Below are 229,190 nucleotides of genomic sequence, written 5' to 3'. Positions count from 1 at the left end.
ATCAACAACCCGAAGGCCGCGCGGATCGTCGCGGTCGTCGTGATCGCCATGCTGGTGATCACCCTGGCGGCGTCGCTGTTCGGCTGTGCTGCCGACACGAAGACGTCTGGTGACGTCGATCCGACCAGCGGTCTCAAGTACGTCGCCGTGGCGGACCTGCCGAAGGAGGGGCAGGACACGCTGAAGCTGATCGACCAGGGCGGGCCGTACCCGTACAGCCGCGACGGTGTGGTGTTCGGCAACCTGGAGAAGATCCTGCCGAAGCACGACCGCGGCTACTACCACGAGTACACCGTGAAGACACCGGGCGAGAAGGACCGAGGTGCCCGCCGGATCGTGACCGGGAACGCCGGTGAGCGTTATTACACGGACGACCATTACAAGTCCTTCCGCCGGGTCGCGGAAGACGGGGGAACTTCATGAGCTCGCTGAGCAAGCTGCTGGCCGAAGGGCTGCGGCCTGGTGTCTACCGTTGGCCATCCGCTCCGGCCGCGGCCGAGGTACGCCGGGAGGCTGCCGCCGCCGGGTTCGGGTTCGTGCTGCTCGACACCGGGGAGATCCACGACAAGGCCGGGTTCCTCGACCTGTGCGCGACCGCGTTCGACCTGCCGCGCTGGTTCGGCCGGAACTGGGACGCGCTGGCCGACTCGCTGAGCGACCGGTCGACGGGCGCACCCGAGGTCGTGCTGTGGACCGGGCTGCGGCACCTGCTCGAACACGACCACGACACGGTCGACGTCGCGCTGCAGATCTTCGTCGAGGACACCACGAACTCCGGCCAGCTCCGGGTGCTCATCGCCGAGACGGAAACGCCCGACCTGCTGAGGTCACTGCCGGTGCTGTAGCTGCTCGGTCAGTTCGCTGAGGTCCGCGGCGAACAGGAGATTGCGACCGCGATTGCTCTCTCGTACCCAGTCCGCGAGTGGCTTGCTCTCCGCGACTCGCTCCGAGATGTCGCCGACGACGGCCAGGCCCATCTGGTACGTCACGAACTTCTGTGTGATCGCACCGGCCCGCCCGCTGCTCAGCTCGAAGAACTCGTCCCCCAACTGCTCCGGCGCGAACGCGATCCACTCGGCCTGATGCGCGTAATGCGCGTCGACGATCAGCTGCACGGCGTCGCTCTCGTTCGTGAGTGCCGTGTCGCTCACGTGGACCCGCACCCCAGCTAGTAGCACCATGTTCCTCAAAATACCGTAAGTGCCTGGAATCGGCTATTTATAGGGAATTCTAAGGAAGTGCTCTACGCTGAGAAGATGGCCCAGGAGCTGTATTCGGTGGAGCAGGTGGCGAACCAGCTGGGCCTGCACGTTCGCACGATCCGGAACTACGTCCGCGACGGCCGTCTGAAGGCCGTGCGGATCGGGAAGCAGTACCGGATCACCCGCGAGGACCTCGAGGAATTCACCGGTACGCCGGCCGCCGTGGTCGACGTCGACCGCTCCACGCGCCACGTCGAGGCGTCCAGCATCGTGCATATCGACGCGGTCGACCGAGCGACCGCCGACCGCCTCAGCACCCACATCCACGGCGCGCTCAACCAGCCCGAGGCGGTCCATCTCAAGGCCGAGACGATCTACGACGAGGAGCGAGCCGTCCTCAAGGTCATCGTCCTCGGCAACCTCCCCGCCACCGCGGACCTCCTCCGCCTGATCAACATGCTGGCGGAGCAGTAACTAGACGACGCGTGAGGTCGCCGCGACAGCCAGGTCGGTGAGGGCCTTGCGGGCGGCGTCGTCGGCCAGGGGAGCGCGGTCGAGGGCGTCGAGGGCGTCCTCGGTGCGCTCGGTGATGAGGTCTTCGCAGGCCTGTACGGCGCGGGAGTCCTGGAGGATCTCGCGGAGCAGTTGGATCTCGTCGTCGTCGAGGTCCCGGCGCCCGAAGAGCCGGTTGAACTCGGTCAGCTGGATCTCCGACGCGTGGTCGACGGCGTACGCGATCAGGACCGTCCGCTTGCCCTCGCGCAGATCGTCCCCGGCCGGCTTGCCCGTCACAGCGGGATCCCCGAATACCCCGAGCAGGTCGTCCCGCAACTGGAACGCCTCGCCCAACGGCAACCCGTACCCGGACAGTGACGAGATCAGCTGCGCGTCCCCGCCACCCAACGCGGCACCGACGTGCAGCGGCCGCTCGATCGTGTACGTCGCCGACTTGTACCGCAGCACCCGCAGCGCCAGATCCATGTCCGACTCGCCACTCGCCTGCGCGAGCAGATCGAGGTACTGCCCGGCCGTCACCTCGACTCGTACGGCGTCGAAGTACTTCTCCGCCCGGGCGAGCGCCGCTGCGTCGAATCCCGACGTGTGCAGCAGCTCGTCGGCCCAGATGAGGCACAGGTCTCCGAGCAGGATCGCGGCGCCGACGCCGAACCCGACCGGATCCGCGCCGTGTCCCGACTTCGCGGACCGTTCTCGCTGCAGCGCCTCGAACCGGCGGTGCGCGGCCGGCGCGCCCCGTCGTACGTCCGAGGAATCCATCACGTCGTCGTGCACCAGCGCGCTGACGTGCAGCATCTCCAGGCTCGCCGCGGCAGTCAGGATCGGTTGCGCGGGATCGCCGCCCGCGGCCCGGAAACCCCAGTAGCAGAAGGACGGACGCAGCCGCTTGCCGCCACTGGTCGCGTCCCGCGCGGCCTGCACCTGCTCGGCCAGTTCGGGGCCGATGGCGGTCAGCCGCTCCTCCTGCCGATCGAGGAACCCGCTCAGCGCCCGCTGGATCTCGGCCGGGATGTCCACATCGCCATACACGTCTCGGAGCGTAGTCGGTGGGCAGACGGGATCGGCCACCGCGGGTAACCTGACGTCATGGCCAACGGTCTTCCCTCGACGCTTCCCGGCGGTGCGCCGACCATCCGCGAGCTGCTGGCGTCCGGAGACCGGTCCTTCTCGTTCGAGTTCTTCCCACCGAAGACCCCCGAGGCGGAGGAGGTGCTGTGGCGGTCGATCCGCGAGATCGAGCAGCTGCGGCCGACCTTCGTCTCGATCACGTACGGCGCCGGCGGGACGACGCGTGACGGCACCATCCGGGTGACCGAGCGGGTCGCCCAGGACACGTCGCTGACGCCGCTCGGGCACCTGACCTGCGTCGCGCACTCCCGCGACGAGCTCCGCTCCGTGATCGGCGCGTACGCCGGATCCGGCGTCCGCAACATGCTGGCGCTCCGCGGTGACCCGCCCGGCGGGCCGAACCAGCCGTGGGTCGCGCACCCCGAGGGCCTCAACCACGCCATCGAGCTGGTCGAGCTGATCCGTTCGCTCGGCGACTTCTGCGTCGGTGTCGCTGCCTTCCCGGACAAGCATCCGGAGGCGGCCTCGCTCGAGGCGGACGCGCAGGTGCTCGCGGCGAAGGCCCAGGCCGGCGCCGACTACGCGATCACGCAGATGTTCTTCGGAGCCGACGACTACTTCCGGCTCGTCGACCGGGCCGCCGAGCTCGGCTGCGACATCCCGGTGCTGCCGGGCATCATGCCGGTCACGAACATCAAGCAGATCCAGCGGATGGCCGACCTCACCGGTATGGCGCTGCCGGCCGCCGTCACCGACCGGCTACTCGCCGTCGAGGACGACCCGGCCGCGGTGCGCGAGACCGGTGTCGAGATCGCGACCGAGTTGTGCGAACGTTTGCTGGCCGGCGGCGCGCCCGGCATCCACTTCATCACGCTGAACAGATCCACGGCGACGCGGCAGGTGTTCCGCAACCTCAAGGCCCCCGTCGTATCCTGACGCAATGGCTGACCCGTCGGACCTGCTGATCGACCGCACTCTCGTCCTGCTCCGGCACGCCAAGGCGGTGCCGCCGGAGACGCTGCCGGATCTCGAACGACCGTTGGCCGACCGCGGCCGCGCCGACGCGAGCGCCGCGGGCCGACATCTCGTTGCCCAAGGCATCGAAGCGGACCTGGTCCTGTGCTCGCCGTCCAAGCGCACCCGCGAGACCTGGAAGTACGTCGCCGAGGCCGGCGTCGCCGCGAAGGACGTCTGGTACGACAAGCGCATCTACAACGCCGATACCGACGGCATCCTGGACGCCATCCACGAGGCCCCGGCCGAGGCCCGCACCGTGGTCGTCGTCGGCCACGCGCCGGGCATCCCGTGGCTCGCCGACGAACTCGCCCTGGACGGAACCAGTCCCGAGCGCGTCGAGCTCACCCAGAAGTACCCGACCACGGGCCTCGCGATCCTGCACCTCACCACCCGCTGGGCAGACCTCTCGCCCAACGACGCCGACCTCGTGTCGTACGTCGTACCTCGTGCCTAGGAAGGCAGCCAGCGGGTGGTGCTGTTGACGGTGATGAGGCGCTGGGTGGCGCGGGTGAGGACCACGTAGAGGGCCCGTACGCCGCCCAGGGTGTCGCTGACGATCCGGTCCGGTTCGACGACGACCACTGCGTCGTACTCGAGGCCCTTGGAGTCGAGCGGGCTGACCGCGACGACCCGCGGGTCGTTCAGCTCGGCGAGGACCGGGTCGACGACCGGGCGGAGCGCCGGCGGCACGATGACCCCGACGGTGCCCTCGACCAGCTGCAGCAGCTCCACGGCCGCGTCCCCTGCCGCCTCGGAGACCTTGCCCGCGTCGAAGATCCGGTGCTCCGGCTCCACCCCGGTACTGCGGACCGCGTTCGGCAGGTCCGCGTCCGGGATGGACTGCCGGATCACCTCACCGGCGAACGAGTAGATCTCGGCCGAGTTCCGGTAGTTGGTGGACAGCCGGAACGCGTGCCGCTGCAGGTGCGACAGCATCGAGTCCATCGCGGCCCGCGCCTCGTCCGGGTCGGGCCAGGAGCTCTGGGCCGGGTCGCCGACGATCGTCCAGCTGGCCTGCGGTCCGCGCCGCGTGACCATCCGCCACTGCATGGGGGAGAGGTCCTGCGCCTCGTCCACCAGCACGTGCGCGTACTCCTCCGGCTCCTCCGCCTCCCGTGCGGCCGCGGCCCGGGCCCGACGCTCGGAGCTGGTCAGTACTTCGTTGACGCCGTCCGACAGCCCTTCGAGCCAGTCGAACTCCTCGTCGGTGTTCTCCACGATCGGAGGACGTCCCAGGAACTGGGTCAGCTCGTCCAGCAACGCGACGTCGGCAATGGTGAACTCGTCGGTCGAACGGATCGCCGTGGCGAGTGCGTCGACCTCAGCGGGGGTCAGGTCGTTGCGGGCCCATCGCTGGAGGCGGCGGGGGTCACCGAGCCAACGCAGTACCGCTTCGGGGGTCAGAACCGGCCACCACTGGCTGAAGAACGTGCGGAACGCGGGAGTGTCGGTGACGCGGTCGCCGAACGCCTCGCGGTCGCCGAGAGGCCCGTTGCGCAGATCCTCCGGGAACCGCTGCCACAGCGCGGCAATCAAGCCCTTACGCGCCTCAGCGGCGGCCCGGTTGCGGACCGTGCGGCGCAGCGCGTTCCGCCGTACGTTGTCGAGCTGGTTCGCGTCGAGCTCGACGGTGGCGCCGCCGAGGAACACCCGCAGGTTTGTCGGCGCGTTCGGCACCCGGTCGCGGGCGGCGCGTGACAGCACCGCGCGCATCCGCAGCGAACCCTTCACCGCAGCCGCGGCGGCGTCATCGACCGCAGTGGCCTTCACACCGTCGACCAGCTCGCCGACAGCACGCAGCGAAACCGTGTTCTCACCAAGGCTCGGCAGCACTCGCTCGATGTAGGCCATGAACGCGGCCGACGGTCCGACGACCAGTACGCCGCCACGCTCGAAGCGCCTGCGGTCGCTGTAGAGCAGGTACGCCGCCCTGTGCAGAGCGACCACGGTCTTGCCGGTGCCCGGTCCACCACCGATGACGGTGACGCCACGGGCCGGCGCCCGGATCGCCTCGTCCTGCTCGGCCTGGATCGTGGCGACGATGTCGCGCATCGTGTGCCCGCGAGCCCGGGACAGCGACGCCATCAGCGCGCCCTCGCCCATCACCGGCAGGTCCTCGGGCGCCCGCTCCGGCGCCAGCAGGTCGTCTTCGAGACCGACGATCCGCGCCCCCTTGTTCCGCAGGACGCGGCGCCGGACGACCTTCTGCCGGTCCGTCGCGGTGGCGCGGTAGAACGGCTCGGCCGCGGGCGCGCGCCAGTCGATCACCAGCGGTTCGTACTCGGCGTCGCGGACACCGATGCGCCCGACGTACAGCTTCTCGAGCTCGCCGGCGGTCGTGGCGGCCGGCTCGTCGTCGCCGTGGTCGGAGTCGAGCCGGCCGAACACCAGGCCCTCGTGCTCGGCGTCCAGCTCGGCGATCCGGCGCGCGGCAGCGAACACCAGCACGTCGCGCTCGTACAGACCGGTCTGCTCCTCGTCGCGGACACGCCCGACGTTCTGCGCCTGGCCGCGCTGGTGGCCTTCGACGGCGATCCGGGACGCGGACCGCGCGGCCTCCTCGACCCGGCCGTACACCCGGTCGACATGCTGTTGCTCCGCCGCCAGCTCAGCCCGCTCCACGTTGTCATGGTCGCCATGGGTGTCGTGATCGGCCGATGTGGGGGATTGATCCACCGAGGTCCTCTCTACGGCCGGGACCCGCCCCGACTCAGAACACAGGAACAACCAATCTTAGTTGGCTTCCCTGTCCAACCCCACAGGGGTCTCAGGCCTTCCCGATGGCGTCCGCCACGATCGCCGCGCCGAGTGTGGTCGCGGGCACACCGGACCCCGGGTGCGCGCCTGCCCCGACGCAGTACAGGCCCTTCACCGGTGACACGTTGGTGGCCCGGCGGCGGGCGGTCTTGTAGCCCTCCCAGGCCACACCGGCCCACCACGACGGCGACGTCTGCCGCGACACCACGTTCTCCCGGACAGGCAGGCCACGGGCGACCAAGAGGTCCAGTACGTCGTCAGTGGGGTAGCCGTGGACCAGCACGGACCAGGCCTGGTGCCCGGCGGGTGCTGTACCACCTGTGCGGACGACTACGGGCGGCGTCCCGTGCAGCACAGTCTCGAACGGCAGCTGCGGCACCGGGTCCTTCAGACCGAGATGTACGACGTACGCCGCCTGCGCCTGGTGCGTGGACAGGATCCGCTTGCGGGCCTTCTTGGCGACCGGGTCGTCGACGAAGGACTCGTAGAGGATCCGTGGGTCGACGTCGCTCACGACGATGTCCGCGAGCAGTTCCTCACCGTCAGCAAGCCGTACGCCGGTCACTGCACCACCTGACGTCGAGACGGCGACCACCTCGGCGCTGGTGTGCACAGTGATCTTCCGTTCGCTGGCGCGCTGTACCAAGGCGTCGGCCAGTGCGCCGAAGCCACCTGCGATCGTCCAGCGGCCGAAGGTGCGCTCCAGGTAGGACCAGACGCCGACGTACCCCGGTGTGAGGCTGGCGTCCGATCCGCCTTGGGCTGCGAAGTGCCGTAGTACTGCACGGGCGCGGTCGTCGGTCAGCTCGCGCTGTGCGACCTTCTCCAGCGACTGCCACGGCTTGAGGGCACGGATGGTCTTGATCGGCAGCTTGTCCTCGAGCGGTGGCTCCAGTGACGTCTTGCGGAGGATCTGCCAGGTGTCGCCGTACGCGTCGACCAGGGCGGTCCACTGAGCGGCCACAGAGTCACCTGCCAGGTCGGTCCACGCTTCTTCCTGTGCGCCGCGGTCGCTGACGGGCAGGTCGAGCACGGAGCCGTCAGCGAACATGTGGCGACGTGGCTCGGACACCGGGTCCAGCTGCACCAGGCTGTCGATCGGACGGCCGCTCTTGCGGAACAGGTCGCGCAGCGCGGCCGGCAGCGTCGTACTGGCGGCTCCGGCGTCCCAGGTGAACCCGTCCGCCTCCACCCGGCCGAGCGCGCCACCCAGGTGCTCGTTGCGTTCGCAGATGGTCACTTCGTGGCCGAGCTTGGCCAGCCGCACAGCACTCGCGAGACCGGCCAGACCGGCCCCCACGACAATCACCTTCGCCACTACTTTTCCTTCCCCGCCCCGCCGCCCCAGTCGGGCGAGACAGCACTGCTCCCAGTCGCAGGAGTACTACGTTTCTCGCGCCACGCCTTGAACCTGACATACCCGCGCCGGATCAACCTGAACGCGAAGTACACCGCGATGAGTCCGAGGATCAGCAGCACGCCGGCGATGCCGAGCGCGACCTCCGGGTTGAAGGCGGCCAGCGACATCACGCCGACGACCGCGACGTCCTCACCGGACGACGCGGCGATGTTGGTGACCGGCTCGGGGGAGGTGTTGATCGCGAGCCGCAGACTCGACTTCACCGCGTGCGACAGCAGCGCCACCAGGCCGCCGGCGGTCGCGATCAGGGCCTGCTGCAGGTTGCTCGCCTGACCGGACATCAGCGCGGCGAGAACCGCGCCGATCACCGGCCGGACGACGGTCGAGATCGCGTCCCACGCGGAGTCGACGTACGGGATCTTGTCGGCGACGAACTCGATCGCGAACAGCACGCCCGCGATGATCAGGACCGGGGTCGTGGTCAATGAGTGCGGTACGTCGTCGGCACCGGCGAACCGGCCGAGCAGACCGAGAATCAGCACGCAGGCATAGGCGTTCACCCCACTGGCCCAGCCCGTCGTGACTGCCAACGGCAGCGCTTCCATCCTGCTACTCCGTAACCCTCGGCACCGGCATGATTTCGTCAGTATCGAACTCGACGACCTGAGTTTTGGTTAACCGTTGACATCCGCGTCGCCTCGACCCACAGTGACTAGGCTGCCAGTCTGTGTGACCGGCACCCGCCCTACGGGTTCAGGAGAACAATCATGCTGCGTCGTCCGAAGATTCTTGCCGCACTCGCTGCGGTAGCGCTGCCGGCCGCCCTGGTCGGCGTGTCGTTGGGAGGTCCACCAGCCGAAGCCGCACCGCCTGATGCCGCGTCGGCGTTCAGTCAGGCCGCCGCGAAGTACGGCGTACCGGAGTCGGTGCTGCTCGCCGTCTCGTACGCCGAGTCCCGCTGGGACGACCACGCCGGCGCGCCGAGCACCACGGGTGGCTACGGCCCGATGCACCTCACTGACCTGGGGGACTCCGAGGTCGAGGACCTGTCCGGTAAGCAGAAGGTCGCCACGGCCGAGTCGCTGCAGACGCTGGACAAGGCGGCGGACCTGACCGGCCTCGACCAGAGCGCGCTGCGCACCGACGTGACCGCCAACATCAGCGGCGGCGCCGCGGTGCTGGCGTCGTACCAGAAGTCGCTCGGCCTGCCGGTCGGCGCCAACACCTCCCCGGCCGAGTGGTACGGCGCGGTGGCGTCGTACGCCGAGGCGCCGGACAAGGTCGGCGCGGGCGGATTCGCCGACGACGTCTACTCGATCCTGGCCAAGGGCGCGGCCCGTACGACGAACACGGGCCAGCAGATCGTGATGCCGGCGCTCGCCGTGACGCCGGACAAGTCGCAGCTCAGCAAGCTGTCGCTGCCGGCCGGTGTGCAGCCGTCCACCTCCGACGTGGAGTGCCCGCCGTCGCTCGGTTGCGAGTGGCTGCCCGCGCCGTACTCGGAGTTCGGTGACGGCGACTACGGCAACCACGACCTCGCCAACCGGCCGAAGACCGGCAAGATCGACTACATCGTCATCCACGACACCGAGGGCACCTGGCAGGGCGTGCTGAACCTGGTGCAGGACCCGACGTACGTGAGCTGGCAGTACACGATGCGCTCGTCGGACGGCCACGTCTGGCAGCACGTGAAGGCCAAGGACGTCGCCTGGCACGCCGGCAACTGGTACGTGAACATGCACAGCATCGGCATCGAGCACGAGGGCTTCGCGCCGCAAGGCGCCACCTGGTTCACCGAGTCGCTGTACCGCAACTCGGCCAAGCTGGTGCGCTACCTGGCCGTCAAGAACAACATCCCGCTCGACCGCGCACACATCATCGGCCACGACCAGGTGCCGGGCACGATCCCGTCCACGGTCCGCGGCATGCACTGGGACCCGGGACCGTACTGGGACTGGGAGCACTACATGGACCTGGTCGGCGCGCCGATCTGGGGCAAGTCCGTGCTGCCGGTGCACACCGGGTCGATCGTCTCGATCAAGCCGGGCTTCGCTGGCAACGTCCAGGTCGTCAACAGCTGCGACACGGCCGGTACGCCGTGCAAGCCGCAGGGCACCAACTTCGTCTACCTGCGCCAGGCGCCGGACGACAACGCCCCGCTGGTCAAGGACCTCGGTCTGCACCCGGACGGGTCGAACGGCACCACCGAGGTCTCCGACATGGGCTCCCGGGCCGCAGCGGGTTCGGAGTACGTCGTGGCCGAGCGCCAGGGCGACTGGGTGGCGGTCTGGTACCTGGGCGCGAAGGGCTGGTTCAAGAGCCCGGCGTCCGCTCCTGACGCGTTCGCCAAGCCGGGTCTGGTCGTGAAGCCGAAGGCCGGTCTCACGTCGGTGCCGGTATACGGGCGTGCGTACCCGGAGCAGTCGGCGTACCCGGCCGGGATTCCCTACCAGACGGTGACACCGCTGCAGTACTCGATCGGTGCGGGGCAGGCCTACCCGGTGGGTGACCTGAACATCGAGACCGACTACTACCGCGCGGTGACGTTCGCCGGGGAGCCGCCGGCGGACCACGTCCAGGTGCTCGGGAAGGACAAGTACTACCAGATCTGGTTCGGCCACCGGATGGCCTACGTGCGGGCCGCCGACGTGGATGTCCGACCAGCCGTCTAGTCTGTCTGCCGTGATCGACGAAGCCGTCCAGCCTTTGCTGGGCGGCTTCGTCTCGTCTGTGCGTGAAGTCGCTGCGGTCGAGGCGGTCTGGCTGCACGGCTCACTGGCACTGGGGGACTACCAGTTGGGGCGCAGCGATCTGGACGTGGTCGCGGTCGTCTCCGCACCGCCCTCACCAGCCGTGGCCGACATGCATCGGGCACTGATCCGCGCGGACCCGTTGGCCGCCAAGCTGCACTGCTCCTACATGCTGACGTCTCAGCTGGCAGATCTCTCGGTGCGGCACCCGACGTTCGCGCAGGGCCGGTACTTCGACCGCCCGGTGACACCGGTGACCCGCCGAGAGCTTGCCATCGGCAACCGAACGCTCTACGGCCCGGCCCCGGACCAGTTGCTGCCGGCGACCACCGACGAGGAACTGTTCGCGTTCATCCGCCGTGACCTGCGGGGGTTCTGGCTGCCCGCCACCCGGAAGCGCAGCAACTGGTACGCCGACATCTGGGTCGACCTCAGCCTGCTCACGATCGCCCGTGCACACGTCACGCTGGCCACCGGCGACCTGATCACCAAGCGCGCCGCCTTCGACGTCCTGCCACGTCTCGGGGCGCCCGCGGACGTCGTCGAGGACATCAGGCGCCGCCGCTACGGGCCGGAGTTCCGGACCGGGCCCTGGTGGCGGCACACCCGCGCCGGGCTCACCCGGCGCTTCGTGCGGACCGCGATTCCCGCCGTACTCGATCGGTAGTACTCAGCTGACCGTGCTCAGTTGACGGCTCAGTTGACCGTGATGGGTGTGCCGTCGGTCAGCTCGAGGAGCTCGGCGTACGTCGTCGGGAACACCGAGTGCGGGATGCCCGCGGCGGCCCAGATCACCGGGTACTGCTCGAGCGCGGTGTCGACGTACGTCGGGACGCGGCCCGGATGCCCGACCGGGGCGACGCCGCCGATCGACTGACCCGTGTGTTCCTTGACGAACTCCGGCGTGGCCCGCTTCAGCTTTCCGATCCCGAGCTCGGCCGCCACCTTGGCGGTGTCCACCCGGTGCGCGCCCGAGGTGAGGATCAGGACCGGGGCGCCGTCGCCGCTGAAGATCAGGCTGTTGGCGATCGCGCCGACCTCGCAACCGAGCTCCGCCGCCGCGGCCGCCGCGGTCGGCACCGCCTCGTCCAGGATCACGATCTCGCCGGTGGCGCCGGCCGCCGCCAGGGCGTCCGCAACCTTCTGCACATTGGGATGACTGCTCACGCTCACGAGCTTATGCGGCACTTCTGACGTCTCCGCAGGTGGGCTGGACGACCCCGTGCGCGGTGAGGCCTCCGTTGAACTGTGGGGCCGCGCGACAGGTTCTGGTGGGCTGGGACTGATATTCCCTGTCCGCAGCGCCCAGAACGTGTCTCTTCCCCCGGCAACCGGACCGACCGCGTCTCCGGCTGGGGCGCAGCCATCACGCGTGCATCGGGCGGGAGAGCTGCTTATGCGAGGGCGGCGGCGCCGAACGAAACGTTGAAACGGTCGCACCAGATCGCGACGCTGCGGAAGCTCTCCAGCTTCAGGTCGTGGGGGACCAGGTAGTTCTGGTTGCCGTGGTTGCCCTTGAGGCTGCCCAGACTGCGGTACTGGCCGTCGTCGAAGACGTGCCAGCCCGCCCGGCCCGGCGTCACCTCGGCGTCGCTCAGCCAGACCTTGAGGTCGGGGCCGTCGGAGGTGTCGAGGTTCTCGATCCGGAGGACCCGGCTGCCGTCGGGGAGGGCGAGCACGGCGACCGTGCCGGACGTCCGGTGTTCGTGCGTGATCAGCTTCCCGGTCAGGAGAACCTTCGGCTGCGGCCCCGATTGTGGCGTGGGTTGCTGGGTCGGTTGTTCTGGCTCGACGGAAACTGTCGGTGGCGTCGTCGACGATGAAGTCGTGGAGATCGGAACAGCGCCGGGCAACGCCTCGTCGACGACCTTGTCGGTGGCGAGCCGCCACGGCTGGAAGAGCGGCAGCGCGACCGCTGCCACCACGACGGCGACCGCCGCCGCGGCGATTCCGGCTGTCCGTTTCCGCATCGTGCGTCCCCTCGCCTCGGTGCTTCCAGTCTGGCGGCCGGAGCAGCCCCGCGGCGACGCGCCGACCTTACGGACCGTTGACGACTGTCGGCGGGCGACGCTACGCTTCCATTGTTCGAACAGATGTTCGATTACCTCGGCCCCGGTTTCGTCGGGAGGCCGGACCGAGGTGAGCCGGACAGCTGAACGGCTCCGGTGCGGAGTTGCGGCCGCATCGGAATCCGGTGGTCCCGGCGGGCCGGGCACCGGGGTGGTCCTCGACCCCCACCCCGTGCCCACCCGCCGGGCCGCCGGCTCGGGGCCCGGCCCTCGACGCAGTGTCAGAGCAGAGCCGGATCCGAAGCGGCGCCGGGTATGAACAGGAGGCGATGGAGCATGTGGGAGTTCGACGATGCCGTCGAGGTGCACTCGGCGTTCGTGGACGGTGTGCAGACGCCCGACCAGTTCCTCTGGCGTGGCCGGCTCTGGCGTGTCCGTGCGATCAGGTCCCAGTGGACCGAGACCGCCGTCTGGTGGGAGCGCGGCGTCATCGGCACCGGCCAGACCCACGACCCCCGCGCCTACGCCTCGCGCACTGACCTCGCCGGCGCCGGTTCGCTCGCGCGGATCGATGCGGCCACCGTCGCCGAGGCGTGCTCGGCGGCCCGTACGACGTCGCGTCCCACCAGGACGCACACAGCCGGCGTGGCAGCGGCGGCCAACCCCCGCTCACGCCCCGCTGCCACGCTCCCCACCCCGGACGAGAGGACTCCGGCAGCGGTCGGAGTGCTGGACGCGGACTGGGGACCGGAGCGAGCGGTCTTCCGCGTCGAAGCCGGCTGCGGAAGGTATGGACGGCAGGAGATGTTCGATCTCGCCCACGACCCGGATTCGGGCCGTTGGCAACTGGAGAGGGTGACCGACCGATGACTGTTTCACCGGTATCACCGGCCGCGGCCGGCGCGGCCAGCCGAGAGCTGTCCCGTGCCCGCGCCGCCCTGGCCGAGGCAACGGAGACCAGCGACCACCTGATCCGCTACTCGAGCGCCCACGTTGCGGCGCTCCGGGTCGCGGCAGCGGTGCTCGCCGTTCGGGCCCGCCCGGTCCGCTCGAGCAGCCGCCGCCGGATCCAGCGCAACGCCTGGGTACTACTCGCCGAGGTCGCGCCGGAGTTCGGTGAATGGGCCACGTTCTTCGCCGCCGGCGCCGCCCAGCGCGCCGCCGCCGAGGCCGGCCTGGAGCGCGCCGTCAGCACCCGTGAGGCGGACGACCTGGTGCGCGCCGTCGACACGTTCTACACCCAGGTGGAAGCCAGCCTGCGCCTGTCCACCACCCCGGTGCTCACCGCGACCACCGACCCCCAGTCCGTCCTCACCCAGCCCTGGATGCAAGCCAGCTAGACCCCCGCACTGAGGAGATCCCGACCGTGAGCGAAACCGCGAGAGGCCTGGGCAAGGACCTGTGTGGTCGCGTCCACGCCCTCACCGGCACCGAGTGCTACCTGCCGGACACCCACTACCCGCGACCCCACCAGGCTCTGTCGGGCGACTCCTGGCATGACGGCCTGTGCACGCAGTGCGCCGGGTCCGGCGTCCAATCCGAGATGCAGTCCGGCACCCGATCCGACTTCCTGTGCCCCACCTGCAACGGCACCGCCTTCGAACCCCTGACCCTCCCCGAGACCTACCAACCCGGCTGAGTCACCCAAAGGTGTTCAAAGGTTGGCCGGACAGCGTCTAAGGTCGGCGGGGTGAGCGGACTTCCGGTGTTGGATGTCGAGGAGCAGCGGGTTCTCGGGAGCTTGCTGGAGAAGCAGGCCACGGTGCCGGCGTCGTACCCGTTGACGGCGAACGCGTTGCGGACGGCATGCAATCAGACCAGCAACCGGGATCCGGTGGTCGACTACGACCAGGGCACCGTGGAGCGGACCGCACGGTCGCTGCGCGATCGGGAGTTGTTGCGGATCGTCTGGGCCGACGTCGGCCGGCGGACGTTGAAGTACCACCAGATCCTCGACGAGAAGCTCGAACTCGAGGAGGACGAGCGGGCCCTCGTCACGGTGTTGCTGCTGCGCGGCGCCCAAGCACCGGGGGAGCTGCGGACGCGGACCGAGCGGCTGTACAAGTTCGAGGACCGGAGCGACGTCGAAGCGTGCCTGCGACGGATGGCTGCGCGTCCCGACCCGCTGGTGCGCGAGCTGGAACGTCGTGTCGGGCAGCACGATCGCCGCTGGATCCACCTCCTCGGCCCGGTGTCCGAGGCGGAGGCGGTCGCTGTTGTCGAGAGCGTCGACCGGGACACGGTCATCGCCGACGGTGCGGACGAGCGTGATGCCCGCGTGCGTTCGGCGTACGACGCTGTTGCGACGACGTACGCGGACGAGTTGCTGGACGAGCTCGACGCGTTACCGTTCGAACGCTGGCTGCTCGACCGGGTGATTGCCCATGCCAACGGTCGCCCGGTGGTCGAGGTCGGCTCGGGCCCGGGCCACGTCACGGCGTACCTCGCCGACCGGGACGCGGATGCCACCGGTGTCGACCTGTCGCCGGAGATGGTTGCCGAGGCACGTCGGCGCTTCCCGCAGCTGAGGTTCGAGGTCGGCGACCTGCGCCGCCTCGGCCGTCCGCCGGCGAGCTCCGGCTGGGCAGCGGTTCTCGGCTGGTACTCGCTCATCCACCTGGCCGCGTCCGAGCTCCCCGACGCGATCTCCGCACTGACGCGCCCGCTCGACCCGGGCGGCTGGCTGGTGCTCGCACTGCATGCCGGCGAGGAAATCAGCCACGTCGACGAGTTGCTCGGTCACGAGGTCAACCTCGACTACGTCCTCCACGACCCGTCGTACATCGTGAGCGTCGTCGAAGGCGCCGGCCTCACCGACACCGAGTGGTACCTGCGCGGCCCCATCACCACCCGCGCGGAAACCACCCGCCGGCTCTACGTCATCGGCCGCAACCCGTCCTGACGGCGTCCGAACCAGCAGGTCCGGTGAGGCAGCAGCTCCCTCCGATTGCTGCCTCAGCTGGACCGGCCGGTGGGTCAGGCCTTGGCGTACGTCTCCGCTGCGAGCGACTCGAACTCCAGGCTGACCGCGGGATCGTTGCCGACGACCCAGGCGTCGTGTCCCGGTTCGATGACGTAGGCGATGCCCGGCACCAGGTTCGCCTTGGTGCCGTCGTCGTGGACGACCTCCATCTCGCCCGACAGCAGGGTTCCGACATGGCGGACCTGGCACGAGTCGCCGCCGATGACCGGACGGATGCACTCGGACCAGCGCCAGCCGGGCTGGAAGGTGATCCGGGCGACACTCGCGCCCGGCAGTTTGACGACGTTGACGCTCGTCTTGTCCGGTGAGCGTTGCTCGTCCGGCTCGTCGAAGGACTTGCTGAAGATGGCCATGATCCCTCCCTGGTGATCGGCTCTCCCCTTGTGTCCGAGAGTCGCGCGATTGGGCCTCCGGCGATAGATCCCACGACTTATCGACTGCTTACGACGGTCGGCGGACGGTCGGCGGGATGGACGGGGCGAGGTGGAAGTAGGGTGTGGCGCGGTGGGGTGGTGATGGGGGACCGGCTGGAGGGTTGATGGTGGAGCGGCGGCGGCGCAGCGTGCGGACGGCGTTGGTGGGAGAGGCGCTGCGGGTCGCGTTGGCGGGACGCGAGCGGACCGATCCCGGCGCTGGATCGGACCGTGCTGGATCCGATCGTGGTGGACTGGACATCGTCGACCTGGGCGGCGGCACCGGCGGGTTCGCGGTTCCGCTGGCGGTCGAGGGGCATCGGGTGACAGTGGTCGACCCGAGTCCGGACGCGCTGGCCTCGCTGGAGCGCCGCGCCCGCGACGAAGGCGTGAGCGAGCTGGTCCGCGGCGTCCAGGGCGATGCGGCCGAGCTCCCCGGGCTGGCGGGGGAGTCGAGCGCGGACGCCGTACTGTGCCACGGGGTGCTCGAGGTCGTCGACGACCCGGTACAGGCACTGCAGGCGATGGCGTCGGTACTGCGGGAAGGCGGCGTACTGAGTCTGCTGGTTGCCCAGCGCAACGCGGTCGTCCTGGCCCGGGCGCTGGCCGGCCACCTGGCCGAGGCGCGGATCGCGCTGCAGGATCCGGACGGGCGCTGGGGTGCGACCGATCCGATGCCGCGGCGGTTCGACGAGGCCGGGATCACGGGTCAGCTGGCTGATGCAGGGTTCATGGTGCACACCGTGCACGGCGTCCGGACGTTCGCCGATCTGGTGCCGTCCGCGTTCGTCGACTCCGAGCCGGGCGCTGCCGATTCGCTGGCCGAGCTCGAGCGGGCAGCCAGCCAGCATCCGGCGTTTCGCGCGCTCGCGACCCAGCTGCACATTCTCGCGACCCGCTGAGCCGCCAACTGGGCCACCCCGCCGAGCGACGCGCTGAGATGTTCGCGACGGAGGGTGACGAGTGGACTACCTCCGGCACGGTGCGCGGGGTGGTTGCTGTCAACCGGCTGTGAGCGACACGCCGAAGGACACAGGTTTGGGACCGGCCTGGCCAGGGCAGTTGCCGGACCGTGACGCGCTGGACAGCCGGTCAGGGTTTCGTGTGACGCGGGCGCGGCCTAGACTGGAGGCGGCCTATCGAGATCGCGCTCATCATGGAGGGATCGACGGTGCCCCTCTCGGAAGAAGAGCAGCGCCAGTTCGAGCAGCTCGAACGTGCCCTTGCTGCGGAAGACCCGAAGTTCGTTTCCGCCATGCGTGGGACCAATGTGCGCTTGTACTACAAGCGCCGGGCAGTGCTTGCCGGCGTTGGATTCGTGCTGGGCATCGTGGTGCTGATGACCGGTGCGATCATCCCCAACACCATCATCGGAGTCATCGGCTTCGTGATGATGGTGGCTTGCCTGTACATCGCGGCGCTGAGCATGAAGCGGATCAGCAACGCGGGAGAGTCCGACGACATCCCGCCGCCGCCTCCGCCGACAAAACGGCACCGGACCAAACACGACTCGTCCGGCAGCTTCATGGAGCGCATGGAAGACCGCTGGCGCCGCCGCCGCGACGAGGACCTCTGACCGCACCGCGACTCTGACCTAGAACCACACCCGTGCCCTGGTGGAACGAGTGTGGTTCTTTTGCGCGACCGGCCCGTGAGCGTGGCACTGTTCATCCATGCTCACCATCGGACGCCTCGAGTCAGCTGACCGTGACGCCTGGCAGACATTGTTCGCCGGCTACAACGAGTTCTACGGCCGCACGATGCCGGACGAGTTCTTCGATCACGCGTGGACCAGGTTCCAGCGCGACGAGGAGGTCCACGCGCTCGGGGCACGCTTGGACGACAAGCTGGTCGGAATCGTGCACTTCCTGACGCACGCGAGTACGACGGCGCCCGACTCCTGCTACCTGCAAGACCTCTTCACAGCGCCGGAGGCTCGTGGTCGCGGCGCGGCGCGAGCACTCATCGATGCTGTCGCCGCCTGGGCCCGCGAGCATGCGTGCGGGCGCGTCTACTGGTCGACGCACGAGTCCAACGCCACGGCTCGCCGGCTCTACGACCAGGTGGCCGAGAACCGGGGATTCATCCTCTACCAGATCCCGCTGTAACCGGGCGTCAGTTGGTGCGCGCCCGCTTCGGGAGGATGAACGAGCGGAGACGAGCCAGCAGCAGGTCGAACTCGTCCAGGAGATCGGACGCCTCGGTGGTGCCTCGGCTGAGGTACCACCGCCAGGACGGCGGCAGCAACCGCGCCCGCCAGCGCCGGCGGGCCCGAGCCCGCGTCCAGAGCGCTTGCCGTACGGCGCTTGCGTCGTCGCGAAGGTCCAGTTCCGGATCCGCGTCCCCGGCGTACCGCAAACCCTCGATCCCGCGGGCCAGTCGGCGCGCGGCCGGGTGGGTCTCCTCGGGCAGCTGGGATGCCAGCCAGTGGCCGGCCTGCCGTGGTGTCGAGATCTCGGACCAGTCGAGGCCCAGGTCCCGCGACGTGTCCCGGATCTCCGCCCACAATCCTTCGGCTCCGGCACGCCCCGGCGGTCGCAGGAAGCGCCGTCGCCGGGTCAGCGTCCGGACCAGCCAGGGGATGCACAGCAGCAGGACGACGCCGAGCCCGCCGGCGATCGCCTTCGCGCCGCCGTTGGTGAACCAGTTGCCGGAGTCAACGATCGCGGTCCCGCTGTCGTTCGGCAGGTTCGGGTCGTTCTTCGGCTTGTCGATCCCGGGGGTCTCCTTCTGACCCGGCGTCGTCGGCACGTTGGTCGGCGCGGTCGTCGGGCTGGTCGGGTTCTCGTTCGAGGCGACCGTCCAGTTCGGGGTGGCCGCGACCCGGGCGGACGGCGTCGGCTCGAAGCGGACCCAGCCGATGCCCTGGAAGTACAGCTCCGGCCAGGCGTGCATGTCGTGCATCTTGACCGTGAACTCGCCGTCCTTGCCGGCCGTTCCGGGCAGGAAGCCGATGCCGACCCGGGACGGGATCCCGATGATCCGCGCCATCAGCGCCATCCCGGTGGCGAACTGCTCGCAGTACCCTTCCTTGTTGTTCAGCAGGAAGTCCTCGATCGCGGCCATTCCGCTGCCCTTGGCGTTCTGCGTGCTGTAGGTGAAGCCGCCGCCGCTGCGGAACCAGTTCTGGATCAGCACGGCTGCCTCGAACTTGTTGTCCTTGGCCGCCGCGGTGATCTCGGCCGTCTTCTGCTTGATGGTCAGCGGCGTCTTCTGCGGCACGACCATCGTGTACTGGTCCGGGGCGCCGGTGGTGATCGAGTCGTGCAGCTGGTCCGGGGTCGGCTGCAGGTCGTACGACGTCAGCTTGTACTTCTTGCCGCCGACGATCGACCCGTTCGACGAGACCACGTCCAGCGCGCCGGCGTCGTACCGCCAGTCACGCTTCAGCGAGATCGAGTGCAGCGGGTACGGGACCGGGACGAACTGGGAGCGGAACGTCCGGGTAACGTCGATCTCCATCGAGGACTGCTGGACCTTCGTCAGATCACCGGTGTAGCCCGGCGGCGGGGTCAGCTCGCCGCCGTTCAGCTTGTGCCCGGCGGAGCGCGGCGCGATCCGCCAGGTGTTGCCGTCGAAGAGGTCGAGTGCGGTCAGCCGCAGGTACGTGCCGCCGGTGGGGCCGCCCTTGTAGGTGAGCGCGACGACGTTGTCGCCGCGTTTCAGGTTCTTGCCCATGTCCAGCATCGGGTCGGTCGACGAGATACTCGCCCCGATCCCGCTGCCGGTCCCGCCGCCGGCGAGGCCGTTGCCGATGACACCTTCCGGCAGCGTCGGCAGCAACGCGGGCAGCAGTGCGGCGATCGCGACCACGGTCAGCCCGATCCGCCGGCCGGCCTGACCGAGCGCCGACGCCTCGACGGGCTCGGCGGCGTCGAGGTGCGAGACGCCCGAGATCCGGCGGCCCCAGCGGCTGAGTCGGCTGCGGCCTTCCGCGGACAGCAGCACGATGTAGCCGATCGCGGGCGGGATGAACAGCAGCCACGGCAGCCCGCCGTGCACCGTCGCGGCCGGCACCGTGTACATGATCAGCAGCAGCAAACCGGACCAGGCAGCCTGCCGCAGCTGGACGGCGATGACGTGGATCAGGAACCCGGTCGCCGAGATCACGGACACCGCGAACAGGGTGAGGTGCGAGTCCTGGGGCAGCGGCGCGCTGAACCGGTTGATCGAGTCCATCGCGTCGACCAGCTGCGCGTTGAACTCGATCGCGGTCGCCTTCAGCGGGAACAGCCCGAACTTCATCGTGCTGTGCAGGAAGAACAGCGACAGCAGCTCGATCAGCACGAGCAGCTGGACGATCGGCACGACGATCCGCGGGGTCCGCAGGTTCTGCAACAGGACGCCGACACCGGTCACCAGCGCACACAGGAACGCGCTGATGAACAAGAACGGCCCGGAGAACACCGGCGTGAGCACGAGCGACCCGAGTACGGTCGCTCCCCAAGCAGCAATAGAAATCCTGGCGTGACCGGTCATGCGATCCTTCCGCTCCGTAGTCCTAGGCCGGACCACACGGTGGGGAGGTGGTCGCCGCGGCGGACTCTGGCTACTCGCCAGCCGTTGCGGCGCAGCTCGTTCTCGGTGGCGTCCGTGGCGGTGGCCAGCCGGGCCGCCTTCTCGGTCGCCTCGGCGCCGACCGCCCAGCTGGCGGCATCCAGGACCAGCGCGACCCCGGTCGCCTGGCTGGTCCGCCACCGGTTCAGGGCGGTGATGTCCTCGGTCCCGCAGGCGCCGAGGATCGCGATCACCAGGCTCGGATCCTGTGCGTGCCGGTCGACGGTCAGTAGCGGAGCGAGCTCGGCGTACTTGTGCTCCTCGACGGTCGCGCACTCGGTCAGCAGCTGCTGCTGCGTGAGCGGCTGGTGCACCGCCGCGGAAGTGCGGTGGGTGATGGCGGACAGCGTGGTCGGCCCGCCGAGCATCGTGGTGACGTAGCCGCGCCGCATCCGGTCGATGCCGATCGAGGCGGCCGCGCTGACCGCCCACTCCAGGCTGGACGACGGACCGTGCCCGTGGTGCGAGATCACCCGCGCGTCCAGGAACAGCGAGCACCGGCTCTGCCACGGCTGCTCCTCGCGGCGGACCATCAGCTCGCCGCGCCGCGCGGTCGACCGCCAGTGCACCCGGCGCAGGTCGTCGCCGTCGCGGTACTCGCGGACCGTCGCGTCCTCCTCGCCGGCGGCCGCGATCGCCCGCGGCCGGTTCTCGCCCGACCCGGCGCGGTCGGCGCCCAGCCGGATCTCGGGAAGCTTGTAGACCCGCGGCGTGACCAGCAGGTGCTGGCTCCGCGTGAACGTCCGACTCGTCTCCACCAGCCCGAACGGGTCGGCCACCGTCAGCATCAAAGGCCCGACCTGGAACAGCCCTCGTACGTCGGACTTGACCGGATACGTGACCGTACGACGCCAGTTCGGGCTCACCCGGTCGACGACGAATCGCGGCCGATGACCTAGTACATAAGGAATGCGGTCCTCGAGCAGCAGCAGACCCGCGGGCATCCGGCCCTGGTTGCTCAGCGTCAGCTCAACGGTCGCCTGCGTCCCGACCGGCACCTGGTCCGGCGCGAGACTGCGCCGTACCTGGAGCCGCAGCCGGGTCCGGCCGACGACCAGCGCCGCCACGATCGGCAGCGCGGCCAGGAGGATGCCGACGCGCAGCAGGTCCTTCTGGCCGAGCAGCAGCGCGCACAGCGAAGCAGTGAGACCGGCCGCGACGAACGCCCGCCCTCTGGTGGTCAGTCCGCGCAGTGCCTGCCGCATGTCTCAGTCCCGGCGGGTGCGGGGGAGCGGCACGCTCGCCACCAGCCCGGAGATGATGTCGGCCGCGCCGCGCCCACCGAGATGCGCTTCGGCCGCAGGCAGCACACGGTGCGCGAGCACCGGTACCGCGAGCTCCTGGATGTCGTCCGGCAGCACGAACTCCCGTGCATCGAGAGCGGCGGCCGCACGGGCCGCCCGGATCAGGTGCAACGTCGACCGCGGGCTGGCGCCCAGCCGCAGCTCCTGCGAGCGGCGGGTCGCGCCGACCAGCGCAACGGCGTACTCCTTCACCGACTCGGACACGTGCACCGACTGCACCGTCTTCACCAGCCGGAGGATCTGCTGGCCGTCGGTGACCGGCTGGAGGTTCGCCAGCGGGTTGTCGGCCGCGTGCCCGTCCAGCATCCGCAGCTCGGCGGCCGGCTCCGGGTAGCCCATGGAGACGCGGGCCATGAAGCGGTCGCGCTGCGCCTCGGGCAGCGGGTACGTGCCTTCCATCTCGATTGGGTTCTGGGTCGCGATGACCATGAACGGCGACTCGAGGTGGTACGTCGTGGTGTCGACGGTGACCTGGCGCTCCTCCATGGACTCCAGCAGCGCGGCCTGGGTCTTCGGCGAGGCACGGTTGATCTCGTCGCCGACGACGATGTTCGCGAACACCGCGCCGGGCTTGAACTCGAAGTCGCGGATCTCCTGGTTGAAGACCGAGACGCCGGTGATGTCCGACGGCAGCAGGTCCGGCGTGAACTGGATCCGGCGCACGGTGCAGTCGATCGACTTCGCCAGCGCCTTGGCCAGCATCGTCTTGCCGACGCCCGGCACGTCCTCGATCAGCAGGTGCCCCTCGGCCAGCAGGACCGTGATGGCGACCTCGACGACGTCGGGTTTGCCCTCGATCACCTGCTCCATGGCGCGGCGGACACGGCCCGCCACCTCGGACAGCTCGTCGAAGTCCCCGGCTCCTGCCAGCGGCGAGCTGGTCGCGGTGGTGCTCACTCGGTGTCCTCCCCATTCGTTGACTGCCGACACATTCTCACCCGCTGTAGGGGTCGGGCCTAGAGCCGCGGGAGTTTCGTTACCTGGCGTTTCGGTGTTCATCGGCACACGCCCTCACGGCGGGTCGGAAAACTAGCTCCTCCCAGCGTACGGGCGGCAAAAGCCGCGTGCGGGGCGTACGACGCCACGAACATCTGACTGGTTCACGGTTCGGGCCACCGAATAGTTCACCGATCGCCGGATCCGGCCGTCCTGCACTCTCCTCCACCGCTTCCTCCACTTTCCTCCACACCGTCCTCCACATCGCTCCACCGGCGCCCTCCACCACGCTCCACGCCGCTCAGCACACCACCCGGATCCGGCCCGCGCGCCGGAGGTTGAGGCGGCAGCGACACGCGGGTGCTGAGCGTGGATTCAGGCGGCGCGGGGGCGGAATGGGGCGGAAGTTGGTTGACGGTGGTGGAAAGTGGAGTAAGGTGGAGCGCAGTGGAACTGAAGTGGTGGAAACACCCGCCTGAGTCGGAGAGTCCGCAACGGGGAGGTGGAGCGTGTTCCTCGGAACTCACTTCCCCAAGCTCGACGACAAGGGACGGCTGTTCCTGCCGGCGAAGTTCCGGGACGAGCTGGCCGACGGTCTGGTGATCACGCGTGGACAGGAGCGATCGCTGTCCGTGTGGCCGGAGCGTGAGTTCGTCCAGCTGACCGAGCAGTTGAAGCAGGCTCCGATCACCAACAAGGGTGCGCGGGACTACCTACGGATGTTGTTCGCCGGCGCCTCCAACGAGATGCCGGACAAGCAGGGCCGGGTCACCATCCCACCGATGCTGCGCGACTACGCGTCACTGGATCGCGACTGCGTCGTCATCGGGGCGATGAACCGGGTGGAGATCTGGAACACGGAGAACTGGAACCGGTACTCGCAGGAGCAGGAGCAGGCATTCGCCGACCTGTCCGAGGAAGTACTGCCCGGCATCTTCTAGAACACAGCTGAACAGAGTGCGAGGACACACCGACCGTCCGGTGAGATCACGGGTCCGACTCCCGACCTGGGGTGTTGACGCCACTTCCCCGGCGCCAAGGCCATCAGGTACTTCCCCGGGAGACGTACCCGCGATCTGACCGGACGGTGCTGTCTACGCACCACACAAGACCTGCGGGGGCAGGGTCGCTCCCGCGGCGACGGGAAGGGTCGAGATGGACGCTGCGGAGCGGCATGTGCCGGTGATGCTGGAGCGCGTGGTCGCGCTGCTGGCGCCGGCGCTCGCGCGTCCTGGTGCCGTCGTCGTCGACGCCACTCTCGGCCTCGGCGGTCATTCCGAGGCATTCCTGCGGCAGTTCCCCGAGGTCCGGCTGATCGGTCTCGACCGGGACCCCGCCGCGCTACGGCTGGCCGGCGACCGGCTCGCGCAGTACGCGGAGCGGATCACCCTCGTGCATGCGGTGTACGACGAGTTGCCGCGGGTGCTCGAGGACCTCGACGTACCGGCCATCGACGGCATCCTGTTCGACCTGGGCGTCTCGTCGATGCAGCTGGACGAGGCCGACCGCGGATTCGCGTACGCGCAGGACGCGCCGCTGGACATGCGGATGGACTCGACCGGCCCGACCACGGCGGCCGACATCCTGAACACCTACAGCTCGGCCGAGCTGGCCCGGATCCTGTTCCAGTACGGCGAGGAGAAGTTCGCCCGCCGGATCGCGGACCGGATCGTCCGCGAGCGGGAGACCGAGCCGTTCACCAACAGCGCGCGCCTGTCCGAGCTGGTGCGCAACGCGATCCCGCAGGCGGCCCGCCGGACCGGGGGACACCCGGCGAAGCGGACCTTCCAGGCCTTGCGGATCGAGGTGAACGGCGAGCTCGACGTACTGCGTCGTGCGCTGCCCGCCGCTCTCGACGCGCTGGCGCTGCACGGCCGGATCGTGGTGATGAGTTACCACTCGCTCGAGGACCGGATCACCAAGCAGTCGCTCGCGCCGGGCACCAAGTCCGACGTACCGGACGACCTGCCGGTGATCCCGGCCGGGCACGAACCGTATCTGAAGCTACTGACCCGGGGCGCCGAACGGCCGACCGAGGAGGAGGTCGCGGTGAACCCGCGTGCCGCCTCAGCTCGCGTACGGGCGGCCGAGCGGATCCGGGAGAGGGGACTGGTCGCCTGATGAGTACTGTCTTCAGCCCGCAGAAAGCGCGGGTGACGCCGGTCCCGGCGAAGAAGACGCAGCCGCGGCTGCGAGTGGTGTACGGCGCGCCGTTCCGGCCGCCCCGGATGCCGTTCGTCATCTTCGTGGTGTCGCTGCTGGCCGCCGGGCTCGTCGGTCTGTTGCTGCTGAATACGGAGCTGCAGAGCGGCACGTTCAACATCACCAAGCTGAGTTCGCAGGCCGACCAGTTGCGGGACCAGCAGGAACAGCTGGAGAAGCAGGTCCGGACGCTGGAGTCGCCGCAGAACCTGTCCGACCGCGCGCTGCGGCTCGGCATGGTGCCGAATCCGAACCCGGTGTTCCTGCGGCTGTCCGACGGCCGGGTGCTCGGCGTTCCGGCTGAGGGTAAGGCCGGGGCCGGTACGGCGATGTTCGGCCCGGGCACGCCCACCGGCAAGGCGACCACCAAGCCGGTGAAGCCCGTGACACCGGTCAAGCCCGTGACACCGGTCAAGCCGGTGACGCCGGTGAAGCCGTCGGCCGGGACAGTCAAGCCCACCACGAAGCCGCCCACGAGTACGACCAAGCCGCCGACGGGCACCACCAAGCCGCTGGCCACGACGAAGAAGCCCGCCACGACCACACGGGGATGATCGGATGACGGACCGACGGGGAAACGAGCCGCCGCCACGCAAGCGTGGTGCCGCACCGGGCCGGGGTAACCCGCCCAGCAAGGCTCAGCCCCGTCGTCCATCCGCTACGGACAGTGGCCGCACCACCCCGCAACGCCCCGAGTCCACCCGCGAACGCCTCCTCCGCAAAGCCCGCGAAGAGCAGGAACGCGCGCAGGCGCCGGCTGCACCACGCCCGGTGAAGAAGACCGCCGCGAAACGACCGCCGGCTCCTCGCAAGCAGACTCCTGCGGCGAAGAAGACCGCTGCGGCAAAGAAGGCCGGGCAGCGGCCGGTCAAGAAGGTTGCGGCGAAGCGGCCGGTGAAGAAGAGCGCTGGGAAGAAGCGGCCGCCGCAGAACAGGCCGGCGCCGCGGCCCAAGAAGCGGAAGGTGAAGAAGGCGCCGCGGATGCTGCGGCTCGGTCGTCCCGCGCTGCGGTTGCGGATGACGTTCGGCGTGATGGCGTTCGTCCTGTCGCTGTTCGCCGGGCGTCTCGTACTGCTCCAGGGCGTGGACCCGGACAGCTACGCGCAGGCGGCGACCAAGGAGAACGCGGCCAAGTACACGCTGCACGCGAACCGCGGCACCATCGAGGACCGCAACGGGGTCGAGCTGGCGGTCACCGAGGACGCGGTCGCGATCACCGCGGACCCGCAGCAGACCAAGCCCGTGGCGCAGCAGCTGGCTGCGATCCTGGCCCCGAAGCTGACCGGTACGACGACCGCGAAGCTGGTCGCCGCGATGTCCGGCACCGGCCGCTTCACGTACCTCGCGCGCCAGGTGAGCCCGACGATCTGGAGCACGATCCAGGCCGAGATCAAGGCCGCGAACGTGCCCATCGCCGAGCAGAACAAGGGCAAGCCGACGGAGCAGCAGGCCCCGATGCTGGCCGGCCTCTACACCGAGGAAGACCCGATCCGCAGCCACCCGAACGGCAGCATCGCCGCGACCGTGGTCGGCGTGACCGGGGCCGACGGCAAGGGCTTGTCCGGGCTCGAGTACGGCCTGAACGACAAGCTGTCCGGCAAGGACGGCCAGGCGATGTACGAGGTCGATGCCAAGGGCAACAAGATCCCGAACGCGAACCACACGGTGCAGGAGCCGAAGCCCGGTCTCGGCGTCCAGCTGACCCTGGACACCGACCTGCAGTACGTCGCGCAGAAGCGGATCGAGGCGGCGGTGAAGCAGTACAAGGCCAGCTCCGGCACGGTGGTCGTGATGGACGTGAAGTCCGGCGAGCTGATGGCGATGGCGAACTACCCGACGTTCGACCCGAACAAGAAGTACAAGTCGTCAGACCTGAACAACCCGGCGCTGGAGCGCAGCTACGAGCCCGGCTCGGTGCAGAAGGTGGTCACGATGGCCGCCCTCGCCGACGCCGGGATCATCGACCTGAACACCAAGCTCCAGGTCCCGGGCAGCATCGACGTCCAGCGCCGGATCATCAAGGACCACTGGTCGCACGACACGATGAACCTGACCATCTCCGGGGTGATCGCGAAGTCGTCGAACGTCGGCACGATCATGGCCGCGCAGAAGATGCCGATCCCGCAGTTCGTGAAGTACCTGCACGACTTCGGTTTCGGCGAGCCGACCGGGCTGAACTTCCCGGGTGAGACCAAGGGCCTGCTGACTCCGGGTGACGAGTGGCCCGAGCTGACCCGGTCGAACGTCGCGTTCGGCCAGGGCCTGTCGGTGAACGCCGTCCAGGAGACCGCCGCGGTGAACGCGGTCGCGAACGGCGGCGTCTACGTGCCCCCGAAGCTGGTCCGCAACTACGTCGACGCGAACGGCGCCACGGTCCCGAACCAGACCGCGCCGCCCCGCCGGGTGGTCAGCGAGAAGGCCGCCAAGGAGGTCGCGACCATGATGGAGGCGGTGACCGCGAAGAAGGGCACCGCGCCGCAGGCCGCGATCGACGGCTACCTGGTGGCCGGCAAGACCGGTACCGCGCAGCAGGTTGTTCCGGGGACCGGCAAGTACGGCGCCTGGGCGACTTCTTTCGCCGGATTCGCTCCTGCGGACAACCCACGGTTCGTTACGTACGTCGTACTGCACGATCCCCAGGGTGCCCGGGGTGGTGGTCTCCAAGGAGGACCGGTGTTCCGCGATGTGATGAGCTACGCGCTGCAGAAGTACGTCGTCCCGCCGACGGGGGCGCAACAGCCGAACATCCCGCTGACCTGGACCTCATCGAAGCGGTGAAGCCCGGCCTGGTCGAACGCAGCCTGGTGACGCAGGGGCAGATAGGAGTCACGGGGTCCGGAGCGGTAGCCTCAGGGCCCGTGTCCACCCCTACCGCCGCAGGCGGCGCGGTCGCAGCGATCAGGCCCCGGCACGTCGTGCCGGTCAGCCTCGCCGACCTCGCGAGCGTCGCGCATGTTCCGGTCCCGGCACTGTCGCCGGCGACCGTGACCGGCGTTTCCCTCGACTCGCGTTCCATCCTTCCCGGCGACCTGTACGCCGCGCTGCCCGGTGCGGTCACGCACGGCGCGCAGTTCGTCGCGAAAGCCCAGCAGGCCGGTGCCGTCGCCGTACTGACCGACCCGGCCGGCGCGGAGCGTGCTGCGGCGACCGGTCTCCCGGTGCTGGTCGTGGACCAGCCTCGGAGCGTCCTCGGCGCGGTTGCGTCCCGGATCTACGGCGAGCCGACCAGTGAACTCCGGCTGCTCGGCGTGACCGGCACCAACGGGAAGACCACCACCAGCTTCTTGCTGGACTCCGTACTGCGGGAGCTCGGTCCGACGGCGCTCATCGGGACCATTCAGACCCGCATCGGCGACGAGGTCGTGAAGAGCGTCCGGACCACTCCGGAAGCCACCGACCTGCAGGCGCTGTTCGCGGTGATGCGGGAGCAGGCCGTCGCGTGGTGCTCGATGGAGGTGTCCAGCCACGCGCTGGCGATGGGCCGTGTCGACGGTGCGCGGTTCGCGGTCGCCGGGTTCCTGAACCTCACGCAGGACCATCTGGATTTCCACAAGACGTTCGAGGAGTACTTCCAGGCGAAGGCCTCGTTGTTCACCCCGGAGCGGTGCGATGTCGCGGTGGTGACGATCGACGACGAGTACGGGCGCCGGCTCGCCGCGCAGACCGTCGTACCGCTGGTCACGGTGTCGGAGAAGGGTGACGCCGACTGGACGGTCGCCAACCGGCACCGGTCCGAGCACGGTACGACGGTGCTCGATATCCAGGGCCCGAACGAGACGTTGACCGTCGAGATTGCGCTGCCGGGTGACTTCAATGTTGCCAACGCGCTGCTCGCGACGGCGATGCTGCGGCAGGTCGGCGTACCCGCTGAGGCGATCGCGGCCGGATTGCGGACCGCCGCCGTACCCGGGCGGATGGAGACGTTCACCCGGGCGGACGGGTTGGCGGTGATCGTGGACTACGCGCACACGCCGGACGCGGTCTCGCTGGCGCTGAGGGCCGCGCGGACTGCGACCAAGGGCCGGCTGTTCGCGGTCGTCGGCTGCGGTGGTGACCGGGACCCGTGGAAGCGGCCCGCGATGGGCGCCGAGGCGGCCAAGGCCGCGGACGTCGTGATCGTCACCGACGACAACCCGCGCAGCGAGGACCCGGCCGCGATCCGGGCCGCCGCGCTCGCGGGAGCCCGGGAGGCCGTTCCGGGCGCCGACCTGCACGAGATCGGCGACCGCCGGCAGGCGATCGCGTCCGCGATCGAGCTGGCCGGCCCGGGCGACACCGTCGTCGTCCTCGGGAAGGGTCATGAGACGGGCCAGGACGTCGGCGGTGTGATCCACCCGTTCGACGACCGCGAAACTGTGCGTGAGCTGTTGGAGGCAGACCGGTGATCCCTGTCAGTTGCGGCGAGATCGCCGACGCCGTCCGCGGTGAGCTCGTGGGCGTCGAGCCCGCGGCGCCCGTGGACGGCGCGGTGGTGATCGATTCACGGGCCGCGGGACCGGGTGGACTGTTCGTCGCCCTACCCGGTGAACGCGTCGACGGTCACGACTTCGTCGGTACGGCGACCGCGGCCGGCGTCACCGTCTCGCTTACCACCCGGCCGATCGAGGGGAGCCCGTGCATCGTCGTCGACGACGCGCAGCGGGCCCTCGGCGACCTGGCGCGCCACGTCATCGGCAAGCTGCCGGACCTGACTGTGATCGCCCTGACCGGTTCGTCCGGCAAGACCAGCACCAAGGACCTGATCGGGCAGCTGATCAGCCCGTACGGCGAGACCGTGGTGCCGGAAGGCTCGTTCAACAACGAGCTCGGGCACCCGCTGACCGCGCTGCAGGCGACCGCGTCGACGAAGTACCTGATCGCCGAGATGGGTGTGCGGAGCCTGGGCGACATCACGTACCTGGCCGGGATCACGCCGCCGAAGATCGGCCTGGTGCTGAACGTCGGCACCTCGCACATCGGCAAGCTCGGGTCCCAGGACAACATCGCGCTGGCCAAGGGCGAGCTGATCGAGGCCGTCGCGGCGGGTGGCACCGCGATCCTGAACGCCGACGACCACCGGGTCGCCGCGATGCGCAGCCGGACCCAGCAGCAGGTGCTGACGTTCGGCGAGGCGCCGGAGGCCGAGGTCCGAGCGACGGACGTGAAGATCGACGGCGAGGGACAGCCCGCGTTCACGCTGCAGATCGGCGATTTCAGCGCGCCTGTCCAGCTGCAGTTCATCGGCGAGCACTACGTCTCGAACGCGCTGGCCGCCGCGGCGGTCGGCGTCGCGATCGGCCTGACGCCGGAGCAGATCACCGACGGCCTGAACGCCGCGCAGCGGGTGTCCGCGGCGCGGATGGAGCTGACCGAGCGGCCGGACGGCGTGACGATCATCAACGACGCGTTCAACGCGAACCCGGAGTCGACCCGCGCGGCGCTGAAGTCCCTGGCCGCCATCGGCCGGTCGCGTGGCGCGCGGACCTGGGCGGTGCTCGGCGAGATGCTCGAGCTCGGCGACACCTCGGCCGACGAGCACGACGCGATCGGCCGGCTGGTCGTCCGGCTGGACGTGAACCGGCTGCTCGTGGTCGGCGAGGGCGCGAAACCGATCCACCTCGGCGCCTCGCTGGAAGGTTCGTGGGGCAACGAGTCCGCGTTCGTCGGGACCATCCCCGAGGCGCTGGAGTTGCTCCGCGAAGAACTCCGCGCGGGTGACGTCGTACTGGTGAAGTCCTCGAAGGCGGCGAAACTGCGCAGCCTCGCCGACGCACTGGTGGAGGACGCCCAGTGATTTCGATCCTGTTCGGCGGCGCCGTCGCGATGGTGCTGACGCTGCTCGGCACCCGGTACGCGATCAAGTGGCTGGCCAAACGCGGCTACGGCCAGGAGATCCGCGACGACGGCGTGAAGTCGCACCAGATCAAGCGCGGTACGCCGACCATGGGCGGCACGGTGTTCATCGCCGCGACCATCGTCGGGTACTTCGCGGCGAAGCTGTTCACGATGACGCCGCCGAGCGCCTCGGCGATCCTGGTGCTGTTCCTGTTCGCCGGCATGGGCGCGGTCGGCTTCCTGGACGACTTCATCAAGATCTTCCGGCAACGCAGCCTCGGCCTGCGCAGCAAGGCGAAACTGGCCGGCCAGACGATCGTCGCGGTGATCTTCGCGGTGCTGGCACTGCAGTTCCCCGACGAGCGCGGGCAGCGGCCGGCGTCGCCGTTCATCTCGTTCATCCGCGACATCGGCTGGCTCGAACTGCCGGTCATCCTGGTGGTCATCTGGATCCTGCTGCTGATCGCCGGCATGTCGAACGGCGTGAACCTCGCCGACGGCCTGGACGGTCTGGCCACCGGCGCGTCGATGATGGTGTTCGGCGCCTACACGCTGATCTGCATCTGGCAGTTCAACCAGAGCTGCGCGACCGCGCAGGGCGTCGGCGCGAAGTGTTACGAAGTACGGGATCCGCACGATCTGGCGGTGGTCGCGGCCTCGCTGACCGGCGCGTTGTTCGGGTTCCTGTGGTGGAACGCGTCGCCGGCGAAGATCTTCATGGGAGACACCGGTTCACTGGGACTCGGCGGGGCGCTGGCCGGTATGGCCGTGATGACCCGGACCGAGCTGCTGGTGCTGCTGCTCGGCGGCCTGTTCGTCGTCATCACCGCGTCGGTCATCCTGCAGGTCGGCTACTTCAAGATCACCAAACAGGCGACCGGTGTGGGCAAACGATTGTTCCTGATCGCGCCGTTGCATCACCACTTCGAGATGCTCGGCTGGGAACAGGTGAACGTGGTGATCCGCTTCTGGATCATCCAAGGGCTGTTTGTGGTGATCGGACTCGGGGTCTTCTACGCGGAATGGGTGACCGGATGAGTCTCGAGACACGCACGTCCGACGGCTGGGCGACCACGCGGTTCGTGGTGCTCGGCTTCGGTACGGCGGGCTACGCCTGCGCCGACTCCCTGATCCAGGCCGGCGCCGAGCACCTCGTCGTCCTCGACGACCGCGACACCGAGGCTCTCCGCGAGAAGGCGCAGATCCTCGAGACCCTCGGCGCCACGATCACCCTCGGCCCGGGCAGTACGACGGAACTCCCGAAGGACGTCGACGTCGTCGTCACGTCACCCGGCGTACCGCCGCACGCGCCGCTGCTCGCGCAGGCCGCCGAGCGGGACGTGCCGATCTGGAGCGAGATCGAACTGGCCTGGCGGCTGCGTGACCCGGCCAACGCCGCGCCGTGGCTGTGCATCACCGGCACCAACGGCAAGACCACGACCGTGCAGATGCTGACCGCGATCCTGCAGGCGGCCGGCCACCGGGCCGTTGCCGCGGGCAACGTCGGCCTGCCTTTGCTCGAGGCCGTGATGGACCCCGAGCCGTACGACGTGATCGCGGTCGAGCTCTCGTCGTACCAGCTGCACTTCACGCACTCGATGTCGGCGCACTCGGCCGCCGTCCTGAACATCGCGCCGGACCACGTCGACTGGCACGGTTCGCTCGAGGCGTACGCGCAGGACAAGGGCCGGATCTACGAGAACTGCCAGGTCGCGTGCGTGTACAACGTCGCCGACCCGGCCACCGAGCACCTGGTCGAGGAAGCCGACGTGATCGAGGGCTGCCGCGCGGTCGGTTTCACCCTCGGTACACCGGGCCTGTCGATGCTCGGTCTCGTCGACGACCTGCTCGTCGACCGCGCGTTCGTGGAGCAGCGCGCCACGTCGGCGCTGGAGCTCGCGAGTCTGTCCGACATCACACCGCCCGCGCCGCACAACGTGGCGAACGCGTTGGCGGCCGCGGCGCTGGCCCGCGCGTTCGGCGTACCGGCGACCGCGATCCGCGACGGGCTGCGCGGGTTCCGGCCCGACAAGCACCGGATCGCGCGCGTCGCAGACGTTGCCGGGGTCAACTATGTCGACGACTCGAAGGCCACCAACCCGCATGCCGCACAGGCGTCGTTGCTTGCTTACGAGCATGTGGTGTGGATCGCCGGCGGTCAGGCCAAGGGCGCGACGTTCGACGAACTCGTCATCGCGGCACGCATGCGTTTGCGCGCCGTCGTACTGCTCGGACAGGACAAGGACGTGATCGCCGAAGCTCTGGAGCGACACGCACCGGATGTCCCGAGGATCGTCGTCGAGTCAACGGACACTGGAGCCATGGAGATCGTGGTGGGGGAGGCGGCGAAGCTCGCACAGGTGGGTGACACCGTGCTGCTCGCGCCTGGCTGCGCATCCTGGGACATGTTCGCCAACTACGGAGCCCGCGGCGACGCCTTCGCCGAAGCAGTTCGCTCCCTGAGCAACTGATCCGGAGGTGATCGCGTGACGTCGATCGCGGATCAGCCGGAGCGGAAGAAGCAGACCAGCGAACGCGCCTGGATCGCTGCGATCAAGGACGTGCTCGACCGGCCGCTGACGTCGTACCACATCGTGCTCGGGGCGACCGGCCTGCTGCTGGTGCTCGGCCTGATGATGGTGCTGTCGGCGTCCAGCGTGCTGTCGCTGCGCGTCAACGGGAACAGCTACACGATCTTCGTCCGGCAGTTGATCTGGGTCGGCGTCGGTCTGCCGATGGCGTACGTCGCCTCGCGGATGACACCGCGGCACTTCCGGATGCTCGCGTACGTCGCGCTGCTCGGGTCGATGTTCCTGCTGGTGCTGACGTACATCCCTGGTCTCGGTGTCGGCGTCAACGGCAACACCAACTGGCTGAACCTCGGCGGACCGCTGCAGATCCAGCCGAGTGAGTTCGCCAAGCTGGCGATGGTGATGTGGTGCGCGGACCTGTACGCACGCAAGGAGAAACTGCTCACCCAGTGGAAGCATCTGCTGGTCCCGATGGTGCCGGTCTGCGGTCTGGTGATCGCGCTGGTGGTCGGGCAGCACGACCTCGGTACGGCGCTCGTGCTGATGGCCGTGATGATCGGCATGATCTGGATCGTCGGCGCGCCGACCCGGCTGTTCGTCGCGACCATCGTCGTGGTCGGCGCGGTCGCGACGTACTTCGTGAACGCGGAGAAGTACCGCCTGGACCGGGTGACGTCGTTCCTGGACCCGTTCGCGAACCCGACCACCGTCGGCTGGCAGGCGTATCACTCGTTCTACGCGCTCTCGACCGGCGGCTGGTGGGGCGTCGGGATCGGCAACAGCCGGCAGAAGTGGAGCAACCTGCCGGAGGCGCACACCGACTTCATCTTCTCGGTGATCGGTGAGGAGCTCGGCCTGGTCGGGTCGCTCACCGTACTCGCCCTGTTCCTCACCCTGGCCTACGCCGGGGTGCGGATCGCGACCCGGAACACCGAACCGTTCGTCCGCTACGCCGCGGCCGGGATCACCATCTGGATCATGGCGCAGACGCTGGTCAACCTCGGCGCCGTGATCGGACTGCTACCCATCGTGGGTATCCCGCTCCCGCTTTTGTCGTACGGTGGTTCCGCACTGCTGCCGACGCTGATCGCGATCGGCATGCTGCTGTCCTTCGCGAAGGCCGAGCCCGGCGCGCAGGCCGCCCTGAAAGAGACTCGGCGTCCTCGTTTCGGCTGGTTGCCTTCGCGGCGTATGTCGTACAAATGAACCCGCGGGAGCGTTGAAAGCTGTGCCCAGCATCGTTCTGGCCGGTGGCGGTAGCGCCGGCCACACCTCACCCCTGATCGCCACCGCAGACGCCCTGCGCCGGATCGACCCGACGATCGAGATCATCGCCCTCGGGACCGAGCGCGGCCTCGAGACCCGCGTGATCCCCGAGGCCGGGTACCGGCTGGAGCTGATCCCTCCGGTGCCGCTACCGCGCAAGCCCACGCCCGCGCTCTTGGCTGTTCCCGGGAAGCTGCTGTCCTCGGTGAGCGCGGCCCGGAAGGTGCTCGACGAGGCGAAGGCGGACGTCCTGGTCGGCTTCGGCGGCTACGTCTCCACCCCGGCGTACGTCGCCGCCTGGCGGCGGAAGACCCCGATCGTGGTGCACGAGGGCAACGCCGTCCCGGGGATCGCGAACAAGTTCGCCGCCCGGTACTGCACGCAGCACGTGAAGACGTCGTTCCCGGGCACCGACCTGCCGCACGCCGAGTATGTCGGGCTGCCGATCCGGCGGGCGATCTCGACGCTGGACCGGGCCGCACTTCGCGCCGAGGCCCGGCAGTTCTTCGGCCTCGACCCGGACGCCCCGACGCTGTTCGTGACCGGCGGTTCGCAGGGCGCGCAGCGGATCAACGAGTCGGTCTCGGGCGCCGCCGCGGACCTGCAGGCGGCCGGCATCCAGGTGCTGCACGCGATCGGCCCGAAGAACACCCTCGAGGTACCGCAGACCGGTCCGCTCCCGTACGTCGTACTGAACTACGTCGACCGGATGGACCTCGCGTACGCCGCCGCGGACCTGGTGGTCTGCCGCTCTGGCGCGAACACGGTCACCGAGGTGTCCGGTGTCGGCCTGCCCGCGATCTACGTTCCGCTGCCGATCGGTAACGGTGAGCAAAGACTGAACGCGAAGCCGGTTGTCGACGTGGGTGGAGGTGTGCTGATCGACAACGCCGAGATGACTCCTGACTGGGTGCGCGCGAACGTGCCGCAACTTCTGCTCGACCGCGAGCGTCTGACAGCCATGACCACAGCTGCGACCGGTGTGATCCGGACCGACGCCGACGACCGATTGGCGCGGATCATCCTCGATGTGGTGAGGTCTGCGTCGTGATCGTCACCGCACCTGACACGCTGCTACCGGCCGAGAAGCTGGGCAGGGTGCACTTCGTAGGAATCGGCGGCGCCGGCATGTCCGGGATCGCCCGGATCATGGCGTCGCGCGGGATCGAGGTGTCCGGCTCGGACGCCAAGGACGGCAAGGTGCTCGCCGCGCTCCGCGCGCTCGGCGCGACCTGCTGGGTCGGTCACGCCGGCGAGCACGTGAAGGACGCCGACACCGTGGTCGTGTCGACCGCGATCCGCGAGACCAACCCCGAGGTGGTCGCCGCCCGCGCGGCCGGGATCCCGATCCTGCCCCGGGCCGCCGCGCTCGCGTCGGTGATGGTCGGCCGCCGGACGCTCGCGGTCGCCGGCACGCACGGCAAGACCACGACCACGTCGATGCTGACCGTCGCGCTGCAGCACTGCGCCGCGGACCCGTCGTACGCGATCGGCGGCAACCTGAACGAGTCCGGGTCGAACGCCCACGACGGGACCGGCGACCTGTTCGTCGCCGAGGCGGACGAGTCGGACAAGTCGTTCCTGACCTATGCGCCCGAGGTGTCGATCGTCACGTCGGTCGAGCCGGACCACCTGGACAACTACGGCGACGAGGCCAGCTACCGGAAGGCGTTCGAGGAGTTCTGCGGACGAGTCCTGCCCGGCGGCTTCATGGTGATGTGCCAGGACGACGCGGGCGCCCGGGCGCTGGCGTCGTACGCGCGGGACCGCGGGATCGACGTCCGGACGTACGGCGAGGCCGACGACGCGGACCTGCACGTCACCGAGATCACCGCGACCGGGGCGACGCAGTCGTTCGTGCCGGTGTACCGCGGGCGCAAGCTGCCGATCGTGCAGTTGCAGCAGGCCGGCAAGCACAACGCGCTGAACGCGTCGGCGGCCCTGACCGTCGGGCTCGGGCTCGGGTTCTCCGCGGCCGACCTGGCCGAGGGACTGGCGTCGTTCACCGGCACCGGCCGGCGGTTCGAGTTCAAGGGTCTCGAGGACGGCGTGCGGGTGTTCGACTCGTACGCGCACCACCCGACCGAGCTCGCCGTCGACCTGACCGCGGCGCGCCAGGTGGCGGGGGAGGGGCGCGTGATCGCGTGCTTCCAGCCGCATCTGTTCAGCCGGACCCGGATCTTCGCGACCGAGTTCTCCGAAGCGCTGGCGCTGGCCGACGAGGTCGTGGTGATGGACGTCTTCGCGGCCCGCGAGGACCCGGAGCCCGGTGTCACCGGCGCCCTGATCGCGAACCACGTGCCGCTGAAACCCGAGCAGGTGCGGTTCGAGCCGTCGTGGTCCGCCGTACCGCAGCTGGTCACGGACCTCGCCCAAGCGGGCGACCTGGTGGTGACGCTGGGCGCGGGCGACGTGACCCTGATCGGCCCGGAAGTCGTTGGTTTGCTGGCCGAACGCGCTGCCGCCCGCGAGCCTTCCGAGGCAATGCCGGTACCTGTGGTGGAGTAAAAGGGTGGGGTTTGTTGAATGAGCCAGAGCGTCGATCTGGCTCGGGCACAGCAGAAGTTCGCGCGCCGGCAACGGCTGGTGCGGTGGCGGAGCTGGTTGCCCTGGGCCGTCGGCGGCGGACTGGTCGTGCTGGCCGGTCTGGTCGTCTGGCTGTTCTACTTCTCCTCCGCGTTCGCGGTCTCCGGGGTCCGGATCAGCGGTGCCGACACGGTGCCGGTGGCAACGATCGAGCAGGTCGCGGCCGCGCCGACGGGTACGCCGTTGGCGAAGGTGGACCTGCGGTCGATCGCGGAGCGGGTGCGCACGATTCCGGCGGTGGCGGACGCGCAGGTGACGCGGGCGTGGCCGCGCAAGATCGTGATCGTCGTCACCGAGCGGGTCCCGGTCGTGGTGGTCACCGACGGCTCGCGGTACGAGTTGGTGGACGCGACCGGTACGACGTACCGGACGGTTCCGGACCGGCCGGCCGGGCTGCCGGAGGCGAAGGTGACCGGGGTTCGGCGCGACGTCACGATCCACTCGGTGGTGACGGTGTCGGCGGCCCTTCCGGACACGCTGCGGGCGCAGGTGGGATCGATCTCGGCAGCGTCGCCGGACTCGATCACCCTCAACCTCAGCTCCGGCGTGAAGGTCGTTTGGGGTAGTTCCGATGACAGCGAGCGCAAGGCCGAGGTACTCAGCGTGCTGATGAAGCGGCAGGCGAAGGTGTACGACGTCTCGGCGCCCGATCTTCCTGTCACCAAAGGGGAAAAGCGGTGACGGATCACATCGCGGTACGGGCGGCGAGGCGCGTGGACATCGCCAGAAGCCGTCCCGTAGCGTGCGACGTAATCTAAAGTTGACATAAGTCTAAGCATCCACTTGAGGTTCAGTCTTTTCGCTGGACAACGGGAAACGAACGAGGCGAGAGGCGCGGACGTGGCGGCACCGCAGAACTACCTGGCACTCATCAAGGTCGTCGGTATCGGCGGCGGCGGCGTGAACGCCGTCAACCGGATGATCGAGCACGGGTTGAAGGGCGTGGAGTTCATCGCCATCAACACCGACGCCCAGGCGCTGCTGATGAGCGACGCGGACGTCAAGCTCGACATCGGCCGGGAGGAGACCCGGGGCCTCGGCGCCGGCGCGAACCCGGCGATCGGGAAGAAGGCCGCCGAGGACCACGGGGAGGAGATCGAGGAGGCGCTCAAGGGCGCCGACATGGTCTTCGTCACCGCGGGCGAGGGTGGCGGCACCGGCACCGGTGGCGCGCCGGTGGTGTCCCGGATCGCGCGCTCGCTCGGTGCGCTGACGATCGGTGTGGTGACGCGGCCGTTCTCGTTCGAGGGCAAGCGCCGTGCGACCCAGGCCGAGGAGGGCATCGCCGCCCTTCGTGAAGAAGTCGACACCCTGATCGTCATCCCGAACGACCGGCTGCTGACCATCTCCGACCGCGCCGTGTCCGTGCTGGACGCGTTCAAGCAGGCCGACCAGGTGCTGCTGCAGGGTGTTTCCGGTATCACCGACCTGATCACCACGCCCGGCCTGATCAACGTGGACTTCGCCGACGTCAAGGCGGTCATGTCGAACGCCGGCTCGGCGCTGATGGGTATCGGCTCGTCGCGTGGCGAGGACCGTGCGGTCGCGGCCGCCGAGGCGGCCATCTCCTCGCCGTTGCTGGAGGCAAGTATCGAGGGTGCGCACGGTGTGCTGCTGTCGATCGCCGGCGGGTCCGATCTCGGCCTGTTCGAGATCAACGAGGCGGCCCAGCTGGTCTCGGAGTCCGCGCACTCGGACGCGAACATCATCTTCGGCGCGGTCATCGACGACGCCCTCGGCGACGAGGTGCGGGTCACGGTGATCGCGGCCGGGTTCGACGGCGGGATGCCGAAACGCCGCGAGCAGGCGATGAACCAGGCCCGGCCACCGTCGTCCCGCCCGTCGTCGCAGAGCTACTCGGCGCCGATGGCCGGCGGCACGACACCACCGGCAGGCCAGCAGTCCGGCCAGCCCGCCACCGGCGGCCCGTCGGGCGGACAGCCAGGTGGGGGACAGCCGGGCGGAGGACATCAGTCCGGTGGTCAGTTCTCCGGCAGCCAGACCCAGTCCGGCCAGGTCCCGGGTGGTCAGCCTTCCGGTCAGCCAGGGGCGAGCCAGCAGGGTGCTCCCGGAGCCGCTCAGGGTGCAGGGCAGCCGCAGCCAGGTGCCGGCCAGCCGTCGGGCGTGACGCCCGGCAACCCGGCCACCCCGACCGACGACACGGTGCCGGTGCCCGCACCGACCGAGCCGCGGCCCGGTGCCGGGACGACGAACTCCGCACGCCCGCAGGCGGGTGACGGCGTCCGCACGGTGCAGTCCGGCCAGCAGTCGGCGCAGCCCGCTCCGCACACCCCTGCCTCACCGTCGACCCAGCACTCCTGGCCCACCCACGGCCCGAGCAACGCTGGTACGGGTCAGGCCGGTCAGACGGCTCAGCCGAGTCAGCCGGTCAAGCCGAAGAAGGCAGAGCCCGAGGAAGACCTCGACATCCCGGACTTCCTGAAGTAGGTCAGCTGCCCTCGCCAGGCGTTGTGGCCTGGCGAGGACGGTAGACGGACACGACGACGCCGTACCGCGACTCTCCGGGGCCTGCGTCGGCGAGGTCGTCGGCCATCTGCTGCAGCGTCGCGGTGAGTTCCTCCGCCTGAGCTGCGGTCAGCCGGAGGTTCCGCACCGTGAACATCGGGTCCGGGTCGGCGGTCTCCAGGTCGGCTGCGACCGCCTGTAGCGCGACGGTGTTGTTCGCTCGCGCGCCTTCACCGGTGAAGCCGAACCGCCGCACCGACCGTCGGTAGTACTGCTCGGTCCCGCCCCGCACCTGCCGCGTCTCGGCCACGTGCACCATCCCGGCGTCGCGGAGCACGCCCAGGTGATGGGCGACGTTGCCTTTCGCCGTCCCGAGCGCGGCGGCCAGTTGGCTGATCGTGGCCGCCTCCTGCCCGAGTGCGAACAGCAAGCGGTGCCGCAGCGGGTGCCCGAGCGCCTTGAACTGCGCAGCACTCGACACGTCCAGGTGATCGATGATCTCGGCCATGGATCAAGCGTCGAGAATTCTTGACACTTTGTCAATCCGCCTGCTCTACTCCTGGTCATGCACACCGAAGAGATCAGGATCGTCATCGACCGGCTGGGCGCACTGGTCGCCGAGCACTACGTCTTTCCGGAGGTCGGCGCCGAGGTCGCGAACCGGCTCGCCGCAGCGACCGCCGAGGGCCGGTACGACGACCTCGAGGCGCCGGAGCAGCTGGCCGAGCGGGTCACGGCCGACCTGCAACTCGGCAACGGCGACAAGCACCTGCGGCTCAAGTTCCACCCCGACGGGCCGCCGGACGAGACCGACCCGGTGGCCGAGGAAGCACATTGGCGCCGGTTTGCCGAGCGCGACGCCGGCGGGGTGACGCGGGTCGAACGACTGGACGGGAACGTCGGCCTGCTGGAGATCCGGCCGATGCTGTACGACCCTGCCCACGCGGGTGCGGCACTGACCGCCGCGATGACGCTGCTCGCGTCGGCGGACGCGCTGATCCTCGACCTGCGCCGCTGCGTGGGCGGGTCGCCCGATCAGGTCGCCTTCGTCTGCAGCCACCTGTTCGACGCCGGCGAACCGATCCATCTGCAGGATCTGGTCTGTCCGGGCGACGGGACGACGCGGCAGTTCTGGACCACGTCGTACGTGCCGGGGCCGCGCTTCGGTGGCACCAAGCCGATCTGGGTGCTGACCAGCTCGGCGACCTTCTCCGGCGGTGAAGAGCTGGCGTACGACCTGCAGCAACTCAAGCGAGCGGTGGTCGTCGGAGAGCGGACGCGCGGCGGCGCGCACCCGCGCCAGGGCTTCAAGCTGCACGATCAGCTGGAGGCGACCGTGCCGGTGGTGCGTTCGGTCAACCAGATCTCCGGGACCAACTGGGAAGGCACCGGCGTCGTCCCTGACGTCGACGTCCCCGCGGACGAAGCCTTCGCCGAGGCCTACCGCCGCGCGACGGTCGCCGCTGGGTAACCTTCAGTCGTGTTCGGCTACGACGAGATTCGCCAGGGTGTTCGCTTCGCTTTCACCGATCGGTTCGGCGGCGCCAGCAAACCGCCGTACGGCGAACTGAACCTCGGCAGTGCTTCCGGTCCGGACGTCGACGGGGTGATCGCGAACTTCGGGCTGATCGCGTCCGAGTTCGGAGTGCCCGCGGAGAACGTGGTGCGGGTCAGCCAGGTGCACGGCCGCGACGTCCACGTCGTACGGCCGGACGACGAACTTCCGACCCGGCCGATGCCGAAGGCCGACGGTCTGGTGACGACGCGATCCGATGTGGTGCTGGCGGTTCGCGCGGCCGACTGCCTGCCGGTGCTGCTGTCCGGCGACGGCGTGATCGGCGCCGCGCACTCCGGCCGCAAGGGCATGTACGTCGGCATCGTCCCGGCGACCGTCGACGCGATGCGGGAACTCGGCGCGTCGACGATCACCGCCGTACTCGGACCGTATGCGTGCGGGAACTGCTACGAGGTCCCCGACGCGATGCGGGCCGAGGTCGCGGAGCGGGTGCCGGCGTCGTACTCCGAGACGAGTTGGGGGACGCCCGCGATCGACGTGGCCGCCGGTGTGAAGGCGCAACTGGCCGAGCTCGGTGTCGAGGTGGTCGACGCGGCGGCCTGCACGATCGAGTCCGAGAACCTGTACTCGTACCGCCGCGAAGGTCCGGAGAGCGGGCGGATGGCAGGGCTGATCAAGTTGGTCGCACCGTGAGTGCACGCGACGACGAGCTCCGCGCGAATCTGGTGCAGGTGCAGGAGCGGATCGAGAAGGCCTGCCAGGCGGCCGGGAGGGCCCGGGACGAGGTCACCCTCGTGGCGATCACCAAAACCTTCCCAGTCAGCGACGTACGGGCGCTCGCGGGCCTCGGGATCGAGGACGTCGGGGAGAACCGCGAGCAGGAGCTCAAGTCGAAGGCCCCGGAGTGCCCGGACCTCACCTGGCACTTCGTCGGTCAGTTGCAGTCGAAGAAGTCCCGCTCGATCGCGCGCTACGCATCGGTTGTGCACTCGGTCGACCGGTCGTCACTCGTCGAAGCGCTGGCGAAGGCCGCGGTCGCCGAGGAGAAGACGTTGCGCTGCCTGATTCAGGTGAGCCTTGCGGCGTACGGATCCGCGGACGCGGCGACCGGCGCGAGCCGGGGCGGTGTCGCGCCTGCCGACGTACCGGAACTGGCCGCGGAGATCGCCGCGGCCGACGGCCTCGAACTCGGGGGAGTGATGGCTGTCGCGCCCCTCGGTTCGGACGCTGAGAAAGCCTTCGCCGGACTGCGCGAAGTAGCGTCGCGACTACGCTCCGAACACCCTGGCGCCGGCTGGATCTCGGCCGGGATGACCGGCGATCTGGAGGCGGCGATCAAGCAGGGTGCGACACACGTTCGGCTCGGGCGCGCCTTACTCGGTACGCGTCCTCCACTCGGTTAGTGTCGACATCGAGCAGGTTTGCTTCCTGCTCACCGTTGTCGTCGAACCGGAATCGAGGGCTGGAGGGCCATGAGCGGCGCACTGCGCAAGATGGGTGTGTACCTCGGCTTGGTCGAGGACGGGGAGCGCTACAACGCGCGGTACGACGACGAGTACGACGACTTCGACGAGTACGAGGAAGAAGCCGTCGACGGGGACTCCCACGAGACCGAGCCGGTACCCGCCGGCCGGGAGAGCCGCGAGCCTCGCACCGAGCCCCAGTTCCAGGGCCGCGAGGACCGTCAGGACCAGAGCGGCGCCACGGTCAGCAAGTTCCCAGACCGGCGCGGTGTCGCGTCGTCCCCGGAGGTTACCGAGTTGGCCCGCATCACCACCGTGCACCCGCGCAGCTACAACGAGGCGCGCGTCATCGGTGAGCACTTCCGCGACGGTACGCCCGTCATCATGAACCTGACCGAGATGGACCACTCCGACGCCAAGCGGCTGGTGGACTTCGCGGCCGGCCTGATCTTCTGCTGCCGGGGCTCGATCGAGCGGATCACCACCAAGGTGTTCCTGGTCTGCCCGCCGAACGTCACGGTAGCTGCCGAGGAGAAGGAAAAGATCGCTGCGGACGGGTTCTACAACCAGAGCTGAGGCCGGCGCTTCCGCCGTCTTCTACACTCGTTGTCGACATGGATGCTCTAGCGCTCGTCCTCATCGTTCTGTACTGGGTACTGCTCGCCTTCTTCCTGGTGCTGGTGGCGCGGTTCGTACTCAGTCTGATCGTCATGTTCGCTCCGCAGTGGCACCCCAAAGGGCCGCTGCTGCTGTTCTTCGAGCTGATCTACTCGATCACGGACCCGTTCCTGAAGCCGTTGCGGCGGATTCTGCCCCCGATCGGGGCCGGTGGGATCCGGATCGATCTGTCGATGCTGATGCTGTTCGTCATGGTGTCGGTAGCGATGGCCATCAACTCGACGGCCCTTCGATCGTTGTAAGGGTGAGGACCGCCAAGACCGGGTAGGTAGAGCCCGGATTCCGTCATAAGACAACGAAGCGATAACGTGATCTACTGAGTCGCCAAGGCGAGGGCCACGGGGACTCCGCCAAGACACAGACAAACGAGGTGAAAGATGCCGCTGACGCCGGATGACGTCCGCTCGAAGCAGTTCACGCCCGTCCGACTACGGGAGGGCTACGACGTCACAGAGGTCGACTCCTTCCTCGACGAGGTGGAAGCCGAACTCGAGCGACTTCTCGCCGAGAACGAGGAGCTGCGGGCCAAGCTCGCGGCGGCTCAGCGCGCTGGTGCAGACCAGCAGCGCCCGGTCGACCAGACCGCCGCGCTGCCGCCAGTCGTGCAGCAGCCGAAGCCCCCGGTCGTGGTCGAGAAGCCCGAGGAGAAGCCGCCGGTGGTGGCCGCTCCGACCGCGGCTGCGGCGGCCGGCACTGTCGGTGACGCCTCCAGCTCCGCGGTGCGGCTGCTGGAGATGGCCACCAAGCACTCCGACGACCTGGTCCAGGAGGCGAAGGACACCGCCGACAAGATCATCGGCGAGGCCCGCGCCAAGGCGGAGCGCCTGGAGAACGAGGCCCGCGGCAAGGCTGACCGGATGACCGGTGAGGCCCGCGCCCGCGCCGAGAAGCTCGACGGCGAGATCGCCGAGCGCCGCGCGCAGATGCTCGGCACGCTGGAGAAGCAGAAGGGTCAGCTCGAGCGCACGATCGACGACCTGCACGCTTACGAGCGTGAGTACCGCAGCCGCCTGAAGACGTACTTCACCGAGCAGCTGAAGGCGCTCGGCAACGGCGACGACACGCTCAGCCCGCGCAACGGCTTCCGGCCGGAGGCGCGTGCGCAGGCGCACGGTCACGGCGTCTAAAAAGACGTAGTTGTCTGTGGAAGGGGCGGTGCTTTCCGGCGGCACCGCCTCTTCGCCATGTCTGGCCACCTCTGACACAGGGTCTTTCATCGGTGACTCGGAGTCAGGGCCAGGCGAGCGGAACCTTCCGGCCGCTGAGTGTCTCGACATCAGCAAGCCGCAGCCGGTACGGCGTAAGCCGCAGGAGTGAGGGTGATTCCCCGGAAGGACCGTCGGGGAACACACTCCAGAAGTCGTAGCCGAGTGGTGCGGGAGCGTCCCGGTACAGCTCCCACACTCGTTGCCGGGTCGCCGCATCCGTGACCCACTCCGCCTCGCAGTCCGCGACGGCCACCTCATGACCGGGTTCCCAGTAGCTGCAGCTGACATACGAGCTGTGCGTCAGGTGCCGCACCTTCACCGGTGTCGCGCGCGTGACGATCCACCCGGTCAGTTCGTCGTACAGCTCCCAGATCGGGTGCAGGATGCGGGTCCGCGGCCGGTTGTCCGGCCCGACCGTGGCCACCGTGCACCAGACGATCCGGTGCGCTCTGTCCAGGAACTCCTTTTGCACAACCATGGTTGTAGATTAGTCGATGCACAACCTTGGTTGTATGTTTCGGGTCATGGAGTTCGATCCGGCTGACGCCGACCTGTCGCTGGCCTCGTTGTTCGCCGGCTGGGCGCTGGCCGATGAGCTGCAGCGGCGGCTCGCGGGCGAGGGGTTCGCGGACTCGCGCTTCGCGGACGGTGTGGTGTTCCAGCATCTGGTCGGCGGGCCGGTGACGATCAGCACACTCGCGGAGAAGCTGGGGGTGACCCAACAGGCCGCGTCGAAGTCGGTCGCCGACCTCTCGAGCCGCGGCTACGTCAGCCGCCGGCCAGATCCCGCCGACGCCCGCGCGCGCATCGTCGTACTGACCGACCGCGGTCAAGCTGTGATCGCCGCCGCCCGCAAACACCGAGCGGCAATCGACGCCGAGCTACGAAAGGCCCTGGGCGACGACCAGGTCGAGAACGCGCGGTTGCTCCTGGTGGACGTGATCAACCACCTCGGCGCGAGCCCGTCCTTGCGCGCTCGCGCCGTACGCCCACCCCACTGACCCCCCTCGGCATTTGCCTGGTCCACCCATGAGATGAGGGGTTTGTGACCCTGGTTCCGGGTCACAAACCCCTCATCTGCTGGGTAAGCCAGCGAAATTGGTGGGTCAGCCAGGCAAATGTGAGAGGGGGTGGGGGTCAGGCCTTGGTGAGCCAGTAGGTGAGTTGGAGGTCCTCTTCGGTGCCGGTGGCAACGTCCGAGGATTCTGACGGGGCCGCTTGGCTGAGTTCGACGGCGAGGACCTCGCGGGCGATCTCGTCGGAGTGCTTGCCGAGGGCATCGGTCAGCTCGGCATCGGTCGAGGTCAGCCAGACCTTGATCCGGTCCGACACCTCGAGGCCGGCGTTCTTCCGGGCCTCCTGCAGGGTGCGGACCACCTCGCGCGCCAGGCCGGCCTGCTTGAGCTCCGGCGTGACCTCGAGGTCGAGGGCAACGGTCTCGCCCTGCTCGTTGACCACCGACCAGCCTTCCTTCGGCCGCTCGGACACCAGCACCTCGGCCTCGCTGACCTGGACGTCCTCGCCGTCGACCACCACGGTCGCCGTACCCGACTCCTTCAACGCGGCAGCCAGCGCGCCGGCGTCGGCAGCAGCGATCGCCGCCGCGACCACCGGGGTCTGCTTGGCGAACCGCTTGCCGAGCTCCCGGAAGTTGCCCTTGGCAGAGAACTCGACCAGATCCGCGCCTGCCGAGGACAACGGTGCGACCGTGCCCACGTTGAGCTCGTCGGCGATCTCCTGCAGCAGCTCGGGGGAGAGGTCCGCGATCGCGGCCGACCCGACCAGTGCGCGGGCCAGCGGCTGCCGCGTCTTCACCTTCGCCTCGGCGCGGGCCGACCGGCCGAGCTCGACGACCCGCCGCGCCATCGACACGTGCTGCGCCAGTACGTCGTCGATCAGCGTCTCGTCGTACGTCGGGAAGCTCGTCAGGTGCACCGATTCGGGCAGGCCGGACGTGACCGGGCGGAACACGTCCTGCCAGACCCGCTCGGTGACGAACGGCGTCAGCGGCGCCATCACCCGGGTGAGTGCTTCGAGCGTCTCGTGCAAGGTGGCCAGCGCGCTCGCGTCACCGGACCAGAACCGGCGGCGCGAACGGCGGACGTACCAGTTCGAGAGCACGTCGACGAACGAGTTGACCAGCAGACCGAGCCGTTGCGTGTCGAACGCGGCGTACGCCTCGTCGGTGTCCCGAACGAGTCGGTGCGTCTCGCTGACCAGCCAGCGGTCCAGCACCGAGCGGTCTTCGACGGCCGGGGCATCGGCGGGTGACCAGTCGGCCAGCCGGGCGTACAGCGCGTGGAACGCGACCGTGTTCCAGTAGGTGAGCAGCACCTTCCGGACGATCTCGTTCAGCACGTTCGGCCCGATGCCGCGCGCCTTCCACGGCGACCCGGACGCGGCCATGAACCAGCGCACCGCGTCCGCGCTGTGGTCGTCCATCAGCGGGATCGGCTCCAGGATGTTGCCCAGGTGCTTGGACATCTTCCGGCCGTCCTCGGCCAGGATGTGCCCGAGGCAGACGACGTTGCGGTACGACGACTCGTCGAACACCAGCGTGCCGATCGCCATCAGCGTGTAGAACCAGCCCCGCGTCTGGTCGATCGCCTCGGAGATGAAGTCCGCCGGGTAGGTCTCCGCGAACTTCTCCTTCGACCCTTCCGCCCACGGGTAGCCCCACTGCGCGAACGGCATCGAGCCCGAGTCGTACCAGGCGTCGATCACCTCCGGTACGCGGCGCGCCTCGGCGCCACAGGTCGGGCAGTCGAAGGTGATGTCGTCGACGTACGGCCGGTGCGGGTCGGTTGCGCTCAGGTCGCGGCCGGCCAGTTCACCCAGCTCCGCCAGCGATCCGACGCACACCTGGTGGTCCCCATCGCAGCGCCAGATCGGCAGCGGCGTACCCCAGTAGCGCGAGCGGGACACGGCCCAGTCGATGTTGTTGCGCAGCCAGTCGCCGTACCGGCCCCACTTGACCGAGTCCGGGTACCAGTTGGTGTTCTCGTTCTCGCGCAGCAGGGCGTCCTTCACCTGGGTGGTGCGGATGTACCAGGACGGGAGCGCGTAGTACATGACCGGCGTGTGGCAGCGCCAGCAGTGCGGGTACGGGTGCTCGTACGGCACGTGCTTGAACAGCAGACCGCGGTCCTTCAGGTCCTTGACCAGCGTCTCGTCGGACTTCTTGAAGAACTGCCCGCCGACCAGCGGTACGTCGGCGTTGAAGTGACCGCTGGGGTCCACCGGGTTCACCACCGGCAGGTTGTACGCGCGGCCCACCGCGAGGTCGTCCGCGCCGAAAGCGGGGGACTGGTGCACCAGACCGGTGCCGTCCTCGGTGGTGACGTAGTCCGCGAGTACGACGTAGTGCGCCGGCTCGTCGAACGGCACGAGCTCGAACGGTCGCTGGTACGTCCACCGCTCCATCTCGCGACCGCCGTACTCACCGGTGACCGTCCAGCCCTCGCCGAGCCGGTCCAGCAGCGGCTTGGCGACCACCAGCGACTCGGTGCCGTCGGTGGCGACGACGTACTCGACCTCTGGGTGTACGGCGACCGCAGTGTTTGAAACGAGTGTCCACGGAGTCGTCGTCCAGACCAGCAGCGACGCCTGGCCGGCCAGCGGGCCCGAGGTGAGCGGGAAGCGGACGTAGACCGACGGGTCGACGACGGTCTCGTACCCCTGGGCGAGCTCGTGGTCGGACAGGCCGGTGCCACAGCGCGGGCAGTACGGCGTGATCCGGTAGTCCTCGACCAGCAGGCCCTTGTCGTGGATCTGCTTGAGCGACCACCACACCGACTGGACGTACTCCGGGTCCATCGTCTTGTACGGGTGCTCGAGATCCACCCAGTAGCCCATCCGGACGGTGAGCTCGTTGAACGCGTCGACGTGCCGCAGCACGGACTCGCGGCACTTGGCGTTGAACTCGGCGATGCCGTACGCCTCGATGTCGGTCTTGCCGTTGAAGCCGAGCTCCTTCTCGACCGCGACCTCGACCGGGAGGCCGTGGCAGTCCCAGCCGGCCTTGCGCTCGACCCAGAAGCCCTTCATGGTCCGGTAGCGCGGGAACACGTCCTTGAAGACGCGCGCCTCGATGTGGTGCGTGCCGGGCATGCCGTTCGCGGTCGGCGGACCCTCGTAGAACGTCCACGGCTGACCGCCGACGGACTGCTCGAGGCTCTTGGCGAACGTGTCGTGCTCGTCCCAGAGGGTGAGCACCTCGCGCTCGAGCGCGGGGAAGTCGACCTGGGCGGGAACCTGCCGCCACGGGATCCCAGAGTTGTGCGCTGCCGCCATCTTTCTGCGTCCTTCGTCCGTCCCTGCTACTGGACGAGGGACGAAGTGCCGGGCCTGTCGCCTGGCTACCGCGCGGTACCACCCTCCTTGGCGACCGAAAGTCCGGTCACCCACTTCCTTGACGACACGCTGCCGGTTCTAATAGGTCCCTACGGACTGTTCTTCCGGCGGCTCCGGGGTGATGGCCCCATCACTGCCTTGCGGTTCGCAGTCATGAGTGTACGGCGTCGTACGAGGTGACTACGAATCGTTAATCAGTGGTATTGCGAGAATTCGGGTATGAGAATTCTCGTGCGGGTGAAGCCGGGGGCTTCCAGGACCGCGGTGGGTGGCCGGTACGACGGTCCGTCCGGGCCGGCGCTGGTGGTCGCGGTGGCAGCCCGTGCGGTGGAGGGACAGGCAACGAAGGCTGTCCTGGCGGCGGTGGCAGCGGAGTTCGGCGTACGGGGGTCCGCAGTAACTCTGGTGCATGGTGCGACCAGCAGGGACAAGCTGGTCGAGGTGGAGGGGGATGCGAACGACATCCGGTCGCGGTTCGAGCAACTGCTCGGTTGACCTGCGAATGTTACGGACAGTGATGTCCGCAATGCGGTTGTGACGCGCAGAACATCGAGCGGACTTGAAGAACCGACTACCGTATGTCCACGGTCTGCGAGTCGGACTGGCACGCGGTGTTCGCGTGGCCTACTGTCTTGCGACCAGTCCGCTTCAGTCTCCGACGGAAGGCAGGGGGTAGCTGACCATGGCTACATCGGCACGGAAGAAGTCCGCCCCCCAACGTTCTGCCGCGGCCAAGAAGAGCGCGGCCAAGAAGAGCGCCGCCGAGAAGCAGTCCGAACCGGTCCAGAAGACGACGGCTCGCAACGGTACGGCGAAGACCTCGCCGGCCAAGAAGACCTCCGCGGTGAAGAAGTCGTCATCGACCACCGCGGCCAAGAAAAGCACAGCGGCTAAGACCCCTGCCAAGCAAGCTCCGACGAAGAGGGTGGCCATGAAGACGAACGAGAACAGGACCCCGGCGACTGCGCCGGCGAAGTCCGCAGCACACACGGCCGAGACCTTCAAGGTGAAGCCGGGCGAGGACCCGTGGACCGCTGCCGAGCTGGCCGAGCTGCGCGCCGAGCTCGAGGGTGAGGTCGAGCACCTCAAGCAGGAGATCAAGGACGCCGAGCAGGAGATCGCGGGCCTGTTCCGGGACGGCAGCGACGGCGCCGGTAACGACCAGGCGGACGTCGGCTCCACAACTCTTGAGCGGTACCACGAGCTGACGCTGGCCAACAACGCCCGCGACATGCTGAACCAGATCGAGTTCGCGCTGACGCGGATCGACGACGGCACGTACGGCGTCTGCGACAACTGCGGCAACGCGATCGGCAAGGGTCGGCTGCAGGCATTCCCGCGTGCGACACTGTGCGTCTCATGCAAAGAACGCCAGGAACGCCGCTGAACGACGCCGCCTCGTCCCACCAGGTGGGGGACGCAGACTCACCGGAACCGGCCGACGACCCGTCGGCCGGTTCTCCGTCGTCCGCGGCGAACGAATCCGGCCGCGACGACGACGGCTCGTCCGGCGGGCGGTCGTGGAAGTGGACTGTTGTGTTCGGCGGGGTCGGGTTGCTGATTCTGGTGCTGGATCAGGTGACCAAGGCGCTCGCCTTGGCGCATCTGACGCCGGGTGAACCGGTGGATGTGATCGGCTCGCTGCTCAAGTTCAACCTGATCCGGAACTCCGGCGCCGCGTTCAGCCTCGGCGCCGGCTACACGCCGTACATCAGCGCGGTCCAGATCACCGTGGCGCTCGGCGTGGTCTACCTGTCCCGCAAGCTCGGGTCGGCGGGCTGGGCGGTCGCGTTCGGCCTGCTGTTCGGCGGTGCGGTCGGGAACATCCTGGACCGCATCTTCCGGGAGCCCTCGCCGTTCCACGGGCACGTGGTCGACTTCCTGCAGACCCCGCACTGGGCGATCTTCAATGTCGCGGACATGGCCGTGACGTCGGCCGCCGTACTGCTGGTGATCCAGACACTGCGCGGGATCAGGCTCGACGGGACCCGGGAGCACCGCCAGTGAGCTCCCGGACCGTGATGGTGCCCGACGGTCTCGCGGGGGAGCGGCTGGACGCCGCGCTGTCGCGGCTGTTCGGTGTCTCCCGGACGAAGGCGGCCGAGCTGATCGAGTCCGGCCTGGTCCAGGTCGACGGGGCCACGGCGCCGAAGTCGTCCCGGGTCGCGGCCGGCGTACTGCTCGACGTCGAACTGCCGGCCCCGCCGTCCGAGGTGACCGTCGTACCGGAGACCGTCGACAACCTGCGGATCGTGTACGACGACGACGAGATCGTCGTCGTGGACAAGCCGGTCGGCGTCGCCGCGCACCCGTCGCCCGGGTGGACCGGCCCGACCGTGATCGGGCATCTGGCCGGCGCGGGCTTCAACATCTCCACGAGCGGCGCAGCCGAGCGCAAGGGCATCGTGCACCGGCTGGACGTCGGAACGTCCGGGCTGATGGTGGTCGCGAAGACGGAGTACGCGTACACCGTCCTGAAGCGCGCCTTCAAGGAGCGCACGGTCAAGAAGATCTACCACGCGCTCGTGCAGGGTCATCCCGACCCGTTCACCGGTACGGTCGACGCGCCGATCGACCGGCACCCGCACCACGACTACAAGTTCGGCGTGGTGGCCGGCGGCAAGCCGAGCATCACGCACTACGAGACCCTTGAGGCGTTCCGGTACGGGACCCTCCTGGAGATCACCCTCGAGACCGGCCGCACCCACCAGATCCGCGTCCACATGTCCGCGATCGGCCACCCGTGCTGCGGCGACCTGACGTACGGCGCCGACCCGGTGCTGGCCGAACGCCTCGGCCTCACCCGCCAGTGGCTGCACGCGATGCGCCTCGGCTTCACCCACCCCGGCAGCGGCGAGTACGTCGAGTTCACCTCGAAGTACCCCGAAGACCTCGACCAGGCCCTCGACCTGCTCGTCGACGCCCAGTAAACCTCGCCTCGCAATCCGCACCGCTCCCGCAGCGTGCGCTCCGAGCCGGTCTCAAGCGCTCCGATCCGGCCTACCCTGAGGCATGGCGGGGTCGAAGCCAGCATCGGCTCGTGGGCGGTTGCCGGCTGAGCTGACCAGTTTCGTCGGACGGCGTCGCGAGCTGGCGGATACGAGGCGGTTGCTGTCCAGCAGCCGTCTGCTGACGCTGACCGGCGCCGGGGGAGTCGGCAAGACCCGCCTGGCACTGCGGATGGCTGCCGAGGTACGGCGTACCTTCTCCGACGGAGTGTGGTTCGTCGAGCTGGCTGCGCTGCACGACCCCGCCCTGCTCGGGCTCACGCTGGCGGGAGCGCTCGAGCTGAGCCAGGTGTCGGCCGACCCGACCGCTGATCTCGCCGAGTACCTGGAAGACAAGCACCTGCTGCTCGTGCTGGACAACTGTGAACAGGTGGCCGACGCCTGCGCCGTCCTGGTGAGCAAGCTGCTGGCCGCCGCGCCACAGCTCCGGATCCTCGCGACCAGCCGGCACGTGCTGGGCGTGGAAGGTGAGCAGGTGCTCGCGGTGCAGCCCTTGTCGACACCGCCGGCGGACGCTCCGGACGCCGACGTGGGTCAGTACGAGTCACTGGTTCTCTTCACCGACCGGGTGCGCGCTGTGGTGCCGGAGTTCGAGATCGACGAGAGCAACCGGGCTCAGGTGATCGAGGTCTGCCGGCAGCTGGACGGCGTACCGCTCGCGCTGGAGCTCGCGGCGGTGTGGATGCGGACCCTGTCCTTGTCGCAGATCCTGGAGCGGCTCGAGGACCGCTTCCGGCTGCTGTCCGGTGGAAGGTCGGCCGGACCGGTTCGGCAGCAGGCGCTGGACGCTGCAGTGACCTGGAGTTACGACCTGTGCTTACCGGCCGAGCGGCTGCTGTGGGAGCGGCTGTCGGTCTTCTCCGGCGGCTTCGACCTCGAGGGCGCGGAGGAGGTCTGTTCCGGCGACGGAATCCCACGGCACGACATGCTCGACCTGGTCGCGGGTCTGGTGAACAAGTCGATCATCACCCGCACGATGGCCACCACTCACACGGTTGCCTGGTACGACATGCTCACCACGATCAGCCAGTACGGCGGCCTGCGGCTGGCCGAGGCCGGCCGGACCCGGGAGTTCAAGCTCCGGCATCGTGACTACTACCGGGCGCTGGCGGCCGCGTGGGCGGAGGACAGCTTCGGTCCGGGGCAGGCCGACTGGTTCATCCGGATGCGCCGTGAGCACGACAATCTGCGGGCCGCGCTCGACTTCTGCCTGGCGGAGCCTGGTGAGGGCCCGGCCGCCGTAGAGATCGCCGCACCGCTGTGGAACTTCTGGTTCGCCGGCTTCCTCCGCGAAGGTCACCGGTACCTCACCCTGGCGATCGGTGCAGCGCCGGAGCCGACGCCCGCGCGGGCCCTGGGGCTCTGGGCGGGCGGCTATCTGGCGATGTTCCTCGGCGAGACGGACCAGCTGGGCCCACTGCTGGCGGAGTGCGCGGAACTCGCCGAGCGGTACGACGACGATCCGCTGCGCGCCCGGATCGCGGAGGTCGCCGGGCATGCGCTGCTCTACCAGGGTGACCTGCCCGGCGCGATCACCCTGCTGGAGGAGGGCCTGGCCGGGTACCGTGCGGTCGGCGACAAGCTCGGCGAGTTCGACTCGCTGATCCTGCTGGCCGCGACCACCTTCTTCCTCGGCGATCCGCGGGTGGAGGGGTTCAGTCAGGCGGCGTACGAACTGGCCGCATCCCGGGGCGCGGACTCGTCGAAGGCCTATGCGCTGTGGAGTGTCGGGCTCGTGCAGTGGCGCGACCACGATCGGTTCGACGAGGCGACCCGGTCGTTCCGGGAGGCGATCCGGTTGTGGCAGCCGCTGAACGACCGGACCGGGATCGGGTTCTGCATGCAGGCGCTCTCGTGGTGCGCCGGCTCGGCCGCACCGGACGAGCGGGCCGCCCGGTTGATGGGTGCGTCGCGGGCGGTGTGGCGATCCAGTGGTGCACATGTCGACGAGACGACGCCGTACAGCCAGTTCGACGACCAGACCGAGCAGGGGATCCGGGCAGCGGTCGGCGACGTCGCCTTCGACGCGGCGTTCGCGCAGGGGGCGGCGTACTCGTTCGAACAGGCGGTCGCGCTGGCGCTGGGGGAGGAGCGGGAGAGCGCGGCGAAGCCTGGGCTGGCCGGGCGGCTGACGCGGCGGGAGCACGAGATCGCCGTACTGCTCGGTGAAGGCCTCAGCAACCGGGAGATCGCCGCCCGTCTGGTGATCTCGCAGCGCACTGCCGAGACCCATGTCGACCACATCCTGAGCAAGCTCGGCTTCGCCTCCCGGGCGCAGGTCGGCCGCTGGGTGGCCGAGCACCCCGAGCGGTAACGTTTCCAGGGCTACCTACGTACCGAAATACGTAGGTGTCCCGATGCCTTGGCCGTCCGGTCTGCGGATCCTTGCTGACAACGTTGTCCCCTCACACCGTTGCCGAGGTTCCCGATGTCTCCCGAGACGAGTTGCCCACCGCTCCGCGGCAGCACGCCCGGCTGGTGGCGGGATGCGGTCATCTACCAGGTCTACGTGCGCAGCTTCGCGGACTCCGACGGTGACGGGATCGGCGACCTGGACGGTGTCCGGGCCCGGTTGCCGTACCTGCGCAGCCTCGGCGTCGACGGGCTGTGGCTGAACCCGTTCTACCCGTCACCGCTGCACGACCACGGGTACGACGTCTCGGACTATCGCGGCGTCCACCCGGACTACGGAACGCTGGACTCCTTCGACCGGCTGATCCGCGACGCCCATCGCCTCGATCTCAAGGTGATCGTCGACGTCGTACCGAACCACTGCTCCATCGAGCACCACTGGTTCCTGGCGGCGCTCGCGGCCGGTCCCGGGAGCCCGGAGCGGGACCGGTTTCATTTCGCGGACGGTCAGGGCGACGAACCGCCGAACAACTGGCGGTCGATCTTCGGTGGGTCCGCGTGGCAGCAGGTGCCGGACGGCCAGTGGTACTTGCATACCTTCGCGACCGAGCAGCCCGACTTCAACTGGCGGCACCCGGACGTCGAGGCTGCCTTCGAGGAGGTGCTGCGGTTCTGGTTCGACCGTGGCGCCGACGGGCTGCGGATCGACGTCGCGCACGGGCTGCACAAGGCCGAAGGGCTCCCGGACCATGAGCAGGCCGACCACGACGAGCTGACCGGCGACCCGATCAACCCGCACGCCTGGAACCAACCCGAGGTGCACGACGTGTGGCGCAGTTGGCGGGCCGTCGCGGAGGAGTACACGCAGCGGACCGGCAGGGAGCGGGTCCTGGTCGGCGAGGTCGGCCTGCTCGACACCGAGCAGCTCGCGCAGTACCAGCGCCCGGACGAGCTGCACCAGACCTTCTTCTTCGAGTTCCTCCGCGCCGACTGGGAGGCGCCGGCGCTGTACGACGTGATCGACCGGGGGCTCGAGACGATCGCCGGGTCCGGGTCCTCCGTCGCCTGGGTGCTGAACAACCACGACATGCCGCGGTCGGTCACCCGGTATGCCGGAGGTGCACCGGGCACCGGACCCGGCGATCTCGAACTCGGCCTGGCCCGGGCCCGGGCGGCCGCGCTGCTCATGCTGGCGCTGCCGGGATCGGCGTACCTCTATCAAGGCGAGGAGCTCGGCCTGCCGGAGGTCACCGATCTGCCCGAGCACCTGCTCACCGATCCGATGTTCCACCGCACCGGCGGGGTCCGGCGAGGACGAGACGGGTGCCGCGTCCCGCTGCCCTGGACGGCGGAGCACGACGTGTTCGGGTTCTCACCGGACGGCTCTGCCGGTACGACGTGGTTGCCGCAGCCGGACTGGTTCGCGGAGCACGCGGTGGACCGGATGCTCGACCGCGGTGACTCGATGCTGCACCTGTACCGGGAGGCACTCGCTCTGCGGCACCGCCTCCCCGCACTCGGGTCGGACGACTTCCGCTGGCTCCCGACCGAGCCCGGCGTACTGGCGTTCACCCGCGGCGACGGCTTCGCCTGCGTCGTCAACTGCTCGCCCAAGCCCGTCTGCAACCCGGTCGACGGCCCCCTGCTCCTCGCCAGCAACCCCGAGGCCGGCGAGAAGCTCCCCCCGAACAGTGCCGCCTGGACCCTGGTGGAGGGCGAGGCATGACGCGTCCCTTGGCTCTCGGCTACATCCGGGCACGGGTGCAGACGACGGACGACGAGATCGCCGCGGCGAAAGTGGACCTGGCGGCGTTCGCCCTGGCCGAAGGCCTTGCGCTCGGCACCGTCTATCTCGAACACCCGCGGACCGCACCGGCCGCGTTCGAGGCTCTGCTGGACGAGGTCCGCAGCGACAACGACGTCTGGGTCGTGGTGGTGCCGACCCCGCAGCACCTGACCGACGGCGGTCTCCCAGTGATGAGACGAGACCTGGAACACCACGGCGCGGTGCACGTGATGGTCGCGGCTGCGACCCCCTGAACCGGCTGACCTGGCGTCCTTGAGACCCCTGCTCGACGCCAGGTCGGCCGCTCCACTCCTGCCGCACCTCCGGGTGCGAACTGGTGTGGAAGTGGTGCGTTCCATGCCCGGATAGCGGGCGGTGGAGGGCTCGCCGGTGAGCCGATTCAGAACTGTCCACGGGCCCGCATAGGCTGTACCGGTCCACCTGAACCGTGCCCTGGGAGGTCTGCGTCGATATGGCGTCCAGCGACAGTTTTGTGCATCTCCATGTGCACACGGAGTACTCGATGCTGGACGGCGCCGCGCGGATCGACGAGTTGTTCAAGACCGCCCAGGAGATGGGCATGCCGGCGATCGCGACCACGGACCACGGGTACGTGTTCGGCGCCTACGAGTTCTGGAAGACCGCGAAGAAGTACGACGTCAAGCCGATCATCGGCGTCGAGGCGTACCTGACGCCGCACACCCACCGCTCGGAGCGCAAACGGGTCAAGTGGGGCGACGCGAACGCCGGCCGTGACGACGTCTCCGGCTCGGGTGCCTACACCCACATGACGCTGCTGGCGAAGAACACCTCCGGCATGCACAACCTGTTCAAGATGAGCTCGCTGGCCAGCCTCGAGGGCTACTACTTCAAGCCCCGGATGGACCGCGACCTGCTGAACACCTACGGCCAGGGCCTGATCGCGACCACCGGCTGCCCGTCCGGCGAGGTGCAGACCCGGCTCCGGCTGGGGCAGTACAAGCAGGCCGTCGAGGCCGCCGCGGAGTTCCGCGACATCTTCGGCCGGGAGAACTACTACTGCGAGCTGATGGACCACGGCCTAGGCATCGAGCGGAACATCCAGGGCGACCTGCTGAAGCTGGCCAAGGAGCTCGGCCTGCCGCTGGTCGCGACCAACGACCTGCACTACACCAAGCCCGAGGACTCGACCGCGCACGCCGCGCTGCTGTGTGTCCAGTCCGGCTCGACGCTGTCCGACCCGAACCGGTTCAAGTTCGACGCGAACGAGTTCTACGTCAAGACCGCGGCCGAGATGCGCGAGGTCTGGAAGGACTACCCGGAGGCGTGTGACAACACGCTGCTGATCGCCGAGCAGTGCGACGTCAGCTTCACCGAGGGCGAGGGCCGGTTCATGCCGCGGTTCCCGTGCCCCGAGGGCCACAACGAGGAGTCGTGGTTCGTCGCCGAGGTGGAGACCGGCCTGCACTACCGGTATCCCGACGGCATCCCGGACGACGTCCGGAAGCGGACCGACTACGAGATCGAGGTCATCGTCTCGAAGGGGTACGCCGGGTACTTCCTGGTCGTCGCCGACTTCATCAACTGGGCCAAGGCGAACGGCATCCGGGTCGGCCCGGGCCGTGGTTCCGGCGCCGGGTCGATGTGCGCGTACGCGATGAAGATCACCGACCTGGACCCGCTGCTGCACGGTCTGTTCTTCGAGCGCTTCCTGAACCCGGAACGTATGTCGATGCCCGACTTCGACATCGACTTCGACGACCGTCGCCGCCCCGAGGTGATCCGCTACGTCACCGAGAAGTACGGCGACGACCGGGTCGCGATGATCGTCACCTACGGCACCATCAAGGCCAAGCAGGCGATCAAGGACGCCGGCCGGGTGCTGGACTACCCGTTCGCGATGGGCGACCGGATCACCAAGGCGATGCCGCCGGCGGTGATGGGCAAGGACGTCCCGCTGTCCGGCATCTTCGACCCGCAGCACAAGCGGTACTCCGAGGCCGGCGAGTTCCGCCAGCTGTACGAGGGCGACCAGGACGTCCGCAAGATCGTCGACACCGCCCGCGGCCTGGAGAACCTGAAGCGCCAGTGGGGTGTGCACGCGGCCGGCGTGATCATGTCCAGCGAGCCGCTGATCGAGCTGATCCCGATCATGCGCCGCGAGCAGGACGGCCAGATCATCACCCAGTTCGACTACCCGAGCTGCGAGACGCTCGGCCTGGTCAAGATGGACTTCCTGGGCCTGCGGAACCTGACGATCATGGACGACGCGGTCAAGAACATCGAGGCCGCGCACGGGATCTCGGTCGACCTCGACAAGCTGAGCAAGGACCTCGACGACAAACCGACGTACGACCTGCTGGCGCGCGGTGACACGCTCGGCGTCTTCCAGTTCGACGGCGGGCCGATGCGGGCGCTGCTGCGGCTGATGAAGCCGGACAACTTCGAGGACATCTCCGCGAGTACGGCGCTCTACCGGCCGGGCCCGATGGGTGCGAACAGCCACACCAACTACGCGCTGCGCAAGAACGGGCAGCAGGAGATCAGCTACCCGCACGACGAGCTCGCGGTCGCGCTCGAACCGGTGCTCGGCGTTACCTACGGCCTGATCGTGTACCAGGAGCAGGTGATGGAGATCGCCCAGCGCCTGGCCGGCTACACGCTCGGCAAGGCGGACCTGCTCCGCCGGGCGATGGGCAAGAAGAAGCGCGAGGTGCTGGACGCCGAGTACGTCGGCTTCGCCGAGGGCATGAAGTCGAACGGGTTCTCCGACGCGTCGGTCAAGGCGCTGTGGGACGTTCTGCTGCCGTTCTCCGACTACGCGTTCAACAAGGCGCACTCCGCGGCGTACGGGCTGGTCTCGTACTGGACCGCGTACATGAAGGCGAACTACCCGGCGGAGTACATGGCTGCCGTCCTGACGTCCGTGAAGGACGACAAGGACAAGATGGCCATCTACCTGAACGAGTGCCGCCGGATGGGCATCAAGGTGCTGCCGCCGGACGTCAACGAGTCGGACTCGAACTTCACCCCGGTCGGCACCGACATCCGCTTCGGCCTGTCCGCGATCCGCAACGTCGGAGTGAACGTGGTCGCCGAGGTCGTCGCGGCCCGCGAGGAGAAGGGCCGGTTCACCGACTTCGTCGACTTCATCGACAAGGTGCCGCTGCCGGTCTGCAACAAGCGTGTCATCGAGTCGCTGGCCAAGGCCGGCTCGTTCGACTCGATGAGCCACGCCCGGCGGGCGATCGTCGCGGTGCACGAGCAGGCCGTCGACGAGGCCATCGACCTGAAGCGGAACGAGGCGCACGGGCAGTTCGACCTGTTCTCGATGGGCGACGACGACGCGGACGAGGGCGAGGGCAACAGCCGCCTGACCGTGACCGTCCCGGAGATCGAGGAGTGGGACAAGGCCACCAAGTTGGCGCACGAGCGCGACATGCTGGGGCTGTACGTGTCCGACCACCCGCTGTTCGGCGTCGAGCACGTCCTCACCAACGGCAGCGACTGCACGATCGGTCAGTTGCTCGCCGACGAGGAGCGGCCGGACGGCAGCCGGGTGACGATCGGCGGCCTGGTGACCGCGGTCCAGCGGAAGGTGAACAAGCGCGGCGACATCTACGCGATCGTCACCATCGAGGACCTCGAAGGTTCGATCGAGGTGATGATGTTCTCCTCGGCGTACCAGCTGCACGCGCACCTGCTCACCAACGACGCGATCATCCTGATGAAGGGCCGGGTACGCCGCCGCGAGGACCGGCTCGAACTGAGCGGCGACGAGGTCGTCGTCCCGGACCTCACCGAGGGTCCGAGCGGCCCGGTCGTCCTCACGATGCCGGTCAACCGCTGCACGCCGCCGGTCGTCGACCAACTGAAGGACATCCTGACCTCACACCCCGGCATGACGGAGGTCCACCTGCGCCTCCAGGCCCGCCAGAAGACCACCGTGATGCGCATCGGCGACCGCTTCCGAGTAACCCCCACCTCATCGCTGATGGCCGACCTGAAAGCCCTCCTGGGCCCCTCCTGCCTGGCCAGCTGATCGATTGTGGAACCCATGCGTCACACTGGCGTCGTGAGTCAACCACCACAACCTCCACAGCCGCAGTCCGGGCAGCCGTCGTCGCCGTACCTGGCACCGCCGTCGTTGAACCCGTTCGGGGGTCCGGTGGTGGAGGAGGCGCGGTTGCCGTGGGCCAAGGCGATTCTGGTGACTGTGGTGGTGTTCCTGGTCGCGGGCGTCGTGGCCGGGTGGGCGTGGCAGCAGTTCTCGCCGCTGGCGCAGTACACCGTGGACGAGCAGGGTGGCGCGCTGGGCGAGGAGCAGATGACCCGGATCTTCGGGCCGGACGGGACGTTCACCGCGATCGGGTTCGTCGCGGCACTGGTGCTCGGCGGCGCGTTGTTCTGGTGGCTGCGGAACTACGGTCCGTGGTCCGTTGCGATCGTCACGCTCGGTGCGTGCCTCGGCGCCGGAGTGTCGTGGGGTGTCGGGATGCTGCTCGGGCACGACCCGCTCGATGCGCGGCTTCGGGCCGCGCACCCGGGCGATCTGGTCGCGGCCCCGCTGGAGCTGCACACCTGGACTCCGGCGGCTTCCTGGCTGGTCGGCGCCGCGTTGGCGTGCGCGATCATCGCGGCCACTACCTGGCGCGCGGACCCGGTTGCAACCACTTCGCAACCTGCTGCGTCTGACTCTGCACCGCCGGTCCACTAGCCTTTGCAGGTCCGGCGGTGAGGCCACCGGAGCCAGCGAGGGAGCATATGTCCGACCAGAACCAACCACCCACGTACCCAGGTGCCGGCGGTCAGCAGCCGCACTACGGCCCGCCGCAGGGCCAGAACTCCTGGCCCCAGCAGGGCCAGCAGCCGGGCCAGCAGGGCGGCCCACAGGGTTATCCGCAGCAGCACCCGCAGCAGGGCCAGCAGTACGGCGGCCCGCAGCAGGGTGGCCCGCAGTACGGCGGCCCCCAAGGTCCGCAGGGCCCGCAGCACGGTGCGCCCCAGCCTCAGCAGGGCGGGCAGTACGGCGGTGCGCCGTACGGCCAGGGTGGCTACGGGCAGCCGGGTCAGCCGAGCCAGCCGGGTCAGCCGTCGTACGAGCAGATGCATGTCGGTGGGCAGCCGCCGCAGGGTCCCGGGTACGGCGGCCCGCAGCAGTGGCAGCCGGAGCCGAAGAAGAAGCGCGGCAAGCTGATCCCGATCATCGCCGCACTGGCGATGGTGCTGGTGGTCGCGGGCGGCGGCATCTTTGCCTACGGCAAGCTCGGCGGCGGCGGCAAGCAGCCGGCCGACGTCCTGCCGGGCACCGCGGTCGGTTACGTCCGCGTGGACCTGAACCCGTCCGCCGGCCAGAAGGTCGCGGCGATCCGGTTCATGATGAAGTTCCCGTCCGTGAAGGACAACCTGGGCCTCACCAGTGACCAGGACGACCTGAAGCAGAAGCTGTTCGAGCAGATCAAGAAGTCTGCCGGGGACGACCTCGCCGAGGTCGACTACGACAAGGACATCAAGCCGTGGCTGGGCGACCGCGCCGGTTTCGCCGCGCTGCCGCCGGCCGAGGGCAAGGACGATCCGGTCCCGGTGGTCGCGGTCGAGGTCAAGGACGAGGACGCCGCGACCAAGGGCATGGACAAGCTGCTGGCGAACGAGGACGAGAAGCCCGGTCGCGCGTTCAGCAACGGCTACATGCTGCTGTCCGAGGACCAGGCGACCGTCGACGCGGCGATCGCCACGGCGAAGGACAACCCGCTGAGCAAGAACGCCAAGTTCAGCGCGGACATGGACAAGCTCGGCGAGCAGGGCTTCATCTCGGGCTGGGCGGACGCCAAGGGCCTGGCCTCGATCAGCGGCAAGGTCGACTCCGGTCAGCTGTCCGGTCTCGGTGACGCCAGCGCCGCGGTGGCGCTGCGGTTCGACGCGTCGTACGTCGAGCTGAAGGGCATCGCGCACGGCGACAAGAGCGTCAAGGTGGGTGCTGCCGACGCCGGCGACCTGGTCACGAAGCTGCCGGACGGTACGGCCGGCGCGATCGCGATCTCCGGCGGCGAGAACCTGATCGACACCGCCTGGGCGCAGGTGCAGAAGGCGGGCGGCGAGAACCTTCAGCCGATGATCGACCGGATCGCGCAGGAGACCGGCCTGAAGCTGCCGGACGACCTGAAGAGCCTGGCCGGCAAGAACCTGTCGGTCTCGATCGACAAGGACACCGCCGACGGCCCGAAGATCGCGGCCCGGATGGAGACCGACCCGGCGAAGGCCGAGCCGGTCGTGCAGAAGCTGACCACGCTGCTCCGCCAGCGTTCGTCGGCCAACATCCCGATCGAGACCGCGAAGGACGACGACACGCTCGTCGTCTCGACCAGCAAGGACTACGCCGACCAGGTGCTGAAGGGCGGCAACCTCGGCCAGACGGAGAACTTCAAGCAGGCGCTGCCCGACACCAAGGGCGCGGTGATGATCGGGTACGTCGACTTCGAGGCGGCCGGCTCGGTCAGCGACCGGTTCTCCGACGACAAGGACCTGGCCGCGCTCCGCTCGGCCGGCATCGTCACCCGCTCCACCGGCGACGGCGAGGCAGAAATCAGCCTCCGCGTAGTCGCCAAGTAGTAGAACCGCAGAAGAAGCCCCGGACCGCCTGACCACAGGCGTCCGGGGCTTCTCTATGGACCCAGCACTCCGCGACTTTGTGCATGACGTCCGTACGTCGGGGCGCTCGATCTGCGGATCCGGTGCACAAAGTTGCCGCGGCGATGTCGAAAAGCGTGGATCGGGTTCTACCTCCGGAGTGAAAGCACCTCTTCACGAAGGAGAAATCGTCATGAACTACATCAGCGAGATTCGTACCGTCGGCGTACCGGTGAGCGATCAGGACCGGGCGGTGGCGTTCTACACCGAGACGTTGGGGTTCGAGGTGGTGATGGATGCGCCGTTGCCGCAGCTCGGTGGGCGGTGGATCGTGGTCGCGCCGTCGGGGGCCGCGGGGAGCATCGCCCTTGTCCCCGCGAGCGAGGGCAACCCGGCCGGCGTCGACACCGGCATCCGGATGGCGAGCCCGGACGCGAAGGCGGCTCACGAGCACTTCCTCGGCGCCGGCGTCGACACCGACGAACTGCTGGAGTGGCCGGGCGTCCCGCCGATGTTCAGCCTCCGCGACCCCGACGGAAACCGCCTCTACATCTCCCAGGCCTGACTCGTACGGGAATCTCCGAGCTCCGACTCAGACGAGGACGTGTCCGCCGTCGACGCTGACGATCGAGCCGGTCGCGTACGGCTGGTTCATCAGGTAGACGTAGGCGGCGGCGATGTCCTCGGGTTCGCCGACGCGTTGGACGGGCAGGTGGCGGGCGGTCTCGTCGTACTCGAGGGCGCCGCGCCACAGCGGCGTACGGACGACACCGGGTTTGACGGCGTTGACGCGGAGCGGGGCGAGTTCGAGGGCGAGAGCCCGGACGAGGGAGTCCACCGCGCCGCAGATACTCGCGGCGACCGACCAGCCGGGTCCTGGTCGGTCCGCGGCGGCGCCGGTCGTGAGTACGACGGAACCGCCGGGACGGAGCTTCGGTACGGCGGCACTCACAGCACCCAGCGCACCGAAGTAGCGCAGCTCGAAAGCGGCCCGCGCTCGGTCGAGGTCCATCGTGCCGACCTCGAGCAACGTCAGCGCCTCGCCGGCCGTGAAGACCAGGTGGTCGAACGGATCCAGTCCGGTGAAGAACGCCGCCACAGCAGCGGAGTCGGTGAGGTCGACGGCTGTGCCGGTGGCCGAGCCGGGGAGGCTCGCGAGCGCCAGCCGCACCGACTCAGGGTTGCTGGAGGCAACGATCACGGTCGCGCCCTGGGCGGCGGCGAGTTGAGCGGTCGCGAGCCCGATGCCCGACGTACCACCGAGGACGACGACGCGTTGGTCCTGCAGAGTCACGGAACTGCCTTTCGTGGTGGGGATTTCGCTTCCACGATGCGGCCGTCCGGGCGCCGGCGTCCAAGACCTGTTCCGGTCGCTGTAATACCCTGAAGGTATTATGGATCTGGATCTCCGCAAGCTCCGGTACTTCGTGGCCGTCGCCGAGGAACTGCACTTCGGGCGCGCGGCCGAGCGGCTGCACATCGCGCAGCCCGTGCTGTCCCGGCAGATCCGCGCACTCGAGGACGAGGTCCGGGCGCAGTTGTTCCTGCGCACCAAGCGAGCCACCGAACTGACGGCGGCCGGTCGCCAGTTGCTCGACGACGCCCGTCCGCTGCTGGCGGCCGCGGACGCCACCCAGCGCAGGGTGGCGCTCGCCGCGCGCGGGTCGAAGACGTTCACGATCGGCTTCATGCCGGGCCTGACCGTGACCGAGGCGGTTCGCGGGTTCGGCCAAGCGCATCCCGACCTCGAGATCGAGCTGATCCGGACCACATGGGACGACCAGGTCGACGTACTGCACGACGGTCGCGTCGATGTGAGCATCGTCCGGCTGCCGATCGATCAGGCCGGGCTGACCGTTCGCCCGCTGTTCGAGGAGCCACGCGTCGCCACCCTGCCGGCCGATCATCGCCTGGCCGGCAAGCCCGTCATCGATATCACCGACCTCGCCGACGAGCACCTGCTGCAGGACCCGGACGCCGTACCGGAATGGCGCGACATCGCCGTCGAGCTCCGCACCCGGACGGCCAAGCCGGTCCCCGTCCTGCGCAGCGTCGAGGAGAAACTCGAACACGTCGCCGCGGGCCACGGCGTCTCGATCATCCCGCTGTCCGTCGCGACCTTCTACCAACGCCCCGACGTCGTCACGGTCCCGGTCGACAACCTCGCTCCGAACACGGTCTGCCTGGCGTGGATCGCCACCCGGCGCGCCCGTCTCCTCCAGGATTTCGCCACCCTGGCCACTTCGGTCAGCTGGACGCCGTAGAACTGCCCGATCTACGTACCCGGTAGCGGAGGTGCGTCGCTCGCGGAGTGTCGATCACCCGGACGATCTCGAGTTCGACGCGTTCGGGGAGTACGTCGAACAGCCGCAGGCCGCTGCCGAACAGGACCGGCACCTGGCTGATCTGCAGCTCGTCGAGGACCCCGGCCGCCAATGCCAGTTGTGCGGTGACCGCGCCGTGCACCAGCACGTCCTTGTCGCCGGCCGCTGCCTTGGCCTGCGCCATCGCGGTCTCGATGTCGCTCACGACGTGGACGTTCTCGTAGTCCACCGGTGACGGGTCGCGGCTGAGGACGAAGATCGGTACGCCGTGATGGTCGCCGCCGTAGTAGTCGACCTGCTCCGCCGTACGCCGACCGACCAGGGTCGCGCCCGTCGAATGCAGCTCGTCCCAGATCTCACCGGGCTCGCCGTCCGGGCGGCCCACCTCGCCGTCCGCGTTCAGGTACCACTCGTGCAACCGCATGAAGTCGTCGCCGCCGGGGTTGCCCGGCCGGTCGTCCGGCCCCGCGATGTAGCCGTCGGCGGACATCGACATCAACAGCACGGATGAAGACATGATCGTTCTCCCAACCTCGCAGGCACGGCTGGTCCGCACCCTGTGCCTACGCGTCGAAGACCGGCAGCACGATTCGACATCACTCCTCGGCGAGAGTCTCGAGTACGCCGTCGCCGTACTTGGTCAGCTTGTTCTCGCCGATGCCGCTGATCGTGCCCAGCTCGGCCAGCGACGACGGCCGGTCGGTGGCGATCTGTCGCAGCGTCGCGTCGTGGAAGATGACGTACGCCGGAACTCCCTGCTCCTTGGCCACGGCCGCCCGCCACGCGCGCAACCGCTCGAACACCGGCGCCGCCTCCGGTGGCAGATCGGCCGCCGCCGCCTTCTTCCCGCCCGACGACCTGCTCGAAGACCGGACCCGCTCGGGCTCCCGGCGCATCATCACCTCGCGCCGCTTGCCGAGCACCTCGCCGCTCTCCTCGGTCAGCACGAGGGTGCCGTAGTCGCCCTCGACGGCGAGCAACCGGAGCGCGAGCAGTTGCCGGATCACGCCACGCCACTCGGGGTCCTTCAGCTCGGTGCCGATCCCGAACACCGTCAGCTGGTCATGCCGGAACTGCTTGACCTTCTCGGTCTCCTTGCCGAGCAGGATGTCGATCAGCTGCCCGGCCCCGAACTTCTGCCCGCGCTCGTGCTGCAGCCGGTACACGGTCGACAGCAGCTTCTGCGCCGCGATCGTCCCGTCCCACGACTCCGGCGGCGTCAGGCAGGTATCGCAGTTCCCGCACGTTGCACCCTGCTGACCGAAGTACGCCAGCAGCTGCGACCGGCGGCACTGCACGGTCTCGCACAGCGCCAGCATCGCGTCGAGATGCGAACTCAGCCGCCGTCGATGCGCGAGGTCGCCCTCGGACGTGTCGATCATCTTCCGCTGCTGTACGACGTCCTGCAGCCCGTACGCCAGCCACGCGGTCGAGGGCTGTCCGTCCCGCCCAGCACGACCGGTCTCCTGGTAGTACCCCTCGACCGACTTCGGCAGATCGAGATGCGCGACGAACCGGACGTCCGGCTTGTCGATCCCCATCCCGAACGCGATCGTGGCGACCACGACCAGCCCGTCCTCGCGCAGGAACCGCGCCTGGTTCGTCGCGCGGGTCCGGCTGTCGAGGCCCGCGTGATACGGCACGGCCTCGATCCCGTTCTGGGTCAGGAAGGCCGCGGTCTTCTCGACGCTGTTGCGGGACAGGCAGTACACGATGCCCGCGTCGCCGGCGTGCTCGGTGCGGAGCAGGCCGAGCAGTTGTCGCTGCGGGCTGTCCTTCGGGACGATCCGGTACTGGATGTTCGGCCGGTCGAAGCTCGCGACGAAGTGTTTCGCCTCGTCGAGCTTCAACCGGGTCGCGATCTCCTGGTGCGTCGCCTCGGTCGCCGTCGCGGTCAACGCGATCCGCGGTACGTCGGGCCAGCGCTCGTGCAGCTCGGACAGCATCAGGTAGTCGGGCCGGAAGTCGTGGCCCCACTGGGACACACAGTGCGCCTCGTCGATCGCGAACAGCGCGATCTTGCCCTGGTCGAGCAGCCGCACGGTCGCCTCGACCCGCAGCCGCTCGGGCGCCAGGTAGAGCAGGTCGAGCTCGCCGGCCAGGAACGCCTGCTCGACCTCACGCCGCTGCTCGAAGTCCTGCGTGGAGTTGAGGAATCCCGCCCGTACGCCGAGCGCGGTCAGCGCGTCCACCTGGTCCTGCATCAACGCGATCAGCGGCGAGATCACCACGCCGACGCCGGACCGGACCAGCGACGGGATCTGGTAGCACAGCGACTTGCCGCCGCCGGTCGGCATCAGCACCAGCGCGTCACCGCCCGCGACGACGGTGTCGATGATGTCGGCCTGCTCACCGCGGAAGGATTCGTACCCGAACACCCGCCGGAGGACCTGAAGGGCTTCGGAATCGGGCAGCTCGGTCGTCTCACTCACGTCGGCGAGTTTAGTGAGATCGCGCCGACGATGCTGGCGCGATCGCCGGACCCTGTGGATTACGGGTGAAATCGGCCGGCAGGGCGGGGAGTTCCTCGATCATCCATTGCCGCGGCGAGCAGCCCGCGATCGCCCGGAACTCACGGGTCAGATGCGACTGGTCGGCGTACCCGACTGCAGCCGACAGCTCGGACAGCCGGGTGCGCGGGTGCCTGCGCAGGTAGCTGGTGACGCGCTCGAAGCGCAGGACCCGGGAGGTGACCTTGGGCGGCAGGCCGAACTCGGACGTGAACCGGTCGGTGAGATGCCGCCGGCTCCAGCCGACCTCCGTCGCCAGCTCCTGTACGCCGATTGCGCCGCTCGATGCGCACAGTCGCTGCCACGCCCAGTCGAGCTCCGGACGAACCGCACTCGTCCGCCGCGCACCGAGCCCTCGCAGCAACATGTCCTCGAGCAGGTCGAACCGGGTCGACCAGCTCGTCTCCGCACGCAGGTGCTCGGTCAGCTCGCGGGCCGGTCGTCCAAGCACGTCGTCGAGCCCGACGACCGCTGACGCGAGCTCACCCGGCGGGAGCCCGAACAGCACCCGTGCGGCCGCAGGAGTGAGTGAGAGCTGCACACCGGCCCGGCTGGGCGTCTGACCGATCTGCACGGCGGTGGAGTGCAGCCCGCCGACCAGTGCGTCGTACTTCTCCACCGGACTGCCCGGCCATGCGACGCCCAGCGGCTCGTCGAGCGTGACGACGAGCGTCAGGTAGCGCGAGGGCAGGCCGCGGTGCAGGTCCGGGGGATCGGCGTCGTACGCATACCCGATGACGTCGCCGACGTACGGGCGCAGCGCAGCGTGCAGCGGACGCGTGCGGTGCTCCATCCCGGGCATGGATCCAGACTAGAGCCGGCCACGGACAGAACCGGTCCTCCAGGATCCGGGACCCGCGTACCGCCATCCGGACGAGCGTGGCAGGATCGGCAGGTACGTACACGTGTAGCAAGGAGATGTCGTCGTGCCCGCTCTCAGGTCCCGCACTGTCACCCACGGCCGCAACATGGCGGGCGCCCGCGCGCTCATGCAGGCCTCCGGGGTAGCCCGGGAGGACTTCGGGAAGCCGATCATCGCGGTGGCGAACAGCTTCACCGAGTTCGTCCCCGGCCACACGCACCTCGCCCCGGTCGGCCGGATCGTGTCCGAGGCGATCCACGCGGCCGGCGGGATCGCCCGTGAGTTCAACACGATCGCCGTCGACGACGGCATCGCGATGGGCCACGGCGGCATGCTCTACAGCCTGCCGTCCCGGGACCTGATCGCCGACTCGGTGGAGTACATGGTCGAGGCGCACTGCGCGGACGCGCTGGTCTGCATCTCGAACTGCGACAAGATCACCCCGGGCATGCTGAACGCCGCGCTCCGGCTGAACATCCCGACCGTGTTCGTCTCCGGCGGCCCGATGGAGGCCGGCCGGGCCACGCTCGTCGACGGCACGGTCCGCAAGCTCGACCTGATCGACGCGATGTCCGAGGCCGTCAACGAGAACGTCTCCGACGCCGACATCCTGCGGATCGAGGAGAACGCCTGCCCGACCTGCGGCTCCTGTTCCGGCATGTTCACCGCGAACTCGATGAACTGCCTGACCGAGGCGATCGGCCTCTCGCTGCCGGGCAACGGCTCCGTGCTGGCCACCCACACCGCCCGCAAGGCGCTGTACGAGAAGGCCGGCGAGACCGTCGTACGGATCACCCAGCGGTACTACGACAACGACGACGCCACCGTGCTGCCGCGGAACGTCGCGTCCAAGGAAGCGTTCGAGAACGCGATGGCCCTGGACATCGCGATGGGCGGGTCGACCAACACGATCCTGCACCTGCTCGCGGCCGCGCAGGAGGCGGAGGTCGACTTCGACCTCGACGACATCAACGCGGTCTCGCGCCGGGTCCCGTGCCTGGCGAAGGTCGCGCCGAACGTGGCGCCACAGGGGACGTACTACATGGAGGACGTGCACCGCGCCGGCGGCATCCCGGCCATCCTCGGCGAGCTGCACCGCGCAGGCCTGCTGAACCAGAACATCCACACCGTGCACAGCGACTCGATCGACGAGTGGCTGAAGACGTGGGACCTGCGCGGCGGATCGCCCTCGCCGGAGGCCGTCGAGCTGTGGCACGCGGCGCCGGGCTGCAAGCGGTCCGCGACCGCGTTCTCGCAGTCGGAGCGGTGGGAGACGCTGGACGACGACGCCGCGAACGGCTGCATCCGCGACCGCGAGCACGCGTACTCCAAGGACGGCGGTCTCGGCGTACTGAAGGGCAACCTGGCCGTTGACGGCTGCGTCGTGAAGACGGCCGGCGTGGACGAGTCGATCTGGACGTTCGAGGGTCCTGCGGTGGTGTGTGAGTCGCAGGAGGAAGCCGTCGAGAAGATCCTGGCCAAGCAGATCCAGCCGGGCGACGTCGTCGTGATCCGGTACGAGGGTCCGAAGGGCGGTCCAGGGATGCAGGAGATGCTGTACCCGACGTCCTTCCTGAAGGGCCGCGGTCTCGGCAAGGTCTGCGCACTCGTCACCGACGGCCGCTTCTCCGGCGGTACGTCGGGACTGTCGATCGGGCACGTGTCGCCCGAGGCAGCGTCCGGCGGGACGATCGCGCTGGTGCAGGACGGCGACCGGATCAAGATCGACATCCCGAACCGGACGATCGAGCTGCTGGTCGGCGACGAGGAACTGGCCGCGCGTGAGGCCGGGCTCGGCGGCGTGTACGCGCCGAAGAACCGCGACCGTAAGGTCACCACCGCTCTGCGCGCCTACGCCGCCATGGCCACCAGCGCCGACAAGGGCGCGGTCCGCGACATCTCCAAACTGGGGTCCTGAAAGACCTGATGGACGAAGTCATGCCCGGCGGCCGGTTCGCCAAGCCGGTGCGGCAAGGTGGCACCGTGCACCGCAGGAGCGGTACGGCGAACACGCATGCACTGCTCCGGCATTTCGAGCGGGTCGGATTCGACCTGGCCCCTCGGCTGGTGGCAGTGGACGGTGCGACGGAGACGCTGTCCTACCTCCCCGGAACCACGGGATACCCGCCGCTGACCGAAGAGCTCCGGTCGGATCGGGCGCTGGTGAGTGTGGCCCGCGCGATCCGCCGGCTCCACGACGCGACCGAGGGATTCGAGCCGGTCGAGCCCGACGACTGGCGCGAGCTGGAGGTCGCGGCGCCGGTTCGGATCGACTGTGTCGGGAACCACGATCTGGCTCCCTGGAATCTCGTCTTCGACGGCCCCGAGGTCACCGGGATTCTCGACTGGGACACGATCCGCCCGTCGAACCGCCGGTGGGATCTCGCGTACGCCGCGCACCAGTTCGTGCCATTCCACCCATCAGCCTCGCTAGAGCCCTTCGGTTGGCCGGAGGAGCCCGACCGGGCCGGGCGGCTGCGCCTGTTCTGCGCCTCGTACGGCCTCGGGGTCGCACCGGCCGAGCTGGTGGATCTGATCGGGATCAGGCTGCTGTCGTTCGCGGCGTACATCGAGCAGCAGGTGCGGGCGGGGGATCCGGCGTTCGACGTCCACCGGGACGAGGATCACGCCGGCGGGTATCGAGCCGCCGCGGCCTACGTCCTGGCGAACCGGACGACGTTGCTCGCGGACGATTAGAACTCGAGGTCGAACGCGAGGTTGATCGCCTCGGCCAGGGCTGGTTCCTGGTCGGGGTGGAGGTAGCCGATCAGGCGGCCGAGCTGGGCCTTCGGGATGGTCTGGATGTTGTCGCAGGAGATCGCGCTGGCGTGGTCGAGGCCGTTGTCGGGGCCGACCAGGACCTCGGTCGACAGGCCGCGGATCGTGCTGGTGATCGGCGCGACAGTCACGTTGGTGAGGCGCGGGCGGATCAGTTCACGGGTCAGCACGACGACCGGCCGAGGTTTGTCGAGCCGGGCGATGTGCAGTGGACGCATCAGTCGAGGTCGCTGAGCACGGTGCCGGCGGCTGCGGGGGCCAGGCCCTCGAGGTCGGGATAGTCACCATGCCCAGTGTCGTGCTCAGCCAAGATGGCCAGGTCGCGGGCGGCCAGCTCGCGGCGCCGCTCACGCACCATCGCCCGGGCGACCACGGAGGCCCGGCTCGTCGCCTTGTCGGTGGCGACGAGCTCGTCCATGAAGTCGACCAGGTCGTCCGGCAGCCGGACTGTGATCTGCTTACTCATACCACAACCATACCTCCGTGGGATTCACTTCGGTAGCAGCTCTGGCCCCAAACTGGTTTGGGGAGGTCTACCCGCCCGAATCGGGCAGTTGTGCTCCCCGGTCGGAGGCTAGAGCGTGCCCAAACCGGTTTGGGGAGGTTTGTGGAGCGCGGGGGTCCGGATTGGCTGCTGGGCGTGGGGAGCTGCGATCGCACCGGCCGGACTTACGACGCGAACTTGCGGCGCGGGGCATCAGTTCGGGGAGAGGGCGGACCAGGCCATGAGGTCGGTGGCGGGGAGGGAGGGGAGCGCGGCGATCGCGGAGAGCTCGGTGTCGATGAGGCTGACGAGCTGGACGAGCCGGGTGGTGACGTCGGCGGCTTCGAGGAGCTTCTGGCGGTCGGGCGTCATGAGCTTCATCGCGGCCGACATCAGGTACGACAGCGTGCCGGGGTCGTCGGGGAGGTCGCCGAGGTGCAGGCCGGGGCGGCTGATCTCGCTCACTGCCTCGGCGTACTTGCGGAACCTCTCGAGCGCGATTGTCGCCGTACCCAGCGGGTCGTCGCCGAGGTCGTCGGCCAGCCACTCGACATCCGCGACCAGGTAGTCGCCGCCGCCGTCGAGCTCGCTCACCTTGAACCGCCGGTTCCCGGTCAGCGTCACCTCGACCGGTCCGTCGTCGTCCGCGTCCAGCGCGATCTCGGAGATCGTCGCCGCGCAGCCGGTCCCGTACAGCGACCGGAACACCCGCTCACCCAGCTCGTACCCGTCCCGGACCGCGAGCGCGCCGCAGACCAGTTCGCCGCCGTTCTCGACCAGGTCGCGGACCACCGCGCGGCCCTGGACATCGGTCACCGGAATCGAGACCACCAGGCCGGGAAAGATCACCGTGTCGACAGTGAGCAACGGCAGGCGGGAGTCCATGGCAACGAGCCTAGTGGACGTATCCCCACATCACGGCCGGTGACAGGGCCAGTGACAGAGCCGGTACGGCGTCGCTCGGGGCCGAGGTGTGGATATGGCGCGGAGCAGCCCGGGTCGCGCCACTAGACTGGCGCCATGATTCGCCGCGTCGACCTGCGGGGCCGAGTGGCGGCCGGAGAGGTTTCCGACCTCCAAGCCGAAGTGAATGCCCTCGTTCCCCGAGCCGTGTTCGACGTCGAGAAAGCTCTCGACGTCGTCCGACCCATCTGCCTGGACGTCCGCCATCGCGGCCTCGAGGCGATCCGGGAGTACGGCGAGAAGTTCGACCATGTGCGCGTCGAGGACATCCGGGTCCCGGCCGAGGCGTTGAAGACCGCGCTCGAGGAGCTCGACCCGGAGGTGCGCAGCGCCTTCGAGGAGTCGATCCGCCGGGTCCGCGAGGTCAGCCAGGACGAGCTCACCGCCGACATCGCCTCCGAGCCCGCACCAGGCGGGCGGGTGACCCAGCGGTTCGTCCCGGTCCAGCGCGTGGGCCTGTACGTGCCCGGTGGCCGTGCGCCGCTCGCGTCGAGCGTCCTGATGAACGTCGTGCCGGCGCAGGTGGCCGGTGTGCCGTCGCTGGCTGTTGCCTCGCCGCCGCAGAAGGAGTTCGGCGGCCTGCCGCACCCGACAGTGCTGGCGGTGTGCGCGCTGCTCGGGATCGAAGAGGTCTACGCGATGGGCGGCGCACAGGCGATCGCCGGTTTCGCGTACGGCTTCGACGGCTGCAAGAAGGTCAACCTGATCACGGGTCCGGGCAACATCTACGTGGTCGCTGCCAAGCGGTTCCTGCTGGGTGAGGTCGGTATCGACTCCGAGGCCGGCCCGACCGAGATCGCGGTCCTCGCCGACGACACCGCGGACGCGAAGCACGTCGCCGCCGACCTGATCAGCCAGGCCGAACACGACCCGATGGCCGCCAGCGTGCTGGTGACACCGTCCGAAGCCTTGGCCGTCGCGGTCGAGGCCGAGCTGCCGGTCCAGGTCGCGAAGACCAAGCACCAGGACCGCGTGACAGAGGCTCTCAACGGTCAGCAGTCGGCCGTCGTGCTGGTCGACGACCTCGAGCAGGGCACCGCGGTGGTCGACGCGTATGCCGCCGAGCACCTGGAGATCCAGACCGCGGACGCCGAGGAGCGGGCCGGCCTGATCACCAACGCCGGCGCGATCTTCGTCGGCAGTTGGTCGCCGGTGTCGCTCGGCGACTACTGCGCAGGCTCCAACCACGTCCTCCCGACGGCCGGTTGCGCCTGCCACTCGTCCGGCCTGTCCGTGCGCAGCTTCTTGAAGGCAGTGCACGTGATCAACTACTCGCGCGACGCGTTGCAAGCGGTCGCCGGTCACGTGGTCACGCTCGCCCACGCCGAGGACCTGCCGGCCCACGGCGCCGCGGTGTCCGTTCGCTTCCCAGGGGAGCGGTGATGGGGCGCTTCGACGGGTTGCCGATCCGCGAGGAGCTGAAGAGCTTCGAGCCGTACGGCGCCCCGCAACTCGACGTCCCGGTGCTCCTGAACGTCAACGAGAACCCGTATCCGGCGAGCGAGGCGACCGTCGCCGACATCGCCGCGGCGGTCACCGAGGCTGCCCGTGGCATGAACCGCTACCCGGACCGCGAGTTCCTCGGCCTCCGTGCGGACCTTGCGGCGTACCTGGCGCGTGAGTCCGGCGCGCAACTGGAGCCGGAGCAGCTCTGGGCGGCGAACGGGTCCAACGAGGTCATGCTGCACATCCTGCAGGCCTTCGGCGGCCCCGGTCGTACGGCGCTCTCGTTCGCGCCGACGTACTCGATGTACCCGGAGTACGCGCGGGACACGAACACGGCGTGGGTCGCCGGCCGCCGCGCCGAGGACTTCACGCTGGACAAGAGCAAGGCGCTCGCGGCGATCTCCCGGCACCGCCCGTCGGTGGTGCTGCTCGCCTCTCCGAACAACCCGACCGGCACGGCACTGCCGATCGACGTGACCGAGGCGATCGTCGCGCAGGCCGCTGCCCAGGGCGCCGTGGTCGTGGTGGACGAGGCGTACGCCGAGTTCCGCCGCGCCGGGACACCTAGTGCGGTCAGCTTGTTGCCGTCGTACCCGAATCTTGCGGTCGCGCGGACCATGTCGAAGGCGTTCGCGATGGCCGGCGGGCGGGTCGGATACCTTGCCGCAAGCAAGCAGTTCGTGGACGCGTTGCGGATCGTTCGGCTGCCGTACCACTTGTCCGCGGTGACGCAGGCGGTCGCGCGGGCGGCGTTGCAGCACTCCGACGAGTTGCTCGGCCGGGTCGAGCAGCTCCGAGTGGAGCGGGACGAGACGGTCGACTGGCTGCGGTCATTGGGGCTGCGGGCGGTGGACTCGGACGCGAACTTCGTTCTGTTCGGCACGTTCGCGGATCGGCACGCGGTCTGGCAGGCGTTGCTGGACGACGGCGTACTGATCCGGGAGACCGGTCCGGACGGCTGGCTGCGGGTCTCGATCGGCACCGGCGACGAGATGGCCGCGTTCCGCGCTTCGCTGGAGCGCGTTCTGAAGACAGACACGGGAAGGCAGACATGAGGGAGCGAAGCGAGCGCATCAGAAGGCACAGCGCGGTTAGTGCCTCATCCGCGCCCGGAGCGAAGCGAGGACGTGGATGAGCCAGCGTACGGCGCGGATCGATCGGGAGACGAGTGAGTCGAAGGTCCTGGTCGAGCTGAACATCGACGGCGAGGGCCGGGCGGACATCTCCACGGGGGTCGGCTTCTACGACCACATGCTCAACGCGCTCGCCAAGCACGCGCTGCTCGACCTGCACGTGAACACGGTCGGCGACCTGGAGATCGACGCGCACCACACGGTCGAGGACACCGCGATCGGTATCGGCCAGGCACTGCGCGAGGCGCTCGGCGACAAGCGCGGGATCCGCCGGTTCGGCGACGCAACGGTGCCGCTCGACGAGGCGCTCGTGCACTGCACGGTCGACCTGTCCGGGCGCCCGTACTGCGTGCACACCGGCGAGCCGGACGGCCAGGTGTACGCGATCATCGGCGGTGACTACGCCGGTTCGCTGACCCAGCACGTGTTCGAGACGCTCGCGTTCAACGCCGCGATCTGCGTCCACATCCGGGTGCTGTCCGGTCGCGACCCGCACCACATCGTCGAGGCGCAGTTCAAGGCGTTCGCCCGGGCACTCCGGGCCGCCGCCGAGCTGGACCCACGGCAGCCGGGCATCCCGTCCACCAAGGGCGCCCTGTGAAGGCGGCACTGTGAGCAGGAGGGTCGTCCTGCTCGACTACGGCTCCGGCAACATCCGGTCGGGCGAGCGTGCCCTGCAACGTGTCGGCGCAGACGTCACGGTGACCTCTGACTTCGACGCGGCCTGCAACGCGGACGGTCTGCTCGTCCCGGGCGTGGGTGCCTTCGAGGCCTGCATGACCGGGCTGAAGGCGGTCCGCGGCGATGTCGCGGTCGACCGCCGGCTGACCGGCGGGCGTCCGGTGCTCGGGATCTGTGTGGGCATGCAGATCCTGTTCGCCCGCGGTATCGAGCACGGTACCGAGACCGAGGGCTGCGAGCAGTGGCCCGGCACCGTCGAACGCCTGCAGCCGAAGGACGACCAGCCGGTCCCGCACATGGGCTGGAACACGGTCGACGTCCCCGGCGGCACGACACTCTTCGACGGCATCGAGAAGGAACGGTTCTACTTCGTCCACTCGTACGGCGTCCGCGAGTGGCAGCTGCAGGACGCCCGCGAGTCGGTCGCCCCGCTGGTGACGTGGACGACGTACGGCGCCGACCGCTTCGTCGCCGCCGTCGAGAACGGCCCGCTCTCCGCGACCCAGTTCCATCCGGAGAAGTCCGGCGACGCCGGCGCCGAACTCCTGGCCAACTGGGTCCGCGCGCTCTGAGTGCCGCGCGGGTGTACGGCGTGCGCCTCATGCGGAGCGGGTGAAGACGTCCCGGACGCCCGGGTATGGGATGGATTGCGGCGGCACGCCGTGTCGCCGTGATCGAGGGGTGAGCGGCGATGACCGGGATCAGCAGCACCACGAAACGGGCGGCCGGCGATCTGACCGTCCTACCAAGGTTCACAAGGGACACCGTGGTGTCGGTCCCGAAAGACCGGATGCCGGATCAGGAGATGCTGCCTCAGTCGGCGTACGGGATCGTCCGGGACGAGGTCATGCTGGACGGCAACGCGCGGTTCAACCTGGCCACGTTCGTGACCACGTGGATGGACGACGAGGCGGACCGGCTGTACGCCGAGACGGTCGACAAGAACATGGTCGACAAGGACGAGTACCCGCAGACGGCGGAGATCGAGAGCCGATGCGTGCGGATGCTCGCCGACTTGTGGAACGCGCCGGACGCGGCTGACGCGATCGGGACGTCGACGACGGGCAGTTCCGAGGGCTGCATGCTGGGCGGCCTGGCGCTCAAGCGGCGCTGGCAGCACGCGCGTCGCGCCGCGGGTAAGCCCTTCGACCGGCCCAACCTCGTGATGGGCCAGAACGTGCAGGTCGTGTGGGAGAAGTTCGCCGAATACTGGGATGTCGAGCCGCGGTACGTGCCGCTGGAGGGTGACGACCTCTACCTGACTGCCGACCGGGCCGTGCGGTTCGTGGACGAGAACACCATCGGTGTGGTCGCCATCCTCGGTTCGACGATGGAAGGCAGTTACGAGCCGGTCGCCCAGATCTGCGCCGCGCTGGACGAACTGGAGGAGCAGACCGGACTGAACGTGCCGGTGCACGTCGACGCCGCGTCAGGGGGCTTCGTCGCTCCCTTCCTGCAGCCCGACCTGGTGTGGGACTTCCGGCTGCCCCGGGTGGCGTCGATCCAAGCGTCCGGTCACAAGTACGGGCTCGTCTATCCGGGCGTCGGCTGGGTGCTGTGGCGGCACACCGAGAACCTGCCCGAGGAGCTCGTCTTCAAGGTGAACTACCTCGGCGGGAACATGCCGACGTTCGCGCTCAACTTCTCCCGGCCCGGCGCGCAGGTGCTGCTGCAGTACTTCCAGTTCCTGCGACTCGGCCGGGACGGCTACCGGCGGATCCAGCAGACCTGCCAGGACGTTGCCGTACACCTGAGCGAGGCGCTCAAGGACATGCCCGAGTTCGAGCTGGTCTCGGACGGACGAGACCTGCCGGTGTTCGCGTTCCGGATGGCCGACGGTATCAGGAAGTACACGGCGTACGACGTCTCGCGGAAGCTGCGCGAGCGGGGCTGGCTGGTGCCGGCGTACACGATGCCGCCGAACCGGGAGGATCTGGTCGTCCTGCGAGTGGTCGTGCGGAACGGATTCAGTCACGACATGGCCGACCTGTTCCTGCGGGACGTGCGGGTCGCGGTCGAGTGGCTCGACGGGCTGGCGGCTCCGATGCCGCAGGAGGAGGAGCCGGCCGGGTTCCATCACTGACCGGGATGACGGGACGACGACCATGATGTCCTGGGCAGCCGGCTTCCAGGCCCGCCAGTCCATTCGGCAGAGCCTCTGGGTGGTGCCGCTGATCGGCGGAGTCGCCGGTGTGGTGCTGTCCGGGATCGACCTGTGGATCGAGGGCTTCATCGACCTGCCTCCGGCGTGGTCGTACTCCGGGGGCACCGCGAACAGTGTGCTGTCGGCCGCCGCCGGCTCGATGGTCGGCCTGATCGGCTTCGTGGTCACGATCGGCGTGCTCGTCGTACAGATGGCGACCGGCACGCTGTCGCCGCGCTTCCTGCGGCTGTGGTACCGGGATCGGCTTCAGAAGCTCGTCCTGGCGGCGTTCACGGCCACGTTCACCTTCGCCTTCGCCTTGCTGCGCCATGTGGAGTCCGATTCCGTGCCTGACCTGGGCGTCTCCCTGGTCGGACTGGCCGTCAGCATCGACCTGGTCCTCCTGCTGCTGTACTTCGACCGGTTCGTGCATGCCTTGCGGCCGGTAGCGGTCGCGGCGGCGATGGCACAGGCCGGCCTGGCGATCGCGGCCGAGGACGACGGCTTCAGCTCGTCCGCCGGGAGCTTCGACAACCAGGCCATACGTGGTGAGCCGGACGCACGGATCGTGGCGCCGCGCTCGGGCGCCGTCCAGGACGTCGACGTCGCGGCCCTCGTGCGGTCCGCGGCGGCCCGCGGGCAGGTCTGCGTCATACCGCACACGATCGGTGACTTCGTGACCGCGGGGAGCGTGCTGATGGAGGTTCACGGGGCAGCGAGCGCGACCGAGCTGCGGCGACTGTGCGGGATGGTCTCGTTGGGCCGGGAGCGCACGATCGACCAGGACCCGGCCTTCGCGCTGCGGATCATGGTCGACATCGCCATCCGGGCGCTGTCGCCGGCGGTCAACGACCCCACCACAGCGACCCAGGTGCTCAACCACATCGGCGACCTGTTGCTCGGGATCGGCTGCTCCGATCGAGCCTTCCGGGGAACCGCGCTCGACGTCGGCGGGCAGATCCGCCTGGTCGTCCGGACCCGCGGCTGGGCGGAGTACCTCGACGTCGGCGTGACCGAGATCCGCCTGTACGGCGCCACCTCGCCGCAGATCTGCCGGCGGCTGCGTGCCCTGCTCGAGGATCTGCGGACCGGAGTCCCGCCCGAACGCCGGGCGGTCGTGCAGTTTCACCTCGACGCCCTGAACCGGGCGACCGACGCGGCGTTCGCCGACCCGTCCGAGCGGGCGCTGGCGCGGATGAGCGACCGGCAGGGCCTTGGCGCCACCCGGGAAGGCGAGAACTCCGATGCCCGCCGTTGATCGGAGCCGGACAGCCCCTACTGATGTGGAGAACCGCTATGCCAACCGCTGACATGGACGCGCTGGTCATCTTCGGTGCGACCGGTGATCTCGCGAAGCTGGAGACCTTCCCGGCCCTGGTCGGGTTGGTCGACCGGGGCGTGCTCGACGTACCGATCGTCGGAGTGGCCAAGAGTGGCTGGGGACTCGACCAGTTCCGCGCGTACGCGGTGGCGTCATTGCGGGCCAACGGGATGGACCCCGACAGCCCCGCGGCGGCCGGCATGCTCCGCCTCCTGCGCTACATCGACGGCGACCTCGATGACGAGGCGACGTACGCCGCCATGGCCGACGAGGTCGGCGCCGGGAAACGGGCGTTGTTCTACCTCGAGGTGCCGCCACCGCTGTTCGGGCGAATCGCCAAGGGCATCGCGGTCGCGGGCAAGGCCGACGAGGCCCGGGTGATGGTCGAGAAGCCGTTCGGCACCGACCTCGCCAGCGCCCAGAAGCTCAACGCGACCATGAACGAGGTCTTCCCCGAGGAGGCCATCTACCGGGTGGACCACTGGCTCGGCCTGGACCCGTTGGAGAACGTGCTGTTCGCCCGCTTCGCCAACTCGGTGGTCGAACCGCTGCTCAACCGCGACCACGTGGCGAGCATCCAGATCACCATGGCGGAGAACTTCGACGTGTCCGACCGTGGCAGCTTCTACGACCGTACCGGGGCGATCCGCGACGTCCTCCAGAACCACATGCTGCAGGTGCTCGCGAGCGTGCTGGCCGATCCGCCGGGTCATCTCGACGACGCCGCCTGGCGGGCTCAGAAGGGGGCGGTCATCGGCTCACTACGCCCACTCACCGCCGACGACACCGTGCGCGGGCAGTACGACGGCTACCTGGACGTCGCCGGTGTCGAGCCCGGGTCGCGGACCGAGACGTACGTCGCGGTCCGGCTCACCCTCGACACCTGGCGCTGGGCCGGCGTACCGATCGCGATTCGGGCAGGGAAGTGTCTGCCGGTCACCGCGACCGAGGTGGTGATCCGGTTCCACCGTCCGCCGCAGGACATCTTCAGGCTCGGGGATTCCGCCTACGCGAACCAGCTGCGGTTCCGGATCTGGCCGGGGAGCGAGGTCGGGCTTACTCTGTGCGGCAAGAAGCCCGGCGCCGGCTGGACAGCGCAGGCCGAGCACCTCACCTTCGCCGAGGTGGCGGGATCCGACCAGCGACCGTACGACCGGCTGATCGGGGCCGCGCTCGAGGGCCGGCAGTCGCTCTTCGCCGCCCAGCAGACGGTCGAGGCCGCCTGGCGAGTGGTCGAGCCGGTGCTCGACGACGTCGTCCCCGTCATCCCGTACGCCAAGGGCAGTTGGGGGCCGAAGGAGGCCGACGCACTGCTGCCGCAGGGCGCGATCTGGTTCGACCCGGCCGGATGATCCAGGAGGCGGGACGATGAGACGGCGTACCAGGAACGGCGTGGAGGATCGATCGGAGCCTCGCCGGGTGGTGATCGTGGGCGGCGGTTTCGCCGGTCTGTTCGCGGCGCGTGCATTCCGGCGTCGGCGGGTGCAGGTCACCCTGGTCGACCGCGCCGCCCACCACCTGTTCCAGCCTCTGCTGTACCAGTGCGCCACCGGGGTGCTGTCCGAGGGCGAGATCGCGATGCCGCTGCGGGCCATCCTGCGCCGGCACGCCAACGTCGACTGCGTGCTCGCCGCGGTGACCGGTTTCGACGTCCAGGCCCGCATCGTGCACGCCCTGCGGCCGACCGGCGGCGAGATCCAGTTCCCGTACGACGACCTGATCCTGGCCACCGGCGTGCAGCAGTCGTACTTCGGGCATGACGAGTTCGCCGCGTTCGCACCCGGCATGAAGACGCTGGCCGACGCGCTGCTGATCCGGCGCCGGATCTTCGGCGCGTTCGAAATGGCCCAGTCGGCTACCGATCCCGAGGAGCGCCGGCGGTGGCTCTCGTTCGCTCTGGTCGGCGCCGGCCCGACGGGTGTCGAGCTGGCCGGGCAGATCCGTGAGCTGGCCACCTCGACGCTGAGCAAGCAGTTCCACGACATCGATCCCACCGAGGCGAAGGTGCTGCTCTTCCACGGTGGCGACGAGCCGCTCGCGTCGTTCGGGCCGAAGTTGTCCGCGAAGGCCGCCGCCGCGCTGGCCGACCTGGGCGTCGAGCTCCACCTGAGATCGATCGTCACCGACGTCCACCAGAGCGGGTTGGTGGTCCGGGGACCCGACGGCGCGAGTACGTCGTACGAGGTCGGAACCGTGCTGTGGACCGCCGGGGTGACGGCGCCGCCGGTCGCCGACGTGCTCGCGCAGGCGACGGGCGCGGAGCAGGACCGGGCCGGCCGGATCAAGGTCCAGCCGGATCTCACCCTGCCCGGCCACCCGGAGATCTCGGTGGTCGGTGACGTGATGAGCCTCGACGAGCTGCCCGGCGTCGGCGAGGTGGCGATGCAGACCGGGTACTACGCGGCGAAGCGGATCAGGGACGAGGTGGACGGCCAGACCGATCCGCCGAAGCCGTTCAAGTACCGCGATCTGGGCTCCGCGGCGTACATCGCGCGCGGTCAGGCGGTCGTATCGGTCGGCCCGGTGCACCTGAGCGGCCGGATCGGCTGGCTGGCCTGGCTCGGCATCCACCTCGCCTTCCTGACCGGTTACCGCAACCGGCTCGGGGCGGTGCTCAGTTGGGCGACCGCCTTCAGCCGGGAGACCCGGCGCGAACGAGCCTTCACGATGCAGCAAGTCGCGCCCGGTGGCGTCGATCTGTACCACGACCGAACCGGAGACGATCCATCATGACCGACTACCCACCCATCGCCGACCACGGGATGATCGGCGATCTGCAGACCGCTGCGCTGGTAACCACGGACGGGTCCATTGACTGGTTCTGCTGTCCAGGGTTCGATTCGCCGAGCGTCTTCGCCGCGCTGCTCGACCAGGAACGTGGCGGCATTTCCGGATTCGGGCGACCGGCACCGACGTCACCAGCCGGCAGCTGTACTTCCCGGACACCGCCATCCTGATCACCCGCTTCCTGACCGAGGACGGCGTCGGCGAGGTGGTCGACTTCATGCCACCGCGGGAGATCCGGGTCGCGGAGTTCACCGCCATGTTCGACGACGCGGCCGCGTTCTGGCGCGACTGGTTGTCGCAGTCGACATACACCGGCCGGTGGCGGGAGATGCTGCAGCGCTCGGCGATCACGCTCAAGCTGATGACGTACGCGCCGACCGGCGCACTGGTCGCCGCTCCGACGGCCGGGTTGCCCGAGCAGATCGGCGGCGAGCGCAACTGGGACTACCGCTACACCTGGGTGCGGGACGCGTCGTTCTCCGTCTACGCGCTGCTCGGCCTCGGCTTCACCGAGGAGGCGGCGGACTTCTGCGGCTGGCTGCGTGACCGCGTTCAGGAGAAGGCCGGCGGGAGAGGCGGCCCACTGAACATCATGTACCGCGTGGACGGGTCGTCCGATCTGACCGAGGAGTCCCTCGAGCACCTGGAGGGCTACCGCGGCTCCCGGCCGGTACGGATCGGCAACGGTGCCTCGGAGCAGCGGCAGATGGACATCTACGGTGAGGCGCTGGACAGCATCTACTTCGCCGACCAGCACGGCATCGACGTCGACCTCCAGACCTGGGCCGCCCTGCGGGGCATCGTCGACTGGCTGGCCGAGAACTGGGACCTGCCCGGGGAAGGGATCTGGGAGACGCGCGGCGGGCAGAAGGACTTCACCTACGGCCGGGTGATGAGCTGGGTCGCCTTCGACCGGGCCATCAGGCTGGCCACCGAGCGGGGCCTGCCGGCTCGGTGGGCCGGTGGGTGACGACGCGGGACGCGATCCACAACCAGGTGCTGCAGCGCGGCTGGAACGAGAAACTCGGGGCCTTCGTGCAGCACTACGGCGACACCGTGCTCGACTCGTCCATGTTGCGGATGGCAACGGTCGGCGCCATCGGGCCCACCGATCCGATGTGGTTGTCGACCCTGGACGCGATGGAGGCCGAACTGGTGGTCGACAGCCTGGTCTACCGCTACGACCCGGCCGCGTCACCGGACGGGCTGGCCGGTGATGAGGGCACGTTCTCGCTCTGTACCTTCAACTATGTCGACGCCCTGGCCCGGGCCGGCCGCCTCGACGAGGCACGGCTGATCTTCGAGAAGATGCTCACCTACGCCAATCACGTGGGCCTGTTCTCCGAGGAGATCGGCCGGACTGGTCAGCAACTCGGCAACTTCCCGCAGGCCTTCACGCACCTGGCGCTGATCGACGCGGCCATCACGCTCGACGCCGCGCTGGATCGCGCGAAGTCCCGCCGGCATGGTGCGTCGGGCATTCCGGCCGCGCGCCGGCGGGCGGACGCGGCGGCGACCTGACCGGCGGAGAAGCTAGGGCCGGGGGTCGCCGGGCTCGTCGGGCGTTCGGGCGATCCTGCGGTGGATGGCGACGGCGATCGCCGGGTACACCAGCACGGACAGGACGCCAGCGCCCACCAACGCGGCCGCGTTCTCGGGCAGCATCTCACCGGTCTCGAGTCCGATCTCGCTGAGAGCGACGAGCAGCGGCAACGCCGTCGACACCACGAAGACGAGCTCGAGACGTCGCGGCCAGCCGAGCGCGGATCGGTACACGAGCAGGGTCGGCAGGCCGCGCACGGCGAGCAGCAAGAAGAAGAACAGGAACAGCCGACCGGGTGCCTCGGCGATCGAGTGCAGGTCGAGACCCATCCCGGACGACACGAAGAAGATGGGGATGAAGAAGCCGTAGCCGACGGCATCGAGTTTGTGGTCCAGCGCCTCGACGTTCCCGGGTGCCCACCGATGCAGGACGACACCCGCCACGAAGGCACCCAGGACGACGTCGAGCCCGAAGTCGCTGGCGATGACGAGCAGGAGCAGCAACATCGCGACCGTCCAGCGCAGCGTGGTCTGCGAGGTCGCATCCTGCCCCTCCGACAGGATCTGCGCGATCCGGCCGCCACGACCCAGTCTGGGCGCCAGACTCAGCAGGAGCCCGAGGACGCCCACCGCGACCAGTGAGATGAGCCCGATGAACCGGCCGTGCGACCCGAGGAAGATCGCGATGGCAACGACGGGCAGGAACTCCCCGACCGCCCCCGCGGCCAGGACGTAGGAGCCGAACGACCCGCCCAGCATGTTGTTGTCCCGCAGGATCGGTAACAGCGTTCCGAGCGCCGTCGTCGTCAGGCCGAGCGCGACCGGCACGAACGCCCGCACGACCCCCAGCTCCGCGAGCGCCGCGACGACCGCAATGGCCAGCGCCACCGCGATCAGCCATCCGACGACAGCGAGCTTGCCGGCCCGCTGCCGGAAGACCGCCAGATCGAGCTCATAACCCGCCAGCAGGAACAGGAACCCCAGACCGAGGTTCGCGAGCAGTTCGATACTTTCCGGGTCGGCGAGATCAAGCACGTGCGGTCCGACCACCACGCCGCCGAGAATGAGCACTACGACCTGGGGGATCCGCAGCCGGCTGAGCAACCCGACGAGCACAGGTGTCAGGGCCGCCACCAGCACGACGACGAACAGGCTGGTCAGTCCGCGACCGAGATCAGCGCTCATCTCTCCACCCTGACCGCGGATCCGTGCCCGAGACCTCCCTCAGGTCGGACGAGACCCGCGCATCGCGGTGGCTTTCTGACACGCGTTCTCTTGCTGTTGGCGAGTTGTTTACCGTACGTTCACTGTCGACCACTGCTTGTGCCGAAGCTTGGAGGCCGCCCGTGTCCGAACTCGAGTCCAGCTCTCTGTCCAGACGTCAGTTCGTCGGCCGTGCCGCCGCCGCGGGAGTCGCGATCAGTCTGGCCGGCTCGGTGGAGGCGCTGTACACCGCCCAGCCCGCGCTCGGCACGTCCGGCCCGAAGATCGGCTATGGACCGCTGATCGAGGACCCGGACGGCATGCTCGACCTGCCGCACGGGTTCAGCTACAAGATCCTGTCCCGTGAGGGCACCGTCCGGCCCGACGGGCTGCAGACCCCGAGCCGGTTCGACGGCATGGGCGCGTTCGCGGACCGCGACGGCGGTGCCCGGCTGGTCCGCAACCACGAGTGCAGTCCGACCGCGGCCATCAAGGTCGTCGCCCCGGCCGAGCGGACCTACGACCCGGCTGGTGCCGGCGGCACCAGCACGCTGGTCGTGAACCGGCACAACGCGGCGACGCAGGAGTTCGTCAGCCTCGGCGGTACGGCGATCAACTGCTCCGGTGGGATCACCCCGTGGCGGACCTGGCTGACCTGTGAGGAGACCGAACTCAAGGCCGGTGAGAGCGGCTACACCAAGGACCACGGCTTCATCTTCGAGGTCGACCCGTACGACGACCGCCGCAACGTCAACCCGACGCCGCTGAAGCCGATGGGCCGGTTCCAGCACGAGGCCGTCGCCATCGATCCGTCCACCGGGATCGTGTACGAGACCGAGGACGCGTTCGTCGCGCCCCTCGGCGGCTTCTACCGGTTCCTGCCGAACCGCCCGCGCGGCGGCTGGGGCTCGCTGCGCGCCGGTGGCGAGCTGCAGGCGATGCACATTCCGGACCTGCCCGACCTGTCGGTCGTCCAGGAGGCCGGCACGCTGTTCCATGGTGTGCAGTGGGTGAAAGTGCCGGATCCGCTGGCGACGACCGAGTCGGTCCGGGCGCAGGACTACGCCAAGCCGATCACCGGCGGCTACAAGCTCGAAGGCTGCTGGTGGGGGACCCGGGACCGCTGCGTGTACTTCGTCTCGTCGTTCGCGCGGACCGAGCTCGGCCCGAAGGTGAACCACGACGGCCAGGTCTGGCGATACGACCCGCGGAAGCAGACCCTGCGCCTCGAGGTGATCTTCACCCGGCCGTCGCCCGGCTCGGACGACCCCGAGTTCGATGCCCCCGACAACATCACGATGTCGCCGTACGGCGGACTGATGATGTGCGAGGACGGGCTCGGCGAGCAGCACATCCTCGGCACCACGGAGGACGGTCAGGTGTTCAAGTTCGCCCGCAACCGGGTGAACAACGGCACCCCGGAGGATCCGGAGTACGGCGAACTGGCGGGCGCCGGCTTCTCCGCGGACGGCCGGACGATGTTCTTCAACGTCTACAACCCCGGCATCACCTACGCGATCACCGGCCCGTGGCGCCGTAGGCGGTAGTGGGCGCCCGGCTCGCGATCGGGTCTGAACAGTCGCGAGCCGGGCCGACCTTTCCTCCTACTGGGCGCCCTACTGGGCGACCTTGAACAGGTCGTCGAGCTGGGTGTTGAGCTTCGTCAGCGAGCTGACCGGCGAACTGCCGATGTAGACGGCGTCGAGGCGTGGTGCCATCAGGGCCGCGATATCGGCCGCGTTCGTCGTCACCGGGAACAGGAACGTCGTCTTGTCCACGACCTGCTGGGTGAACGGGGTGACGTCGAGCTTGCGCTCGGACTTGTTGTAGGCGATCGCCAGGTCGGTGCCGGCCGGCCTGGCCGGGAACACGACGCCGGACTGGCCGATGATGTTCTGGCATTCCTCGCCGGACAGGAACTTGACCCACTTCGCGGCGTTCTCGGGCTGCTTCGACAGCGTGGTGACCGAGTCGGCCAGGCCGTTGAACATCGACGCCCGCTTGCCGCTCGGCCCGATCGGGGTCGGCGCCAGCCCGATGTCCAGCTTCTTGCCGGCGGAGTCGGTGAGCTTGGTGAAGCTGGAGATCATCCACGAGCCGCTCAGGCCCATGGCCGCCGTACCGGACTGGATCTGCTTGTCGGTGCCGATCGCGTTCGCCCCGCCGATCTCCTCGTAGCTGGGCATGTAGCCCTTCTGCACCAGGCCGAAGTACCAGCTCAGCGTGTCCTGGAGGGCCGGCTGGTCCAGGTTGAACTTCGTGCCCCACGGGTTCTTGTCGGTTGCCTGCCAGCCCGTGCTGCCGGTGAACGCCGACCACTGCGTCTGGCCCCAGCCACCGCCGCCGGAGCCCTCGGAGCCGAGGCCGTGCGTCTTGACGTGCGCCTTGTCGAAGCCCGGCTCGTCACCTCGGACGCCCTTCTCGTCGATGGTGAGATGTGCGACGAGCTTCTCGAACGTGCCGCCGTCCTGGGGGTTCCAGGTGAGGGTCTGCAGCTCGGCGGGATCCACGCCGGCCGCCTTGATCGCGGCAGCGTCGTAGAAGATGGCGATCGTGTCCCAGTCCTTCGGGGCGCCGTACCGCTTGCCGTCCTGGCCCTTCCACAGTTCCGCCAGGCCCGGCTGGTAATCGCCGTCCTCGATGTCGCCGGTCGGGCCGAGGTCGTCGAGCGGGCGGAGGACCTTCAGATCGACGTACTGGGCGAACTTCGACAGGTGGTCGGTGAAGACGTCGGGCGCGGTGTCGGCGATGAAGCCCGCGGTGAGCTTGGACCAGTAGGCGTCCCAGCCGTACTGCGAGATATGGATCTTCAGGCCGGGGTTGGCCTGCGCGAACGCGTCGGCGCACTTCTGGTAGCCCGGCTGCTGGGCGGAGTCCCACAGCCAGTACTCGATGGTCCCGTTCGCGCTGCTGCCGGTCGTGGCGCCGCAGGCGGTCAAGGCCGCCGCGGTGAGCAGGGCGACCGCGGTGCGGATCCGTTGCCGGAAGGTGATCATGCCGGGCTCCTCACTTGATCCCGCTGAAGCCGATGGAGTTGACGATGCGCTTCGCGAAGAGCATGAAGAGCAGGAGCATCGGAAGGGCGGCGACGAGGGTGGCGGCCATCAGGCCGGACCAGTCGGGGCCGGTCTGTGGCGTCTGGGACTTGAAGACGCCGAGCGCGACGGTGAGGACGCGCGACTTGTCGGTGTAGCTCACCATCAGGGCCCAGAAGTACTCGTTCCACGCCGCGATGTAGGTGAGGATCGCCAGCGTCGTGATCGGGGCCATCGACATCGGAATGATGAGCCGGAAGAACACCCTGACCTTGGAAGCGCCGTCCATCAGCGCGGCCTCCTCCACCTCGCGGGAGATCCCGAGGAAGAACTGGCGCAGGAAGAACACCGCGAACGGCGTCATGAACATGGTCGGCAGGGAGATCCCGAGCAGGGTGTCCACCAGGCCGAGTTGCTTGATCAGCACGAAGTTCGGCAGCAGCGTGAAGATCGCCGGGATCATCAGGCCGGCCAGGAAGAAGGCGAAGACCTTCTCCCGGTGCTTCCACTGCAGCCGTGCGAACGCGTACGCCGCCATCGCGGAGAAGAACACCTGCCCGACGGTGATGAGCGTGGCGACGACGACGGAGTTGAACAGGTAGCGCCAGAAGTTGATCGCCTGCCCGGCGCCACCGGCGTCGATGGCCTCCTGCCCGGTCTGCAGGCCGAAGACCCGCTCGAAGCCGCCGGCCGAGGTCTGCACCGGCAGCAGGTTGTCGGAGCCCGCGTAGAGGGCGTTGTTGCTGGACAGCGCGGTGCGCAGCATCCAGTAGAACGGGAACAGGCTGACGAGGATCACCAGGATCATGAACGTCCAGGCGAGCGCGCGGCCGGCGCTGAACCGGTGGGGTTCGCTCGGGGTGGCCGAGGGTTCCGTGACGACTACGGGTGGCGCGGCGCCGATCTTCGGCGTGGTGTCGGTGGTCATGGTCGCCTCCTCAGGCCAGGTCGGAGGACTCGGCGCGGGTGAGCCGGTACTGGAGGAACGTGACGATCACCAGGACGGCGAGCAGCGCCACGGACATGGCCGACGCGTAGCCGAACTGGAAACGACCGAACGCGACGTCGTAGATGTAGTACTGCAGCACCCGGGAGGAATCGACGGGACCACCGCGCGTCGCGATCGCCACGGTGTCGAACACCTGGAACGAGCCGACCACCGTGATGATCAGGACGAGCGAGAGGATCGGGCGCAGCAGCGGCACCGTGATGCTGCGGAACATCCGTACCTCGCCCGCGCCGTCGATGCGGCCTGCCTCGTAGACGGTCTCGGGGATCGTCTGCAGGCCGGCGAAGATCAGCAGCGCGGTGTAGCCGACATGCCGCCAGACATTGATGAAGGCGATCGTCGGGATGGCCCAGGCGCTGTCGGACAGGAACGGGATCCGGTCGAGGCCGATCGCGGCGATGATCGTGTTCCCGATGCCGAGCTGGTAGTCGAGGATCCAGAGGAAGACCATCGCGGCGACCACGTTCGAGACCAGGAACGGCGTCAGGACGATGCCGCGCAGCCAGGTCCGCTGCGTCAGCCGCTGCATCATCACCGCGATCACCAGCGCGAGGACCGTCTGGAAGCCGATGTTCAGGATGACGTAGTAGAGCGTCACCTTCAGCGCGTTCCAGAACACCGGGTCCTGGACCATCCGGACGTAGTTGTCCAGACCGTTGAACTCCGGCGGCGTGAGCAGGTTGAACTTCGTGAAGCTGAGGTAGATCCCGCGCAAGGTCGGCCAGACCAGGAACACTGCGAAGCCGACCAGAGCGGGAAGGATGAACAGCAGCGCCAGACGAGTGTCGTCGCGCGGGCCGTTCCTGGCGCGACCGGTCTTCGCCGGCCGGATCGAGGTCGTGGTGACCATTAGCTCTCCTTCGCCCGGGGACTGCTCGCCGGGGTCCAGGGCTATTTACAGTCAGATTGAAAATAAGCCAGGATGGCCGGTGTGACAAGGGTCACGTCGACGATTTGTAAACTGGGTGGATGGTGACTGGCACGTCTGAGCGACCAGCCGGTGAGCGGGGCCTGACCGCGGGAGAGCTCGCCGTCACCCGCCAGCTGCTGATCCACGGGCCGGCGACCAGGGGTGACCTCGGCGACCGGCTCAACCTCTCCTATGCGTCGATGTCCCGATTGGCCCGGGCTCTCATCCACGGCGGCATCGCCAGCGAGGACCCCGAGTCGGCCGCAGCGATCGGCCGGCCCCGCCACGTCCTGACCGCGGTGCCCAGCGCCCGGCACGTCGTCGGCGTCAAGCTCACCGGCGACACGGCGTACGGCGTCGTCTGCGACCTGTTCGGCGAGGTCAAAGCGACCACGAGGACGGCCCTGCCCCGGCCCGACGAGGACGGTACCGTCCCGGTTGCCGCCACTGTGAAGCTCATCGCCCAGCTGGTGAACCGGCTCGCTCCGAAGGTGCCGACCGTGGACGGCGTCGGGGTGTCCGTGGGTGGAGTGATCGCGGAACGTTCGGTCGTCCGGGAGGGGACGTTCCTGGGCTGGAGCGAGGTCGATCTCGGTGCACCGCTGCGGGACCGGACCGGCCTTCCGGTCATCGTCACCAACGACGTCACCGCGCTGGCCCGCGAGCAACTCTGGTTCGGCGCCGGCCGCGGCCACTCGACCTTCGGCATCATCACCGTCGGCGCCGGCCTGGGCGTGGGCGTCGTCCGGAACGGCGTCGCCGTCGAGGAACTGATCGACAACGGTCATCTGCTGGCGCACGCACCCGTCGACAGCAGCGGACCCAGCTGCGGCCTCGGCCATCGCGGGTGTGTGGCGGCCTATCTCAACCGGGAGGATCTCGAGCGCAACGCCTCAGCGGGAGCCAAGCACCCCGTCACTCTGGCCGACCTCGTCCAGGCCCGGTCCGCCGGCGATCAGCGCGCAGCCCGTCGGCTCGACGACGCGGCCCGGGCGCTCGGGCATGTCGTGGCCTCGTTCGCCGGGGCGCTCCAGACGACCTGCATCGTGCTCGGTGGCGAGGACGTCACCGCCTTCACCGACTCGCCGGCTCTGCAGGAGACGATCGATGATCGACTCCGCCCGGGACCGTTCGAGATCCAGCGCTGCACGCTCGAGCTCGTCACCACCCCGCTGACCTTTACCGACTGGGCTCGCGGCGCCGCGGTGGCAGGCATCCAGCACGTCCTCGGCGTCTGATCGGTGCGTCAGGCAGTCGCGCCGGGGAAGGCCACCGGGGCGCCGCCCCAGGTGAGTTGGCTGGTCGCGTACCCGAGCAGGGTCTCGATGGCGAAGGCGCGTACGGCGGGTTGTTCGGCGGCCTCGATGAGGTCGCCGTACACCGCCGCGATCCGGCGCTCGATCAGCAGAACCAGGGCGGTTGCTGTCGCGGTGTTGCTGACGACCTGGGGGAGGTCGTACGCCGGTTGGGCGGCGACCGGGGTCTCGCCGGCGGCGACCAGCAAGGCGCTCAGGCGGTCGCGGTTGCCGCGGTGGATCTCGAACGTGTCGGTCGCGTCCCGGAACCTGGCCCCGCTGAGCTTGCCCCCGGCAACGCCCACGCCGTACAGCGCGGCGTGCTCACCGGCGAGCGCGGCCTGCAGGGCTTCGACCTGGTTCACGAGGCTTCCTTCTTCTTCGGCGTGAGCGTCGAGGACAGCTGGGTCTCGGCCGCGGCGATCTCGGCGAGCAGGCGGGCCGGGGCGCCGGACAGCTTGGCCGCGGCGGCCGCGTGGGCGACAGCGGTGGCCTTCTCCTGCTTGGCGATGGCGGCCAGCGCGGCCTGCGAACTCGCCGGGACGGCGGACTTGGCCGCCTGCGCTGTCACACCCTGGGTTTCCTTGAGCTTCGCCAGGTGGCTCACGTGGTACTTCGCTCCCGCGGCGAGCTGGGTCCGCAGCGCCGGGAACTTGCGGCTCGCGGTTGCGTAGAGCTGGGACAATTGAGTCACCTGGGTCGCCGCAGTACTGAGCGCCGCGACGACTGCCGGGTCGACGGTCGGTGTCTCCTCGGTCGGCCCCGGTGCCGTCGGCGTGCCGTTCACGGCGCCGTTCGATCCCGGCGTACCGGCTCCGGAGGCGGCGTCGTCCTTGCAACCGGCCAGCGCGACCGCGCCCGGGACAAGGGCGGCGGTGACGACGACAGTGCGTCGATTGAGGCGGCGTTCAGGCACGGCGGAACGATACCTGCTGACCCGCCCATGACCGGCCAGGGAGAGCCGATGACCGGGATCAGGGCACCGGGCGGATAAGGTGGGCTACTGCTCTCGGCCGGACCGTCGGGAGCGGAACGGGTGCACAACTGGAGAGAGGCAGGTCAACCTGTGAGCCGAAAGCCGGGCCCCACGAGCCACACGGACACCACGAGCCTCGAGAACTTCCTGCGGCCGATCGTCGAGCAGTTCGGCTGCGACCTGGAGGCCGCGGACATCGCTCCGGCCGGACGGCGCCGCTTGCTGCGCGTCCTGGTCGACCGCGACCGCGGTATCAGCCTGGACGACGTCGCCGAGGTGACCAGAGCCATCTCCAAGGCGCTCGACGCCGACGACATCATGGGCGAGGGCGCCTACACGCTGGAGGTTTCCAGCCCCGGCGTCGACCGGCCGCTCACCCTGCCCCGGCACTGGCGGCGCAACATCAGCCGCCTGGTCGCGGTCACGCTGACCGACGGCGGGAAGCTGACCGGCCGGATCAAGTCCGTCTCCGAGGAGGCGGCCGAGCTGGACGTGGACGGCAAGCGGCAGACGGTCGCGTACGCCGACGTCGAGAAGGCCAAGGTCCAGATCGAATTCAACCGGCCCGCCGGCAACGACGAACCAGAAACACCTGCCGACGGCACGGTGGAGGAGAACTGACATGGACATCGACATGGCCGTGCTGCGGTCACTGGAACGGGAGAAGGACATCTCCCTGGACGTGGTCGTCGAGGCGATCGAGCAGGCGCTGCTGGTCGCGTACCACCGCACCGAGGGCGCGCAGCAGCACGCTCGCGCCGAGCTGGACCGCAAGACCGGGCACGTGACCGTCTTCGCCCGCGAGCTGGCCGAGGACGGCACGCTGGCCCGGGAGTACGACGACACCCCGGCCGACTTCGGCCGGATCGCCGCCACCACGGCCAAGCAGATCATCCTGCAGCGGCTGCGCGACGCCGAGGACGAGGTGCGGTACGGCGAGTTCTCCGGCAAGGAGGGCGACATCGTCTCGGGTGTCGTCCAGCAGGGCCGCGACCCGCGGTCGGTGATGGTCGACCTCGGCAAGATCGAGGCCGTGCTGCCGGCGCCCGAGCAGGTGCCGGGGGAGAAGTACGAGCACGGCTCCCGCCTGCGGGTGTACGTCGTCGGCGTCCGGAAGGGCTTCAAAGGGCCGCAGATCACCGTCAGCCGGACGCACCCGAACCTGGTGAAGAAGCTGTTCGCGCTGGAGGTCCCGGAGATCGCCGACGGCACCGTCGAGATCACCGCGATCGCCCGCGAGGCGGGGCACCGGACCAAGATCGCCGTCCGCACCCTGAACCCGTCCGTGAACGGCAAGGGCGCGTGCATCGGGCCGATGGGCCAGCGGGTGCGCAACATCATGCACGAGCTGCACGGCGAGAAGATCGACATCATCGACCACAGCGACGATCCGGCGACGTTCGTCGGGAATGCGCTGTCCCCGGCGCAGGTTACGTCTGTCGAGGTGGTCGACGCCGCGGCCCGTGCCGCACGCGTCGTCGTACCCGACTATCAGCTGTCGCTCGCGATCGGCAAGGAAGGGCAGAACGCCCGCCTCGCCGCCCGGCTCACCGGCTGGCGGATCGACATCCGCCCGGATACCGATGTGACTGGTGAGGACAAGAAGGTAGACTGATCTCTCGGTCGGTCGACTGAGTCGTCACCACACCCTGAGGAACTGTGACAGAAACTGCAGACGCGCGCCCTGAGAAGCTTCGGGAGCGCACCTGTATCGGGTGCCGGAAACGATCCAGTCCGACTGACCTGCTGCGGATGACGGTGTCCGGAGGACTTGTCCTCCCGGATCCCGATCGTCGGGCTCCCGGTCGCGGGGCGCACTTGCACCCGGCGACCGAGTGCCTCGACCTGGCAGTCCGGCGCAAGGCGTTCCCACGGGCCTTCAAGGTCCCGGGGCCGCTCGACGTGACCGGGCTGCAGGAGTACGTCGAGCAGCGTGATAGGGAAGAAGTAGTGCAAAAGGCGGCCACCCGGCCGTCCGCGGCGGTCTGACCGGACCGTCGTGACCGACATGAAGGCGGGTCATCGACTCATGACCACTCGATGAGTGTCGAACGATGAGTGCAATGCGATGAGCATGTACGTCAACTAACGGTCCGCGCCCCAGGCTCGGACCAGAGGGAGAGTAGTGGCAAAGGTCCGGGTCTACGAGCTCGCGAAAGAGCTCGGAGTTACCAGCAAGGTCGTTCTGACCAGGCTGAACGACATGGGAGAGTTCGTCCGATCGGCGTCCTCGACGATCGAGGCACCCGTCGTCCGACGGTTGGCGGAGGAGTTCGAGAAGAACCCGCCGAAGAAGCGCGCGGCCAAGAAGGCCGCCGCAAGCACGTCTGCCGCGCCGCAGGCGACCGCACCGGTCGCACCGGCGCCGAAGCCGGCCCAGCCGGCTGCACCGAAGGCTCCGGCCGAGCGCACCGCGCCGGCCGCTGAGGTACGCACCGAGGCGGCTCCGGTCGCCGAGGCTCCGGCCACGCCGGCCCCTGCGGCCGAGGCTGCGCCGGTGAAGTCGGCCCCGGGGATCAAGCCGGGCCCGCGTCCGGGCCCGAAGCCGGGTCCGCGCCAGGAGTCCGCTCCGGTCGAGTCGGCTCCGGTCGAGTCCGCTCCGGCGGCGAAGACGGAGACCCCGGCAGCCCCGTCGTTCGAGGCTCCGGCCGCGAAGGCGGCCCCGGAGACCCCGTCGGCTCCGTCACCGGCGCCGCGTCGTACCGGTGGCGACTCCGCGGCCCGTCCGGGTCCGCGTCCGGCACCGGGTGCGAGCCCGCGTCCGGGTGGTCAGGGTGGCAACCAGGGCTCCGGCCCGCGTCCGGGTGGACAGGGTGGTCCTGGTTCCGGTCCGCGTCCGGGTGCACCCCGTCCGGGTGCCCCGCGTCCCGGCGCGCCCCGTCAGGGCGGCCAGGGTGGCGGCGGTCCGCGTCCGGGTGCTCCGCGTCCGGGCAACAACCCGTTCAGCTCGACCCAGGGCATGCAGCGCGGTGGCGCACGCCCCGGCCAGGGTGGGGGCGGTGGCGACCGGCAGGCTCCGAGCCCGGCCGGTATGGCTCCGCGTCCGCCGCAGGGTCGCAGTGGCGGCGGCGAGCGCGGCGGTAGCGACCGCCCGCGTTCCGGTGGTGTTCCGGGCGCCCCGCGTCCGAACCCGGCGATGATGCCGAAGTCCTCGGCCGGTACGTTCACCGGTCGTCCCGGTGGCGGCTCCGGCGGTCCCGGTGGCGGCGGTGGTGGCGGCGGCGGTGGCCGTGGTCGTCCCGGCGGCGGTCCGGGTGCCGGTCCGCGCGGCGGTGGCGGTGGCGGTGGCGCCGGTGGCGGCTTCCGTCCCGGTGGCGGCGGCCCGAGCGGCCCGCCCGGTGGCGGCGGTGGCCGTCCGGGTCCGGGCAACCGCGGTCGTGGCGGAACGCAGGGTGCCTTCGGGCGTCCGGGCGGTCCGGCGCGTCGTGGCCGCAAGTCGAAGCGGGCGAAGCGCCAGGAATTCGACAACATGCAGGCTCCGGCCGTCGGCGGCGTGCGCGTCAAGCACGGTGACGGCGAGGTCGTGAAGCTGCCGCGTGGCGCGTCGCTGACGGACTTCGCCGAGAAGGTCGGAGTCGACCCGGCGTCGCTGGTCCAGGTGCTGTTCCACCTCGGTGAGATGGTGACCGCGACCCAGTCGGTGAACGAAGAGACGCTCGAGCTGCTCGGTACCGAGCTGAACTACGACGTCCAGATCGTCTCGCCGGAGGACGAGGACCGCGAGCTGCTGCAGTCGTTCGACATCGACTTCGGCAACGACGAGGGCGACGACAGCGACCTGGCACCGCGGCCGCCGGTGGTGACCGTCATGGGTCACGTCGACCACGGTAAGACGAAGCTGCTGGACGCGATCCGGATGGCGAACGTCGTGGCCGACGAGGCCGGTGGTATCACCCAGCACATCGGTGCGTACCAGGTGACCACCGAGGTCGACGGCCAGGAGCGGGCGATCACCTTCGTCGACACCCCGGGTCACGAGGCGTTCACCGCCATGCGTGCCCGTGGTGCGCAGGCCACCGACATCGTCATCCTGGTGGTCGCGGCCGACGACGGCGTGATGCCGCAGACGATCGAGGCGCTGAACCACGCCCGTGCGGCGGGTGTCCCGATCGTGGTCGCGGTGAACAAGATCGACGTTCCGGCGGCCGACCCGGCCAAGGTGCGCGGTCAGCTGACCGAGTACGGCCTGGTCCCCGAGGAGTACGGCGGCGACACCATGTTCGTCGACGTCTCGGCCAAGTCCCGGATCAACATCGACGGCCTGCTCGAGGGCGTCGTACTGACCGCGGACGCGGCGCTGGACCTGCGGGCCAACCCGGACATGCACGCCGAGGGCATCGCGATCGAGGCGAACCTCGACAAGGGCCGTGGTCCGGTGGCGACCGTGCTGGTGCAGCGCGGCACGCTCCGGGTCGGCGACTCGATGGTGGTCGGTCCGGCGTACGGCCGGGTCCGGGCCATGCTCGACGAGCACGGCAACACCGTCGAGGAGGCGACTCCGTCGCGTCCGGTCCTGGTGCTCGGTCTGACCGCCGTGCCAGGTGCGGGTGACAAGTTCCTGGTGGTCGACGACGACCGCAGGGCCCGGCAGATCGCCGAGCGGCGCGAAGCCCGTGCCCGTGCGGCCGCGAACGCCAAGCGTCGCGTCCGTCGTACCCTCGAGGACTTCATGGCCTCGATGGAGAAGGGCGAGGCGCAGGAGCTGCTGCTGATCCTCAAGGGCGACGTGTCCGGTTCGGTCGAGGCGCTCGAAGACGCCCTGGTCCGGATCGAGGTCGGCGACGAGGTCAACCTGCGGATCATCGACCGCGGTGTCGGTGCGATCAACGAGAACGACGTCAACCTGGCCATCGCGTCGAACGCCGTCATCATCGGCTTCAACGTGCGGCCGGCGGGCAAGGCCGGAGACCTGGCCGAGCGCGAGGGCGTGGATGTCCGGTACTACTCGGTCATCTACTCGGCGATCGACGACATCGAGGCCGCCCTGAAGGGCATGCTCAAGCCGATCTACGAGGAGGTCACCCTCGGCCAGGCCGAGATCCGGGAGATCTTCCGCTCCTCGAAGGTGGGCAACATCGCCGGTTGCTGGGTGACCAGCGGCCTGCTCAAGCGGAACGCGAAGGTCCGGTTGATCCGGGACGGCGCGGTGGTCGTCGACAACACCGAGCTGTCGTCGCTGAAGAGGTTCAAGGACGACGCGTCCGAGGTCCGCGAGGGCTTCGAGTGTGGTCTGACCATCAACAACTTCAACGACATCAAGATCGGCGACGTCGTCGAGGCGTTCGAGCTCCGCGAGAAGCCGCGTAGCTGACAGCAGGTGGTGCCCCTGATCCCAGGGGCACCGGAGTAACGTCCGGAGAGGCGCTGGTCGCCTCTCCGGACGTTGTTCATGAATGAAGGAGTGAGCCCTGATGGGTGAAGCAAGGGCTAAGCAGCTGGCCGATCGGATCCAGGTGCTCGTCGCCGAACTGCTGGAGCGCCGGGTCAAGGACCCGCGGCTCGGGTTCGTCACGGTCACCGACGCCCGGCTGACCGGCGATCTGCGCGAGGCCAGCGTCTTCTACACGGTGTACGGCGACGAACAGGCCCGCGCGAACACGGCGGCCGCGCTGGAGTCGTCGAAAGGCCTGATCCGCAGCGAGGTCGGTAAGGCGCTCGGACTGCGGCACACCCCGAGCGTGGCGTTCTTCCTGGACGCCGTGCCGGAGACCGCGGGGCACATCGAGGAGCTGCTCGAGAAGGCCCGGAGCGCCGATGCCGAGGTGGCCAAGGCCGCCGCGGGCGCGAAGCCTGCGGGTGACGCGGATCCCTACAAGCACAAGGACGACGACGAGGACGAGCAGGACTGAGTACTGCGTTGAGCCTTGATTTCACGCCGGCGTCCGACGGGATCGTGGTCGTCGACAAGCCTGCCGGGCTGACCTCGCACACCGTCGTCGCCCGGATCCGTCGGCTGGCGGGCACCCGGAAGGTCGGGCATGCCGGCACGCTGGACCCGATGGCGACCGGTGTTCTGGTCGTCGGCGTGAACCGGGCGACGCGGTTGCTCGGTCACCTGCAACTGGCCGACAAGTCGTACGACGCGACGATCCGGCTCGGGGCCACGACGACGACCGACGACGCCGAGGGCGAGATCACGTCCACGGCTCCGGTCGACGGCGTGACCGCCGAGGCGATCTCGGCGGCCGTCGAGGGGTTCCGCGGGGAGATCTCGCAGGTCCCGTCGAAGGTGTCGGCGATCAAGGTCGACGGGCGGCGCGCGTACGAGCGGGTGCGCGCGGGGGAGGAGGTCGCGCTCAAGGCCCGGGCGGTGACCGTGTCGCGCTACGACATCCTCGACGTCCGCCCGGAGGCCGACGGGATCTCGGTCGACATCTCGGTGGACTGCTCCAGCGGCACGTACATCCGGGCGCTGGCCCGCGACCTCGGCGCCGAACTCGGCGTCGGCGGCCACCTGACCGCGCTGCGCCGTACCCGGGTCGGTTCCTTCGATCTCAAGGCCGCGCACACCCTCGAGGCCCTCGCCGAGTCCTTTGAATGGTTGCCGATCGCGGATGTTGCCGCCGGCACCTTCCCGCGGTACGACGCCGACGACACCCAGGCGGCCGCGATCCGCACCGGCCGCCCGCTGCCGGGCCTCGACCTGACCGCCGGACAGACCGCGATGTTCGCCCCGGACGGCACCTTCCTGGCCCTCTACGAACCGCACGGCCCCGTCGCCAAACCCACGGCGGTCTTCGTCAGCTAAACCTGAATCCACGGACGCAGAAGATCGTCGACTCGCCACACGTCCAACCCCGTCGCCCGACCAGGACGGTTCCGGGGTGGTTGAACAGGAAGTGGTCGGCTTGAACAGGCAATAACTTGTTCAAGCCCCCAGGAGCCCGGGGCACGCCCCGCGAGCTGGTCGAGTCGGCCAGCGCCCGCGGTCAGCAGCCCCGATCCCATCTCGTGGACACCATTGCAGGGGTTCTCCCCTGCTCTTGTGGGTTCTCCCTTCGTATACGAGCAGAGAACCCACAAGAGCAACGGATATCCCCCGCAGTTACCGAGGCCTGGCGCGGCTGACGGCATGTGAGGGTCCACGCGTCTGCGCCAAAACGTCGGTGGCCCGGCGTATCGTCCGGTGGCATGAAACACGGGTTCGTGATGGCGTACGGCGATGCGCGTGACGCGGCTGAGCTCGCGCCGATCGCCGAAGCGCACGGCTGGGACGGGTTCTTCGTGTGGGAGTCGATCTGGGGTATCGACGCCTGGGTCATGCTCGGCGCCGCGGCGATGACGACCGAGCGGATCCGGCTCGGGACGATGCTCACGCCGCTGCCACGCCGAAAACCGTGGGACGTGGCGGGACAGGTCTCGACTGTCGACAACCTCAGCGGTGGCCGGGTGATCCTCTCGGTCGGGCTGGGGGTGACCGGGGAGGACCGGTTCTGGCTGTTCGAGGAGGACCCCGGGCGGAAGGTCCGTGCGGAGCTCATGGACGAGTCGCTGGAGCTGCTGCCGCATCTGTGGCGCGACCAACCGTTCGAGTACTCGGGCAAGCACTACCAGGCCCGCAAGATCGCCGAGCTGATGCCACCGGCCCCGCCGCCGCCCGTGCAGCAGCCGCGGGTCCCGACCTGGGTCGTGGGCGGTTGGCCACGACCGAAGTCGATGCGCCGCGCAGCACTTCAGGATGGCTGGCTCCCGGCCTACGTCGGCGACGGCGAGGTGACGCCTGCGGTCGTGGCGGAGGGCGTCGACTGGATCCGCAAGGAACGCGAGGCACACGGCCTCACGATGGACGGGTACGACGTGGTCGCCGAAGGCATGACCCCCGCCGACGACGCCAAGGCAGCGGACACGGTCCGTCCGTGGGCCGACGCCGGCGCGACCTGGTGGGTCGACGCGGACTGGTCTTCGATGGATCCGGTCGCCGTTCGCCAGGCCGCCGAACGCCGCCTGAAGGCAGGACCGCCCCGCGCCGATTGATCTGCACGTACGCTGGAGTGGTGCGTTCTCGTCCGACGTTGGAGTGGGCCCCCGGGCCCGAGGTGCTGGCGTTGGAGCCGGGTGCGACGGACATCGGCCCGGTCGCGCAGACCGTGGCTGCCGGGCGCGTCGTCGTACTGAGCGGCGCCGGGATCTCGACCGAGTCCGGGATCCCGGACTACCGCGGTGAGACCGGCAGTCTGCGGACGCATACCCCGATGACGTACGGCGACTTCACCGCGAGCGAGGCCGCGCGGCAGCGGTACTGGGCGCGCAGCCACCTCGGCTGGCGCACCATCGCCCGCGCCGCCCCGAACGACGGTCACCGCGCCGTCGCCGCCCTCCAGGCCCGCGGCCACCTGAGCGGCATCATCACGCAGAACGTCGACGGCCTGCACCAGGCCGCCGGTGCCCGCGACGTGATCGAACTGCACGGCAACCTCGACCGGGTGATCTGCCTCGGCTGCGGTACGACCTCCGCCCGCGAGGTCCTGGACCGCCGCCTCCGCGCCGCCAACCAGGCGTTCACGGCCGAGGCGACCCGGATCAACCCGGACGGCGACGTCGAACTGCCCGAGGACGTCGTCCGCACGTTCACCGTCGTCACGTGCACGGTCTGCGGCGGCGTCCTCAAACCCGACGTGGTCTTCTTCGGCGAGAACGTCCCGAAGAGCCGCGTCGAACGCTGCTACCGGCTCATCGACGACGCGAACGCCGTCCTCGTCCTCGGGTCGTCCCTCACCGTGATGTCCGGGTTCCGCTTCGTCCGGCACGCCGCCAAGGCCGGTACGCCGGTGCTGATCGTCAACCAGGGCCTGACCCGCGGCGACCCGTACGCGACGTACCGCGTCGATCTCCCGCTCGGACAGGCACTGACGGACCTCCTCGAAGAAACCAGCGGGCCGAGCCACGCGTGAGGTGGCCCGGCCCGTGGTCCGCAGTACGGATTGGAAAGGGTCAGCGTTGCGCGCTGGTCCGTACGCGGTTCAGGGAGGCCTCGAGGGCCTTGGGGGAGAGGGCAGCTTGAGGTGATGCCGCGGCCTGCTTCGCCAGCGTGCGCGCCTGAGCGGCCCAGGTGGCCTGCTCGGTCGCGGTGACGACCGGCGGCAGGCCGGTCAGCGTCTTGTAGGTGAGCGCGGCCATCCCGGCCTCGCCCTCGAAGCGCGGGTGGTAGCTGATCGCCCGCAGCAGGTTGATGTCCTTGCCCTGGATCCACGCCTGGCCGTCCGGGGCGCAGGCGTCGTGCCCGGTGGACGGCCCGAAGGTGTCGACGTACGTCGCTCCGCCGGCCTCGGCTGCCCCGGAGACGGCCGCGTTCAGCGCCTGCTCGATCGAGTACAGGTACGCGTAGTCGCCGTCGGCGAACGGGAGGATCGACGGGCAGGTCCCGTGCTCCGGCGCGATCTTCGGGTAGCCGACCAGCACGATCGTGGCCTGCGGCGACCTCGCCCGGATGCCCTGGACGACGATCGCGATCCGGGTCTGGGTCTGGGCGATCTTGGTTTTCAGCGTGTCCACGCCGTCGACCGTGAAGTGCGCCTTGCACGGCGCCCCGGTCGGGTCGGAGGCGCGCAGCCCTGGGCAGGTGCCGATGATGTCGCCGAAGACCCCGAAGTCGTTTCCGCCGATCCCGAGCGTCACCAGGTCCGTGTCCGGCGTGAGTGCGTCGAACTGCGGCGCCGCGGTGCCGAGGATCGTGCTCTGTGGCGAGGTCATGTTCGTGGTGTCCGCCCCGCCGCAGCTCACGTCGGTGAACCGGTGCACGCCGAGCGCCGAGGCCAGCAGCTTCGGGTAGTTGCTGTACGAACGGGCGCACCCGAGCGACAACAGGTCGGCCAAGGGGACGAACGGCGCGGACGTGTACGAGTCGCCCAGCGCGACGTACCTCGAGAAGCCGGTGGACGTCGTGGAGCTCGGCGCAGCGGTGGCGGCAGCGGCAGGTAAGCCGGCCACCAGTGCGAGTGCAGCGCAGACAGCAACCAGACGGCGTAGCTTCACGAGACCTCCCCAGGCTCATCCAATGCGCGGCCCACCATAAGTTTAGTCACCGCACGATTACAAGGGGTGATCGTGGACCTGATGGAAGCAATGCGGGGCGGGCATGGAATCCTGCTGCCATGCGTGTCTGGCATGGATTGGACGAGGTGAGCCCGGAGCTCGGGCCGACCGTCGTCACCATCGGGAACTTCGACGGGGTGCACCGGGGTCATCAGGAGGTGCTCGCGCACGCCCGCGCGCGGGCGGCCGAGCTGGGTGGCCTGCCGGTGGTCGCGATGACCTTCGACCCGCACCCGATGCGGGTCCTGCGGCCCGACCACGCGCCGCTGCAGCTCAGCGATCCTGGCCGGCGCGCCGAACTGCTCGGCGAGGCCGGCGCGGACGCGGTGCTGATCCTCCCGTTCACCAAGGAGGTGTCGCACTGGTCGCCCGAGGAGTTCATCGAGCGCACGCTGGTGAACGCGTTGCACGCGAAGGCGATCGTGGTCGGTGAGAACTTCCGCTTCGGTCACAAGGCGGCCGGCCACGTCGACACCCTCGTCCAGGCGGGAACGCAGTACGGCTTCCAGGTCGAGGGTCTGAGCCTCGCGGGGGACGAGCAGCCCTGGTCGTCGACGTACGTGCGCCAGCGGCTGGCCGACGGCGACGTGGAGGCCGCCGCGGAGGCGCTCGGCCGTCCGCTGCGGGTCACCGGCGTGGTCGTCGAGGGCGACAAGCGCGGCCGCGAGCTCGGCTACCCGACCGCGAACATCCCCGCCGACCCGGGCGCCGCGGTGCCGCAGGACGGTGTGTACGCCGGGTGGCTGACCGTGCTGACACCGGCTCCGGGCGCCCCGGCGTACCCGGATCCGCTGCCCGCGGCGATCAGTGTCGGCAGCAACCCGACCTTCGACGGCGTGGACCGCCGGGTGGAGTCGTACGTGCTGGACCGCGACGACCTCGAGCTGTACGGCGCCACGGTCGCGATCGATTTCGTCGCCCGGCTGCGCGGCACGCAGATCCGGTTCGACAGCATCGACGAGCTGCTGGTGCAGATGAAGGCCGACGTCGACGGGGCGCGACACCTGCTCAGCAACTGATCAGGGCTGATTAGGGGGCGCGTCCACGGACTGATACGCTGGCTGCTGCCGTCTGAACGGCCGCGGATCGAGAGTGCTCGGGTGAAGAATGCCCCGGTGCGCCGCGCAACGGAAATCGAGAGGAATCCTGTGTCATCTGTTGATGCCGCAACGAAGAAGAAGATCATGGGTGAGTACGCCCTGACCGAGGGCGACACCGGGTCCCCCGAGGTCCAGGTTGCGCTTCTGACGCACCGCATCGCTCACCTCACCGAGCACCTGAAAGAGCACAAGCACGACCACCACAGCCGTCGTGGCCTGTTGCTGCTCGTCGGTCAGCGCCGCCGGCTGCTGAACTACCTGGCGAAGAAGGACATCAACCGCTACCGCTCCCTGATCGAGCGGCTCGGCCTTCGCCGATGACGTCGCGAGGAGCGGCCCCCGAAGCTCGGGTGGCCGCTCCTCGCGTATCCACGCCTTGGTGTGGAACAACTGAATATCGAACCACGTAAGACGTACGAGGCGACGCGAAGCGCGTGGCGGGACCACGACCGGTCCTCGGTAGTGGCTTTCGGGTAGTGCTGGATATCTTGGCAAATACCCGCGGGCCTCGATCGAAGACCGGCATCCCGGAAGCTCGCGCCTCGCAGTCGTCACACTGTGAGAGAGGGGTATCCCGTGTCGGGATCCACAAGTGCGCCCATGGAGGGCGCCGAATTCGCTGAGGCCGTCATCGACAACGGCAGCTTCGGCACCCGTACCATCCGCTTCGAGACGGGCCGTCTGGCCCAGCAGGCCGCCGGCTCCGCCGCCGCCTACCTCGACGGCGACACGATGGTGCTGTCGGCCACCACGGCCAGCAAGAAGCCCAAGGACCAGTTCGACTTCTTCCCGTTGACGGTGGACGTCGAGGAGCGGATGTACGCCGCGGGTCGCATCCCGGGCTCGTTCTTCCGCCGGGAGGGCCGTCCTTCCGAGGAGGCCATCCTGACCTGCCGGCTGATCGACCGCCCGCTGCGGCCGTCGTTCGTGTCCGGCCTGCGCAACGAGATCCAGGTCGTCATCACGGTCCTGGCGCTGAACCCGGACAAGCTGTACGACGTGCTCGCGATCAACGCGGCGTCGATGTCCACCCAGATCGCCGGGCTGCCGTTCTCGGGCCCGATCGGCGCCACCCGCGTCGCGCTGATCGGCACCCAGTGGGTCGCGTTCCCGACGCACACCGAGCTCGAGGACGCCGTCTTCGACATGGTGGTCGCCGGTCGTGTCACCGAGTCCGGTGACGTCGCGATCATGATGGTCGAGGCCGAGTCGACCCCGACCACCTTCGACAAGGTCGCCGGTGGCGCGCAGGCGCCGACCGAGGAGATCGTCGCCGAGGGCCTCGAGGCCTCCAAGGCGTTCATCAAGGCCCTGGTCGACGCGCAGTCCGAGCTGGCGGCGAAGGCCGCGAAGCCGACCGGTGAGTTCCCGGTCTTCCCGGACTACCAGGACGACGCGTTCGCCGCGGTCGAGGCTTCCGCGAGCGAGGAGCTCGCGCAGGCGCTGACCATCGCCGGCAAGCACGAGCGCGAAGACGCCACCGACGCGGTCAAGGCCGCCACGGTGGACAAGCTGGCCGCCGACTTCGAGGGCCGCGAGAAGGAGCTGTCCGCAGCCTTCCGCTCGCTGACCAAGAAGCTGGTCCGGCAGCGGGTGCTGAAGGAGAAGGTCCGCATCGACGGCCGCGGGCTGGCCGACATCCGGCCGCTGAAGGCCCAGATCGGCGTGCTCCCGCGGGTGCACGGCTCGGCGCTGTTCGAGCGCGGCGAGACCCAGATCATGGGTGTCACCACGCTGAACATGCTCCGGATGGAGCAGCAGCTGGACACGCTCTCCCCGGAGACCCGCAAGCGGTACATGCACAACTACAACTTCCCGCCGTACTCGACCGGTGAGACCGGCCGGGTCGGTTCGCCGAAGCGCCGCGAGATCGGTCACGGCGCGCTGGCCGAGCGGGCCCTGGTGCCGGTGCTGCCGTCCCGCGAGGACTTCCCGTACGCGCTGCGTCAGGTGTCCGAGGCGCTCGGTTCGAACGGGTCCACCTCGATGGGTTCGGTCTGCGCCTCGACGCTGTCGCTGCTGAACGCCGGTGTGCCGCTGAAGGCCCCGGTCGCCGGTATCGCGATGGGTCTGATCTCCGGTGAGATCGACGGCGAGACGCAGTACGTCGCGCTGACCGACATCCTGGGCGCGGAGGACGCGTTCGGCGACATGGACTTCAAGGTCGCCGGTACGAAGGACTTCGTCACCGCCCTGCAGCTCGACACCAAGCTGGACGGCATCCCGGCCAGCGTGCTGGGCGGCGCACTGACCCAGGCCAAGGACGCCCGCCTGACGATCCTGGACGTGATGGCCAAGGCCATCGACGCGCCGGGTGAGATGAGCGAGTTCGCGCCGCGGGTCATCTCGGTAAAGGTCCCGGTCGACAAGATCGGCGAGGTCATCGGCCCGAAGGGCAAGATGATCAACCAGATCACCGAGGACACCGGCGCCGACATCTCGATCGAGGACGACGGCACCGTGTACATCGGCGCGACCGACGGCCCGTCGGCCGAGGCGGCCCGGGCCGCGATCAACGCGATCGCGAACCCGACCATGCCGGAGAAGGGCGAGCGTTACCTGGGCACGGTCGTGAAGACGACCAACTTCGGTGCGTTCATCAGCCTGCTGCCGGGCAAGGACGGCCTGCTGCACATCAGCAAGCTGCGTCCGCTGGCCGGTGGCAAGCGCGTCGAGGCCGTCGAGGACGTGCTCTCGGTCGGCCAGAAGCTGCAGGTCGAGATCGCCGAGATCGACGACCGCGGCAAGCTCTCGCTGATCCCGGTCATCGAGGGTGAAGAGGCAGACAAGAAGGCCGAGCCCGCCGCCGAGTGACTCGAGCCATCACCAGCACGCTGCTGAGCCCGGAGGCGGGCGGTCCGGTGAAACGGACCGTCCTGCCCTCCGGGCTTCGCGTGCTGTCCCAGTCGGTGCCGGGCTTCCGCTCGGTCACGTTCGGTCTGTGGGTCGGCGTCGGCTCCCGCGACGAGCCGGAGCAGCTGGCCGGTGCGACGCACTTCCTGGAACACCTGCTGTTCAAGGGCACCGAGCGCCGCGACGCGCTGGAGATCTCCGCCGCGATCGACGCGGTCGGCGGCGAGATGAACGCGTTCACCGGCAAGGAGTACACCTGCTACTACGCGCGGGTGCTGGACTCCGACCTGCCGCTCGCGGTCGACGTCATCTGCGACATGATCACCTCCGCCACGCTGACGAACGCCGACGTGGAGAGTGAGCGCGACGTCATCGACGAAGAGATCGCGATGCACGCCGACGAGACGTCGGACCACATCCACGACCTGTTCGCCGAGCAGCTGTGGGGCCGGTCCCCGCTGGGGCGCTCGATCACCGGTACGCCGGAATCGGTCGCCGGGCTGTCCCGCCAGCAGGTCGTGGGCTGGTACCGGCGCCGCTACAAGCCGTCCAACATCGTGGTCTCGGTGGCCGGCAACGTCGACCACGCCGACGTGGTCCGCCTGGTCCGCAAGGCGTTCGAGCGGCACTGGGTCACGGCCGAGGCCGAGCCGGCCGCTGTACGACGTGGTGCCGGCAAGACCGTTCCGACGTACGGCGGGGTGCAGGTGCACCACCGGGACGTCGAGCAGGCGCACCTGGTGCTCGGGATGCCCGGGCTGGTCCGGAGCGACGCGCGCCGCTACATCGCCGGCGTACTGCACGGGATCGTCGGCGGCGGGATGTCGTCGCGGCTCTTCCAGGAAGTGCGGGAGAAACGCGGACTGGCGTACTCGGTGTTCACGTTCGGTTCGGCGTACGCCGACTCGGGCATGGTCGGCGTGTACGCGGGCTGCCTGCCGAAGAAGGCCCCCGAGGTCCTGGACGTGATCCGCGGCGAGCTCGAGTCGATTGCCCGCGGCAACATCACCCCGGACGAACTGCTCCGCGGCAAGGGCCAGATGCGCGGCTCGGTCGTGATGGGCCTCGAGGACACCGGCGCCAAGATGACCCGGATCGCGAAGGCCGAACTCGTGTACGGCGAACTCCCCACCGTCGACGAGATCCTGCACCGCATCGACTCGGTCACCCTCGACGACGTGACCGCCCTGGCCGCCGACCTCTACGTCGGCACGCCCGCCCTCACCGTCATGGGCCCCTTCGACGAGGACGCCGGCGCTTTCGCTCTCTGAGAGCCTCGACAGCCTTCCGCGGCAGGAGCAAACTGGCCGGTGAGGAGGCCTGGGGGAGGGGACTCGGGGAGCTGGTCATGAGCACGATTACTCCGGAGATTCAGGCACTTGGCGAGGACTTCCGTGGGGAGCTGGTTCATCCGGGGGAGGCATCGTACGACGACCTCCGGAAGGTCTGGAACGGGTCGATCGACCGCCGACCAGGGCTGATCGCTCGGTGCACCGGCGTGGCCGACATCCGCGCTGCGCTCGCGTTCGCTCGCCGTACCGGTGGGCCGGTGGCGGTTCGCGGCGGCGGTCACAGCTTCCCCGGCCACTCGACCTGCGACGGCGGCATCCTGCTGGACCTGTCGCTGTTGAAGGGCATCCGGGTCGATCCGGTACGGCGTACTGCCCGGGCGCAGGCGGGCGTACTGCTCGGGGAACTCGATCGTGAGACCCAGGCGTTCGGCCTGGCGACGCCGTCCGGCATCGTCACGCACACCGGCCTGGCCGGGCTCACGCTCGGCGGCGGGATCGGCTGGCTGATGCGCAAGTACGGGCTGAGCATCGACAACCTGCTCTCGGTCGACCTGGTCACTGCCGAGGGCGAACTGGTGACCGCGAGTGCGGACGTCAACGCCGATCTGTTCTGGGGGATCCGGGGTGGTGGCGGGAACTTCGGGATCGTGACCGAGTTCGAGTTCCGGCTGCATCCGGTCGGGCCGACCGTGTATGCCGGACCGATCGCATGGCCGATGGAGCAGGCGCCGGAGCTGCTGCGCTTCTATCAGGACTGGATCACCGACATCCCGGACGAGCTGACCACCGCGGTGATCCACCGCTGGGTGCCCGCCGTCCCGGCGATGCCGCCTGAACTTCACGGCCGGCCCGTGGTGATGGTGATGGCGTGCTACGCCGGTCCGGTCGAAGACGGGGAGCGCGCGGTGGCGCCGCTGAAGGCTTTCGCGGCACCGGTCCTGGATCTGTGTACGCCGAGGTCGTTCGTCAGCCTGCAGTCGATGCTCGACCCGAGCTTCCCGCACGGCCGGTGGTACTACATGCGCTCCTGCGACGTCGCCGAGCTGACCGACGAGGTCATCGACATCGCAGTCGACCGCGGACGGGCGATCGACTCACCCCTCACGTCGTACCCGATCTTCCACCTCGGCGGCGCGGTCTCCCGGGTGCCTGACGACAGTACGGCGTTCGGGGGCCGGTCGAGCGGCCACACCTTCAACTTCGTCGGCGCGACGCCGGGCCCCGAGGGCTTCGAGGAACAGCGCGACTGGGTCCGCGACTCGTGGCGAGCGATGACGCCACACCAGTCCGGCGTCTACGTCAACTTCCTGACCGACGAGGGCACCGACCGCATCCGATCCGCGTACGGCGCCGCGACGTACGACCGGCTGCACGACCTCAAGCAGAAGTACGACCCCGGCAACCTGTTCCACCTGAACCAGAACATCCCGCCCCACTGAGTGGCCGGCCAACCCTGTAGCCTCGGGTGCGACGTCATAACGTGATCTGCCACTGGATCCCTGGATGCACGGGCTGGGCCTGCTTGCTGGGATGACACGCAATTTGCGGCCGACGCGATCCGCGCTGGAACACCGGCGCGGCTCCGGCCTGCCTTGCGAGGATCATCGTGCTCGACGCGTTCCGTACTGCCCGTGAATCGTTGATCGACGCCCTCCGGATCACCCCGGGATGGCTTGCGACGTACTCGGTTCTCCAACTCCTGCTGGCGATCCTGCCCGGGGCGCAGGTGGTGCTGATCCGTGATCTGATCGACAGCGGTGACGTCTGGCGTCCGCTGCTCGGGCTGACCGTGGTGGTCGGGTCGATGTATCCGCTGACCCAGGTGTCGAACGGCGTCGGCCAGCGGATGATGCTGCGTCTGCGGCTCGCGCTGCGGACCGAGCTTGCCGGCGTCGCCGCCCGGCTGAGCCCGAGCCGACTGGCCGGGCCCGAGACGGTCCGCGACCTGGAAGCGAGCCAGACCGCGACCCACCCGATGAGTGACGTGGCCGGCAAGCCGGTGCAGTTGCTGAGTGCGGCGGCGACGTCCGTCGTACTGTGCGTGGCGATCGCGTCGATCAACCTGGTCTCCGGGCTGCTGGTGCTCGCTGCGTTGGCGCCGACAGTTCTCGCGTTCACGTTGATCTCGCGGATGGAGGCGAAGGGCTGGCCGCGGGTCGCCGAGCACGAGCGCAGGGCGGCGTACGCGACCGAGCAACTGATCCAGCAGCGCCCCGGGACCGAGCTGGCGGTGCTGGGATCGGGGTGGAAGGTGGCCGGACTGGTCGCGAACAGCCGGGCGTCGGCGACCTGGGTCCTCGATCGGATGATCCGTACTGCGGTGTTGTACGAGCTGGGCGCGGCGCTGGTCACGGTGCTGCTGTTCGGGGGCGCGCTGATCGCTTTGGTGCGTGGCGGTGCGACCGGGGGAGCGGCGGCTGCGGCGGTGGCCGGCACGATCACCGGGTTGAACGCGATTCGTCAGTGTGGGTACGCGTTCGGCAGTATCGTCACCGCGGCTCCGCAGGCTGCTATCTACCGGCGGTTCGTGCGGAGCGTGCCGGCCGGGCCGCGCCGCGGGATGGTTCGGCAGGTGGATTCCGTTGCCTTGGGCAACGTCACGTTCGGCTATCCGGGCGCGGCCGAGCCGACTCTTCGCGACGTGTCCATCGAAGCCCGGCGCGGTGAACTGGTCGCGCTGGTCGGCGTGAACGGGGCCGGGAAGTCGACGGCGATCAACTTGCTTGTCGGGGCGCTGAGCCCCGATAGCGGACGGGTGCTGATCGATGGAGCCGACGCCGGCGCGATGGCCGAGGACGAGCGGCTCGCGCACTTCGGCCTGCTGGTGCAGGAGTTCGGGCGCTTCGAGTTCACGCTCCGGGACGCCGTCGGCCTCGGTGCGCCGGACATCGTCACGGATCCGGCGATTCGCGACGCGCTGGCCGGTACGTTCGCCGCCGACCTCCCGCTGGACACCCAACTCGGGCAGCAATGGGGCGGCACCGGCATCTCCGGCGGCCAGTGGCAGCGCCTCGCATTGGCGCGCATCCGCCTGCGCAACGCCGGCGTCTGGATCCTCGACGAGCCAACGTCCGCGATCGACGCCGAGGCGGAGCACGAGATCTTCACCGACCTACGCCGTACCAGCGCCGATCGCATCACGATCGTCGTCTCGCACCGAGCCTGGACCCTGCGCGAAATGGACCGCATCTACGTCATAGACAACGGCACCGTCGCCCAGCAAGGAACCTACGACGACCTGATGACCGACCCAACCACCCGCTTCGCCCGCCTCTTCGCCACCCAGAACCTCACCCACACCTCGCGGAGCCGATGACCCCAGCCGCCGCGCCGGCCTCGCCCGGGTGGACCGGCGGGCGTTGTTAACTGGAGCGGTGGGTGGACTTTGGCGGTTTGCGGCCGTTGCCTGGGGCGCTGGTCGGCGGTTGTCCGTTCTCGTGGTGGGCATGGTTGTGGTGGCGGCTGCGGCGCCTATTGGGACTGTGGTGGCGTTTGGGCAGGTTGTTGCCGGGGTTGCTCGGGCGGATCGGGCTCATGCGGTGGGGTGGGCTGTTGTGGTTGGTGCGTGTTTGTTGCTGCAGTGGGTTGGTGGTGCTCTGCAGCGGGCGGCGGCTACTGCGTTGGGGGAGCGGGTTGATGCGCTGCTGCAGCACGAGTTGATGAAGGCTGTGGCTGCTCCGAGTGGCGTGCGGCACCTGGAGGATCCTGCGACGGCGGCGCTGGTGGAGGTCGGGCGTGACACCTTGCGGGCGGACTGGGCGCGGCCTGGTCGGCTCGCGAGCACGATCGGCGGCCTGGCCACCGGACGGATCATTCTGGTGGCCTCGGGCATCATTCTCGCCGGATTCCATTGGTGGCTCGGCGCGGGTTTGCTCGTGGCCGGCGTGTGGGCGGCGTACGAGGACCGGGTCGCGTCGCGCACCGAGGCCGGGCACCACTACGGCGCAACGGAGTCGGCACGCCGGATGCGGTACTTCAACGACTTGGGAACCACACCGCCGGCTGCGAAGGAGATCCGCCTGTTCGGACTGCCGGCGTTTGTCGTCGGTCGGCACGGGGAGACCTGGGCCGCGACGATGCAGCGCGTCCTGACCCCGGCAGGCCGTCGTCCGCTGGTTGCCACTGCGTTCCTGGGCGTGGTCGTGCTGGGCGGCATCGTGCTCGTCGTCCGCGAGGCGATGGCCGGACACATTGCCGCCGGCCCGACGGCGACGTACGTCCAGACGTTCCTGGTCGCGTTGGGCGGCATCCAGCAGTCGTCCTGGTCCGGCCTGCAGACAGAGCTCGCCCTCGCAACCCTCGATCGGTACGACGAGGCGATGCGCGCGATCGCGCCGACAGCCGCGCCCGCCGACCGTGGATCGCAGCCGGCCACCGGGATGCCGCAACGCGAGATCGCCTTCCAGAACGTGTCTTTCAGCTATCCAGGCACCAGCCGCGAGGTACTGAGCGATCTCGACCTGGTGATCCCGGCCGGGCAGTCCCTCGCGGTCGTCGGAGCGAACGGTGCCGGCAAGACCAGCCTCGTCAAGCTGCTGTGCGGTCTGTACGAACCGAACCGAGGCTCCGTCCTGATCGACGGAGTCGAGCTGCAAGACCTCGACACCGACGACTGGAGGCGCAGGCTGGCAGTCGTCTTCCAGCAGCCCGTGCGGTTACCGATGTCGGCGTACAGCAATGTCCGTTTCGGCCGCGATGATGCAGACGTTGAAATCGCAGTCGAACGAGCAGGAGCGAAGAGCGTTGTCGAGGCCCTGCCGAACGACTGGGACACGGTGCTCTCGGCCGAGTTCGACGGCGGCGTCGAGCTGTCCGGCGGCGAGTGGCAACGGCTGGGCCTCGCGAGAGCGCTGTACGCCGTCCAACAGGGTGCGTCCGTACTGGTACTGGACGAGCCGGCCGCACACCTGGACGCCCGGTCCGAGGCGGAGCTGTACCGGCGTTTCCTGGACCTGACCGCCGGGCTGACCACGATCCTGATCTCGCACCGCTTCTCCACGGTGCGCCAGGCGTCCTCCATCGTCGTACTCGACGAAGGCAGGGTGATCGAGCAGGGATCGCACGACGAGTTGCTCCAGCGAGACGGTACCTACGCCCACCTCTTCCGCCTTCAGGCAGCTCGCTTCGACGGAGGCCCGGAATGAAGTCATGGGTCGCCACAGCGCGTCTGCTGATCGGACTCGGCTGGGAGATCGGTCCCGGCCTGTTCACGCTCTACACGGTCGTCACGATGTCGAGTTTCATCAGCCCGCTACTCGTCGCACTCGGCGTACGGCCGTTGGTCGACGGCGTGGTGACCGGCGAACCGAGGCAGGTAGTTGCCGGAGGCATCGCGGTCGCCGTTGCACTGACCCTCGTACTGGTGGCCCCGATCGGCTATCGCTGGGCAACAATCCGGATGCGCGAGCGCTCCAGCTTCGTCGCCGAGCGCAGGGTACTGAGGCTGGCCGCGGGTGCACCGCAGATCCATCACTTCGAGCGGCCCGAGTTCCTGGACCGATTGCAGACGCTGCGGCGAGAGGCACCGGACCTCGCGGACAGTGTCACGATGCCGTTCATCGGCCTGTTCGTCGTGGCCCAACTGGTGATCAGCACTGTCCTGCTGGCAGATCTGAAGCCGGTGCTGGTGGTGCTCCCGCTCGTCGCGATTCCCTCGCTGTGGTTGAGCCGCCGGGCCGAACGGACTCGCAGAAAATCGGAGTTGGAGGCGGCTCCGCAGCGGCGGCTCGCGCAGCAGCTGTTCATGTTGTCGGTCGCCCCGTCGTCGGCGCAGGAACTGCACGTCGCGTCCATGGGTGACGAGCTATTGAGTCATCACCGCGATGCCGCGGACAAGGCCAACACAATCGCTCACCAGGCGCTCTTCCGATCGGTCGTGATCGGGGCCGTCGGCTGGTCGGTCTTCCCGCTGGCGTACGTCGGCGCAATGGTGCTCATCCTTCACGAGGCGAGCGTGACCCCAGGTGACGTGGCCTTGGCGCTCGCCCTGGCCGGCGCCGTGGTGAGCGCGGCGAACCGCGTTCTCGACCTCGCAGGCACCGTACTGCGCGTGCGTACGACGGCCGAGCACTACTTCTGGCTTGCCCAGCAGGCCGAACAGGAACCAGGCACCGCGCCGACGCCGGATCGCCTGGTCCACGGAATCGAGCTGAAACAGGTCACCTTCGGGTACGGCGCGGACGATCGCCTCGCACTCCCCGGGACCGACCTGTTCCTCCCCGCCGGCCGCACGGTCGCCATCGTCGGCGAGAACGGCGCGGGCAAGTCGACCCTGGTCAAGCTCCTCACCGGCATGTACCGGCCCGCGTCGGGTGCTGTGCTGGTCGACGGAGTCGATCTCGCCACGATGAACCTCGAGGAGTACCGGCAGAAGGTGAGCGCCGGTTTCCAGGACTTCGTCAGGTATCAGCTGACCGTCGGCGAGGCCGTCGCGGTCGGCGGACTGTCCGAGCCGCCGGACCAGGTGCGGACCGCGCTCAGCAAGGCGGATGCGAGCTTCGTGGACACGTTGCCGCAGGGCCTCGACACCCAACTCGGTACGTCGTGGGTCGACGGCGTGGAACTGTCCGGCGGGCAATGGCAGAAGCTGGCGATCGCCCGCGCACTCGTCCGGCTGGCACCGCTGCTGATGATCATGGACGAGCCGAGCGCATCGCTGGACCCGCAGACCGAGGCGGCCGTCTTCGACCGGCTGGCCGCCGAGGCACGGGCCGGACGTGCCGACGGGCGGATCACGTTGCTCATCTCACATCGCTTCTCCACCGTGCGCTCCGCGGACCTCATCGTGGTACTGGAGGACGGCCGCGTGACCGAGCACGGCACGCACGAAGAGCTGATGGCAACGGGCGGCACCTATGCCGAGCTCTACAGTCTGCAAGCGGCCGGTTACCGGTGATGAGGCCCGGAGTGCGCAACTGTGCGCAGAAGCGAGTTTTGACCAAATCTGACCTGTCATCTGATGACTCTGGCGTACTGATCTGATTAAGTGGATGCTCGCTCCGCAAGTGAGGGCTGGTCATCTGAGGTCTTGGCAAAGTAACGCCTGAGTTACGCGCCGCCGTTTTGCGCCTGACAACGTTGACATGTGCAGTTTCGACCAGCCACCATGACGCTTGATCCGCCCGCCTAGCGGCCCTCCCGCCGAGGAAGTTGGTTTGACTGTGCGACGTCTGACTGGGGTAGTGGGGGTGGCACTCGGCTTGACTCTGGTGCTCGCCTCCTGTGGAGACGGCAAGAGCAGCGGCTCCGGCAGTGGCTCCGGCAGCAAGAGCGAGGTCATCGCGATCGCTGCCGACCCGCTGGAGTACATCAACCCGCTGAACGAGAACGGCAGTCCGGGGATCCAGGTCGCGATGGCGATGTTCGCCCCGCTGGTGACCACGGACCCGGAGACCGGCAAGCTGCAGAACGTGATGGCCGACTCGGTCACCCCGGACAAGACCAGCCAGACCTGGACGATCAAGCTGAAGGCCGGCAACACCTTCCAGAACGGCCAGCCGCTGACCGCGAAGGACTACGTGGACAGCTGGAACATGACCGCGATGGGCTCGAACGCCTGGAAGAACAACGGCTTCTTCTCCAAGGTCGACGGGTACGACGCCCTGAACCCGCCGACCCCGGACGGCGCCACGCCGAAGCCGACCGCGGTGAAGACACTGAGCGGCCTGAAGCAGATCGACGACCTGACCTTCTCGGTCAAGCTGAAGGTGCCGTTCTCGCAGTTCGGCCTGACGCTGCAGTACCTCGGCCTCGCGCCGCTGCCGGAAGAGGTGCGGAAGAACCCGGACGCGTACAAGCGCAAGCCGATCGGCAACGGCCCGTTCAAGCTCGCCGCGGACTGGAACGCCGGTGACGACATCAAGCTGGCCAAGTGGGACGGCTACAAGGGCCCGCTCGTACCGCAGGCCGACGAGATCACGTACCGGTTCATCGCGAACGCGGACACGGCGTACAACGAGTTCCTGGCCGGCAACGTGGACTTCGTCGACGTGCCGTCGACCAAGGTGAAGAGCTTCAAGACCGACGCCCCGGATCAGTGGGTCACCAGCATCAGCTCCGGCGCCAACTACCTGGTGATCCCGGCCTGGGACCCGCGGTTCAAGAACCCGAAGCTGCGGCACGCCTTCTCGGAGGCGATCGACCGGAAGGCGTTCGCCGACCTCGTCGGGCTGTCCGAGCCGGCCAAGGGCCTGGTCGCGCCGGACATGGCCGGGTACCGCGACAACGCCTGCAAGTACTGCGATTTCGACGCCACCAAGGCCAAGCAACTGCTGCAGGAGGCCGGCGGTTTCTCCGGCCCGCTGAACATCAACTACAACACCTCGTCGGCGACCGGCCAGATCTTCGCCGAGGCGATCGGCAACATGCTCCGGCAGAACCTCGGCCTGACCGTCAAGTACACCGGCAAGCAGGGTTCGGAGATCACCGAGCTGGCGGACTCCCACAAGCTCGACGGTCTGCGGTTCTCCGGCTGGGGTCACGACTACCCGTCGATCGAGGACTACCTGACGCCGATGTTCAAGTCCAACGGTGACGCGAACTTCGCCCAGTACGCCAACCCGGCGCTGGACGCCGTACTGGCCAAGGGCGACGCCGAGCCGGACCCGGACAAGGCGATCAAGCTGTACCAGCAGGCAGAGGACATCGCGCTCGAGGACATGCCGCTGATCCCGCTGTACACGAAGTCGAACGCGTACCTGCACTCGGCGAAGATCGAGCCGCGGGTCTCGAAGTTCGTCGGAGTATCGGCGCTCTGGGCAACCTTCAAGTGATCCGGTTCGTCCTGCGCCGCGCGGTGGCGGCGGTACCGATCGGTGTGCTCGTGACGCTGGGGGTCTTCGCGCTCGTCTTCGCGATGCCCGGGGACCCCCTGCGGGAGCTGGCCGGTGACAAGCCGATCCCGGCCGCGGTGCTGGCCGCCAAGCGCGCGCAGTACCACCTGGACGATCCCTTCATCGTCCAGTACCTGCTGAGCATGAAGGACATCCTCACCGGCCACTTTGGTACGACGTTCGCGGGCGCGGACATCGCCGACCAGCTCCGGCTGCGGATCCCGGTGACGCTGAAGCTGACGCTGCTGGCGAACGCCGTCCAGTGGACGCTGGGGCTGTTCTTCGGCATCTACGCCGGCTTCAAGCGCAACGGCTGGGTCGACCGGTCGTTGCTGCTGGCAACACTCGTGCTGCTCGCGGTGCCCGGACTGGTGGCGTACTTCGCCGCGCAGTACCTGTTCGGGGTCGAGCTGAAGTGGTTCCCGGTGTCCGGTGTACTGGAAGGGTTCCCGCGCTCGTACCTGCTGCCTGCGCTGGTGATCGGCGTCCTCGGGTTCGCCGGCCTGGCCCGGCTGCTGCGGACGTCGATCGTGGAGACCGTGAACGCCGACTTCGTGAAGACCGCGCGGGCCAAGGGTCTCGGCGAGCAGCGGGTGCTGTGGCGGCACATCCTGCCGAACGCGTTGCTGCCGGTGGTCACGTTCATCGGGCTCGACCTGGCCGGCATGTTCGGCGGCGCGATCATCACCGAGAGCATCTTCAACCTGCCCGGGCTCGGCCAGTTCATGTTCCAGGCGATCAAGCTGAAGGAGGGCGGCGTCGTGGTGCTGCTGTCCACGCTCGCGTTCATTTCGTTCATCCTGATCAACCTGCTGATCGACCTTCTGTACGGCGTCCTGGATCCGAGGGTGCGCAATGTCTGAACAGATCTCCGCGGCGGTCGGAGCCGAGGCGCAGGAACTCGGCGACGGCCGCACCCTGTCCAACCGCGAGCTGCTCCGGGCGCTGCTGCGCAAGCCGCAGTTCATCGTCTGCAGCCTGCTGCTGCTGGGGTTCTTCACGATGGCGGCGGTGCCGAAGCTGTTCACGTCCGCCGATCCGCGGTTCTGCGAGCTGGCCAAGAGCCGGCAGGGCCGCAGTTCGGGGCACCCGTTCGGGTTCGACATCCAGGGCTGCGACTACTTCGCGAACGTCATCTACGGCGCGCGGCCGTCGGTGCTGGTCAGCATCTGCGCGAGTTTCGGCGTGTTCGTGCTGGCCGGCTCGCTCGGTCTGCTGGCCGGGTACTTCCCGGGCTTCGTGGACGGCCTGATCTCGCGGACCGCCGACGTACTGTTCTCGATCCCCGGCATCGTGGTGCTGATCGTGATCCTGAACTCGGTCGCGAACCGGAGCATCTGGATCATCGTCGGCGTCATCCTGCTGATCGGCTGGCCGGGCGGGATGCGGCTCATGCGGGCCACGGTCTTCTCGGTCCGCAACCGCGAGTACGTCCTCGCGGCCCGGTCGATCGGCGTGCCACCGGTGCGGATCCTGCGCAAACACGTGTTCCCGAACGCGATGGCGCCGTTGCTGGCGATGACCACGCTCGGTATCGGCGGCATGGTCGGGCTCGAGGCCGCGCTGACGTTCCTCGGGGTCGGGCTGCAACCGCCGTCGATCTCCTGGGGCTCGCAGTTCGGCGTCGCGGCGTCGTACCGGGACACGCCGCACCTGTTCATCTGGCCGGCGTTGTTCATCTCCACGATGACGATCTCGTTCATGATCATCGGCGACTCGATCCGGGACGCCCTCGACCCGAAGTTGATGAGATGACTGTGCACATTCCTCGCCTCCGGCTCGGTGGGTCATCGGGCTTTGCCTCCCGGTCTTCCCTCGTCGCTCCGGTCGCTTCGCTCCCTGCACTCCTCAGTCCAGACCGGGAGGCCCGATGACCAAACCAGGCGAAGTACTGCTGAAGGTTGACGATCTCACCGTTGAGTTCGATACGCCGCGCGGGCCGGTGCGGGCCGTGGACGGGGTGTCCTGGCAGGTGCGGGCGGGGGAGATGCTGGCGATCCTGGGCGAGTCCGGGTCCGGGAAGAGCGTCTCGACGCAGGCGCTGACCGGGATCCTGGAGATGCCGCCGGGCCGGATCGTGTCCGGTACGGCGGAGTACCGCGGCGCGGACCTGATCCAGATGACCACCAGGGAACGGCGCCGGATCGTCGGCGACCGGATCACGATGGTGTTCCAGGACTCGCTGTCGGCGCTGAACCCGGTGCAGTCGGTCGGGACCCAGATCGCCGAGTGCTACCGGGTGCACCGCGGGATGTCGAAGCGCGACGCGATGAAGAAGGCCGCGGAGATGCTCGACCAGGTGCGGATCCCGGCCGCGGCGAAACGGGTCGGCGACTATCCGCACGAGTTCTCCGGCGGGATGCGGCAGCGCGTGATGCTGGCGATGGCGCTCGCGCTGGATCCCGACGTACTGATCGCGGACGAGCCGACCACGGCGCTCGACGTGACCGTGCAGGCGCAGATCCTGGAACTGATCGCCGAGCTGCAGGCTGAACGGGACATGGGCGTGGTGCTGATCACGCACGACCTCGGCGTGGTCTCGGACGTCGCCGACAACGTCGTGGTGATGTACGCCGGCCACGTGGTCGAGCGGGCCGCGACGGCGGAGGCCCTCGAATATCCCGTGCACCCTTATACCGAAGGCCTGCTGGGTTCGATGCCGTCGGCCGAGCTCAAGGGCCGCGAGCTGCCGACGATCCCCGGTACGCCGCCGTCGCTGCAGGCGATCCCGTCCGGCTGCGCGTTCCGGACCCGGTGCCCGGTCGCGGTCGACGACTGCGCGGCCGAGGTGCCGCCGTTGCTGACGATCGCGCCCGGACGTGAGGCAGCATGCATCCGCCGTACATCGCTCGCTGCGAGGGAGGCTGTCTGATGGCCGAAGAGTTGCTGGTGGCAACGAACGTCGTGAAGCACTACGACATCAGCCCGGCGCTGAACTTCGGTGCCAAGACCGTCGTCCGCGCGGTCGACGGCGTCGACGTGACGCTGCGCAAGGGCGAGTCGCTCGGCATCGTCGGCGAGTCCGGATGCGGGAAGTCGACGCTGGTCCGGCTGCTCGCCGCGCTGGAGAAGCCGACGTCGGGCCGGATCGAGTACGGCGGTGTGGACGTCAGCAAGCTCCGCGGCCGCGAGCTGCGGCGCTGGCGACGCAACGTCCAGGTGGTGTTCCAGGACCCGTACTCCAGCCTGAACCCGCGGATGCGGGTCGGCGAGATCATCGCCGAGCCGTTCGAGGTGCACCCGGACGTCGGCAAGGGTGTCGACATCCGGTCGCGGGTCCGTGAGCTGCTCGAGCTGGTCGGTCTGCGGCCGGAGGACGAGACGAAGTTCCCGCACCAGTTCTCCGGCGGGCAGCGGCAGCGGATCGGGATCGCGCGGGCGATCGCGCTGAACCCCGACGTACTGCTGTGCGACGAGCCGGTGTCGGCGCTCGACCTGTCGGTGCAGGCGCAGGTGGTGAACCTGTTGATGCGGCTGCAGCGGGAGCTCGGCCTGAGCATCATCTTCGTCGCCCACGACCTGTCCGTCGTCCGGCACGTCTCGGACCGGGTCGCGGTCATGTACCTCGGCAAGGTCGCCGAGCTGGGCGAGCACCAGCACGTGTACGACGTACCCGCGCATCCGTACACGCAGGCGCTGCTGTCCGCCGAGCCCGGTCTGGCGCGGCAGGGCCGGCAACGGATCGTGCTGGCCGGTGACCCGCCGTCGCCGGTCATGCCGCCGTCCGGATGCCGGTTCCACACCCGATGCCTGCGGGCCCAGGCCAAGTGCAGTACCGACGTACCGGAGCTCCGGGAGATCAAGTCCGGTCAGACGGTCTCGTGCCACTTCGCGGAGGATGCGCAAGCCGCTTACTCCACGGCCGAAGGGATAGCTGTCGGGTGATGGCCTAGGGTTGCGGCCGTGAGTACGGTTTCCTCGGCAGGCAGACGGTTCGTCCTGCTCGCCGGGGTGATCGTCGTGGCCGGCGGGCTGGCGGCGTGGTGGATTCTCACCGCCGGCCGGGCCGCCAACGAGGGTTTCGACATCACCGACGAGGGCTACTACCTGCTCTCGTACCGGTGGTGGGACAGCAACCCGTTGGCGTTGACCGGTGTGCAGTACCTGTACGGCCCGGTGTTCGAGTGGTTCGGGTACGACATCGTGAAGCTTCGGTTCTTCCGGCTGTTCACCGTGGTCGTCGTCCATCTCCTGTTCGGATACAGCTTCATGCGGTGGCTGCGCGGACGACGGCCGGGGCTGCCGCCGACCCGGCTGTGGGAGGCCGCGGGTATGGCGGTCGTGCTCGCCGCGGGCGGGATGTGTTACAGCTGGCTGCCGCAGTCGCCCGGCTACAACGATGTGGTGCTGCTCGGTGCGCTGACGCTGGTGTCCTGCGTGCTGTGGATGGCGACCGCGGTCGATCGCGGTACGCCGGTCCCGTACTGGATCTTCCTCGTCGCCGGTCTGGTGATCGGCGTGATGGTGCTGGCCAAATGGACGTCGGTCGTGGTGATCGGGCTGATCGTGATCACCGCGGTGGTCGTACTGGCCGGTCAAGGCCGGCGAGCCGTTGCCCGCGGCATCCTTTTCGCGCTCGGCGGCCTGGCTCTCGTGGCGCTCGTCGTGCAGCTCTTCGTGGTGCGGCTGAACGTGGCGGTGCCGGGGATCCTCGACGTCAACAAGTTCATCGCCGGTACGTCGTACTCGCCGGCCGAGCTGCTGCAGCTCTACTGGTCGAGCACTATCAAACTGATCGGTCAGACACTGAGCGCGCACGGCCTCCTGCTCCTCGCGACTGCCGTGGCGGTCATCGCCCGCTGGCGCCGGCTCGGGATCGCCGCCGCGGTTTTCGCCCTTGCGGCACTGATCCTGTCCGTACGACGCGTTGTCGTCGACGACGGCGCAGTCGGCGGCTCTCAACACATCCCGATGTACGCCGAGACGCTGCTGGCCGCCGTACTGGTCGCCGTCGTGGCCGCTGCCGGCGCCGTGATCGCGGGCCGCGCCGGCGTCACGCCCCGCTCCCGGTTGAGCCGCGAGAACACGCGGACCTGGGTGATCCTCGCACTGCTCGTGCTGCTGCCGTTCGTGCAGGCGTTCGGCACGAACACCCCGCTCTTCACGATCGGCTTCAACGCGTTCGCCGCCTGGGCCGCGGTCATGATCGCCGTACTGACCGGCATCTGGGCGACGCCGATCGCCGCGCGGGTGACTGTCGGACTGGTGCTGGTCGGGTCCCTGGTCGCGACCGCGGCGATCGCGTACACCGGTCTGTTCCGGTACCCGTATCGCTCCGTCGGCCACTCGCAGCTGACCGCGGCCGCGACGATCCCCGCGTTGGACGGCATGTACCTGTCGCCGCCGGCCGAGGAGAACTTCAGCCGCTTGGCCGCCGACCTCCGCCCGTACACCGAGCCGCCCGGGCGCCCGATGCTCGCCTTCGACAAGATGGCCGGTCTGGTGCTGATGCTCGGCGGCCGGCCGCTCGGCGAGGCCTGGATCGCGCCGAAGGAGCGTGAGCGGACCGCGGCCGGTGTCGAGGAGGCCTGCCGGAAGGAGCGCCCGTCCAGGCCGCCGCTCGTCATCCTGAACCGGCAGATCTCGGACCTCGAGATCAACGCCCTGCGCAGCTGCGGGCTGGACTTCCACGCCGACTACGAGCGACTGGCGCCCGCGCGGGAGACGATCGGCCTGGAGGTCTGGATCCCGAAGGCCGAGCGGCCCGTCCAACCGGCCGGATGAGATCCTGAACCTCTCAGTGCGGACAGATCGGACAGGAAGGTGTCGCATGATCAAGGTCGGTGTCCTGGGGGCCAAGGGCAGGATGGGCGCTCAGACGTGCCTCGCGGTCGAGGAGGCTGCCGACTGTGAGCTGGTCGCGCAGCTCGACCAGGGCGACGCGCTCGACGCCCTGATCGAGGCGGGTGCCGAGGTCGTCGTCGACTTCACCCGCCCCGAGGTCGTGATGGACAACCTGGCCTGGTGCATCGAGCAGGGTATCCACGCGGTCGTCGGCACCACCGGCTTCGACGACGAGCGGCTCGCCGTCCTGCGCGGGTTCCTGGAGAAGTCCCCGGAGACCGGCGTGCTGATCGCGCCGAACTTCTCGATCGGCGCCGTGCTGATGATGCAGTTCGCCGCGAAGGCCGCGCCGTACTACGAGTCCGTCGAGATCGTCGAGCTGCACCACCCGGACAAGGTGGACGCTCCGTCCGGCACGGCCCGCCGTACGGCGGAACTGATCGCGGACGCCCGCCGGGAGGCCGGCTCCGGCCCGATCCCGGACGCGACCACGACGGCGCTCGACGGCGCCCGCGGCGCGGACGTCGACGGGATCCGGGTGCACGGCGTCCGGCTGCGCGGCCTGATCGCGCACCAGGAGGTACTGTTCGGCGACGAGGGCGAGACGCTGACGATCCGGCACGACTCGATGGCCCGGGTCTCGTTCATGGCCGGCGTCCTGCTCGGCGTACGGCGGATCGGCGACGCGCCCGGCCTGACCGTCGGGCTCGAGCACTTCATGGACCTCACCTGAAATGAGGGCCAAGCAGACCGCGATCCTGCTGGCGGTCGTGTTCGTCGCGTACGCCGTCCTGATCGGCTGGCGGGGCGTGCTGCTGATCAAGGTCGGTACGCCGGTGCCGGTCGTGCTCGGGCTGGCGGTCCTGGTGATCCCGCTGATCGGCGCGTACCTGGTCTGGCGCGAGATCCAGTTCGGGCGCCGGACCGAGGTGCTGGCGCGTGAGCTGGAGGCGGCCGGTGGTCTGCCGGTCGACGACCTGCCGCGCCGGCCGTCCGGACGGGTGGAACGGGCCGCCGCGGACGAGGCCTTCGGGCGGTACAAGGCGGAGGCGGAAGCGGCCCCCGACGACTGGCGGGTGTGGTTCCGGCTGTCGACGGCGTACGACGCCGCGGGGGACCGGAAACGGGCGCGAGAAGCCATGCGAACGGCCATCGCGCACCACGACCGGCCACTGTGAGTTACCTGGGAGTTAGCTGTGAACCCGTCGGTATCACTGACAAGCGGGTGTGGAACGCGATATTTTCGCAGGTACGTGGCAGCCGCCACGTAAAGGTCGGAGACTGGGTGGGGCCGTCCTGTGCCATCAGACGGATCTCGCCGCGGCACGGGCGACGTACAGGGGGCTGGGTTCGGCGGGCTGTTGCGCCGGCACCGACGGGAGGCGGGGCTGTCGCAGGAGGCGCTGGCCGAACGCGCCGGTCTCAGCGTTGACGCGATCGCGGCGTTGGAGCGAGGACGCCGGCGTGCGCCGCGGGCGCAGACGCTGCGTCTGCTCGCGGACGCACTGCGGCTCGGTGAGCCTGAGCAAGCCCTGCTGACCGCGGCGGCGCGCAAGGAGGGCGGCACCGTACGGCTGCCGTTACGGCAACCGCCGGCGCCGATCAACGAGCTGATCGGGCGGACGACCGAGCTGACCGCGACCACGCGCCTGCTGGGGCAGCGCATGACTCGTTTGCTGACCTTGACCGGACCAGGCGGCGTCGGCAAGACCCGCCTCACCCTGGCACTGACGGGCGACGTGGCGGACAACTTCCCCGACGGCGTCTGCTGGGTGCCGCTCGCGTCGGTCACCGAGTCCGCAGCCGTCGCTCCCGCGGTCGCAGCGTCGATCGGCATGCATCTGCTGGAAGGCACACGGCTGGTCGAGGAGATCGCCGAGCAGATCGGCCGGAGCACGATGCTGCTCGTGCTCGACAACTGCTCGCACCTGGTCGCGACGGTCGGGCAGGTCTGCTCGACCCTGCTCGAGCGCTGCCCGAACCTGTCGATCCTCGCCTCCAGCCGCGAACTGCTGCGACTGCAGGGCGAGAGCGTGTACGTCGTACCCGCGCTGGCCCTGCCGCACGACGAGGACCGGTTGGCGTCGTCGGAAGCGGTCCGGCTGTTCGTCGACCGTGCCATCGCGCGCGGCTACGACCCGACCGGCGAGCTCGACCAGGTCGCGCGCGTGGTACGCCGCCTGGAGGGCATGCCGCTCGCGATCGAGCTGGCCGCGGCGCGGACGAACGTGATGACGATCGAGGAACTGGCGAGCGAGCTCGAGACGTCGTTCGGCATCCTGGCCGGCGGCCCACGCACCGCGTCACCTCGCCAGCAGTCGATGTATGGCGCGATCGAGTGGAGTCACGCACTGCTCAGCGAGGCCGAGCGGGACATGTTCGCCCGGCTGTCGGTGTTCGCGGGCGGCTGGACACTGGGCGCGGCCGCAGCGGTCATTCCCGGTGGCGCGACACGGGTCGAGGCCCTCGACCTCATCGGGCGGCTGGCCGACAAGTCGCTGATCCGGGTGGTCAGACGTGGCGGCGTCGCGCGGTACTACATGCTCGGCGTGATTCGGGAGTTCGCCGCCGATCGCCTGCGGGCCGCGGGGCAGACGGACGGGGCCGCCGAGCGGCACGCGCAGTACTACGTCGGGCTCGCCGAGGACTCGGAGAGCCACCTGCGTGGACCGGAGCAGGGGGAGTGGCTCGACCGGTTGGACGGTGAGCTCGCCAACCTGCGATCCGCCATGGCGTGGGCGCTGCGGACCAGCTCGGTCGACGAGGCGTTGCGGCTCGCCGGCGGGCTGTGGCTGTTCTGCTACCTCCGCGGGCACTACGCCGAGGGCAGTCAGTGGCTCGAGCGTGCCCTGCAACTCGGCGACTCGATGCCGCCCGAACGGATCGCGGACCTTGCGAAGGTATGTGCGAAGGCGAACCTGGGTGCCGGGACGCTGGCGTTCCTCCAGTGCGAGTACGACGCAGCGACCGAGCGACTACAGACCGCGTTGCGGCAGTACAAGGAGCTCGGCGACACGTCCGGTACCGCGTTGGTGCTGCAACGCCTCGGTGGTGTCGCACGCGAACGCGGGGACTACGGGGCAGCGGAGGACCTGCACTGCGAGAGTTACGACCTCTACGAGAGCCTCGGCGATCGGGCCGGGATGGCCTGGGCCCACAACTACCTCGGCTTCGTGGCCTGGCTCCGCGGCGATCTCGAGATCGGCGCGCGCCGCTGCCGACGGGCTCGCGACAGCTTCCTGGTCGTCGGTGACGGCGAAGGACTCGCCTGGTCGCTGATCAGCCTCGGCGCGATCGCGCAGTACGGCGGCGAGCTGGTCGAGGCCGAGGACCTGCTGCAGGAGAGCCTCGCGCTGTCGCAACGGCTCGGCTACCGCGAGGGTGTCGCCTGGTCGCTGAACCAGCTCGGCATCGTCGAACGCCGGCGTGGTCTGACCGACCGCGCCGTACACCTGCTCGACGAGAGCCTGGCCGAGCATCGCGATCTGGGGGACCGGTGGCGGTCGGCCAGTGTGCTCGAGGAGCTGGCCGCCGTCGCGCAGCAACGCGAGCGCAGCGAGTACGCCGCATTCCTGCTCGGCGCGGCCGACGGGGTCCGAGAAGTCATCCGGGCACCGGTGCCGGAGATCGAGAAGGCCGGCTGCGAGGCCACCCGAGCCGCGGTCGAAGCGTCGCTCGAGCGGCGAGCCTTCCGGGCGGCCTGGTCGGCCGGCCGCGCGGCGCCACTGGCCGCGGTCGCGGACGGTTACCCGCCCCCGGCATCGAGCCCGGACTCGAGCTTGGGATCGGCCGGGCGGACCCGGGATCCGTTCTGAGCGGGCGTGCCTCGCGGAGCACCACGACCTGGGGGATCGACGATGCCCCGCGAGGGATCTGAGGGCGCGGATCGAGATCTGTGACCCGGCCGGCTGTGTCCTCTGTCTGACCCCCCAGGCAGTCCCCCCACCTCACAGCCGGCCGAAGCCACCTCCGCGATGATCACCGTCGTCGAGCCCTCCCGGTCGACGGCGGGTCCTCCGCGCATTCTCAAGATTGCCGTGATCACGCTGTGTCGCACAGGGACGGAACCCTGACATCGCCCTGACAAATTTGTCCTGACAACGTAATCCCTCGGCGGATTTCGCCGACGGTGACCGCGAACTGCCGGTCCGTAAGTGAATTCCGGCCCGAGGTTCAAACGGTCGTTACGGCAGATATCCGGAAACAGCTTTTGTGAATCCGGCGATCTTCCGTAAAGGAGTTCCGGTGTCTTCGTCGAAGCCCGGCTCCTCGGCCGAGGGTGCGGGGATGCCCTCGCCGGCGCAGCTGACGTCCTTGGCCGGTGCGACCCCGGTGGTGAGGAACGTGTTGATGATCCGGTCGGCGCAGCGGTTCACGCCGCCGTAGATGCCGTGGTCGCCCTCGCGGGTGACGGTCAGCAGCCGCGAACCGGCGTACCGGCTGTGGGCCGATGCGGCGAGGCTGTAGCTGGTCGCCGGGTCGTGCACGGACTGCACCATGAGCGTTGTGGGCAAGCCTTTGCCGGTCGGTGTCGGCATCGTCAGGTTCGGACGGTCCCAGTAGAAGCAGGGGTTCTCGGACATCGTCCAGCCGACCAACGGGAAGTGCGGACCGAGGCGGGCTGCGAGCTGTTCGCCGTACTCACGGCCTTGCGGCCAGGGCGTGTCGTTGCAGGTGATCGCGGTGAAGGTCGCGTCCTCGGCGTCGTCCTCACCGAGCATCCGGAGCCCGACGGGCGAGCGGCCGGCGCGCTCGACGAGCTGCTGCTGGCGGGCCTTCGAGAGCGCGTCGACCTTGCGTTGCGCGGCCCGCGGACCGCCTTTTGCCTGCGCCGTGGAAAGGTCATGCAGAAATAGCAGGTCGGCCGCCAGGGAATGGAAGTCGAGCTTCGAGTACATATCCCCGGTCACCATCAGGTCGAGGGTGTTCTCGTCGTACCTGACGTTGACCGCGCCGTCCAGGAACTCCTCGGTCGCGGGCTCCTCCTTCAGGGTCCGTCGTAACCGTTCGTACAGGCGAATGACCGCACCCGGTGACGAGCCGAGCTGCAACTGGTCGTCGTACTTCGCCGCCCACGGCGCGAAGTCCTCGCGGAACCGGCGCTCGAACGCCTGCGGCTGGCTGACGAACGTGTCCAGCCAGGTCTTGGTGAAGTCCGTGTTCGAGTCCAGGACGAAGCGGCCGACGTGCTCGGGGAAGTAGGTCTGGTAGTACGCCCCGAGCCAGGTGCCGCCGGAGTAACCGACGTAGTCCATCTTGTCGAAGCCGAGCAGCCGCCGGATCAGGTCCATGTCCTGCACCGTCTGCGCGGTGGTGATGTACGGGAGCAGGCCGCGGGACTGCTGGTCGCAGTACGTCTGCGCCATCTCCGAGGCCTCGGCGATCAGGTCGCGGGTCGCGGGAGCGCGGTCGCGCGCGTCCATCGTGTAGCCGGGGGCGCCGTCGCAGCTCGCGTTCGAGCTGCCGCCGGTGCCGCGCGGGTCGAAGCCGACGGCGAGATGATCCTTGGCCAGCGGTGCCTGGCTCGCGAGGTACGGCGCCATCCCGAGGCCGGCGCCACCGGGACCGCCGGGGTTGCCGAACACGACACGGCTCGGCTTGCCCTTGGCCGGCGCGACTTTGCTGACCGCGATCTGCAGGTCGTTGCCGGCGTACTGGTTGGCCCAGTCGCGCGGGACGGTGATCTTCGCGCAGTACGTGCGGAGCTCGGCGTCGCCGCACTCGAACCATCGCGGCTTCTGCTCGAGGTATTTGTTCGCCACCTGGTGTGGCCTGTCGACAACGGTGGCCGATTGCATCGACGCCGTCGCGCCTGAGCCCGGCACGACAAGAACAGCGGCAACGGACAGCCCTAGGGCTGCCCCGCCAAGGGCCAGGGGGATGTACTTCATACAGACTCCAGCGGATGGCCATGCGTGATCGGTCCGTGACAATCTGTCATGCCGACCATCAAGCGTCGAGCACCACCCCCGGCCCGTCGCCGATCGACGACCTGCTATGCGCCCGCGGTCGGCAAGAAGTACGCGAGCATCCGGATCTGTCGGCTGCCCTCCGGCGGCTCGGTGCGGTTCAGGTACGGCTTGAGCATCGTCTCCAGGTCCTCCTGGATGGTCCGCAGCTCCTCGGCCGTCACCGTCATGCCGGCGTTGAACAGGCCTGCCGATCGCGCCCAGTCCAGCTCCAGGTCCGGCTCGGTCTGCTCGACCCAGTCCCGCGGCACCTGCTCGTAGTTGAGCAGCATCACGTTGCTCAGCTCGCGCGCGGCCAGTTGGACGTCCTCCGGCCCGGACTCGGGGATCTCGAAGTAGATCCCACGTCCGACCGCCCGCCAACTCTCGCCCTCCGGCACGACGAGCCCGACTTCCATGAGCCCCTCGACGTCGCGACGCGCTGCTTCGGCATCGGTCCCCGCCACCTCGGACAGCTCGGCGAGTGTCGCCGTGCCGCCGCGAGTCAGCCGGTCCATCAGTCGGAGCCGCACCGGGTCGGCCAACGCCCGCAGCGCCGCTGCGCCGGTGACCACCATGTCCCCGACGTCGTTCACCTCGACCTGTGTCATGCGCGCAAGAATCGGATGCCAGGAGGTTGCTGCCGGGAGGCGTCGACCAGTCGATGCAGCCGTGCGGCGGAACCGAACGTGGGGACCTCGTCAGGCCTGCTCACGATCCGCTGGTACAGACGCGCGACGCCGGCGGGCTCGAGCGGCAGGCCAGGCGTCGTCCGGTAGCTGTCCGGGATGCTGAGCAGTTCGCCGTTGCGCCGTACTGTGAACTCGGAGATCTGGAGTTGCGCGGCCCAGGGGTGGTCGTCCGGTGCGGACTCGACCGTGAGTGTTGCGTCGGTGCCGGTGATCTCGAGGCGTGTCCCGGGCACGCCGGGCTCGCCGTCGTGGAGATGCGCCGAGAACGCCGCACCGCCGGCCAGTTCGCCGATCACGTCGAGCGTGTCCGGGGCCGTGACGTTGATCGGCTCGCCGGTTTCCGCGATCAGGTGACCCGGGTGCTGGATCGTCGAGAGTCCGGCCACCCGGTCGATCGGCTCGGTGACATGCTCGACCAGGTCCAGCGCGTGCCCGCCGAGCACCTCGACCAGGCCGGCCCCGGCGGAATCGTCGTACGTGTACGCCGTCCAGCCCGGCACCTCACGGGTCGATCCCTTCGACCTCGAGCTGCTCAAACGCACCGAGGTGATCTGGCCGACGGCGCCCGCCAGGACCAGGTTCCGGGCGTACTCCATGCCGGGGGAGAAGCGCCCCTGGAGCCCGGTGAACGTGCGTACGCCGGCGCTCGTCGCCGCCTGCTCCAGCTCGACCGCCTCGGCGACGGACACCGCCAGCGGCCACTCGCAGTACACGTCCTTGCCGGCAGCGATCGCCTCCTGCACCAGCTGGGCGTGGGCTGACACCTTCACCGTCACCACCACAAGGTCCACGTCGGGATGCCGCGCGAGCTCAGCCGCACTCGCGAAGGCGTGCGGTACGCCGAACACCTGAGCGGCCCGTCGGGCTGACTCCTCGCGACTGGTGCCAACGGCGACCAGCTCGAAGTCCGGAAGGGAGCGCAGTGCGGGGATGTGTGCCCGCGTAGCCCATCCGCGATCCGGATTAGCCCCGATGATCCCGACCCGCATCCTCGTCCTCCACTCTAATCGGACTCCTGGCGTCCGTTTCTGGCGACGAGCTTAACCGGACGGCGCAAGTCCGGTTAAGCTTGGTCCATGGACAGCGCGGTTGACCGGCTGCTCGACGGGCCTGCGCCGAGAGCGGATGCCCGGCGAAACGTCGAGCGGCTGGTGGCTGCCGCCCGGGCCGCGGTGGACGAGGTCGGGACTGCGGTGACCGCTCACGAGATCGCCCGGCGGGCGGGCGTCGGTATCGGTACCTTCTACCGCCGGGTCCCGTCCCGGGAGGCGCTGCTCGAGGCCGTTCTCGCCGGTGCGATCGACGAGATGACCGAGCTGGCCCGGGCCGCACGTGCCGCCGACGATCCATGGCCGGCGTTCTGTGCCTTCGCCGCGGATTACATCCGGCTCCGCGCGACGAGTTGCGGCTTGAACGAGGCCCTTGGCGGCGCGGGCGGGCTCGCCCTGGCGGACCGCATCGACGAGTTCCGCAAGGAGTTCCGTGGGCTCGTACGGCGCCTGCAGCTCTTCGGCGTACTCCGGGCGGGACTGACCTTCCGCGACATCGCCTTCGCGCTGGCGGGTGTCGTCCCGCAGGCGCGGACGCTGGGGATGACCGCAGACCGGACGCAGTGGCGCAGGACTCTGCAGATCGTGCTCGACGGCGTCCGGGCGACCTGATCGGTCGCGGTCTACTCCGTGCCGGGGTCGGTGTGCAGGCGGATCTGCTTGATGCGGACGGACTCGTCGCCGTAGAGGTCGAGTTCGCGGTGGGCGCCGTCGGGGGCCCAGCCGGATTCGGTGTAGAAGGCGCGGAGTACGTCGTCGGTCGAGTTGACCCAGACGGTGACGCGACGGAAACCGTCGGCGCGAACCGTGTCGACGACGGCGTTCAGGAGGCGGGAGCCGTGGCCGGCGCGGGTCGCCTCCGGGTTGACGGCCAGCTCGGCGATCAGCGCGTCACTCTGCGGGTCGGCGTCCGGGTCGTCGGACGGCGTGATGGCCGCGAAACCGACCAGCGTGCGGCCGGCCAGCGCGACCATCACCCGGTTCCGCGCCTCGCCCGGAGCGAGCAGCGCAGCCCGCCACTGGGCCGCGAACTGCGCCGGGTCGAGATCGGCGAGGACCTCGACCGGCAGCAGCCCGGCGTACGACGTACGCCAGGCCGCGACCTGGATCTCGCCGATCTCTCCTGCCTCCGCGGGCAGCGCGAGCCTGACGCTCGTCTCGGCCACCGGGGTGTCGCCAGAAAGATCCGAGAGGTTGGCGGGTTCCGGTACGCCGAAGTCACTCATGCTTCCGCCTCGCTGGCGCTCGGCTCCAGCATGAGCGACAGGTCAGCTCTACTTTTTGTTCGCTCGCTGCGCTCGCTCATGACCGCCATCCTCGCAAGTCAGTAAACGAGCTTGCGCAGCAGGGTCTCGGCCGGACCGCGGTAGGAACGCCTGCTCATCGCATACGCACCGGCGACCGAGACGACCCAGACGCCGATCGCGACCAGCGCCGCGGTGTACGCCGTACTTCCGAACCGTAGGTCCAGCGTGAACGGGGCCAGCAGGATCATCCACGAGACCGACTGGAACAGGTACCCGGACAGCGACCGCTGACCGAGCGCGGAGATCGCACGGACCGGCACCGACAGCTTGCGGATCCGCAGGACGAGCAGGCCGAACAGGGCGACGTACCCAGGACCGCCGAACATGCCGGACACGTGGGACAGGAGGCTCAGCGCGTCCACGGCACTCTCGTCGACGTGCATCCAGCCGGCTCCGACCAGTGCGAGCGGCAGTCCGCCCAGAACGGTGAGGCCGAGACCGCCGACGGCCACGCGGGTGAGCAGCGTCTTGTGGGCGCCCGGGTTCTCCAGGATCTGCTTGCGGGCGGCCCAGATACCGAGCCAGACGATCACGATGAAGCCCATCACGCTCGCCGCGTGCATCGGGTACTCGTGCAGCCGGTCGACCAGGCTGCCCAGGTACGACGAAGCGGCCAGCGACGGGTTCGGGGTGTTCGTGAGTGCGTGCGCGGGGCCGGAGCTGTTGACGATCGCGAGCGCGGCCTTGGCCCCGACGAACAGGACCTCGACGGCCATGAACGCCCAGATGGCGAGGACGATCCGGTGGAACTTGTCGCCGCGGTTGATCAGGAACAGCGTGCAGATGATGCCGACGACGCCGTACGCGCCGAGGAAGTCGCCGAAGTACAGCAGCGTCGCGTGGACGAGGCCGAAGCCGATCAGCCAGGCGTTGCGCTTGAGCAGGATCCGCCGGACGGCGCCGGGAGTGGCGCCCGAGGACCGCTGCCGCCGGGCCAGCTGCACGAGGCCGTAGCCGAACATCACCGCGAACACCGGGTACGCCCGGGCGTCGACGAAGGTGAGTTTGAGGAAGTTCAGGATGCGCTCGAAGCCGTGCGGCGCGCTTTCCACGCCGGGCTGGCCGGCGAACGCGAAGTTGGCGCTGTTCGCCAGGCCGATCATCAGCAGCATCGCACCGCGGATCAGGTCGGGGGCGAGGGCGCGCTCCCGGCCGGTGACCGGGCCGCGGTGATCGACGGCCGGGAGGCTGGTTGTCGTAGTCACGGGGTCCTCCGAAGAACTGTGTAAGGGTTGAGCTGTTGACTCAATCCTCGCCACCCCGACCGGCCCTCCCCAGTGCGTCAAACCCACTGTCTGGGTGGGTCCAGCACCACCTTTGTGACACTTGTTGTTGATTCTGAGAAAAAGTGTCACATATGCTGGGGGTATGGACTTCCAGGCGACCATCGACGCCGACGGCCGGATCGAGCCGCGGGACGCGATGCCGGACGGGTACCGCAAGACCCTGATCCGGCAGATCGCGCAGCACGCGCACTCCGAGATCATCGGCATGCAGCCGGAGGGCAACTGGATCAGTCGCGCGCCGTCACTGCGCCGCAAGGCGATCCTGATGGCGAAGGTGCAGGACGAGGCCGGCCACGGTCTCTATCTGTACGCCGCCGCGGAGACGCTCGGCGTGGACCGCGCGGACCTGCTCGACCTGCTGCACAGCGGGAAGCAGAAGTACTCCAGCATCTTCAACTACCCGACGCTGACCTGGGCCGACATCGGCGCGATCGGCTGGCTGGTCGACGGCGCCGCGATCGTCAACCAGGTCCCGCTCTGCCGCTGCTCCTACGGGCCGTACGCGCGGGCGATGGTGCGGGTCTGCAAGGAGGAGTCGTTCCACCAGCGGCAGGGGTTCGAGATCCTCTACACGTTGTCGAAGGGCACCGAGGCGCAGAAGGCGATGGCGCAGGACGCCTTGAACCGCTGGTGGTGGCCGTCGCTGATGATGTTCGGCCCGCCGGACGCGGCGTCGACGCATTCGGAGCAGTCGATGGCGTGGGGGATCAAGCGGCACAGCAACGACGAGCTGCGGCAGCGGTTCGTGGACATGACCGTGCCGCAGGCCGACGTACTCGGGCTGCGCGTTCCTGATGACGGACTGGTGTACGAGGACGGGCATTACCGGTTCACCGAGCCCGACTTCACCGAGCTGTACGACGTGGTGAAGGGCAACGGTCCGTGCAACCAGCAGCGGCTCTCGCATCGCGTGAAGGCGCATCAAGACGGCGCATGGGTACGCGAGGCCGCGGCTGCCTATGCGGAGAAGCAGGCTGCTCGCAAGGAGAGTGCCGCATGATCGAGCCGCTCTGGGAGGTTTTCGTTCGTTCGCGCCGAGGGCTGTCGCACACGCATGTCGGCAGCCTGCACGCGCCTGACGCGACGATGGCGTTGCGGAACGCGCGGGACGTGTACACGCGTCGCCAGGAAGGCGTGTCGATCTGGGTCGTGCGGGCGTCGGACATCACCGCGTCGTCGCCGGACGAGAAGGACGAGTTCTTCGACCCGGCCGGTGACAAGGTGTACCGGCACCCGACGTTCTACGAGGTCCCGGAAGGCGTCGAGCACCTGTGAACGACCTGCTTGAGTACACGCTCCGCCTCGGTGACGACGCGCTGATCGCGGCGCAGCGCACCGGCGAGTGGATCGCGGCCGCGCCGCAGCTCGAGGAGGACGTTGCGCTCGGCAACGTCGCGCTGGATCAACTGGGGCAGGCGCGTTCGCTGCTGCAGTACGCCGGCTCGCTGGACGGCCGCACCGAGGACGAGCTCGCGTACTTCCGGGACGAGCGCGAGTTCCGGAACCTGCAGTTGTGCGAGCTGCCGACCGGTGACTTCGCGCACGCGATGGCACGGTTGCTGTACTTCGCGACGTACCAGCACCTGCTGTACGACGAGCTGCGGTCGTCTGCCGACGAGACGCTGGCCGGCGTGGCAGGGAAGGCTGTCAAGGAGGTCGCGTACCACGTCGACCATGCGACGCAGTGGGTGCTGCGGCTGGGCGACGGGACCGACGAGAGCCACCGGCGGATGCAGGCTGCGTTGGAGGCGCTGTGGCCTTACACCGCCGAGATGTTCGCGTCGGACGACGTCGTACGGCGGCTGTCGGTCGCTGTCGATCCGTCCACGCTGGAGGAGGAGTGGACCCGGCGCGTGACGGCGGTCATCGACGAGTCGACGTGTGAGCGGCCCACGTCGTCGTACCAGCACTCCGGCGGTCGTTCGGGTCGTCATACCGAGCACATGGGCTTCCTCTTGGCCGAGCTGCAGCATGTGGCGCGTTCGCATCCGGGGGCGACATGGTGACCGACGCGGCCATCCTCGAGGCCGTCGGTGAGGTCGCGGACCCCGAGGTGCCGGTTCTCACGATCGCGGACCTCGGCGTACTGCGCGGCGTCCGGCACGACGGCGACGAGGTCGTCGTGACGATCACCCCGACGTACTCCGGTTGTCCCGCCATGGACCTGATCCGTCACGAGGTCGAACTGACCCTTCAGGCGTTGCAAGTCGGCGGGCGGGTCGAGACTGTGCTGTCGCCGGCCTGGACGACCGACTGGATGAGTGACGCGGGGAAGGCGAAGCTGACCGAGTACGGCATCGCCCCGCCGACCGGTCGCCATGCTGTCGACGGACCGGTGATGCTCGCGCTGACCGTGCGGTGCCCGTTGTGCGGTTCACCTGACACGACCGAGCTCAGCCGCTTCGGCTCGACCTCCTGCAAATCGCTCTGGCGCTGCAACTCCTGCCGCGAACCCTTCGACCACTTCAAGGCGATCTGATGACGACCATCGCCCCTCGGCGGCGCGCCACGTTCCACTCGTTGAAGGTCGCCGCGATCGAGCCCGTCACCGATGACGCGGTCGCGATCACCTTCGCCGTACCGTCGGAGCTCGCGGAGGATTACGAATTCACCGCGGGCCAGCACCTGACGATCCGCCGTACCGGAGAAGAGGTACGCCGCAGCTACTCGATCTGCTCGCGCGCGGGATCAGGCGTGTTGCGGATCGGCGTGAAGCGCCTCCCCGGTGGCGAGTTCTCGTCGTACGCCGCCACGGACCTGAAGGTCGGCGACGAACTCGAGGTGATGACCCCGCTCGGCCGGTTCGGTACGACGTTCGCCGCCGCCAACGCCAAGCACTACGCGTTCGTTGCTGCCGGCAGCGGGATCACGCCCGTCCTGTCGCTGGTCGCGACGATCCTCTCGGTCGAGCCCGCCAGCCGGGTGACCTTGCTGTACGGCAACCGGACCGCGGGGTCGGTGATGTTCGCCGACGAGCTGGCCGACCTGAAGGACCGGTACGCCGAACGCCTGCACCTCGTGCACGTGTTGTCGCGTGAGACGACCGAGGTCGAGCTCTTCAGCGGCCGCATCGACGCGGACCGGCTGCAGCGCATGTTCGCGACGATCCTCCCGCTGGACTCCGTCGACGAGTGGTTCCTCTGCGGCCCGTACGCGATGGTCGTCGGCGCCCAGGAACTCCTGTTGTCCGAGGGCGTCGCACGCGAACACGTCCACGCCGAGCTCTTCCACGTCGGCGACGAGGCTCCGAAGGCGCCGGTCGAGGAGACCGCTGTCGACGAAGACGCGGCCCAGGTGACCGTGATCCTCGACGGCCGCCGGTCGACGTTCGCGCTGGGGGAGCACTCGAAGGCGGTGCTGGACGCGACTCTCGCCGTACGGTCCGATGCGCCGTTCGCCTGCAAGGGCGGTGTGTGCGGCACCTGCCGGGCCAAGGTCCTCGACGGCGCCGTCCGGATGGACACGAACTGGGCCTTGGAGCCCGACGAGATCCGCGCCGGCTACGTCCTCACCTGCCAGTCGCACCCCACCACGCCGACAGTCACGCTCGACTACGACGCCTGACCCCGCGACCTGGTTCACTCCGGCGCATGACTCATCAGATTCGGGCGCCACATCCGATCACGACCGAGGAACGTGAGTTCATCGCCAAGGTCGAGAACACGATGCGGCCGGCGTTTCTCGACGCGATCGCCCGCGAGTACGGGCCGCGCGACCAGCCGGCGGCCGAGATCGCGGAGCGGATGTCCGCCGCGGCTCCTGGACATCGGCTGCAGACGGCCGTCGAGGCGAACATGGACGCGAGCCGTCACTTCGACGCGTTGCCGGCCGAGGAGCGGTCCGCGGCCGCTCAGCAGGCTGCGCTGGTCACCGCCAGGACGATCGAGGCGAGGCTGACTGTGCAGGCCGCCGACGGGCGGTTGGGCGAGCTGGCCGGCAAGGGCGCGGACCGCCTGCTCCGGGGAGAGTACGAGAAAGTCGCTCACGAGGCCGGTGGCCAGGTCGGCCTGGTCCTGGGCGGTGCGGTCAACCGGGCGCGCTTCCTGCAGGTGGAGGAGATCCAGCGACAGGCCGGCGCGGGCGTGACGCCACCCGCCGCCGGGTCTCGGAGCACGTCCAGCACAGTCGACGCCGTCGCCGCGAAGCCGCCCGACCGCGCCAAGGACAACCGCAACCAACCGCACGTGCGCGGCTGACGGGCAACCGGCCATCACGCCTGCCTTCGACGCCTGACCCCTCGCCCCATTTGCCTGGCAGACCCACCAATTTGCCTGGTCGACCCACCAGGTCGGGGGTTCCTCACCCTGGTTAAGGGTGAGGAACCCCCGATATCCCTGGTGGGCCAGCCAAATGCGGGTGGGGGCGGGGTTGTGTCAGTCGGTACCGGATTCCATGGCGGCGCGGTCGAGGAGGGCTTCCTCGTCGGGGGCCTCGCCGCGGGAGGCGATGGCCTCGGCGCCGCCCGTGGGGAGTTCGCCGATCAGCTCGGTCGACGACGCCAAAGCGGGGTTGGACGAGCCGAACATGCCGAGGCCGGCGTACTGCTCCAGCTTCGCGCGGGAGTCCGCGATGTCCAGGTTCCGCATGGTCAGCTGGCCGATCCGGTCGACCGGGCCGAACGCCGAGTCCAGGACCCGCTCCATCGACAGCTTGTCCGGGTGGTAGCTGAGCGCGGGGCCGGTGGTGTCGATGATCGAGTAGTCCTCGCCGCGCCGGAGCCGGAGCGTGACCTCGCCGGTCACCGCCGTACCGACCCACCGCTGCAGCGATTCCCGGACCATCAGCGCTTGTGGGTCGAGCCAACGGCCTTCGTACATCAGCCGACCGAGCTTGCGGCCCTCGGTGTGGTAGGCCGCGACCGTGTCCTCGTTGTGGATCGCGTTCACCAGCCGCTCGTACGCCGCGTGCAGCAGCGCCATCCCGGGCGCCTCGTAGATGCCCCGGCTCTTCGCCTCGATGACCCGGTTCTCGATCTGGTCCGACATCCCGAGCCCGTGCCGGCCGCCGATCGCGTTCGCCTCCAGGACCAGGTCGACCGCCGAACCGAACTCCTTGCCGTTGATCGTCACCGGCCGGCCCTGCACGAAGCCGATCGTGACGTCCTCGGCGGCGATCTCGACCGCCGGGTCCCAGTGCGCGACGCCCATGATCGGGTCGACCGTCTCCACCCCGGTGTCGAGGTGCTCGAGCGTCTTCGCCTCGTGGGTGGCGCCCCAGATGTTCGCGTCGGTGGAGTACGCCTTCTCGGTGCTGTCGCGGTACGGCAGGGCGTGGGCGACCAGCCACTCGGACATTTCCTTCCGGCCGCCGAGCTCGTGCACGAACTGCGCGTCCAGCCACGGCTTGTAGATCCGCAGTTGCGGGTTCGCGAGCAGGCCGTAGCGGTAGAACCGCTCGATGTCGTTGCCCTTGAAGGTCGAGCCGTCGCCCCAGATCTGGACGTCGTCGTCGAGCATCGCCTTGACCAGCATGGTGCCGGTCACCGCCCGGCCGATCGGGGTGGTGTTGAAGTACGTCCGCCCGCCGGACCGGATGTGGAACGCGCCGCAGGCCAGCGCCGCGAGCCCTTCCTCGACGAGCGCCGCGCGGCAGTCCACGAGTCGGGTGATCTCGGCCCCGTACGCCGTCGCGCGGCCCGGGACCGACCCGATGTCGGGCTCGTCGTACTGCCCGAGATCAGCGGTGTACGTGCACGGGATCGCACCCTTGTCCCGCATCCACGCAACCGCAACCGACGTGTCGAGACCACCAGAGAAGGCAATCCCGACCCGCTCACCGACCGGCAAAGAAGTAAGCACCTTGGACACAGGAAAAGTATGCACCACCCTGCATGATTATGCAAAGCCACCACTCCAAGCCGCCCACTTCAGCCCTCTTTGAGCCCCCACCAACCGAATTCGGCGGCGGAATTTGGTTGGTGCGGGCCCAAAGAGCTGGTGGGGGCTCAAAGAGGTGGGTTGGAGGGGCGTGTGGTGCGTGGGGTTGGTGGGATGGGTGGGGGAGGATGGCCGTCGGTTGGAGGGAGTGAGGCGCGGGATGATGGGGCGGTCGCATGCTTTGTCGGGGTGGTGTGCCGGGCTGGCGGTGGCGCCGCTGGTCGGGCTGACCTCGGTGGCGGAAGTGGTGCCGTTCGCGGCGGCCACCGCCGGGTACGCGCTGGTGCCGGACCTGGATCACCCGGGGGCGAGCGCATCGCGCCTGCTCGGTCCGGTGACGCGGCTGGTGTCGGCGGCGGTACGGGCGTTCTCCGGCGTGCTCTACAACGTGACGAAAGGCCCGCGCGACGAGGACAGCACCGGCAAGCACCGGCATGCGACCCATACGCTCGTCGCCGCGATCCTGCTCGGCATGCTTGCCGCAAGCCTCGGCGACCGCGGTAAATGGGCTGTACTGGCGGTCGCCGTGACCGGCCTCGTCCTGGCTGCCGACGCGCTCGGCGACTGGATCGTCCTCGCAGTCCTCGCCGCAGCCGGCTGGTCGGTCGTCGGCACCGGCGACGCGCTCCCTGGAACAGCGGCCGCCGACGCGCTCCAGGCCGGCCTCAGCCAGATCGGCGGCTGGATCGGCGCCGCCGTGGCCGTTGGCATGTTCGTCCACTGCCTAGGGGACAGCCTGACCCGCTCCGGCTGCCCCTGGCTCTGGCCGCTGCCCATCCGGGGCGAGACCTGGTACGAGCTGCGCCTCCCCAAACCTCTGCGGTTCAGCACCGGCAAATGGTTCGAGCATGTGGTGATCGTCCCGGTGCTGACCATCGGCGGCGTACTACTTCTCCCCGGTGCGCTCCAGGCGCTGCAGCAGCTGTTCGACGCGACCTCGATCTGGCTCGCGGGTCAGTCCTGAGCGCGGCCCGTCAGGTACGACGGGATGCCGCCGGACTCGAGCGCCGCGGCGAAGCGGCGCTGGTTGCGCTCGCCCGGCCACGCCTCCCAGAAGAACAGCGGGAGCGCGATGACTGCCCCGAGCAGGACGACCCAGAAGCTGTCGGCGACGAACGCCAGCGTGACCGAGATCAGGAACACGGCCTCGCAGACCGCGAACCGCGTGAAGGTCGACGCGGTGAAGCGGCGCCACGAGTCGGCCTGGACCTCGGCGGTCGGGCGGTTCGAGTACTGGAGCGGGGGAGTGCGGAAGCCGACCAGTTCGCAGATGGAGTACGCGCCGACCGCGGCGGCGAGCACCACCAGCAGCGGCCAGCTCTCCGGGAACTCGCCGATCCCGTCGACGGCGAGAACGAACCACAGGACGAGAGTCATCATCGGGATCGCCCCGGCCATCGTGGCGCAGACCATGGTGAGGCTCTGGCGGGCGGCCGGCGTGGCAGGGGTGGCAGAAGGTGTCGACACGCCGATGAGACTAAAGCATCGGAATCTCCACACAATGCAGCCATATGCTCACGGAGAGTATTTACAGAAGTTTTTCCGGACTTTTTTGCCGGAAGCTGTAACGACTGCCGGGTGGCCCCCGATAGGACGAGTGAGCCTGGTGGCTGCCCGGACCCCCGAGCGGACAGCCACCAGGCCTACCCATTTCTTCAGGGTTCGGGAGCGGTAATCTGAGGCCCATGTCCTCGCCAGCATCCACGCCCTCGTCGGCACCGTCAGCGGCACAGTCACAAGCACTGCCGTTCGGCCGCCTGACGACCGCGATGATCACCCCGTTCCGGCCTGACGGCTCCCTCGATCTGGACGCCGCCCAGAAGGTCGCGACGTACCTCGTCGACGGCGGTAACGACGCCCTGGTGCTGAACGGGACCACCGGCGAGGCGCCGACCACGTCGGACCAGGAGAAGGTCCAGGTCATCCAGGCGGTCCGCGAAGCCGTCGGTGACCGCGCCAAGATCGTCGCCGGCGTCGGGACCAACGACACCGCGCACACGATCGAGTGCGCCAAGCAGGCCGAGACCGCCGGTGCGGACGGGCTGCTGGTCGTCACGCCGTACTACAACAAGCCCCCGCAGGACGGACTGCGCGCGCACTTCACCGCGGTCGCCGACGCCACCGGCCTGCCGAACATGCTCTACGACATCCCCGGCCGGGCCGGCGTGGAGATCAGGTCGGAGACCTTGATCACGCTCGCCGAGCACCCGCGGATCGTCGCGGTGAAGGACGCCAAGGGCGACATCGCCGGGACCACCAAGGTGCTGGCGAACACCGATCTGTTCTACTACTGCGGTGCCGACGAGCTGAACCTCGCCTCCTTGGCGATCGGCGCGGTCGGCATCGCGAGCGTGGTAGCCCATGTCGCGAGCCGGGAGTACCGGCAGCTGATCGACGCCGTGGTGGCCGGCGACCTCGCCACCGCACAGGAAATTGATCGACGGCTGGTGCCCGCCGTCGAGACGATCATGACCAGGACCCAGGGCGCCATCATGGTGAAGGCCGCGCTCAAGCTGGCCGGCGTCATCGAGCACGCGACCCTTCGGTTGCCGCTGGTTGAGGCGACGGCCGAGCAAGTGGACTGGCTCACCACCGACCTCAAGACGGCAGGACTGATTGCATGAGCCATCCCCATCCAGATCTCTCCGCGCCCGGACCACTCGCTCCGGGCGCTTTGCGGGTCATCCCGCTCGGCGGCCTCGGCGAGGTCGGCCGGAACATGACCGTGTTCGAGTACGACGGCAAGCTGCTGATCGTGGACTGCGGCGTACTCTTCCCGGACGAGAACCAGCCCGGCGTGGACCTGATCCTGCCGGACTTCGAGCCGATCCGGGACCGTCTCGACGACGTCGTCGCGGTCGTCCTGACGCACGGCCACGAGGACCACATCGGCGGGTTGCCCTACCTGCTGCGTGAGCGGGGCGACATCCCGGTGGTGGGCTCGCAGCTCACGCTCGCGCTGCTCGAGGGCAAGCTGAAGGAGCACCGGCACCGCAACGTGCCGCAGCAGACCGTGGTCGAGGGCGAGAAGCTCCAGATCGGGCCGTTCGTCTGCGAGTTCGTCGCGGTCAACCACTCGATCCCGGACGCGCTCGCGGTCGCGATCAAGACGCCGGCCGGCGTCGTGCTGCACACCGGCGACTTCAAGATGGACCAGTTGCCGCTGGACAACCGGATCACCGACCTGCGCGCGTTCGCGCGGCTCGGCGAGGAGGGCGTCGACCTGTTCATGGTCGACTCCACCAACTCCGAGGTGCCCGGCTTCACCACCCACGAGCGCGCCATCGCGCCGGTGCTCGACGGGGTGTTCACCAGGGCGAAGAACCAGCGCATCATCGTCGCCTGTTTCGCCTCGCACGTGCACCGCGTCCAGCAGGTGATGGACGCCGCGGTGAAACACCGCCGCAAGGTCGCGTACGTCGGTCGCTCGATGGTCCGCAACATGGGCGTGGCCCGGGACCTCGGCTTCCTGAACGTGCCCGGCGACACGCTGATCGACATGCGCGACCTGGACAACTACCCGCCGGAGCAGGTGGTGCTGGTGTCGACCGGTTCGCAGGGCGAGCCGATGTCGGCGCTGTCCCGGATCGCCGCCAACGACCACAACGTCGTACACCTGCAGCCGGGGGACACCGTCGTACTGGCGTCCTCGCTGATCCCCGGCAACGAGAACTCGGTGTACCGGGTGATCAACGGCCTGATCCGGCACGGTGCGAACGTGATCCACAAGGGCAACGCGCTGGTGCACGTGTCCGGTCACGCGAGCGCGGGCGAGCTGCTGTACTGCTACAACATCGTGAAGCCGCGCAACGTGATGCCGGTGCACGGCGAGGTCCGGCACCTGCACGCGAACGCGGACCTGGCGGTGCAGACCGGCGTACCGCGGGAGAACGTGGTCGTCGTCGAGGACGGCGTGGTGGTCGACCTGATCGACCGCAAGGCCGTGGTGGCCGGCAAGGTCGACTGCGGGTACGTGTTCGTCGACGGCTCGACCGTCGGCGACATCACCGAGACCTCGCTGAAGGACCGCCGGATCCTCGGTGACGAGGGCTTCATCTCGGTGATCGCGGTGATGGACTCGGTGACCGGCAAGCTGACCGCCGGCCCGGAGATCCAGGCGCGAGGGTTCGCCGAGGACGACACCGTCTTCGACGACCTGAAGCCGAAGATCGAGGCGGAGATCGAGAAGGCGATCGGCAGCGGGCTGGACGACATGTACCAGTTGCAGCAGGTGATCCGCCGGGTGGTCGGCAAATGGGTCAGCGACACCCACCGTCGCCGTCCCATGATCATTCCGGTCGTGGTGGAGAGCTAGTCACCCGGTGTAACCTCTGCGCGACGACGAAAGGGTGGGCCGGCGATGACTGTCAGCGGGGTGAACGGGACGGGCCAGCGCCGGCCCACGATGAAGGAGGTCGCCGCCCGGGCCGGGGTCGCGTTGAAGACCGTGTCCCGGGTGGTGAACGAGGAACCGAACGTGAGCCCGGAGCTGACCGCCAAGGTCCAGGCCGCGATCAAGGAGCTCAACTACACCCCGAACGAGTCCGCCCGGATGCTGCGCCGCGGCAAGACCGGGACGATCGCGGTGGTGATCCGCGACATCGGCGACCCGTTCTTCGCATCGCTCGGCCGCGCGGTCGAGCTCTGGGCCCGCTCGTCCGGTTCGGTCGTGATGATCGGCCTGACCGACGAGGACCCGGAGCGGGAGCGGGAGGTCTGCCTGGAGTTCGTCGCCCGGCGCCCGGACGCGCTGATCATGGCGCCGATCGGGGAGACCCAGGAATACCTCGCGCCGCACGTCGACGCCGGGATGGCGGTCGTCACGATCGACCGTCCCGCGCACGGGATCGAGGCGGATGCCGTACTCGCGGACAACGCCGGCGGGATCGACCAGGCCATCGACCACCTGGTCCGGCAGGGTCACCGCCGGATCGCGTACCTCGGTGACGACGAGCGGATCTTCACCGCCCGTGAGCGGGTTGTGGCCTACCGGGCGGCGATGGCCCGGCACGGCATCCCCGTCGACGAGGACCTGGTGCACCTGTCCGAGCCGACCACCGAGGGCATCGGCATCACGCTCTCGGCCGTCCTCGACCGCTCCGAGCCGGCCACGGCGTTGCTGTCGGCGAACAACATGACCACCGCGGAGGTACTGCGTGGTCTCGCGGGCCGGCGGGACCAGGTAGCGCTGGTGTCCTTCGACGACCTCGCGCTCGGTGACCTGCTCAGCCCCGGCCTGACCGCGGTCGCGCAGTCGGCCGACGTGATGGCCCGGACGGCGATCCAGCTGATGACCGAGCGCCTCCCGGAACCGCACCGTCCCGGCCGTACGGTCCGCGTCCCGGTGAAACTGACGATCCGCGGCTCAGGCGAGATCCCCCCGCCCGCCCGCTGACGGCCCGCCCGTTGACCGCAGTTCGGCGGCCAGGGGGCAGTCGAAGGGGTCGCGGGCGCGGAGACCGACGTTGTTCAGGTAGTCGACGACGATCTTGTACGACGTGAACAGGCCGACCTCGGCGTACGCGATGCCGTGCAGCTCGCAGTACTCGCGCACGAGCGGCCGCACCCGCCGCAGCGTCGGCCGCGGCATGCTCGGGAACAGGTGGTGCTCGATCTGGTAGTTCAGCCCGCCCATCGCGAAGTCGGTCAGGATGCCGCCGCGGATGTTGCGCGACGTCAGCACCTGGCGCCGGAGGAAGTCGAGCTTCATCCCGGGCGGCACGATCGGCATGCCCTTGTGGTTCGGGGCGAACGCGGCGCCGAGGCAGACCCCGAACACGGCGAGCTGCAGGCCGAGGAACGCGGTGGCCTTCCCGGGCGGCAGCAGGAAGTAGAGCGCACCGACGTACACCCCGATCCGCGAGGCGACGACTGCGGCGTCGATGCGGTCGGCGCGGGTCGCGCCGCGCCGGAGGAGGTGCGTCAGGCTGGACGCGTGCAGGCCGACGCCCTCGAGCGTGAGTAACGGGAAGAACAGCCAGCCCTGACGCGCGGCGAACCAGCGGCCGACCGGCCCGCGCTCGACGACGGCGTCGGGCGTGAAGGCGAGCACTTTGAGCTGTACGTCGGGATCGCGGTCCGCCTGGTTGGGGGCGGCGTGATGCTTGTTGTGCTTGCTGCGCCACCAGCTGACGCTCATCCCGAGGACACAGCCGGCGAGGATCCGCGCGGTCAGGTCGTTGCGGGCGTTCGAGCGGAAGATCTGCCGATGGGCGCTGTCGTGGCTGAGGAACGCCACCTGCACCAGCACGAGCGCCAGGGCGCCGGCGAGCCAGAGCTGGTGCCACGAGTTGCCGAGCAGGATCATGCACGCGACGACCGCGAGCAGGGCACCGAGGACGATACTCATCCTGGTGACGTAGTAGCCCTGCCGCCGCCTCAGCAGACCGAGGTCGCGGACGGTCTGCAGGAGATCGGTGTAGAGGCTGACGTACTGCTGCTGGGCACTCACGCCGGTCAGCCTAGTGACCTCATGCAACGTCAGGCGTGCGGACACGTAACCCGACGAGGTCAGGTTGGCAAAGTGCTAGCGCCCGTACTGCGAGGCCAGCGGGCAGTCGAACGGGTCCCGGGCGCGCAGACCGACGTTGTTCAGGTAGCCGACGACGATCTTGTACGACGTGAACAGGCCGACCTCGGTGTACTTCACTCCGTGCAGCTCGCAGTACTCGCGGACGATCGGCTGGACCTTGCGGAGCGTCGGCCGCGGCATGCTCGGGAACAGGTGGTGCTCGATCTGGTAGTTCAGCCCGCCCATCGCGAAGTCGGTGAACAGACCGCCGCGGATGTTGCGCGACATCAGCACCTGGCGGCGGAGGAAGTCGAGCTTCATGGTCTTGGGGACGAGCGGCATGCCTTTGTGGTTCGGGGCGAACGAACCGCCGAGGCAGACGCCAAAGACGGCGAGCTGCAGCCCGAGGAACGCTCCGGCCTTGCCGATCGGCAGGAGGAGGAGCAGCACGGCCAGATATCCACCGAGCCGGGTCACCACGATCGCGGCCTCGATGCGCTCGACCTTGCTCGCTCCGCGCCGGAACAGGTGCTGGATGCTCGAGACGTAGAGACTCAGGCCTTCCAGGGTCAGCAAGGGGAAGAAGAGCCAGCCTTGGCGGCGGGTCAGCCAGGCCTGGAAGCCCTTGCGTCTGTTCACGTGCTCAGGGGTGAACGCGACGACGCCGATGGCGATGTCCGGGTCCTTCCCCAGCTGGTTCGGCGCACCGTGGTGGCGGCTGTGCTTCGATTTCCACCACGCAGCGCTCATCCCGACGAGACCACCGGCCAGCAGGCGGGCGGTCCAGTCGTTCCAGGCGGCCGAGTCGAAGACCTGCCGGTGCGCGCTGTCGTGGCTGAGGAAGGCGACCTGCGTGAGTACCAGCGCCAGGGCACCTGCCATCAGCAGCTGGAACCAGGAGTTGCCGAGCAGTCCGACGCCGACCCAGACCCCGGCGAAGGCAGCCAGCACCAAGCCGATCCGGGTGAAGTAGTACCCGCGACGCCGCCGGAGCAGTCCGAGTTCGCGAACAGTCCGGAGCAGGTCGGTGTAGAGATGGGTGTACTTGTTCTGAGCCCGCAAAGGGTCATGGTCTTCGGCAAGAAGCTGTGACATGGGAACGCCCCATTCCAGTAGTGCATCGGCTGATGCGCTACCAGGTCTGGGGCAGCGTCACAAGAAGGTGCTGAGGTCTTCAACGGAACCACGCCAGCTAGCCGCACGCAAGGCGCTGTCCGGGGTCCGCAGGTGATTTGAGGCTCAGTTCGCCCCGCTGTCACCTGGCCGTCATCAGCGGGGAGCACCTTCGGGTCATGAAACTGAGTCGCCGCCAACTCCTTGCCGCGTCAACCGTCGCTGGTGCGTCCCTCGCCGTACCGGGCGTCGCCGCTGCGGGGCCGAACCTTATCCGTCGTGACCGGGCCGTTCTGCCGTCCGGCATCGCGAGCGCCGACGTGACGCCGAACTCGGCCGTCGTCTGGTCGCGCGCCGACCGGCCCGGCCGGCTGGTCGTCCAGCTGACCAGCCACGGCCGGTTCGACAAGGCGATCTGCCTGCGCGGCCCGAAGACGGACGCCGCGGACGACTTCACGGCACGGCTGCCGCTGCGCGGCCTGCGCCCGGGACAGCAGTACGACTACCGGCTCGGCTTCGAGGACGAGAACGGCCGTATCGGGCAGACGCTCGACGGCTCGTTCAGTACGCCGGGCCGTAACCGGCCGGTGTCGTTCGTGTTCACCGGCGACACCGCGGGCCAGGGGTACGGCATCAACCCCGAGCTCGGCGGGATGATCGCCTACAAGGCCATGCACGACACCCGGCCGGACTTCTTCCTGCACTCCGGCGACAACATCTACGCCGACGGCCCGATCCAGGCCGAGCTGAAAGTTGCCGACGGCACCGTGTGGAAGAACGTGGTGACCGAGGAGGTGTCGAAGGTCGCCGAGACGCTCGCCGAGTACCGCGGCCGGTACAAGTACAACCTGCTCGACGAGAACGTGCGCTCGCTGTACGCCGACGTACCGCTGGTCGCGCAGTGGGACGACCACGAGACGCTGAACAACTGGTACCCGGGGGAGATCCTCACCGACGACCGGTACACCGAGAAGCGGGTCGACGTCCTCGCGGCGCGGGCGAAGAAGGCGTTCCTCGAGTACCTGCCGATGGAGCACGTCGGCGGGCGGGACCGGATCTACCGCAAGGTGAGCTACGGCCCGCTGCTCGACGTGTTCTGCCTGGACATGCGCACCTTCCGCGGTGCCAACCCGGTGCCGTCGACGGCCGGCCCGGTGGCGATGCTCGGTGCCGAGCAGGCCGCCTGGCTGGTGCGTGAGGTCGCGGCGTCGCGGGCCACCTGGAAGGTGATCGCCAGCGACATGCCGCTCGGCGTGCTGGTTCCGGACGGTGACCTGATCGAGGCGGTCGCGAACGGTCTGCCGGGGGCGCCCGGCGGTCGTGAGCACGAGATCGCCTGGGTGCTCAGCCAGTTCAAGAAGCGCAAGGTCCGCAACGCGATCTGGCTGACCGCCGACGTGCACTACGCCGCCGCGCACCACTACGACCCGTCGCGGGCGGCGTTCACCGACTTCGACCCGTTCTGGGAGATCGTGGCCGGGCCGATCAACGCCGGTACCTTCGGGCCGAACGCGCTGGACAGCACCTTCGGGCCCGAGGTCGTGTGGTCGAAGGCGGCCGACTTCCCGAGCCAGTCACCGGCGGCCGGCAACCAGTTCTTCGGGCACACCCGGATCGACCCGCGGACCGGCGTGTTCACGGTCTCGCTGCGGAATCTGTTCGGTGCGGTGCTCTGGAGCAAGGACATCACCCCGGCCCGTCCTTGAGGGCCAGTCGTGCTCACCGGGCTCCGGCGCCTGTGCGGGATGCCGCCCGCCGGGCCCGGTGAGTACGACGTCATACACGCTGTAAGACCTCTGCGCCGGGACCGTCGAGCTGCGGCAGGACGACGCGACGTCCGGTGAGCAGCAGGAGCAACGACAGCACGGGACCGCGGAGCTCCGGCCCGTCGCCCACGCTCCAGTCGATGTCGTCTGCGACCAGTCTCAGACCGTCGTACGGCACCGGTTTGAAGACCTTGGACAGCCGCGTGCCCCGGCACTCCCAGACCCGCGAAGCCGCCGCCGCGGCGACCTCCGGCGGAACCGCGAGCGTCCGGCCGATCGGGATCGCCAGGTCCTGACCGTGAACGACGATGTCGATCAGCGTCTCTCGCGGAGTGACGCCGAGGTTGTGCCGCCGGGAGCCGACCATGCCGCGGATCCCGCCGATGAGCTGTTCGGTCGGCAGGGCCGCCTGGTCACGGGCGGAGGTCTGGATCATCCAGTTGAGGCTGTGGACGCCCGGATGCTTCAGCGCGAGGCGGAGTACGTCACCGATGGTCATCTGCTGGAGGGTGAGGTGACCGGCGACGTCGCGCACGGTCCAGCCGTCGCACAGCGAGCGGTGGGACCAGTCGGCCGGCGTGAGCGTGGCGAGCAGGTCGGCAGTGCGCAGGCGCTGGGCATCGATCGCGGCCCAGAGTTCATCGTCGTTCATCGCGGTGCCTTCCCCTCCATCGGACGGTAGCTCACATCGGGCGGTGTGGAGCGCGTGCGCTTCAGTTCGTAGAAGTCAGGACACCCGGCGAGCAGCCGTACGCCGTCGAACAGGCGGAGCGCGTCGTCGCCACGGGGGACCGCGTTCAGGACCGGTCCGAAAAAGGCGGTCCCGTCGATGTGGACAACCGGCGTACCGCCGTCGATCCCGACCGGACGCGTGCCTTCGTTGTGGCTGCGGCGCAGTGCCTCGTCGTACTCCGTGGTGTCGGCGGCGTCCGCGAGCGTCGCGGGCAGTCCGGTCTCGCTCAGGGCTACTGCCGCGGCGTCGCGGTACTCCGCCGGCGTCGGGTAGCGCCAGTGGTCGAAGATCAGGTTGCCGAAAGCACCGTGCCAGGTCCGGAACGCTTCGCCGCCGTGGTGCGTGACGACTGCGGTCGCTACCCGGGACGGTCCCGTCGACGCGTCGAGCTGCCGGCTGTAGCTGTCGTCGCGGCCTTCGTTGAGCATGAGCAGGCTCATCACGTGGTAGCGGACGTCGAGGTCGCGATGCTGGGCGACCTCTCGGAGCCAGCAGGCCACCACCCACGTGTACGGGCAGACGGGGTCGACGTACAGGTCGACGCCTGGTGCTGTGCGCTGGTGTTGGCGGGCGTCTTCGGTGTCTGTGGTCGGGATGGCGCCCAGGCGCTCAGTGAAGTAGGTCCGGGTGACCTGGTCCCACAGGTCGAGGTCGGCGCCGGTCTGGTCGTGTCGCGTCATGTTGCTCAGCGTCCGCTGCGGAGAGACGCGGCGCATCGTCCGAAATGCTCATCACCTACTCAGCTGACCTGCAGTCCACGCAGCGATCTGGGCGCGGTTCGCGAAGCCGAGCTTGGTCAGAATGTGCTGGACGTGGTTCTGGGCGGTTCGTTCGGAGATGACCAGTGCAGCGGCGATCTCGCGGTTGCTGAGGCCCTTGGCGACCAGATCGGCGACCTCGCGCTCGCGCTGACTCAACGGGTCTGTCGGCGGTCTGTGGAGTCGTTCCACCCAGGGAGTCATGCCGAGGGTCTTCGCGAGCGGCAGCGTCTCAGCGGCCAGTGCGTGGGCCTGCACTGGATCACCGGATCGCTCGTACACGTCGACCAGCAGACAGGCGGCCTCGACCGCGAAGCCTGGCGCCCCGATCGCCCGGCAGAGCGCACCGGCCTTCTGAAGGTCTGCGGCGGCCGCGTCCCAGTCGCTGAGCGCGGCAGCGCACGCACCGAGCACCAGTTCGACCGGACCGAGGAAGTTGGTCGCGCCGGCACCGCCGACGACGTACCGGCCACGGCGGGGTTCCAGCCGGGCGCGAAAGAGCCGTACGTCGTCGGTGCGGCCGAGTGCGACCGCTACTCGTGCGGCGAGGGCGTCCATCCACAGCTCGCCGAACCGCATCGGTCGCCAGGACTCCGGGCGGCCGCAGCGTTCGTACGCCGCGGCTGCTTCGTCGAACCGACCCGCGTCCACGAGGACGAACGCGCGGGCAAGGCGGGCGATCAGGTCCCAGCGGACATCCGTCCCGAACTGCCAGGCCGCGGGGCTCAGCAGGTTCTCGGTGTGCCCACGGTGATGGCCGAGCAGCAGCTGGAACGCGACCTCTGCGCCATGCGCCGCGGGGTGGTCAATCTGCCGGAAGCCGGTGAGTGCATCCTCATGCAGGGCCTCGGCGTCCTCGAACTCGGCTCTGGCCTGTGCGAGCGAGGCTCGCGTCAGCAGCACGTGCCAGCGGCTGTGCGGACCGCTGACACGACCGGCGCAGCTGGCGAGTCGGCCTGTCTCGGCTGCGATCGCGGCCAGGTCGCCGGAGTACCAGAGCGTGTCCACCTGCCACAGGCGTCCGCGTAGCTCGATCTCGGCGCGGCCGGTCGACGTACCGAGCTCGATCATGCGGCGTGCTGCGGCGGCCAGTTCGTCGACGTCATCAGGTCCGCTGGTGGCGAGTTGGCGTGCAGTGAGCGCCTCTACGAGCAGGTCGTTGTCATGGATGCTCTCTGCCTGGCGGAGAGCTTCGCTGCTCGCAACTGCCGCCTCTGACCAGCGACCGAGGTAGATCGCCGCCTGTGCCTGCCGGGCTTGTAGCCGGACCGTGCGTCCTGCTGACTGGCTGGGCGCGGCCAGCGCTTCGGTGCACCACTGGTGGATGTCGCCGTCCCACGCGGACTGGCCGATCGGCTCCAAGGTCACTGCAGCGTCCGCGAGCAGGTCGAGGTCCTGCAAGGTACGTGCGGTCGCGACCGCGGCCCGGGCGGCGGCGTGTGCTGCCGGGAGGTCACCGGCGCGGACCGCTGCCTTTGCGAGGTTCAGTTGCAGCCGTGCTCGTTCCCTCGGATCCGCTGTCACCGCTGCGGCTGCGGACCAGTGCCGCTGGATCTCGGCCGGTACTTCGACGGCCTCAGCGGTACGGCGATGCAGGTCAGCGCGATCCGTCAGGAGCAGCCGTGCCTCGGCGACCCGGCGTACGGACTCGTCGGCAAACCAGGCCTCGCCGGCTGTGACGACCAATGCGCCGGCACGGACCAGCTCGTCCAGGGCGTCCAAGAAGTCGTTGGGCGGTAGGCCGACGACCTGCTGGAGTACGTCGAGGCGCACCCGCTCACCGGCCACCGCAGCGGCACCCAGCAGCAGGTCGTTAATCACGCTCGCAGTCTGACCGCCACAGGTTAGGTTTGTCAGCATGACCTATCCGGAGAGCCGCCGCGACGATGTGGTCGAGACGTTGCACGGGCACCAGATCGCCGACCCGTACCGCTGGCTGGAAGACCCCGATTCGGCCGATACCCGGGACTGGGTCAGCCGGCAGAACGAGTACACGCAGGCTGAGCTCGCCGGCTACTCCGAGCGTGGCTGGTTCCAGACCACGATGTCCGCGATCCTCGCCCGTCCACGCGCCGGCGTACCGGTCAAGAAGGCGGGCTGGTACTTCGTCGGGCGCAACGACGGCACTCAGGCACAGGACGTGATCTACGTTGCCGATTCGCTCGACGAGCTGCTGTCCAGCGGCCGCGTGCTGATCGACCCGAACACCCTCTCCGAGGACGGCACCGACTCGCTCGGCTCGTTCACCGTGTCGCCGGACGGGAAGTACTTCGCGTACGGCATCAACGAGAGCGGCAGCGACTGGACGACGTTCCGGCTGCTCGACATCGCCACTGGTACGCCGGTCGACGATGTGGTGTCGGAAGCCAAGTTCAGCGAGGCGACGTGGCTGCCGGACAGTTCGGCGTACCTGTACCTGCACTACCCGGCGAGCGGGCGTAGCGAGGGGACCGAGACGGCGTCGCTGGGTGGTGGGCGGCTGATGCTCCACAAGGTCGGCACATCGCAGTCCGAGGACGAGCTCGTGCTGAGCTTCCCGGGCCAGGACCAGTACTTCATCACGCCCGAGGTGTCCGACGACGACCGCTACCTGGTCGTCCACATCTTCGAAGGCACGGACCCCGCCACCCGGCTCTGGGTGTACCCGATCAGCTCGGACGGGCTGGGCGAGCCGGTGAAGGTCGTCGACGAGTTCGTGGACGAGATCGCGTTCGTACGGATGTCCGGCGCCCAGCTGGTACTGCGGACCGACCGGGACGCGTCGCGTGGCCGTGTGGTGCTCTCCACGCTGGATGGTGAGTTCACCGACCTCATCCCAGAGGGGGAGTCGACACTGCAGGCAGTCCGCGGTACTGCGGACGGCCTGGCCACGCTGACGCTCGTCGACGCGCAGCCTGTGCTGACGCTCTACGCGTTGGACGGGTCCGGCCAGCGTGTCGTCGACGTACCTGGCGGGGGAGTGGTCGGCCTCAACGCCGGACCGGAGTACGACGAGCTGTTCATCGGGCTGTCGACGACAACCGACCCCACGCTGTCGTACGCCGTGTCGACCGGGTCAGGCGACGTGCGCGCGTTGCCGGAGCTGGTCCGTGGCTCTGGAGGATTCACGCCGCCGCGGGTGACTGTGACGCGCCGGATAGCCCCTGGCCGCGACGTGCCGTACTTCCTGATCACCCGGTCCGACCTGGACTTCACCGCGCCGCGTCCGACTCTTATGTGGGGGTACGGCGGGTTCCGCATCCCGGTCGAGGCCGACTACCGCCCCGGCTGGCCGGCGTGGCTCGCTGCAGGCGGCGTACTGGTCATCACGAACCTGCGTGGTGGCGGCGAGTACGGAACCGAGTGGCACGACGCCGGGCGGCTCAAGAACAAGCAGAACGTGTTCGACGACTTCATCGCGGTCGCTGAGCACCTGCGGGACACCGGCGTGACAACTCCGGAGCAGCTGGCCATTCACGGTCGCAGCAACGGCGGACTGCTCGTTGGAGCGGTCATCACGCAGCGGCCGGACCTGTTCGCCGTCGCACTGCCCGGCGTGGGTGTCCTGGACATGCTGCGGTTCCACCTGTTCACCGTAGGAGCGGCGTGGGCGTCCGACTTCGGTCTGCCGGACGATCCGGAGCAGTTCGAGGACCTGTTGGCTTACTCGCCACTGCATCGCGTCAGCGACGGCACGGCGTACCCGGCAACGCTCGTGACCACAGGTGACCACGACGACCGGGTGGTTCCGTTGCACAGCCACAAGTTCATCGCGGCGCTGCAGCATGCCCAGTCCGATCCGCGGCCTGTCTTGACTCGGGTCGAGGTCAACACCGGCCATGGCTTCGGAAAGCCCGCCGCGATGGTCGCTGCGGAGTGGGCGGACCTACTGGCGTTCGCTGCTCACCATGTAGGTCTCGTACCTCCTGAGCAGTAGGAGGGCTGCTTCACCAGATGCGGGGCGCTTGGAGGTCGCGGGGATCGTCGGTCGGCTGACAGCCGTGCGCGCTCTCCGTGTACTCCGTGCGCGGGCCGCTCGTGGCCAGCGTGCGTACGGCGTCAACGAGCCGGTCCACGTGCTCACGGGTCGTCCCGAGGCCGAGGCTGGCGCGGACCGCCGTACCGTGCTCGGGGGAGCCGGCCAGGAGGTGGCCGACCAGCGGGTGCGCGCAGAACTTGCCGTCCCGGACACCGATGCCGTACTCCGCGCTCAGCGCCGCCGACACCAGTGTCGAGGTCAGACCGGCGACTGTGAAACAGACGGTGCCGACACGGTCCGCGTCCTCGCCGAAGATCGAGTACGTCGTGACGCCGGGGATCTGGGCGAGACCGGTGCGGAGACGGGCCAGCAGGCTGCGCTCATGCTGCTCGATGGCGTCTCGGTGCTTGCTGATCGCGGCGCAGGCGCTCGCGAGAGCGATGGCACCAATGACGTTCGGGGAGCCGCCCTCGTGCCGGGCCGGACCGGTCGTCCACACCACGGTGTCGCTGGTGACGGCGTGGGTCGCGCCGCCGCCGTGCAGGTACGGGTCGGCGGCGTCGAGCCAGTCGGAGCGGCCGATCAGCGCGCCCGCGCCGTACGGCGCGTAGAGCTTGTGACCGGACAGGGCGACCCAGTCGACGTCCAGGGTGACGATGTCGACCGTGCGGTGCGGGGCGAACTGCGCGGCGTCCAGGCAGACGCGCGCGCCATGCGCCTTGGCCACCTTGGCGATGTCGGCGATCGGGAAGATCTCGCCGGTGACGTTGGACGCGCCGGTGATCACGACGAGCCGCGGGCCCTCGGGCGCCTGCCGGAGTGCGTCGGCGACGCGGGTCACGGCCTCGGCCGGGCTCGACGGCGCGGCCAGGCGAACAGTCCGCTCGGCCGGCCAGGGCAGGAGCGCCGCGTGGTGCTCGGACTCGAACACGATCACGGTCGCGTCCGCCGGCACCGCGCGGGCCAGCAGGTTCAGCGCGTCGGTGGTCTGGCGGGTGAAGATCACCTGGTCGTCCGCACGGGCCCCGACGAAGGTGTGCACCTCGGCGCGCGCCCGCTCGTACCACTGAGTGGTGATCCGCGAGGCGTACCCGTTGCCGCGGTGCACCGACGCGTACGACGGCAACGCGGCCTCGACACTGGCCCGGACGGACTCCAGACACGGCGCGCTCGCACCGTGGTCGAAGTTCGCGTAGTCGGTGACCCGGCCGTCGGCGAGCGGGACCAGGAGGTCCGAGCCGACCGTGGCCGGGATGCTGCCGGTCGCAAGCCGGGCGATCGCCGGCCGCGGAGTCGTCGTACTGGCCGGCTCGAGGATGGACAGGATCGACATGATGCTGCTCCCAGGGAAGTCCGCACTTGCCGAACGGGGTATCCGCACGGCCTGGTCTTCACCCGGGGCACCCCACCGCGGAGGAGGGTTGCCGGCCAGCTAGCCGGGGCTTGTCGCTGACACTCATGACCTGCCGAGAACGGTAACGAACGGGATACGGGCACCGCCAGTGGCTATCTCATGTGATGAGATGACTGCACACATCGTGGGACAACGTGAGGGAAGTCGATGACCTGGAGAGCACCTGCCGTCGAGCGACCGGACGGCTCGCTGACCGCACCCGAAGCGGAACTGCTGCGCGGTTACCTGCAGTTCTACCGCACCACGCTGCTCTTCAAGTGCGCAGGACTGACCGCTGAGCAGCTGGCCGAGCGGCCGTCGCCGCCCTCCAACCTGTCGCTGCTCGGCCTGATCAGGCATCTCACCAAGGTCGAGCGGATCTGGTTCCGCATCCACTTCGCCGACGCGCCCGCCGAGCCGCTGTTCGCGCCGGAGCTCGGCAAGGACGCGGACTTCGAGCTGATCGACCCGGCTGAGGCGGAGGCAGCGTACGACGGTCTGATCGCCGAGTGGAAGCTGTCCGATGACGCTGCCGCCGGTCACTCGCTGGACGAGCGCTTCACGTTCAAAGGAACCGAGTCGACGCTGCGGATGATCTACATCCACCTGATCGGCGAATACGGCCGCCACTGTGGCCACGCCGACCTCTTGCGGGAGCAACTCGACGGCACCACAGGCGCATAACACGACCTGCGGCGACCCTAGGCTGCCGCCGTGCCGTTCACCCTCGCCCACCCCGCGGCAGTGCTCCCACTGCTTCGGCGGCCCTTCGTGGCGTCAGCACTGGTGGCAGGTGCGGTGGCGCCTGACCTGCTGTACGTCGACCCGATCTACCGGATCGCCACGCGGCAGATCAACGGCAACTTCACGCTGACGCTCACACACGAGTTCACCTCGGCCCTCTGGCTGGACCCGCTGCTGGCGTTGCTACTGCTCGCAGTCTTCAATCTGGGCCTCAAGCGGCCCTTGATCGCTCTCGCGCCGCCTGCGCTCGCTGGCCGGCTGGAGACCCCACGCCGGCCGGTCCGCATCCCCAGCGCCACCGTCGTGCTCTGGACGGTCGTCTCAGCCGTCGTAGGAGCGATCACTCACGTCTTCTGGGACTCGTTCACCCACGGTGACGGCTACTTCGTCCGCCAGTTCCCCGGGTTCTTCCGGGCACAGGTGACGGGAGCGTGGGACGTCAACCGCGTCCTCCAGTACGTCAGCACACTGGGCGGCTGCCTCGTTCTCGCGGTGTGGCTCTATCGCTGGTACCGCCGTACGACACCGCAGCCTGTCGATGAGCGCATGCCGACCTGGGTGCGGTACCTCGTCTACGTCGCGGGCATCGGACTGGCGGTCAGCGGAGTGGTTGTGGAGCTCGGCCGGGTCGACGGCGGGTTCGGCGGCGAGACCGGCGTACGAACGGTGCTCAGCGGCCTCATGTCCGGCGGTCTGATCGCTGTCGGTGCGTACGTCGTTCTGTGGCACCTGGAGCGGCTGCGACGGCGAACACACGTATCGTGACGCTACGGATGCGGCAGCGTGATCGGCGTGTGACACGTGGGACTCAAGGGGTAGTCGGGGTAGCCTGATCAATATGGCGACCCGCACGTCTTCCCCGGCGCGGGCGCAGAAATCGGCAGCTAAACGGCCGAGCACGGCCCGTTCGGCTGCCGGTGGACGCTCCCGTCCGTCAGGCGCCCAGAAGCGTGGGCAGAGCACGAAGCGCGGCGGTGGATCCACCGCCGCGCGGACCAGCACGCCCAAAAACAGCGGACCGGGCCCGTTCGCGGCCGCCATGCTCGCTCTGTGTCGCGGGGTGGTGAAGGTCTGGATCGGTATCGCGCACCTGCTCGGCAGCATGGTGCGGGGGATCGGCCACAGCGCCCGTGACCTGGAGCCGGAGCATCGCCGTGACGGTGGCGGCCTGTTCCTGATCGGCCTGGCGGTCGTCGTGGCCGCCGCCATCTGGTGGGACCTCCCGGGCTCGGTCGGCGACGGCGTACGGACCGTGGTCGGCGGCAGCATCGGCATGCTCGGCTGGGCACTGCCGCTGATGCTGGTGGTCATCGCCATCCGCACGCTGCGTCACCCCGACCGCAACGGCCCGGCCGGCCGTCAGGTCATCGGGTGGACAGCGGTGAGCCTCGGCGTACTGGGCCTGATCCACATCGCCAACGGTCTGCCGCGCCCGAGCAACCCGGCCGACGGACCGCTGCGCGACGCCGGCGGCGCGATCGGGTACTTCGTCTCCTCGTTCCTCTCCGACCTGCTCACGCAGTACGTCGCAGCGCCCCTGCTGGTGCTGCTGTCGATCTTCGGCGCCCTGGTGATCACCGGGACGCCGGTGTACGCGATCCCGCTGCGGTTCCGGGCGGCGTTCGACGTACTGATGGGACGGACCGAGCTGCCCGAGGACGCTCCGTCCGTGATCGCGGCGCCGACCGACGACACGGTCCGGCTGACCCGCAAGCAGCGACGCGCCAAGGCCGAGCTCGAGGAGGACGGCGAGCCGACGATCAAGCCGTACGACTCACCGGTGCTCGAGGAGACCCCGAAGCGCGGCCGCAAGGCGAAGGCGCAGCCGGTGGTCGAGGAGGCGTACGACGTCGACGACTCCGACGGCGCGGCCTCCGCAGCCGCCGTCGAGCCTGCCTTCGAGGCGCCCGCCCCGAGCAAGCCGCCGGCACCGGCGCCCGAGCCGCCGCCGCACACGCCGCTGCCGCAGCGTGTCGAGCAGCTCAGCCTGTCCGGCGACATCACATACACGCTGCCCGACGGGCAGATGCTCAAGCCGGGTTCGGTCCACAAGGCCCGGACCAAGGCGTCCGACGCGGTGGTCGACCGGCTGACCGAGGTGTTCGAGCAGTTCGGCATCGACGCGCAGATCACCGGCTACACCCGCGGCCCGACAGTCACCCGGTACGAGGTCGAGCTCGGCTCCGCGGTGAAGGTCGAGAAGGTCACCGCGCTCTCCAAGAACATCGCGTACGCCGTCGCGTCGGCCGACGTCCGGATCCTGTCGCCGATCCCGGGCAAGTCCGCGATCGGCATCGAGATCCCGAACATCGACAAGGAGACCGTCAGCCTCGGCGACGTGATCCGGTCCGCGACCGCCCGCAACGACCACCACCCGATGGTGGCCGGGCTGGGCAAGGACGTCGAGGGCGGCTTCGTGGTCGCGAACATGGCGAAGATGCCGCACCTGCTGGTCGCGGGTGCGACCGGTTCCGGCAAGTCGGTGTTCGTGAACTCGCTGATCACCTCGATCCTGATGCGGGCCACGCCGGACGAGGTGCGGATGATCCTGGTCGACCCCAAGCGGGTCGAGCTGAACCACTACGAGGGCATCCCGCACCTGATCACGCCGATCATCACCAACGCCAAGAAGGCCGCCGAGGCGCTGCAGTGGGTCGTCCGCGAGATGGACATGCGGTACGACGACCTCGCGGCCTTCGGGTTCCGGCACGTCGACGACTTCAACAAGGCGGTCCGTGGCGGGAAGGTGAAGCCGCCACCGGGTAGCGAGCGCGTGCTGACGCCGTACCCGTATCTGCTGGTGATCGTCGACGAGCTCGCCGACCTGATGATGGTCGCTCCGCGCGACGTCGAGGACTCGATCGTCCGCATCACCCAGCTGGCCCGGGCGGCCGGCATCCATCTGGTGCTCGCCACCCAGCGGCCGTCGGTGGACGTCGTGACCGGTCTGATCAAGGCGAACGTGCCGTCGCGACTGGCGTTCGCGACCTCGTCGCTCGCGGACAGCCGGGTCATCCTCGACCAGCCGGGTGCGGAGAAGCTGGTCGGTCAGGGTGACGGTCTGTTCCTGCCGATGGGCGCGAGCAAGCCGATGCGTATCCAGGGTGCCTGGGTCGACGAGTCCGAGATCCACGGCGTCGTCGAGCACTGCAAGGCGCAGCTGGAGCCGACGTACCGCGAGGACGTCACCGCCGTCGCCGGGCCGAGCAAGGACCTGGACGACGAGATCGGCGACGACCTCGACCTGGTGGTGCAGGCGGCGGAGCTGATTGTTTCCACCCAGTTCGGCTCGACGTCGATGCTGCAGCGTAAGCTCCGCGTCGGCTTCGCCAAGGCCGGGCGGCTGATGGACATCCTGGAGAGCCGCGGCGTCGTCGGTCCCAGTGAGGGTTCGAAGGCCCGGGACGTCCTGGTCAAGCCCGACGACCTAGAGGACTTCATCACCACCCTCCGAGGAGAGTGAGACCGTGACCGCCGCGAGCGCACTGCCCAGGCAGGACCGATTCGACGTCGACCCCGAGCCCGTGCCGTTCACCGTTCGCGCCTCGCAGCGGGTGCACGGCGGGCTCGCCGCCGGCGCGGCCCTGGTCGCGATCGGCTTCGCGGCGTCGGCGTCGGCGTCGACGAGTCCGGCCGGCATCCTGCGCTGGATCGTCGCTGCCGCGTTCGCCGTGCTCGCCGTGGTGTGCGCCCGCGCGCTGACAGTGGGGGACATGCTGGTCGCCGACGACGTCGGCATCCGGTTGCGCATCGGCAGTGAATGGGTGGGTACCCGGTGGGAGGACATCGAAGAGGTGACGGTGCTGCAGCGCCGGCATCCGCTCGACGACGGGCGGATCGCCGTACACCTGCAGGATCCTGGGCCGGTCCTCGGTGCGATGCCGAGTTCGACCCGCAAGACAACTGATGCCAACCGCCGCCTGACCGGATCCTCACTCGCGATACCGTTCGGGTTGACGGCTCGGCCGTCCAACGGGGAAGTGGTGCAGGCACTGCACATGCTGGCCGATGCCAGATGTCCGGTCAGGGAACAACTCTGACTCGTCCGTGACCCCGTCGAACCCAAGCCGTTGAGTTGATATCGACGCACCGGCTGTCGATGGTCCGCGCGAACAGGTCGGACGAGGAGAGGATGGTGGGGACGTGAGCATCGGCAGCGAGCTCACGGCGGCCCGCGAACGGGCCGACATGACGATCGAGCAGCTGAGCGCCGCCACCCGGATCAGATCCGGGCTGCTGATCGCCATGGAGGCCGACGATTTCTCCCGCTGCGGCGGGAACTTCTACGCCCGTGGGCACATCCGGTCGATCGCTCGCGTGGTCAAGGCCGACCCCGCTCCGTTGCTTGCCAGCTTCGACGCCGAACACGCCGTCGAGGAGGAGAAGTCCCGCCGCGAGGAACGCGCCGCGGTCAAGGCCCCGACCCTCCGGCCGGCCCGCCCGCGCTGGGCCCTGGTGGTCGGCGCGATCCTGGTCATCCTGATGGGTTGGGGGATGGTGCGGCTGTTCACGCTGCCCAGCGACATCGAGGCCAACGCGTCCAAGACCGCGACCACGACGGCGACTGTCACCACGCCGACCCCGAAGGCAACGCCGCAGCCGACGGTCCGGCCCACCAAGACGCCGACGTCGGCCAAACCGCCGGCACTGAAGACCGCGCTGAGGCTGACGGCGACAGGCGACGGCACGTACCTGACAATCCGGGACCGGAAGAATCGTCGCCTCTTCCAGGGCCGACTCAGCCCGGGCATCGCCCAGTCCGTCACCAGTGCGGGCGACATCCGGGTGACTGTGGGCAACCCCGGCAACCTCGTCGTCGTGCTCAACGGCAAGCGGATCCCCACCAAGCTCTACAAGTTCACCGCGCACCCGAACGGCACCCTCAGCAAGACCACCGGCAACCAGTAACCGAGCTTCTGGGTTAGGTACGGACGTGCACAGCGCGTCATACTCGTGGGGATGAATACGCCACCCACCACCGTCGCCCTGGTCACGCTGGGCTGTGCCCGTAACGATGTCGACTCCGAGGAACTGGCCGGCCGGCTCGAAGCCGGGGGGTTCCAACTGGTCGACGACGCCGCCGAGGCGGACACGGTGGTGGTGAACACTTGCGGCTTCGTCGAGGCCGCGAAGAAGGACTCTGTCGACACGCTGCTCGCGGCTGCCGACTACAAGGACTCGGGCCGCACACAGGCCGTCGTCGCGGTCGGCTGCCTCGCCGAGCGGTACGGCGAGCAGCTCGCGGACGCCCTCCCGGAGACGGACGCCGTACTCAGCTTCGACGACTACACCGACATCTCGGACCGCCTCCGCGCGATCCTGGCCGGCACCAAGCACCAGGCCCACGTACCGCGCGACCGCCGCAAACTCCTCCCACTGGCCCCTGCCGACCGCCACGCAAGCCCGGCTCCGGCAATCCCCGGCCACGGCGACCCCACCGCCACCGATGCCGCCGCCGAGACCTCCACCGGCGGCGGGCGGACGGCTGTGCTCGGTGACCACATCCCGGAGGCGCTCCGGCCGGTAGGCAAGACCTCAGACGCTCCTGGTGAGCTCAAGGGACGGTTCGTCACCGGCGCACCGGAAGAGCTGAAGATCGACGCTCCCGACCTCGCGACCGCCCCTGCCAGCGGCCCGCGCGTCATGCGCCGTCGCCTCGACGGCGGCCCGATGGCCCCGCTGAAACTCGCGTCCGGCTGCGACCGCCGCTGCGCGTTCTGCGCGATCCCGATGTTCCGCGGCGCCTTCATGTCCCGCCGGCCGGCCGAGGTACTCCGCGAAGCCGAGTGGCTGGCCGAGAACGGCGTACGGGAACTCTTCCTGGTCTCCGAGAACTCAACCTCCTACGGCAAGGACCTCGGCGACCTCCGCCTCCTCGAGACCCTCGTCGGCGAGATCGCGGAGGTCCCCGGCATCACCCGCGTCCGCGTCTCGTACCTCCAGCCCGCCGAAATGCGCCCCACCCTGATCACCGCGATGACCGCCACCCCCGGCGTCGTCCCGTACTTCGACCTGTCCTTCCAGCACGCCTCCGGCCCGCTCCTGCGCCGGATGCGCCGCTTCGGCGACTCCGAGCGTTTCCTCGAACTCATCGCCCAGGTCCGCGCCGCAGCCCCGACGGCCGGCATCCGCAGCAACGTGATCGTCGGCTTCCCGGGCGAGACCGAAGAGGACGTCGACATCCTCTGCGACTTCCTCTCCCGCGCCGGCCTGGACGCGATCGGCGTCTTCGGCTACTCCGACGAGGACGGCACCGAGGCCGAGACGTACGACGGCAAGCTCGACGAGGACACCATCGCCGAGCGGCTCGACCGCGTCACCCGCCTGGCCGAAGACCTGACCTCCTCCCGCGCCGAATCCCGTATCGGCGAACTCCTGGAGGTCCTCATCGAATCCCTCGACACCGGGGACACCGCGGACTCGCCGGACTCCGGCGACGCTGAGGGTCGTGCGGCGCACCAGGGGCCCGAGGTGGACGGAATGACGACCGTCACCGGCCTCCCGGACGGGATCCGGGTCGGGGATCTGGTCACTGCGAAGGTGGTGTCGAACGACGGTGTCGACCTCATCGCCGAGTTCGCGGCACTCGTGAACGCCCCAGACGGCCGCTCGGCAGCTAACCTGACCGCGTGACCAACCCGGAGACGAACCCGGCGCCGCACGCAGCCGGCGGCCATCTCCACGCGCCCAGCGCCTGGAACGTGCCGAACGCGCTCACGGTCCTCCGCCTGGTCCTGGTACCGCTGTTCGTCTGGCTCCTGCTCCGCGACGGCGGCCACACCACCAGCGACCGCCTCCTCGCGACCGCCGCGTTCGTCGTCGCCATCGTCACCGATCGCTTCGACGGCGACATCGCCCGCCGCTGGAACCTGGTCACGAACTTCGGCAAGATCGCCGACCCGATCGCCGACAAGGCCCTCACCGGCGCCGCCTTCCTCGGCCTCTCGTACCTCGGCGAACTCCCGTGGTGGGTCACCATCGTCGTCATGGTCCGCGAGTGGGGCGTCACAGCCCTGCGCTTCTGGGTCATCCGCCACGGCGTCATGCCCGCCAGCCGAGGCGGCAAACTGAAGACGGTCCTCCAAGCCGTAGCCCTGGGCCTGTACCTCCTCCCATGGCAACACCTGGCAATCGTCCACTGGACCGCCGTCGCCATCATGGCCGCCGCCGTCCTGGTAACCATCGTCACCGGCCTCGACTACCTCTCGCGAGCCCTCCGCCTACGAGCGGCCGCCAAACGCCCTCTCCCATAACCTTCGGCCACCGCTTGATCGGCGGTCCTCGGGCCGTCGGGCAGGTCTACGAATCGGCCAGCCAGGCGAGCATCTCGCCGCGCAGCCAGCAGCGGCCGACCGCGGTGGCATGCAGCGACGCGTGATCAAACACGCCCAGCCCGACGATGCTGTGCCCCGAAGCCCGCCGATCGCCGAACGTCGGCATCCCCGGCGCGACTCCGACGCCCTCCACCGACACCCACGCCACCGGCCGCCGAGTCGCGGCCTCGTCGAGCCGCTGCAGGAACCGCAGCCGCCCCTCGAGATCCAGCCCCGACAACGCCCAGGTCGTGATCACCACCGGGAGTACTTCGTCAGGCACCGAGGCGATCGCCTCCGGAAGCACCTCGACAACACCACCCCGCACCAGCACCGGTGGAGCCGCCTCCGCCAACGCCAACTCCGCCTCGAGCCTCGCCAACCGCTCCACCTGATCCGGCGGCACGCACGCCCGCAACCAATGCGCCTCGTCCGCATCAGTCACATCCACCGGTTCAACATCAACCACAACCCGAGCCGCAACCTTCGGCATCGCGAGCGACGGCACCCGCCCATCGCCCACAACCGAAGCCGACACCTGCACCGCGGAACCTGCGTCACCCAACGACTGCCCGTTGCCGTACGAGATCCCCACCCGATCAACGGTCAGATTCAGCCCAGCCGACCGCCCCACATCGATCAGCCCAACCGAACCCGCCCCAACCCGCCGCGCCACCTCGGCAACAGCCGGATACAGCACCGCATGCCGCCCACCTTCGTCCCCCCGAACCTTCCGCCCCGCCCCAACCTCCAAAACCAAGCTCCCCACCCGCCGAACCACCCCAACAGCCACGGCCCCGACCACATCCAACCCAGCTGCGTCCGTCGTGGCAGTGGTGGTCTTTGCGGTCGTGGTCTTTGCGGTTGTGGTCTCAGCGGTTGCGTTTGCGGCGTTTGCGGTGGCGAAGGCGGCGGCCAGGTCGGGGGCCTGTCCGGAGAGGGCGAGGTCGTGGAGAGCGGCGAGGACCACCGTCGGATGCCGGCGGCGTGGCGGCGCGCCCTCGATCACTCGCAGCGCGTCAGCCGACTCGCTCAGCGCAATCGCCATCCGCGCGTACAGCGGCGAAATCTTCAGCGCATCGACTTCACCGAACCGCCGATACACCTGCGCGAGAGAACGCCCGCGCCCCCCACCCTTCGCGCTCCCACCACTCGCCTCCGGCATTCGAGCGAGTCTAGCCACGCGCCCCGCACAACCCGCAGACGATCCGAGCCCGGCCCACCGGGCTCGCGCAGGAGCCCGCGTTTCGGGAGTTCTCGAGCTCCTGTCGGATGCGTGTCGGCTGCTTCGTAGCAAGGGTGAGAGACCGGTAACGGACGGCTACTGACCCAGCCCCGCCACGCTGGGGTCGAGGGGCACGGCGGTGGTGTGTCGTGGGTGGTGCGTCGGGGTTTGGTGGCGGAGGTGGTGTTGGGTGGTGGGTGTTGAGTAGCGGTGTGTGTTGAGAGTCGGAGGTGGCCGTGGGCGGTGGGGTTGAGGTGGCGGTTCAGCGGCTTGTGGGGTTGTTGTTGGAACGTCGCGTGACGCTGGCTACTGCTGAGTCGTTGACTGGTGGGATGGTCGGGGCGATTCTGACGGATGTGCCAGGGGTGTCGGCTGTGTATCGGGGTGGCGTGGTGGTCTACGCGACTGACCTGAAGGCCAAGCTTGCGGGCGTTCCGGAGGAGCTGCTGGCTGCTGTAGGCCCGGTGCACCCGGATACGGCTGCTGCATTGGCCAGCGGCGTGCGAGAGCGTCTGGAGGCGGACTACGGGCTCGCGACGACCGGTGTGGCCGGACCGGACCCGCAGGCGGGCGTCGAGGCCGGCACGGTGTACGTCGCCGCGGCCGGACCGGGCTCGGTGCGGGTGCGGAAGTTGCAGCTGAGCGGTGATCGGGCAGCCGTACGCCGGGGGAGTGTGCAGGCCGTCCTAGAACTCGGAGCGGAACTTGTGGCGGAAGATCTCGACTGAACGGGGTGTTGGGACCAGCATGGGGACAGGTAAGGCAGACTGGCACGGCGCACCGAAGGTGGACATTGCGAGAAGTAGTGACCCAGCAACAGGTACCGTTGGTTCCTACGGTCGAGCTACCGTGCGAGTAGACGCGGCCGGACAGGCGGAAGGGAGAAACCTCATGGTGCTGGTTCGTGGCCTGCTGGGCGACGTGCTGCGGCGTAAGCGGCTGCGCCAGGGGCGCACTCTGCGCGAGGTATCCGCCGACGCACGCGTCAGTCTCGGCTATCTGTCCGAGGTCGAGCGCGGTCAGAAGGAAGCTTCGAGCGAGTTGCTGGCGGCCATCTGCATGGCGCTGGAAGTGCCGTTGTCGACGGTGTTCGCCGAGGTGAGCGAAGATCTGGCGCGCGAAGAGGCCCTCGTGCTGGCGCACCCGGCGATCGAGCCCGAGGTCGTGGCCGCGGCCTGATCCGCGGGTCATCGGACGCCTCCGTCGGGAGCCGAGCCAGTGCTGGACGGCTGGATCAGTGCTGTGCGGGTCGGCCAGACGAGTTGCAGGGCGGGGAGCGGCGGCTGACCGGGCTGCCGGAACATCGTGTTGGCAGTGAACAGGTGGTGCGCCGAGTCGGGGAATCGCAGGAGCTCGGCCGTGTGCGGAGGCGGGAAGAACCCGGACAGGTCGTCGCCTTCGTCGAAAGCCGCGCCTTCCAGCACCGCCCAGGCGAGCGGCTTGAGGCCTAGATAGGCGTAGCACGGCTCCGGATCGAAGACGATGATCTCCGGATGCCGGTACAGACTGAGGCCGAGTGTGTACGCGAAGGCAGGATTCCGGCCGCCGTCGCCCTCGATGAACTGCATCGTCCAGCCGTACGTCTGGATGTTTCGCTCGATCTGTCGCGAGTACCGCTCGTCGTCCAGGCCGCCGCACTTGTCACACATCACCATCTCCTTTCGCTCGAACAGTTGTTCGATGCGTCAGAGAAGGTATCCGTGTTCGCTCCCTCCGGAGACGTTGTCCACAGGGCAATTTCGGCAGGAATCAGGCTTCGGGCTGGCAGGCCGGGCACCAGTAGGTGACCCGCTCGCGGGTCGGCTCACCGAGGGACGACGTGAGGATTGTCGTACTGCACCGGCGGCAGGACTTGCCGGCGCGTTCGAACACCCATGAGCGTTGCCCCGGCCGGTCGATGCCCGTGCTGACCTGGGCGCCGTTGCGGACGTTGGCCTTCATCAGCTTGCGGCTCAGGTCGATCGCGGCGGGGACATCGACAGCCTCGACCGCGCGCCACGGGTGCAGGCCGAGCAGGAAGCAGACCTCGGTGCGGTAGAAGTTGCCGATCCCGGCGAGGTTGCGTTGGTCGAGCAGCGCCTCGCTGATCGTGCGCCCCGGATCGGACTCGACGTTCGAGATCGCGAGGGCGCGATCGAACGACGGTGACAGGAGATCCGGGCCGAGATGCCCGACAACGCTGTCCTCCTGGCCGGAGGCGACGAGGTCGAGCACCGGGAGCCGGTATCCGACAGCCGTCCACGGCGCGGTTTCGAGGACCACGCGGATGTCGTGGTCGGGCCCGCCGTGCCACCGCTCGCCGGGACGGTACAGATGCCAGCTGCCGTCCATCCGGAAGTGACTGTGCAGCGTGAGCCCACCGGACATCCGCATCAGGATGTGCTTGCCGCGCGCAACGACTTCCAGCATCGTCCGTCCGCTCAGATCGGTCGTCGCCAACGAAGGCACCCGGAAGTCCGTGCGAACGAGCTCCTGCCCGGCAAGGGCCTGATTCAGCCGCTTGCAGGCCCGCCAGACGGTGTCTCCCTCGGGCATGACCGGACTACTTCATGCCCGGAGCCGCAGACCGCGTGGCGTGGCGTGGAAGCCGGCCTTCGCCAGAGCGTCCCCGAACGCGGTATGGCGAACCTGCTCACCGTCAGCTGTCTCCACGCTGAGCTTGCCGAGCTGACCGTCCCGGATCGACAAGGCCAACGCGTCAACGGCCGGCTGCAGCAGATCGGGATCCTCCGTGAAACTCAGCACGGTCCGCCCGCCACGCTCGACGTACACGATCAGTTGTCCGTCGACCATCACGACCAACGCGCCCGCCTTCCGGCCAGGTCGATGACCGCCGGCGCTTTCCCGCTCGGGCCATGGCAACGCGGCGCCGTACGGGTTTGCCGGATCGGACGCAGCCAGTACGACGGCGCGCGCGGTCAACTCCTCGTCCTTCCGGCCGCGAGCGGCACCGCCTGTCCGTGCACCGCCCGGCCCGAACCGTCCTGGAGGACCGAACGGCTCGTCAGGCTTCGTCGAGGTCGGCAGCTCGGCGAGCGCTCGCAGCCGATCGACTGCTCCAGGCAGTGCGAACTGGGCAGCTCCGAGGCCTGCGACGAAGTACCCGCGCCGGCACCGCCCGGACTCCTCGAACGCACTCAGCACCTTGTAGACGGCCGCGAACCCACCGGGCGTCCGCTCGGTGATCACCGAACCACGCGTCACGATGCCGTAGCGATCGAGAAGGGTCTCGGCCGCGGCATGTGCCCGCCGGGTCGCGTCCGAGCTTCTGGCCGGAAGCAACGACCACCGCCCACCAGCGGTCGGCGGACCACTCCGTGACGGCATCGCGGGTCGTCCTGGCCGGACCGGACGACCTGGACGCGCGCGTGGAGTCGCGCGACGCGTTCGGTGACTGCCGCGGCCACCACCGACGAGCGATCGGACCGGCGCCAACGTGTCGTTCGTCAGAGAGCCGGCCCAGACGAGGTCCCAGAGAACGCCGACCAGGGTCTCGTCCTCGATCGCACCGGAACTGGATCCGACGACGTCGCTCAACTGCCGGAAGAAGAACGCACCGCCGCCGGACAACGCGTCCAGCACAGCCTGATGCGTTTCGCCGAGCTCGAACGCGGGATCCGGGTCAGGCAGCGTCAAGTCGCAGTTGTCCGCGAGATGCAGCGACACCCATCCGTCCGTCCCAGGCAGTGAACCCGAGCCCGCCCACACCACTTCACCGGTCGCAGTCAGCTCGTCCAGCATCGACGGCTGATACCCGGGCACCCGCGACGGCAGCACGATCGACTCCAACGCCGACGCCGGCACCGCGCATCCCGCGAGTTGTTCGACCGCGCCCAGAAGTACGTCGTACCCGCGTCCGCGGCTGCTCGTGATGCCCTGCCAGGCCGGCAGGAACCGTGCCAGCGCGGATGGATCGACCGGCTCGACCTCCTTCCGCAAGGCGGCGAGGGAGCGCCGTCGCAGCAGCCGGAGGACCTCGCTGTCACACCACTCGAGCGCGATGCCGCCCGGCAGGAACTCGCCTTCGACGACTCGCCCGGCCACGCTCAGCCGCCGCAGCGCATCGGTGACGACCGCGACTCCGATGCCGAGATGGGTCGCGAGATCGATCGCGCGGAACGGTCCGTGCGTCCGCGCGTATCGAGACACCAGGTCGCCGAGCGGATCGGCGACAGGCTCCGCATGTGCCTCTGCAACGCCAGGTGGCAGCGGCACACCGAGGGCGTCGCGCAACCGAGCAACGTCTTCGACGACCGCCCAGCGATGCTCGCCCGCGATCCGCACGCGGACGACGCGACGCGCGGCCGCGAGCGACGTCAGCCAGGACTCCGCATCCGAACCGTCGACACACCGTTGTATTGCCTCCGGCAACGACAGTGGACCGATGATCCGCAGTACGTCGAACAGCCCCTCGGCGTCACGTGCCCGGCGGTCCTCGGCGAGGCGTTGCAGCTCGGCCTCGGTCCGCAGTACGACCTCGGCGTCGAGCAACTCCCGGAGCTCGGTCCGTCCGAGCAGCTCGGCCAGCAAGCTCTGATCCAGCGACAGCGCGGCAGCACGCTTCTCGGCGAGCGGACTGTCGCCCTCGTACATGAAGGCGCCCACGTAGCCGAACAGCAGCGACTTCGCGAACGGCGACGCCTCGGACGTCTCGACCTCGACGACCGAGATCCGGCGCTCGCTGATCCCGGTCAGCAGATCCTTCAACGCAGGCAGGTCGTAGACATCCTGCAAGACTTCGCGCAGCGTCTCGAGCACGATCGGGAACGACCCGAACTTGCTCGCGACACTCAGCAACTGCGAGGCACGTTGCCGCTGCTGCCACAGCGGTGACCGTCGTCCCGGGTTACGTCGTGGCAGCAGCAAGGCCCGCGCCGCGCACTCCCGGAACCGCGCCGCGAACAGCGCCGACCCGCCCACCTCGGTGGTCACCAGATCCTCGATGTCCGCCGGATCGAACAGCACCAGCTCCGCGCCCGGCGGCGCCTCGTCCGTCTCCGGCAGGCGCAGCACGATCCCGTCGTCGCCGGACACCGACTGCGCGTCCATCCCGTAGCGATCCCGGAGCCGCGCAGCGATCGCCAGCGCCCACGGGCCGTGCACCTGACCGCCGTACGGCGAGTGCACGCACACCCGCCAGTCGCCGAGCTCGTCGCGGAACCGTTCGACCACGATCGTCACGTCGTCAGGCACTCGGCTGGTCGCGTCGCGCTGCTCGGCGAGATACGAGACGAGGTTGTTCGCGGCGTACTCGTCCAGGCCCGCGGCCCGCGCGCGCTCGACTGCCTTCCCCGCAGGCAAAGCCGCCATCTTGCGAACGAATGCGCCCGTCGCCGCTCCGAGCTCGGCCGGCCGCCCGACCGCATCGCCCTTCCAGAACGGCAATCTGCCCGGCTGGCCGGGCGCGGGGGAGACCAGCACGCGGTCGTGGGTGATGTCCTCGATCCGCCAGCTCGACGCACCCAGGGTGAACACATCGCCGACACGCGACTCGTACACCATCTCCTCGTCGAGCTCGCCGACCCGATGGTTCGTCGACTCGCCGACCAGGAACACGCCGAACAGCCCGCGGTCCGGAATCGTCCCGCCGCTCGTCACCGCGAGCCGCTGCGCCCCCGGCCGGCCGGAGATCTCACCGCTCACCCGGTCGAACACGATCCGCGGCCGCAGCTCCGCGAACTCGTCCGACGGGTACCGACCGGACAGCATGTCGAGCACCCCGTCGTACGCCGATCTCGGCAGGGTCGCGAACGGCGCGCAGCGTCGTACCAGAGAGAAGAGCTCGTCGACGTCGATGGAGTCCAGGGACACGATCGACACGATCTGCTGCGCCAGAACGTCCAGCGGGTTGGCCGGGATGTGCAAGCTCTCGATCAGGCCGTCGCGCATCCGCTGGACGACGACGGCCGTGTCGATCAGATCGCCGCGGAACTTGGGGAACAGCACCCCGCGCGACACCGCTCCCACCTGGTGACCCGCACGACCGACGCGCTGCAGTCCGCTGGCAACGGACGGCGGCGCCTCGACCTGGATCACGAGATCCACGGCACCCATGTCGATGCCGAGCTCCAGACTGCTCGTCGCTACGACGCACGGCAACCGACCGGATTTCAGGTCCTCTTCGATCAGTGCCCGCTGCTCCTTGCTGACCGAGCCGTGGTGGGCTCGCGCGATCAACGGCGGAGCCGCGAGCGATCCACCCGACTGGGCCATCAGCTGCGCAGGCGAGCCGAGCTCCGACAGCTCCAGCTCGGCGCGCTCGGCGGCGATCTCGTTCAGCCGGGCGGTCAGTCGCTCGGCCAGGCGGCGCGAGTTCGAGAAGACGATCGTCGAACTGTGCTGACTGATCAGGTCGAAGACGTGCTCCTCGACATGCGGCCAGATCGACGCATGTTGCTGTGGACCGGCCGCGGACCCGGAGGTCTCCACCTCGGTCGCGGCCAGCTCGGCCATGTCCTCGACCGGTACGACGACGCTCAGATCCCACTGCTTCGTGAACTTGGGCTGCACGACCGTCACCGGCCGCTCGCCGCCGAGGAACCGCGCGACCTCCTCCACCGGTCGCACCGTCGCCGACAGGCCGATGCGCTGCGCCGGTTGCGGCAGCAGCGTGTCGAGCCTCTCGAGGGTCAGCGCGAGATGTGCGCCCCGCTTGGTCCCGGCGACCGCGTGCACCTCGTCGACGATGACGGTCTCGACTCCGCGCAGCGACTCCCGCCCTTGCGAGGTCAGCAGCAGGAACAGGGACTCCGGTGTCGTGATGAGTACGTCGGACGGCCGCGTGGCGAACCGTCGCCGCTCGTTGGCCGGGGTGTCGCCGGAGCGCACCGCGACCTCGACGTCGAGCGGCGCCTCCCCGAGCCGGCGGGCGGTCTCCCGGATGCCGATCAACGGCGCGCGGAGGTTCCGCTCGACGTCGACGGCGAGCGCCTTCAGCGGCGACACGTAGAGCACTCGGCAGCGCAGCTTCGGATCATCCGGCGGCGGTGTCGTGGCCAGCCGGTCCAGCGCCCACAGGAAGGCGGCCAGCGTCTTTCCGGAGCCGGTCGGGGCGACCACCAGCGCGTCCCGGCCCGCGGTGATGGCGTCCCACGCCTCGAGCTGGGCCGGGGTGGCCGCCTCGAAGACGTCGCCGAACCACGCCCGGGTCGCGGGCGAGAACCGGCTCAACGCGCTGGTCTTCTTCACGTCGACCATCTTGCCGGGTCCTGCCGACAGTTTTCACGAACCGCCCGATCGCCACCGTGAGCGGACGCTTTCCGTCCGGTGCCCGGACTGTCCCCTTCGTCTGGAATGATCGGCAGCATGATGAACCGCGTACGTGCAGCCCTCGTCGTCGTGGCGTGCCTGGTCGGGCTGACCGGGTGCGTCAAGCTCGACGCCGACCTGAAGGTCGGGTCGAACGAGACGGTCTCGGGGAACATGAAGATCGGGGTGGACAAGCAGCTGCTGCAGTCCAGCGGCCAGTCCCTCGACAAGATCCGCCAGCAGATCGAGAGCAGTATCAAGTCGACTGCCACGCAGGGTGTCGAGTGCAAGTCGTACGAGGACGACAAGTACGTCGGCTCCAACTGCACCTTCTCGAACGTGCCGTTCGACAAGATGGGCAGCTCGAGCGGCGAAGGCGTCAGCTTCACCAAGGACGGCGACAAGGTCAAGGTGACGGTCGAGGCCGGTGACCTGGGCAGCAACCTGCCGTCCGGCGGCAGCCAGCCGGAAGTGAACTTCAAGGTCACGATGCCGGGCAAGATCCTCGAGCACGACAGCGGCGCCAAGGTCAGCGGCCGGACGGCGACGTACGACAGCATCGACAAGCTCGGGAAGATCTCGCTGACCTCCGAGGCCGGTGGCGGTTTCCCGACCTGGGCGCTGATCCTGATCATCGTGCTCGTGCTGCTGGCGATCGCCGCGGCGGTGTTCTTCATCCTGCGGAGGCGCAAGGCGCAGGGGCCGCAGGGCTACGGCCAGCAGTTCCCGGGGCAGTACCCGGGTCAGTACGGCGGCCCGGGGCAGTACCCGGGTCAGCCTGGGTTCGGGCAGCAGCAGTACGGCCAGCAGGGTCCCGGTGGGCAGTACCCGGGCCAGCCCGGTCAGTACGGCGGTCAGCAGGGACAGCCTGGTCAGCCTGGGCAGTACGGCGGACAGCCGGGGCAGTACCCGGGTCAGCCTCCGCAGGGGCAGCAGCCTGGCCAGCCTGGTCAGCAGCAGTACCCTGGGCAGCCTCAGCAGGGTCAGCCGCCTCAGCAGGGTCCTGGTGGTTGGGGACAGCAGCCTGGTCAGGGTCAGCAGCCTGGTCAGCCGCAGCAGGGTTACGGTCAGCAGCCACCGCAGCAGGGTGGTTGGGGCCAGCAGGGTGGTCCGTCGGCGCCTCAGCAGGGGCAGCAGGGCGGTTGGGGACCGCCGCCTAAGGACGATGACGGGCAGGCATGAGACTGACGGAATTCTGGGCACGGATGGACCACCATCTCGGGCCCGCGTATGCACGGACCTGGGCGGAGACCCAGGTGGTCCGGGAGCTCGGCGGCCGCACGGTCGTCGAGGCCCTGGCCGACGGTGAGGCCGCCAAGTTCGTCTGGCGGGCCGTGTGGAAGCACCTCAACCTCCCCGCCAGCGAACGCTGAACCGCCCACGCCACTCGATCAGGTCCTGGTGAGCGTCGACTCACCCTCAGGCAGGCTGTCGGCCGGCCCAGGATCGCGCTGACGGGCCAGTCGGCTCGGCCACCACAGGTGCCGGCCGATGTCCAGGTTCAGCGCCGTGACCAGCACAGCGCGGACGACGATGGTGTCGAGCAGTACGCCGAGCGCGACCGCGATGCCGATCTCCGCGAAAGCCACCACCGGCAGCGTCGCCAGCACCGCGAACGTCCCCGCCAGTACCAGTCCGGCCGACGTGATCACCCCACCGGTCGCGGCCACCCCGATCAGCGCTCCGCGCCGGGTGCCGTGGGTCTTCGCCTCCTCGTGCACGCGCGTCATCAGGAAGATGTTGTAGTCGATGCCCAAGGCAACCAGGAAGACGAAGACGAACAGCGGTAACGACGTGTCCGCACCCTCGAAGCCGAGTGCCTTGAACACGAGTGAGCTGATCCCGAGCGCCGCGCCGAACGACAGTACGACGGTTGTCACCAGCATCACCGGCGCGACCAGTGCCCGCAGCAACAGTGCGAGGATCGCCAGCACCACCGCGAGCACCACCGGGATGATCAGCTTGTTGTCGTGAGCGGACGCCCGCTGCGTGTCCAGCAGGATCGCGGCACCACCGCCGGCGAGCGCGTCGGCGTCGGGCACTGCGTGGACGGACGTCCGTACGCGATCGACGGTGTCCTTCGCGGCCTGCGTGTCCACCGCGTCGGTCATGGTCCCCTCGAGGTACGCCAGTCCGCCGGCCACCCGCGGCTCCGCCACCGCCGCTATGCCTTGCGTCGAGGACATCGCCGTACGGACCTCCGCGGCCTTGTCAGCCTTGCTCACCACGACCAGTGGGTTGCCCGCACCGGCCGGGAAGTGGGCGGCCACGGTCTTCTCCCCGACCACGGAGTCCGGCGTACCGACGAAGGACTCCTCGTTGGACAGCCCGTTGGCGTCGAGTGTCAGGACGCCGAGGGCGGCGATGCCCAGGAGTACGGACGTGGTGATCCAGGTCAGCCGCGGCCGTACGGCGATCCGTCGGCCGATGCGACCCCACACACTCGTCTCGGTGTGGTCATCCGATCCGTACGTCGGACGGAGCGGCCAGAACACCCAACGACCACAGATGACGAGCAGTGCGGGCAGCAAGGTCAGCATGGCGAGCACTGCGATCACAATGCCGACTGCTGCGACCGGACCGAGACCGCGGGTGGAGTTCATCGAGGCGAACAGCAGACAGAGCATGCCTGCTACCACTGTGGATCCTGATGCGAAGATCGCTGGGCCGGACCGGTGCAGAGCGAATGCCATCGCCTCATGCCTGTCCTGATGCTTCCTGAGTTCCTCGCGGTAGCGGGCTATCAGTAGCAGGGCATAGTCCGTCCCCGCGCCGAACACAAGGACTGTCAGGATGCCTGCGCTCTGGGCGTTGACGGTCAGGTCCGCCCGGGTCGCCAAGACGTAGATGACGGCCTGTGCCGCAAAGAGTGCGACACCTGCGGAGAGGAGTGGCAGCAGCCACAACACAGGGCTCCGGTAGGTGAGCAGGAGGATGACGATCACTACGGCTGCGGCGGAGTACAGGAGTTTGCCGTCGATACCTGCGAAGGCCTCTTGCGAGTCGGCGGCGAATCCGCCCGGTCCGGTCACGTGGAAGGACAGTCCGTCCGGCCGGTCCGCCGCGATCCGCCTGATGTCGTCGGCACGCGCGCCGATGGTCTCCCAGCCTCCAGAGCCGGCGTTGATCGGTACGAGCACCTGGAGTGCCTTGCGATCCTCCGACGGGATCGGCCCGATGACCTCACGGTCGACGTCCTGCAGGTCGCCGTACTGCGCCACCTGTCGGGCGACCGCTTGCTGGTCAGCGGGCGTGATACCGGACGAGCGTTCGTACACCAGCACAGCCGGTATCTCGTCCGGGGACGAGAACTGCTGGGTCGCCTTCAAGACCTCGGTGGACTCGGCCTTACCGGGCAGCCACGAGACAGCGTCGTTCTCCTGCGCACCGGTCAGCTTGCCCGCTGGACTGAAGGACACCCCTATCGCGACGATCCACAAAGCCAGCACGATCCACTTCGACACCTTGCCGCACGGCAACGCCGCGAGCCGTCCCACTCCGCGCACCCGAACCACGCCCCCTGGAGAGACGTCCGTCCGCACGCCGGACCGATCACGACGCCCCCCGAACCAGCGTGGTGGCTGCGTCAGACAGGGTCAACGACCACTCGGTAGTACTGCGCTCACCGTGCGTTCTCCTGCGTGCACGGGCACCGGTTCAGTTCTCAGACTGTCCAGCCGGTGCGGGCTGCCCAGTCCTCCGCCGGCAGGTAGATGAGATCGCAGACCGGGTCCTTCAGGTCGGTGTAGTCGCCGATCTCGAGCCGGAGCGCGGCTGCGTGCTGCTTGAAGGCGGCGTACGCCCGTGCCGTTTCCGGATGACTGCGCAGATAGTCGCGGAACAGCAGCGCGTATCGCTGGTTGGCCCGCCCTGCCACGCGGATGTGCAGGTTCACCCGGCGCCGGTACATCGGCTCGACCAGCATCCGCTTCACCCACTCGATGTCGTCCGCGGGCAGCCCTGGTACCGGGTGGTCGCGCCGCGGCGGGCGGAGCTCCCAGTCCGCGGCGGCCAGCCGCTCGGCGACGTCGTCCAGGTCCGGTTCCGTACCTACCGTCACCTGGATGTCGAGGATGTCCTTGGCCGGCAGGCCCGGCACCGAGGTGGAGCCGATGTGGTCGATCCGCTGGGCCAACTCGCCGAGCAGTGCGCCGATCAGCTGCGCGGTCTTCTGGTACTGCGCGGGCCAGGTGTCGTCCGGCCGCGCGATGACGATCCCAGTCATGCGGAGATCATCCCAGTACTGCGGTGGCAGGTCCCAGCCCTTTACAACGGTTTGAGCCGGAACGCGCTGGTGGTGAGGAGATCAGCGGCCTCGTACGCCGCCTTCTTGATGCCCTTGCGCTCGTCGAAGAAGCCACCGACCACGCCGACGCCGGGGAGCTTCCCGACGAACCGGGCACCCAGGCTGCCGCGCGGGCGGTCCTCGAACACCTCGCTGAGTCCGCCGAACAGCTTGCTCAGTCGCCAGACCATCCGGACGCCCTTGCGCAATCCCATGTCCGATGAGACCTCGCCGAGGCCCAACTGCTCGGAGACGTCCTTGCCGGCGACCTCCGGGTCGTCGTACTTGAGGACCTCGTCCGGCGTGATCGGGCGGTCGGTGAGTACGCGGATGATGACCGACGTACGGTCGGCGTGCGCCTCCACGCCGTACTCGCGGCAGACGGCGCCGATCACCATCGCCTGCACGGCCGCGCCGAGGGTGTCCTTCATCGGCAACCGGTCGGCCGCCGCGCCGCTGAGCCGGGGGAGACCGGCGACGACCGCGGCGAACCCGCCGAGGCGCTCGACCCACCAGTCGCAGCGCTTCGCCAGCGGGAGGGTCGGCCATTCCTCGTGGCCGGGCACCTTCATCTGCAGCAGCCGGTCGATCGCGAGGATCAGACCCTTCTCGGCGAGGTTGGGCTTCTCCTGAGCGGAGTACTCGGCCAGGACGGTGCGGATGCCGAACGGATCCTGGGAACGGAGCGCGTCGAGCACGATGTCGATACCGAATTCGACCCGGCTGATCGCGAGGACCACGGCGGAATCGGGTACGTCGGGACGGTCTGTCACGTCCGCAAGAGTAGGGATCAGCTGGGTCAGGATGGTTGCCGGAACAGGCTTCGGCGTGTCAGTTGTGATTCGAACACGTGTTCGGGATACTTTGGTGCTCGGAAGGTGGCTGGACGGCTGAGTTGTCCACAGATTCGAAGTCGCGGCGAAAACTGTCGGAGGCAACGAATACCTTCTCTGGCGACAAGAAAGTTCCTTCGGGCGGCCGGCCGGCCGGCCCCGGATTACCAGATGGGTCAGGTGGCAGTCACATGGCGGGTGTAGCGAGTGCGGAGCGCGCGGCGGCCGATCGCGAGAAGGCGCTTGCGACCGCGCTGACGCAGATCGAGCGGCAGTGCGGCAAGGGTTCGGTGATGCGCCTGGGGGAGCAGAACAGGCCTCCGATCGAGGTCATCCCGACCGGGTCGATCGCGCTCGACATCGCGCTCGGTATCGGTGGTCTGCCCCGCGGCCGCGTGGTCGAGATCTACGGCCCGGAATCCTCCGGTAAGACGACGGTCGCCCTGCATGCGGTCGCCAACGCTCAGCGGGCCGGCGGGATCGCAGCCTTCATCGATGCCGAGCACGCCCTCGACCCGGAGTACGCGCGGAAGCTGGGCGTCGACACCGACGCGCTGCTGGTCTCGCAGCCCGATTCGGGTGAGCAGGCCCTGGAGATCGCCGACATGCTGGTGCGCTCCGGTGCGATCGACATCGTCGTGATCGACTCGGTGGCCGCGCTGGTGCCCCGGGCCGAGATCGAGGGCGAGATGGGCGACAGCCACGTCGGTCTGCAGGCCCGGCTGATGAGCCAGGCGCTGCGCAAGATGACCGGTGCGGTCAGCGGGACGAACACGACCGCGATCTTCATCAACCAGCTGCGCGAGAAGATCGGTGTCATGTTCGGTTCGCCGGAGACGACGACCGGTGGTAAGGCGCTGAAGTTCTACGCCTCGGTCCGGCTGGACGTGCGCCGGATCGAGTCGCTCAAGGACGGCACGGACGTGGTCGGCAACCGGACCCGCGTCAAGGTCGTGAAGAACAAGGTGGCCCCGCCGTTCAAGCAGGCCGAGTTCGACATCATCTACGGCCAGGGCATCAGCCGCGAGGGCAGCCTGCTCGACCTCGGTGTGGATCAGGGCTTCGTCCGCAAGGCCGGCGCCTGGTTCACGTACGAGAGCGACCAGCTCGGCCAGGGCCGGGAGAACGCGCGGAACTTCCTGCGCGACAACCCCGATCTGGCCAACGAGCTGGAGAAGAAGATCAAGGAGAAGATGGGCATCGGCCCGACCCTTGACCAGCCGGCCGAAGAGGCCGCGGCCGAGGTCGATGTCGACTTCTGACCGACCCTCCGCGGGCGGCAGCGTCCCCCGGCAGCCATCAGCTGCCGACGACGCTGCCCCCGCGGCGCTGTCTCTACCCCACGACGAACGCCTCGCCCTGGCCCGCAAACTCCTGGCCGAAGGGGCGACCGCGTCCGCGCCAGAGCCACTCAACGCAGAGCCGGCTGCCACCGAGCGCACGTCGTACCGGCGTACGTCGGCTCGGCAGGTGTCGGCGCAGCGTGATGCCTCGCGATCGGCGTCCTCGTCGGGCGACGTTCGTCCGGGTAGTGCAGGCAACGCAGTTGGTGCGGCTGGTGACAGCGATGGTTCCTCCGCCAGTTCGAGGCGAGGAAGTCGTCGTACTCGGGGTCGTGCTGCGAGCGCCGCCGACCCGTGGGAGAACACCGACGACTTCCTGGACAGCGGGGAGTCGGAGCGGAGTACGACGGGACGACGTACCGGCTCCATCAGGCGAACCGCCGGCATCGTCGACCCCTGGGACGAGCCTTCGCGTGAGGCTCACGACTCGAGTGAGCAGGAGTCGCGTCCTCGCCAGGCACGCACCCGGCCGGAGGCTGATGCTGAACAGCAGGCTCCATCGACGGCCCGTCGGGGTAAGTCGCGACGCGAGCCGGACGCCAACCCGATTGACCCTTGGGGCGACGAGGACAAGCGAACCGTCCAGGCCTTCGAGACCCAGGCCGCCACGCGCCGAGCCGAGGCCCAGGCCTTCGCCGACGATGCCCCGGCCGCACTCGGCGACGGCGCGAATCGCAGTACTCCGAACGGTCCCCGCAGCAGCGAGGCTGACAGTCCGACGCTGACGCCCGCACCGTCAACTGACCCAACGACGTCAGCCTCGCGCGACGACCTCGGCACAGCTGACGTCTTGGACCCGTGGTCAGACCCGGTCGATGAACCAACACCAACGAGAGCCTCGACTGCCCTCTCCGGAGACGACACGTCCTCCGGCTCGGCGGACACACGCCAGCCCCGGACCACCTCACCTGGTCGCCAGCAGGCCGCAGGCCGCGTCGAGGCTCAGGCGGGTGCTGCATCCGCGGATGCAGCAGTTGGCGCGGTCGGAGCGGAGCCCGCGCAGCCGTCCGCAGGCTCGTCAGGTGCGGCGCCGACCAGCGCGACAGGCGACGCTCCCTCGACCGGCAAGGGCACGAGGACGCGCTCGGACGACAGCACGGTACCGACGGCCAAGCGCGAGGGTCGGCTCGGCTCGACGAGTCCTGACAAGAGCACCCGACTCGGCGGTGCGGGTCCCGCGAGTACTGGCGAGGGCACGCGGCCGAGCGCCGCGGGTTCTGCGAGTGGTGGGGCGGGGTCTGCAGGTGCTGGGGGCGGGTCAGCTCGGAGGGGGACTGGGCGGCGGCGGGTTGGTGGGGGATTTGGGCGGCGGGGGAAGCGGCCTGTGGGGGATGAGCCTCAGGGGACGGGGGATCCGGAGCTCGATGGGGCGCAGGCGGATCCGTACTCGGCGGCTCGGACGATCTTGCTGGACAAGTTGTCGGGGCAGCCGCGGACCCGGGCCGAGTTGGCTGATGTGTTGGCTGAGCGGGACATTCCGGACGAGGTGGCCGATGCGGTGTTGGATCGGTTCACCGACGTCGGGCTGATTGATGATGCCGCGTTCGCGAATGCGTGGGTGGAGTCGCGGCATCGCGGGCGTGGGCTGGGGAAGCGGGCACTGGCGCAGGAGCTTCGGCGGCGCGGGGTGGACGACCAGTTGGCGCGAGACGCGCTCGACGAGCTGGATCCTGAGCAGGAGGAAGAGAAGGCTCGGGAGCTGGTACGGCGGAAGTTGCGGTCGATGCGTTCGCTGGAGCGGCAGGTGGCGATGCGGAGATTGCTCGGAATGCTTGCGCGCAAGGGGTATCCGGGCGGTCTCGCGATGACCGTCGTCAAGCAGGAGCTCGACGCCGGCCATGAAGAGTTCCCGCTCCTCGACTCCTCCGGCCTCGAACCCGAGTAGTTCCTGGCGGTAGCGTCGGTGGGGTGACGAGCTTGGGTGATGTGGAGCGGGTGGTCCTGGGGTTGCCGGGAACAGAGGAGGCGACCCGGCACGGGATGCGGACGTGGAAGGTCGGGGGGAAGGCGTACGCGTGGGAGCGGCCGTTCAGTAAGGCGGATTTGAAGCGGTTCGGGGACGAGACGCCGCCGGGCGGGACGATCGTCGCGCTCGCGGTCGAGGATCTTGCAGAGAAGGAAGCCGTGCTGGCGGCGCGGGCGGGGGACGGGTTCTTCACGATTCCGCATTTCAATGGGTACGCCGCGGTGCTCGTTCAGTTGGACGAGGTGTCCGAGGCCGTCCTGGAGGAAGCGCTGCTCGACGCATGGCTGGTGCACGCACCCGCGGACGTCGCCAAGGCACACCTCGGGAACACCTAGGCCGCCATCCGACTCACCACCCCGGAGCCCCGGAGCCCGGTTGTCGGGTGTGGTCGGGTGGTGTCGTACGGGCGTTTAGAGGGCTGCTGATCGGGGGCTCGTCGGGTGGGGGTTTACGGAGGGTGACGTGGGTTCGGGGGGTGGGCTGCGGCGAGGGGCGTTGACGGGTGCGGCGTGACGGTGTGTTATCCGAGGTAGGGCCGGTATTTGCGCCGGTCCGTAGGCTGGGATTTTCCGTCGATCCGCCCCAGACACCGCGGAGGGTGCAATGAACGATTTCCAGGAACAGGCGAAGAACTGGCTCCGGAATGTCGTCAAGCAGAACCCGGACAAGATCAAGGCGGGAGTTGAGAAGGCCGGCGACCTGATCGACAAGCAGACCGGCGGGAAGTACGCGGAGAAGGTCGACTCAGTCCAGCAGAAGGTCGGCGGCCTTGTCGACAAGCACAGCTCCGAAGAGACCCCGGGCCAGGCGGGAGCGGAAACCGCACCCGCGCCGGCGCCCGAGCCCGCCGAAGCAGCTACGTCCGAGCCCAGTGCACCTGCATCCGAATCAACCGCGTCCGCTTCCGAGTCCACCGCGTCCCCTTCCGAGTCCGGTGAGACGGTGTCTGATTCCACCGCTGGGGCCTCGGCAGGCACGGCAGAGGCGGCGCCCGGCGAGTCGGAAGGCGTGGCCGGATCCCAGGGCAGCAGCACACGCAGCTAGCTCGCTAGGTCAGTGGGGTGCTGCCTCGGTAAGGCTGGTCGTTGTGGATGACGAGGGGCTCGGTCTGGTTGTCTTCGTAGAAGCGGATCGAGCCCAGGTGGTTGCCGGATCGGGTGACATCGGCGTGCTGGGCTAGCCAGGCGATGAGCTGATGGACCGGGTCGAGCTCGTCGGGGTGGAGTTCCTGGCGTACGGATAAGGCCCAGCCGCCGTCGTCTCGCGGGACCAGCTCTGCGCCTAGTACGCCGCCGATCCGGTCCGCGGGGCCGCGGCGTGCCAGGGCTCGCCCGCCACGATGGTCAGGTCCGCGGGGCGGTCGCCGAGACCGAGATGCCAGCGCAGCTCGGCCAGTTCGGCTGGGGGAACGTCAGGTTGGAGATCGACGGTGAGGATCACGTCGTACCAGTCACCCATGGCGCGACAGCCTGCCACAGGCGCAGACCAGCGTGTCGGCGGGTGCCGCGGTGGTGGGCGGGATCTGGAGTAGACCACGTTGTGGGGTGGTCTTGTGGAGGTGTGACGCGAGATCGGCGGTGGGGTCGACGAGTGTCCGTCTTGACCGGGTGGTGGGGCGCGCCTAGCCTCGGCATCAGGAAGGGATGAATCCACCGGAACGGTGGCGGGTATAAGGAACGGCGGGTCGGCGAAACTACCGACCGGCCGGGAAAACGCAACCACGCTCGACCGAGCTGAAGGAAGGACGACGGCGTCGTGCAAACGCTGTCGGATAGACGGCACCGCACGTAATACCTGAACGGCAGCAGCCCGACAGGACACGAGCGGGGCCATCGTGGTCTCCGAGGGTTCAACCGGCGACGCACGGTGAGCAAGCAACGCTGGGCGGCTGCGGATGCGGCGTCCATGCAGTCGGCGGACGGGGGTTCGCGGACCGCGAGCACGCTGGGCAGCACATCAGCAGCGAGTGCGCAGCAGCACCGTCGGCATCGCCGGAAGTGGCAGCATCGGTACCGCCTCAGCAGAGGTGGCGCCGGCACCGCCGTACCCCGGTGACGCCTTACCGAACGGCCGGCTGGCTGATCCCTTCGACCGTTGGCCACAGTCCCCGCGTGGGACTCGAAGGAGAGGGGAGACGCCGATGACCGCGATGACCGTTGGCCTGGCCCTGATCGGATTGCTGATCGCCGGACTACTGGCCTGGATCGGCCTCACTCTCTCCCGCCGAAAGGCTGCCGACATCTCGACCTCCCAACAGGAGGCCACCCAGCGCGAGACCGCTCAACTCGAGGCTGCTCAGGCCGAGGCCGCGCAGCTCGCCGCCGGTGCGAAGTCTGCCGCGGACCTGGTACGTCGGCAGGCCGAGGAGGAGGCCGCCGTACTGCGGACGCGTGCCGAGGTGGCTGAGCAGCGCGCCGAGGAGATCCGCCGCGCCGCGGAGGACCGGGCGTCCGAGGTACGACGCGATGCCGAGCAGCGCGCATCCGACGTACGCCGGGAGGCCGAGACGGAGGCGCAGTCGATCCGGGACGACCTGCGTGAGCAGCGCCTGGAGATGGAGCGCCGCGACCACCGGCTGACCGAACGCGAGGAGCGGCTCGACGAGCAGCACCGCGGGATCGAGGAACGCCACGCCGAGCTGACCGCGCAGCTGGCCGAGCTGGATCAGCGCAAACAGGAGATCAAGGACCTCGAGGACGAGCGCCGCCGGATCCTCGAAGGCGTGGCGAACCTGACGACCGAGCAGGCGAGGGCCGAGCTGGTCGCGGCGATCGAGGACGAGGCGAAGCGGCACGCGCACACGATCGTCCGCGACATCGAGCGGCAGGCGCTCGACGAGGGCGAGACGAAGGCGCGCAAGATCATCACCGGCGCGGTGCAGCGGCTGGCTTCCGAGCAGACGAGCGAGTCGGTCGTCTCCGTCGTACACCTGCCGAGCGACGACATGAAGGGCCGGATCATCGGCCGCGAAGGCCGCAACATCCGGTCGTTCGAGCAGACCACCGGCGTGAACCTGATCATCGACGACACCCCGGAAGCAGTGCTGCTGTCCTGCTTCGATCCGGTACGGCGGGAGACCGCGCGGCTGACCCTGGACTCGCTGGTGCTCGACGGCCGGATCCACCCGAGCCGGATCGAGGAGATCTACGAGCGCAGCAAGGGCGAGGTCGCCGAGCTGTGTGAGCGGGCGGCCGAGGACGCGATGGCCGACGTCGGGATCACCGATCTGCATCCGGAGCTGGTCCGGACGATGGGGTTGCTGCGCTACCGGACGTCGTACGGGCAGAACGTGCTGAAGCATCTGGTCGAGTCGGCGCACATCGCCGGGATGATGGCGGCCGAGCTCGGGCTGGATCCGAAGCTGTGCAAGCGCGGCGCGTTCCTGCACGACATCGGGAAGGCGCTCACGCACGAGTCCGAGGGCAGCCACGCGATCGTCGGTGCGGAGCTGGCGCGCAAGTACGGCGAGAACGACGACGTCGTGCACTGCATCGAGGCGCACCACAACGAGGTCGAGGTCCGTACCGTCGAGGCCGTGCTGACGCAGGCGGCGGACGCCGTCAGCGGCGGTCGGCCGGGTGCGCGGCGCGAGTCGCTCGAGGCGTACGTGCAGCGGCTCGAGCGCCTCGAGGAGATCGCGATGCACCACGAGGGCGTGGAGAAGGTGTTCGCGATGCAGGCCGGCCGGGAGATCCGCGTGATGGTGCTGCCGGACGCGGTCGATGACATCGCGGCGCAGGTGATGGCGCGCGACATCGCGAAACAGGTCGAGGAGGAGCTCACATATCCCGGTCAGATCCGCGTGACCGTCGTACGGGAGTCCCGCGCGACGGAGGTCGCGAAATAGTCGTCAGACCCGCCACTCGTGCCGATGTCGACCGGATGATCGGCGCGCTGGCGGGGGAGCCGGCCGCCCAGCACCACATCCGGGCTCGTTGGGACACCCAACAGTCCGACGACGGGGTCTACCTGGTCGCGGAGCGCGACGGGGAGATCGTCGGCCAGACGGTCCTGCTCCGGCATTCGAAGTACGGCGAACTTCGCGCCGACGCGGACCCGGCCGAGATCAACGCGCTGCATGCGTACGTCCCGCGGCAGGGGATCGGTACGGCGATCATTCGCGCAGCCGAGGCGATCGCGGCGGAGGAGTGGAAGCGGCCGGCGATCGGTCTTGCCGTTGGATTCGACAACGATCCGGCCCGGACGCTGTACGAGCGGCTCGGGTACGTGCCGTGGTCAGGTCCGCACGTGCTGGACTACTGGACCGAGCAGGCGGCTGACGGCACCGTCGTACGCACGCACAACGATCCCTGCGAGTACTTGCTCAAGACCTTCTAGGCGACGCTGGCGGTCGATGCGGTGAAGGTGTTGCACGCGGACGGCGTGCCGGCGTCGAAGCCGCGGCGGGTCCAGCGGCTGTGGCTCTTGCTGCTGCCGTGGTCGCGCTGCGTGCCCCACTCGTCGCCACGGTGGCTGATGGTCCAGAGCCACCGCTGCCGCCACGATCCAGCGACGGGGAAGTAGCTCCGGTCGGCGCCGAGATAGACACCACTGAGACAGGACGCCTGGAGTTCGATTCGCCGGCTCTCCAGCAGCGAAGCGTCCGCGCCTTTCAGGTAGCTCGTCCGCGTTGCGGAGGCGTCGCTGATGCCGATCAGGCGCTGGATGTGGTGGCCGTACTCGTGAGCGACCAGGTGAGCCATGGTGGTGCGTGCCCAGAGCTTGTTGTACTTGCGGTAGTTGTCGATGTCGAACGTCGCGTTCATCGAGATCGTGCCGCTGCCGCAGTACGCCGCCGAGTCCTGGACGTCGCACAGGGTGCGGGTCTTGCCGGTGAAGACATCCAGGCGCGGCGACTGGAACGTGAAGCCGGCCTTCTCGACCACCGGCTTCCACACCTTGTCCAGGCAGCGGATGTACTCCGTGTAGTACTTCCGCACGTTCGCGACCGAGGTCGGCCGGACCGCGGGTTCCTTGCAGTGCGAGGCGGGCAGCCGGCCGACGCGGTAGAGCGGGTTCTGGGCGACGACCCGCTGTTTGGCCGCGAGCATCTGAGCGACAGAGTCGACTGTTGGCGTCCGTGAAGGGGTCGGAGTAGGCGTCGAAGGCTCAGGAGTCGGCGTAGGCGCAGGCGTAGGCGTCAGAGCCCCCAGCGTCCCACCAGCGGTCGGCAGATCGTCACTCCCGCCAACCTGTCGTACGACGACTGTCCCGACGGCCGCAAGTACGACAACGACAGCAGTGACCAATCCAGCCCGCGCATTCACCCGCGGCAGCCTAGCCGCGCACGGGCCGAGCGGACAGAGCCGTCACCGGAACGCGGACTGGCCGGTCAGCGCCTGACCGATCACGAGCTGGTGGACCTCGGACGTGCCCTCGTAGGTGAGGACGGACTCGAGGTTGTTGGCGTGCCGCATGATCGGGTACTCGCCGCTGATGCCGTTCGCCGCGAGGATCGTGCGGCACTCGCGGGCGATCGCGATCGCCTCACGGACGTTGTTCAGCTTGCCGACCGACACCTGTTCGGGCCGCAGCGTGCCCTTCTCCTTCAGCCGGCCGAGGTGGACGGCGAGCAGGATGCCCTTGTTCAGTTCGACCGCCATGTCGGCCAGTTTCGCCTGCGTCAGCTGGTACGCCGTCAACGGCTTGTCGAACACGATCCGCTCGCCGGCGTACGCGATCGCGGTCTCCAGGCAGTCCCGCGCCGCGCCCATCGCGCCGAAGATGATGCCGAACCGGGCCTCGTTCAGGCAGCCGAGCGGGCCGGACAGGCCACGTGCTTCGGGCAGCATCGCGGACGCCGGCAGCCGTACGTCGTCCAGCACCAGCTCGGACGTGACCGATGCGCGCAGCGACATCTTCTGCTTGATCTCCGGCGCCGAGAACCCGGGCGTCGACGTCGGTACGACGAAGCCGCGGACGCCGTCGTCGGTCCGCGCCCAGACCACCGCGACGTCGGCGACCGAGCCGTTGGTGATCCACATCTTCGAGCCGTTCAGGATCCAGTCATCGCCATCGCGGCGGGCGTTGGTGCGCATACCGCCCGGGTTCGAGCCGAAGTCCGGTTCGGTCAGCCCGAAGCAGCCGATCGCCTCACCCGCGGACATCCGGGGGAGCCACTCGGCCTTCTGCTCCTCGCTGCCGTACTTCCAGATCGCGTACATGGCCAGTGAGCCCTGCACGGACACCAGCGACCGCATGCCCGAGTCGGCCGCCTCGATCTCGAGGCAAGCCAGTCCGTACGCGACCGGTCCGAGTCCGGCGCACCCGTACCCGGTCAGGTGCATCCCGAGGAACCCGAGCGCCCCGAGCTCCTTCGCCAGCTCCCGCGCCGGAATCACGCCCGCCTCGAACCACTCCGGCAAGGACGGCCGCAACCGCTCGTCCGCAAACCGCCGCGCTGCCCCCCGAACGTCAACCTCCTCCGAAGTCAGCAAGGAGTCGACATCCACCAGATCCAACGAAGCGCTCATGCCCAAACGCTAACGGCAATCCGGCCGGCTGCGGAGGAGGTATGGATCACTTGCGGTACCAGGGCCACCACCAGTGGCGTTTGCGGGCGTGGCGGACTACGACGCTGGCGTGGTGGGCCTTGCCGGTGACGTGGAGGCGGACTCCGCCGGGGCGGGGGGCCACGGCTTTGTTCTTGGCGCTGCTGTGGTTGGCCTCGACCTGGTCGATGTCGACGCTCCAGCCTTCGGGGATGACCATCACCACCGAGCTGTGGATGGCCTGGGCGTCGACGTGGATGTCGGACCAGTGCACGACGGCGTCGGTGAAGTCGAGCTTGACCGAGGAGTGTTCCGCGATCGCGGTCAGGCGCTGGGGCACGACCCACGCGCCCTCGCGCTTCTGCGCACTGTGCCGGGCCCGGAGCGTCAGTTCCTGGGAGCTGCCGTGGGCGACCGGCACCAGGTCCGCGGTCGCGTTGCGGAGCTCGAGCTGGGTCTTGGCCGAGTAGACCTGGGTCAGTCGCTCGTCCAGCTCCTCGAAGTCCAGCCGCCCGTCGGTGTGCGCCTCCTGGACCACGGCGGCGGCACGCTCACGGTCGTTGTCGGATGCCCGGTGGTTGGGCGGCGGCTGCTCCAGACTCATGCCCCATAAGGTATCGCCGCATCAGCCGACGAGTGACAGGAACCGGCCCACCACTGTCGACCATGTCTTCTCCAGTTCGACGGCGTACCGTCCCGCATCCGCCACCACGGCGTCCGGGTCGAACCCGAGCGATCGCAGTCGCGCCGGCTCCCACCGCCGTACCCGCCCTGCCTCTACTTCCGGATGGAACTGCACACCCCAGCTCTGCCCGATGCGCAGCATCTGGTTCGTGCACCGCTCACTGGACATCAGCAGCACCGCATCCTCCGGCAGCCGCGTGATCTGGTCCTGGTGACTCTCTACGGCCCGCACCGTCGACGGCAGCCCAGCCAGCAGTACGTCGTCCGCACCGCCCGGCAGCACCGTCAGCGACGTCACACCCTTCTCCGGCTGCCCGTACTTCCCCTGCACCTCGCCGCCGAACGTATGCGCCAGCAGCTGCGCACCGAGGCAGATCCCGAGCACCGGCACCCGCCCGTGCGCGTCGCGCAGCAGCGAACGCTCCGACGGCAGCCACGGCGACCGCTCGTCCTCGTCCGGCAGCATGCCGCCGCCGAGCAGGATGAGCGCGGCATGACCGTCGACGCTCCCGGGTACGGGTTCACCGTCCCAGGCCCGCACGACGACCGGAGCGAGCCCACGCTCGTCCAGCCAGTCGAGCAGCCGGCCAGGTCCGCTGTCGCGGTCGTTCTCGATGATGAGCACAGAAGTCGGCGGTGGGGTCACTGGGCAACGGTACGGCGGCACACCATGACACGCAGCGCACCGCCGTACCGGAGTGGTGATTCCTGGATACTGATGCACGGGGGTGTCGATGGAACCTGTCAGCGGATTCGTGCGGGCTGTTGTCGGAGATGTCGCGTTCATCTTCAGCAAGGGCATGGTCAGCGCGTACCTGCTCGCCCGTCGCAACGGGTGGCCGCGACCGCAGCTCGACGTACTGGTGCGGTCACACGGTCAGTACGTGCCGCTGTCCATTCCGACCGGCACCGTGCCCGCGGTGGGTCGCCTGGTCGGGCTGGACGAGTTCCGGCCGGCCCCGATGATCACTGTCGAGTTCACCCCGGGTGACACCGGCGCCGAGGCACACCTCAGTGCCAACAGCCCGGTCCTCATCACGATCACTGACGTCAGTCACCGCGAGTACGACGCCCTAGTACTGACCACCGCCCTCGGCGCAGCGGCGTACGCACAGCTGCCGCCGGGGTACTACCACGTCTCCGCCGTCGTCATCGACGAGTACGGCGACCTGCTGCAGGGGTACGGCGCTCAGCACAACCTGCACGTGGACAAGGGCGACGACCTGATCGTCTCGCTGTCGATCCGGACCGCTGGCGTGACGGAGATCGCAGACGCGCTGGAAACCGGAGCACAGCCCGCACTGGTCGGACCGGACGGTGAGGTCGTACCGCTGCTCGACCTGGCCCGGATCGGCCGCGCAGCGGACTGTGACCTGATCCTCGATCGCCCCGGTGTCAGCCGGCACCACGCGGAGCTGCTGCGGATCGACGCGACCAGCTACGAGCTGCGGGACCTGGGGTCGACCAACGGGACGCTGGTGAACGGCGTACCGATCGAGACCGCGATGGTCACCCACGGCGACGAGATCCGGCTCGGAGCGCTCCCGTTCCGGCTACTACTCGCTTGACCTGGAACAATGGCGCCGTGAACCCGCGTAGCGTCGTCATCCTCGGCTCGACCGGCTCGATCGGCACTCAGGCGCTCGAGCTGATCGGACGGAACCGGGACCGCTTCCACGTCCTGGCCCTGTCCGCCGGCGGCGACAACGTCGCGCTGCTGGCGGAGCAGGCGCTCGAGTTCGCGGTCGAGGTCGTGGCGGTGGCCAAGGCCACAGTCGCGCAGGACCTGCAGCTGGCGTTCTACGCCGAGGCGCAGCGGAAGGGGTACGCGCAGGGCGAGTTCCGGATCCCGAAGATCGTCACCGGGCCGGACGCCTCCAGCGAGCTCGCGGCGCTGCCGTGTGACGTAGTACTCAACGGCATCAACGGGTCGGTCGGTCTGCACGCGACGCTGGCCGCGCTGGACGCCGGAAACACGCTGGCGCTCGCCAACAAGGAGTCGCTGGTGATCGGCGGGCCGATCGTCACCCGGCGCGCGAAGCCGGGGCAGATCGTCGCGGTCGACTCCGAGCACAGCGCGATCGCCCAGTGCCTGCGCGGCGGTACGCCGGACGAGGTCCGCAAACTGCTGCTGACCGCGAGTGGTGGCCCGTTCCTCGGCCGGCCGCGGAGCGAGCTGGAGAACGTGACCGTCGAGCAGGCCCTGGACCACCCGAACTTCGCGATGGGACCGGTCGTCACGATCAACTCGGCCACGCTGGTCAACAAGGGGCTCGAGCTGATCGAGGCGCACCTGCTGTTCGGGATCCCGATGGACCGGATCGATGTGGTCATCCACCGGCAGCAGGCGATCCACTCGATGGTCGAGTTCTTCGACGGCTCCACGATCGCGCAGGTCGGCGTACCGACGATGACGGTGCCGATCGCGCTCGCGCTGGGCTGGCCCGACCGGATACCGGACGCGTCGCCGCCGTGGAACTGGGCCGAGGCGAGCACCTGGACGTTCCAGCCGGTCGACGACGCCGAGTTCCCGTCCGTGGCACTGGCCCGGGAGGCGGGGACCCGGGGCGGGACCGCTCCGGCGGTCTTCAACGCGGCGAACGAGGTCTGCGTCCAGGCGTTCCGGGACGGCCGGTTGCCGTTCGTGGCGATCGTCGACACAGTGGCACGGGTGGTGACCGATCACGACGTACCCTCGTATGAGGAACTGTCCGTCGACGACGTGCTCGCGGCGGACGCGTGGGCCCGAAAGCGGGCGCGTGACATTACCGGCGTACAGGAGACTCCGCAGGCATGAGTGTGCTTCTCACCATTCTCGGCATCGTGCTCTTCGTTGCCGGGGTGCTGATCTCGGTCGCGCTGCACGAGATGGGCCACATGCTCCCGGCCAAGGCGTTCGGGATGAAGGTCACACAGTTCTTCGTCGGCTTCGGGCGGACCGTCTGGTCGGTGAAGCGCGGCGAGACGGAGTACGGCATCAAGGCGATCCCGGCCGGCGGATTCGTCCGGATCATCGGCATGATGCCGCCCGCCAAGGGCCAGGACCCGACGAAGGTGCGCAAGGCCAACACCGGCCCGATCCAGTCGATGGTCGAGAACGCGCGGACGGCGGAGTACGAGACGATCTCGCCCGACGACAACGGCCGGCTCTTCTACCAGAAGGTGTGGTGGAAGAAGCTGATCGTGATGGCGTCCGGGCCGCTGGTCAACGTGCTGATCGCGGTCGTGCTCTTCACCGGGCTGTTCACGATGTACGGCGACAGCGTCGCGCAGACCACCATCTCGACGGTCACCGACTGCGTGATCCCGGCCGACCAGGCGACGGCCGACCGCAAGTGCCTGGACAGCGACAAGGTCTCGCCGGCCAAGCAGGCCGGGTTCCAGGTCGGCGACAAGATCGTCGCGTTCAACGGCACCACGATCACCAGCTGGGAGCAGCTGACGCCGCTGATCCGGGCGAACACCGACAAGGCCGCCACGATCGTTGTCGAGCGCAACGGTCAGCAGCTGACCCTGCACACCAGCACGATCATCAACCAGGTCCTGGACAAGCCCGGGTCGGACAAGTACGTGTCGGTCGGGTTCCTCGGGGTCTCGCCGGAGAGCAAGGTCGAGCGGCAGAGCGTCGGCTACGCGCTGGACAAGATGGGCGGCTACACGGTCAGCACCATCCAGGCCCTCGGCCAGTTCCCGCAGAAGTTGGTCGGCGTCGCCAAGTCGATCGTCGGCGGCGAGCGCGACCAGGACAGCCCGATGAGCGTCGTCGGCGCCAGCCGGGTCGCGGGCGAGATCGCCTCCAGCGACCTGAACGTGGGCGCGAAGGCGGCCACCCTGATCCTGCTGCTCGCCTCGCTGAACCTGTTCCTGGCCCTGTTCAACTTCATCCCGCTGCTGCCGCTGGACGGCGGTCACATGATCGGCGCGATCTGGGAAGGCATCCGGCGCGGCCTCGCCAAGCTGTTCGGCCGGCCGGACCCCGGGTACGTCGACGTGGCCAAGCTGCTCCCGATCGCGTACGTCGCGGCCAGTGTGATCGTGGTGATGGGCGTGCTGCTCGTCATCGCCGACATCGTGAACCCCATCAAGCTGTTCAACGGATAAGGAAACATGAGCATCAACCTGGGCATGCCCGCGCTGCCGCCTCCCACCCTCGCTCCGCGCCGCAAGACCCGCCAGATCAAGGTCGGCAAGGTGCTCGTCGGCGGCGACGCGCGGGTCTCTGTGCAGTCGATGACCACGACGAAGACGCACGACGTGAACACGACGCTGCAGCAGATCGCGGAGTTGACCGCGGCGGGCTGCGACATCGTCCGGGTCGCGTGCCCGCGGCAGGAGGACGCCGACGCGCTGGCGGAGATCGCCCAGCACTCGCAGATTCCGGTGATCGCCGACATCCACTTCCAGCCGGGCTACGTGTTCGCGGCGATCGAGGCCGGCTGCGCCGCGGTCCGGGTGAACCCGGGCAACATCCGCAAGTTCGACGACCAGGTCAAGGAGATCGCGCAGGCCGCGAAGGACCACGGTACGTCGCTGCGGATCGGCGTGAACGCGGGATCGCTGGACAAGCGGCTGCTGGAGAAGTACGGCAAGGCGACGCCCGAGGCGCTCGTCGAGTCGGCGGTCTGGGAGGCGTCGCTGTTCGAGGAGCACGACTTCCACGACTTCAAGATCTCGGTCAAGCACAACGACCCGGTCGTGATGGTGCAGGCCTACGAGATGCTCGCCGAGCGCGGCGACTGGCCGCTGCACCTCGGCGTCACCGAGGCCGGGCCGGCGTTCCAGGGCACGATCAAGTCGTCGGTCGCGTTCGGCGCGCTGCTGTCGAAGGGCATTGGCGACACGATCCGGGTCTCGCTGTCCGCGCCGCCGGTCGAGGAGGTCAAGGTCGGCCTGCAGATCCTGCAGTCGCTGAACCTGCGGGAGCGCAAGCTCGAGATCGTCTCCTGCCCGTCCTGCGGCCGCGCCCAGGTGGACGTCTACACCCTGGCCGAGCAGGTCACCGCCGGCCTCGAGGGTATGGAGGTCCCGCTCCGGGTCGCCGTCATGGGCTGCGTCGTGAACGGCCCCGGCGAGGCCCGCGAGGCCGACCTCGGCGTCGCCTCCGGCAACGGCAAGGGCCAGATCTTCGTCAAGGGCGAGGTCATCAAGACCGTCCCGGAGTCGGCCATCGTCGAAACCCTCATCGAAGAAGCCATGCGCATCGCCGAAACCATGGAAACCACCGGAGACGCCGGCGAACCCACCGTCACCGTCAGCTGACCCTGTCCAGTCCCGTACGACGTACGTGTGGAGCTGCCTGAGACAACTCGAGGCGAGAACGTCGGTTGGCCCGAAGACGAGCTGGAACGCCGCAGGCAGGCTGAGGAGCTCATCGCCGCGCTCGATGCGGTGGAGATGGACTTCAGCGGCTCGGCTGAGGCCTGGAGGTACGGCGGTGGCCGGGATCTGAGCCGGTTGGCAGAAAAGGCGCGCGAGCGGCCGCAGCCGACTGACGTCTGGGGTGGAACGGATACCCTGCGCGGGTGACCGAGTATCTGATCGTCAGTGCCGTTGCGGGCGAAGCACGGTATGTTCCGGAGGGGCTTCCGGTGGTGATCACGGGGGTTGGTAAGACTGCTGCGGCGGTGGCTGTCAGCCGGGCTCTGGCGGGGCGGGAGACTGCGGATCTCGTCGTTCTCAACGTGGGAACCACCGGTGCCCTTCGTGATGGTCTGTCGGGGTTGTTCCTTCCCAGCACGGTCATCAACCACGATGTGAACGCGGAGGCGGTCCGGGCGATCGGGCTGGACCCGCGGGAGGAGTTGCAGGTCGCGGGTGGGGACGGGACGGTGCTCGCGTCGGGGGACGTGTTTGTGACGGATCCCGTCGTACGGGCGCGGCTTGCGGAGCGGGCGCATCTGGTGGACATGGAGGCGTACGGCGTCGTGTACGCGTGCCAGGAGTACGGCGTACCTGTGCGCGTCGTGAAGCACGTGTCGGACTCGGCGGACGAGGCGGCCCTCGACTGGCCGGCGGTGGTCGACGCCAGCGCGAAGGTGCTGGGGGAGTGGGTCAGCGAGAACGCCCGCTGAGCCATTCGAGTACGGCGATCTCGCGCACCAGCCAGCGCATCACGCCGACACCGCTCGCCAATACGCGGCGGTTGGCCGCCAACGCCGCCTCGACATTCACCCAAGAAGGCGTGAGCTCCAGCTCCGCTTCGTACCCCTCGAGCTGCTGCTCGCCGAGAGGCGCCCCGCCCGAGCATTCGAAGTAGTACGACGTCATCCCGAACACGTCGTACTCCGGGTCGATCGCCGCGACCTCCTCGCGGGTTGTCGCCAACTCGGCTCCGACGGCGACCGCGTCGTACCCGCACTCCTCGCGGAACTCGCGCTGTAGCGCGCCCTCGAAGGACTCACCCGGCTCGACGCCTCCGCCGGGGAACTTGTAGTCGCCGTGTCGTGAGCTGAGGAGTAGCAGGTCGGGGCCGCGGAACAGTACCCCGCGGACCGCGGTGCGTTCGATGAGCCGTCCGCCGGGCGAGAGTTCGGGTGAGCGAAAGATCGCCAGCTGCATACGGGCAATTGTCCTCGATCGGCAGAATCCTGGACGAGGTCCGGGGCGTCGCCCTAGCGTCAGGCATCCGTATGCCACTCGCCTGGAGGTTCGCATGACCGGTTCGTCGCCCCTGTCGGCACTCGTCGCAGCACTCGCCGACGGATCGGTCGAGGTGGTGGACCTGACGTCGCCGCTGTCCGCGTCGACGCCGGTGATCCAGTTGCCGCCGGAGTTCGGGCAGACGGCGCCGTTCGCGCTGGCGGAGATCAGCAGGTACGACGACCGCGGGCCGGCGTGGTACTGGAACAACTTCACCAGCGGCGAGCACACCGGCACTCACTTCGACGCACCGAACCATTGGGTCACCGGCAAGGACCTCGCCGACGTGGCGTCGGTGCCGGCCAGTCGGCTGATCGCCCCGGCCGTCGTCCTCGACTTCACCGCCGAGGTCGAGAAGAACCCGGACTTCCTCGTCGAGGTCGACCACCTCAAGGCGTGGGAGGCGGAGAACGTCCCGCTGCCCGCCGGTGGTTGGCTGTTCGTACGCACGGGATGGGACACGCGATCGCACTCGCAGGAGGCGTTCCTGAACGCCGACGAGAACGGGCCGCACACGCCGGGCCTGTCGCCGGAGTGCGCGCGGTGGGTCGCGCAGGAGTCGCCCGTCCTCGGTATGGGCGTCGAGACCGTCGGCACCGACGCCGGGAAGGCGCACTCGTTCGACCCGCCGTTCCCGTGCCACTCCTACCTGATGGGCAGCGACAAGTACGGGCTGACGCAGCTGCAGAACCTCGCCGAGCTACCGCCGACCGGCGCCGTCGTCATCGCCGGACCACTGCCGATCGTCGGCGGCTCCGGCTCGCCCGCCCGGGTTCTCGCGCTGGTCGAACGCGGATGAACGTCGCGGTCGCGGTCGGCCGGGCGTTGACGGGTGCGGGCGTCCGCCAGGTGTTCGGCGTGGTCGGGTCCGGGAACTTCCATCTGACGAATGCGATGGTGGCCGCCGGTGCGCGGTTCGTCGCGGCGCGGCACGAGGGCGGCGCGGCCACGATGGCAGACGCGTACTCGCGGATCAGCGGTACGGTCGCGGCGCTGTCGGTCCACCAGGGCTGCGGTCTCACGAACGCGATGACCGGGATCGCGGAGGCGGCGAAGAGCCGGACGCCGATGGTCGTCGTCGCGGCCGAGGTCACCGAGCCACGGTCGAACTTCTACGTCGACCAGGACGCGCTGGCTCGTTCGGTGGGCGCGGTGCCGGTGCGCATCACCTCGGCAGAGACGGCGGTGGCCGAGGCGCTTGGTGCGGTCGCGACGGCTGTACGCGAACGCCGTACGGTGCTGCTGAACGTGCCGCTTTCCGTGCAGGCGTTGGAGACTGCGGCGCCGGTGGTCGAGCCACCACCTTCACGGAATGCCGTCGTACCGGAGGCCGCCGAGGTCGCTGTACTGACTGACCTGCTGCGGCGGGCGGAGCGGCCGGTGTTCGTTGCGGGGCGCGGATCCCGTGGAGGTCGGCAAGCCCTGGAAGCGCTCGCGGAACGATGCGGTGCGCTCCTCGCGACCTCGGCGGTCGCGCACGGCCTGTTCCGCGACAACCCGTGGGATCTCGGCATCTCGGGCGGCTTCGCCTCGCCCCGTACCGCGGAACTGATCCGCGACGCCGACCTCATCGTCGGTTGGGGATGCGCGCTGAACATGTGGACGATGCGCCACGGTCAGCTGATCGGACCCGACGCGACTGTGGTGCAGGTCGATGACGACGCGTCGGCACTCGGTGCCCACCGCAACATCCAGCTGGGCGTCACCGGCGACGTCGAGCTCACCGCCACGCTCGTCCTCGAGGCGTTCGGCGACCAGCACGTGGGTTATCGCAACACCGAGCTCGGGAGCGTGCGCTGGAGGGACGTTGCGTTCGACGACGAGAGTACGGGGGAGCGGATCGATCCACGGACGTTGAGCATCGCGCTCGACGATCTGCTCCCGGCCGAACGCGTGATAGCCGTCGATTCCGGCAACTTCATGGGCTACCCGAGCACCTGCCTGTCGGTGCCGGACGAGAACGGCTTCTGCTTCACGCAGGCGTTCCAGTCGATCGGGCTGGGGCTTGCCACCGCGATCGGTGCCGCACTGGCGCAGCCGGACCGACTGCCCGTCGCCGTACTCGGTGACGGCGGTGCGCTGATGAGCGCCGCGGAGCTCGACACCGTACGCCGGCTCGGCCTGCCGATGCTGGTTGTCGTCTACAACGACGACGCGTACGGCGCCGAGGTGCACCACTTCGGTCCGGGCGGGCACCCGCTGGAGACGGTGACGTTCCCGCCGACCGATATCGCTGCGATCGGGCGGGGCTATGGCTTCGAGGCAGCGACCGTACGCGGCGTCGGTGACCTCGAGGCGGTCGCGGACTGGCTGAACGGGCCGCGGGCGGCGCCGATGCTCGTGGACGCGAAGGTCGTCGCGGAGCATCCGTCCTGGTGGCTGGAGGAGGCATTCCGCGGTCACTGAACGGTCTCGGCATATCCTGGCTTGACCTTGACCCTGGGGGCAAGGTTTAGCGTCGGGGCGAAGGAGGCGGGATGCGGATCAGTGATCTGGCGGCCGAGGCCGGTGTGACGGTCAAGGCGGTGCGGTACTACGAGTCGCAGGGACTGCTCAAGCCGCGGCGGGAGGCCAACGGGTACCGGTCGTACGAGCCGGACGACGTGGTCGTGGTGCGTGAGGTGAAGGCGTTGCTGAGCCTCGGGCTGACCGCGGAGCAGACGTACCCGTTCATCGAGTGCCTGCGGGCCGGCAACGCGCGTGCGGACGTGTGCCCTGCGTCGCTGACGGCGTACCGGACCCGGATCGCGGAAGTGGACCGGCGGATTGCGGAACTGACCGATCTGCGGGCACGGCTGACCGACCTCCTGACCGATGCCGAGAACTGGAGGACGAGATGAGCGATCTGCAGAATGTTGACGAGGCCACCTTCGACGAGGTGGTGCTGCGGTCCGAGAAGCCCGTGCTGGTGGACTTCTGGGCGCAGTGGTGCCCGCCGTGCCACCAGATCGCCCCGGTCCTCGCCCAGATCGGCGCCGAACGCAACGAACAGCTGACCGTGGTGAAGCTGAACTCCGACGAGAACCCGGCGATCTCCGCCCGCTACCGGGTGATGGCGCTGCCGACCCTGATCCTCTTCCACCGCGGCGAGATGATCTGGTCCGTCGTCGGCGCCCGCCCGAAGGCCAAACTCCTGAAGGACATCGACGAGGCGCTGTTGACCGCGGTCGCCTAGTTCATCTTGTAGAGCTCGACCAGTACGCCGTGGGGGCCGGCGACGTACGCCGTCGTCGTGCCCCAGTCGGTGTCGGTGGGTTCGAGGGCGATCTTGCCGCCGCGGCCGCGGATCTCCTCGACGTCGGCGCGGACGTCGTCGCTGCTGAACTGCAGGAGCGTCCCGCCGTGGGTGCCGAAGTCGTCGATCATCGCGCCGGTGTGCAGAGCGATCGTCATCGCGCCGGCCTGCACCTCGGCGTACCCCTCGCCGGCGTTGCCGGAGACTTCCAGGCCGAGTACGCCGGTGAAGAAATCGGCGATGTCCTGGTTCTTCTCGCGGCTGTCCGTCAGCAGGCCGAGGTGGTCGAAGCGGAGGTTCATCGTCGGACTCCCTGAAGATTGACGGCTGGCTTTCTAGGATGCTAGCAATATAGCCATGGCGGATGCGGGCGGCAAGAAGGTGCAGTTCAACGTGTATCTGCCGCCGGAGCTGGTGCGGCGGGTGAAGCACAAGGCGATCGACGACGGGGCGAGTCTGTCCGCGCTCGTCGAGCAGGCGCTGGCTGAGTACCTCGACAACCATGGGGAGGCCCGGGGATGAACGACGTGGTGATCAGGCCGCTGCGGTTCACGGCGGATGTGGCGGCGATGCGGGCGTTCCTGGAGACGCTGGGGTTGCGGTCGCGGATCGAGTCCGAGCGCGGGGGATGGGTCGACATGCTGACCGGTCGCGGGATGGTCGCGTTGCACGATGCGGCGTCGAGTTCGACGGGCGGGCGGCCCGGGCAGACGACGTTGTCGTTCGAGGCGGACAAGCTCGACGAGGTGAAGGACCGGCTGGAGCAGGTCGGGTTCGTCGACGCGACGGTCTTCGACGAGGCGTACGGGCGGGTGCTGTCGGTCAGTGGGCCCGAAGGGGTGGTGATCTGGGTCGACGAGCGCAGCGACGATCTGTACGGGTACAAACTGCACGACGCCAGCCCGGACGATCGCTGGTCGGTCACGCCGTACCTGACCGGAGCGGACGAGGCGCCCTGGCGGCGGTTCCTCGGCGCGCTCGGCGTGCAGACGGTGGTCCGCTTCGGTTCGGCCGACGGTGACTTCGCCGTACGGCTCGACCTGACCACGACCGAGGACCTGGACGACGTACAGGCCCGCGTCGGCGGATCGCGGACCGGGTCCGGCCTGGAGATCCTGGACCCGGACGGCCAACTCGTCGTGGTCCACGGATGATCGCCGTACGCCGCACCGACGAATTGATGTGGATGAGTCTTGACCTCGACAGGACCTGAACTTGCAGGATTCGCGTCATGACAACAGCAGTGCCTGGGCGGCTGCGGGACGATCCGGATTTTCGGCGGTACTGGTTGGCGCGTGCGTTGTCGATCACCGGGTCGATGGTGACGGCGATCGCGTTGCCGGTGCTCGTCTACCGGCTGAGCGGGTCGACGGTGCTGACCGCGGTGGTGACCGCGCTCGAGTCCGCGCCGTACCTGCTGGCCGGTCTGTTCGCCGGTGCACTGGCGGACCGCTGGAACCGGCGCCGCACGATGGTGACCGCGGACGCCATCAACGCGGTCCTGGTGGGGTCGGTGCCGGTGGCGCATCTGTTCGGCGTACTCACCGTCGTACAGGTGCTGATCGTCGCGTTCACCGTGCAGGCCGTCTACACGTTCTTCGACGGCGCGAACTTCGGTGCGCTGCCCGTCCTCGTCGGCCGTGCACGGGTGGCCCAGGCGAACTCCGCGGTCTGGACGGCGTCGAGCCTGATCGAGTTGCTCGTCCCGCCGGCGACCGGTCTGCTGCTCGCCGTCCTCGATCCGGCCAGTCTGCTCACGCTCGACGCCCTCAGCTTCGCGGCGTCCGCGTTCGCCGTCCGCGGCATCGTGCGGGCGATGTCCGAGTCCCGCGACGGGCAGCCGCCGTTGCGGCCGAAGGTGGTCCTGAACGACATCGGTGACGGCCTGCGCTTCCTGGTCCGGCACGCGGGGGTTCGCACGATGACGATCATCGGCAGCGTGCAGTCGTTCGCAGGCGGCGGGTTCATGGCGCTGATCGTGGTGTGGTGCGACCGCGTCCTGGACATCGGTACGTCGGGAGTCCGCTTCGGACTGGTCTGGGGTGTGTGGGGGATCGGCGGGCTGATCGCAGCACTCAGCCTCCCGCGATTGCTGAAGCGGATGCCGCCCGCGGCGATCACGCTGTACGCGTTGCCGATGTCGGCGCTGCTCGGAGTGCTCGCGCCGTTGTCGCCGAACTGGGTCGTGGCCTCGCTGGCGTTGCTGGTCTGGGGTTCGGCGTACGTGCTGGTGATTGTGAACGCGGTGTCGTACCGGCAGCAGGTGACGCCGGAGAACCTGCTCGGCCGCGTCAACACAGCGGGCCGGATGCTGTCCTGGGGTGTCGGGTGGACGTTCGGATCGGTCGTCGGCGGGCTGCTCGGCAACGCGTTCGGGCCGCGGACCGGGATGGTGCTGATGGGTCTGTTCGGTTGCGCGGGAGTGGTGGTCGCGTGGACGTCGCCGCTGCGCCGGATCGCCGCCGACCACGAGCCGCAGGTCGGCTGACGCGGCCCCGTTGCATACGGTGGCGTCGATCATCCGCTAGGTTCTGCGCGTGGGCGTACGGGTTCTCGGTCCTCGCGACCTCGCGGCGGCGCGCGCGGTCATCGCCCGCGATCCGGTCATCAACGTGTTCGTCGACAGCCTCGTGCAGGCGTCCGGACTCGACCCGCGACGCGGCGCCGAGGTCTGGGGGTACGTCGAGAAGGGCGCGCTCGAGGCCCTGTGCCACGCGGGCGGGAACATGGTTCCGGTCGGCGCCGACGACGCGGCACTCCGGGCGTTCGCGGCGTACGCGATGCGCCGGGGCCGGAACTGTTTCCAGATCCTCGGGCCGGCGCGCGCGGTCGAGCAGCTGTGGCACATTCTCGAGCCGCACTGGGGACCGGCCCGCGAGGTGCGCGACGACCAGCCGTTCATGGTGATCGAAGGGCCGCCGGCGATCGCACCGGACCCGCTGGTCCGCGCGGTCGAGCCGGTCGAGCTGCCGATCCTGTACCCGGCGTGTGTGGCGATGTACACCGAGGAGGTCGGCGTACCGCCGCAGACCGGGCCGGACGGCACGTTCTACCGGTCGCGGGTCGCGGAACTGATCCGGGCCGGGCGCGCGTTCGCGCGGATCGAGAACGGGCGGGTCGTGTTCAAGGCCGAGGTCGGTTCGGTCGGGTCGGGCGTGTGCCAGATCCAGGGCGTGTGGGTGGATCCGGAGTACCGCGGTCGCGGGCTGGCCGCGGGCGGGATGGCGGCCGTGGTCGAGCTGGCCCGGCAGATCTCGCCGGTGGTGACCCTTTATGTGAACGCCTTCAACCTGCCGGCGCGGGCGGCGTACGAACGCGTCGGGTTCCGCACGATCGAGACGTTCGCGACGATTCTGTTCTGATACTGCGTGCTGTCCGTGATGGAGCGGTGACCGGCGGTCGGGTTGGCTGGACGTTCTGCGCCGCGCCGCCCAGCGGAAGGAACACCTCAGTATGCGAAGGCTTGCCGTTTTTCTGTGCAGCATTGCTCTCGTCCTGATGTCGTCGACCACCTACTCGTCGGCCGCTCCACCGGATGTCTCCTACTACTCGCTCCGCGTGCCCACCGGTACGACGGTCAAGGATCTGATCCGGGACGGGTACGACATCGAACACCCGAACGGCGACACCGCCACGGTCGTCGCGACGCCGACCGACGTACGGCGATTGCGCGCGCGAGGCGTCGTACTGGAGAAGACCGGTGACGTGTACCAGCCTGTGCCGCGGACGGAGCCTGGCGAGGCCACGTACTACGGCGGGTATCACACGACCACGGGACACGAGGAGCACAACGCGGCCGTCGCCGCCGCGCACCCGGAGCTGGTGAAGCTCTACGACATCGGCGATTCGTGGATGAAGACGCAGGGACAGGGCGGGCACGACATCCAGGCCTTGTGCATCACCAAGCTCGCCACTGGTGACTGCGCCCTGAACAGCACCGGGAAGAAGCCCAAGTTCGTCCTGCACACGCAGATCCACGCACGCGAGATCGCGACCGGCGAGATCGCCTACAAGTGGATCGACCTGCTCGTCTCGTCGTACGGCGTCGACCCCGAGATCACCGCGTTGCTGGACACCCGCGAACTCTGGGTGGTGCCGATCGCGAACCCGGACGGCGTCGACATGGTCGCCTCGAACCCGACCCGGCCGGTGCTGCAGCGTAAGAACGTCGACGACAGCGCGGGCGGCTGCCCGGCGTCCGAAGCCGGAGTCGACCTGAATCGCAACTCGTCGTTCCAATGGGACGTGGACCAAGGCGGTCCCTGCGATGAGACGTACCCAGGCCCCAAGGCGTTGTCGGAGCCGGAGACCGAAGCGATCCAGGGCTTGCTGGACACGGTCTTTCCCGACACCAAAGGCGATGTGGACGACCCCGCCGCCGCGACCACGACCGGCGTCTTCCTGACGCTGCACAGCTTCGGCAACGACATCCTGGCGCCGTGGGGCTACACCAACACCGACGCGCCGAACAAGGCCGCCTTGGTGGCCCTGGGCCAGAAGATGGGCGCGTTCACGGGCTATCCGGTGACGACCGGGGACGGCGGGGTCGGGTACTTCGCACCCGGTGCGACCGACGACTGGTTGTACGGGACGCGCGGCGTGCCGTCGTACACGTTCGAGATCGGACCGGACTCAGGGACGTGCGCCGGGTTCTTGCCGGCGTACTCGTGTATTTCCTCGACGTTCTGGCCGTTGCTGAAACCAGCGTTGGTTTACGCGGCTCAGGCTGCCGCGACTCCGTACGGGCAGCTTCCGTGATTACTGCCGTGATTACCGTCGGGTAAGCTCCGGCGCATGTCGCGGAGCAAGACCACCACCGGCTTGGCCGTTCTGTTCGGCGTTCTCGGCACCTTGCATTTCGTGAAGCCGGAGCCGTTCGAGCAGATCGTGCCGAAACCGCTGCCCCGGAAGAAAGAGCTCGTGTACGTCTCCGGGGCAGCGGAGCTGGCCTGCGCCGCCGGACTGCTGCACCCGCGGACCCGGCGGCTGGCCGGGCTGGCGAGCGCCGGGCTGCTGGTCGCTGTCTTCCCGGCGAACGTCCAGATGGCCGCCGACCTGCAGAACAAGGGTTCCCGGACGGCTCTGACGATCGCGTACGCGCGCTTGCCGCTGCAGATCCCGTTGATCCGCTGGGCGCTGAAAGCCGCCCGCGAGGGCAAGTCGGTGTGAGCCTGTGGATAACGTGGTGAGAGCATGTCCGCCGGACCGATATTCTCGGTGACGTCCGGTTATCTACTTTTGCACGCTTGGAGACTCCCGTGATTTTGCGTATGTCGTCGTTGTTCCTCCGCACCCTTCGCGAGGACCCGGCGGACGCGGAGGTCCCGAGCCACAAGCTGCTCGTCCGCGCCGGGTACATCCGGCGGGCCGCGCCCGGTATCTACACCTGGCTGCCGCTCGGCCTGCGAGTGCTGCGGAACGTCGAGCGGATCGTCCGTGAGGAGATGGACGCGATCGGCGCGCAGGAGCTGGTGTTCCCGGCGCTGCTGCCCCGCGAGCCCTACGAGGCCACCGGCCGCTGGACGGAGTACGGGCCGAACATCTTCCGGCTGAAGGACCGCAAGGGCGCCGACATGCTCCTCGGCCCCACGCACGAGGAGATGTTCACGCTGGTCGTGAAGGACCTGTACTCGTCGTACAAGGACCTTCCGCTGTCGATCTACCAGATCCAGAACAAGTACCGCGACGAGGCGCGGCCGCGGGCCGGCGTGCTGCGCGGGCGCGAGTTCGTGATGAAGGACTCGTACTCGTTCGATGTCGACGACGAAGGACTCGCCGCGTCGTACGAGAAGCATCGCGAGGCGTACATCAAGATCTTCGACCGGCTCGGCTTCGACTACGTGATCGTCCAGGCGATGTCCGGCGCGATGGGCGGTTCGCGGTCCGAGGAGTTCCTGGCGATCGCGGAGAACGGCGAGGACACCTTCGTCCGCTCCCCGGGTGGGTACGCCGCGAACGTCGAGGCGGTCGTGGTGCCGCAGTCGGCGCCCGTCGACGCGTCCGGCGTACCGGCCGCCGAGGTCGTGGACACGCCGGAGACGCCGACCATCGACACGCTCGTGGACGCGATGAACGCGAAGCACGCGCGGACCGACGGCCGCGAGTGGACCGCCGCGGACACGTTGAAGAACGTGCTCGTGATGCTGGTGCACCCCGACGGTGCCCGCGAGCCGCTCGCGATCGGTGTCCCCGGGGACCGCGCGATCGACGAGAAGCGGCTCGGCGCGCAGGTGGAGCCGGCCGAGGTGGCGGCCTTCGAGGAGGCGGACTTCGAGAAGTACCCGTCGCTGGCGAAGGGCTACATCGGTCCGGGCGTGCTCGGCAAGGACAACACCTCCGGCATCCGGTACCTGCTCGACCCGCGGGTGGCCGAGGGGTCCGCGTGGGTGACCGGTGCGGACAAGTCCGGGTTCCACGTCGTCAACCTGGTGCACGGCCGGGACTTCACCGCGGACGGGACGATCCAGGCCGCCGAGGTCCGCGACGGCGACCAGGCGCCGGACGGTTCGGGCGCGCTGGAGGCCGCGCGCGGGATCGAGATGGGCCACATCTTCCAGCTCGGCCGCAAGTACGCAGACGCGCTCGACCTCAAGGTCCTCGACCAGAACGGCAAGCTCGTCACGGTCACCATGGGTTCGTACGGCGTCGGGGTCACCCGTGCGGTGGCGGCGATCGCCGAGGGCAACCACGACGAGCTCGGCCTGGTGTGGCCGCGGGAGATCGCGCCCGCCGACGTGCACCTGGTTGCCACCGGCAAGGACAAGGAGCTGTTCGCGAAGGCCGCCGAGCTCGCCGCCGAGCTGGAGTCCCGGGGCCTGACGGTGATCTACGACGACCGCGAGAAGGTGTCGCCCGGCGTGAAGTTCAAGGACGCCGAGCTGATCGGCGTACCGACCATCGCCGTGGTCGGCAAGGGTCTCGCCGACGGCACCGTCGAGGTCAAGAACCGCCGCACCGGCGAACGTGCCGACATCCCGGTCGCGGACGTCGTCGACCACCTGGTCACCACGGTCCGCAGCTGACCATCCCGGTTCCCCACCGGCCCCGTTCCCCATCAAGGGGAGCGGGGCCGGATTTTTCTGCGCATTTTCTTGGCATGTGATGTCGAGGAACGTCGATCGGCTCCGATCCCGGGGTGTGACGCCTGAGGGGGCGTCCGGGAGCTAGGGAGTTGACGATGAGGGAATCTGTGCTGGTTGGGCGGGGGATCGACGGGCTGCGGGAGGCCGTCGCGGGCGACGTACTCGTGGACGGGGACCCGGGGTACCCGGACGCCGGACGGGTGATGACGGCCGAGGGGCGGCCGCAGGTCGTCGTGCGGTGCACGGGCGCGAACGACGTGGTGGCGGCCTTGAAGTACGCCGAGACGCACGACCTGCCGATCGCGGTCCGCAGCGGCGGGCACCACGCGGCCGGATTCGGCACGAACGACGGCGGGGTCGTGATCGACGTACGGCCGATGGACGAGGTCAGGGTGCTGCCGGACGACGTGGTGCGGATCGGTACCGGCGCCACCTGGGGGCGGGTTGCCGAGCGGCTGGGCAAGGTCGGTCTGGCGATCTCGTCCGGCGACACGGCGAGCGTCGGTGTCGGCGGGTTGATGGCAGGCGGCGGCATCGGGTGGATGGTCCGCAAGCACGGGCTGGCGATCGACAACGTGGTCTCCGCCGAGGTGGTCACCGCGGACGGTTCGGTACGCCGGGTCGACGCCGCCACGGAACCAGAATTGTTCTGGGGACTACGCGGCGCGGCGGGCGGCCTCGGCATCGTCACGTCGTACGACATCACCGCCGTACGCCGGCCGACCGTGCACTTCGGCACCCTGCTGTACCCGTGGACACAGGCGGAGCAGGTGCTCCAGGGCTGGGCGGAGTACGCCGCGGACGCGCCCGAGGAGCTCACGTCGTCGCTGCAGCTGGCGCCGACGATGATGGCCGACCGGCAGGTCCCGGTCGCCATCATGGTGTGCGTCACCGGCGAGGTGGACCCCATCCTCGAACCGCTGCGTCACCTCGGCTCGCTGCTCACCGAGAAGGTGTCCGAGGTCCCGTACGCCGACGTGTTCTCCGACATGTCGATGCCGGCGGACTGGCGCCCGCGGATCCGCAACGGCTTCTACAACAGCTGGTCGCCGAAGTTGGGCCAAAAGCTGCTGGAGGCCCGCCCGCGGATCCCCGGACTCGCGATCGAGATCCGGTCGCTCGGCGGTGCGTACGGCGCGATGCCGGCGGACGCGACCGCGTTCGCGCACCGCGACGCGCGGTTCCTGGTCAACTCGGTGCTGATGGGATCGCCCGAGCAGCAAGGAACCCAGCAGCCCAAGGACTTCGACGCCCTGTGGCGGTCGCTGAAGCCGGACGGCGCCTACCTGAACTTCATCTCCGACCCGACCGACGCCGACCTGGACAGCTGCTTCCCGGAGCAGCACCGGACCCGGCTGGCCGCGCTCAAGCAGTCGGTAGACCCGGGCCACGTGTTCCGCAGCGCGCTGAGCGTGCCGCCGCGTCCGGAGTGGACGGGCGGCCGTCGTCACCTGATGAGGTGGGCGATGCGGTCGCGGAGATAGTTCTGCTCGGCCGTGTTCCGGGTCCGCTCCAGTGCCGCGAGGTAGTTGGAGCGGGCCATGTCCGGGCGGCCGGCGAGCTCGTGGAGGTGAGCGAGGACGGACAGCCGGCGGTGGTGGTCACCGAGGTACCGGTCGTCAGCGAGACCTTCGACGATCGCGATGCCGGCGTCCGGGCCGTCGGTCATCGCGACGGCGACCGCGGACCCGAGTGTCACCATCGGGCTCGGGTCGATCTTCTCGAGGATCCGGTACAGCCCGGCGATCTGTTCCCAGTCGGTGGTCTCGACCGAGTCGGCCTCGCTGTGCACGGCCGCGATCGCAGCCTCCAGTTGGTACGGGCCGACGGCACCGGTGCGCAGTGTCTCCTCGACGATGCGGATGCCCTGGGCGATCTCGTCGGCGTACCAGCGGGATCGGTCCTGTCGATCGGCCGGGATCAGGTTGCCACCGGGGCCGGTCCGCGCGTCCCGGCGGGCGTGGGTGAGGATCATCAACGCCAGCAGGCCGGCCACCTCTCCGGCCTCGCCGGTGGCCTGACAGAGCAGGCGGGTGATCCGCAACGCCTCCTCGGCCAGATCCACGCGCTGCAACGAGTCGCCGGCGCTGGCGGTGTGTCCCTCGTTGAAGATCAGGTAGAGCACCTGCAGTACGGCGCGCATCCGCACGTCGTACTCCTCCGCCGTCGGCACCTCGAAACGTGCGTCGTTGAGCTGTCGCTTCGCGCGGCTGATGCGTTGGGCGACGGTGGTCTCGCTGACGAGCAGAGCGGCCGCCACCTCGGCGGTCGTCAGGCCACCCACCGAGCGCAACGTCAGCGCGATCTGCGACGCGGGTGTCAGCTCCGGATGACAGCACAGCACGAGGAGCCGGACCGTGTCGTCGGCGTCCTCGTGGTAATCGTCGGGGTCGTACTGATCGGCCGGCGCTCGTAGGTAGTCGTTCAGTTCGCGCTGCCGGCGCGCGTTGTCCCGCCGCCAGCCGTCCATCATCCGCCGCGCCGCGACGCTGATCAGCCAGCCGATCGGCTGCTCCGGTACGCCGTTCGCACGCCACTGCACGAACGCTTCGAGCAGCGCCTCCTGCACCGCGTCCTCGCACTGGTCGAACACGCCGTACCGCCGGACCAGCGCGGCCAGCGCCCGCGGCGCCGCCGCCCGGATCGCCGCCTCGAGCTCACTCACTACTAGCCGAGCTCTGCCAGGAAGTCGTCCTGGTCGAGCCGGATCTCGCGCAGTTGGACGCGACGGAACTGTGCCAGCGGGATCAGCGCCGCGATCTCCAGCGCCCGCTCCACCGACGCGCAGTGCAGCACCATCGCGCCTGCCAGGTACTCCTTCGTCTCCAGGAACGGCCGGTCGGAGATGACCGGCGTACCGGCGACCAGTTGGACCTCCTTCTCCTCGCCGGGCTCGTTCAGCCCGAGGACCGATACCAGCTCACCGGTTGTCATCAGGTCGCGTGCGAGCGTCGCGATGTGCTCCCGCCCGCCGGACATCTCGACCAGTTGCTGCTCGGTGAATCCCTTGAGCGCCTCGAGGTTGTTGTGGATCAGCAGTAGAAACTTCACTCCGCCATTCTCCCGGACGAGGTGTCAGGGCCGCACCCAGACGGTCCACCGCACCACGCGCAGATATCCCAGGCGTTCGTACACGGGCTGGCCGTCGTCGGATGCGATGAGGACCGCCGGCTGGTCGGGGTACGCCGTGGTCGCCGCCCAGGTGACGGCCGCACCGGCGCCGCGACCCCGGGCCGCGGGCATCACCGCGACGTTCTCGACGACAGTGAGCCCGGCCGCGCTGTGCGCCGTTGCGGTCGCCAGCGGTACGTCGCCGTCGTACCCGACCCAGACGTCCGACCCGTCGAGGAAGGACGGCACGTAGACGGCGCCGGCGCGGAACGGCTGCAGCTCCGGCAGCGGGTAGCCATCGACGAGCACCCGCTCGGCGTCGGCCAGACCGGCGGCGTCCGTCACCTGGCGGACCTCGAGATCGGTCACCGGGGGAGTGGTCGTGGTTTGCGGGAGCCGCAGCATCAGCGGCGGATGCCCGGCCAGTGCGAGCCCGGACCCGCGCAGGTCGCCGGTCGGCCAGGCGCTGACGAACAGGTACGGCGCGTCGCCGGGCAGCTCCCGCGCGACCTCGGCGACGATCCCGGCCGGATCGACGGGCTGCTTCGGCACGACCCAGTTCGTCAGCGCACCGCGCTCACCGAGGATCCCGCCGGCCCACGTGTCGCTCTCGTACCAGGGCTTGCCCGCCCGGCGGGCCGCATCGACCGCCCAGGACGCGTGCACGAGCACGGCCTGGCGGATCAGCGAATCGGCCGGCGCGAGGTCCGGCTCCCAGCCGGTGGCGAGGGTCTCACCCTCCGGCGGCAGGATCGAGGACGCCATGGCTCACTGTCGCACCGCGGACGTGGTTTGTCTCTCACTCGACGGTGTAAGGGTTGAGCCGTACTACGCCCTTACCGGATCATCGGGGCGTGAGGAATTGCCGCTGTGCCTGATGTCTCGTTGCTGATGTTGTTGTTCCTGGTGATCGCCGCCTTCGCGGCCGGCTGGATCGATGCGGTGGTCGGCGGTGGCGGGTTGCTGCAACTGCCCGCGATGCTGCTCGGGCTGCCGAACGCGTCGCCGGCGCAGATCCTGTCGACCAACAAGATCTCGTCGTTGTTCGGTACGGCGACCAGTGCGGTCACGTTCGGTGTGAAGGTGCGTCCGGACCGTAAAACCGTGCTTCCGATGGCGATCCTGGCCGGGCTCGGCGCCGCGGCCGGCGCCCTGGTGGCGACCAGGATTCCGATGTCGTGGTTCAAGCCGATCGTCCTGGTGCTGCTCGTGGCGGTCGCGATCTACACCGCGATGAAGCCGTCCCTCGGCGCCCGCACCGCGCTGCGGTTCGACGGCCGGGACCACTACCTCGCGGCCAGCGGCGTCGGCGTACTGATCGGCTTCTACGACGGCGCGGTCGGGCCGGGGACCGGGTCGTTCCTGATCTTCGCGCTGGTCGGCCTGCTCGGGTACAACTTCCTGCAGGCGAGCGCGAAGGCGAAGATCGCCAACGTGGCCACGAACCTGGGCGCGATCGCGGTGTTCGCGCTGAGCGGCGCACCGCTGTGGAGGCTCGGCCTGATCATGGGCGCCGCCAACATGCTCGGCGGGCTGCTCGGCGCCCGGACGGCGGTCGCGCGCGGCAGCAAGTTCGTGCGGGTGATCTTCCTGGTCGTGGTCTCGGCGCTGATCCTGCGCCTCGCGTACGACGTCTTCTTCGCCTGACGCTGCGTCTGTACCGTAGGTGGCGGGGGAGGTGGGGGGCCGTGCAACGGGACAACGTCGCTCTGTGGTCGTTCATCGGGTTGGTCGCCATCGGCCTGGTGGCAGTGATTGCCGCGAGCCGCCGTCGCCGCCCGTCGGTGGGTGCGTCGACGCCCGACGGTCCGCTGTGGGTGCCGGCTGCTCCGGCTGCCGTCCTGCTCGCATTGTCGACGCCGCTGGTGATCTGGGCCGCCTTCACGACGATGTCCGACCTCGCGTACTCGGACCCGCAGTTCGACTCGCCCGGTTTTCTGCTCCAACCCATACCCGGCCTGCTGGTCGGCATCGCGGCCGTTCGCTGTGCACACGCGGTCCGCAAAGAGGAACGTGACCGGCCGACCGGCCGCACCTTTGCGCTGTCCACGACCATCGTCGCGTACGCCGCCGCAGTCCTGGCACTGCTAGCGGCGCTGCTGTCCTTCGCCGCAATGCTCGGGCAAGGCGGATAACCTCTAGCCATGGTCGACTACAACGGTCGGATGGGCAGTGTGTACGTCGCGGGCCGGGGGATCTCGCCCGCCGAGGTAGAGCGTTGGACCAGCGCGTTCGCGACGTACCTCCCGGAGCGGCGCCCGTTGGACGTCCTCGATCTGGGCAGTGGAACCGGTCGGCTCACCCCGGGTCTGGCCGCGCGGTTCCAGGGCCAGGTGTACGGCGTGGAGCCGTCGGACCGGATGCGTGCGGCGGCCGAGGAGGCGCCGCATCCGGGTGTGACGTACCTGAAGGGCGCCGCCGAGGACATTCCGTTGCCTGAGGCATCGGTCGACGCGGTGCTGATGTTCCTGTCGTTCCATCACTTCCCAGATCCGTTGCAGGGACTCCGGGAGGTACGCCGGGTGCTGCGGCCCGGGGGAGTGGCGCTGCTGCGCACGCAGTTCGCGGACCTGATGCCGGACCTGTTCTGGTACGAGTACTTCCCGTCCGCACGGGAGGTCGACGCCGCGATGTACATCTCGTTGTCCGCGGCGCAGGCGCTCGCGGTCGAGGCCGGGCTGACGCCGGGCGACGACGTCGTCGAGATCACCGCCGAGGAGCCGCGCACGCTGCGGGAGCGGTACGAGCGGCTCAGCCATCGCGCGCTGTCGACGTTCGAGCACCTGCCGGCGGACGAGATCGAGTCCGGGTTCGCCAGGTTCGCCGAGGACGCGGAGCGGGATCCGGATCGGGCGATGCCGGTCTACTCCGCGACGATGCTGGTGCTCACGCGTCCCAGCTGACCTGCAACGCCGACGGCTTGCGGAAGACGAGGCCACGCGGCGGAGGCGAGTCCGCGGCGAGGCGGAGCCCGGCGAGTTTCAGAACGGCTTCGAGTGCGACGAGCGTTTCCAGACGCGTCAGGTGCATGCCGAGACAGATGTGCGGTCCGCTCGCGAACGCGAGATGCCGACGGGCGTTGGTCCGGCGTACGTCGAACTGGTCGGGCGACTCGAACACCTCGGGATCACGGCCCGCGCCCGCCAGTGACACCGTGACCATGTCGCCGCGACGGATCGGCCGGCCTTCGAGTTCGATGTCGCGGGTTGCGTAGCGGTCGACGACGGCAGCGGCCGGTTCGAGGCGGAGCGACTCCTCCATCGCGTTCGGCAGCAGCGACGGGTCGGCCAGCACCAGGTCGAGCTGGTCGCGGTTGGTCAGGAGGTGCCAGAGCGCGTTGGTGATCATGCCCTCGGTCGTCTCGATCCCGCCGAACATGAGGACGGCGGCGTTGGCGACGACCTCGTCCACGCCGAGCCCGGCGTGCGCGGCCGCGGCGACCAGGGAGTCCGACGAGTCGATGCCCGCGGCAACATGTTTGTGCAGCTCGGCAAAGGCCGTGGCGCCTTCGGCGGTGACCGGGTGCCCGGCGGAGACGCCGGACACGGAGGCGGAGATGTCGGTGTACCACTCGAGCACCGTCGAGGCCGACGCCGGCGGCAGGCCGAGCGACAACGCAACCACCGCGACCGACAGCGGTCCCGCGAGCGCGGTGCGTAGGTCGGCGGAAGGGCTCGTGGCGTCGGCCGAGCGCGAGGCAGCGGCCATCAGTTCCTCGACGGTCTGCTGGACCGGGTCGGTGAAGCGACGGCGGGTCTCGGCCAGGCCGAAAGGTGACTCGAAGGGGTCGCGGTGTGCTTTGTGCGGCCCGCCGTCCAGGGACAGCATCGACGGGCCGACCACCTGCGCTGTCGAGAACCGCGGATCGTCGACGGTGAACGTGTCCGGATCGCGCAGGACGGTCAGCGCGAGAGCGCGGGAGCTGACGACCCAACTGTTCAACGCCTCGATCCACCCGATCGGACGGATCCGCGCGAGGGTCGGATGGGGATCAGTCTCGAGTTGTTCGACGGTCGCCACGAGGCCAGCCTAGTGATAAGACCACCGGCTATACTGGTATTGCTGAGACAGATCGATTTCAAACGACTCAGGAGGCCTCCGGGTTACGAATCTTCCAGCATCGCCCTCTAGGGTGTGGCCCATGTCTGAGAACCTGGTGCTGCTGCCTGCCGTCGATGTGGCGGACGGTCAGGCGGTTCGGCTGGTGCAGGGCGAGGCCGGTAGCGAGACGTCGTACGGCGACCCGCTGGCGGCGGCGATGGCCTGGCAGGACGCCGGGGCGGAGTGGATCCACCTGGTCGACCTGGACGCGGCGTTCGGTCGCGGCAGCAACCGTGAGCTGCTCGCCGAGGTGACCGGCAAGCTCGACGTACAGGTCGAACTGTCCGGCGGCATCCGCGACGACGAGTCCCTGGAGGCCGCGCTGGCGACCGGCGCGCGCCGGGTGAACATCGGCACCGCCGCGCTCGAGGACCCGGAGTGGTGCGACCGGATCATCCAGCAGTACGGCGACCGCGTCGCGATCGGTCTGGACGTCCGCGGCCGCACGCTGGCCGCCCGCGGCTGGACCAAGGAAGGCGGCGACCTGTACGAGGTGCTCGCCCGGCTGGAGACGGCCGGCTGTGAGCGCTACGTGGTCACCGACGTCACCAAGGACGGCATGCTCCAGGGCCCGAACCTGGACCTGTACCGCGACCTGTGCGCACGCACCGACAAGCCGGTCATCGCGTCCGGCGGCGTCTCGAGCCTGGACGACCTGCGGGCCCTGAGCACGCTGGTCGTGGACGGCGTCGAAGGCGTCATCGTCGGCAAGGCGCTGTACGCCGGTGCGTTCACCCTGACCGAGGCACTCGAGCTCACGCGTGGAGGCGACAAGTGAGTCTGGCCGACAAGCTCAAGGACAAGAAGGTCCTGGTCACCGGCGTCACCGGATTCGTCGGTGAGGCGCTGCTGCACCGGATCATCGGCGAGCTCCCCGGCACGACCGTGGCCGCGATCATCCGGCCGAAGGGCTCGCTGACCGGCACCGACCGGATGGCGCAGCTGCTGAAGAAGGACATCTTCAAGCCCTTCTACGGCGAGGGCACGCCGTACGCCGACGCCGAGGCGCTGACCGCGGCCCGGATCCAGGTGATCGACGGCGACCTGTCCGACGTACCGGAGCTGCCGAAGGATCTCGACATCGTCGTGCACTGCGCCGGCGACGTGAGCTTCGACCCGCCGATCCACGAGGCGTTCACGACCAACGTGCTCGGCACCAAGAGCCTGCTGGAGCGAATCGTCGAGACCGGGCAGCCGGTCCACTACGTGCACATCTCGACCGCCTACACGGCCGGTCGCCGGCGCGGCGCGATCCCGGAGGCCTCGGTCGAGCACTTCGTCGACTGGCGGACCGAGGCCGAGGCCGGGATGGCGATGAAGTCCCGGATCGAGGAGCAGTCCCGGTCCGCGCCGATGCTGGCGAAGTTCCGCAAGGAGGCCGAGAAGCTGCACCGGCGCGCCGGTCACCTGACGGCCGCGGCCGACACCGAGCGGCGGCGTACCGAATGGGTCGCGAAGCGGCTGGTCGAGACCGGCACCGAGCGCGCCCGCAGCCTCGGCTGGACCGACTGCTACACGTTCACCAAGGCGCTCGGCGAGCGGGTGGTCGAGGAGTTCTCCGGCAAGCTGCCGACGTCGATCGTCCGGCCGGCCATCATCGAGTCCGCGGTGCAGAGCCCCCACCCGGGCTGGATCGAGGGCTTCAAGATGGCCGAGCCTCTGATCCTGGCCTACGGCCGCGGTGAGCTGCCCGAGTTCCCGGCGTCGCCGGACTCGGTGATCGAGATCATCCCGGTCGACCACGTCGTCGGCGCGATCTGCGCGGTGATGGCGACCGAGCCCGAGCTGAGCAAGCCGGAGTACTACCACATCGGCTCCGGCGCCCGGAACCCGCTGACGTTCGAGCAGCTGTACGCCGGCGTCCGCGCGTACTTCTCCAAGCACCCGTTCGACCTCGGCGAGCGCGGCGCGGTCCGGCTGCCGGTCTGGAAGTTCCCCGGCGGCGACTCGGTCGAGACGATGCTGCGGTACGGCGAACGCGCGCACAAGATCGCCGACAAGATCATCACCAGCGTCCCGCGCGGTGAGCGGACCCGGAAGTACGCCCGCGAGCTCGACGTCCAGAAGCGCCGCCTCGACTTCCTGCGCCGCTACATGGACCTGTACTCCGAGTACGCGCAGGCGGAGCTGCAGTTCATCGACGACAACGTGCTCGCGCTGCACAACGCGCTCGAAGGCGACGACAAGGAGAAGTTCGCCTGCGACACCGCGGTCGTCGACTGGCAGTACTACCTGCAGGAACTGCACTGCCCGAGCGTCACCGAGTCGATGCGCCGGCTGGACGTCGTCCGGAAGAAGCGGAACAAGGCGCTCGCCGAGTCCGCCGGTGTCCTGAAGAAGGTCGAGCCGTCCGAGGCGAAGGTGGTCGCGGCGTTCGACATGGACGGCACGCTGCTGTCGTCGAACGTGATCGAGACCTACCTGTGGATGCGGCTGCCCGAGCTGGACGGCCCGCAGCGGGCCGGCGAGATCGGCGCGATGCTCCGCAAGCTCCCGAAGCTGATCGCCGCCGAGCGCAAGGACCGCGGCACGTTCCTCCGCACGATCTACCGCCGGTACGCCGGCGCGGATCTGGAGGAGCTGAACCAGATCGTCGACGAGATCCTCGCCGAGCACGTGCTCGAACGGTTGAGCGGCGCCGCCGTACGACGGATTCGCGAGCACCGCGCGGCCGGGCACAAGACGATCCTGATCACCGGCGCCGTCCGGCCGCTGACCCGTCCGCTGGAGCCGTTGTTCGACGAGATCGTCGCCGCCGAGTTGGCCGTCGACGACCGCGGCCGCTGCACCGGTTTCCTGTCCGGCCCGCCGCTGGTCGGTGAGTCGCGGGCCGCGTGGCTCAAGCACCACGCGCGGCAGACCAACATCGACCTGTCCAAGTCGTTCGCCTATGCCGACAGCCACTCGGACCTCCCGATGCTGTCGGCGGTCGGCAACCCGGTCGCGGTTTCGCCGGATGTGTCGCTGTTCCGGGCCGCCCGGGCCGCGCGCTGGCAGATCGTCGACTGGAAGACCCCGTCCACGTCGTCCCGTCTGGAGCTCCCTGGGGTGAACGTCCGATGATGCTCGCACTCGAGATGTACCGGTCGCCGGCGAAGTACCTGGCGGCCAAGGCGGTCGGCGGCCGCATCCCCGGCATCCTGACCGGACCGGCCGCGCCGCTGCGCCTCGTCACGATCAACGAGCCGAAGGCCGAGCGGGAGGGCTGGGCGCGGATCCGGCCGATCCTGTCCGGCATCTGCGGCTCGGACCTCGGCATGGTGACCGGCGCCACGAAGCTGTACTTCTCCGCGGTCGTGTCCATGCCGTTCGTCCCCGGTCACGAGATCGTCGGCGAGCTGCTCGACGACTGCGAAGACCTGCCGAAGGGCACCCGCGTGGTGATGGACAGCGTCCTGACCTGTGCGGCGCGCGGCGTCGAGCCGTGCGAGGGCTGCGTGTCCGGAAACACCAACAGGTGCGACCGGATCACGGTCGGCCATGTCGCGCCCGGCCTGCAGACCGGGTTCTGCCGCGACACCGGTGGCGGCTGGGGCAACCTGATGGTCGCGCATCGCAGCCAGCTGTACGCCGTGCCGGACGGAATGTCCGACGAGCGCGCCGTACTGGTCGAGCCGCTGGCAGGTGCAGTGCATGCCGCGCTGCGGGCCAAGGTCGAGCCGGGACAGTCGGTGCTGGTCAGCGGCGCCGGTGCGGTCGGGCTGTTCGCGACGCTCGCACTGCGCGAGCTGACGCAGGCCGGACGGATCACCGTGGTCGCCAAGCACGCGAAGCAGCGGGAGTTGGCGCGTGCGTTCGGCGCCAGCGACGTGGTCGCGCCGGACGAGGTGTTCCGCGGCGTACGGCGGTCGACCGGTGCGTTCCGGCTGAAGCAGGACTTCAGCGGCGGCGAGTTCCTGCTCGGCGGTGTCGACGTCGCCGTCGACGCGGTCGGCAGCAAGGACTCGATCGACACCGTGCTGCGAGTCACCAAGGCCGGCGGCCGGGTGGTGCTGTCCGGGATGCCGGCCAGCGGCGCCGACCTGTCGCCGGTGTGGTTCCGCGAGCTCGAGGTCACCGGCACGTACGCCTCCGCGCGGGAGGAGCCGAACGGCCGCCCGGCGTTCGAGACCGCGCTGGAACTCGCCGGCCGCGCCCCGCTGGACGGGATCGTCGGGGCCCGCTACCCGCTGTACCGCTGGCGCGAGGCGCTCGACCACGCGCACTCCGCCGGCCGACTGGGAACAGTCAAGGTTGCTTTCGATGTGAGGGCCTCATGAGGGCGCTGAACGTACGACGAGAGAGGTTCTGACATGTCTCGGCCAGGTTTCGTGCTTGAGGTGGACGACCGGACGCCGCCGCTGCTCGTGCACAACGGTGAGGGCTTCCTGCTGGAGCGGTTCCCGCAGGGCACCCGGGTGGTGTACCCGCCGGAGGCGCTGCCGCCGGTCCGCGACGTCGACGAGGCGATCCAGAACGCGCTGCTGAACCCGATCGAGTCCGAGCCGCTGCCGGAGCTGCTGCGCCCCGGGATGCGGCTGACGATCGCGTTCGACGACATCTCGCTGCCGCTGCCCCCGATGAAGAAGCCGGACATCCGGCAGCGCGTCATCGAGGCGGTGCTGGAGCTGGCCGCGCAGGCCGGTGTCGACGACGTCGAGCTGATCTCCGCGAACGCGCTGCACCGCCGGCTGACCCCGAACGAGCTGCGCGAGATCGTCGGCGAGCGGGTGTTCCGGTCGTTCTTCCCGGACGGGAAGCTCTACAACTTCGACGCCGAGGACCGCGACAACCTGACCCACCTGGGCCAGACCCGGCACGGCGAGGACGTCGAGATCTCCAAGCGGGCGGCCGAGTCCGACCTGCTGGTCTACGTGAACGTGAACCTGGTGGCGATGGACGGCGGGCACAAGTCCACGTCGATCGGGCTGGCGTCGTACAAGTCGCTGAAGCACCACCACAACAGCCACACGATGATCCACTCGCGGTCGTTCATGGACCACAAGGCCTCGAAGATGCACCACTCCGCCTGGCGGATGGGTGAGGTGCTGACCAGCCACGTCAAGGTCTTCCAGATCGAGACGACGCTGAACAACGACATCTTCGGCGGGCCGATCGAGTTCCTGCAGAAGCGCGAGTGGGAGTGGTCGATCAAGGACCAGGCCTCGATGCTCGGCACCAAGCGCGCACTGGCCGCCGCGCCGGCCAAGGTCCGGCACAAGATCTTCACCGACGTTCGGTCGAACTACGGCCTGACCGGGATCAACGCCGGGGCGATCGAGCCGGTGCACGAGAAGACGATCGAGGCGGTGCACCGCCAGCACCTGGTCGAGGTCCAGGGCCAGTCCGACGTCGCGATCATGGGCGTGCCGTTCGTCGGCCCGTACAACGTGAACTCGGTGATGAACCCGATCCTGGCTGCCTGCATGGGCCTGGGCTACTACTTCAACTCGTACCGGGGCAACCCGGTCGTCCGCAAGGACGGCGCGGTCATCCTGTACCACCCGGTCGACTACGAGTTCAGCCAGCTGCACCACCCGTCGTACGTCGACTTCTTCGAGGAAGTGCTGTCGGAGTCGACCGACCCGGCCACGATCGAGGCGAAGTTCGAGAAGCAGTACGCCGAGGACCCGTGGTACATCCACCTGTACCGGACGTCGTACGCGTACCACGGCGTGCACCCGTTCTACATGTGGTACTGGATCTCGCACGCGCTGGACCACTGCGGTGACATCGTCTGGGTCGGCGCGAACCGCAAGACCGTCGAGCGGATGGGCTTCCGGTCCGCGTCGACGCTGCAGGACGCGCTCGAGATGGTCAGCCACTCGGTCGGCCGGTCGCCGTCGATCACCTACCTGCACAACCCGCCGCACCTGCTCGCGGACGTGCGCTGATGGGTACCAGCCTGGTGAAGTTCAGCCGGGACACCGCTCGCGACGTCAAGCAGGTCGCGCGCGGATGGCGGTGGGGCCGGCGGCCGCAGGTGCCGCGATCGGCCGAGCCGTACGTGATCCCGAAGGAGAGCACGGTCTTCCCGACCCGCTGGGCCCGGACGCGGACCGCGATCGCGGTCCGCGACCTGATCCAGAAAGGCCCGCTGAACGCGGTCCTGAACTTCGAGGTCAGCCCGCAGGTGAGCGGACTCGACTCGCTGCTCAAGCTCGACGGACCGGCGATCATCGTCGCGAACCACTCGTCGCACCTGGACACCCCGTTGCTGCTGCTGTCGCTGCCGGACGCGATGCGCCGCAAGACGGCGTTCGCGGCGGCCGCCGACTACTTCTTCGACACCTGGTGGCGGGCGGCCGGTTCGGCGATCGTGTTCAACACGTTCCCGATCGAGCGCCGCGGCGGCAAGATGAGCGCGACCCCGGGCGACCTGCTCGCGGACGGGTGGAACGTCGTCGTGTTCCCCGAAGGCACGCGGTCGCCGGACGGCTGGATCCAACGGTTCCGGATGGGCGCGGCGTACCTGGCCGTCGAGCACGACGTACCGGTGATCCCGGTCGGCATCAAGGGCTCGTTCGCCGCGATGCCGCGCGGCCGCGGCTGGCCGATCCCGGGCCGCCCGGCGGTGCACGTCCGGTACGGCGACCCGCTGAAGCCCGCCGCCGGGGAAAGCGCTCGGGACTTCGCGCCCCGGATCGCCGCCGCCGTCTCGGCGCTGCTCGACGAGGAGTCGACCACCTGGTACGAGTCCCGCCGCCGCGCCGCGATCGGCGCCTCGCCGTCGCAGACCGGCCCCGAAGCGGCCCGCTGGCGCCGCGTCTGGGAGTCCACCCGCCCCATGAGGTCCACCGACAACCGCCGCCGCGCCTGGAAGTAACCCGAGGAACGCCGGCGTGCCGGGGGCTGTGAACAAGCTATTGCCTGTTCACAGCCCCCGTTGCCTGTTCACAGACCCCGTTGCCTGTCCGCAGCCTCGTCGGTTGCGCTGGTCGGTTCCGGGTGGACGCTAGGCTTGCCGCGTGAGTCTTGCTGTGCGGGTGATTCCCTGTCTGGACGTTGATGCCGGGCGGGTGGTGAAGGGCGTCAACTTCGCGGATCTGCGTGACGCCGGGGATCCGGTCGAGATGGCGCAGCTGTACGACGCGGAGGGTGCGGATGAGCTGACGTTCCTCGACATCACCGCGTCGTCGGGATCGCGCGAGACGACGTACGACGTGGTCCGGCGTACTGCTGAGCAGGTGTTCATCCCGCTGACGGTCGGCGGCGGGGTGCGCGAGGTGGGCGACGTGGACCGGTTGCTGCGGGCCGGTGCGGACAAGGTCGGGATCAACACCGGCGCGATCGCGCGGCCGGACGTGATCCACGAGATCGCGCACCGCTTCGGCAACCAGGTGCTGGTGCTGTCCCTCGACGTACGACGGGCCGCCGAGCAGCCGAGCGGGTTCGAGGTCACCACGCACGGCGGCCGGAAGTCGGCCGGGCTGGACGCGATCGAGTGGGCGCAGCGCGGCTGTGAGCTGGGCGCGGGGGAGATCCTGCTGAACTCGATGGACGCCGACGGGACCAAGCAGGGTTTCGACCTCGAGCTGATCAAGGCGGTCCGCGCGGTCGTCGACGTACCGCTGATCGCCAGCGGGGGAGCGGGGGCGCCGGAACACTTCCCGCCCGCGGTCCAGGCCGGCGCGGACGCCGTACTCGCCGCGAGCGTGTTCCACTTCGGCGACTTCCGGATCGCCGACGTGAAGAACGCACTCCGCGACGCCGGAATCGTGGTCCGGTGAGCACCCCCGCCGAGGTAGAGCACCCGAACCAGTCGGCCGCGTCGGGTGAGCGGTCGGAGCAGATGGTCGCGGCTATTGAGCAGGAACTGTCGGCGCTGTTCCGACGGTCACGGTCGGCCTCGCTGCGGCTCGCCCGTCGCGTCCATCCGGAAATGGACGCGGCCGGCTACGCGCTGATCTCCCAGATCGAGATGGGCACCGGCGGCAGTGCCGGCGTACGCGCATCGGACGTCGCGCAGGTGCTCGGCCTCGACAAATCGACCGTCAGCCGCGGCATCACCCAGCTCGAGACCCTCGGCCTGATCGAGCGGGTAGGCGACCCGGACGACGGCCGCGCGCGCCTCCTGCGCCTCACCACCACCGGCGCCGAACGCTACGAGGCCATGCGCACCCAACGCCGAACCGAGTTCCGCGCCATCCTGGACCGCTGGAATCCCACGGACCTGGCCGACCTCGGCCGCCTCCTCGCCCGCCTCAACGGCGACCTGGGCTGAGGTCCTTCAGCGAGTGATGCGGACGGCCCGTCCGTTCACGTCGTTCCCGAGGGCGCGCCAGCGCGCCCAGGTCAGCTCAGTGTCGTTCCAGAAGAAATGCGGCTCAGGGAGGGACGGCAGGTAGTAGGTGTTCGCTTCGAAGCGGTTGTTTCGCCCGGTGAAGACGGCTGTGTCGCCGATGTCCTGGACGGCGCCGGTGGACTGCCCGGCCGACATGGTGACGCGGTTGTCGTGGACGAGGATGTTGCGGACGACGTGCGGCCCGTACGGCGCCGGTTCCTCGGTCGCTCGGTGGCCGCTCTCGATGACGGCGATGCCGTTGGCGTTGCCGCTGACGACGTTGCCGGCCACCTCGATCAGTCCGGTCCCACCGGACGACTGGATCTGGATGCCTGCCTCCCAGGACCACCCCTTGTGCCGGCTGCCGTTGGCAGAGATCACGTTGTCCCGGATGGTGGCGTCGTAGCTGATCTCGTGCTGGATCCCGGCTCCCCAGTTGCCGGTGATCTTGTTGGCCGAGTACTCCGTGTGGATGTTGCCACCGTCGGTCCACAGCCCCGGGCCCAGGTTGTCGTGGACGTCGTTGTGGGTGACGGTGTAACGGTCGGTGTGCCAGATCTTGCCACCGCCCGCCTCCCAGTCCGGCGAGTAACCGGCCACTCCGTTGAACGACATCTCGTTGCCGCTGACGTCCGATCCCGTGCCCCAGGCACCGAAACCGAGCTGGCCTTGGTGATGAACGAAGTTCGCGGTGACGACCGCGCGGCCGGCCAGGCCGAGGCCGGCGCCGTGGTTGCCGCGCACCTCGTTGTTGTGGATGCGCCAGCCGGAGCCAGACTCGCGGGGCGTCGCCTGACGGCTCTCGACGGCCGCGACCTGGGCCTCGTTGGCGGCCTGCTCGAGGACGAGATTCGCGACGGTGACGTCGTCGGCAGTCGCGCGGACGAGACTGGGCGCGACCGCCTGCTCGACCAGGTGGGGTCCGGGGTCGTCGCCGATCGTGATGGTGTTCGCACGGTAGTCGGCATGCACGGTGCCTGGCGTCACTGCGTCCGGCGACGCGACCCTCGTCAGGCGGTGCTTGTCCAGGAAGACGTCCTCGGCGTACGCGCACGTCGGCACAGACTTCAGGCACTCACCATGGTTGCCGGGAACGGTCGGCAGGAATCCCGTGGTGGACCACGTGTTTGCGTGCTGCTGCCAGCCGGTCAGCACCCTCGCTCCACTGACGACCGCTCCTTGGTGACCGATGAGCGCGTCGCCTTCCTTCGGCCGCAGCGGTTGCTCCAGCCGGTACATGCCAGGGGAGAAGCAGTACGTCGTTTCGGCCGGGTGCGCATCGATGACGGATTGGATGTTGTCGGACGGATCGACCACGACGCCGTCACAGGATCTCGGGACCGGGCCGACCGGACCGGTGAAGCCGGCGCGGCTCGGCGGAACGGAGTCGGTCTGGTTGTCCGCGCTCTGACAGGCAGCCGGCAGCGCCACCAACATGCAGATGGCCATGGCCGACGCGAGGCTCACCATCACGTCCTGCCGAACCAGGGCCTGGCCGTGGAGACGGCCACTCCGATTCCGAACGCGGTCCACAGCAGTGCTGCCACCTGAGGTCCTTCCAGTTGGGGATCGAAGAAGCACGACACCAGCACGGAGGTGGTGACCATCATCGAGAGCACAGCCAGCTGCCGCCTGGTGTGCAGACCGTCCCGGGCCAGGCGCCGGCAGCTCCCGATCAGCTGCCAGTACCACGCCACCCACAGCGCGATCCACAGCGAGAGACCGGCCACGCCCAGCCTGGCCACGATGTGCAGGTGGGAATTGTGAGGGCTCCGCAAGGTGTCCTTGCCCTCGTCGTACACACCGACCTCCGTGGCCAGGTTCTGACCGAATCCGGACCCGTCTGCCAGATGGCCGTCCGCGATCTGTTTGTCGAGGATCCGCGACCACAGTTGCTCACGCCCCTCGACGGTGCCGCCCAGATTGCCGGGTGATTCCTTGCCGCCGAGGCTCACCACGTTGGCGACCAGTTGGGACGCCGAGAATGCCCGTCCCTGCAACCCCGTGACCGGTGCCTGGACCGACAGCAACGTCGCCACGCTCAACCCGACGCCCACGACGAGCACCGCGCGAGCGACGAGGCCGAACCGGTGACGCATGAACGCCAGTCCCACCGCCATGCCGGCGACCGCCCCGAGCAGGCCTCCCCTGTTCTGGGTAGCTACAAGTGCGAGGACCAGGAATGCGACGATGCTCCACCCGGCGCGGTTGCGAGGGCTGCGGGTGCCGGGCAGGAGCCACATGGATCCAAGCGCCAGCAGTGCCGCGATCGCTGTGCTCCCGGCTTTGTGTGACAGCACAGACACCGGTGAGAACGGCACGTGGGGGGCCGCGGCCACGGGTGTCAGCAGCAGTCCGAGCGGGAGCCACAGCAACAGCCACGGAGTCAGCCTGGCCAGCTGGTCGATCAGCCGGTCGAGCAGATCCGGCGAGGTGGCGAGGGCAGCAGTGACGAAGAAGGCGAAGAGGCAGTAGTACCACAGCGCCGCATCCCGCACCGCGTCCAGCTGGTAGGTGGCCAGCCCGGGCACCGTGCGAATCAACCCCCAGAGTGCGAACGCGGCGAGCCACGCGAGAACGGGCTCATTGCTGACCGGGAGGAGGAAACGGCGAGTGGCTGTCAGAGCCGCGACTGAGCCGAGCCCGAGCATCATCTCAGCGACGAACAGCGGACTTCCGGGCAGATGGACATACGCGAAAGCGCGGTCGAACAGGAGGTACCCGGCCAGCAACGGACCGAGCAGCCGGCCGTAGAGATCGAACAGCCGACCCGGCTGGACGCCCGTGCGGCGCAGGGCCGAGGACATCTCGTCTCAGTCCCGCGGCAGGCGTGCCGTCGGTCGCGGCTCCTTGGCAGGCTGGAACGCGAACCGCGGTGCCGACGGCGCGAGCGCCAGTCTGAGCGGGCCGGCAGTCCGGCCGGCGATCCGCGCACGTAACCGGCGGACGAACCTGGGCGTCCGGCCGGGACGCCGGTAGATGTAACCGACGACGTTCGACTTGACCTGGTCCAGCCGCTCGACCACAGCGACGTGATCGTTGACCAACTCGTCCGGGCCGAGAACGATGATGGCCGCGTCGGAGTCGTTCACCAGCTCGACCGCGTTCGCCATCCGCAGTACGGCGGGACTGTCGATCAGGACGAGGTCGAACGAGGCCTTCGCCTCGGCGATCACTCGCTCCACCGCGTGTGCGTACGCCGGACCGGCGGTTCGCTTCGTCCGGGTAGGCCCGGCCGGGAGAACGGTGATGTCACCGTTGAACGGACTGGCCTCGATGCAGTCGGACAGCAGACTCCGGCCGGCTACCACCTGCTCGAAGCCATCGGTCGGTGCGCTGCCTGGAAGCAGCAGTTCGGTCAGCGTCCCCCAGTCAGCGTCGGCGTCCACCACCATCACCGGCCTACCGCTCTCGGCGGCGGCGAGTGCGACGTTGGCCACGACCGTGCTGCGGTCATCACCGGTGTACGCCGAGACGAAGACGACGGCGAGTTGCTCGTCCCGAGCCGTCCGGATCCGCTCGACCGATGCCGCGGTGAACCGGAACGCCTCGGCGGCCGCGGACTGCGGGTGGACAACCATCGGCAGCGGATCGGAGGCGGCCGCGAAGCCCGGAAGGATCAGGTTCTTGTCGGTCGATGGAACGTCACCGATCAGCGGCGCATCGTAGATCGCCACCGGGTCGAGCCGGTCGTCGAGGCATCGGTGGCGGGCCGCGCGCAGATACGCCAGCACGGCACCGAGTACGAGGCCGGCCAGCAGACCGACGGCACCGGCTTTCTTGGAGCTGCCGTTGACCGGCAGTTGCGGTTCCGGGGCCCACGCCACGGTCGGATGGGTGGCCAGGTCGAGCTGCATGTCGACCAGAGCCTGCGTTCGCTGCTTCAGCAGCTCGATCCGCTGGCCTTGGGTCCGGGAGTCCTGGATAGCTCGCTCGACCGCGGCGACCGCGTCCGCGCCCTGAGCGAGGATTCTGGCGGCTCGTTCCTCGTCGAAGGCCTGGAGCGCCGCGTTGACACCCGTCTGCGCGACCCGGGAGTTCGGCCAGGTGAACGACACGGTGACGATGCTGGAGCCGAAGGCTCCCGGTGCGGACTGCGTCGGCGGCGTGATCTCCAGTGACCTGCCTTCGCCGGCGAAGTCGCCGAGGGAGAGCACGTTGTCGTTCAGGGTCGCATTGGCGATGCCGGCGGCGCGGTCGGCGACCTGCTGGGACTGCATGAGCAGCACTTGACTGTCGAAGTACTGGTCGGGGTTCTCGTCGTGGGCCAGCGTGCTCTGCGGCACGGTGATGGTGGCAGTGGCGCGGTAGACCTGCACTTGCATCAAGTTGTAACTCACCGCCGCCGCGGCCATCAGCACCCCGATGAGCAGCACCATGGCGCTGTAGCGGCGCACGGCACCGAAGACGGTCGGCTCGAACCGCCCTTGATCGATTCTGGTGGCCTTCATGGCCCCCACCTCAGTCGCTCCCCTGGACCTCGGTGCACCGCCCCAGCAGTGTGCCCCCTTGTCATGATGATAGGCGGCCTGTCACCACAGCTGGGTATCCGGCACTCTTCGTGGTCGGCCACCGACGATCAGCGCATATGGTTGTGGAAACCAACTATTGGAGTATATAGTTGGGTTATGCAACTAGCTCAGCAACCCTTCGTCCCGGGGGTAGAGCGGGATGCGGCCGCGCAGGAGCTGCTCGAAGGAGTCAGCTCGCTGGTGCGCGCCGTGCGGTGTATCGAGCACCGGCACCTGACCGGCGACGGCGGACTGCGCCGTTCCGACGCGAGTGTGCTCAAGGTGCTGATGAAGGACGGCGAGCAGCGCGGCGGCGAGATCGCCGGCAAGCTCGGCGTCGACGCGTCGGTGGTGAGCCGGCAGCTGACTGCGCTGGAGGCCGACGGACTGGTGAGCCGTCGGCCTGATCCGGCCGATGCCCGCGTGGGGCTGGTCAGCCTCTCGTCCCAGGGCAAGGCCCAGCTCGAAGCGCTCTATTCGTCCTACACCCAGCAACTGAGAACCGCCCTTGCGGACCTCGACGACGACGCGCTGACTGCCGCCGCTGCCACCATGCAGCGAGTCGCAGTCGCCATCACCGAGGCCAACAAGGTCGTGAGGCGTAACCCCAAGACTGGAGACTGATGACTGTCACCGAGACCCGGCGCCAACTGCCCAGTGCGCCGGAACTCACCCACCGCGAGATCCTCGAGATCCTGATCGGCCTGCTCGCCGCGCTGTTCACGGCGATGCTGAGCTCGACGATCGTCAGCAACGCCCTGCCGACGATCATCGCCGATCTCGAGGGCTCCCAGACGCAGTACACCTGGGTCCTCACCGCGAGCCTGCTGGCCACCACGGTGTCCACCCCGATCTGGGGCAAGCTCTCGGACCTGATGAGCAAGAAACTGCTGGTCCAGCTCGCGATCTCGATCTTCGTGATCGGGTCGGCGCTGGCCGGTCTGTCCCACAACGTGCCGTTCCTGATCGGCGCCCGGGTGCTGCAGGGCCTCGCGATGGGCGGTCTGATGGCCCTCGCCCAGGCCATCATCGGCGCCGCGATCCCACCCCGGTCGCGCGGCCGGTACTCCGGTTACATGGGCGCCGTGATGGCGGTCGCGACCGTCAGCGGCCCGCTCATCGGCGGCGTCATCGTCGACACCTCGTGGCTCGGCTGGCGCTGGTGTTTCTACGTCTGCGTCCCGCTGGCCGTGGTCAGCCTGGTGATCCTGCAGAAGTACCTGCACCTGCCGGTGCTGAAGCGTGAGGTCCGGATCGACTACCTGGGCGCGGTGCTGATCAGCATCACGGCCAGCCTGCCGCTGCTCTGGGTCACCTTCGCCGGCTCGGACTTCGCCTGGATGTCCTGGCAGTCCGCGCTGTTCGTCGGCGGCACCTTGCTGTTCGGCTTCCTCGCCGTCGTGGTGGAGAACCGGGTGGCCGAGCCGCTGGTCCCGCTGAAGGTCGTCCGGGAGCGGACCACGGCGCTGGCGATCGTCGCCAGCCTCGCGGTCGGTGTCGCCATGTTCGGCAGCGCGCTGTTCCTCGGTCAGTACTTCCAGATCGCCCGCGGCTACAGCCCGACCGAGGCCGGCCTGCTGACGATCCCGATGATGCTCGGTTCGTTCGTCGGCTCGGCGGGCTCCGGTCAGCTGATCACCCGCTACGGCAAGTGGAAGCGGTACCTGGTGTCGGGCGGCGTACTGCTGCTCGTCGGTCTGCTGATCCTCGGCACGATCGACCACACCTCGCCGTACTGGTTCGTCGGGCTCGGCATGCTCGCGATGGGCCTCGGCATGGGGATGACGATGCAGAACCTGGTGCTCGCCGTACAGAACACCGTCGACGTCACGCAGATCGGCGCGTCCTCCGCGACCGTCGCGTTCTTCCGCAGCCTGGGTGGTGCGGTCGGTGTCTCCGCACTGGGTGCCGTCCTGGCCGTCCGGGTGAAGGACCTGATCGTCGACGGTCTGCTGGCCAGTGGTCCGGGTGGTGCCGAGGCCGCGAGGAAGTTGCAGGAGGGTGGTTCCGGCGGTACGAGCCTGCTGGACGTCAACCACCTGCCTCCGCAGCTGGCCGAACTGGTCCGGCACGCGTACGGCGACGCGACCGGCCGAATCTTCCTGATCGCCGCCGCCTGCGCCGTGGTCAGCCTCCTCGCGGTCGCCTTCATCAAGGAGGTCCCCCTCCGCACAACCGTCGCAAAGGTCGACGTCGCGGAGGACGAGGCCTAAAGATCCGGCGGCTCGAGGCCGGTCAGTTCGCGGGTGCGGATGATCGGTGAACCGACCAGCCACAGTACGGCGAGCAGGCCGCCGGCGGCGGAGACGAGGAGGGTTTCGCGGACACCGATCCAGGTGCCGAGGAACCCTCCGACGACCGCGCCGAGCGGCCTGATGCCGTAGTTGATGCTGCTGAACGCCCCCGCGACCCGGCTCCGCATGTGGTCGTGGGTGACGGCCGCCTGCAACGAGTTCAGCGGTACGTCGAAGCACATCACTGCGAACGCCCCGATGAATTCGGCCACCGCCAGCGCGACCACCTTGAGCCAGGTCGGTCCGTCCGCGAGCGCGGCGATCGCGATCGAGCCCGGGAAGATGATCGCCCCGGCCGCGATCACCGGGCCGGCACCGAACCGGCGGCTGAGCGGCGACGCGGTGACCGCGCCGAGCAGGCCGCCGGATGCGCCGACTCCGAACGCCACGCCGATGACGCCCGCGGACAAACCGAGAATGCGGCTCGCGAACAGCACGAGCAACGCCATGCTCATCAGGTTGAAGAAGTTCACCGTGGTCGCGCAGCCCAGGCTGCGGCTGAGGTACGGGTGCTTGAGTACGTACCGCATCCCTGCGGCGGCCCGGCGGAGCAGCGGCTCGTCCGACTCCTCGGACACCCCCGGCTCGACCTTCAATCGGCTGATCTGAACGGCCGAGAACACGAACGTGAGCGCGTCGACGACGATCGCGACCGGCGCGGTCAGCCACTGCACCAGCAGTCCGCCGACGGCCGGGCCGCCCATGAACGAGATCGAGCGGGTCGCCGACAGTTTGCTGTTCGCCTCCAGGTACTGGTCCCGATCGACGATCCGGACGAAGAACGAGGCGTACGCCGTACCGAACACGACATGCGCCGTGCCGGCGAGGATCGCGATCACGTACAAGTGGCCAAGGGCCAGCAGGTCGAACCAGTAGGCCACCGGCAAGGTCAGCAGCACGACCGTCCGGGTCAGGTCGGCGGCGATCATCAGCGGGCGTTTGTCGCGGCGGCGGTCGACCCAGGTGCCGATGAACAGCGACGCGAGGTTCGGTAGCCAGACCGCCGCGGTCAGGAAACCGACCTGGCTGGGAGAGGCGTCGAGCATGGTGACGGCGATCAACGGCAGCGCGAGCTCGGTGATCCGGTCCCCGAACTCGGAGACGGTCTGCGCGGACCAGAACGTCCGGAACCGTTGGTCGCGCCAAAGGCTGGTGGCGGGCAGCGTCTTCATGGTCACTCCGTTGCTTCAGGCAAGGAGATGCGTACGTACCGCACCGGGTGGGCGTCGTCGGGGGACTCGCCGGCGTCGCGCCGCTGGATGTACGGCGCCATCAGTTGCTCGATCGCGGACTCGAGCGCCTCGGCCTCGGTGGGCGTGAGGGCCAGCAGGGTGTTCGCCGTACCGGCGAGCCGGCTCCACTCGGGGTCCAGGTTCGGCTCGGTCTCTGTCAGCCATTGCTGGGCCGACTCGAGTGCTTGGTTCATCATTTCGGTCCGCAGCAGGCGGCCGGCTTCGACGCCTTCCGGGGTGTCCGGCATCTCGTACCGGAAGCCGCGGGCGGCTGCGTTCCACCAGCGCTGCCGCCGGTCCGATCCGCTCGGCGGCGGGCCGTCGACGACCAGACCGAAACCCGCCAGGTGCCTCAGATGCCAACTGGTCACCGAAGGGGAGGCCCCGACGTGTTCGGACAGTTGCGTCGCGGTCGCCGGGCCGTTCTTCTGCAGGTAGCTGAGCGCAGCGAGCCGCACGGGATGCGCCAACGCGCGCATCGCCTGCGGGTCGGTGATCTCGAAATCGCCGTACGGATTTCTGAGAGACATGTTTCGAGAGTAATCTCTCAGATCTCTCGAGAGCAAGGTGTGGACCCGCTAACGACAGGAAGTCGTCGCTCGGGGCGGGCTCTGGATGGGGGCGTTCAGGCGGGAACAGCCCGTGGAGGAGGCGTCGAGGGCGACTACCTCCTGTCGTTAGCGGAGGGTTCGCGTCCAGATGTCGCTGGTCAGGTCTGGGTGCATGCCGGCGCCTGTGTAGAGCGCGACGGCTGGGGTCGGGTTGCCTGCGTCCACGTGCAGGATCGTGCCGGTGCGGCCGGCGGCGGCGTCGACCGCGAACGCGTTCCGCAGCAGGAACTTGGCCAGCCCGCGGCCGCGGGCGGACGGTACGACGCCCAGCCGGCCGACGTACCCGCAGTTGTCGGTGCTGACGAAGTTGTGATTGCACTCGGTCATCCCGACCGCCCGGCCGTCGACCTCGACGACCGTCACCTGCGACCAGTCGAACGTCGACCGGCTCTCCCGCGACACGACCCAGTCCTCGAACGGACGCGGCAGCGTCCCAGGCTGGTCCGCGAAAGCCTCCATCAGTACGCCGTGCGCCGCCCGGCGGCTCGTTTCGTCCGGAGCGCCTCGCCGTACGACGACGCCCTCCGGTACGGCGGGTGGGGGCACCGGGCCGTCGAAGGTGATGCGCATCCGGTGCGTCGACGTACCGACCGTGAAGCCGTGCGCGGCGGCGACCTTCGGGAGTTTCTCGTCCTGCCGGATCACGCCGAGTTTGAGGATCACCCCGTCCCGCCCGAGCTCGCCAGCACGGCGCTCCGAACGGTCGAGCAGCCAGTCGAGGACGGCCGGATCCTCGCTGAGGATGTCGAGGCCCAGGTGGGTGCCGCCGGTGATCGGGACGGCGGTGGCCGAGCCGGCGAAGTCGCCGTCCGGGCCGAGCACCACCCAGGCGTCGGTCGCGAGGTTGATGCCGGGATCCCGGAGGTAGTTGGCGACATCCTCCGGACTGTGTTTCGCGAAACCGAGCAGCGCCGACGTGTAGATCCCGGACCGCTCCGCGATCAGCGCGGCGTCCTCCTGCCGCATCGGCCGAACGGTGTAGCCCGCTGGCAGGCTCACGAGGCGGTGATCTCGCGTCGCCAGACCTCCATGACCAGGGTGGCCTGCATGCCGACCGACAGGTACACGCCGAGCGCAGGCGTCGGGTTGTTGGTGTCGACGTGCAGGATCGTGCCGGTCCGCCCCGCGGCCGCGTCGAGCGCGAACTGGTCGCGCAGCAGGAACTTCGCGAGGCCCTTCCCGCGAGCCTTCTCGAGTACGCCGAGCCGGCCGATGTAACCGCAGTTCTCGTCCTCGACGAACTGGTCGTTGCACAGCCGCATCGCGACCACCTCGCCGTCCAGTTCGAGCACCGTCTGCTGGGACCAGTCGAACCCCGAGAAGTTCTCCAGCGACGCGTGCCATTCCTCGTACGAGCGCGGCGAGAACCCGAACTGCCCCGCGAAGCTGGCATTCATGACGTCGTGCGCCGCCCGGCGGCTCGCCTCGTCCGGTGCGCCCCGCCGTACCGTGACTCCGGCCGGAACCGCGGGCGCCGGCACCGTCCCGTCGTGGTCGATCCGCATCCGGTGGAAGATCGTGCCGCGCTCGAACCCGTACCCGCCCAGCCGTTCCTCGCGGGCCGTGTCGGCCTGGTAGTTGACGATGT

Annotated in this window: 211 protein-coding genes, 2 pseudogenes and 1 riboswitch (3 of these 214 only partly in view); of the genes and pseudogenes, 147 read left to right on the top strand and 66 right to left on the bottom strand. The window is 69.0% G+C overall.

Translation table 11 applies throughout. The features are described from left to right. On the top strand, position 1 holds a 1-nt sliver of the coding sequence (thiE, locus tag E0H45_RS25880; protein WP_131342029.1) for a thiamine phosphate synthase. Its footprint begins 638 nt before the window's first position; a 1-nt sliver of its 639-nt coding sequence is all that appears in the window; its start codon lies beyond the left edge, outside the window; only part of the stop codon is in view: it crosses the left edge, with 1 base visible at position 1. Beyond that, on the top strand, positions 1–423 hold the 3' portion of the coding sequence (locus tag E0H45_RS25875) for a guanyl-specific ribonuclease (RefSeq protein WP_202872517.1). Its footprint begins 3 nt before the window's first position; 423 of the gene's 426 nt are visible here — the last part of the coding sequence; its start codon lies beyond the left edge, outside the window; the stop codon is at positions 421–423. Before thiE ends, E0H45_RS25875 begins: the two co-directional genes overlap by 4 nt. Continuing rightward, positions 420–845, top strand: coding sequence for a barstar family protein (locus E0H45_RS25870; protein ID WP_131342027.1), 426 nt, complete (start codon positions 420–422; stop codon positions 843–845). Before E0H45_RS25875 ends, E0H45_RS25870 begins: the two co-directional genes overlap by 4 nt. On the opposite strand, the gene E0H45_RS25865 is transcribed toward E0H45_RS25870, so the two are convergent. Then, on the bottom strand, positions 828–1,181 hold the full coding sequence (locus E0H45_RS25865; protein ID WP_131342025.1) for a DUF4180 domain-containing protein: 354 nt from the start codon (positions 1,179–1,181) through the stop codon (positions 828–830). The genes E0H45_RS25870 and E0H45_RS25865 overlap by 18 nt on opposite strands. Before the next feature lie 75 nt (positions 1,182–1,256). Between E0H45_RS25865 and E0H45_RS25860 the strand changes: the two genes are divergently transcribed. Continuing rightward, positions 1,257–1,676, top strand: coding sequence for a helix-turn-helix domain-containing protein (locus E0H45_RS25860; RefSeq protein ID WP_131342024.1), 420 nt, complete (start codon positions 1,257–1,259; stop codon positions 1,674–1,676). Here E0H45_RS25860 and E0H45_RS25855 read toward each other — a convergent pair whose 3' ends face one another. Beyond that, on the bottom strand, positions 1,677–2,747 hold the full coding sequence (locus tag E0H45_RS25855) for a polyprenyl synthetase family protein (protein WP_131342022.1): 1,071 nt from the start codon (positions 2,745–2,747) through the stop codon (positions 1,677–1,679). A 57-nt stretch (positions 2,748–2,804) separates the two neighbouring features. Between E0H45_RS25855 and metF the strand changes: the two genes are divergently transcribed. Further along, the gene (gene metF / locus E0H45_RS25850) at positions 2,805–3,722 is read left to right on the top strand and encodes a methylenetetrahydrofolate reductase [NAD(P)H] (RefSeq protein WP_131342020.1); all 918 of its coding nucleotides are present in this window, start codon (positions 2,805–2,807) and stop codon (positions 3,720–3,722) included. A gap of 4 nt (positions 3,723–3,726) precedes the next feature. Beyond that, positions 3,727–4,257: a SixA phosphatase family protein gene (locus E0H45_RS25845; protein WP_131342018.1), complete on the top strand. Its 531-nt coding sequence runs from the start codon at positions 3,727–3,729 to the stop codon at positions 4,255–4,257. On the opposite strand, the gene E0H45_RS25840 is transcribed toward E0H45_RS25845, so the two are convergent. The 3 genes from E0H45_RS25840 to E0H45_RS25830 all read right to left on the bottom strand — a co-directional run bounded on the left by E0H45_RS25840 (position 4,254) and on the right by E0H45_RS25830 (position 8,525). Then, positions 4,254–6,479 (bottom strand): HelD family protein, encoded by a 2,226-nt coding sequence (locus E0H45_RS25840; RefSeq protein ID WP_131342016.1) that lies wholly within the window; start codon positions 6,477–6,479, stop codon positions 4,254–4,256. The genes E0H45_RS25845 and E0H45_RS25840 overlap by 4 nt on opposite strands. A gap of 91 nt (positions 6,480–6,570) precedes the next feature. Further along, positions 6,571–7,878, bottom strand: coding sequence for a phytoene desaturase family protein (locus E0H45_RS25835; protein ID WP_131342014.1), 1,308 nt, complete (start codon positions 7,876–7,878; stop codon positions 6,571–6,573). Beyond that, positions 7,878–8,525, bottom strand: coding sequence for a DUF4126 domain-containing protein (locus E0H45_RS25830; RefSeq protein ID WP_131342012.1), 648 nt, complete (start codon positions 8,523–8,525; stop codon positions 7,878–7,880). Before E0H45_RS25830 ends, E0H45_RS25835 begins: the two co-directional genes overlap by 1 nt. Positions 8,526–8,687: 162 nt before the next feature. Between E0H45_RS25830 and E0H45_RS25825 the strand changes: the two genes are divergently transcribed. Together E0H45_RS25825 and E0H45_RS25820 are read left to right on the top strand one after the other, a co-directional pair. After that, complete coding sequence (locus tag E0H45_RS25825) at positions 8,688–10,592, top strand: N-acetylmuramoyl-L-alanine amidase (protein ID WP_131342010.1); 1,905 nt, start codon at positions 8,688–8,690, stop codon at positions 10,590–10,592. A 10-nt stretch (positions 10,593–10,602) separates the two neighbouring features. Next, the gene (locus tag E0H45_RS25820; protein WP_202872516.1) at positions 10,603–11,337 is read left to right on the top strand and encodes a nucleotidyltransferase domain-containing protein; all 735 of its coding nucleotides are present in this window, start codon (positions 10,603–10,605) and stop codon (positions 11,335–11,337) included. Positions 11,338–11,366: 29 nt separating this feature from the next. On the opposite strand, the gene E0H45_RS25815 is transcribed toward E0H45_RS25820, so the two are convergent. Together E0H45_RS25815 and E0H45_RS25810 are read right to left on the bottom strand one after the other, a co-directional pair. Continuing rightward, positions 11,367–11,837 carry a YbaK/EbsC family protein gene (locus tag E0H45_RS25815; RefSeq protein ID WP_131342006.1) on the bottom strand — a complete coding sequence of 157 codons (471 nt, stop codon included), beginning with the start codon at positions 11,835–11,837 and terminating at the stop codon, positions 11,367–11,369. Between the two features lie 227 nt (positions 11,838–12,064). Then, positions 12,065–12,640: a DM13 domain-containing protein gene (locus E0H45_RS25810; RefSeq protein WP_131342004.1), complete on the bottom strand. Its 576-nt coding sequence runs from the start codon at positions 12,638–12,640 to the stop codon at positions 12,065–12,067. A 375-nt stretch (positions 12,641–13,015) separates the two neighbouring features. On the opposite strand from E0H45_RS25810, the gene E0H45_RS25805 reads away from it, so the two are divergent. From E0H45_RS25805 to E0H45_RS25790, 4 genes are read left to right on the top strand one after another with little or no spacing between them, the layout of a single operon-like run. Then, positions 13,016–13,549 carry a DUF6504 family protein gene (locus tag E0H45_RS25805; RefSeq protein WP_131342002.1) on the top strand — a complete coding sequence of 178 codons (534 nt, stop codon included), beginning with the start codon at positions 13,016–13,018 and terminating at the stop codon, positions 13,547–13,549. Next, positions 13,546–14,019 (top strand): SAV_6107 family HEPN domain-containing protein, encoded by a 474-nt coding sequence (locus tag E0H45_RS25800; protein ID WP_131342000.1) that lies wholly within the window; start codon positions 13,546–13,548, stop codon positions 14,017–14,019. Before E0H45_RS25805 ends, E0H45_RS25800 begins: the two co-directional genes overlap by 4 nt. Before the next feature lie 26 nt (positions 14,020–14,045). Further along, positions 14,046–14,318, top strand: a complete 273-nt coding sequence (locus E0H45_RS25795) for a hypothetical protein (RefSeq protein WP_131341998.1) — start codon at positions 14,046–14,048, stop codon at positions 14,316–14,318. A gap of 51 nt (positions 14,319–14,369) precedes the next feature. Continuing rightward, positions 14,370–15,581: a DUF480 domain-containing protein gene (locus E0H45_RS25790; RefSeq protein ID WP_202872515.1), complete on the top strand. Its 1,212-nt coding sequence runs from the start codon at positions 14,370–14,372 to the stop codon at positions 15,579–15,581. 74 nt (positions 15,582–15,655) lie between these two features. Here the strand turns inward: E0H45_RS25790 and E0H45_RS25785 are convergent, their stop codons facing one another. Next, entirely contained in the window at positions 15,656–16,015 is a 360-nt protein-coding gene (locus E0H45_RS25785; RefSeq protein WP_131341992.1) for a cupin domain-containing protein, read from the bottom strand. A gap of 185 nt (positions 16,016–16,200) precedes the next feature. Between E0H45_RS25785 and E0H45_RS25780 the strand changes: the two genes are divergently transcribed. The 3 genes from E0H45_RS25780 (at position 16,201) to E0H45_RS25770 (ending at position 18,183) form a co-directional block, all read left to right on the top strand. Beyond that, positions 16,201–16,977 (top strand): methyltransferase domain-containing protein, encoded by a 777-nt coding sequence (locus E0H45_RS25780; RefSeq protein WP_131341990.1) that lies wholly within the window; start codon positions 16,201–16,203, stop codon positions 16,975–16,977. Between the two features lie 254 nt (positions 16,978–17,231). Continuing rightward, positions 17,232–17,651 carry a DUF3040 domain-containing protein gene (locus E0H45_RS25775; RefSeq protein WP_238155274.1) on the top strand — a complete coding sequence of 140 codons (420 nt, stop codon included), beginning with the start codon at positions 17,232–17,234 and terminating at the stop codon, positions 17,649–17,651. Between the two features lie 97 nt (positions 17,652–17,748). Beyond that, complete coding sequence (locus tag E0H45_RS25770; RefSeq protein ID WP_131341988.1) at positions 17,749–18,183, top strand: GNAT family N-acetyltransferase; 435 nt, start codon at positions 17,749–17,751, stop codon at positions 18,181–18,183. A 7-nt stretch (positions 18,184–18,190) separates the two neighbouring features. On the opposite strand, the gene E0H45_RS25765 is transcribed toward E0H45_RS25770, so the two are convergent. From E0H45_RS25765 to E0H45_RS25755, 3 genes are read right to left on the bottom strand one after another with little or no spacing between them, the layout of a single operon-like run. Beyond that, complete coding sequence (locus E0H45_RS25765) at positions 18,191–20,554, bottom strand: transglutaminaseTgpA domain-containing protein (protein ID WP_131341986.1); 2,364 nt, start codon at positions 20,552–20,554, stop codon at positions 18,191–18,193. Then, positions 20,551–21,837, bottom strand: coding sequence for a DUF58 domain-containing protein (locus tag E0H45_RS25760; RefSeq protein ID WP_131341984.1), 1,287 nt, complete (start codon positions 21,835–21,837; stop codon positions 20,551–20,553). Before E0H45_RS25760 ends, E0H45_RS25765 begins: the two co-directional genes overlap by 4 nt. Before the next feature lie 3 nt (positions 21,838–21,840). Then, the gene (locus E0H45_RS25755; RefSeq protein ID WP_420323348.1) at positions 21,841–22,746 is read right to left on the bottom strand and encodes an AAA family ATPase; all 906 of its coding nucleotides are present in this window, start codon (positions 22,744–22,746) and stop codon (positions 21,841–21,843) included. Between the two features lie 635 nt (positions 22,747–23,381). Here E0H45_RS25755 and mraZ point away from each other — a divergent pair. The 13 genes and pseudogenes from mraZ to ftsZ form a co-directional block, all read left to right on the top strand. Next, positions 23,382–23,813: a division/cell wall cluster transcriptional repressor MraZ gene (gene mraZ / locus E0H45_RS25750; RefSeq protein ID WP_131341982.1), complete on the top strand. Its 432-nt coding sequence runs from the start codon at positions 23,382–23,384 to the stop codon at positions 23,811–23,813. 214 nt (positions 23,814–24,027) lie between these two features. Beyond that, positions 24,028–24,993: a 16S rRNA (cytosine(1402)-N(4))-methyltransferase RsmH gene (gene rsmH, locus E0H45_RS25745; RefSeq protein ID WP_131341980.1), complete on the top strand. Its 966-nt coding sequence runs from the start codon at positions 24,028–24,030 to the stop codon at positions 24,991–24,993. Then, positions 24,993–25,628, top strand: a complete 636-nt coding sequence (ftsL, locus tag E0H45_RS25740; RefSeq protein WP_238155273.1) for a cell division protein FtsL — start codon at positions 24,993–24,995, stop codon at positions 25,626–25,628. The genes rsmH and ftsL overlap by 1 nt, the downstream gene beginning before the upstream one ends. Before the next feature lie 4 nt (positions 25,629–25,632). Further along, positions 25,633–27,852: a peptidoglycan D,D-transpeptidase FtsI family protein gene (locus E0H45_RS25735; protein ID WP_238155272.1), complete on the top strand. Its 2,220-nt coding sequence runs from the start codon at positions 25,633–25,635 to the stop codon at positions 27,850–27,852. Positions 27,853–27,932: 80 nt separating this feature from the next. Next, positions 27,933–29,459 (top strand): UDP-N-acetylmuramoyl-L-alanyl-D-glutamate--2,6-diaminopimelate ligase, encoded by a 1,527-nt coding sequence (locus E0H45_RS25730; protein ID WP_131341978.1) that lies wholly within the window; start codon positions 27,933–27,935, stop codon positions 29,457–29,459. Then, complete coding sequence (locus E0H45_RS25725; protein ID WP_131341976.1) at positions 29,456–30,847, top strand: UDP-N-acetylmuramoyl-tripeptide--D-alanyl-D-alanine ligase; 1,392 nt, start codon at positions 29,456–29,458, stop codon at positions 30,845–30,847. Before E0H45_RS25730 ends, E0H45_RS25725 begins: the two co-directional genes overlap by 4 nt. Continuing rightward, on the top strand, positions 30,844–31,926 hold the full coding sequence (gene mraY / locus E0H45_RS25720) for a phospho-N-acetylmuramoyl-pentapeptide-transferase (RefSeq protein WP_131341974.1): 1,083 nt from the start codon (positions 30,844–30,846) through the stop codon (positions 31,924–31,926). The genes E0H45_RS25725 and mraY overlap by 4 nt, the downstream gene beginning before the upstream one ends. After that, positions 31,923–33,359 carry a UDP-N-acetylmuramoyl-L-alanine--D-glutamate ligase gene (murD, locus tag E0H45_RS25715; protein ID WP_131341972.1) on the top strand — a complete coding sequence of 479 codons (1,437 nt, stop codon included), beginning with the start codon at positions 31,923–31,925 and terminating at the stop codon, positions 33,357–33,359. Before mraY ends, murD begins: the two co-directional genes overlap by 4 nt. A gap of 15 nt (positions 33,360–33,374) precedes the next feature. Further along, positions 33,375–34,625, top strand: coding sequence for a putative lipid II flippase FtsW (ftsW, locus tag E0H45_RS25710; RefSeq protein ID WP_131341970.1), 1,251 nt, complete (start codon positions 33,375–33,377; stop codon positions 34,623–34,625). Positions 34,626–34,647: 22 nt separating this feature from the next. Further along, positions 34,648–35,736 carry an undecaprenyldiphospho-muramoylpentapeptide beta-N-acetylglucosaminyltransferase gene (murG, locus tag E0H45_RS25705; protein WP_131341968.1) on the top strand — a complete coding sequence of 363 codons (1,089 nt, stop codon included), beginning with the start codon at positions 34,648–34,650 and terminating at the stop codon, positions 35,734–35,736. Next, positions 35,733–37,193, top strand: coding sequence for a UDP-N-acetylmuramate--L-alanine ligase (gene murC / locus E0H45_RS25700; protein WP_131341966.1), 1,461 nt, complete (start codon positions 35,733–35,735; stop codon positions 37,191–37,193). The genes murG and murC overlap by 4 nt, the downstream gene beginning before the upstream one ends. 18 nt (positions 37,194–37,211) lie before the next feature. Next, complete coding sequence (locus E0H45_RS25695; protein ID WP_131341964.1) at positions 37,212–37,952, top strand: cell division protein FtsQ/DivIB; 741 nt, start codon at positions 37,212–37,214, stop codon at positions 37,950–37,952. A gap of 159 nt (positions 37,953–38,111) precedes the next feature. Then, positions 38,112–39,057, top strand: a pseudogene (ftsZ, locus tag E0H45_RS43360) (cell division protein FtsZ); the annotation flags it as partial. Positions 39,058–39,720: 663 nt separating this feature from the next. Here the strand turns inward: ftsZ and E0H45_RS25685 are convergent. Next, positions 39,721–40,245: an ArsR/SmtB family transcription factor gene (locus tag E0H45_RS25685; protein ID WP_131341960.1), complete on the bottom strand. Its 525-nt coding sequence runs from the start codon at positions 40,243–40,245 to the stop codon at positions 39,721–39,723. Positions 40,246–40,302: 57 nt separating this feature from the next. Here E0H45_RS25685 and E0H45_RS25680 point away from each other — a divergent pair, with 57 nt between their 5' ends. From E0H45_RS25680 to E0H45_RS25655, 6 genes are all read left to right on the top strand, one after another. Further along, positions 40,303–41,208, top strand: coding sequence for a S41 family peptidase (locus E0H45_RS25680; RefSeq protein WP_131341958.1), 906 nt, complete (start codon positions 40,303–40,305; stop codon positions 41,206–41,208). 9 nt (positions 41,209–41,217) lie between these two features. After that, the gene (gene pgeF, locus E0H45_RS25675) at positions 41,218–41,946 is read left to right on the top strand and encodes a peptidoglycan editing factor PgeF (protein WP_131341956.1); all 729 of its coding nucleotides are present in this window, start codon (positions 41,218–41,220) and stop codon (positions 41,944–41,946) included. Next, a complete protein-coding gene (locus E0H45_RS25670) occupies positions 41,943–42,656 on the top strand; it encodes a YggS family pyridoxal phosphate-dependent enzyme (protein WP_131341954.1) in 714 nt (237 codons plus the stop codon). Before pgeF ends, E0H45_RS25670 begins: the two co-directional genes overlap by 4 nt. A 69-nt stretch (positions 42,657–42,725) precedes the next feature. Further along, positions 42,726–43,292, top strand: coding sequence for a cell division protein SepF (locus tag E0H45_RS25665; protein ID WP_131341952.1), 567 nt, complete (start codon positions 42,726–42,728; stop codon positions 43,290–43,292). Between the two features lie 38 nt (positions 43,293–43,330). Next, entirely contained in the window at positions 43,331–43,636 is a 306-nt protein-coding gene (locus E0H45_RS25660; protein WP_130379857.1) for a YggT family protein, read from the top strand. Between the two features lie 135 nt (positions 43,637–43,771). Beyond that, a complete protein-coding gene (locus tag E0H45_RS25655) occupies positions 43,772–44,521 on the top strand; it encodes a DivIVA domain-containing protein (protein ID WP_130379855.1) in 750 nt (249 codons plus the stop codon). A 103-nt stretch (positions 44,522–44,624) separates the two neighbouring features. Here the strand turns inward: E0H45_RS25655 and E0H45_RS25650 are convergent, their stop codons facing one another. After that, positions 44,625–45,080: a pyridoxamine 5'-phosphate oxidase family protein gene (locus tag E0H45_RS25650; RefSeq protein WP_131341950.1), complete on the bottom strand. Its 456-nt coding sequence runs from the start codon at positions 45,078–45,080 to the stop codon at positions 44,625–44,627. A gap of 46 nt (positions 45,081–45,126) precedes the next feature. Here E0H45_RS25650 and E0H45_RS25645 point away from each other — a divergent pair, with 46 nt between their 5' ends. Continuing rightward, positions 45,127–45,603: a MarR family winged helix-turn-helix transcriptional regulator gene (locus E0H45_RS25645; protein WP_131341948.1), complete on the top strand. Its 477-nt coding sequence runs from the start codon at positions 45,127–45,129 to the stop codon at positions 45,601–45,603. 136 nt (positions 45,604–45,739) lie between these two features. Here the strand turns inward: E0H45_RS25645 and ileS are convergent, their stop codons facing one another. Next, the gene (gene ileS / locus E0H45_RS25640) at positions 45,740–48,895 is read right to left on the bottom strand and encodes an isoleucine--tRNA ligase (protein WP_131341946.1); all 3,156 of its coding nucleotides are present in this window, start codon (positions 48,893–48,895) and stop codon (positions 45,740–45,742) included. Positions 48,896–49,174: 279 nt separating this feature from the next. On the opposite strand from ileS, the gene E0H45_RS25635 reads away from it, so the two are divergent. From E0H45_RS25635 to E0H45_RS25585, 11 genes are all read left to right on the top strand, one after another. Continuing rightward, positions 49,175–49,450, top strand: a complete 276-nt coding sequence (locus E0H45_RS25635) for a DUF167 domain-containing protein (protein WP_131341944.1) — start codon at positions 49,175–49,177, stop codon at positions 49,448–49,450. Positions 49,451–49,637: 187 nt separating this feature from the next. Beyond that, positions 49,638–50,342, top strand: coding sequence for a TraR/DksA family transcriptional regulator (locus tag E0H45_RS43355; RefSeq protein ID WP_131341942.1), 705 nt, complete (start codon positions 49,638–49,640; stop codon positions 50,340–50,342). Continuing rightward, positions 50,315–50,962, top strand: coding sequence for a signal peptidase II (gene lspA, locus E0H45_RS25625; protein WP_131341940.1), 648 nt, complete (start codon positions 50,315–50,317; stop codon positions 50,960–50,962). Before E0H45_RS43355 ends, lspA begins: the two co-directional genes overlap by 28 nt. Positions 50,963–50,976: 14 nt before the next feature. Then, positions 50,977–51,885: an RluA family pseudouridine synthase gene (locus tag E0H45_RS25620; protein WP_131343813.1), complete on the top strand. Its 909-nt coding sequence runs from the start codon at positions 50,977–50,979 to the stop codon at positions 51,883–51,885. A gap of 82 nt (positions 51,886–51,967) precedes the next feature. After that, entirely contained in the window at positions 51,968–54,277 is a 2,310-nt protein-coding gene (locus E0H45_RS25615; protein ID WP_131341938.1) for an ATP-binding protein, read from the top strand. 114 nt (positions 54,278–54,391) lie between these two features. Further along, complete coding sequence (locus E0H45_RS25610; protein ID WP_131341936.1) at positions 54,392–56,041, top strand: glycoside hydrolase family 13 protein; 1,650 nt, start codon at positions 54,392–54,394, stop codon at positions 56,039–56,041. Further along, positions 56,038–56,355: a hypothetical protein gene (locus E0H45_RS25605; protein WP_131341934.1), complete on the top strand. Its 318-nt coding sequence runs from the start codon at positions 56,038–56,040 to the stop codon at positions 56,353–56,355. Before E0H45_RS25610 ends, E0H45_RS25605 begins: the two co-directional genes overlap by 4 nt. Positions 56,356–56,573: 218 nt before the next feature. Continuing rightward, positions 56,574–60,122 carry a DNA polymerase III subunit alpha gene (gene dnaE / locus E0H45_RS25600; protein WP_131341932.1) on the top strand — a complete coding sequence of 1,183 codons (3,549 nt, stop codon included), beginning with the start codon at positions 56,574–56,576 and terminating at the stop codon, positions 60,120–60,122. 33 nt (positions 60,123–60,155) lie between these two features. Next, complete coding sequence (locus tag E0H45_RS25595) at positions 60,156–60,797, top strand: hypothetical protein (RefSeq protein ID WP_238155271.1); 642 nt, start codon at positions 60,156–60,158, stop codon at positions 60,795–60,797. A gap of 47 nt (positions 60,798–60,844) precedes the next feature. After that, the gene (locus tag E0H45_RS25590) at positions 60,845–62,689 is read left to right on the top strand and encodes a DUF3352 domain-containing protein (RefSeq protein WP_131341928.1); all 1,845 of its coding nucleotides are present in this window, start codon (positions 60,845–60,847) and stop codon (positions 62,687–62,689) included. Between the two features lie 211 nt (positions 62,690–62,900). Beyond that, on the top strand, positions 62,901–63,272 hold the full coding sequence (locus tag E0H45_RS25585) for a VOC family protein (protein ID WP_131341926.1): 372 nt from the start codon (positions 62,901–62,903) through the stop codon (positions 63,270–63,272). Positions 63,273–63,299: 27 nt separating this feature from the next. Here the strand turns inward: E0H45_RS25585 and E0H45_RS25580 are convergent, their stop codons facing one another. Further along, on the bottom strand, positions 63,300–64,001 hold the full coding sequence (locus E0H45_RS25580; RefSeq protein ID WP_131341924.1) for an SDR family oxidoreductase: 702 nt from the start codon (positions 63,999–64,001) through the stop codon (positions 63,300–63,302). 100 nt (positions 64,002–64,101) lie between these two features. On the opposite strand from E0H45_RS25580, the gene E0H45_RS25575 reads away from it, so the two are divergent. Continuing rightward, positions 64,102–64,971 carry a LysR family transcriptional regulator gene (locus E0H45_RS25575; protein WP_131341922.1) on the top strand — a complete coding sequence of 290 codons (870 nt, stop codon included), beginning with the start codon at positions 64,102–64,104 and terminating at the stop codon, positions 64,969–64,971. On the opposite strand, the gene E0H45_RS25570 is transcribed toward E0H45_RS25575, so the two are convergent. The 3 genes from E0H45_RS25570 to E0H45_RS25560 form a co-directional block, all read right to left on the bottom strand. Next, a complete protein-coding gene (locus E0H45_RS25570; RefSeq protein WP_131341920.1) occupies positions 64,955–65,548 on the bottom strand; it encodes a dihydrofolate reductase family protein in 594 nt (197 codons plus the stop codon). The two genes, E0H45_RS25575 and E0H45_RS25570, sit on opposite strands and share 17 nt — an antisense overlap. Before the next feature lie 79 nt (positions 65,549–65,627). Continuing rightward, complete coding sequence (recQ, locus tag E0H45_RS25565; RefSeq protein ID WP_131341918.1) at positions 65,628–67,463, bottom strand: DNA helicase RecQ; 1,836 nt, start codon at positions 67,461–67,463, stop codon at positions 65,628–65,630. Positions 67,464–67,473: 10 nt separating this feature from the next. Next, complete coding sequence (locus E0H45_RS25560; protein WP_131341916.1) at positions 67,474–68,343, bottom strand: helix-turn-helix domain-containing protein; 870 nt, start codon at positions 68,341–68,343, stop codon at positions 67,474–67,476. Positions 68,344–68,467: 124 nt separating this feature from the next. Between E0H45_RS25560 and ilvD the strand changes: the two genes are divergently transcribed. Both ilvD and E0H45_RS25550 read left to right on the top strand, forming a co-directional pair. Continuing rightward, a complete protein-coding gene (ilvD, locus tag E0H45_RS25555) occupies positions 68,468–70,321 on the top strand; it encodes a dihydroxy-acid dehydratase (RefSeq protein ID WP_131341914.1) in 1,854 nt (617 codons plus the stop codon). An 8-nt stretch (positions 70,322–70,329) separates the two neighbouring features. Then, complete coding sequence (locus tag E0H45_RS25550) at positions 70,330–71,100, top strand: phosphotransferase (RefSeq protein WP_131341912.1); 771 nt, start codon at positions 70,330–70,332, stop codon at positions 71,098–71,100. Here E0H45_RS25550 and E0H45_RS25545 read toward each other — a convergent pair. From E0H45_RS25545 to E0H45_RS25535, 3 genes are all read right to left on the bottom strand, one after another. Next, positions 71,097–71,399: a type II toxin-antitoxin system PemK/MazF family toxin gene (locus E0H45_RS25545; protein ID WP_131341910.1), complete on the bottom strand. Its 303-nt coding sequence runs from the start codon at positions 71,397–71,399 to the stop codon at positions 71,097–71,099. The two genes, E0H45_RS25550 and E0H45_RS25545, sit on opposite strands and share 4 nt — an antisense overlap. Then, positions 71,399–71,647: a ribbon-helix-helix domain-containing protein gene (locus tag E0H45_RS25540; protein WP_131341908.1), complete on the bottom strand. Its 249-nt coding sequence runs from the start codon at positions 71,645–71,647 to the stop codon at positions 71,399–71,401. The genes E0H45_RS25545 and E0H45_RS25540 overlap by 1 nt, the downstream gene beginning before the upstream one ends. Before the next feature lie 231 nt (positions 71,648–71,878). Then, positions 71,879–72,550 (bottom strand): LON peptidase substrate-binding domain-containing protein, encoded by a 672-nt coding sequence (locus E0H45_RS25535; protein ID WP_131341906.1) that lies wholly within the window; start codon positions 72,548–72,550, stop codon positions 71,879–71,881. Positions 72,551–72,685: 135 nt separating this feature from the next. Here E0H45_RS25535 and hisD point away from each other — a divergent pair, with 135 nt between their 5' ends. The 10 genes and pseudogenes from hisD (at position 72,686) to E0H45_RS43910 (ending at position 83,660) form a co-directional block, all read left to right on the top strand. Continuing rightward, entirely contained in the window at positions 72,686–74,011 is a 1,326-nt protein-coding gene (hisD, locus tag E0H45_RS25530) for a histidinol dehydrogenase (protein WP_131341904.1), read from the top strand. Then, entirely contained in the window at positions 74,011–75,129 is a 1,119-nt protein-coding gene (locus tag E0H45_RS25525; RefSeq protein WP_131341902.1) for a histidinol-phosphate transaminase, read from the top strand. The genes hisD and E0H45_RS25525 overlap by 1 nt, the downstream gene beginning before the upstream one ends. 76 nt (positions 75,130–75,205) lie before the next feature. Further along, positions 75,206–75,808 (top strand): imidazoleglycerol-phosphate dehydratase HisB, encoded by a 603-nt coding sequence (hisB, locus tag E0H45_RS25520; RefSeq protein ID WP_131341900.1) that lies wholly within the window; start codon positions 75,206–75,208, stop codon positions 75,806–75,808. Positions 75,809–75,818: 10 nt separating this feature from the next. Then, positions 75,819–76,460 carry an imidazole glycerol phosphate synthase subunit HisH gene (hisH, locus tag E0H45_RS25515; RefSeq protein ID WP_131341898.1) on the top strand — a complete coding sequence of 214 codons (642 nt, stop codon included), beginning with the start codon at positions 75,819–75,821 and terminating at the stop codon, positions 76,458–76,460. 119 nt (positions 76,461–76,579) lie between these two features. Beyond that, positions 76,580–77,971 (top strand): glutamate decarboxylase, encoded by a 1,392-nt coding sequence (gene gad / locus E0H45_RS25510; protein ID WP_131341896.1) that lies wholly within the window; start codon positions 76,580–76,582, stop codon positions 77,969–77,971. A 22-nt stretch (positions 77,972–77,993) separates the two neighbouring features. Beyond that, positions 77,994–79,289: a DUF2254 domain-containing protein gene (locus tag E0H45_RS25505; RefSeq protein ID WP_202872512.1), complete on the top strand. Its 1,296-nt coding sequence runs from the start codon at positions 77,994–77,996 to the stop codon at positions 79,287–79,289. A gap of 38 nt (positions 79,290–79,327) precedes the next feature. Beyond that, complete coding sequence (gene zwf / locus E0H45_RS25500; protein ID WP_131341894.1) at positions 79,328–80,704, top strand: glucose-6-phosphate dehydrogenase; 1,377 nt, start codon at positions 79,328–79,330, stop codon at positions 80,702–80,704. 16 nt (positions 80,705–80,720) lie between these two features. After that, positions 80,721–82,085 carry an NAD(P)/FAD-dependent oxidoreductase gene (locus E0H45_RS25495; RefSeq protein WP_131341892.1) on the top strand — a complete coding sequence of 455 codons (1,365 nt, stop codon included), beginning with the start codon at positions 80,721–80,723 and terminating at the stop codon, positions 82,083–82,085. Then, positions 82,082–82,309, top strand: a complete 228-nt coding sequence (locus E0H45_RS43350) for a trehalase-like domain-containing protein (RefSeq protein ID WP_337590419.1) — start codon at positions 82,082–82,084, stop codon at positions 82,307–82,309. The genes E0H45_RS25495 and E0H45_RS43350 overlap by 4 nt, the downstream gene beginning before the upstream one ends. A gap of 47 nt (positions 82,310–82,356) precedes the next feature. Next, positions 82,357–83,660: pseudogene (locus E0H45_RS43910) on the top strand (glycoside hydrolase family 15 protein). 12 nt (positions 83,661–83,672) lie between these two features. Here the strand turns inward: E0H45_RS43910 and E0H45_RS25485 are convergent. After that, a complete protein-coding gene (locus E0H45_RS25485) occupies positions 83,673–84,866 on the bottom strand; it encodes a cation:proton antiporter (RefSeq protein ID WP_131341891.1) in 1,194 nt (397 codons plus the stop codon). A gap of 161 nt (positions 84,867–85,027) precedes the next feature. Between E0H45_RS25485 and E0H45_RS25480 the strand changes: the two genes are divergently transcribed. Further along, complete coding sequence (locus E0H45_RS25480) at positions 85,028–86,431, top strand: alkaline phosphatase PhoX (RefSeq protein WP_131341888.1); 1,404 nt, start codon at positions 85,028–85,030, stop codon at positions 86,429–86,431. A 69-nt stretch (positions 86,432–86,500) separates the two neighbouring features. Here E0H45_RS25480 and E0H45_RS25475 read toward each other — a convergent pair whose 3' ends face one another. Genes E0H45_RS25475 through E0H45_RS25465 form a run of 3 tightly spaced genes read right to left on the bottom strand, consistent with a single transcriptional unit; the run spans position 86,501 to position 89,778 of the window. After that, positions 86,501–87,880 (bottom strand): ABC transporter substrate-binding protein, encoded by a 1,380-nt coding sequence (locus E0H45_RS25475; RefSeq protein WP_131341886.1) that lies wholly within the window; start codon positions 87,878–87,880, stop codon positions 86,501–86,503. Between the two features lie 10 nt (positions 87,881–87,890). Further along, positions 87,891–88,847 (bottom strand): carbohydrate ABC transporter permease, encoded by a 957-nt coding sequence (locus tag E0H45_RS25470; RefSeq protein WP_131341884.1) that lies wholly within the window; start codon positions 88,845–88,847, stop codon positions 87,891–87,893. A gap of 10 nt (positions 88,848–88,857) precedes the next feature. Then, positions 88,858–89,778 carry a carbohydrate ABC transporter permease gene (locus E0H45_RS25465; RefSeq protein WP_131341882.1) on the bottom strand — a complete coding sequence of 307 codons (921 nt, stop codon included), beginning with the start codon at positions 89,776–89,778 and terminating at the stop codon, positions 88,858–88,860. A gap of 119 nt (positions 89,779–89,897) precedes the next feature. Between E0H45_RS25465 and E0H45_RS25460 the strand changes: the two genes are divergently transcribed. Next, a complete protein-coding gene (locus E0H45_RS25460; protein ID WP_131341880.1) occupies positions 89,898–91,076 on the top strand; it encodes an ROK family transcriptional regulator in 1,179 nt (392 codons plus the stop codon). Positions 91,077–91,084: 8 nt separating this feature from the next. Here E0H45_RS25460 and E0H45_RS25455 read toward each other — a convergent pair whose 3' ends face one another. After that, positions 91,085–91,498: a ferritin-like domain-containing protein gene (locus tag E0H45_RS25455; protein WP_131341878.1), complete on the bottom strand. Its 414-nt coding sequence runs from the start codon at positions 91,496–91,498 to the stop codon at positions 91,085–91,087. Continuing rightward, positions 91,495–92,049, bottom strand: coding sequence for a cell division protein FtsK (locus tag E0H45_RS25450; protein WP_131341876.1), 555 nt, complete (start codon positions 92,047–92,049; stop codon positions 91,495–91,497). The genes E0H45_RS25455 and E0H45_RS25450 overlap by 4 nt, the downstream gene beginning before the upstream one ends. A 150-nt stretch (positions 92,050–92,199) precedes the next feature. Here E0H45_RS25450 and rimP point away from each other — a divergent pair, with 150 nt between their 5' ends. The 8 genes from rimP (at position 92,200) to E0H45_RS25410 (ending at position 101,000) form a co-directional block, all read left to right on the top strand. Next, positions 92,200–92,730 carry a ribosome maturation factor RimP gene (gene rimP / locus E0H45_RS25445; protein ID WP_131341874.1) on the top strand — a complete coding sequence of 177 codons (531 nt, stop codon included), beginning with the start codon at positions 92,200–92,202 and terminating at the stop codon, positions 92,728–92,730. Position 92,731: 1 nt separating this feature from the next. After that, positions 92,732–93,724 carry a transcription termination factor NusA gene (gene nusA, locus E0H45_RS25440; RefSeq protein ID WP_131341872.1) on the top strand — a complete coding sequence of 331 codons (993 nt, stop codon included), beginning with the start codon at positions 92,732–92,734 and terminating at the stop codon, positions 93,722–93,724. Positions 93,725–93,768: 44 nt separating this feature from the next. After that, on the top strand, positions 93,769–94,098 hold the full coding sequence (locus tag E0H45_RS25435) for a YlxR family protein (RefSeq protein WP_131341870.1): 330 nt from the start codon (positions 93,769–93,771) through the stop codon (positions 94,096–94,098). Between the two features lie 136 nt (positions 94,099–94,234). After that, positions 94,235–97,420: a translation initiation factor IF-2 gene (infB, locus tag E0H45_RS25430; RefSeq protein ID WP_131341867.1), complete on the top strand. Its 3,186-nt coding sequence runs from the start codon at positions 94,235–94,237 to the stop codon at positions 97,418–97,420. Between the two features lie 100 nt (positions 97,421–97,520). After that, entirely contained in the window at positions 97,521–97,958 is a 438-nt protein-coding gene (gene rbfA / locus E0H45_RS25425; protein WP_202872511.1) for a 30S ribosome-binding factor RbfA, read from the top strand. 8 nt (positions 97,959–97,966) lie between these two features. Further along, positions 97,967–98,857, top strand: a complete 891-nt coding sequence (gene truB / locus E0H45_RS25420; RefSeq protein WP_202872510.1) for a tRNA pseudouridine(55) synthase TruB — start codon at positions 97,967–97,969, stop codon at positions 98,855–98,857. Positions 98,858–99,183: 326 nt separating this feature from the next. Continuing rightward, a complete protein-coding gene (locus tag E0H45_RS25415) occupies positions 99,184–100,083 on the top strand; it encodes an LLM class flavin-dependent oxidoreductase (protein ID WP_420323345.1) in 900 nt (299 codons plus the stop codon). A 20-nt stretch (positions 100,084–100,103) separates the two neighbouring features. After that, on the top strand, positions 100,104–101,000 hold the full coding sequence (locus E0H45_RS25410; protein WP_131341860.1) for an NAD-dependent protein deacetylase: 897 nt from the start codon (positions 100,104–100,106) through the stop codon (positions 100,998–101,000). Positions 101,001–101,040: 40 nt separating this feature from the next. Here the strand turns inward: E0H45_RS25410 and E0H45_RS25405 are convergent, their stop codons facing one another. Continuing rightward, positions 101,041–102,081, bottom strand: a complete 1,041-nt coding sequence (locus E0H45_RS25405) for an SGNH/GDSL hydrolase family protein (protein WP_131341858.1) — start codon at positions 102,079–102,081, stop codon at positions 101,041–101,043. A 119-nt stretch (positions 102,082–102,200) separates the two neighbouring features. On the opposite strand from E0H45_RS25405, the gene E0H45_RS25400 reads away from it, so the two are divergent. The 17 genes from E0H45_RS25400 (at position 102,201) to E0H45_RS25320 (ending at position 125,816) form a co-directional block, all read left to right on the top strand. Beyond that, positions 102,201–103,160 carry a bifunctional riboflavin kinase/FAD synthetase gene (locus E0H45_RS25400; RefSeq protein ID WP_131341856.1) on the top strand — a complete coding sequence of 320 codons (960 nt, stop codon included), beginning with the start codon at positions 102,201–102,203 and terminating at the stop codon, positions 103,158–103,160. A gap of 129 nt (positions 103,161–103,289) precedes the next feature. Next, a complete protein-coding gene (gene rpsO, locus E0H45_RS25395) occupies positions 103,290–103,562 on the top strand; it encodes a 30S ribosomal protein S15 (protein WP_130379758.1) in 273 nt (90 codons plus the stop codon). Between the two features lie 279 nt (positions 103,563–103,841). Beyond that, positions 103,842–106,055 carry a polyribonucleotide nucleotidyltransferase gene (locus E0H45_RS25390; protein WP_131341854.1) on the top strand — a complete coding sequence of 738 codons (2,214 nt, stop codon included), beginning with the start codon at positions 103,842–103,844 and terminating at the stop codon, positions 106,053–106,055. Beyond that, on the top strand, positions 106,052–107,365 hold the full coding sequence (locus E0H45_RS25385) for a M16 family metallopeptidase (protein WP_131341853.1): 1,314 nt from the start codon (positions 106,052–106,054) through the stop codon (positions 107,363–107,365). The genes E0H45_RS25390 and E0H45_RS25385 overlap by 4 nt, the downstream gene beginning before the upstream one ends. Positions 107,366–107,442: 77 nt before the next feature. Next, positions 107,443–108,825 carry an FAD-binding oxidoreductase gene (locus E0H45_RS25380; RefSeq protein ID WP_131341851.1) on the top strand — a complete coding sequence of 461 codons (1,383 nt, stop codon included), beginning with the start codon at positions 107,443–107,445 and terminating at the stop codon, positions 108,823–108,825. Positions 108,826–108,992: 167 nt separating this feature from the next. Next, positions 108,993–110,702 carry an ATP-binding cassette domain-containing protein gene (locus E0H45_RS25375; RefSeq protein WP_238155266.1) on the top strand — a complete coding sequence of 570 codons (1,710 nt, stop codon included), beginning with the start codon at positions 108,993–108,995 and terminating at the stop codon, positions 110,700–110,702. Between the two features lie 256 nt (positions 110,703–110,958). After that, positions 110,959–112,530, top strand: a complete 1,572-nt coding sequence (locus E0H45_RS25370; protein ID WP_165546594.1) for an ABC transporter ATP-binding protein — start codon at positions 110,959–110,961, stop codon at positions 112,528–112,530. Continuing rightward, entirely contained in the window at positions 112,527–114,281 is a 1,755-nt protein-coding gene (locus tag E0H45_RS25365; RefSeq protein WP_131341844.1) for an ABC transporter ATP-binding protein, read from the top strand. The genes E0H45_RS25370 and E0H45_RS25365 overlap by 4 nt, the downstream gene beginning before the upstream one ends. Positions 114,282–114,573: 292 nt before the next feature. Continuing rightward, complete coding sequence (locus E0H45_RS25360; protein WP_238155265.1) at positions 114,574–116,157, top strand: peptide ABC transporter substrate-binding protein; 1,584 nt, start codon at positions 114,574–114,576, stop codon at positions 116,155–116,157. Continuing rightward, a complete protein-coding gene (locus E0H45_RS25355; protein WP_131341841.1) occupies positions 116,154–117,080 on the top strand; it encodes an ABC transporter permease in 927 nt (308 codons plus the stop codon). The genes E0H45_RS25360 and E0H45_RS25355 overlap by 4 nt, the downstream gene beginning before the upstream one ends. Further along, entirely contained in the window at positions 117,073–117,972 is a 900-nt protein-coding gene (locus E0H45_RS25350) for an ABC transporter permease (protein ID WP_131341838.1), read from the top strand. Before E0H45_RS25355 ends, E0H45_RS25350 begins: the two co-directional genes overlap by 8 nt. 115 nt (positions 117,973–118,087) lie before the next feature. Further along, positions 118,088–119,089: an ABC transporter ATP-binding protein gene (locus tag E0H45_RS25345; protein ID WP_131341836.1), complete on the top strand. Its 1,002-nt coding sequence runs from the start codon at positions 118,088–118,090 to the stop codon at positions 119,087–119,089. Next, complete coding sequence (locus tag E0H45_RS25340) at positions 119,089–120,102, top strand: ABC transporter ATP-binding protein (protein WP_131341833.1); 1,014 nt, start codon at positions 119,089–119,091, stop codon at positions 120,100–120,102. Before E0H45_RS25345 ends, E0H45_RS25340 begins: the two co-directional genes overlap by 1 nt. Before the next feature lie 18 nt (positions 120,103–120,120). Continuing rightward, positions 120,121–121,941 carry a hypothetical protein gene (locus E0H45_RS25335; protein WP_131341829.1) on the top strand — a complete coding sequence of 607 codons (1,821 nt, stop codon included), beginning with the start codon at positions 120,121–120,123 and terminating at the stop codon, positions 121,939–121,941. 46 nt (positions 121,942–121,987) lie between these two features. After that, entirely contained in the window at positions 121,988–122,734 is a 747-nt protein-coding gene (gene dapB / locus E0H45_RS25330) for a 4-hydroxy-tetrahydrodipicolinate reductase (RefSeq protein WP_131341789.1), read from the top strand. A gap of 1 nt (position 122,735) precedes the next feature. After that, on the top strand, positions 122,736–123,179 hold the full coding sequence (locus E0H45_RS25325) for a hypothetical protein (protein WP_131341786.1): 444 nt from the start codon (positions 122,736–122,738) through the stop codon (positions 123,177–123,179). Positions 123,180–123,299: 120 nt separating this feature from the next. Continuing rightward, the gene (locus E0H45_RS25320) at positions 123,300–125,816 is read left to right on the top strand and encodes an ATP-binding protein (RefSeq protein ID WP_131341783.1); all 2,517 of its coding nucleotides are present in this window, start codon (positions 123,300–123,302) and stop codon (positions 125,814–125,816) included. A 369-nt stretch (positions 125,817–126,185) separates the two neighbouring features. On the opposite strand, the gene E0H45_RS25315 is transcribed toward E0H45_RS25320, so the two are convergent. The 3 genes from E0H45_RS25315 to E0H45_RS25305 all read right to left on the bottom strand — a co-directional run bounded on the left by E0H45_RS25315 (position 126,186) and on the right by E0H45_RS25305 (position 129,630). Further along, positions 126,186–127,892 carry an alpha/beta hydrolase gene (locus E0H45_RS25315; RefSeq protein ID WP_131341780.1) on the bottom strand — a complete coding sequence of 569 codons (1,707 nt, stop codon included), beginning with the start codon at positions 127,890–127,892 and terminating at the stop codon, positions 126,186–126,188. Positions 127,893–127,996: 104 nt separating this feature from the next. Further along, positions 127,997–128,560: a winged helix-turn-helix domain-containing protein gene (locus E0H45_RS25310; RefSeq protein WP_131341777.1), complete on the bottom strand. Its 564-nt coding sequence runs from the start codon at positions 128,558–128,560 to the stop codon at positions 127,997–127,999. Next, the gene (locus tag E0H45_RS25305; protein WP_131341774.1) at positions 128,557–129,630 is read right to left on the bottom strand and encodes a Gfo/Idh/MocA family protein; all 1,074 of its coding nucleotides are present in this window, start codon (positions 129,628–129,630) and stop codon (positions 128,557–128,559) included. The genes E0H45_RS25310 and E0H45_RS25305 overlap by 4 nt, the downstream gene beginning before the upstream one ends. Positions 129,631–129,717: 87 nt before the next feature. Between E0H45_RS25305 and E0H45_RS25300 the strand changes: the two genes are divergently transcribed. After that, the gene (locus E0H45_RS25300; RefSeq protein ID WP_131341771.1) at positions 129,718–130,302 is read left to right on the top strand and encodes a TetR/AcrR family transcriptional regulator; all 585 of its coding nucleotides are present in this window, start codon (positions 129,718–129,720) and stop codon (positions 130,300–130,302) included. Between the two features lie 11 nt (positions 130,303–130,313). Here E0H45_RS25300 and E0H45_RS25295 read toward each other — a convergent pair whose 3' ends face one another. Both E0H45_RS25295 and E0H45_RS25290 read right to left on the bottom strand, forming a co-directional pair. Next, entirely contained in the window at positions 130,314–130,916 is a 603-nt protein-coding gene (locus tag E0H45_RS25295; RefSeq protein ID WP_131341768.1) for a GNAT family N-acetyltransferase, read from the bottom strand. A gap of 98 nt (positions 130,917–131,014) precedes the next feature. Next, positions 131,015–132,202, bottom strand: a complete 1,188-nt coding sequence (locus E0H45_RS25290) for a DUF418 domain-containing protein (RefSeq protein ID WP_238155264.1) — start codon at positions 132,200–132,202, stop codon at positions 131,015–131,017. Between the two features lie 163 nt (positions 132,203–132,365). Between E0H45_RS25290 and paaA the strand changes: the two genes are divergently transcribed. Genes paaA through E0H45_RS25260 form a run of 6 tightly spaced genes read left to right on the top strand, consistent with a single transcriptional unit; the run spans position 132,366 to position 136,479 of the window. Next, entirely contained in the window at positions 132,366–133,283 is a 918-nt protein-coding gene (gene paaA, locus E0H45_RS25285; RefSeq protein ID WP_131341762.1) for a 1,2-phenylacetyl-CoA epoxidase subunit PaaA, read from the top strand. Next, positions 133,280–133,558 (top strand): 1,2-phenylacetyl-CoA epoxidase subunit PaaB, encoded by a 279-nt coding sequence (gene paaB, locus E0H45_RS25280; protein ID WP_130379720.1) that lies wholly within the window; start codon positions 133,280–133,282, stop codon positions 133,556–133,558. The genes paaA and paaB overlap by 4 nt, the downstream gene beginning before the upstream one ends. Next, the gene (gene paaC, locus E0H45_RS25275; protein ID WP_131341759.1) at positions 133,555–134,289 is read left to right on the top strand and encodes a 1,2-phenylacetyl-CoA epoxidase subunit PaaC; all 735 of its coding nucleotides are present in this window, start codon (positions 133,555–133,557) and stop codon (positions 134,287–134,289) included. The genes paaB and paaC overlap by 4 nt, the downstream gene beginning before the upstream one ends. Continuing rightward, positions 134,283–134,762, top strand: coding sequence for a 1,2-phenylacetyl-CoA epoxidase subunit PaaD (paaD, locus tag E0H45_RS25270; RefSeq protein WP_131341756.1), 480 nt, complete (start codon positions 134,283–134,285; stop codon positions 134,760–134,762). The genes paaC and paaD overlap by 7 nt, the downstream gene beginning before the upstream one ends. Then, the gene (gene paaE / locus E0H45_RS25265) at positions 134,762–135,847 is read left to right on the top strand and encodes a 1,2-phenylacetyl-CoA epoxidase subunit PaaE (RefSeq protein ID WP_131341753.1); all 1,086 of its coding nucleotides are present in this window, start codon (positions 134,762–134,764) and stop codon (positions 135,845–135,847) included. The genes paaD and paaE overlap by 1 nt, the downstream gene beginning before the upstream one ends. 26 nt (positions 135,848–135,873) lie before the next feature. Next, positions 135,874–136,479, top strand: coding sequence for a hypothetical protein (locus E0H45_RS25260; RefSeq protein ID WP_131341750.1), 606 nt, complete (start codon positions 135,874–135,876; stop codon positions 136,477–136,479). A gap of 177 nt (positions 136,480–136,656) precedes the next feature. Here E0H45_RS25260 and argG read toward each other — a convergent pair whose 3' ends face one another. Next, positions 136,657–138,090: an argininosuccinate synthase gene (argG, locus tag E0H45_RS25255; protein WP_131341747.1), complete on the bottom strand. Its 1,434-nt coding sequence runs from the start codon at positions 138,088–138,090 to the stop codon at positions 136,657–136,659. Between the two features lie 229 nt (positions 138,091–138,319). On the opposite strand from argG, the gene E0H45_RS25250 reads away from it, so the two are divergent. Next, on the top strand, positions 138,320–139,123 hold the full coding sequence (locus tag E0H45_RS25250) for a metal-dependent hydrolase (protein ID WP_272949003.1): 804 nt from the start codon (positions 138,320–138,322) through the stop codon (positions 139,121–139,123). On the opposite strand, the gene E0H45_RS25245 is transcribed toward E0H45_RS25250, so the two are convergent. Beyond that, the gene (locus tag E0H45_RS25245) at positions 139,114–139,626 is read right to left on the bottom strand and encodes a hypothetical protein (RefSeq protein ID WP_131341745.1); all 513 of its coding nucleotides are present in this window, start codon (positions 139,624–139,626) and stop codon (positions 139,114–139,116) included. The two genes, E0H45_RS25250 and E0H45_RS25245, sit on opposite strands and share 10 nt — an antisense overlap. 218 nt (positions 139,627–139,844) lie before the next feature. On the opposite strand from E0H45_RS25245, the gene dapA reads away from it, so the two are divergent. Genes dapA through E0H45_RS25230 form a run of 3 tightly spaced genes read left to right on the top strand, consistent with a single transcriptional unit; the run spans position 139,845 to position 143,554 of the window. Continuing rightward, entirely contained in the window at positions 139,845–140,783 is a 939-nt protein-coding gene (gene dapA / locus E0H45_RS25240) for a 4-hydroxy-tetrahydrodipicolinate synthase (protein ID WP_131341742.1), read from the top strand. Continuing rightward, positions 140,780–142,474: a ribonuclease J gene (locus E0H45_RS25235; protein WP_131341740.1), complete on the top strand. Its 1,695-nt coding sequence runs from the start codon at positions 140,780–140,782 to the stop codon at positions 142,472–142,474. Before dapA ends, E0H45_RS25235 begins: the two co-directional genes overlap by 4 nt. A gap of 45 nt (positions 142,475–142,519) precedes the next feature. After that, entirely contained in the window at positions 142,520–143,554 is a 1,035-nt protein-coding gene (locus E0H45_RS25230; protein ID WP_131341737.1) for a LacI family DNA-binding transcriptional regulator, read from the top strand. Here E0H45_RS25230 and E0H45_RS25225 read toward each other — a convergent pair. Next, the gene (locus E0H45_RS25225; protein WP_238155262.1) at positions 143,525–144,610 is read right to left on the bottom strand and encodes a fatty acid desaturase family protein; all 1,086 of its coding nucleotides are present in this window, start codon (positions 144,608–144,610) and stop codon (positions 143,525–143,527) included. The genes E0H45_RS25230 and E0H45_RS25225 overlap by 30 nt on opposite strands. Before the next feature lie 75 nt (positions 144,611–144,685). Then, positions 144,686–145,765: a fatty acid desaturase family protein gene (locus E0H45_RS25220; protein ID WP_131341733.1), complete on the bottom strand. Its 1,080-nt coding sequence runs from the start codon at positions 145,763–145,765 to the stop codon at positions 144,686–144,688. Positions 145,766–145,962: 197 nt separating this feature from the next. On the opposite strand from E0H45_RS25220, the gene E0H45_RS25215 reads away from it, so the two are divergent. After that, positions 145,963–147,489, top strand: a complete 1,527-nt coding sequence (locus tag E0H45_RS25215; protein ID WP_131341730.1) for an alkaline phosphatase D family protein — start codon at positions 145,963–145,965, stop codon at positions 147,487–147,489. A gap of 70 nt (positions 147,490–147,559) precedes the next feature. Here E0H45_RS25215 and E0H45_RS25210 read toward each other — a convergent pair whose 3' ends face one another. The 3 genes from E0H45_RS25210 to E0H45_RS25200 are packed head-to-tail and all read right to left on the bottom strand — an operon-like array spanning position 147,560 to position 150,861. Then, positions 147,560–148,201, bottom strand: coding sequence for a maleylpyruvate isomerase family mycothiol-dependent enzyme (locus tag E0H45_RS25210; RefSeq protein WP_131341727.1), 642 nt, complete (start codon positions 148,199–148,201; stop codon positions 147,560–147,562). Continuing rightward, the gene (locus tag E0H45_RS25205) at positions 148,198–148,962 is read right to left on the bottom strand and encodes a DsbA family protein (RefSeq protein ID WP_238155261.1); all 765 of its coding nucleotides are present in this window, start codon (positions 148,960–148,962) and stop codon (positions 148,198–148,200) included. The genes E0H45_RS25210 and E0H45_RS25205 overlap by 4 nt, the downstream gene beginning before the upstream one ends. Before the next feature lie 51 nt (positions 148,963–149,013). Further along, positions 149,014–150,861: a helix-turn-helix transcriptional regulator gene (locus tag E0H45_RS25200; RefSeq protein ID WP_165546593.1), complete on the bottom strand. Its 1,848-nt coding sequence runs from the start codon at positions 150,859–150,861 to the stop codon at positions 149,014–149,016. Between the two features lie 37 nt (positions 150,862–150,898). Between E0H45_RS25200 and E0H45_RS25195 the strand changes: the two genes are divergently transcribed. After that, on the top strand, positions 150,899–152,956 hold the full coding sequence (locus E0H45_RS25195; protein ID WP_131341721.1) for a prolyl oligopeptidase family serine peptidase: 2,058 nt from the start codon (positions 150,899–150,901) through the stop codon (positions 152,954–152,956). A gap of 10 nt (positions 152,957–152,966) precedes the next feature. Here the strand turns inward: E0H45_RS25195 and E0H45_RS25190 are convergent, their stop codons facing one another. Continuing rightward, positions 152,967–154,331, bottom strand: coding sequence for an aminotransferase class V-fold PLP-dependent enzyme (locus E0H45_RS25190; RefSeq protein WP_131341718.1), 1,365 nt, complete (start codon positions 154,329–154,331; stop codon positions 152,967–152,969). A 17-nt stretch (positions 154,332–154,348) separates the two neighbouring features. Next, positions 154,349–154,462, bottom strand: a riboswitch (SAM riboswitch). 97 nt (positions 154,463–154,559) lie between these two features. Between E0H45_RS25190 and E0H45_RS25185 the strand changes: the two genes are divergently transcribed. The 7 genes from E0H45_RS25185 to pgsA all read left to right on the top strand — a co-directional run bounded on the left by E0H45_RS25185 (position 154,560) and on the right by pgsA (position 162,388). After that, entirely contained in the window at positions 154,560–155,075 is a 516-nt protein-coding gene (locus E0H45_RS25185) for a DinB family protein (protein WP_131341715.1), read from the top strand. Positions 155,076–155,105: 30 nt separating this feature from the next. Continuing rightward, positions 155,106–155,900 carry a DUF4184 family protein gene (locus E0H45_RS25180; protein ID WP_131341712.1) on the top strand — a complete coding sequence of 265 codons (795 nt, stop codon included), beginning with the start codon at positions 155,106–155,108 and terminating at the stop codon, positions 155,898–155,900. A 73-nt stretch (positions 155,901–155,973) separates the two neighbouring features. Then, positions 155,974–158,598: an FtsK/SpoIIIE family DNA translocase gene (locus E0H45_RS25175; protein ID WP_202872509.1), complete on the top strand. Its 2,625-nt coding sequence runs from the start codon at positions 155,974–155,976 to the stop codon at positions 158,596–158,598. A gap of 4 nt (positions 158,599–158,602) precedes the next feature. Next, positions 158,603–159,175 carry a hypothetical protein gene (locus tag E0H45_RS25170; RefSeq protein WP_131341711.1) on the top strand — a complete coding sequence of 191 codons (573 nt, stop codon included), beginning with the start codon at positions 158,603–158,605 and terminating at the stop codon, positions 159,173–159,175. Between the two features lie 103 nt (positions 159,176–159,278). Then, positions 159,279–160,043: a helix-turn-helix domain-containing protein gene (locus E0H45_RS25165; RefSeq protein ID WP_238155260.1), complete on the top strand. Its 765-nt coding sequence runs from the start codon at positions 159,279–159,281 to the stop codon at positions 160,041–160,043. 51 nt (positions 160,044–160,094) lie between these two features. Next, positions 160,095–161,768, top strand: a complete 1,674-nt coding sequence (gene rimO / locus E0H45_RS25160) for a 30S ribosomal protein S12 methylthiotransferase RimO (protein WP_131341708.1) — start codon at positions 160,095–160,097, stop codon at positions 161,766–161,768. Beyond that, on the top strand, positions 161,765–162,388 hold the full coding sequence (gene pgsA, locus E0H45_RS25155) for a CDP-diacylglycerol--glycerol-3-phosphate 3-phosphatidyltransferase (RefSeq protein WP_131341706.1): 624 nt from the start codon (positions 161,765–161,767) through the stop codon (positions 162,386–162,388). Before rimO ends, pgsA begins: the two co-directional genes overlap by 4 nt. A 46-nt stretch (positions 162,389–162,434) precedes the next feature. On the opposite strand, the gene E0H45_RS25150 is transcribed toward pgsA, so the two are convergent. Next, positions 162,435–163,613, bottom strand: coding sequence for a DUF2332 domain-containing protein (locus tag E0H45_RS25150; RefSeq protein WP_131341703.1), 1,179 nt, complete (start codon positions 163,611–163,613; stop codon positions 162,435–162,437). Between the two features lie 290 nt (positions 163,614–163,903). Between E0H45_RS25150 and E0H45_RS25145 the strand changes: the two genes are divergently transcribed. Both E0H45_RS25145 and E0H45_RS25140 read left to right on the top strand, forming a co-directional pair. Further along, positions 163,904–164,401: a CinA family protein gene (locus E0H45_RS25145; RefSeq protein ID WP_337590418.1), complete on the top strand. Its 498-nt coding sequence runs from the start codon at positions 163,904–163,906 to the stop codon at positions 164,399–164,401. 163 nt (positions 164,402–164,564) lie between these two features. Then, on the top strand, positions 164,565–164,852 hold the full coding sequence (locus E0H45_RS25140; protein ID WP_131341696.1) for a helix-turn-helix domain-containing protein: 288 nt from the start codon (positions 164,565–164,567) through the stop codon (positions 164,850–164,852). 8 nt (positions 164,853–164,860) lie between these two features. Here E0H45_RS25140 and E0H45_RS25135 read toward each other — a convergent pair whose 3' ends face one another. From E0H45_RS25135 to E0H45_RS25125, 3 genes are all read right to left on the bottom strand, one after another. After that, positions 164,861–165,322, bottom strand: coding sequence for a DUF4262 domain-containing protein (locus tag E0H45_RS25135; RefSeq protein WP_165546592.1), 462 nt, complete (start codon positions 165,320–165,322; stop codon positions 164,861–164,863). A gap of 100 nt (positions 165,323–165,422) precedes the next feature. After that, entirely contained in the window at positions 165,423–166,208 is a 786-nt protein-coding gene (locus tag E0H45_RS25130; protein WP_131341690.1) for a DNA-formamidopyrimidine glycosylase family protein, read from the bottom strand. Positions 166,209–166,220: 12 nt separating this feature from the next. Next, positions 166,221–170,870 (bottom strand): ATP-dependent helicase, encoded by a 4,650-nt coding sequence (locus E0H45_RS25125; RefSeq protein WP_131341687.1) that lies wholly within the window; start codon positions 170,868–170,870, stop codon positions 166,221–166,223. A gap of 108 nt (positions 170,871–170,978) precedes the next feature. On the opposite strand from E0H45_RS25125, the gene E0H45_RS25120 reads away from it, so the two are divergent. Beyond that, the gene (locus tag E0H45_RS25120; RefSeq protein ID WP_131341684.1) at positions 170,979–172,103 is read left to right on the top strand and encodes an LppM family (lipo)protein; all 1,125 of its coding nucleotides are present in this window, start codon (positions 170,979–170,981) and stop codon (positions 172,101–172,103) included. Beyond that, complete coding sequence (locus tag E0H45_RS25115) at positions 172,100–172,294, top strand: DUF3046 domain-containing protein (RefSeq protein WP_131341681.1); 195 nt, start codon at positions 172,100–172,102, stop codon at positions 172,292–172,294. The genes E0H45_RS25120 and E0H45_RS25115 overlap by 4 nt, the downstream gene beginning before the upstream one ends. An 18-nt stretch (positions 172,295–172,312) precedes the next feature. On the opposite strand, the gene E0H45_RS25110 is transcribed toward E0H45_RS25115, so the two are convergent. The 3 genes from E0H45_RS25110 to E0H45_RS25100 all read right to left on the bottom strand — a co-directional run bounded on the left by E0H45_RS25110 (position 172,313) and on the right by E0H45_RS25100 (position 175,979). Then, the gene (locus E0H45_RS25110; protein WP_238155259.1) at positions 172,313–174,418 is read right to left on the bottom strand and encodes an MMPL family transporter; all 2,106 of its coding nucleotides are present in this window, start codon (positions 174,416–174,418) and stop codon (positions 172,313–172,315) included. A 167-nt stretch (positions 174,419–174,585) separates the two neighbouring features. Further along, positions 174,586–175,146: a GrpB family protein gene (locus E0H45_RS25105; RefSeq protein WP_131341675.1), complete on the bottom strand. Its 561-nt coding sequence runs from the start codon at positions 175,144–175,146 to the stop codon at positions 174,586–174,588. 41 nt (positions 175,147–175,187) lie between these two features. Then, the gene (locus E0H45_RS25100) at positions 175,188–175,979 is read right to left on the bottom strand and encodes a hypothetical protein (RefSeq protein WP_131341673.1); all 792 of its coding nucleotides are present in this window, start codon (positions 175,977–175,979) and stop codon (positions 175,188–175,190) included. A 251-nt stretch (positions 175,980–176,230) separates the two neighbouring features. On the opposite strand from E0H45_RS25100, the gene recA reads away from it, so the two are divergent. The 4 genes from recA (at position 176,231) to E0H45_RS25080 (ending at position 180,392) form a co-directional block, all read left to right on the top strand. Next, positions 176,231–177,301, top strand: coding sequence for a recombinase RecA (recA, locus tag E0H45_RS25095; RefSeq protein WP_131341670.1), 1,071 nt, complete (start codon positions 176,231–176,233; stop codon positions 177,299–177,301). Between the two features lie 1,405 nt (positions 177,302–178,706). Beyond that, positions 178,707–179,267: a regulatory protein RecX gene (locus E0H45_RS25090; protein ID WP_238155258.1), complete on the top strand. Its 561-nt coding sequence runs from the start codon at positions 178,707–178,709 to the stop codon at positions 179,265–179,267. 23 nt (positions 179,268–179,290) lie between these two features. Beyond that, a complete protein-coding gene (locus tag E0H45_RS25085; RefSeq protein WP_131341667.1) occupies positions 179,291–179,683 on the top strand; it encodes an MmcQ/YjbR family DNA-binding protein in 393 nt (130 codons plus the stop codon). A gap of 268 nt (positions 179,684–179,951) precedes the next feature. Next, on the top strand, positions 179,952–180,392 hold the full coding sequence (locus E0H45_RS25080) for an antitoxin (RefSeq protein ID WP_131341663.1): 441 nt from the start codon (positions 179,952–179,954) through the stop codon (positions 180,390–180,392). Positions 180,393–180,629: 237 nt separating this feature from the next. Here E0H45_RS25080 and E0H45_RS42580 read toward each other — a convergent pair whose 3' ends face one another. After that, positions 180,630–180,806, bottom strand: a complete 177-nt coding sequence (locus tag E0H45_RS42580; RefSeq protein WP_165546591.1) for a hypothetical protein — start codon at positions 180,804–180,806, stop codon at positions 180,630–180,632. Between the two features lie 408 nt (positions 180,807–181,214). On the opposite strand from E0H45_RS42580, the gene E0H45_RS25075 reads away from it, so the two are divergent. The 3 genes from E0H45_RS25075 (at position 181,215) to E0H45_RS25065 (ending at position 183,686) form a co-directional block, all read left to right on the top strand. Beyond that, a complete protein-coding gene (locus tag E0H45_RS25075; RefSeq protein ID WP_131341660.1) occupies positions 181,215–181,403 on the top strand; it encodes a hypothetical protein in 189 nt (62 codons plus the stop codon). 85 nt (positions 181,404–181,488) lie between these two features. Continuing rightward, on the top strand, positions 181,489–183,195 hold the full coding sequence (gene rny, locus E0H45_RS25070; protein WP_131341657.1) for a ribonuclease Y: 1,707 nt from the start codon (positions 181,489–181,491) through the stop codon (positions 183,193–183,195). A gap of 35 nt (positions 183,196–183,230) precedes the next feature. After that, on the top strand, positions 183,231–183,686 hold the full coding sequence (locus E0H45_RS25065; RefSeq protein WP_131341655.1) for a GNAT family N-acetyltransferase: 456 nt from the start codon (positions 183,231–183,233) through the stop codon (positions 183,684–183,686). On the opposite strand, the gene E0H45_RS25060 is transcribed toward E0H45_RS25065, so the two are convergent. From E0H45_RS25060 to E0H45_RS25045, 4 genes are all read right to left on the bottom strand, one after another. Beyond that, a complete protein-coding gene (locus tag E0H45_RS25060; protein WP_131341652.1) occupies positions 183,683–184,399 on the bottom strand; it encodes a neutral zinc metallopeptidase in 717 nt (238 codons plus the stop codon). The two genes, E0H45_RS25065 and E0H45_RS25060, sit on opposite strands and share 4 nt — an antisense overlap. Positions 184,400–184,657: 258 nt before the next feature. Continuing rightward, positions 184,658–185,821, bottom strand: coding sequence for an acyl-CoA dehydrogenase family protein (locus E0H45_RS25055; RefSeq protein WP_131341649.1), 1,164 nt, complete (start codon positions 185,819–185,821; stop codon positions 184,658–184,660). A gap of 46 nt (positions 185,822–185,867) precedes the next feature. After that, on the bottom strand, positions 185,868–186,443 hold the full coding sequence (locus tag E0H45_RS25050; RefSeq protein ID WP_131341647.1) for a DUF1707 SHOCT-like domain-containing protein: 576 nt from the start codon (positions 186,441–186,443) through the stop codon (positions 185,868–185,870). 21 nt (positions 186,444–186,464) lie between these two features. Beyond that, the gene (locus E0H45_RS25045) at positions 186,465–187,169 is read right to left on the bottom strand and encodes a type 1 glutamine amidotransferase (RefSeq protein ID WP_165546590.1); all 705 of its coding nucleotides are present in this window, start codon (positions 187,167–187,169) and stop codon (positions 186,465–186,467) included. Between the two features lie 88 nt (positions 187,170–187,257). On the opposite strand from E0H45_RS25045, the gene E0H45_RS25040 reads away from it, so the two are divergent. The 6 genes from E0H45_RS25040 to E0H45_RS25015 are packed head-to-tail and all read left to right on the top strand — an operon-like array spanning position 187,258 to position 192,594. Next, positions 187,258–188,091 (top strand): FHA domain-containing protein, encoded by an 834-nt coding sequence (locus E0H45_RS25040; protein WP_238155256.1) that lies wholly within the window; start codon positions 187,258–187,260, stop codon positions 188,089–188,091. A gap of 17 nt (positions 188,092–188,108) precedes the next feature. Continuing rightward, positions 188,109–189,320, top strand: a complete 1,212-nt coding sequence (dxr, locus tag E0H45_RS25035; protein WP_131341641.1) for a 1-deoxy-D-xylulose-5-phosphate reductoisomerase — start codon at positions 188,109–188,111, stop codon at positions 189,318–189,320. Further along, a complete protein-coding gene (locus tag E0H45_RS25030; protein ID WP_131341638.1) occupies positions 189,317–190,624 on the top strand; it encodes a M50 family metallopeptidase in 1,308 nt (435 codons plus the stop codon). The genes dxr and E0H45_RS25030 overlap by 4 nt, the downstream gene beginning before the upstream one ends. Before the next feature lie 6 nt (positions 190,625–190,630). After that, complete coding sequence (gene ispG, locus E0H45_RS25025) at positions 190,631–191,782, top strand: flavodoxin-dependent (E)-4-hydroxy-3-methylbut-2-enyl-diphosphate synthase (protein ID WP_131341635.1); 1,152 nt, start codon at positions 190,631–190,633, stop codon at positions 191,780–191,782. Positions 191,783–191,809: 27 nt separating this feature from the next. Beyond that, positions 191,810–192,049 carry a hypothetical protein gene (locus tag E0H45_RS25020; RefSeq protein WP_202872508.1) on the top strand — a complete coding sequence of 80 codons (240 nt, stop codon included), beginning with the start codon at positions 191,810–191,812 and terminating at the stop codon, positions 192,047–192,049. Then, a complete protein-coding gene (locus E0H45_RS25015) occupies positions 192,046–192,594 on the top strand; it encodes a nucleosidase (protein WP_131341632.1) in 549 nt (182 codons plus the stop codon). The genes E0H45_RS25020 and E0H45_RS25015 overlap by 4 nt, the downstream gene beginning before the upstream one ends. Here E0H45_RS25015 and E0H45_RS25010 read toward each other — a convergent pair. Continuing rightward, positions 192,575–193,081, bottom strand: coding sequence for an NUDIX domain-containing protein (locus E0H45_RS25010; protein ID WP_165546589.1), 507 nt, complete (start codon positions 193,079–193,081; stop codon positions 192,575–192,577). The two genes, E0H45_RS25015 and E0H45_RS25010, sit on opposite strands and share 20 nt — an antisense overlap. A 94-nt stretch (positions 193,082–193,175) precedes the next feature. On the opposite strand from E0H45_RS25010, the gene E0H45_RS25005 reads away from it, so the two are divergent. From E0H45_RS25005 to trxA, 4 genes are all read left to right on the top strand, one after another. Beyond that, positions 193,176–193,961 carry a cyclase family protein gene (locus E0H45_RS25005; RefSeq protein ID WP_131341626.1) on the top strand — a complete coding sequence of 262 codons (786 nt, stop codon included), beginning with the start codon at positions 193,176–193,178 and terminating at the stop codon, positions 193,959–193,961. Continuing rightward, entirely contained in the window at positions 193,958–195,568 is a 1,611-nt protein-coding gene (locus E0H45_RS25000; RefSeq protein WP_131341623.1) for a thiamine pyrophosphate-binding protein, read from the top strand. The genes E0H45_RS25005 and E0H45_RS25000 overlap by 4 nt, the downstream gene beginning before the upstream one ends. A gap of 71 nt (positions 195,569–195,639) precedes the next feature. After that, positions 195,640–196,002 carry a MerR family transcriptional regulator gene (locus E0H45_RS24995; protein WP_131341620.1) on the top strand — a complete coding sequence of 121 codons (363 nt, stop codon included), beginning with the start codon at positions 195,640–195,642 and terminating at the stop codon, positions 196,000–196,002. Further along, positions 195,999–196,337: a thioredoxin gene (trxA, locus tag E0H45_RS24990; RefSeq protein WP_131341617.1), complete on the top strand. Its 339-nt coding sequence runs from the start codon at positions 195,999–196,001 to the stop codon at positions 196,335–196,337. Before E0H45_RS24995 ends, trxA begins: the two co-directional genes overlap by 4 nt. On the opposite strand, the gene E0H45_RS24985 is transcribed toward trxA, so the two are convergent. After that, positions 196,334–196,699 carry a VOC family protein gene (locus E0H45_RS24985; RefSeq protein ID WP_131341614.1) on the bottom strand — a complete coding sequence of 122 codons (366 nt, stop codon included), beginning with the start codon at positions 196,697–196,699 and terminating at the stop codon, positions 196,334–196,336. The two genes, trxA and E0H45_RS24985, sit on opposite strands and share 4 nt — an antisense overlap. A 55-nt stretch (positions 196,700–196,754) precedes the next feature. Between E0H45_RS24985 and E0H45_RS24980 the strand changes: the two genes are divergently transcribed. From E0H45_RS24980 to E0H45_RS24945, 8 genes are all read left to right on the top strand, one after another. After that, complete coding sequence (locus tag E0H45_RS24980) at positions 196,755–196,919, top strand: ribbon-helix-helix domain-containing protein (RefSeq protein WP_131341611.1); 165 nt, start codon at positions 196,755–196,757, stop codon at positions 196,917–196,919. Then, a complete protein-coding gene (locus E0H45_RS24975) occupies positions 196,916–197,551 on the top strand; it encodes a VOC family protein (protein WP_131341608.1) in 636 nt (211 codons plus the stop codon). Before E0H45_RS24980 ends, E0H45_RS24975 begins: the two co-directional genes overlap by 4 nt. Before the next feature lie 77 nt (positions 197,552–197,628). Beyond that, complete coding sequence (locus E0H45_RS24970) at positions 197,629–198,885, top strand: MFS transporter (protein WP_131341605.1); 1,257 nt, start codon at positions 197,629–197,631, stop codon at positions 198,883–198,885. 49 nt (positions 198,886–198,934) lie between these two features. Beyond that, entirely contained in the window at positions 198,935–199,759 is an 825-nt protein-coding gene (locus tag E0H45_RS24965) for a GNAT family N-acetyltransferase (protein WP_131341602.1), read from the top strand. Between the two features lie 136 nt (positions 199,760–199,895). Continuing rightward, the gene (locus tag E0H45_RS24960) at positions 199,896–201,155 is read left to right on the top strand and encodes a M14 family zinc carboxypeptidase (RefSeq protein ID WP_238155255.1); all 1,260 of its coding nucleotides are present in this window, start codon (positions 199,896–199,898) and stop codon (positions 201,153–201,155) included. A 36-nt stretch (positions 201,156–201,191) separates the two neighbouring features. Next, a complete protein-coding gene (locus E0H45_RS24955; RefSeq protein WP_131341596.1) occupies positions 201,192–201,566 on the top strand; it encodes a DoxX family protein in 375 nt (124 codons plus the stop codon). A gap of 89 nt (positions 201,567–201,655) precedes the next feature. After that, positions 201,656–203,419, top strand: a complete 1,764-nt coding sequence (locus E0H45_RS24950; protein ID WP_131341593.1) for a proline--tRNA ligase — start codon at positions 201,656–201,658, stop codon at positions 203,417–203,419. Positions 203,420–203,574: 155 nt separating this feature from the next. Further along, positions 203,575–204,963, top strand: coding sequence for an FAD-binding oxidoreductase (locus E0H45_RS24945; RefSeq protein ID WP_131341590.1), 1,389 nt, complete (start codon positions 203,575–203,577; stop codon positions 204,961–204,963). Here the strand turns inward: E0H45_RS24945 and E0H45_RS24940 are convergent. The 3 genes from E0H45_RS24940 to E0H45_RS24930 are packed head-to-tail and all read right to left on the bottom strand — an operon-like array spanning position 204,927 to position 207,355. Further along, positions 204,927–206,144, bottom strand: coding sequence for an RNA polymerase sigma factor (locus E0H45_RS24940; RefSeq protein ID WP_131341588.1), 1,218 nt, complete (start codon positions 206,142–206,144; stop codon positions 204,927–204,929). The two genes, E0H45_RS24945 and E0H45_RS24940, sit on opposite strands and share 37 nt — an antisense overlap. Positions 206,145–206,146: 2 nt before the next feature. Further along, positions 206,147–206,530 (bottom strand): YciI family protein, encoded by a 384-nt coding sequence (locus tag E0H45_RS24935; protein ID WP_131341585.1) that lies wholly within the window; start codon positions 206,528–206,530, stop codon positions 206,147–206,149. A gap of 24 nt (positions 206,531–206,554) precedes the next feature. Then, a complete protein-coding gene (locus tag E0H45_RS24930) occupies positions 206,555–207,355 on the bottom strand; it encodes a GNAT family N-acetyltransferase (protein ID WP_131341582.1) in 801 nt (266 codons plus the stop codon). 105 nt (positions 207,356–207,460) lie between these two features. Here E0H45_RS24930 and E0H45_RS24925 point away from each other — a divergent pair, with 105 nt between their 5' ends. The 3 genes from E0H45_RS24925 to E0H45_RS24915 are packed head-to-tail and all read left to right on the top strand — an operon-like array spanning position 207,461 to position 209,493. Beyond that, the gene (locus tag E0H45_RS24925) at positions 207,461–208,237 is read left to right on the top strand and encodes a sulfite exporter TauE/SafE family protein (protein ID WP_238155254.1); all 777 of its coding nucleotides are present in this window, start codon (positions 207,461–207,463) and stop codon (positions 208,235–208,237) included. Between the two features lie 41 nt (positions 208,238–208,278). Beyond that, a complete protein-coding gene (locus E0H45_RS24920) occupies positions 208,279–208,725 on the top strand; it encodes a hypothetical protein (RefSeq protein ID WP_131341579.1) in 447 nt (148 codons plus the stop codon). 9 nt (positions 208,726–208,734) lie between these two features. Beyond that, the gene (locus tag E0H45_RS24915) at positions 208,735–209,493 is read left to right on the top strand and encodes a class I SAM-dependent methyltransferase (RefSeq protein WP_131341576.1); all 759 of its coding nucleotides are present in this window, start codon (positions 208,735–208,737) and stop codon (positions 209,491–209,493) included. Here the strand turns inward: E0H45_RS24915 and E0H45_RS24910 are convergent. Continuing rightward, positions 209,477–210,610 carry a cytochrome P450 gene (locus E0H45_RS24910; protein ID WP_131341573.1) on the bottom strand — a complete coding sequence of 378 codons (1,134 nt, stop codon included), beginning with the start codon at positions 210,608–210,610 and terminating at the stop codon, positions 209,477–209,479. The genes E0H45_RS24915 and E0H45_RS24910 overlap by 17 nt on opposite strands. A 121-nt stretch (positions 210,611–210,731) precedes the next feature. Between E0H45_RS24910 and priA the strand changes: the two genes are divergently transcribed. The 7 genes from priA (at position 210,732) to E0H45_RS24875 (ending at position 218,894) form a co-directional block, all read left to right on the top strand. Further along, the gene (priA, locus tag E0H45_RS24905) at positions 210,732–211,469 is read left to right on the top strand and encodes a bifunctional 1-(5-phosphoribosyl)-5-((5-phosphoribosylamino)methylideneamino)imidazole-4-carboxamide isomerase/phosphoribosylanthranilate isomerase PriA (protein ID WP_131341570.1); all 738 of its coding nucleotides are present in this window, start codon (positions 210,732–210,734) and stop codon (positions 211,467–211,469) included. Continuing rightward, the gene (locus E0H45_RS24900) at positions 211,466–213,754 is read left to right on the top strand and encodes an HAD-IB family hydrolase (RefSeq protein ID WP_131341568.1); all 2,289 of its coding nucleotides are present in this window, start codon (positions 211,466–211,468) and stop codon (positions 213,752–213,754) included. The genes priA and E0H45_RS24900 overlap by 4 nt, the downstream gene beginning before the upstream one ends. Continuing rightward, on the top strand, positions 213,751–214,950 hold the full coding sequence (locus E0H45_RS24895) for a zinc-dependent alcohol dehydrogenase (RefSeq protein WP_131341565.1): 1,200 nt from the start codon (positions 213,751–213,753) through the stop codon (positions 214,948–214,950). Before E0H45_RS24900 ends, E0H45_RS24895 begins: the two co-directional genes overlap by 4 nt. Positions 214,951–214,983: 33 nt before the next feature. Then, complete coding sequence (gene larAH / locus E0H45_RS24890; protein WP_131341562.1) at positions 214,984–216,564, top strand: NPN-dependent hydroxyacid isomerase, LarAH14/15/16 family; 1,581 nt, start codon at positions 214,984–214,986, stop codon at positions 216,562–216,564. Further along, positions 216,564–217,496 (top strand): lysophospholipid acyltransferase family protein, encoded by a 933-nt coding sequence (locus E0H45_RS24885; RefSeq protein WP_131341559.1) that lies wholly within the window; start codon positions 216,564–216,566, stop codon positions 217,494–217,496. The genes larAH and E0H45_RS24885 overlap by 1 nt, the downstream gene beginning before the upstream one ends. A 142-nt stretch (positions 217,497–217,638) precedes the next feature. Next, entirely contained in the window at positions 217,639–218,400 is a 762-nt protein-coding gene (gene hisF / locus E0H45_RS24880; protein ID WP_131341556.1) for an imidazole glycerol phosphate synthase subunit HisF, read from the top strand. Beyond that, entirely contained in the window at positions 218,397–218,894 is a 498-nt protein-coding gene (locus E0H45_RS24875; protein WP_238155253.1) for a MarR family winged helix-turn-helix transcriptional regulator, read from the top strand. Before hisF ends, E0H45_RS24875 begins: the two co-directional genes overlap by 4 nt. A gap of 6 nt (positions 218,895–218,900) precedes the next feature. Here E0H45_RS24875 and E0H45_RS24870 read toward each other — a convergent pair whose 3' ends face one another. The 3 genes from E0H45_RS24870 to E0H45_RS24860 are packed head-to-tail and all read right to left on the bottom strand — an operon-like array spanning position 218,901 to position 223,405. Continuing rightward, the gene (locus E0H45_RS24870; RefSeq protein ID WP_131341553.1) at positions 218,901–220,424 is read right to left on the bottom strand and encodes a right-handed parallel beta-helix repeat-containing protein; all 1,524 of its coding nucleotides are present in this window, start codon (positions 220,422–220,424) and stop codon (positions 218,901–218,903) included. After that, complete coding sequence (locus tag E0H45_RS24865; RefSeq protein WP_131341551.1) at positions 220,424–221,761, bottom strand: O-antigen ligase family protein; 1,338 nt, start codon at positions 221,759–221,761, stop codon at positions 220,424–220,426. Before E0H45_RS24865 ends, E0H45_RS24870 begins: the two co-directional genes overlap by 1 nt. Before the next feature lie 6 nt (positions 221,762–221,767). Continuing rightward, positions 221,768–223,405 (bottom strand): Wzz/FepE/Etk N-terminal domain-containing protein, encoded by a 1,638-nt coding sequence (locus E0H45_RS24860; protein WP_131341548.1) that lies wholly within the window; start codon positions 223,403–223,405, stop codon positions 221,768–221,770. Between the two features lie 177 nt (positions 223,406–223,582). Here E0H45_RS24860 and E0H45_RS24855 point away from each other — a divergent pair, with 177 nt between their 5' ends. Both E0H45_RS24855 and E0H45_RS24850 read left to right on the top strand, forming a co-directional pair. Next, entirely contained in the window at positions 223,583–224,089 is a 507-nt protein-coding gene (locus E0H45_RS24855) for a MarR family winged helix-turn-helix transcriptional regulator (RefSeq protein ID WP_165546588.1), read from the top strand. Continuing rightward, positions 224,089–225,678: an MDR family MFS transporter gene (locus tag E0H45_RS24850; protein ID WP_131341543.1), complete on the top strand. Its 1,590-nt coding sequence runs from the start codon at positions 224,089–224,091 to the stop codon at positions 225,676–225,678. The genes E0H45_RS24855 and E0H45_RS24850 overlap by 1 nt, the downstream gene beginning before the upstream one ends. Here the strand turns inward: E0H45_RS24850 and E0H45_RS24845 are convergent. The 4 genes from E0H45_RS24845 to E0H45_RS24830 all read right to left on the bottom strand — a co-directional run. Continuing rightward, positions 225,675–226,931, bottom strand: a complete 1,257-nt coding sequence (locus tag E0H45_RS24845; RefSeq protein ID WP_131341540.1) for an MFS transporter — start codon at positions 226,929–226,931, stop codon at positions 225,675–225,677. The genes E0H45_RS24850 and E0H45_RS24845 overlap by 4 nt on opposite strands. Before the next feature lie 2 nt (positions 226,932–226,933). After that, positions 226,934–227,521, bottom strand: a complete 588-nt coding sequence (locus tag E0H45_RS24840; RefSeq protein ID WP_131341537.1) for an ArsR family transcriptional regulator — start codon at positions 227,519–227,521, stop codon at positions 226,934–226,936. A 147-nt stretch (positions 227,522–227,668) separates the two neighbouring features. Beyond that, complete coding sequence (locus tag E0H45_RS24835; protein WP_131341534.1) at positions 227,669–228,568, bottom strand: GNAT family N-acetyltransferase; 900 nt, start codon at positions 228,566–228,568, stop codon at positions 227,669–227,671. 29 nt (positions 228,569–228,597) lie between these two features. Next, positions 228,598–229,190, bottom strand: partial view of a GNAT family N-acetyltransferase gene (locus tag E0H45_RS24830; RefSeq protein WP_131341531.1) — the 3' portion only. 361 nt of this gene lie beyond the right edge of the window; 593 of the gene's 954 nt are visible here — the last part of the coding sequence; its start codon lies off the right edge, out of view; it ends in the stop codon at positions 228,598–228,600.

It is taken from the genome of Kribbella soli, assembly GCF_004331345.1.
GTDB lineage: Bacteria > Actinomycetota > Actinomycetes > Propionibacteriales > Kribbellaceae > Kribbella > Kribbella soli.
Note: the sequence above shows the minus strand (reverse complement) of the source record. Positions and strands in the feature narration are given on the sequence as shown.

Bases quoted from the DNA above. Each gene is read 5' to 3' on its own strand.
- E0H45_RS25870 (WP_131342027.1), top strand. From the start codon at position 420: ATGAGCTCGCTGAGCAAGCTGCTGGCCGAAGGGCTGCGGCCTGGTGTC.
- E0H45_RS25865 (WP_131342025.1), bottom strand. From the start codon at position 1,181: ATGGTGCTACTAGCTGGGGTGCGGGTCCACGTGAGCGACACGGCACTC.
- E0H45_RS25860 (WP_131342024.1), top strand. From the start codon at position 1,257: ATGGCCCAGGAGCTGTATTCGGTGGAGCAGGTGGCGAACCAGCTGGGC.
- metF (WP_131342020.1), top strand. From the start codon at position 2,805: ATGGCCAACGGTCTTCCCTCGACGCTTCCCGGCGGTGCGCCGACCATC.
- E0H45_RS25845 (WP_131342018.1), top strand. From the start codon at position 3,727: ATGGCTGACCCGTCGGACCTGCTGATCGACCGCACTCTCGTCCTGCTC.
- E0H45_RS25830 (WP_131342012.1), bottom strand. From the start codon at position 8,525: ATGGAAGCGCTGCCGTTGGCAGTCACGACGGGCTGGGCCAGTGGGGTG.
- E0H45_RS25825 (WP_131342010.1), top strand. From the start codon at position 8,688: ATGCTGCGTCGTCCGAAGATTCTTGCCGCACTCGCTGCGGTAGCGCTG.
- E0H45_RS25810 (WP_131342004.1), bottom strand. From the start codon at position 12,640: ATGCGGAAACGGACAGCCGGAATCGCCGCGGCGGCGGTCGCCGTCGTG.
- E0H45_RS25805 (WP_131342002.1), top strand. From the start codon at position 13,016: ATGTGGGAGTTCGACGATGCCGTCGAGGTGCACTCGGCGTTCGTGGAC.
- E0H45_RS25800 (WP_131342000.1), top strand. From the start codon at position 13,546: ATGACTGTTTCACCGGTATCACCGGCCGCGGCCGGCGCGGCCAGCCGA.
- E0H45_RS25785 (WP_131341992.1), bottom strand. From the start codon at position 16,015: ATGGCCATCTTCAGCAAGTCCTTCGACGAGCCGGACGAGCAACGCTCA.
- E0H45_RS25780 (WP_131341990.1), top strand. From the start codon at position 16,201: ATGGTGGAGCGGCGGCGGCGCAGCGTGCGGACGGCGTTGGTGGGAGAG.
- E0H45_RS25775 (WP_238155274.1), top strand. From the start codon at position 17,232: ATGGAGGGATCGACGGTGCCCCTCTCGGAAGAAGAGCAGCGCCAGTTC.
- E0H45_RS25770 (WP_131341988.1), top strand. From the start codon at position 17,749: ATGCTCACCATCGGACGCCTCGAGTCAGCTGACCGTGACGCCTGGCAG.
- E0H45_RS25765 (WP_131341986.1), bottom strand. From the start codon at position 20,554: ATGACCGGTCACGCCAGGATTTCTATTGCTGCTTGGGGAGCGACCGTA.
- E0H45_RS25760 (WP_131341984.1), bottom strand. From the start codon at position 21,837: ATGCGGCAGGCACTGCGCGGACTGACCACCAGAGGGCGGGCGTTCGTC.
- E0H45_RS25755 (WP_420323348.1), bottom strand. From the start codon at position 22,746: ATGGAGCAGGTGATCGAGGGCAAACCCGACGTCGTCGAGGTCGCCATC.
- rsmH (WP_131341980.1), top strand. From the start codon at position 24,028: ATGGACGCTGCGGAGCGGCATGTGCCGGTGATGCTGGAGCGCGTGGTC.
- ftsL (WP_238155273.1), top strand. From the start codon at position 24,993: ATGAGTACTGTCTTCAGCCCGCAGAAAGCGCGGGTGACGCCGGTCCCG.
- E0H45_RS25735 (WP_238155272.1), top strand. From the start codon at position 25,633: ATGACGGACCGACGGGGAAACGAGCCGCCGCCACGCAAGCGTGGTGCC.
- murD (WP_131341972.1), top strand. From the start codon at position 31,923: ATGAGTCTCGAGACACGCACGTCCGACGGCTGGGCGACCACGCGGTTC.
- E0H45_RS25695 (WP_131341964.1), top strand. From the start codon at position 37,212: ATGAGCCAGAGCGTCGATCTGGCTCGGGCACAGCAGAAGTTCGCGCGC.
- E0H45_RS25685 (WP_131341960.1), bottom strand. From the start codon at position 40,245: ATGGCCGAGATCATCGATCACCTGGACGTGTCGAGTGCTGCGCAGTTC.
- E0H45_RS25680 (WP_131341958.1), top strand. From the start codon at position 40,303: ATGCACACCGAAGAGATCAGGATCGTCATCGACCGGCTGGGCGCACTG.
- E0H45_RS25665 (WP_131341952.1), top strand. From the start codon at position 42,726: ATGAGCGGCGCACTGCGCAAGATGGGTGTGTACCTCGGCTTGGTCGAG.
- E0H45_RS25660 (WP_130379857.1), top strand. From the start codon at position 43,331: ATGGATGCTCTAGCGCTCGTCCTCATCGTTCTGTACTGGGTACTGCTC.
- E0H45_RS25655 (WP_130379855.1), top strand. From the start codon at position 43,772: ATGCCGCTGACGCCGGATGACGTCCGCTCGAAGCAGTTCACGCCCGTC.
- E0H45_RS25650 (WP_131341950.1), bottom strand. From the start codon at position 45,080: ATGGTTGTGCAAAAGGAGTTCCTGGACAGAGCGCACCGGATCGTCTGG.
- E0H45_RS25645 (WP_131341948.1), top strand. From the start codon at position 45,127: ATGGAGTTCGATCCGGCTGACGCCGACCTGTCGCTGGCCTCGTTGTTC.
- ileS (WP_131341946.1), bottom strand. From the start codon at position 48,895: ATGGCGGCAGCGCACAACTCTGGGATCCCGTGGCGGCAGGTTCCCGCC.
- E0H45_RS25635 (WP_131341944.1), top strand. From the start codon at position 49,175: ATGAGAATTCTCGTGCGGGTGAAGCCGGGGGCTTCCAGGACCGCGGTG.
- E0H45_RS43355 (WP_131341942.1), top strand. From the start codon at position 49,638: ATGGCTACATCGGCACGGAAGAAGTCCGCCCCCCAACGTTCTGCCGCG.
- lspA (WP_131341940.1), top strand. From the start codon at position 50,315: ATGCAAAGAACGCCAGGAACGCCGCTGAACGACGCCGCCTCGTCCCAC.
- E0H45_RS25620 (WP_131343813.1), top strand. From the start codon at position 50,977: ATGGTGCCCGACGGTCTCGCGGGGGAGCGGCTGGACGCCGCGCTGTCG.
- E0H45_RS25615 (WP_131341938.1), top strand. From the start codon at position 51,968: ATGGCGGGGTCGAAGCCAGCATCGGCTCGTGGGCGGTTGCCGGCTGAG.
- E0H45_RS25610 (WP_131341936.1), top strand. From the start codon at position 54,392: ATGTCTCCCGAGACGAGTTGCCCACCGCTCCGCGGCAGCACGCCCGGC.
- E0H45_RS25605 (WP_131341934.1), top strand. From the start codon at position 56,038: ATGACGCGTCCCTTGGCTCTCGGCTACATCCGGGCACGGGTGCAGACG.
- dnaE (WP_131341932.1), top strand. From the start codon at position 56,574: ATGGCGTCCAGCGACAGTTTTGTGCATCTCCATGTGCACACGGAGTAC.
- E0H45_RS25590 (WP_131341928.1), top strand. From the start codon at position 60,845: ATGTCCGACCAGAACCAACCACCCACGTACCCAGGTGCCGGCGGTCAG.
- E0H45_RS25585 (WP_131341926.1), top strand. From the start codon at position 62,901: ATGAACTACATCAGCGAGATTCGTACCGTCGGCGTACCGGTGAGCGAT.
- E0H45_RS25575 (WP_131341922.1), top strand. From the start codon at position 64,102: ATGGATCTGGATCTCCGCAAGCTCCGGTACTTCGTGGCCGTCGCCGAG.
- E0H45_RS25570 (WP_131341920.1), bottom strand. From the start codon at position 65,548: ATGTCTTCATCCGTGCTGTTGATGTCGATGTCCGCCGACGGCTACATC.
- E0H45_RS25560 (WP_131341916.1), bottom strand. From the start codon at position 68,343: ATGCCCGGGATGGAGCACCGCACGCGTCCGCTGCACGCTGCGCTGCGC.
- E0H45_RS25550 (WP_131341912.1), top strand. From the start codon at position 70,330: ATGGACGAAGTCATGCCCGGCGGCCGGTTCGCCAAGCCGGTGCGGCAA.
- E0H45_RS25545 (WP_131341910.1), bottom strand. From the start codon at position 71,399: ATGCGTCCACTGCACATCGCCCGGCTCGACAAACCTCGGCCGGTCGTC.
- E0H45_RS25540 (WP_131341908.1), bottom strand. From the start codon at position 71,647: ATGAGTAAGCAGATCACAGTCCGGCTGCCGGACGACCTGGTCGACTTC.
- E0H45_RS25535 (WP_131341906.1), bottom strand. From the start codon at position 72,550: ATGGACTCCCGCCTGCCGTTGCTCACTGTCGACACGGTGATCTTTCCC.
- hisD (WP_131341904.1), top strand. From the start codon at position 72,686: ATGATTCGCCGCGTCGACCTGCGGGGCCGAGTGGCGGCCGGAGAGGTT.
- E0H45_RS25525 (WP_131341902.1), top strand. From the start codon at position 74,011: ATGGGGCGCTTCGACGGGTTGCCGATCCGCGAGGAGCTGAAGAGCTTC.
- hisB (WP_131341900.1), top strand. From the start codon at position 75,206: ATGAGCCAGCGTACGGCGCGGATCGATCGGGAGACGAGTGAGTCGAAG.
- gad (WP_131341896.1), top strand. From the start codon at position 76,580: ATGACCGGGATCAGCAGCACCACGAAACGGGCGGCCGGCGATCTGACC.
- E0H45_RS25505 (WP_202872512.1), top strand. From the start codon at position 77,994: ATGATGTCCTGGGCAGCCGGCTTCCAGGCCCGCCAGTCCATTCGGCAG.
- zwf (WP_131341894.1), top strand. From the start codon at position 79,328: ATGCCAACCGCTGACATGGACGCGCTGGTCATCTTCGGTGCGACCGGT.
- E0H45_RS25495 (WP_131341892.1), top strand. From the start codon at position 80,721: ATGAGACGGCGTACCAGGAACGGCGTGGAGGATCGATCGGAGCCTCGC.
- E0H45_RS43350 (WP_337590419.1), top strand. From the start codon at position 82,082: ATGACCGACTACCCACCCATCGCCGACCACGGGATGATCGGCGATCTG.
- E0H45_RS25485 (WP_131341891.1), bottom strand. From the start codon at position 84,866: ATGAGCGCTGATCTCGGTCGCGGACTGACCAGCCTGTTCGTCGTCGTG.
- E0H45_RS25475 (WP_131341886.1), bottom strand. From the start codon at position 87,880: ATGATCACCTTCCGGCAACGGATCCGCACCGCGGTCGCCCTGCTCACC.
- E0H45_RS25470 (WP_131341884.1), bottom strand. From the start codon at position 88,847: ATGACCACCGACACCACGCCGAAGATCGGCGCCGCGCCACCCGTAGTC.
- E0H45_RS25465 (WP_131341882.1), bottom strand. From the start codon at position 89,778: ATGGTCACCACGACCTCGATCCGGCCGGCGAAGACCGGTCGCGCCAGG.
- E0H45_RS25460 (WP_131341880.1), top strand. From the start codon at position 89,898: ATGGTGACTGGCACGTCTGAGCGACCAGCCGGTGAGCGGGGCCTGACC.
- nusA (WP_131341872.1), top strand. From the start codon at position 92,732: ATGGACATCGACATGGCCGTGCTGCGGTCACTGGAACGGGAGAAGGAC.
- rbfA (WP_202872511.1), top strand. From the start codon at position 97,521: ATGGGTGAAGCAAGGGCTAAGCAGCTGGCCGATCGGATCCAGGTGCTC.
- E0H45_RS25400 (WP_131341856.1), top strand. From the start codon at position 102,201: ATGCGTGTCTGGCATGGATTGGACGAGGTGAGCCCGGAGCTCGGGCCG.
- E0H45_RS25390 (WP_131341854.1), top strand. From the start codon at position 103,842: ATGGAGGGCGCCGAATTCGCTGAGGCCGTCATCGACAACGGCAGCTTC.
- E0H45_RS25380 (WP_131341851.1), top strand. From the start codon at position 107,443: ATGAGCACGATTACTCCGGAGATTCAGGCACTTGGCGAGGACTTCCGT.
- E0H45_RS25365 (WP_131341844.1), top strand. From the start codon at position 112,527: ATGAAGTCATGGGTCGCCACAGCGCGTCTGCTGATCGGACTCGGCTGG.
- E0H45_RS25350 (WP_131341838.1), top strand. From the start codon at position 117,073: ATGTCTGAACAGATCTCCGCGGCGGTCGGAGCCGAGGCGCAGGAACTC.
- E0H45_RS25345 (WP_131341836.1), top strand. From the start codon at position 118,088: ATGACCAAACCAGGCGAAGTACTGCTGAAGGTTGACGATCTCACCGTT.
- E0H45_RS25340 (WP_131341833.1), top strand. From the start codon at position 119,089: ATGGCCGAAGAGTTGCTGGTGGCAACGAACGTCGTGAAGCACTACGAC.
- dapB (WP_131341789.1), top strand. From the start codon at position 121,988: ATGATCAAGGTCGGTGTCCTGGGGGCCAAGGGCAGGATGGGCGCTCAG.
- E0H45_RS25325 (WP_131341786.1), top strand. From the start codon at position 122,736: ATGAGGGCCAAGCAGACCGCGATCCTGCTGGCGGTCGTGTTCGTCGCG.
- E0H45_RS25315 (WP_131341780.1), bottom strand. From the start codon at position 127,892: ATGAAGTACATCCCCCTGGCCCTTGGCGGGGCAGCCCTAGGGCTGTCC.
- E0H45_RS25310 (WP_131341777.1), bottom strand. From the start codon at position 128,560: ATGACACAGGTCGAGGTGAACGACGTCGGGGACATGGTGGTCACCGGC.
- E0H45_RS25305 (WP_131341774.1), bottom strand. From the start codon at position 129,630: ATGCGGGTCGGGATCATCGGGGCTAATCCGGATCGCGGATGGGCTACG.
- E0H45_RS25300 (WP_131341771.1), top strand. From the start codon at position 129,718: ATGGACAGCGCGGTTGACCGGCTGCTCGACGGGCCTGCGCCGAGAGCG.
- E0H45_RS25295 (WP_131341768.1), bottom strand. From the start codon at position 130,916: ATGAGTGACTTCGGCGTACCGGAACCCGCCAACCTCTCGGATCTTTCT.
- paaA (WP_131341762.1), top strand. From the start codon at position 132,366: ATGGACTTCCAGGCGACCATCGACGCCGACGGCCGGATCGAGCCGCGG.
- paaB (WP_130379720.1), top strand. From the start codon at position 133,280: ATGATCGAGCCGCTCTGGGAGGTTTTCGTTCGTTCGCGCCGAGGGCTG.
- paaD (WP_131341756.1), top strand. From the start codon at position 134,283: ATGGTGACCGACGCGGCCATCCTCGAGGCCGTCGGTGAGGTCGCGGAC.
- paaE (WP_131341753.1), top strand. From the start codon at position 134,762: ATGACGACCATCGCCCCTCGGCGGCGCGCCACGTTCCACTCGTTGAAG.
- E0H45_RS25260 (WP_131341750.1), top strand. From the start codon at position 135,874: ATGACTCATCAGATTCGGGCGCCACATCCGATCACGACCGAGGAACGT.
- E0H45_RS25250 (WP_272949003.1), top strand. From the start codon at position 138,320: ATGATGGGGCGGTCGCATGCTTTGTCGGGGTGGTGTGCCGGGCTGGCG.
- dapA (WP_131341742.1), top strand. From the start codon at position 139,845: ATGTCCTCGCCAGCATCCACGCCCTCGTCGGCACCGTCAGCGGCACAG.
- E0H45_RS25235 (WP_131341740.1), top strand. From the start codon at position 140,780: ATGAGCCATCCCCATCCAGATCTCTCCGCGCCCGGACCACTCGCTCCG.
- E0H45_RS25230 (WP_131341737.1), top strand. From the start codon at position 142,520: ATGACTGTCAGCGGGGTGAACGGGACGGGCCAGCGCCGGCCCACGATG.
- E0H45_RS25220 (WP_131341733.1), bottom strand. From the start codon at position 145,765: ATGTCACAGCTTCTTGCCGAAGACCATGACCCTTTGCGGGCTCAGAAC.
- E0H45_RS25215 (WP_131341730.1), top strand. From the start codon at position 145,963: ATGAAACTGAGTCGCCGCCAACTCCTTGCCGCGTCAACCGTCGCTGGT.
- E0H45_RS25210 (WP_131341727.1), bottom strand. From the start codon at position 148,201: ATGAACGACGATGAACTCTGGGCCGCGATCGATGCCCAGCGCCTGCGC.
- E0H45_RS25205 (WP_238155261.1), bottom strand. From the start codon at position 148,962: ATGACGCGACACGACCAGACCGGCGCCGACCTCGACCTGTGGGACCAG.
- E0H45_RS25195 (WP_131341721.1), top strand. From the start codon at position 150,899: ATGACCTATCCGGAGAGCCGCCGCGACGATGTGGTCGAGACGTTGCAC.
- E0H45_RS25190 (WP_131341718.1), bottom strand. From the start codon at position 154,331: ATGTCGATCCTGTCCATCCTCGAGCCGGCCAGTACGACGACTCCGCGG.
- E0H45_RS25185 (WP_131341715.1), top strand. From the start codon at position 154,560: ATGACCTGGAGAGCACCTGCCGTCGAGCGACCGGACGGCTCGCTGACC.
- E0H45_RS25175 (WP_202872509.1), top strand. From the start codon at position 155,974: ATGGCGACCCGCACGTCTTCCCCGGCGCGGGCGCAGAAATCGGCAGCT.
- rimO (WP_131341708.1), top strand. From the start codon at position 160,095: ATGAATACGCCACCCACCACCGTCGCCCTGGTCACGCTGGGCTGTGCC.
- E0H45_RS25150 (WP_131341703.1), bottom strand. From the start codon at position 163,613: ATGCCGGAGGCGAGTGGTGGGAGCGCGAAGGGTGGGGGGCGCGGGCGT.
- E0H45_RS25140 (WP_131341696.1), top strand. From the start codon at position 164,565: ATGGTGCTGGTTCGTGGCCTGCTGGGCGACGTGCTGCGGCGTAAGCGG.
- E0H45_RS25135 (WP_165546592.1), bottom strand. From the start codon at position 165,322: ATGTGTGACAAGTGCGGCGGCCTGGACGACGAGCGGTACTCGCGACAG.
- E0H45_RS25130 (WP_131341690.1), bottom strand. From the start codon at position 166,208: ATGCCCGAGGGAGACACCGTCTGGCGGGCCTGCAAGCGGCTGAATCAG.
- E0H45_RS25125 (WP_131341687.1), bottom strand. From the start codon at position 170,870: ATGGTCGACGTGAAGAAGACCAGCGCGTTGAGCCGGTTCTCGCCCGCG.
- E0H45_RS25120 (WP_131341684.1), top strand. From the start codon at position 170,979: ATGATGAACCGCGTACGTGCAGCCCTCGTCGTCGTGGCGTGCCTGGTC.
- E0H45_RS25115 (WP_131341681.1), top strand. From the start codon at position 172,100: ATGAGACTGACGGAATTCTGGGCACGGATGGACCACCATCTCGGGCCC.
- E0H45_RS25105 (WP_131341675.1), bottom strand. From the start codon at position 175,146: ATGACTGGGATCGTCATCGCGCGGCCGGACGACACCTGGCCCGCGCAG.
- recA (WP_131341670.1), top strand. From the start codon at position 176,231: ATGGCGGGTGTAGCGAGTGCGGAGCGCGCGGCGGCCGATCGCGAGAAG.
- E0H45_RS25080 (WP_131341663.1), top strand. From the start codon at position 179,952: ATGAACGATTTCCAGGAACAGGCGAAGAACTGGCTCCGGAATGTCGTC.
- E0H45_RS42580 (WP_165546591.1), bottom strand. From the start codon at position 180,806: ATGGGTGACTGGTACGACGTGATCCTCACCGTCGATCTCCAACCTGAC.
- rny (WP_131341657.1), top strand. From the start codon at position 181,489: ATGACCGCGATGACCGTTGGCCTGGCCCTGATCGGATTGCTGATCGCC.
- E0H45_RS25065 (WP_131341655.1), top strand. From the start codon at position 183,231: ATGATCGGCGCGCTGGCGGGGGAGCCGGCCGCCCAGCACCACATCCGG.
- E0H45_RS25060 (WP_131341652.1), bottom strand. From the start codon at position 184,399: ATGCTCGCGGCCAAACAGCGGGTCGTCGCCCAGAACCCGCTCTACCGC.
- E0H45_RS25055 (WP_131341649.1), bottom strand. From the start codon at position 185,821: ATGAGCGCTTCGTTGGATCTGGTGGATGTCGACTCCTTGCTGACTTCG.
- E0H45_RS25050 (WP_131341647.1), bottom strand. From the start codon at position 186,443: ATGAGTCTGGAGCAGCCGCCGCCCAACCACCGGGCATCCGACAACGAC.
- E0H45_RS25040 (WP_238155256.1), top strand. From the start codon at position 187,258: ATGGAACCTGTCAGCGGATTCGTGCGGGCTGTTGTCGGAGATGTCGCG.
- E0H45_RS25030 (WP_131341638.1), top strand. From the start codon at position 189,317: ATGAGTGTGCTTCTCACCATTCTCGGCATCGTGCTCTTCGTTGCCGGG.
- ispG (WP_131341635.1), top strand. From the start codon at position 190,631: ATGAGCATCAACCTGGGCATGCCCGCGCTGCCGCCTCCCACCCTCGCT.
- E0H45_RS25010 (WP_165546589.1), bottom strand. From the start codon at position 193,081: ATGCAGCTGGCGATCTTTCGCTCACCCGAACTCTCGCCCGGCGGACGG.
- E0H45_RS25005 (WP_131341626.1), top strand. From the start codon at position 193,176: ATGACCGGTTCGTCGCCCCTGTCGGCACTCGTCGCAGCACTCGCCGAC.
- E0H45_RS25000 (WP_131341623.1), top strand. From the start codon at position 193,958: ATGAACGTCGCGGTCGCGGTCGGCCGGGCGTTGACGGGTGCGGGCGTC.
- E0H45_RS24995 (WP_131341620.1), top strand. From the start codon at position 195,640: ATGCGGATCAGTGATCTGGCGGCCGAGGCCGGTGTGACGGTCAAGGCG.
- trxA (WP_131341617.1), top strand. From the start codon at position 195,999: ATGAGCGATCTGCAGAATGTTGACGAGGCCACCTTCGACGAGGTGGTG.
- E0H45_RS24985 (WP_131341614.1), bottom strand. From the start codon at position 196,699: ATGAACCTCCGCTTCGACCACCTCGGCCTGCTGACGGACAGCCGCGAG.
- E0H45_RS24980 (WP_131341611.1), top strand. From the start codon at position 196,755: ATGGCGGATGCGGGCGGCAAGAAGGTGCAGTTCAACGTGTATCTGCCG.
- E0H45_RS24975 (WP_131341608.1), top strand. From the start codon at position 196,916: ATGAACGACGTGGTGATCAGGCCGCTGCGGTTCACGGCGGATGTGGCG.
- E0H45_RS24970 (WP_131341605.1), top strand. From the start codon at position 197,629: ATGACAACAGCAGTGCCTGGGCGGCTGCGGGACGATCCGGATTTTCGG.
- E0H45_RS24960 (WP_238155255.1), top strand. From the start codon at position 199,896: ATGTCGTCGACCACCTACTCGTCGGCCGCTCCACCGGATGTCTCCTAC.
- E0H45_RS24955 (WP_131341596.1), top strand. From the start codon at position 201,192: ATGTCGCGGAGCAAGACCACCACCGGCTTGGCCGTTCTGTTCGGCGTT.
- E0H45_RS24945 (WP_131341590.1), top strand. From the start codon at position 203,575: ATGAGGGAATCTGTGCTGGTTGGGCGGGGGATCGACGGGCTGCGGGAG.
- E0H45_RS24930 (WP_131341582.1), bottom strand. From the start codon at position 207,355: ATGGCGTCCTCGATCCTGCCGCCGGAGGGTGAGACCCTCGCCACCGGC.
- E0H45_RS24915 (WP_131341576.1), top strand. From the start codon at position 208,735: ATGGTCGACTACAACGGTCGGATGGGCAGTGTGTACGTCGCGGGCCGG.
- priA (WP_131341570.1), top strand. From the start codon at position 210,732: ATGTCTGAGAACCTGGTGCTGCTGCCTGCCGTCGATGTGGCGGACGGT.
- E0H45_RS24895 (WP_131341565.1), top strand. From the start codon at position 213,751: ATGATGCTCGCACTCGAGATGTACCGGTCGCCGGCGAAGTACCTGGCG.
- larAH (WP_131341562.1), top strand. From the start codon at position 214,984: ATGTCTCGGCCAGGTTTCGTGCTTGAGGTGGACGACCGGACGCCGCCG.
- E0H45_RS24885 (WP_131341559.1), top strand. From the start codon at position 216,564: ATGGGTACCAGCCTGGTGAAGTTCAGCCGGGACACCGCTCGCGACGTC.
- E0H45_RS24870 (WP_131341553.1), bottom strand. From the start codon at position 220,424: ATGGTGAGCCTCGCGTCGGCCATGGCCATCTGCATGTTGGTGGCGCTG.
- E0H45_RS24865 (WP_131341551.1), bottom strand. From the start codon at position 221,761: ATGTCCTCGGCCCTGCGCCGCACGGGCGTCCAGCCGGGTCGGCTGTTC.
- E0H45_RS24860 (WP_131341548.1), bottom strand. From the start codon at position 223,405: ATGAAGGCCACCAGAATCGATCAAGGGCGGTTCGAGCCGACCGTCTTC.
- E0H45_RS24855 (WP_165546588.1), top strand. From the start codon at position 223,583: ATGCAACTAGCTCAGCAACCCTTCGTCCCGGGGGTAGAGCGGGATGCG.
- E0H45_RS24850 (WP_131341543.1), top strand. From the start codon at position 224,089: ATGACTGTCACCGAGACCCGGCGCCAACTGCCCAGTGCGCCGGAACTC.
- E0H45_RS24845 (WP_131341540.1), bottom strand. From the start codon at position 226,931: ATGAAGACGCTGCCCGCCACCAGCCTTTGGCGCGACCAACGGTTCCGG.
- E0H45_RS24840 (WP_131341537.1), bottom strand. From the start codon at position 227,521: ATGTCTCTCAGAAATCCGTACGGCGATTTCGAGATCACCGACCCGCAG.
- E0H45_RS24835 (WP_131341534.1), bottom strand. From the start codon at position 228,568: ATGCGGCAGGAGGACGCCGCGCTGATCGCGGAGCGGTCCGGGATCTAC.